212 protein-coding genes, 2 tRNA genes, 1 other RNA gene, 1 pseudogene and 3 riboswitches (2 of these 219 cut by a window edge) are annotated in these 230,686 nt (G+C 28.5%); of the genes and pseudogenes, 25 read left to right on the forward strand and 191 right to left on the reverse strand.

All coding sequences use genetic code 11. The features are described from left to right. The 10 genes from BN2920_RS17275 to BN2920_RS21575 form a co-directional block, all read right to left on the reverse strand. On the reverse strand, positions 1-15 hold the 5' end (the start) of the coding sequence (locus tag BN2920_RS17275) for a coiled-coil domain-containing protein (RefSeq protein ID WP_058296217.1). 1,767 nt of this gene lie to the left of the window's left edge; only the first 15 of its 1,782 coding nucleotides appear in the window; it begins with the start codon at positions 13-15; the stop codon falls past the left edge of the window. A gap of 51 nt (positions 16-66) precedes the next feature. Beyond that, entirely contained in the window at positions 67-213 is a 147-nt protein-coding gene (locus BN2920_RS21555) for a hypothetical protein (protein ID WP_157065792.1), read from the reverse strand. Then, positions 214-558, reverse strand: a complete 345-nt coding sequence (locus BN2920_RS17280) for a hypothetical protein (protein WP_058296218.1) — start codon at positions 556-558, stop codon at positions 214-216. It abuts the gene before it with no gap. Next, entirely contained in the window at positions 545-685 is a 141-nt protein-coding gene (locus BN2920_RS21560) for a hypothetical protein (RefSeq protein ID WP_157065793.1), read from the reverse strand. Before BN2920_RS21560 ends, BN2920_RS17280 begins: the two co-directional genes overlap by 14 nt. Beyond that, entirely contained in the window at positions 675-839 is a 165-nt protein-coding gene (locus BN2920_RS21565; RefSeq protein WP_157065794.1) for a hypothetical protein, read from the reverse strand. Before BN2920_RS21565 ends, BN2920_RS21560 begins: the two co-directional genes overlap by 11 nt. A 15-nt stretch (positions 840-854) precedes the next feature. After that, the gene (locus tag BN2920_RS17285) at positions 855-1,145 is read right to left on the reverse strand and encodes an AbrB/MazE/SpoVT family DNA-binding domain-containing protein (RefSeq protein ID WP_058296219.1); all 291 of its coding nucleotides are present in this window, start codon (positions 1,143-1,145) and stop codon (positions 855-857) included. Positions 1,146-1,303: 158 nt separating this feature from the next. Next, complete coding sequence (locus BN2920_RS21570; RefSeq protein ID WP_157065795.1) at positions 1,304-1,468, reverse strand: hypothetical protein; 165 nt, start codon at positions 1,466-1,468, stop codon at positions 1,304-1,306. 54 nt (positions 1,469-1,522) lie between these two features. Next, positions 1,523-1,876 carry a hypothetical protein gene (locus tag BN2920_RS17290; protein WP_058296220.1) on the reverse strand — a complete coding sequence of 118 codons (354 nt, stop codon included), beginning with the start codon at positions 1,874-1,876 and terminating at the stop codon, positions 1,523-1,525. Positions 1,877-1,896: 20 nt separating this feature from the next. Continuing rightward, entirely contained in the window at positions 1,897-2,592 is a 696-nt protein-coding gene (locus BN2920_RS17295; RefSeq protein ID WP_058296221.1) for a Rha family transcriptional regulator, read from the reverse strand. 34 nt (positions 2,593-2,626) lie between these two features. Beyond that, complete coding sequence (locus tag BN2920_RS21575; RefSeq protein WP_157065796.1) at positions 2,627-2,797, reverse strand: hypothetical protein; 171 nt, start codon at positions 2,795-2,797, stop codon at positions 2,627-2,629. 167 nt (positions 2,798-2,964) lie between these two features. Between BN2920_RS21575 and BN2920_RS17300 the strand changes: the two genes are divergently transcribed. Both BN2920_RS17300 and BN2920_RS17305 read left to right on the forward strand, forming a co-directional pair. After that, positions 2,965-3,342 (forward strand): helix-turn-helix domain-containing protein, encoded by a 378-nt coding sequence (locus tag BN2920_RS17300; RefSeq protein WP_058296222.1) that lies wholly within the window; start codon positions 2,965-2,967, stop codon positions 3,340-3,342. 363 nt (positions 3,343-3,705) lie between these two features. Continuing rightward, the gene (locus BN2920_RS17305) at positions 3,706-5,244 is read left to right on the forward strand and encodes a recombinase family protein (protein WP_058296223.1); all 1,539 of its coding nucleotides are present in this window, start codon (positions 3,706-3,708) and stop codon (positions 5,242-5,244) included. Between the two features lie 18 nt (positions 5,245-5,262). On the opposite strand, the pseudogene BN2920_RS17310 reads toward BN2920_RS17305, so the two are convergent. The 5 genes and pseudogenes from BN2920_RS17310 to BN2920_RS17330 all read right to left on the reverse strand — a co-directional run. Further along, a pseudogene (locus tag BN2920_RS17310) lies at positions 5,263-5,670 on the reverse strand (ABC transporter substrate-binding protein); the annotation flags it as partial. 277 nt (positions 5,671-5,947) lie between these two features. Next, positions 5,948-8,113: a type IA DNA topoisomerase gene (locus tag BN2920_RS17315; RefSeq protein WP_058296224.1), complete on the reverse strand. Its 2,166-nt coding sequence runs from the start codon at positions 8,111-8,113 to the stop codon at positions 5,948-5,950. A gap of 172 nt (positions 8,114-8,285) precedes the next feature. Next, positions 8,286-8,795 carry a TspO/MBR family protein gene (locus BN2920_RS17320; RefSeq protein ID WP_058296225.1) on the reverse strand — a complete coding sequence of 170 codons (510 nt, stop codon included), beginning with the start codon at positions 8,793-8,795 and terminating at the stop codon, positions 8,286-8,288. A 116-nt stretch (positions 8,796-8,911) separates the two neighbouring features. Then, entirely contained in the window at positions 8,912-10,660 is a 1,749-nt protein-coding gene (locus BN2920_RS17325) for an ABC transporter ATP-binding protein (protein WP_058296226.1), read from the reverse strand. After that, positions 10,650-12,368 (reverse strand): ABC transporter ATP-binding protein, encoded by a 1,719-nt coding sequence (locus tag BN2920_RS17330; RefSeq protein ID WP_058296227.1) that lies wholly within the window; start codon positions 12,366-12,368, stop codon positions 10,650-10,652. Before BN2920_RS17330 ends, BN2920_RS17325 begins: the two co-directional genes overlap by 11 nt. A gap of 379 nt (positions 12,369-12,747) precedes the next feature. Here BN2920_RS17330 and BN2920_RS17335 point away from each other — a divergent pair, with 379 nt between their 5' ends. After that, the gene (locus BN2920_RS17335) at positions 12,748-13,593 is read left to right on the forward strand and encodes a Cof-type HAD-IIB family hydrolase (protein ID WP_058296228.1); all 846 of its coding nucleotides are present in this window, start codon (positions 12,748-12,750) and stop codon (positions 13,591-13,593) included. 259 nt (positions 13,594-13,852) lie between these two features. Here the strand turns inward: BN2920_RS17335 and BN2920_RS17340 are convergent. From BN2920_RS17340 to polA, 4 genes are all read right to left on the reverse strand, one after another. Continuing rightward, positions 13,853-13,938: transfer RNA gene (locus tag BN2920_RS17340), tRNA-Leu, on the reverse strand. 146 nt (positions 13,939-14,084) lie between these two features. Continuing rightward, on the reverse strand, positions 14,085-14,714 hold the full coding sequence (locus BN2920_RS17345) for a lytic transglycosylase domain-containing protein (RefSeq protein WP_058296229.1): 630 nt from the start codon (positions 14,712-14,714) through the stop codon (positions 14,085-14,087). A gap of 13 nt (positions 14,715-14,727) precedes the next feature. Further along, entirely contained in the window at positions 14,728-15,327 is a 600-nt protein-coding gene (coaE, locus tag BN2920_RS17350; protein ID WP_058296230.1) for a dephospho-CoA kinase, read from the reverse strand. A gap of 127 nt (positions 15,328-15,454) precedes the next feature. Then, positions 15,455-18,058 (reverse strand): DNA polymerase I, encoded by a 2,604-nt coding sequence (gene polA, locus BN2920_RS17355; protein WP_058296231.1) that lies wholly within the window; start codon positions 18,056-18,058, stop codon positions 15,455-15,457. A 349-nt stretch (positions 18,059-18,407) separates the two neighbouring features. Between polA and BN2920_RS17360 the strand changes: the two genes are divergently transcribed. Further along, positions 18,408-19,637: an aminopeptidase gene (locus tag BN2920_RS17360; protein WP_058296232.1), complete on the forward strand. Its 1,230-nt coding sequence runs from the start codon at positions 18,408-18,410 to the stop codon at positions 19,635-19,637. A gap of 72 nt (positions 19,638-19,709) precedes the next feature. Here the strand turns inward: BN2920_RS17360 and BN2920_RS17365 are convergent, their stop codons facing one another. After that, positions 19,710-20,177 (reverse strand): DUF3284 domain-containing protein, encoded by a 468-nt coding sequence (locus BN2920_RS17365; RefSeq protein WP_058296233.1) that lies wholly within the window; start codon positions 20,175-20,177, stop codon positions 19,710-19,712. Positions 20,178-20,593: 416 nt separating this feature from the next. Further along, positions 20,594-20,668 (reverse strand) — tRNA-Gln (locus BN2920_RS17370). Between the two features lie 276 nt (positions 20,669-20,944). Here BN2920_RS17370 and BN2920_RS17375 point away from each other — a divergent pair. After that, positions 20,945-21,241, forward strand: a complete 297-nt coding sequence (locus BN2920_RS17375; RefSeq protein ID WP_058296234.1) for a hypothetical protein — start codon at positions 20,945-20,947, stop codon at positions 21,239-21,241. A gap of 665 nt (positions 21,242-21,906) precedes the next feature. Here BN2920_RS17375 and BN2920_RS17380 read toward each other — a convergent pair. From BN2920_RS17380 to BN2920_RS17420, 9 genes are all read right to left on the reverse strand, one after another. Further along, the gene (locus BN2920_RS17380) at positions 21,907-23,115 is read right to left on the reverse strand and encodes an NADP-dependent isocitrate dehydrogenase (RefSeq protein ID WP_058296235.1); all 1,209 of its coding nucleotides are present in this window, start codon (positions 23,113-23,115) and stop codon (positions 21,907-21,909) included. 206 nt (positions 23,116-23,321) lie between these two features. Then, a complete protein-coding gene (locus BN2920_RS17385; RefSeq protein ID WP_058296236.1) occupies positions 23,322-23,738 on the reverse strand; it encodes a GNAT family N-acetyltransferase in 417 nt (138 codons plus the stop codon). A 251-nt stretch (positions 23,739-23,989) separates the two neighbouring features. Further along, the gene (locus tag BN2920_RS17390) at positions 23,990-24,283 is read right to left on the reverse strand and encodes a hypothetical protein (RefSeq protein WP_058296237.1); all 294 of its coding nucleotides are present in this window, start codon (positions 24,281-24,283) and stop codon (positions 23,990-23,992) included. 214 nt (positions 24,284-24,497) lie between these two features. After that, positions 24,498-25,970, reverse strand: a complete 1,473-nt coding sequence (locus BN2920_RS17395) for a glutamate synthase subunit beta (protein WP_058296238.1) — start codon at positions 25,968-25,970, stop codon at positions 24,498-24,500. 15 nt (positions 25,971-25,985) lie between these two features. Continuing rightward, complete coding sequence (gene gltB, locus BN2920_RS17400; RefSeq protein WP_058296239.1) at positions 25,986-30,566, reverse strand: glutamate synthase large subunit; 4,581 nt, start codon at positions 30,564-30,566, stop codon at positions 25,986-25,988. Positions 30,567-30,665: 99 nt separating this feature from the next. Beyond that, positions 30,666-31,226, reverse strand: a complete 561-nt coding sequence (locus tag BN2920_RS17405) for an ANTAR domain-containing response regulator (RefSeq protein ID WP_058296240.1) — start codon at positions 31,224-31,226, stop codon at positions 30,666-30,668. Between the two features lie 38 nt (positions 31,227-31,264). Continuing rightward, the gene (gene glnA, locus BN2920_RS17410; RefSeq protein WP_058296241.1) at positions 31,265-32,596 is read right to left on the reverse strand and encodes a type I glutamate--ammonia ligase; all 1,332 of its coding nucleotides are present in this window, start codon (positions 32,594-32,596) and stop codon (positions 31,265-31,267) included. 291 nt (positions 32,597-32,887) lie between these two features. Beyond that, complete coding sequence (locus BN2920_RS17415; protein WP_058296242.1) at positions 32,888-33,247, reverse strand: P-II family nitrogen regulator; 360 nt, start codon at positions 33,245-33,247, stop codon at positions 32,888-32,890. 35 nt (positions 33,248-33,282) lie between these two features. Continuing rightward, positions 33,283-34,551, reverse strand: coding sequence for an ammonium transporter (locus BN2920_RS17420; RefSeq protein ID WP_058296243.1), 1,269 nt, complete (start codon positions 34,549-34,551; stop codon positions 33,283-33,285). A 436-nt stretch (positions 34,552-34,987) separates the two neighbouring features. On the opposite strand from BN2920_RS17420, the gene BN2920_RS17425 reads away from it, so the two are divergent. Further along, entirely contained in the window at positions 34,988-36,304 is a 1,317-nt protein-coding gene (locus BN2920_RS17425; protein WP_058296244.1) for an aspartate kinase, read from the forward strand. Positions 36,305-36,387: 83 nt separating this feature from the next. Beyond that, positions 36,388-37,811, forward strand: a protein-coding gene (locus BN2920_RS21145) for an IS3 family transposase (protein ID WP_230132317.1) whose coding sequence is annotated in 2 segments (ribosomal slippage) — positions 36,388-36,877 and positions 36,877-37,811 — 1,425 coding nt in all. Because the reading frame shifts where the segments join, the coding sequence is not laid out codon by codon here. A 140-nt stretch (positions 37,812-37,951) separates the two neighbouring features. Here the strand turns inward: BN2920_RS21145 and BN2920_RS17440 are convergent. From BN2920_RS17440 to hflX, 9 genes are all read right to left on the reverse strand, one after another. After that, positions 37,952-38,605 (reverse strand): DedA family protein, encoded by a 654-nt coding sequence (locus tag BN2920_RS17440; RefSeq protein WP_058296245.1) that lies wholly within the window; start codon positions 38,603-38,605, stop codon positions 37,952-37,954. Positions 38,606-38,754: 149 nt separating this feature from the next. Then, positions 38,755-39,507, reverse strand: coding sequence for a prepilin peptidase (locus BN2920_RS17445; RefSeq protein WP_058296246.1), 753 nt, complete (start codon positions 39,505-39,507; stop codon positions 38,755-38,757). 53 nt (positions 39,508-39,560) lie between these two features. Continuing rightward, positions 39,561-40,607, reverse strand: coding sequence for a type IV pilus twitching motility protein PilT (locus tag BN2920_RS17450; RefSeq protein ID WP_058296247.1), 1,047 nt, complete (start codon positions 40,605-40,607; stop codon positions 39,561-39,563). Positions 40,608-40,863: 256 nt separating this feature from the next. Continuing rightward, entirely contained in the window at positions 40,864-41,043 is a 180-nt protein-coding gene (locus tag BN2920_RS17455) for a phage replisome organizer N-terminal domain-containing protein (RefSeq protein ID WP_058296248.1), read from the reverse strand. 318 nt (positions 41,044-41,361) lie between these two features. Next, entirely contained in the window at positions 41,362-42,102 is a 741-nt protein-coding gene (locus BN2920_RS17460) for a YebC/PmpR family DNA-binding transcriptional regulator (protein ID WP_058296249.1), read from the reverse strand. Between the two features lie 171 nt (positions 42,103-42,273). Beyond that, positions 42,274-42,924, reverse strand: coding sequence for a YigZ family protein (locus BN2920_RS17465; protein WP_058296250.1), 651 nt, complete (start codon positions 42,922-42,924; stop codon positions 42,274-42,276). A 42-nt stretch (positions 42,925-42,966) separates the two neighbouring features. Further along, positions 42,967-44,391, reverse strand: coding sequence for an aminotransferase-like domain-containing protein (locus tag BN2920_RS17470; RefSeq protein ID WP_058296251.1), 1,425 nt, complete (start codon positions 44,389-44,391; stop codon positions 42,967-42,969). Positions 44,392-44,409: 18 nt separating this feature from the next. Next, positions 44,410-45,309: a nucleotidyltransferase domain-containing protein gene (locus tag BN2920_RS17475; protein ID WP_058296252.1), complete on the reverse strand. Its 900-nt coding sequence runs from the start codon at positions 45,307-45,309 to the stop codon at positions 44,410-44,412. A gap of 170 nt (positions 45,310-45,479) precedes the next feature. After that, positions 45,480-47,264, reverse strand: a complete 1,785-nt coding sequence (gene hflX, locus BN2920_RS17480) for a GTPase HflX (RefSeq protein ID WP_058296253.1) — start codon at positions 47,262-47,264, stop codon at positions 45,480-45,482. 425 nt (positions 47,265-47,689) lie between these two features. Here hflX and hpt point away from each other — a divergent pair, with 425 nt between their 5' ends. Then, positions 47,690-48,214, forward strand: a complete 525-nt coding sequence (gene hpt / locus BN2920_RS17485) for a hypoxanthine phosphoribosyltransferase (RefSeq protein ID WP_058296254.1) — start codon at positions 47,690-47,692, stop codon at positions 48,212-48,214. Between the two features lie 146 nt (positions 48,215-48,360). Here hpt and yunB read toward each other — a convergent pair whose 3' ends face one another. Then, positions 48,361-49,017 (reverse strand): sporulation protein YunB, encoded by a 657-nt coding sequence (gene yunB / locus BN2920_RS17490; RefSeq protein ID WP_058296255.1) that lies wholly within the window; start codon positions 49,015-49,017, stop codon positions 48,361-48,363. 110 nt (positions 49,018-49,127) lie between these two features. On the opposite strand from yunB, the gene BN2920_RS17495 reads away from it, so the two are divergent. Next, positions 49,128-51,605 (forward strand): transglycosylase domain-containing protein, encoded by a 2,478-nt coding sequence (locus tag BN2920_RS17495; RefSeq protein ID WP_058296256.1) that lies wholly within the window; start codon positions 49,128-49,130, stop codon positions 51,603-51,605. A 138-nt stretch (positions 51,606-51,743) separates the two neighbouring features. After that, a complete protein-coding gene (locus BN2920_RS17500; protein WP_058296257.1) occupies positions 51,744-53,144 on the forward strand; it encodes an alanine/glycine:cation symporter family protein in 1,401 nt (466 codons plus the stop codon). 72 nt (positions 53,145-53,216) lie between these two features. On the opposite strand, the gene BN2920_RS17505 is transcribed toward BN2920_RS17500, so the two are convergent. Next, positions 53,217-54,077 (reverse strand): YcdB/YcdC domain-containing protein, encoded by an 861-nt coding sequence (locus BN2920_RS17505; protein ID WP_058296258.1) that lies wholly within the window; start codon positions 54,075-54,077, stop codon positions 53,217-53,219. 241 nt (positions 54,078-54,318) lie between these two features. Between BN2920_RS17505 and BN2920_RS17510 the strand changes: the two genes are divergently transcribed. The 5 genes from BN2920_RS17510 to BN2920_RS17530 are packed head-to-tail and all read left to right on the forward strand — an operon-like array spanning position 54,319 to position 58,619. Next, positions 54,319-54,858, forward strand: a complete 540-nt coding sequence (locus BN2920_RS17510) for a helix-turn-helix domain-containing protein (protein ID WP_058296259.1) — start codon at positions 54,319-54,321, stop codon at positions 54,856-54,858. A 21-nt stretch (positions 54,859-54,879) separates the two neighbouring features. Continuing rightward, positions 54,880-55,929, forward strand: coding sequence for a spermidine/putrescine ABC transporter ATP-binding protein (gene potA, locus BN2920_RS17515; protein WP_058296260.1), 1,050 nt, complete (start codon positions 54,880-54,882; stop codon positions 55,927-55,929). Further along, on the forward strand, positions 55,922-56,764 hold the full coding sequence (locus BN2920_RS17520; protein ID WP_058296261.1) for an ABC transporter permease: 843 nt from the start codon (positions 55,922-55,924) through the stop codon (positions 56,762-56,764). The genes potA and BN2920_RS17520 overlap by 8 nt, the downstream gene beginning before the upstream one ends. Further along, positions 56,758-57,540 carry an ABC transporter permease gene (locus BN2920_RS17525; protein ID WP_058296262.1) on the forward strand — a complete coding sequence of 261 codons (783 nt, stop codon included), beginning with the start codon at positions 56,758-56,760 and terminating at the stop codon, positions 57,538-57,540. The genes BN2920_RS17520 and BN2920_RS17525 overlap by 7 nt, the downstream gene beginning before the upstream one ends. A gap of 23 nt (positions 57,541-57,563) precedes the next feature. After that, on the forward strand, positions 57,564-58,619 hold the full coding sequence (locus BN2920_RS17530; RefSeq protein ID WP_058296263.1) for an ABC transporter substrate-binding protein: 1,056 nt from the start codon (positions 57,564-57,566) through the stop codon (positions 58,617-58,619). A gap of 52 nt (positions 58,620-58,671) precedes the next feature. On the opposite strand, the gene ndk is transcribed toward BN2920_RS17530, so the two are convergent. Further along, positions 58,672-59,082 (reverse strand): nucleoside-diphosphate kinase, encoded by a 411-nt coding sequence (ndk, locus tag BN2920_RS17535; protein WP_058296945.1) that lies wholly within the window; start codon positions 59,080-59,082, stop codon positions 58,672-58,674. Between the two features lie 192 nt (positions 59,083-59,274). Between ndk and BN2920_RS17540 the strand changes: the two genes are divergently transcribed. Further along, positions 59,275-59,547 carry an acylphosphatase gene (locus tag BN2920_RS17540; RefSeq protein ID WP_058296264.1) on the forward strand — a complete coding sequence of 91 codons (273 nt, stop codon included), beginning with the start codon at positions 59,275-59,277 and terminating at the stop codon, positions 59,545-59,547. Between the two features lie 309 nt (positions 59,548-59,856). On the opposite strand, the gene BN2920_RS17545 is transcribed toward BN2920_RS17540, so the two are convergent. The 13 genes from BN2920_RS17545 to BN2920_RS17600 form a co-directional block, all read right to left on the reverse strand. Next, positions 59,857-61,296 (reverse strand): alanine/glycine:cation symporter family protein, encoded by a 1,440-nt coding sequence (locus tag BN2920_RS17545; protein ID WP_058296265.1) that lies wholly within the window; start codon positions 61,294-61,296, stop codon positions 59,857-59,859. A gap of 197 nt (positions 61,297-61,493) precedes the next feature. Then, a riboswitch (glycine riboswitch) is annotated at positions 61,494-61,619 on the reverse strand. A gap of 2 nt (positions 61,620-61,621) precedes the next feature. Then, a riboswitch (glycine riboswitch) is annotated at positions 61,622-61,720 on the reverse strand. A 260-nt stretch (positions 61,721-61,980) separates the two neighbouring features. Further along, positions 61,981-62,712 carry a phosphatase gene (locus BN2920_RS17550; protein ID WP_058296266.1) on the reverse strand — a complete coding sequence of 244 codons (732 nt, stop codon included), beginning with the start codon at positions 62,710-62,712 and terminating at the stop codon, positions 61,981-61,983. A 187-nt stretch (positions 62,713-62,899) separates the two neighbouring features. Continuing rightward, on the reverse strand, positions 62,900-63,859 hold the full coding sequence (locus BN2920_RS17555; protein ID WP_058296267.1) for a D-2-hydroxyacid dehydrogenase: 960 nt from the start codon (positions 63,857-63,859) through the stop codon (positions 62,900-62,902). A 420-nt stretch (positions 63,860-64,279) separates the two neighbouring features. Then, positions 64,280-66,640, reverse strand: coding sequence for a glycogen/starch/alpha-glucan phosphorylase (locus tag BN2920_RS17560; RefSeq protein ID WP_058296268.1), 2,361 nt, complete (start codon positions 66,638-66,640; stop codon positions 64,280-64,282). A gap of 432 nt (positions 66,641-67,072) precedes the next feature. Next, positions 67,073-68,038 carry a PucR family transcriptional regulator gene (locus BN2920_RS17565; RefSeq protein WP_058296269.1) on the reverse strand — a complete coding sequence of 322 codons (966 nt, stop codon included), beginning with the start codon at positions 68,036-68,038 and terminating at the stop codon, positions 67,073-67,075. Positions 68,039-68,116: 78 nt separating this feature from the next. Beyond that, positions 68,117-69,226 carry an ABC transporter ATP-binding protein gene (locus BN2920_RS17570; RefSeq protein WP_058296270.1) on the reverse strand — a complete coding sequence of 370 codons (1,110 nt, stop codon included), beginning with the start codon at positions 69,224-69,226 and terminating at the stop codon, positions 68,117-68,119. A gap of 765 nt (positions 69,227-69,991) precedes the next feature. Continuing rightward, an RNA gene (rnpB, locus tag BN2920_RS20815) (RNase P RNA component class A) lies at positions 69,992-70,333 on the reverse strand. A 67-nt stretch (positions 70,334-70,400) separates the two neighbouring features. Beyond that, positions 70,401-70,682: a hypothetical protein gene (locus BN2920_RS17575; protein ID WP_058296271.1), complete on the reverse strand. Its 282-nt coding sequence runs from the start codon at positions 70,680-70,682 to the stop codon at positions 70,401-70,403. Positions 70,683-70,747: 65 nt separating this feature from the next. Further along, positions 70,748-71,536: a Nif3-like dinuclear metal center hexameric protein gene (locus BN2920_RS17580; protein WP_058296272.1), complete on the reverse strand. Its 789-nt coding sequence runs from the start codon at positions 71,534-71,536 to the stop codon at positions 70,748-70,750. Positions 71,537-71,552: 16 nt separating this feature from the next. Beyond that, on the reverse strand, positions 71,553-72,245 hold the full coding sequence (locus tag BN2920_RS17585) for a tRNA (adenine(22)-N(1))-methyltransferase (RefSeq protein WP_058296273.1): 693 nt from the start codon (positions 72,243-72,245) through the stop codon (positions 71,553-71,555). A 73-nt stretch (positions 72,246-72,318) separates the two neighbouring features. Beyond that, complete coding sequence (gene rpoD, locus BN2920_RS17590) at positions 72,319-73,428, reverse strand: RNA polymerase sigma factor RpoD (protein WP_058296274.1); 1,110 nt, start codon at positions 73,426-73,428, stop codon at positions 72,319-72,321. A gap of 37 nt (positions 73,429-73,465) precedes the next feature. Further along, entirely contained in the window at positions 73,466-75,238 is a 1,773-nt protein-coding gene (gene dnaG / locus BN2920_RS17595) for a DNA primase (RefSeq protein WP_058296275.1), read from the reverse strand. Between the two features lie 210 nt (positions 75,239-75,448). Then, positions 75,449-76,474: a deoxyguanosinetriphosphate triphosphohydrolase gene (locus BN2920_RS17600; protein ID WP_058296276.1), complete on the reverse strand. Its 1,026-nt coding sequence runs from the start codon at positions 76,472-76,474 to the stop codon at positions 75,449-75,451. 211 nt (positions 76,475-76,685) lie between these two features. On the opposite strand from BN2920_RS17600, the gene BN2920_RS17605 reads away from it, so the two are divergent. Further along, positions 76,686-77,753, forward strand: coding sequence for a CotS family spore coat protein (locus BN2920_RS17605; RefSeq protein ID WP_058296277.1), 1,068 nt, complete (start codon positions 76,686-76,688; stop codon positions 77,751-77,753). A 35-nt stretch (positions 77,754-77,788) separates the two neighbouring features. On the opposite strand, the gene ppdK is transcribed toward BN2920_RS17605, so the two are convergent. The 18 genes from ppdK to BN2920_RS17695 all read right to left on the reverse strand — a co-directional run bounded on the left by ppdK (position 77,789) and on the right by BN2920_RS17695 (position 96,984). Beyond that, positions 77,789-80,416: a pyruvate, phosphate dikinase gene (gene ppdK, locus BN2920_RS17610; protein ID WP_058296946.1), complete on the reverse strand. Its 2,628-nt coding sequence runs from the start codon at positions 80,414-80,416 to the stop codon at positions 77,789-77,791. Positions 80,417-80,510: 94 nt separating this feature from the next. Next, positions 80,511-81,149, reverse strand: a complete 639-nt coding sequence (gene ccpN / locus BN2920_RS17615) for a transcriptional regulator CcpN (RefSeq protein ID WP_058296278.1) — start codon at positions 81,147-81,149, stop codon at positions 80,511-80,513. Positions 81,150-81,350: 201 nt separating this feature from the next. After that, positions 81,351-81,974, reverse strand: a complete 624-nt coding sequence (locus BN2920_RS17620; RefSeq protein ID WP_058296279.1) for a DUF4342 domain-containing protein — start codon at positions 81,972-81,974, stop codon at positions 81,351-81,353. 6 nt (positions 81,975-81,980) lie between these two features. Continuing rightward, entirely contained in the window at positions 81,981-82,730 is a 750-nt protein-coding gene (gene recO, locus BN2920_RS17625) for a DNA repair protein RecO (protein ID WP_058296280.1), read from the reverse strand. Positions 82,731-82,732: 2 nt separating this feature from the next. Beyond that, positions 82,733-83,623, reverse strand: coding sequence for a GTPase Era (gene era, locus BN2920_RS17630; RefSeq protein WP_058296281.1), 891 nt, complete (start codon positions 83,621-83,623; stop codon positions 82,733-82,735). A gap of 478 nt (positions 83,624-84,101) precedes the next feature. Beyond that, positions 84,102-84,803 carry a diacylglycerol kinase gene (locus tag BN2920_RS17635; protein ID WP_058296282.1) on the reverse strand — a complete coding sequence of 234 codons (702 nt, stop codon included), beginning with the start codon at positions 84,801-84,803 and terminating at the stop codon, positions 84,102-84,104. 119 nt (positions 84,804-84,922) lie between these two features. Continuing rightward, entirely contained in the window at positions 84,923-85,423 is a 501-nt protein-coding gene (gene ybeY / locus BN2920_RS17640; RefSeq protein ID WP_058296283.1) for an rRNA maturation RNase YbeY, read from the reverse strand. 5 nt (positions 85,424-85,428) lie between these two features. Next, positions 85,429-87,561, reverse strand: coding sequence for an HD family phosphohydrolase (locus BN2920_RS17645; protein WP_058296284.1), 2,133 nt, complete (start codon positions 87,559-87,561; stop codon positions 85,429-85,431). Positions 87,562-87,593: 32 nt separating this feature from the next. Continuing rightward, positions 87,594-88,724, reverse strand: a complete 1,131-nt coding sequence (gene yqfD, locus BN2920_RS17650; RefSeq protein WP_058296285.1) for a sporulation protein YqfD — start codon at positions 88,722-88,724, stop codon at positions 87,594-87,596. A gap of 5 nt (positions 88,725-88,729) precedes the next feature. Continuing rightward, a complete protein-coding gene (gene yqfC / locus BN2920_RS17655; RefSeq protein ID WP_058296286.1) occupies positions 88,730-89,008 on the reverse strand; it encodes a sporulation protein YqfC in 279 nt (92 codons plus the stop codon). A gap of 424 nt (positions 89,009-89,432) precedes the next feature. Next, complete coding sequence (locus BN2920_RS17660; protein ID WP_058296287.1) at positions 89,433-89,885, reverse strand: GatB/YqeY domain-containing protein; 453 nt, start codon at positions 89,883-89,885, stop codon at positions 89,433-89,435. A gap of 29 nt (positions 89,886-89,914) precedes the next feature. Continuing rightward, positions 89,915-90,091 carry a 30S ribosomal protein S21 gene (gene rpsU, locus BN2920_RS17665; protein ID WP_008429643.1) on the reverse strand — a complete coding sequence of 59 codons (177 nt, stop codon included), beginning with the start codon at positions 90,089-90,091 and terminating at the stop codon, positions 89,915-89,917. A gap of 137 nt (positions 90,092-90,228) precedes the next feature. After that, complete coding sequence (locus BN2920_RS17670; RefSeq protein WP_058296288.1) at positions 90,229-90,573, reverse strand: histidine triad nucleotide-binding protein; 345 nt, start codon at positions 90,571-90,573, stop codon at positions 90,229-90,231. A gap of 387 nt (positions 90,574-90,960) precedes the next feature. Then, the gene (gene mtaB / locus BN2920_RS17675; RefSeq protein ID WP_058296289.1) at positions 90,961-92,334 is read right to left on the reverse strand and encodes a tRNA (N(6)-L-threonylcarbamoyladenosine(37)-C(2))-methylthiotransferase MtaB; all 1,374 of its coding nucleotides are present in this window, start codon (positions 92,332-92,334) and stop codon (positions 90,961-90,963) included. Positions 92,335-92,340: 6 nt separating this feature from the next. After that, on the reverse strand, positions 92,341-93,102 hold the full coding sequence (locus BN2920_RS17680) for a 16S rRNA (uracil(1498)-N(3))-methyltransferase (RefSeq protein ID WP_058296290.1): 762 nt from the start codon (positions 93,100-93,102) through the stop codon (positions 92,341-92,343). A 20-nt stretch (positions 93,103-93,122) separates the two neighbouring features. Beyond that, complete coding sequence (prmA, locus tag BN2920_RS17685; protein ID WP_058296291.1) at positions 93,123-94,067, reverse strand: 50S ribosomal protein L11 methyltransferase; 945 nt, start codon at positions 94,065-94,067, stop codon at positions 93,123-93,125. A 531-nt stretch (positions 94,068-94,598) separates the two neighbouring features. Next, positions 94,599-95,252: a tRNA (guanosine(46)-N7)-methyltransferase TrmB gene (gene trmB, locus BN2920_RS17690; RefSeq protein ID WP_058296292.1), complete on the reverse strand. Its 654-nt coding sequence runs from the start codon at positions 95,250-95,252 to the stop codon at positions 94,599-94,601. Positions 95,253-95,436: 184 nt separating this feature from the next. Then, positions 95,437-96,984, reverse strand: coding sequence for a nitrite/sulfite reductase (locus tag BN2920_RS17695; RefSeq protein WP_058296293.1), 1,548 nt, complete (start codon positions 96,982-96,984; stop codon positions 95,437-95,439). A gap of 261 nt (positions 96,985-97,245) precedes the next feature. On the opposite strand from BN2920_RS17695, the gene BN2920_RS17700 reads away from it, so the two are divergent. After that, a complete protein-coding gene (locus tag BN2920_RS17700; protein ID WP_058296294.1) occupies positions 97,246-97,665 on the forward strand; it encodes a FlxA-like family protein in 420 nt (139 codons plus the stop codon). Between the two features lie 81 nt (positions 97,666-97,746). Here the strand turns inward: BN2920_RS17700 and dnaJ are convergent, their stop codons facing one another. From dnaJ to gpr, 10 genes are all read right to left on the reverse strand, one after another. Next, complete coding sequence (dnaJ, locus tag BN2920_RS17705) at positions 97,747-98,961, reverse strand: molecular chaperone DnaJ (protein WP_058296295.1); 1,215 nt, start codon at positions 98,959-98,961, stop codon at positions 97,747-97,749. A 267-nt stretch (positions 98,962-99,228) separates the two neighbouring features. Beyond that, positions 99,229-101,067 (reverse strand): molecular chaperone DnaK, encoded by a 1,839-nt coding sequence (dnaK, locus tag BN2920_RS17710; RefSeq protein ID WP_058296296.1) that lies wholly within the window; start codon positions 101,065-101,067, stop codon positions 99,229-99,231. A gap of 68 nt (positions 101,068-101,135) precedes the next feature. Continuing rightward, positions 101,136-101,738 (reverse strand): nucleotide exchange factor GrpE, encoded by a 603-nt coding sequence (gene grpE / locus BN2920_RS17715; RefSeq protein WP_058296297.1) that lies wholly within the window; start codon positions 101,736-101,738, stop codon positions 101,136-101,138. Between the two features lie 42 nt (positions 101,739-101,780). Next, on the reverse strand, positions 101,781-102,809 hold the full coding sequence (hrcA, locus tag BN2920_RS17720; protein WP_058296298.1) for a heat-inducible transcriptional repressor HrcA: 1,029 nt from the start codon (positions 102,807-102,809) through the stop codon (positions 101,781-101,783). Positions 102,810-103,006: 197 nt separating this feature from the next. Next, the gene (hemW, locus tag BN2920_RS17725) at positions 103,007-104,134 is read right to left on the reverse strand and encodes a radical SAM family heme chaperone HemW (protein ID WP_058296299.1); all 1,128 of its coding nucleotides are present in this window, start codon (positions 104,132-104,134) and stop codon (positions 103,007-103,009) included. A gap of 147 nt (positions 104,135-104,281) precedes the next feature. After that, positions 104,282-104,725: a tellurite resistance TerB family protein gene (locus BN2920_RS17730; RefSeq protein ID WP_058296300.1), complete on the reverse strand. Its 444-nt coding sequence runs from the start codon at positions 104,723-104,725 to the stop codon at positions 104,282-104,284. Positions 104,726-104,882: 157 nt separating this feature from the next. Further along, positions 104,883-106,688, reverse strand: a complete 1,806-nt coding sequence (lepA, locus tag BN2920_RS17735; protein WP_058296301.1) for a translation elongation factor 4 — start codon at positions 106,686-106,688, stop codon at positions 104,883-104,885. 380 nt (positions 106,689-107,068) lie between these two features. After that, the gene (locus BN2920_RS17740) at positions 107,069-107,410 is read right to left on the reverse strand and encodes a hypothetical protein (RefSeq protein ID WP_307993373.1); all 342 of its coding nucleotides are present in this window, start codon (positions 107,408-107,410) and stop codon (positions 107,069-107,071) included. Between the two features lie 143 nt (positions 107,411-107,553). Then, positions 107,554-108,633 carry a stage II sporulation protein P gene (locus BN2920_RS17745; protein WP_374116984.1) on the reverse strand — a complete coding sequence of 360 codons (1,080 nt, stop codon included), beginning with the start codon at positions 108,631-108,633 and terminating at the stop codon, positions 107,554-107,556. Between the two features lie 191 nt (positions 108,634-108,824). Further along, complete coding sequence (gene gpr / locus BN2920_RS17750) at positions 108,825-109,805, reverse strand: GPR endopeptidase (RefSeq protein WP_058296304.1); 981 nt, start codon at positions 109,803-109,805, stop codon at positions 108,825-108,827. A gap of 169 nt (positions 109,806-109,974) precedes the next feature. On the opposite strand from gpr, the gene rpsT reads away from it, so the two are divergent. Continuing rightward, complete coding sequence (rpsT, locus tag BN2920_RS17755) at positions 109,975-110,238, forward strand: 30S ribosomal protein S20 (RefSeq protein ID WP_058296305.1); 264 nt, start codon at positions 109,975-109,977, stop codon at positions 110,236-110,238. 79 nt (positions 110,239-110,317) lie between these two features. On the opposite strand, the gene holA is transcribed toward rpsT, so the two are convergent. From holA to BN2920_RS17815, 12 genes are all read right to left on the reverse strand, one after another. Next, positions 110,318-111,352, reverse strand: a complete 1,035-nt coding sequence (holA, locus tag BN2920_RS17760) for a DNA polymerase III subunit delta (RefSeq protein ID WP_058296306.1) — start codon at positions 111,350-111,352, stop codon at positions 110,318-110,320. A 58-nt stretch (positions 111,353-111,410) separates the two neighbouring features. After that, a complete protein-coding gene (locus BN2920_RS17765; RefSeq protein WP_242868411.1) occupies positions 111,411-112,937 on the reverse strand; it encodes a ComEC/Rec2 family competence protein in 1,527 nt (508 codons plus the stop codon). A 208-nt stretch (positions 112,938-113,145) separates the two neighbouring features. Then, positions 113,146-115,656 carry a P-type ATPase actuator domain-containing protein gene (locus BN2920_RS17770; protein WP_058296307.1) on the reverse strand — a complete coding sequence of 837 codons (2,511 nt, stop codon included), beginning with the start codon at positions 115,654-115,656 and terminating at the stop codon, positions 113,146-113,148. 205 nt (positions 115,657-115,861) lie between these two features. Next, complete coding sequence (gene spoVAE / locus BN2920_RS17775) at positions 115,862-116,218, reverse strand: stage V sporulation protein AE (RefSeq protein ID WP_058296308.1); 357 nt, start codon at positions 116,216-116,218, stop codon at positions 115,862-115,864. 17 nt (positions 116,219-116,235) lie between these two features. Beyond that, the gene (gene spoVAD, locus BN2920_RS17780) at positions 116,236-117,252 is read right to left on the reverse strand and encodes a stage V sporulation protein AD (protein WP_058296309.1); all 1,017 of its coding nucleotides are present in this window, start codon (positions 117,250-117,252) and stop codon (positions 116,236-116,238) included. Positions 117,253-117,686: 434 nt separating this feature from the next. Next, positions 117,687-118,154, reverse strand: coding sequence for a stage V sporulation protein AC (gene spoVAC, locus BN2920_RS17785; RefSeq protein WP_058296310.1), 468 nt, complete (start codon positions 118,152-118,154; stop codon positions 117,687-117,689). A gap of 751 nt (positions 118,155-118,905) precedes the next feature. After that, positions 118,906-119,661: an RNA polymerase sporulation sigma factor SigF gene (gene sigF / locus BN2920_RS17790; protein WP_058296311.1), complete on the reverse strand. Its 756-nt coding sequence runs from the start codon at positions 119,659-119,661 to the stop codon at positions 118,906-118,908. 9 nt (positions 119,662-119,670) lie between these two features. Next, a complete protein-coding gene (gene spoIIAB / locus BN2920_RS17795) occupies positions 119,671-120,102 on the reverse strand; it encodes an anti-sigma F factor (RefSeq protein WP_058296312.1) in 432 nt (143 codons plus the stop codon). A gap of 14 nt (positions 120,103-120,116) precedes the next feature. Further along, positions 120,117-120,452 (reverse strand): anti-sigma F factor antagonist, encoded by a 336-nt coding sequence (gene spoIIAA, locus BN2920_RS17800; RefSeq protein ID WP_058296313.1) that lies wholly within the window; start codon positions 120,450-120,452, stop codon positions 120,117-120,119. A gap of 228 nt (positions 120,453-120,680) precedes the next feature. Beyond that, positions 120,681-122,993 (reverse strand): AAA family ATPase, encoded by a 2,313-nt coding sequence (locus BN2920_RS17805; protein ID WP_058296314.1) that lies wholly within the window; start codon positions 122,991-122,993, stop codon positions 120,681-120,683. A 169-nt stretch (positions 122,994-123,162) separates the two neighbouring features. Next, positions 123,163-124,206 (reverse strand): DNA polymerase IV, encoded by a 1,044-nt coding sequence (locus BN2920_RS17810; RefSeq protein ID WP_058296315.1) that lies wholly within the window; start codon positions 124,204-124,206, stop codon positions 123,163-123,165. Positions 124,207-124,276: 70 nt separating this feature from the next. Next, positions 124,277-125,230 carry a DUF4003 family protein gene (locus tag BN2920_RS17815; RefSeq protein WP_058296316.1) on the reverse strand — a complete coding sequence of 318 codons (954 nt, stop codon included), beginning with the start codon at positions 125,228-125,230 and terminating at the stop codon, positions 124,277-124,279. Positions 125,231-125,528: 298 nt separating this feature from the next. Between BN2920_RS17815 and BN2920_RS17820 the strand changes: the two genes are divergently transcribed. Next, positions 125,529-125,960, forward strand: a complete 432-nt coding sequence (locus tag BN2920_RS17820; RefSeq protein ID WP_058296317.1) for a hypothetical protein — start codon at positions 125,529-125,531, stop codon at positions 125,958-125,960. Positions 125,961-126,210: 250 nt separating this feature from the next. On the opposite strand, the gene BN2920_RS17825 is transcribed toward BN2920_RS17820, so the two are convergent. The 41 genes from BN2920_RS17825 to BN2920_RS18015 form a co-directional block, all read right to left on the reverse strand. Beyond that, entirely contained in the window at positions 126,211-128,805 is a 2,595-nt protein-coding gene (locus BN2920_RS17825) for a calcium-translocating P-type ATPase, PMCA-type (protein WP_083498853.1), read from the reverse strand. Positions 128,806-129,134: 329 nt separating this feature from the next. Beyond that, positions 129,135-130,781: a putative manganese-dependent inorganic diphosphatase gene (locus BN2920_RS17830; RefSeq protein WP_058296319.1), complete on the reverse strand. Its 1,647-nt coding sequence runs from the start codon at positions 130,779-130,781 to the stop codon at positions 129,135-129,137. A 201-nt stretch (positions 130,782-130,982) separates the two neighbouring features. After that, on the reverse strand, positions 130,983-131,750 hold the full coding sequence (locus BN2920_RS17835) for a flagellar hook-basal body complex protein (RefSeq protein WP_058296320.1): 768 nt from the start codon (positions 131,748-131,750) through the stop codon (positions 130,983-130,985). 12 nt (positions 131,751-131,762) lie between these two features. Next, positions 131,763-132,533, reverse strand: a complete 771-nt coding sequence (locus BN2920_RS17840) for a flagellar hook-basal body complex protein (RefSeq protein ID WP_058296321.1) — start codon at positions 132,531-132,533, stop codon at positions 131,763-131,765. Beyond that, positions 132,530-132,691, reverse strand: coding sequence for a hypothetical protein (locus tag BN2920_RS21875; protein WP_172437917.1), 162 nt, complete (start codon positions 132,689-132,691; stop codon positions 132,530-132,532). The genes BN2920_RS17840 and BN2920_RS21875 overlap by 4 nt, the downstream gene beginning before the upstream one ends. Before the next feature lie 35 nt (positions 132,692-132,726). Then, positions 132,727-133,182, reverse strand: a complete 456-nt coding sequence (locus BN2920_RS17845; RefSeq protein WP_058296322.1) for a hypothetical protein — start codon at positions 133,180-133,182, stop codon at positions 132,727-132,729. A 34-nt stretch (positions 133,183-133,216) separates the two neighbouring features. Then, positions 133,217-133,945 (reverse strand): FliA/WhiG family RNA polymerase sigma factor, encoded by a 729-nt coding sequence (locus BN2920_RS17850; RefSeq protein ID WP_058296323.1) that lies wholly within the window; start codon positions 133,943-133,945, stop codon positions 133,217-133,219. Between the two features lie 27 nt (positions 133,946-133,972). Next, the gene (locus tag BN2920_RS17855) at positions 133,973-134,614 is read right to left on the reverse strand and encodes a flagellar brake protein (protein ID WP_058296324.1); all 642 of its coding nucleotides are present in this window, start codon (positions 134,612-134,614) and stop codon (positions 133,973-133,975) included. 11 nt (positions 134,615-134,625) lie between these two features. Then, positions 134,626-135,495 carry a MinD/ParA family protein gene (locus BN2920_RS17860; protein ID WP_058296325.1) on the reverse strand — a complete coding sequence of 290 codons (870 nt, stop codon included), beginning with the start codon at positions 135,493-135,495 and terminating at the stop codon, positions 134,626-134,628. After that, positions 135,489-136,766: a flagellar biosynthesis GTPase FlhF gene (gene flhF / locus BN2920_RS17865; RefSeq protein WP_058296326.1), complete on the reverse strand. Its 1,278-nt coding sequence runs from the start codon at positions 136,764-136,766 to the stop codon at positions 135,489-135,491. The genes BN2920_RS17860 and flhF overlap by 7 nt, the downstream gene beginning before the upstream one ends. Position 136,767: 1 nt before the next feature. After that, a complete protein-coding gene (gene flhA, locus BN2920_RS17870; RefSeq protein ID WP_374116929.1) occupies positions 136,768-138,813 on the reverse strand; it encodes a flagellar biosynthesis protein FlhA in 2,046 nt (681 codons plus the stop codon). Positions 138,814-138,846: 33 nt separating this feature from the next. Further along, positions 138,847-140,691 carry a fused FliR family export protein/FlhB family type III secretion system protein gene (locus BN2920_RS17875; protein WP_058296328.1) on the reverse strand — a complete coding sequence of 615 codons (1,845 nt, stop codon included), beginning with the start codon at positions 140,689-140,691 and terminating at the stop codon, positions 138,847-138,849. Between the two features lie 10 nt (positions 140,692-140,701). Then, positions 140,702-140,971 (reverse strand): flagellar biosynthetic protein FliQ, encoded by a 270-nt coding sequence (locus tag BN2920_RS17880; protein WP_058296329.1) that lies wholly within the window; start codon positions 140,969-140,971, stop codon positions 140,702-140,704. A gap of 11 nt (positions 140,972-140,982) precedes the next feature. After that, on the reverse strand, positions 140,983-141,762 hold the full coding sequence (gene fliP, locus BN2920_RS17885) for a flagellar type III secretion system pore protein FliP (protein WP_058296330.1): 780 nt from the start codon (positions 141,760-141,762) through the stop codon (positions 140,983-140,985). Continuing rightward, positions 141,752-142,117: a flagellar biosynthetic protein FliO gene (locus BN2920_RS17890; protein WP_058296331.1), complete on the reverse strand. Its 366-nt coding sequence runs from the start codon at positions 142,115-142,117 to the stop codon at positions 141,752-141,754. The genes fliP and BN2920_RS17890 overlap by 11 nt, the downstream gene beginning before the upstream one ends. A 13-nt stretch (positions 142,118-142,130) precedes the next feature. Further along, complete coding sequence (locus BN2920_RS17895) at positions 142,131-142,607, reverse strand: flagellar basal body-associated FliL family protein (protein WP_058296332.1); 477 nt, start codon at positions 142,605-142,607, stop codon at positions 142,131-142,133. Positions 142,608-142,612: 5 nt separating this feature from the next. Continuing rightward, the gene (locus BN2920_RS17900) at positions 142,613-143,353 is read right to left on the reverse strand and encodes an OmpA family protein (protein ID WP_058296333.1); all 741 of its coding nucleotides are present in this window, start codon (positions 143,351-143,353) and stop codon (positions 142,613-142,615) included. Between the two features lie 3 nt (positions 143,354-143,356). Then, entirely contained in the window at positions 143,357-144,169 is an 813-nt protein-coding gene (locus tag BN2920_RS17905; protein WP_058296334.1) for a motility protein A, read from the reverse strand. 13 nt (positions 144,170-144,182) lie between these two features. Next, positions 144,183-144,374 (reverse strand): flagellar FlbD family protein, encoded by a 192-nt coding sequence (locus BN2920_RS17910; RefSeq protein ID WP_058296335.1) that lies wholly within the window; start codon positions 144,372-144,374, stop codon positions 144,183-144,185. Between the two features lie 143 nt (positions 144,375-144,517). Then, positions 144,518-145,546 (reverse strand): flagellar hook-basal body complex protein, encoded by a 1,029-nt coding sequence (locus BN2920_RS17915; RefSeq protein WP_058296336.1) that lies wholly within the window; start codon positions 145,544-145,546, stop codon positions 144,518-144,520. Between the two features lie 210 nt (positions 145,547-145,756). Further along, the gene (locus BN2920_RS17920) at positions 145,757-146,155 is read right to left on the reverse strand and encodes a TIGR02530 family flagellar biosynthesis protein (protein WP_058296337.1); all 399 of its coding nucleotides are present in this window, start codon (positions 146,153-146,155) and stop codon (positions 145,757-145,759) included. Between the two features lie 28 nt (positions 146,156-146,183). Next, a complete protein-coding gene (locus BN2920_RS17925) occupies positions 146,184-147,119 on the reverse strand; it encodes a flagellar hook assembly protein FlgD (protein WP_058296338.1) in 936 nt (311 codons plus the stop codon). Between the two features lie 12 nt (positions 147,120-147,131). Then, a complete protein-coding gene (locus BN2920_RS17930; RefSeq protein ID WP_058296339.1) occupies positions 147,132-148,457 on the reverse strand; it encodes a flagellar hook-length control protein FliK in 1,326 nt (441 codons plus the stop codon). A gap of 26 nt (positions 148,458-148,483) precedes the next feature. Further along, the gene (gene fliJ, locus BN2920_RS17935) at positions 148,484-148,924 is read right to left on the reverse strand and encodes a flagellar export protein FliJ (protein WP_058296340.1); all 441 of its coding nucleotides are present in this window, start codon (positions 148,922-148,924) and stop codon (positions 148,484-148,486) included. Between the two features lie 35 nt (positions 148,925-148,959). Then, positions 148,960-150,276 carry a flagellar protein export ATPase FliI gene (gene fliI, locus BN2920_RS17940; protein ID WP_058296341.1) on the reverse strand — a complete coding sequence of 439 codons (1,317 nt, stop codon included), beginning with the start codon at positions 150,274-150,276 and terminating at the stop codon, positions 148,960-148,962. Between the two features lie 25 nt (positions 150,277-150,301). Beyond that, positions 150,302-151,081, reverse strand: a complete 780-nt coding sequence (locus BN2920_RS17945) for a FliH/SctL family protein (protein ID WP_058296342.1) — start codon at positions 151,079-151,081, stop codon at positions 150,302-150,304. After that, positions 151,065-152,078 carry a flagellar motor switch protein FliG gene (gene fliG, locus BN2920_RS17950; protein ID WP_083498944.1) on the reverse strand — a complete coding sequence of 338 codons (1,014 nt, stop codon included), beginning with the start codon at positions 152,076-152,078 and terminating at the stop codon, positions 151,065-151,067. Before fliG ends, BN2920_RS17945 begins: the two co-directional genes overlap by 17 nt. Positions 152,079-152,093: 15 nt before the next feature. Then, the gene (gene fliF / locus BN2920_RS17955; protein ID WP_058296343.1) at positions 152,094-153,653 is read right to left on the reverse strand and encodes a flagellar basal-body MS-ring/collar protein FliF; all 1,560 of its coding nucleotides are present in this window, start codon (positions 153,651-153,653) and stop codon (positions 152,094-152,096) included. A gap of 32 nt (positions 153,654-153,685) precedes the next feature. Further along, positions 153,686-153,991 (reverse strand): flagellar hook-basal body complex protein FliE, encoded by a 306-nt coding sequence (fliE, locus tag BN2920_RS17960; protein WP_058296344.1) that lies wholly within the window; start codon positions 153,989-153,991, stop codon positions 153,686-153,688. Between the two features lie 8 nt (positions 153,992-153,999). Beyond that, positions 154,000-154,410: a flagellar basal body rod protein FlgC gene (gene flgC, locus BN2920_RS17965; RefSeq protein ID WP_058296345.1), complete on the reverse strand. Its 411-nt coding sequence runs from the start codon at positions 154,408-154,410 to the stop codon at positions 154,000-154,002. Between the two features lie 13 nt (positions 154,411-154,423). After that, entirely contained in the window at positions 154,424-154,819 is a 396-nt protein-coding gene (flgB, locus tag BN2920_RS17970) for a flagellar basal body rod protein FlgB (protein WP_058296949.1), read from the reverse strand. 322 nt (positions 154,820-155,141) lie between these two features. After that, positions 155,142-155,225, reverse strand: a riboswitch (cyclic di-GMP riboswitch). 129 nt (positions 155,226-155,354) lie between these two features. Next, positions 155,355-156,197 (reverse strand): flagellin, encoded by an 843-nt coding sequence (locus BN2920_RS17975; protein ID WP_058296346.1) that lies wholly within the window; start codon positions 156,195-156,197, stop codon positions 155,355-155,357. A 136-nt stretch (positions 156,198-156,333) separates the two neighbouring features. Then, positions 156,334-157,257: a phage replisome organizer N-terminal domain-containing protein gene (locus BN2920_RS17980; protein ID WP_058296347.1), complete on the reverse strand. Its 924-nt coding sequence runs from the start codon at positions 157,255-157,257 to the stop codon at positions 156,334-156,336. A 242-nt stretch (positions 157,258-157,499) separates the two neighbouring features. After that, a complete protein-coding gene (locus tag BN2920_RS17985; RefSeq protein WP_058296348.1) occupies positions 157,500-158,165 on the reverse strand; it encodes an HAD family hydrolase in 666 nt (221 codons plus the stop codon). Between the two features lie 25 nt (positions 158,166-158,190). Beyond that, complete coding sequence (gene pseG / locus BN2920_RS17990; protein WP_058296349.1) at positions 158,191-159,213, reverse strand: UDP-2,4-diacetamido-2,4,6-trideoxy-beta-L-altropyranose hydrolase; 1,023 nt, start codon at positions 159,211-159,213, stop codon at positions 158,191-158,193. Positions 159,214-159,232: 19 nt separating this feature from the next. Then, positions 159,233-159,394 carry a hypothetical protein gene (locus BN2920_RS22185; RefSeq protein WP_242868413.1) on the reverse strand — a complete coding sequence of 54 codons (162 nt, stop codon included), beginning with the start codon at positions 159,392-159,394 and terminating at the stop codon, positions 159,233-159,235. 36 nt (positions 159,395-159,430) lie between these two features. Continuing rightward, on the reverse strand, positions 159,431-159,943 hold the full coding sequence (locus BN2920_RS17995) for an SGNH/GDSL hydrolase family protein (protein WP_058296350.1): 513 nt from the start codon (positions 159,941-159,943) through the stop codon (positions 159,431-159,433). 18 nt (positions 159,944-159,961) lie between these two features. Continuing rightward, entirely contained in the window at positions 159,962-161,014 is a 1,053-nt protein-coding gene (gene pseI / locus BN2920_RS18000; RefSeq protein ID WP_058296351.1) for a pseudaminic acid synthase, read from the reverse strand. A gap of 130 nt (positions 161,015-161,144) precedes the next feature. Next, entirely contained in the window at positions 161,145-161,801 is a 657-nt protein-coding gene (locus tag BN2920_RS18005) for a cytidylyltransferase domain-containing protein (RefSeq protein ID WP_058296352.1), read from the reverse strand. 21 nt (positions 161,802-161,822) lie between these two features. Continuing rightward, positions 161,823-162,800 (reverse strand): ATP-grasp domain-containing protein, encoded by a 978-nt coding sequence (locus tag BN2920_RS18010; RefSeq protein ID WP_058296353.1) that lies wholly within the window; start codon positions 162,798-162,800, stop codon positions 161,823-161,825. A 46-nt stretch (positions 162,801-162,846) separates the two neighbouring features. Then, positions 162,847-164,073: a motility associated factor glycosyltransferase family protein gene (locus BN2920_RS18015; RefSeq protein WP_058296354.1), complete on the reverse strand. Its 1,227-nt coding sequence runs from the start codon at positions 164,071-164,073 to the stop codon at positions 162,847-162,849. 186 nt (positions 164,074-164,259) lie between these two features. Between BN2920_RS18015 and BN2920_RS18020 the strand changes: the two genes are divergently transcribed. Further along, on the forward strand, positions 164,260-166,284 hold the full coding sequence (locus BN2920_RS18020) for an alkaline phosphatase family protein (RefSeq protein WP_242868416.1): 2,025 nt from the start codon (positions 164,260-164,262) through the stop codon (positions 166,282-166,284). Between the two features lie 62 nt (positions 166,285-166,346). Here the strand turns inward: BN2920_RS18020 and BN2920_RS18025 are convergent, their stop codons facing one another. From BN2920_RS18025 to BN2920_RS18245, 45 genes are all read right to left on the reverse strand, one after another. Next, the gene (locus tag BN2920_RS18025; protein ID WP_242868420.1) at positions 166,347-167,447 is read right to left on the reverse strand and encodes a chemotaxis protein; all 1,101 of its coding nucleotides are present in this window, start codon (positions 167,445-167,447) and stop codon (positions 166,347-166,349) included. Between the two features lie 3 nt (positions 167,448-167,450). Next, a complete protein-coding gene (locus tag BN2920_RS18030) occupies positions 167,451-168,566 on the reverse strand; it encodes a glycosyltransferase (protein ID WP_058296355.1) in 1,116 nt (371 codons plus the stop codon). Between the two features lie 13 nt (positions 168,567-168,579). Further along, entirely contained in the window at positions 168,580-169,434 is an 855-nt protein-coding gene (locus BN2920_RS18035; protein ID WP_058296356.1) for a nucleoside-diphosphate sugar epimerase/dehydratase, read from the reverse strand. Between the two features lie 30 nt (positions 169,435-169,464). Then, positions 169,465-170,802 (reverse strand): glycosyltransferase, encoded by a 1,338-nt coding sequence (locus BN2920_RS18040; protein ID WP_058296357.1) that lies wholly within the window; start codon positions 170,800-170,802, stop codon positions 169,465-169,467. 42 nt (positions 170,803-170,844) lie between these two features. Continuing rightward, complete coding sequence (locus BN2920_RS18045) at positions 170,845-171,678, reverse strand: TylF/MycF/NovP-related O-methyltransferase (protein WP_083498854.1); 834 nt, start codon at positions 171,676-171,678, stop codon at positions 170,845-170,847. A gap of 93 nt (positions 171,679-171,771) precedes the next feature. Beyond that, positions 171,772-172,350, reverse strand: a complete 579-nt coding sequence (locus BN2920_RS18050; RefSeq protein ID WP_058296358.1) for a D-sedoheptulose-7-phosphate isomerase — start codon at positions 172,348-172,350, stop codon at positions 171,772-171,774. Positions 172,351-172,361: 11 nt separating this feature from the next. Then, positions 172,362-173,333, reverse strand: a complete 972-nt coding sequence (locus BN2920_RS18055; protein ID WP_058296359.1) for a GHMP family kinase ATP-binding protein — start codon at positions 173,331-173,333, stop codon at positions 172,362-172,364. After that, entirely contained in the window at positions 173,320-174,633 is a 1,314-nt protein-coding gene (locus BN2920_RS18060; protein WP_058296360.1) for an HAD-IIIA family hydrolase, read from the reverse strand. The genes BN2920_RS18055 and BN2920_RS18060 overlap by 14 nt, the downstream gene beginning before the upstream one ends. Next, on the reverse strand, positions 174,624-175,568 hold the full coding sequence (locus tag BN2920_RS18065) for an NAD-dependent epimerase/dehydratase family protein (protein WP_058296361.1): 945 nt from the start codon (positions 175,566-175,568) through the stop codon (positions 174,624-174,626). The genes BN2920_RS18060 and BN2920_RS18065 overlap by 10 nt, the downstream gene beginning before the upstream one ends. Before the next feature lie 45 nt (positions 175,569-175,613). Continuing rightward, on the reverse strand, positions 175,614-176,888 hold the full coding sequence (locus BN2920_RS18070; protein WP_058296362.1) for a glycosyltransferase: 1,275 nt from the start codon (positions 176,886-176,888) through the stop codon (positions 175,614-175,616). Positions 176,889-176,922: 34 nt separating this feature from the next. Further along, positions 176,923-177,894, reverse strand: a complete 972-nt coding sequence (locus BN2920_RS18075) for a hypothetical protein (protein ID WP_058296363.1) — start codon at positions 177,892-177,894, stop codon at positions 176,923-176,925. A 13-nt stretch (positions 177,895-177,907) separates the two neighbouring features. Continuing rightward, the gene (locus tag BN2920_RS18080) at positions 177,908-178,897 is read right to left on the reverse strand and encodes a class I SAM-dependent methyltransferase (protein ID WP_058296364.1); all 990 of its coding nucleotides are present in this window, start codon (positions 178,895-178,897) and stop codon (positions 177,908-177,910) included. A gap of 50 nt (positions 178,898-178,947) precedes the next feature. Then, positions 178,948-179,940, reverse strand: a complete 993-nt coding sequence (gene pseB / locus BN2920_RS18085; protein WP_058296365.1) for a UDP-N-acetylglucosamine 4,6-dehydratase (inverting) — start codon at positions 179,938-179,940, stop codon at positions 178,948-178,950. Between the two features lie 42 nt (positions 179,941-179,982). Then, the gene (locus BN2920_RS18090) at positions 179,983-180,330 is read right to left on the reverse strand and encodes a DUF8042 domain-containing protein (RefSeq protein WP_058296366.1); all 348 of its coding nucleotides are present in this window, start codon (positions 180,328-180,330) and stop codon (positions 179,983-179,985) included. Positions 180,331-180,351: 21 nt separating this feature from the next. After that, positions 180,352-182,094 carry a motility associated factor glycosyltransferase family protein gene (locus BN2920_RS18095; protein ID WP_058296367.1) on the reverse strand — a complete coding sequence of 581 codons (1,743 nt, stop codon included), beginning with the start codon at positions 182,092-182,094 and terminating at the stop codon, positions 180,352-180,354. 27 nt (positions 182,095-182,121) lie between these two features. Further along, on the reverse strand, positions 182,122-183,816 hold the full coding sequence (locus BN2920_RS18100) for a motility associated factor glycosyltransferase family protein (RefSeq protein ID WP_058296368.1): 1,695 nt from the start codon (positions 183,814-183,816) through the stop codon (positions 182,122-182,124). Positions 183,817-183,915: 99 nt separating this feature from the next. Further along, positions 183,916-184,728, reverse strand: coding sequence for a flagellin N-terminal helical domain-containing protein (locus tag BN2920_RS18105; RefSeq protein ID WP_058296369.1), 813 nt, complete (start codon positions 184,726-184,728; stop codon positions 183,916-183,918). 171 nt (positions 184,729-184,899) lie between these two features. Beyond that, positions 184,900-185,229 (reverse strand): flagellar protein FliT, encoded by a 330-nt coding sequence (locus BN2920_RS18110; protein ID WP_058296370.1) that lies wholly within the window; start codon positions 185,227-185,229, stop codon positions 184,900-184,902. A gap of 20 nt (positions 185,230-185,249) precedes the next feature. Then, the gene (gene fliD / locus BN2920_RS18115; protein WP_058296371.1) at positions 185,250-186,773 is read right to left on the reverse strand and encodes a flagellar filament capping protein FliD; all 1,524 of its coding nucleotides are present in this window, start codon (positions 186,771-186,773) and stop codon (positions 185,250-185,252) included. A gap of 25 nt (positions 186,774-186,798) precedes the next feature. Then, on the reverse strand, positions 186,799-187,176 hold the full coding sequence (gene fliS / locus BN2920_RS18120) for a flagellar export chaperone FliS (protein ID WP_058296372.1): 378 nt from the start codon (positions 187,174-187,176) through the stop codon (positions 186,799-186,801). 12 nt (positions 187,177-187,188) lie between these two features. Further along, positions 187,189-187,482, reverse strand: coding sequence for a hypothetical protein (locus tag BN2920_RS18125; protein WP_058296373.1), 294 nt, complete (start codon positions 187,480-187,482; stop codon positions 187,189-187,191). 26 nt (positions 187,483-187,508) lie between these two features. Then, positions 187,509-187,916: a flagellar protein FlaG gene (locus tag BN2920_RS18130; protein WP_083498855.1), complete on the reverse strand. Its 408-nt coding sequence runs from the start codon at positions 187,914-187,916 to the stop codon at positions 187,509-187,511. A 33-nt stretch (positions 187,917-187,949) separates the two neighbouring features. Then, positions 187,950-188,168: a carbon storage regulator CsrA gene (csrA, locus tag BN2920_RS18135; RefSeq protein ID WP_058296374.1), complete on the reverse strand. Its 219-nt coding sequence runs from the start codon at positions 188,166-188,168 to the stop codon at positions 187,950-187,952. Between the two features lie 4 nt (positions 188,169-188,172). Beyond that, a complete protein-coding gene (gene fliW / locus BN2920_RS18140; RefSeq protein WP_058296375.1) occupies positions 188,173-188,598 on the reverse strand; it encodes a flagellar assembly protein FliW in 426 nt (141 codons plus the stop codon). A gap of 15 nt (positions 188,599-188,613) precedes the next feature. Continuing rightward, entirely contained in the window at positions 188,614-189,651 is a 1,038-nt protein-coding gene (flgL, locus tag BN2920_RS18145; RefSeq protein ID WP_058296376.1) for a flagellar hook-associated protein FlgL, read from the reverse strand. Between the two features lie 19 nt (positions 189,652-189,670). Beyond that, the gene (flgK, locus tag BN2920_RS18150) at positions 189,671-191,485 is read right to left on the reverse strand and encodes a flagellar hook-associated protein FlgK (protein ID WP_058296377.1); all 1,815 of its coding nucleotides are present in this window, start codon (positions 191,483-191,485) and stop codon (positions 189,671-189,673) included. Positions 191,486-191,728: 243 nt separating this feature from the next. Further along, the gene (locus BN2920_RS18155; RefSeq protein ID WP_058296378.1) at positions 191,729-192,139 is read right to left on the reverse strand and encodes a flagellar protein FlgN; all 411 of its coding nucleotides are present in this window, start codon (positions 192,137-192,139) and stop codon (positions 191,729-191,731) included. Between the two features lie 5 nt (positions 192,140-192,144). Then, positions 192,145-192,414 (reverse strand): flagellar biosynthesis anti-sigma factor FlgM, encoded by a 270-nt coding sequence (locus BN2920_RS18160; RefSeq protein WP_058296379.1) that lies wholly within the window; start codon positions 192,412-192,414, stop codon positions 192,145-192,147. Between the two features lie 121 nt (positions 192,415-192,535). Continuing rightward, complete coding sequence (gene fliY / locus BN2920_RS18165; RefSeq protein WP_058296380.1) at positions 192,536-193,702, reverse strand: flagellar motor switch phosphatase FliY; 1,167 nt, start codon at positions 193,700-193,702, stop codon at positions 192,536-192,538. Continuing rightward, entirely contained in the window at positions 193,692-194,693 is a 1,002-nt protein-coding gene (gene fliM, locus BN2920_RS18170; RefSeq protein ID WP_058296381.1) for a flagellar motor switch protein FliM, read from the reverse strand. The genes fliY and fliM overlap by 11 nt, the downstream gene beginning before the upstream one ends. 21 nt (positions 194,694-194,714) lie before the next feature. Then, positions 194,715-195,116, reverse strand: a complete 402-nt coding sequence (locus tag BN2920_RS18175) for a chemotaxis protein CheW (protein WP_058296382.1) — start codon at positions 195,114-195,116, stop codon at positions 194,715-194,717. A 48-nt stretch (positions 195,117-195,164) separates the two neighbouring features. Further along, positions 195,165-195,524 (reverse strand): response regulator, encoded by a 360-nt coding sequence (locus BN2920_RS18180; protein WP_058296383.1) that lies wholly within the window; start codon positions 195,522-195,524, stop codon positions 195,165-195,167. A gap of 21 nt (positions 195,525-195,545) precedes the next feature. Beyond that, positions 195,546-196,145 carry a chemotaxis protein CheC gene (locus BN2920_RS18185; protein ID WP_058296384.1) on the reverse strand — a complete coding sequence of 200 codons (600 nt, stop codon included), beginning with the start codon at positions 196,143-196,145 and terminating at the stop codon, positions 195,546-195,548. 39 nt (positions 196,146-196,184) lie between these two features. Next, positions 196,185-198,203, reverse strand: a complete 2,019-nt coding sequence (locus BN2920_RS18190; protein WP_058296385.1) for a chemotaxis protein CheA — start codon at positions 198,201-198,203, stop codon at positions 196,185-196,187. A 14-nt stretch (positions 198,204-198,217) separates the two neighbouring features. Beyond that, on the reverse strand, positions 198,218-198,985 hold the full coding sequence (locus BN2920_RS18195) for a CheR family methyltransferase (protein ID WP_058296386.1): 768 nt from the start codon (positions 198,983-198,985) through the stop codon (positions 198,218-198,220). Positions 198,986-198,995: 10 nt separating this feature from the next. Next, positions 198,996-200,063: a protein-glutamate methylesterase/protein-glutamine glutaminase gene (locus BN2920_RS18200; protein WP_058296387.1), complete on the reverse strand. Its 1,068-nt coding sequence runs from the start codon at positions 200,061-200,063 to the stop codon at positions 198,996-198,998. Between the two features lie 14 nt (positions 200,064-200,077). Continuing rightward, positions 200,078-200,566 carry a chemotaxis protein CheD gene (locus tag BN2920_RS18205; protein ID WP_058296388.1) on the reverse strand — a complete coding sequence of 163 codons (489 nt, stop codon included), beginning with the start codon at positions 200,564-200,566 and terminating at the stop codon, positions 200,078-200,080. 9 nt (positions 200,567-200,575) lie between these two features. Continuing rightward, on the reverse strand, positions 200,576-201,025 hold the full coding sequence (locus BN2920_RS18210; protein ID WP_058296389.1) for a chemotaxis protein CheW: 450 nt from the start codon (positions 201,023-201,025) through the stop codon (positions 200,576-200,578). Between the two features lie 10 nt (positions 201,026-201,035). Then, positions 201,036-203,033: a flagellar assembly protein A gene (locus BN2920_RS18215; RefSeq protein WP_058296390.1), complete on the reverse strand. Its 1,998-nt coding sequence runs from the start codon at positions 203,031-203,033 to the stop codon at positions 201,036-201,038. Positions 203,034-203,158: 125 nt separating this feature from the next. Beyond that, positions 203,159-203,890, reverse strand: a complete 732-nt coding sequence (locus tag BN2920_RS18220; RefSeq protein WP_058296954.1) for an aminotransferase class IV — start codon at positions 203,888-203,890, stop codon at positions 203,159-203,161. A 26-nt stretch (positions 203,891-203,916) separates the two neighbouring features. Beyond that, positions 203,917-204,555: an HAD family hydrolase gene (locus tag BN2920_RS18225; RefSeq protein WP_058296391.1), complete on the reverse strand. Its 639-nt coding sequence runs from the start codon at positions 204,553-204,555 to the stop codon at positions 203,917-203,919. A gap of 165 nt (positions 204,556-204,720) precedes the next feature. Then, complete coding sequence (locus BN2920_RS18230; RefSeq protein WP_058296392.1) at positions 204,721-205,914, reverse strand: pyridoxal phosphate-dependent aminotransferase; 1,194 nt, start codon at positions 205,912-205,914, stop codon at positions 204,721-204,723. Positions 205,915-206,337: 423 nt separating this feature from the next. Continuing rightward, the gene (locus BN2920_RS18235) at positions 206,338-206,691 is read right to left on the reverse strand and encodes a DUF1292 domain-containing protein (RefSeq protein WP_058296393.1); all 354 of its coding nucleotides are present in this window, start codon (positions 206,689-206,691) and stop codon (positions 206,338-206,340) included. A gap of 234 nt (positions 206,692-206,925) precedes the next feature. Then, positions 206,926-210,432: a pyruvate:ferredoxin (flavodoxin) oxidoreductase gene (gene nifJ / locus BN2920_RS18240; RefSeq protein ID WP_058296394.1), complete on the reverse strand. Its 3,507-nt coding sequence runs from the start codon at positions 210,430-210,432 to the stop codon at positions 206,926-206,928. A 428-nt stretch (positions 210,433-210,860) separates the two neighbouring features. Further along, the gene (locus tag BN2920_RS18245; protein WP_058296395.1) at positions 210,861-211,934 is read right to left on the reverse strand and encodes an undecaprenyldiphospho-muramoylpentapeptide beta-N-acetylglucosaminyltransferase; all 1,074 of its coding nucleotides are present in this window, start codon (positions 211,932-211,934) and stop codon (positions 210,861-210,863) included. Positions 211,935-212,048: 114 nt separating this feature from the next. Between BN2920_RS18245 and BN2920_RS18250 the strand changes: the two genes are divergently transcribed. Then, a complete protein-coding gene (locus tag BN2920_RS18250) occupies positions 212,049-212,240 on the forward strand; it encodes an alpha/beta-type small acid-soluble spore protein (protein ID WP_058296396.1) in 192 nt (63 codons plus the stop codon). 995 nt (positions 212,241-213,235) lie between these two features. Here the strand turns inward: BN2920_RS18250 and recJ are convergent. The 10 genes from recJ to BN2920_RS18300 form a co-directional block, all read right to left on the reverse strand. Next, positions 213,236-215,002, reverse strand: coding sequence for a single-stranded-DNA-specific exonuclease RecJ (gene recJ / locus BN2920_RS18255; protein WP_058296397.1), 1,767 nt, complete (start codon positions 215,000-215,002; stop codon positions 213,236-213,238). 102 nt (positions 215,003-215,104) lie between these two features. Next, positions 215,105-215,662, reverse strand: a complete 558-nt coding sequence (locus BN2920_RS18260) for a DJ-1 family glyoxalase III (protein WP_058296398.1) — start codon at positions 215,660-215,662, stop codon at positions 215,105-215,107. Between the two features lie 287 nt (positions 215,663-215,949). Further along, positions 215,950-218,841 carry a DNA topoisomerase IV subunit A gene (locus BN2920_RS18265; protein ID WP_058296955.1) on the reverse strand — a complete coding sequence of 964 codons (2,892 nt, stop codon included), beginning with the start codon at positions 218,839-218,841 and terminating at the stop codon, positions 215,950-215,952. 146 nt (positions 218,842-218,987) lie between these two features. Continuing rightward, positions 218,988-220,937, reverse strand: a complete 1,950-nt coding sequence (locus BN2920_RS18270) for a DNA gyrase/topoisomerase IV subunit B (RefSeq protein ID WP_058296399.1) — start codon at positions 220,935-220,937, stop codon at positions 218,988-218,990. 405 nt (positions 220,938-221,342) lie between these two features. After that, complete coding sequence (locus BN2920_RS18275) at positions 221,343-222,737, reverse strand: glycosyltransferase family 2 protein (RefSeq protein WP_058296400.1); 1,395 nt, start codon at positions 222,735-222,737, stop codon at positions 221,343-221,345. Positions 222,738-223,097: 360 nt separating this feature from the next. Further along, positions 223,098-224,444: an NADP-specific glutamate dehydrogenase gene (gdhA, locus tag BN2920_RS18280; protein ID WP_058296401.1), complete on the reverse strand. Its 1,347-nt coding sequence runs from the start codon at positions 224,442-224,444 to the stop codon at positions 223,098-223,100. A 174-nt stretch (positions 224,445-224,618) separates the two neighbouring features. Next, positions 224,619-225,233, reverse strand: a complete 615-nt coding sequence (locus BN2920_RS18285) for a DUF2238 domain-containing protein (protein ID WP_058296402.1) — start codon at positions 225,231-225,233, stop codon at positions 224,619-224,621. Beyond that, on the reverse strand, positions 225,233-226,222 hold the full coding sequence (locus tag BN2920_RS18290; protein ID WP_058296403.1) for a rhomboid family intramembrane serine protease: 990 nt from the start codon (positions 226,220-226,222) through the stop codon (positions 225,233-225,235). The genes BN2920_RS18285 and BN2920_RS18290 overlap by 1 nt, the downstream gene beginning before the upstream one ends. A gap of 401 nt (positions 226,223-226,623) precedes the next feature. Next, entirely contained in the window at positions 226,624-228,414 is a 1,791-nt protein-coding gene (pepF, locus tag BN2920_RS18295) for an oligoendopeptidase F (RefSeq protein ID WP_058296404.1), read from the reverse strand. Positions 228,415-228,584: 170 nt separating this feature from the next. Next, entirely contained in the window at positions 228,585-228,983 is a 399-nt protein-coding gene (locus BN2920_RS18300) for a DUF6762 family protein (protein ID WP_058296405.1), read from the reverse strand. Between the two features lie 302 nt (positions 228,984-229,285). On the opposite strand from BN2920_RS18300, the gene BN2920_RS18305 reads away from it, so the two are divergent. The 3 genes from BN2920_RS18305 to BN2920_RS18315 form a co-directional block, all read left to right on the forward strand. Then, complete coding sequence (locus BN2920_RS18305) at positions 229,286-229,702, forward strand: hypothetical protein (RefSeq protein ID WP_058296406.1); 417 nt, start codon at positions 229,286-229,288, stop codon at positions 229,700-229,702. A gap of 84 nt (positions 229,703-229,786) precedes the next feature. After that, entirely contained in the window at positions 229,787-230,458 is a 672-nt protein-coding gene (locus tag BN2920_RS18310; RefSeq protein WP_058296407.1) for a metal ABC transporter ATP-binding protein, read from the forward strand. Positions 230,459-230,479: 21 nt separating this feature from the next. Then, positions 230,480-230,686 carry the start of a metal ABC transporter permease gene (locus BN2920_RS18315; protein ID WP_058296408.1) on the forward strand. It continues 594 nt past the right edge of the window, so the window shows 207 of its 801 coding nt (coding positions 1-207); it begins with the start codon at positions 230,480-230,482; the stop codon falls past the right edge of the window.

Here is a 230,686-nt window from a genome sequence, read left to right on the forward strand (position 1 = left end):
TAATTCTAATTTCACTTGATTTTCCTCCAATCCATGCTATAATTTAATTGCATTATTTTACTTCTGCTATCTTGGACTACTTTGGCGAGGGTCCTTGATAGCTTTTTCTTTTGTTAAAAGTTTCTGATGCTCTGCCTCTGATTTTTCCCTCCAATTTTTATCTAATTTTCTAGGTCTTCTTGGAAATCTTCCAAATTGCATTTTTCTTTTCATTTAATATCCACCACCATTTAATTTTTCTAATGCAGAAATAATAGTTGCTTCACTTAACTCACTAGGTTTAATACTAAATACAATACCTCGTATTTTAGACTCTTCTACTTCTTCAATTTCTAGTGTTTCTGCATTCATATAATATGGTTTATTACATAAAGCCATTGACCTTATTTTTACCCCTTGTACCTCAAGTTTCGCCTTTAAGTTAGCTGCACTTATAACCTCACCTTTTTCAATTTTGCTAAGTAATAAATCAACTTCTCTATCAGTTAAATCTGTTTCTATTTCAATAAAATTAAGTCTGCTTACAGTTTCCTCAACATGTAATTTATACCTTGCCATTATGACTGCTCTCCTTTTCTCTACGTTCTATTAATCTACATATAGGACACTTATACCCAGCCTTAGGAATTTTAGCTTTAATGCTTATATTCCATATATGATTACAGTACTGGCATTTAGCATCCATTCTCTCGCTCAACCTCCTCTATACTAAAAATATGAAGTTTTCTATCACTGCTATTAAACTCTACACATACAATCACTTCGTTATATAAATCTACTCTTAAGATTTCATAACGCTTTTTCTTAACAGTTATTACTTGTCCTACAATAAGTTCCAATATAACCACCACCAACTAAATATTCATCTTATTTAATTTTTTACTAGCTGCTTCAAATTCTCTTAAGCATTTATTACAAACCTTAATTCCTAATACTTCTGTTAATTTTTCATCTTCTTTGTAGCAACAAGCACATCCTGGATTGTATTTTTTTAATATAATTTCTTCACCAACTAAACTAATTTCTACAATTGAACCTGGTTCAGTGGATGTTTGATCTTTAAGCTTTAACGCTTCTCTCATATTCTTTGGGATAACTATTCTCCCAACTGGATCTAAATTTCTTAAAATTCCTGCTGATATCATTTTTCATTCCTCCAAACTACTTTTAAATTGCTATGCTCTATCAAGATTCTTTTATAAGCTTTTATGAGCTGTCTTTCTGTTGCTTTTGTCATAAATACTTCCTCAACTTTTTAATTATTATGTTTTATTAATTTCCAAGGCTTTTCAGCCTATACATCTTATTGCTTCTCGATATTCTTTTCTTCTGTTAATGGAAATATTGATGGATTATTTTTATATATCCTATATAAATTAAGCCACATTCCAGTTACTATTTTTGATAGTTCTGGATCATCTATATCAACAATCCTTCCATCAATTTCAAGTTCATATTTATAGTGCATATTGATTCCCCCATAGAATTGCTTCATACATGATATGAAAATTAATCTATTGTGTTACAGTTTGATACATTTAATTTTTTCACCACAATTTCCACAAAATTTAGGTACTATGTCTTTATTTCTAGGTAAATCAATCTGATTTACTTTTCCGCAACATTGACATTCACCTATCCATGTACATAGACTTTTATGGCTCAAATCTAAATCATTAAAAGTTGATAGAGCAAATTCATTAACCCCTAATGGTCTATTAGCCAACATGTCTTTCGCTAAATCTAATGTCACATCAGCTTGATTAATTGAAAGATTATATTTTACAATCAAATCACATATCTCTCTTGCTATACCTCTTGCACCAATTTCATTAAAATTAATTTCTTTAAGTCTATTTTCAATAACTTTGTTCATTTATTTTTCCTCCTTAAAATCTACCTATTAATAACTATGCACCACATATTTTTACCATTAATTCTTACTTGCTTGTAAATTATCTTATTAAGTAATTCAAGCTTTATCTTAATGTCATGTTTGCTTATATTCAGCTTATTGGCTTCATTAAACAAAACTTCTTTATCAACAACATTTCCTTCATCTGTGACTCTTAACAGCCCTGTAGCAAGCGAATTAACTAATATTTGATTAATCATTTCATTGGTTATATTTTCAAGTCTTTTTTCTAAAGGCGGCTTTATCTTTAACTGATGCTTTTTACTTGCCAGTCTTTGCCTTTCTCTTTTGTTAAGCATTCCCTTAATCTCTTGTAGTTCTAAATTCATGCTTGCAATCTGATTGGTAAGTTGCTTTATTACTCCATTAGGATTTTCAAGCACCTTTTCCATAGCTTCAAACTTATCCATATACTTATCTGTGAATAAATTTCCTTTAGTTCCTGTTGTCTTATGGGCTAGGAACTCACATCCTTTCTTAGTAATTTGAAATTCTCTATTGGATTTTCCACTCCTATCTACATATGATGATTCAATCCAATATTTACTCACCACAATTTTGTGGGCAGTAAAATCTTTATTGATTGTATCAATCTTTTTTAATAAAACATCATGTCTAGTTTCCATCATTTCAGCAACTTCTCTTGATGAAATTCTGCTCTCTAATTGATTATTCATTGTAAATCCTCCTCTTCCACTAAATAAGTCAATACTAATTTCTAATTGCTGAAACAAACCTTTCTAAAGCTACTGGGCTATCATGAGCTTGTTGCATTGCTTGTACTACTAAACACGAATTAATTGCACTCATTACTAAGTCCAAATCATCATCACTTAGTTTTTGTAGTTTAGGAATTGCATTTAATATCTTTTCACTATTCATACTTTCTCACCCCTTTTTAATTGTTTTTAAAAACTCGCTTTGCGAAGTTCTTGAGATTATAATACACCTCTTTCATCTGCTTTGCAAGTATTTTTTTAAACTTTTTTTATTTTTTATTTGCATTGCGAGTAAAAACGATGTAATATACTAAGTAGGAGGTGATAATTTTGGATTTAAAAGACAGGTTAAAACAAATAAGAAAAGATAATAAGCTATCACAATCTGCTTTAGGTAAATTAATAGGAATATCTAGTAGTCAAATAGCATGCTATGAGACTGGATATAGGGAAATTACAGATAGAGCTATCAATGATATTTGTAGAGAATTAAATATAAATGAAACATGGCTTAGAACTGGTGAAGGAGAAATGTATGTTGTTTCTGAACAAGATGAGAAACTTGCTGAAGCTTTTGCAGAGATATCATTATCAGAAAATGAAAAACTAAAAGAAATAGTTCAAAACTTAACCAAGTTAGATGATAAAACAATTGATAAAATTAATGACCTAATCGACCTTTTACTAGAAAAAGAAAATAAAATTTAAGAAAGCAAGTCCTATTTAGAACTTGCTTTTAATAAACTCTTTATATATGCATAAATTAGACCTAGAATTTTTGGATTATCAATATCCTCTATTAATTTTATTATTTGTTTTTTCATATGTGACCAACCCCTTGATATGCTTATATAAATTTTATCATTTTTAACATTTTTTATAACAAACATTAGTTCGCATGTGTTTTATAAATATATTATACTACAAGTACAATATATTTAAAAATAACTAAAAAATATTTTTTTACTTTTTACTACACCTATATATATTCTTCAGTTTACAAAAATATTCTTATTTTCAGTCTAAAAAAATAATTCTTTTTATAAAAAGAGGTAAAAAGGAGGAATTTACATGAAAGTAGTCGCAATATACTCACGTAAATCTAAAGAAAGCGATACAGGAGAATCTATAAAAAATCAAATAGAAATGTGCAAAGATTACTTTTTAAATCAAGGTAAAGAATTCACTTTTGAAATATTTCAAGATGAAGGATTTAGCGGTGGAAATACAAAAAGACCTGAATTCCAACGAATGATGTTGCTTGCTAAACATGGTAAATTTGATATTGTTGCATGTTATAAAGTTGATAGAATTGCAAGAAATATCATTGATTTTATGAATACTTTTGATATTTTAAAGAAAAATAAAGTATCTCTAGTCAGTGTTACTGAAGGATTTGATCCTAATACTCCAATAGGTATGATGTTAATGACTATGATTGCCGGCTTTGCTGAAATGGAAAGAATGAATATAGCTCAAAGAGTTAAGGACAATATGAATGCTCTTGCTAAAATGGGACGTTGGCTTGGAGGTACTCCACCTACTGGATATAGAGCTATAAAAGAAAATACACATAATGGTAAGTATGCAATGTATTTAGAATTAATACCAGAAATGAAAGAGAAATTAACTTTTATTTTTGAAAGTGCAGCAGCTGGATATACTAGCAGATATATAGGTAAATTAGTTGAGCTACACCCTAAGACAATCATAAATATAGTTTATAATCCAACCTATTGTCCTAGTGATGAACTAAGTAAATCATATTTAGAAAATCTAGGGTATAAAGTTTATGGTGAATTAAATGGGCGTGGTTATTTACCTTGGAATCGCAGACCAATAGACGTTAATGGAAAGAAAATGTATAGAAGCGAAGATAGATTTGTAACTGCTTCAAAACATGAAATTCCAACCGATTCAGCTACATGGATAAAGGCTAATGAAGAAATTAGAAAACGTGGTGATGAAGGCCGACCAAGAATATCACAATATTCTTTTCTTGCACATATGCTTACTTGTAAATGTGGATGTGGAATGAGTGTTGATAGTGGTTATAAGCGTAAAGACGGTAGCCGATCATACTATTTTAAGTGTTCTTCAAAGAAAGGTGGATATAATAGGAATTGTGATGCCAAACTTATTAGAGTGGATTACATCGAAAATGATATATTATCTTTATTGCAGAAAATATGCTTAAATAAAGAATTACTTAATGATGAAATATCAAAAACTGAAACTATAGTTATTGATAAGAATGAGATAAAAAACATATCCCAAAAGATAAAATCTAATGATATCGAAATGGAAAACCTCGTATCTCAATTAGGAAAATTAAAAGGATCTGCTGCTGATGCTGTTACCACTAAAATGAATAAATTATCTGAAGAAAATGACAATCTAAAACAAAAATTATTTTTACTAGAGCATGATAATATTTTAAATTCTATTAATCACTATGACATTGATTATTTGTATAACAAAATAGTCAATTTAATGTCTAGTTGGGAAAACTTAAGTTTAGAAGATAAACAATTTGGTATTCAATCAATAATAGACAAAATCAAGTGGGATGGCGAAAAATTCAAGATTTCTTTTATAAAAAAATCATAGGAATTAACAGAGTACTGCACCACCTGGTCTTCCGCCAATAATATCTTTACCTTTAAGACTCTTCCAATCGAAATTCTTTTCTTCAGTTCTTCCAACCAAAAATGATCCGTCTTTTTGAGTCAATTGTGCAAAAACTACAGGTTTATCTTCTCTTCCTTGAAGATTAATGTAAATTGTTTGTTCTGGTCCACAGAAACCAATGTCTGCACTTTTACTTAGTACCGCTTGCATAACTTTATCAGCACCTTGTCCTGTTTGAAGATCAATATCTAATCCATTTTCTTTAAAATAACCTTCACTCATTGCAATGTACATTGGTGCATAGAAAACTGAACGTGTTACTTCATTTAATCTAACTTTAGTCATAGTATTATCTTCTGATTTACCACATCCTACAAACATCATAGCTGTAAAGACTGATATCATTATTACAGATATAGCTGCTTTTAGCTTTCTTTTCATTTAAACATCTCCTATTAATACTTATGCTGTATAATATGATATTTTATAGGATTTGTTCTGATAATAAATCACTTATAATAAGTGTAATTTTTTTGTACAAAAATTTACTTTATTTAATTATAATTTGCTAATATAAATTTTATCTATAAGTAATTCTGTATTCTCTTAAGATTAAATAATATAAAAATCTATTTTAAAATGAAAAAAGAATCTGTGTACATAAATTATACACAGATTCTTTTTATCTATTATCTATAAATTCCATCTTCCAGTTAAAATATCCTGTTTCTTCATTCTTCTCATATTTAAAATATGCTGAGAAAGTATTACCTTTTTTGCTTTTTAAATTCCTAAATCCTACTTTTCCATTCTTAAGTAAAAGCTGAACCATTTCTTTAGAAACAGTTTTACCAAACGAAGTTATAAATTTATCATCTTTCCATATGGTAAATTTACATCCATTTTTCCAGTTACTACAACCAAAACCTCTATCCCCTTCAATTACAGGGTTCCCGCATATTGGACATGGGCCTATATTTTCTACATCTTTTGGAATTTCAACTTTAAACCTAGATAAAGCTTTATCATCTTTTTTTATTAAATCAACTGATTCCACTGTAAAGTCAGTTATAAGCTTCATAAAATCTTGCTTTGCAAACTTACCTTTTTCAATATCTGATAATGTTTTTTCAAGCTTACCTGTATACTCTAAATCAAGAAGATCTCTAACAGGAAAAGTTTCTACTATATTTCTTCCAAGGTCAGTTGCAATAAGGCTTTTCCCCTTAGTCTTTAAGTATCCTATATCTTTAAGTTTCTTAATTGTTTCTGCTCTTGTCGCTGGAGTACCTATACTGTATCCACTTAATATTGCCTGCATCATTTCTTCTGAATCTTCTTTTCCTTCAACACCTTTTCCACAAGTTTCCATAACCCTAAGTAGTGTTTTTTCAGTATGATACTTAGGTGGTTTCTTAGTAACTGATGCAATCTTTGATTTAGTAATATCTACAACTTCTCCTACTTCTATCTTAGGCAAAATTATATCTTTACTTTCTATCTTCTCTACAACCTTCCAACCCTCAACAAGTTTTATTTTTCCTTTTGCAATAAATGTACCTTTAACTTCTGGATTCTTAACCTTTAAAGTAGCTTTTGTTTCTTCGAACTCAGCTATTGGCATAAACTGCATTATAAATCTATTCTTAATAGCATCATAAACAATCTGTTCATCATGACTAAGCCCAGTTGGCTTAATGTATGTAGGTGTTATTGCACTATGGCTTTCGACCTTTGAATTATCAAAAACTCTTTTTGATGTATGGAACTTAATATCTTTTTCATAAGGCAGACCAACTTTAAGCATATCTAAAACTTTTTTAGCTCTGTCTTTTAAACTTTCTTCTAATACTGAACTTGCCGTTCTTGGATATGTAGTAAATTTCTTTTCATAAAGTGACTGCGCAACTTTAAGTACTTTATCTGATGTCCATCCCTTATACTTACTTGTAATATATCCTTGTAAATTAGATAAATTAAAAAGATATGGTGGATATTCTTTTTTTAGCTCAGTCTGTTTATCAATTATTTCAGCAGTCTCACCATCAAGTAATGGTAATAATTTATTTAAGTCCTCTTTCTTTTCAAATTTTTCTGACTCATTTTCATAATATAATCCTTCAAATTCTTCATTATTAGAAGCTTTGAAATTTGAAGTTAGTTTATAATATGTAGTTGCTGTAAAGTTTTCTATTTCTTTATCTCTATCATAAATAATCTTTAATGTAGGAAGCAAAACTCTTCCTATGTTTATTGTCTTATTTTCTTCAAATTTATATTTTAATGTACTTACAGAAGTTAAATTAATTCCAATTATCCAGTCACTCCATTGGCGTCCTATACCCGCGTCCTGAAGAGATTGCATTTCTTTATTATCTTTTAGATTTTCCATTCCTTTTTTAACTTCATCTGGTGTCCATTCATTCAAAAGCAATCTGTATATAGGCTTTTTTACCTCAAAATAATTAAATATTTCATCTGCTATTACCTGACCTTCTCTATCATAGTCAGTTGCAGAAATTACACCATCAACATCTTCTCTGTCAATAAGTCCTTTAATTATTGACAGCTGCTTTTTAGCGCCCTTATCTTCTATTGTCCTGTCTACATTATCACATTTAACTTTATATTTAAAATCTTCAGGAATAAAAGGAAATTTCTCAAATTTCCATCCCTTCATATTCTCATCATAATCCTTTGCATCGTAAAGTTGCAAAAGGTGCCCAAACGCCCAAGTTATATAATAGCCATTTCCTTCAAAGTAACCATCTCTTCTTGTTTTGATTTTAAATGCATCTGCAATATTTTTTGCAACAGATGGCTTTTCTGCTATCACTACCTTTGCCATATCGGTACCTCACCGCCTTCTTCAATCTTTTCAGCACTTAATATATTAACACTAAAATTCACATAAAACCAGTAAAAATTGTCCACTAACAGCTGAATACATGAACTCTAATAATATAATATTGCCAAAAAATAAATAGCCTTGAATTAATCAAAGCTACTTATATTATACTCTACATTTCATTAAGCATCCATATAAAAAAGTTCAATACGCCTGCATAAACAAGCCATAAAATATATGGTACAAGTAATAAAAATGGTTTTAAACCTGCTTTTTTATAAAATCTTACTGATGTTAAAATTACAAATAAAAATAATATTACAAGTTCTAAGAACGCTAATCCATAAAGTCTAAAACCAAAGAAAATAAATGTCCAAAACAAATTCAATAATAACTGTATAACATATACAAATAAAGCTGACGATACGTCTATATCTACATCATCATATTTCTTTATATAAACCATATATGAAGCTATTCCCATAAGTATGTAAAGAATTGTCCATACTATTGGGAATACATAGGCTGGTGGTGCAAAAAAAGGCTTTTTTAAGCTTTCATATATAGATTGCATATTAGGTATAAGTAGTATTGGTATACTTCCTATAAGTAATGGAAATATTATAGACATTATTAATTTTAATATTTTAGGTTTCTTTTTTCTTTCAATTTCACTTCTCATAATTACTCCTTAACATATTTTAAATTAACAGATTATCATTAATATATTAATATGTTAAAGTAAATTTAATTATGTATTTTTTATCGCTATAAATCTTATTTTATCCTTATTTAAATCTATTGAAATTGCGAATTATAAAGCTCAGCATAAAACTCATTTAAATTCATAAGTTCTCTATGATTGCCTTGCTCAACTATCTTTCCATCTTTAATAACCAATATTAAATCTGCATTTCTGATTGTTGATAACCTATGTGCTATAACAAAACATGTTTTTTCTTTCATTAAATTTTTCATTGCCTCTTGAATTTGAATTTCTGTTCTTGTATCTACATTTGATGTTGCTTCATCCAGTATAAGCATTTTAGAATCTAAAAGCATGGCTCTTGCAATTGTTAATAATTGCTTTTGACCTTTTGATATATTCATTCCATCTTCATTTATCACTGTGTCATATTTATTAGGAAGCTGCATTATATATGAATGTATTTTAGCTGCTTTTGCTGCTTCTATTACCTCATCTATAGTTGCATCTTTTTTTCCATAAGCTATATTTTCAAAAATAGTTCCACTAAATAACCATGTATCCTGAAGAACCATAGAGTAAGATTTCCTTAAGCTGCTTCTTGTTACTTCATTAATTTTATTATTATCAATATAAATATCACCACTATATATATCATAAAACCTCATCAGTAAATTTATAATAGTTGTCTTACCAGCTCCAGTAGGTCCAACTATAGCAACAAGACTTCCCTTCTTTATATCTAAATTTAAGTTATCAATTATTTTTTTGTTTGGATCATATCCAAATGAAACATTATCCAGCTTAACATTTCCGTCTACTTCATCTAGTACCTTAGCACCAATTATATCTTCTTTTTCTATCTCTTCATCAAGAAGGTTAAATACTCTTTCTGCTGCAGCTAAAGCTGACTGTATTTCACTCATAATATTTGCCGCTTCATTTATTGGCCCTGAAAATTTCCTTGAATATAATACAAAGGCAGATATATTTCCAAGACTAATCTCCTTAAACAAGTATAGTATTGCACCAAAAACACTCACTAATGATAATGATATATTATTTATAAAATTAATTGATGGTCCCATCATACTACCATAATAATCTGAATTATAGTATGAACTTACCGCTTCTTCATTTATTTTATTAAATTCATCTATTACTCTTTCTTCTTGATTATATGCTTTTATTGTATTTTGCCCTGTTATCATTTCTTCAACAAACCCATTTAAATTACCTGATGCATCAGATCTTTTTTTATATAACGGCTTAACTTTTTGTGACATAAACTTACTAAATAATAATGATACAGGTATAGTAATAACAAATATAAGCACAAGTGACCTTGATATTGTACACATCATTATAAATGACCCAACTACAGTTATAAAGCTTGTTGCTATTTGAATTAGATCAGTTGACAGTGAAGCATTAATTGTGTCTATATCATAGGAAATCCTGCTTATTATATCTCCAGTTTTATGATTATCAAAATAACTTATTGGCAGTTGTTCTATTTTCTCAAATACATCTTTTCTCATTTTAAAAACTATTTTTTGTGTTAATGAAATCATTAAAATAGATAATATATATGATAAAATTGATGACAATATGTAAAATAATATCATTAGAAAAACATAAAAAAACACTTTTTGAAATTCTACTTTTCCTATTCCAAATTGTATGGAATCTATTGCATATCCTGACAATAATGGACCTACAAGTGAAAATAAATTACTTACTATAGTTAAAAATATTGCAGTAAATAATAGTAACTTATATTCATATAAATATTTTCCCAAACGTATAAGTGTATATTTTTTTATTGTGTTAGTTTTCACCAATATCACCTCCCATTTGAGAATCGCTTATTTCTTTATATACATAACAATCTTTTATCAGTTCATCATGGTTTCCATATCCAATAATTTTCCCCTCTTCCAAGACAATAATTTTATCTGCATTCTTAATGGAACTTATTCTTTGAGCAACTATAATTGTTGTTGTATCTTTAAAATTATCATTTATTGCTTTTCTTAAAAGTGAATCTGTTTTATAATCCAATGCACTTGAAGAATCATCTAATATTAAAATTTCTGGCTTTTTTGCCAGAGCCCTTGAGATCAATACTCTTTGTTTTTGTCCTCCACTTAAGTTACTTCCTTTACTTGTTAAATGTTCATTATATTTTTCTCTTAAATTTTCTATAAACTCTTTAGCCTGTGCATACTCAGAAGCCCTAAAAATATCTTCTTTTCTTAAATCTCTGCCAAATTTTATATTTTCATATATAGTATTTTCAAATATCATATCATTTTGAAAAGCTACTCCAAATTTCTTATGAAGTTCATTTTTGTCTACTCCATTTATGTCATATCCATTTATTCTTATTTTACCTTCATCTACTTCATAAAACTTCATGAGTAACTTAATTATTGTTGTCTTTCCACTACCTGTTGCTCCAATTATGCCTAATGTTTCTCCCCTTTTTAGCTTAAAATTAATATTGCTTATAGCATTAACATCTTTATTATAAGAAAAAGAAACATTATTAAATTCTATGTGATATTTACTTTCAATATAATCCTCATTCTTTATTACTATATCCTCATCTTCTTCAAGCACTTCACTAATACGCATAGCTGATGCACTTCCTTTAGAATAAAGAACAAACATCCTTGTAATAGAAAGCATAGCATTTAAAATAATAGTAAAGTATGTTAAAAATGCTACTATCTTTCCTGGTTCAGTAGTTCCTGAATTTACTCTAAAAGCTCCTACAATAATTACAATTGACAATCCAAGATTAAGTATTAAATTCATCATTGGACTGCTAATGCCCATTACTATACTTGCTTTTTTCTCTTTATCTGAAGTATCTTTATTTATTTTTTCAAATCTTGATTTTTCATATTCTGTTTTAGATAAAGCCTTTATTACTCTTATTCCAATTATATTTTCTCTTACTATTCTCACAAGCTTATCTACATACATTTGAAATTCGCTATAATAAGGGACTCCTTTTTTTGAAACATAATAAACCATAATTCCTACAAAAGGTAATGTAGCAATTAAAACTAAGGATAATACAGGCTCCAATGTAAGGGTAACTATTACTCCTCCAATTAATAATATTGGTGCACGAACACCAAGTCTCTGCATAACTCCAATCAGCCTTTGAATGTTATATGTATCACTCGTCATTCTAGATATCAATGATGGAATTGTATATTTATCTATTTGTGTGTTTGAAAAATAAGATATCTTTACAAATAAATCATGACGTATTTCTCTAGTAACATCTCTAGCTACTCTTGATGCCATCCGATTTGCGATTATATTATTAGTTACTGCAATAATTGAGCATATCACCATAATAACACCATATATGAATATTAAATTCACATTATTTTTGGGAATAATATCATCAATCATATATGCTAATATCCAAGGCAGGCATAAATCCATTATAGTTCCTGTAAATTTGATTATAAGACCTAAAACCATCTGTAAAATGTATGGCTTTATATATTTTAAAATTCCCTTCATTACTTTTATATACCTTTCTTATTCTTTCATAGTTATTATACTATTTGACTGTTTATCTATTCAATAGACCCCACTAGTATTCTTAATTTTAAAATTTAAAATTAACTTACTTTATTTTTAATATATATATGTTGCAATAATAAAACCTCATTTAAAATGTTTATAGGCTAAGTAAATACCAGCATACAAAATGTAGAAAAGTAATTGCAAAAAATATATTTAATCCTTTCAAAAAATAAATAAAACACTTCGTTTCATAAAAATACAAATAACAAAATCAATTTATTGTTACAAATGAAGATACTTGTGTTTAATTTACACAAATATCATGGTATATTTTTATTAACAATTTCTTATATTTAAAGAAGCGAGGTATTTTATGTTGGATAAAAAAATAATCTTTTTAGATGTTGATGGAACTTTGTGTAACGATAAGGGATTAGTTCCTGAATCTGCCGCTATAGCAGTAAAAAAGGCTAGAGAAAATGGACATTTAGTTTATTTATGTACAGGCAGGTCAAAAGCTGAAATATATGATTTTATTATGGATATAGGATTTGATGGAATAATAGGCGCTGGTGGTGGATTTGTTGAAGTTGAAGGCGAAATGCTGTTTCATAAAAAAGTTTCTTCTGAAAATGTAAAACATTTGGTAGATTTTTTTAATAAGAATAATGTTAACTTCTATATTGAATCTAATGGTGGACTATATGCCAGCAAAAATCTTATTCCTCAACTTGAAAGATGTATCTATGGTGATGTAGAAAATGATCCTGAAGCAATATACAGAAAGGAAAATGATCCTGACCATTTTATCAATGCTTTAATTATTGGTGAAAATCTTTATAGAGATGATGTTAATAAAGCATGTTTCTTAGAACCTGAAAATATTTCTTTCGATGAAATAAAAAAAGAATTTGAAAATGAATTTGAAGTTATCCACTGTACTGTACCTATGTTTGGAGAAGATAGTGGAGAATTAGGTGTTCCTGGTGTACATAAAGCAACAGCCATTGAAGAACTACTTAATCATTTAAATATAGATAAAAGCCAAACTATTGCTTTTGGTGATGGTTTAAATGATATAGAAATGTTCAATTATTGTGAATTAGGTATTGCTATGGGAAATGCTAAGCAAGGTTTAAAAGATATTGCAGGCGAAATCACAGACACACATGATGAAGGTGGAATTTATAATAGTTTTAAAAAACATGGTCTAATCTAGATATATATTTCTCACCTCTAGTTTATGTACAATAATCCTATTAATAATTTAAATTATGTATATTTTATATAACTGTAGTTTTAGCACTACTATATTCGTTCTTTTATCCTCAATGGAACAAGTTTCTATAGAAACTTGTGATATAAAAGCTAGATAAGCACTTCCATCAAATTCAAAAGTTCAATTAATGAATTGTAATATATCAAAACAGGATATCTCAATATTGTATGATATTGAGATATCCTGTTTTGATTATTCTTGGTGCAGACGACGGGACTTGAACCCGTATGTCTTGAAGACACAGGCTCCTTAGACCTGCGTGTCTGCCAATTCCACCACGTCTGCTTATCTTTCTTTATAATACCCATTTATATTTATTTTGTCAATAAAATTTATTTCTTATCTCATATAAGAGCTATACAAATATCATTATCTTAAATATATGATTGATTCAAAATGAATAGAGGTATATTAAAAATACACCTCTATAATCACATAAAATATGAAATATGAACATTTATTACCTGTTTAAATAAATTAATGATTCTATTTATATCTAAAATATTTCCTCTTTCATTATAAAAAAAGTCATAAATATTGTAATATACATTTACCTTATCAATATACTTTTTAGTTTCTCCAAAAGGTATATAGTGAAGTGATTCTCCATTCAATGAATATTCTTCATTTTCAAGCCAATTACTAACATTAGTTGGGCCTGCGTTATATGCGGCTACTGCTAAATCTCTATTCCCATTAAACATATCTAAAAGTCTTCTTAGATACCAACATCCCATTTGTATATTTACTTCTTCATTATATAAGTCATCTTTTGAAAATCCTGTTAGCCCCATTTCACCAGCTATCCATTCACCAGTATCCCCTGTTATCTGCATTAAACCAACCGCATCTTTATGAGAATGAGCATCTTCTTTAAAGTTACTTTCAGTTTTCATTACAGATAATACAAAAAGAGGATCTAAATCATATTTTTCACTATAAGTATTAACATATTCAGGATATTTGTATGGGAAAGCTTTCTCTTTTATAACATATCTAGCCCCTAATGCAACTACCAATAAAATTACTACAAGCCAAAAAATTTTCTTTAGGAACTTCATTTTTTTCTCCCATCTAACATACTAATTTCAAAAATTTCATTAAGTCATCTACCTGTTTCTTAGTGTTTTCTAAATCGCCATTGTTATCTATAAGTATATTAGCATACTCTTTTTTTTCTTCCATAGACATTTGTGAATTTATTCTGCTTACTGCTTCTACTTTACTTAATTTATCTCTTTCCATGACCCTTCTTATTTGAACTGAGTTATCTGCACAAACTAAAATAACATAATCCATTTCTTCATGCATTTTATTTTCTATTAAAGTAGGCGCATCTAAGATAACTATTTTTTCTTTTTTCTTTCTATAATCCTCTAATTCCTCTTCAATATATTTTTTAATATATGGCATAATTATCTGTTCGTACTTAACTCTTTGCTTTGGAAATCTAAAAATATGATTTCCAAATTCTTTTCTCCTAAATTCACCTCTCCAATCAAAAAATCCTGCTCCAAATTCCACTCTAACCGTATCTAAAATCTGTGGATTTTTTTCAAGAACTTCTTTTGCAATATTATCTGCATCTATTATTTTAAATTTATTATTCTTTAAAATAGCGGAAACCGTACTCTTCCCACTACCTATTCCACCTGTTAAACCAACTTTAATCACTTTATAACCCACCTTACTTTTTAAGTTGACAGTTAACATTTGACAATTTACAGTTTATGATAAACTTACTACTTAAATTTATCTTTTTCTTTTCAATTGACAACAACTTATTTTATAAACTCCATTATTACTTTGCATCATACCATGTAGAACCACTATTAACATCCACATCTAAATCAACATGAAGCTTAATTGCATTTTCCATTTCATCTATTAAAAGAGCTTTAACTTCTTCAAACTCATCCTTCTTAACATTTAATATAAGTTCATCATGAACTTGAAGTATTAATTTACTTTTTAAATTCTTTTCATTTAATTTTTTATAAACATTCACCATTGCAAGCTTTATTATATCAGCTGCACTTCCTTGAATAGGTGCATTCATGGCTAATCTGTCTCCTAAAGCCTTAACTATCTTATTAGAAGATTTAATTTCTGGTATAAATCTTCTTCTATTCAAAATAGTCAACACATAACCTGTTTTTTTAGCATCTTCAACTACTTTTTCTAAATAGTCTTTGATTTTAGGATATCTGTCAAAATAAATTTCCATGTATTCTTCTGCTTCTTTTTTAGATATTTTTAAATCTTGTGCCAAACTAAATCCACTTATTCCATAAACTATACCGAAGTTTACTGCCTTTGCTCTACTTCTCATAAGAGATGTAACTTCCTCTACTGGTACTTTAAATACTTCTGATGCAGTCTTAGTATGAATATCACTATGATGTTTAAAAGCATCTATCATATTTTCATCACCTGCAATGTGAGCAAGGACTCTAAGTTCTATTTGAGAATAATCTCCTGAAACTAAAATATCATCTTTTTCAAATGGTATAAATACCTTTCTTATTTCTTTTCCCATTTCATGTCTTACAGGAATATTTTGAAGATTTGGCTCAGTACTTGATAGCCTACCTGTTGTTGTTACAGTTTGGTTAAAGTTTGAATGAATACGTCCATCTTCATCAATTACATTCTTTAGGCCTTCAACATAGGTTGAATTTATCTTTGTTATTTGTCTATAATACATTATTTTAGGTATTATTTCATGCTTATCCATAAGTTTTTCTAATACTTCTTGATTTGTTGAATAGCCGGTTTTAGTTTTCTTTATTACAGGCAGATCCAATTTCTCAAACAGTATTTTTCCAAGCTGTTTTGGAGAACTTATATTAAATTCTTCATCTGCCAACTTATATATTTCTGCTTGCGTTTCTTCTATTTCCTTTTTAAATTTAACTTGAAGCTCATCTAACATGTCTGCATTTATGTTAAATCCTATACTCTCCATTGATGAAAGCACAAATATCAAAGGATGCTCAATAGTGTAATAAAGTTCATCCATGTCCTCTTTGTGTAATCTCTCTTTTAACTCATTATATATATTGGGAATATAACTTGAAAGTGCACCTTTAAAATTAATACCTTCACCACTTGGATTATCTCCAATATAAATGTTAACTAATTCTTTTATATCATAATTACTTTTAGATGAATCAATTAAATATGCAGCAATAGCTGTATCAAAATCAAATCCCTTTATATTAATATTATTCTTTCTTAAAAATGTAACTAGATTTTTTCCATCATGTATTGTCTTTTTTATACTTTCATTTTCCATGCATTCTTTTAAAACAGCTAATGCTTCTTCATGATTTTCATCTGCTATTTTCTTAAAATCTATTACAATACCATGATTATCTTCTCCTAAAAATAGATTTTCTAATTCTATTTTAGAATACGTAGTTGCATCCTTTAATATATAATCTATATAAATTCTATCTTTAACTTCTAAAAGAACTTCTTTCATTTCTTTAATATTATCTATATTCTTTACTTCTGCTTTACATTCATCTGTTTCATCATCGCTTTTAAACTTAGATAATATTGATTTCATTTCAAGCTTCATAAGCTTTTTCTTAAGTTCTGGAATGTTTTCCTCATCCATGGAATCTATGTCTTCTATTTTTAACTCTATTGGAACATCTCTAATTATAGTAGCTAATTTCTTAGAAAATATTGCTTGCTCAGTATTATTTTCCAAATTTTCTTTTAACTTTTTGCCAGAAATGCTATCTATATTTCTTAACACTTCTTCAATTGATCCATAATCTTTTATAAGCTTAAATGCAGTTTTTTCTCCAACACCAGGAACCCCTGGAATATTATCAGATTTATCTCCCATAAGTCCTTTAACATCAATAAATTGACTTGGAGTAACTTCAAATTCATCTATAAATGTTTTTTCATCATATATTGCTGTTTCTGTAACTCCTTTTTTGGTTATTACAACTTTTGTACTTGTTGAAGCAAGTTGAAGTGCATCCTTGTCTCCTGTAACTATGAACACTTCTATTCCATTTTCCTCAGCAAATTTTGATACAGTACCTATTAAATCGTCTGCTTCAAAGCCTTCTATTTCAAATATTTTTATTCCCATAAGTTTAAGTATATCTTTAATTATTGGGAACTGTTCATAAAGCTCTGGTGCCATCTTTTTTCTTCCTGCTTTATAATCTGCATATTCTTTATGTCTAAAAGTAGGAGCTTTCAAGTCAAAAGTAGCTATTATACTATCTGGATTTATTTCATCTTTCATTTTAAACAACATATTCATAAAACCATAAATGGCATTAGTATTTATTCCGTCACTATTTGTAAGAGGAGGTAAGGCAAAAAATGCCCTATTCATAAGTGAGTTTGAATCTAATATTAATAATCTTTTCATTAAAATCCTCCGTTTATTTATAATTAAATTTCTATATTCAAATAAATTTAGTAGTGAGATATATCACTCCCCCTACTATAATACATACAAAAATATATTTATAAATAATTATACTATATTGTACAACCTAAAGTACATAAATTAAAACAAATTCAATATATATTTCTTATTATTGCCTATTTAATTTGAAAAAATTCTTTTCTAAAAACTCATGAAATAACTACTAATTTTCTATAATAATTTTAATATTTCTTATATCTTATTAAAATTAATTCTAATCTATTTGATATATATATAAAATAGTGACATAATCATACTATACTTAAATAATTATTAGCGAGGTGAAAAAATGTATAATAACTTATTATTAAAATATGCAAAATTAGCAGTAAAAAAAGGCGTAAATATCCAAAAGGATCAGCTATTAGTTATAAACAGTCCAATTGATTGTTCAGAATTTGCAAGAATGATTGCTGATGAAGCTTATAAATATGGTGCTTCTGATGTAGTTATTAATTATAGTGATGAAAAATTCAATAGAATAAGATTTATGAATTCAACTAAAGAAGTACTTTCCTTTACTCCAGAATTTGAACGTGATAAGTATGATTACTACGTTGATAAAGGTGCAGCATTTTTAAGTATTTCTGCTGCTGACCCTAATATCTTGCAAGGCATTGAACCAGAAAAGATATCTTCAGCACAAAAAAGCAGACGAGAAGCATTAAAAAAATATCACGAGGCTTGTACCGGAAATAAAAATTCATGGTGCATAGTATCTATACCTACTGAAGGCTGGGCAACAAAAGTTTTTAGTTCTATTCCATCTGAAGAAGCAGTAGAAAAATTATGGGATGCTATTTTTAATGTTATGAGAATTACAGAAGATAATCCTGTTAATGCTTGGGATAAACATGTTAAAACTCTTCATGAAAAAGTATCAAAATTAAACGAATTTGACTTTGATTATCTACACTTTACAAATTCTTTAGGTACTGATTTAAAAATCGAACTTGTAAATAATCATGTTTGGTGTGGCGGTGAAGATAAAACTGAATCTGGAGTAAACTTTATTGCTAATATGCCTACTGAAGAAGTGTATACAACACCAAAATTAGATGGAGTTAATGGAATAGTATATAGTTCAAAACCTTTAAGCTATATGGGTAACCTTATAAATAATTTTTCCGTTACATTTAAAGATGGTGCTGCTGTAGATTGCAACGCTGAAACTGGTTTAGAAATATTAAAAGAGCTAATAAATAGTGATGAAAATTCTAAATACTTAGGTGAAGTTGCTTTAGTTCCTTTTGATTCTCCTATTTCAAATTCTAATATCATTTTTTATAACACATTATATGATGAAAATGCCTCATGTCATTTAGCATTTGGTTCATCTTACCCATCATGTATAAAAAATGGTGAAAATATGAGTAAGGAAGACTTACTTAAAGCTAAAGCTAATAGTTCTATAACTCATGTAGATTTTATGATAGGAACTAGTGATACTAATATTACTGGTGTTAAAAAGGATGGAACTGAAATTCAAATATTCAGAGATGGTAATTGGGCTATTTAGTATTTTTCTATTATATAAAGGACATCTTTCACAAAAAGATGTCCTTTTATATATCTAAATATATTGCTTTTTCTAGTTATCTTGTATTTCTTCAGACTCTTTAGTACTTTTCTTAACATTATCAGTATATGTTTTTAATTGATTACTCAGCTCTTCTATAAGTCCGTTAAATCTAATTTTAAATTGTTTCTTTGCCATAATTCTTTGAAGCCATAATGTACCTGATGAGAAGAGCCCTTTAGTACCTTGATCTTCTTCAAAGTTTATTAAAGTAATTCCATCGCCTTTTTGAATAAATGAATATGTAGACTTACATGAAACATCTCCATATGTTGTTGTAATTTCATATTTAGCATTTTCTTCATAATCTGTTATCTCTACAGTACATTCCATAGGTCTAGAGCCGGAATATATTTTTTTTACTATCTTACAGCCTATTGGATCTTCTTTGTTAAAATCTTTAAAATCTCTTTTTGCCGCTTTAATAAATACTTTAAAAACTTCTTCCACTTTATAATTCAAACTTGCAGACGCTTTCATAATTCTCCTCCTAAAACTAAACAATAAAGTTTGATGTAATTTTCTTACCCAAATTATATTAATAATTTCTTATTTTAAGCATAATTAAATTATACTCTCATTATATATTATTGATTTTAAAAAGTCTATTTCTTAATAATTCACCATTTAGCATGCATAAAATTTATAATTATGATAATAATATATAATAATCCAAAGTGTAATCATATATTATAAAAATATACTGATTATATATAGGATATATAAATTACTATTATCTCTTAATAATTTAAGTAATTAACCATTTTCTTAAACTTCCGTATTTTTAATAGTAATTCAAAAATATCTTATTTATTAGGATATTTTACTTTCTATAATTAAATATAGAAAAATTAAAACACGAGGATTTAATGTTTTTTAATCCTCGTGTTTTATTATGGCTACCGTGGTAAGATTCGAACTTACAACATGCAGTTCCAGAGACTGCCGTTCTGCCATTGAACTACACGGTATTATTTGCTAACAATACTATTTTACATAATTTATAGAATAATTTCAACAATATTTATTATTAATTGTTAAAATAATGATAAAATAGTTATATAAAGTTAGTTTCAGTATTATTGACAGGATAGGATATTGTGTAATGAATCGTTTAGAAAAAATACGTGAATATGTTGATAAAATCATAATGAATCAATAAGACTTAAGAAAAAAACTTAGTGGATTTGTTCATTTATATGATGTTTCAACTATGTGTACAATTTTAGCCAAAAGACGTAATCTAAATGTTGAAATATGCTCCATTTGTGGAATGCTTCATGACATCTATAGATCATGGAAAGCTTGGTTCAATTGATGCTCATAAAATACTTACAGAATTAAATTGTTTTACAAAAGAAGAAATAGATGTTATTTGTTCAGCAGTATATCATCATAGTGATAAAGATGTTATAGATGGTATATATGATGAACTTCTAAAAGATTCTGATGTTCTTCAGCATTATTTATATAATACAAGTGATCCAATTCAAGAAAATGAAGAAATACGACTTACTCTTCTTTTAAAAGAACTCAATCTTTAAAATCGAATTATAAATTTACTTTTCCAAATACATATAGGATGTAGAATCATAGTTTAGTGGATAACAGCCGAAATTCAATATATGATAGGCTCGATTGTAAGAAAATTTGAAGTAAAAATTCTTAATGCAATACTACGCCTATCATATATTGAATTTCTTTGTTTTTCTCTAAAATCATAGATACCAAATTTATTTTAGTTATGATTATTATTTTTAATCAATGTATATTAATTATTAAGTTACTTACAAAAATTATCTTAATCTGAATAAAATAAGCAAATTAGTAAGAATTTATACTCTGATATTTATGCATTTAAAAAAACGATAAAATACTAACTTTTTAAATCTTTAACATCTATAAATAACTATTCCTTAATTTAAAAATGTATTTATGTATATCAACAATAATGCTGATACTCTGAATTTAGATGAAACAAAGAAATAAAGATTTTATGTGTGCGGTGTCTTGCATTCAAAAATTAAGCTTTAGAATTCTTCATGTAGACTTGTTCCACAATTGTTTGTCCAATTTTACATTGGAGCAAACATTTGTGGATGCAAGTCTGCATGTTTGAATTCTTAGCTTCATTTTTGTAGCAAGCGAGCATCACATAAAATCTTTATTTCGGTTATTCACTCTAAACTCAGTACGTCCAATATTTATTTTATAGCATAGCTTCTAATGTTTTTCTTATTTCTTTTATAAAATCAAATGTATTTACAGTAGTAATATTATCATGAACAGCAATCAATGCTAAATCCTTAGTCATTATACCATCTTCTATTGTCTTTATTGATGCTTTTTCTAGCTTGTCTGAAAAGTTTACTAACGCATCATTATTATCTAATTCTCCTCTTTTTCTTAAAGCTCCACTCCATGCAAATATTGTTGCTATTGAATTTGTTGAAGTTTCTTCACCTTTTAAGTGCTTATAGTAATGCCTTTGAACTGTTCCATGTGCGGCTTCATATTCATAATTTCCTTCTGGTGAAACAAGTACTGAAGTCATCATTGCAAGTGAGCCAAATGCAGTTGCAACCATGTCACTCATAACATCCCCATCATAGTTTTTACAAGCCCAAATCATTCCACCCTCTGATTTTACAACTCTTGCAACAACATCATCTATTAATGTATAGAAATATTCTATACCTGCTGCATCAAATTTTTCCTTATATTCCGCATCAAATATCTCTTGAAAGATATCTTTAAATGTATGGTCATATTTCTTAGAAATCGTATCTTTAGTTGCAAACCAAACATCTTGTTTTGTATCAAGTCCAAAATTAAAACAGCTTCTTGCAAAACTTTCAATAGATTTATTAAGATTATGCATTCCCATTACAACGCCATTACCATCAAAATTATGTATTAATTCTCTTTGTTCTGTACCATCTTCGCCTGTAAATACTAACTCACATTTGCCTTTTCCCTCAATTTTCATTTCAACATCTTTATAGATATCTCCATAAGCATGTCTAGCTATTGTTATTGGCTTTTTCCAACTTCTAACATAAGGCTTAACTGGTTCAACTATAATTGGTGCTCTAAATACTGTACCATCTAATATAGCTCTTATAGTTCCATTTGGACTCTTATACATTTCTTTTAAATCATACTCTTTAACTCTTGCTACATTTGGAGTTATTGTTGCACATTTAACTCCCACCTTGTACTTCTTTATTGCATTAGCAGCATCTACAGTAACTTGATCATTTGTTTCATCTCTATATTTTAATCCTAAATCATAATATTCTGTATTTAATTCTATAAAAGGATTTAAAAGTTCGTCTTTAATCATGCTCCAAATTACTCTAGTCATTTCGTCTCCATCCATTTCAACTAATGGTGTTGACATCTTAATTTTCTCCATTTAAATTAGCCCCCTTCGATTTTTATACTAACCCTTCATATCCTAGATATATATGAATTATCTTAGTATTTTTTCTATTTTTAATTATACAATATTGTTATATTTTTATCAATTTATATCTTTATTTTATTAGTTATAAATGTAATAATAAATTATTTTTAAATATATAAAAAATTCACCTAAATATCTTGTTTTTTTATATTTTATTATAAATTCATAATCATTCCACACCCTTCATTATCATTAGGTCTTCTTCTAAATCCAAACTTCTCATAAAATTCTTCTGAACCTTTTGATGACATTAAAAGAATCATAACTGATGTATCAGGTATTTTATTTTCCTCTATATACTTTATTAAATTATCTATAATCATTCGTCCTATTCCTTTACCTTGATACTTAGGATCAACATTTATGTTCTGAAGATAATATACATATGCCCCATCACCAACAAGTCTTCCCATTCCAACTGCTTCTTCATTATGCCTTGCACAAACAGTATATAAACTGTTGCTTAAAGCTTTATATATTTGTTCCTCTAATAAACTTGATAAATTTACTGAACTTCTTAATTTGGAAAATTCAGCTATAGTTAAATCATTTGAAGTTAATTCTATGTTCAATTTTAATTCCCCCTAAAATATATTTCTAAATTAATATAAATATTATACTTTCCTAATTCTTTTTGAATAATTATTCATTTTTTTAAATTATTATACATATATATAACATATATTAGGGCATTGATTAAAATATGTCAAATAATAATTATATTTGCAGATTTAATTTTCTTTTATGAGAAAAGAGAAGGTATATTAAAATTATTAATTAATTTTAATATACCTTCTTTTATTATATTCAAATATTCAGTTTATTACTTATCATCTGTTTCTTCATAATCTACATCTATGATTTCTCCTGTATAATCATCATCACTAGGAGTATATGTATTTACATTATTATAATTATTTGATGTATCTGTATTCATTGTGTTTTTTTGTTTTTCTATTTTTTTATATCTAATAAAAGATTTAATTTTAAAAATAATATAAAGTATCACTCCAGCTAATATGAGCCATGGAAGAAGACGTATAAATAACACTCCAACTAAAAATATTATACATGTTGTTACAATAATATATATTAATCTTGTAAAATCCATATTCATAAAACTAACCTCTATACTTTTTATTTCTATTCAATTATACTCTATAGTTCAATATTAGACAATGATAAAAATTATATTCCAAAATTGTCAATTTCATAAAATTATAATAAAAAAAGAGACATATCAAATCGATTTTTTAAATTTGATATATCTCTTGACTTAGATTTAAAATATTTTAAATCTTTTATTCTTAATTTATAAGAATAATTTTATGCTATTTTCTTAAAAATGAATTAACTGCCTTTGCTGCTGCAAGCCCTTCACTTATGGCTGTTACAACTAATGATTGACCTCGTCTAGCATCTCCTGTTGCAAATATTTTATGCATATTTGTTGAGAATTTACCATATTCAGCTTTGATATTACTTCTTGCATCAGATTCAACACTGAATGCATCTTTTAAATATTCTTCTGAGCCCACAAATCCCATTGCTAGTAATAGCATATCTGATTTCCATGTTTTTTCAGATCCTTTGACTGGAATCGGACCAAATCTTCCATTTTCATCTTTCTTCCATTCAACATTAACAGTTTCAACACTTTCAAGATTTCCATCTTTATCACTGTTTACTTTAGTAACTGTAGTTAAATATTCTCTTGGATCTCTTCCATAAATATCTATGAATTCTTCTTGGCCATAATCCACTTTAAGAATCTTAGGCCACTCTGGCCATGGATTATTTTCTGTTCTTTCCTTTGGTGGTTCAGCCATTATTTCAAATTGAACAACTGACTTGCATCCATGTCTAAGTGCTGTAGCTACACAGTCAGTACCTGTATCACCACCACCTATGATTATTACATCTTTATCTTTTGCAGAAATATAATTTCCATCTTCATGGTTTGAATCTAAAAGACTCTTTGTATTTGCTTTTAAGAAATCTACTGCAAAGTGAATTCCTTTAGTATTTTCTCTCCCTTCTACAGCAAGATCTCTTGGCTTAGATGAACCTGTTGCTAAAACTACTGCATCAAAATTATCTAAAATTTCATTTGCATCATAGTTTTCACCGATATTTGCATTTGTAACAAATTTAATTCCGCTTTCAGCCATTATTTGAATTCTTCTAAGTATTACTTGTTTATCAAGCTTCATGTTAGGAATTCCATACATTAATAATCCGCCTGGCCTATCACTTCTTTCAAATACTGTAACTTTATGCCCACATGCATTTAATTCATAAGCAGCCGCAAGTCCTGCTGGACCTGATCCTATAACTGCAACTGTTTTTCCTGTTCTTTTTACAGGTGGATTTGCCTCAACAATTCCATTTTCAAAGGCAATATCTATTATTGCTCTTTCATTTTCTTTTATTGAAACAGCCGGACCATTTAATCCTGCTGTACATCCAGCTTCACATGGAGCTGGACATACTCTTCCAGTAAACTCTGGAAATGGATTTGTCTTTATTAATCTATAATAAGCTAAATCAAACTTATTTCTATATACTAAGTCATTCCATTCAGGTATTAAATTATGAAGAGGACATCCTGACACCATACCTGAAAATGTATCTCCTGATTGGCAGAATGGTACTCCACAATCCATACATCTTGCACCTTGAATACATTGCTTTTCTGAAGGAAGTCTTAAATGAAATTCATTATAATCTTTAATTCTTTCTTTTGGTTCTCTATTTTTACCTACTTCTCTTTCATATTCTAAAAATCCAGTTGGCTTACCCATAACTTTTTTGTCCTCCTATCTTCCTTTTTTCATTTCTTGGAATGCTTTTATTTCTGCTTCATCTTCAGTGCATCCAAGATTTATATACTTCTCAACAGTTTCTAAAACTTTCTTATAATCCTTAGGAATTATCTTAACAAATTTAGATTTTTCTGTTTCAAAATTATATAAAATTTTATTAGCTTTAGGAGAACGTGTTAATTCAACGTGCTCTGTTATTAAGTCTTTTAATTCTTGTTCTTCTTCAATATTTAATTCTTCAATTAATATCATTTCTTCATTTAAGTTGATTTTATAGTCCACATCTTCAACATAAAGATATGCTATTCCACCACTCATACCAGCTGCAAAGTTAATTCCAGTCGGTCCAAGCACTACAACCTTACCACCAGTCATATACTCGCATCCATGAGCTCCTACACCTTCAACTACCGCTGTTACTCCAGAATTTCTTACACAGAATCTTTCTCCTGCTATACCATTTATAAAGACTTTACCAGAAGTTGCACCATATAAAGCAACATTACCTACTGCGATGTTATCTTCTGCAATAAACGTTGATTTCTTTGGAGGATATACAATAAGTTTACCGCCTGATAATCCCTTACCAAAGTAGTCATTTGCATCTCCTTCAACTTCCAAAGTCAATCCCTTAGGTATAAATGCTCCAAAGCTTTGCCCGGCAGCCCCATTACATTTTATTGAAATAGTATCTTCTGGTAGACCTTTTCCACCATTAACTCTTGTTATTTCTGATCCAAGAATTGTTCCAAGTGATCTATCAGTATTAGTTATATCTATTTCAAATCTTGTCTTTTCTCCATTTTCTATAGCATTTTTACATTTATCCAAAAATACTTTTTCATCTAATACTTTTTCAAGCTTAAAGTCATACTTCTTATGAGAATCAAATTTAATAACTTTACCTTTATATTTTTCTGGAGTATAAAGTACAGAACTTAAATCAACATTTTTAGCTTTCCAGCTATGTATGTTTTCTTTTTGTTTTAATCTATCTACTCTACCTACCATTTCATCTATTTTTCTAAATCCAAGCTTAGCCATGATTTCTCTTAATTCTTGTGCTATAAAATACATGAAATTAACTACATATTCTGGCTTACCCTTAAATCTTTTTCTTAATTCTTCATTTTGAGTTGCAACACCAACAGGACATGTATCTAAGTTACATACTCTCATCATTACGCAACCTAAAGTTACAAGTGGTGCAGTTGCAAATCCAAATTCTTCTGCTCCAAGAAGTGCAGCTACAGCAACGTCTCTTCCTGACATAAGCTTACCATCAACTTCAACTCTAACTCTTTCTCTTAAATCATTAAGTAAAAGTGTTTGATGTGCTTCAGCAAGACCTAATTCCCAAGGAAGACCTGCATTTTTAATAGAGTTTTTAGGTGATGCACCTGTACCTCCATCATAACCTGAAATTAATATAACTTCAGCTCCACCTTTAGCAACGCCAGCTGCTACAGTACCAACTCCACATTCAGAAACTAATTTAACAGAAACTCTAGCTCCAGTATTTGAATTCTTTAAATCATAGATTAATTGAGCTAAATCTTCTATTGAATAAATATCATGATGTGGTGGTGGTGATATTAAACCTACTCCAGTAGTTGAATGTCTAGTCTTAGCTATCCATGGATAAACCTTAGTTCCTGGTAATTGACCACCTTCACCTGGTTTTGCACCTTGTGCAAGCTTAATTTGAAGTTCATCTGCATTTACCAAGTATTCAGATGTTACACCAAATCTTCCTGATGCTACTTGCTTTATTGAAGATCTTCTACTATCTCCATTTGCATCTGGTACCCATCTGTCTGGATCTTCTCCGCCTTCACCAGTATTTGACTTACCGCCAATTCTATTCATTGCAATAGCTAAAGCTTCATGAGCTTCTTTAGAAATCGATCCATAAGACATAGCTCCTGTCTTAAATCTCTTAACTATTTCTTCTACTGGCTCAACTTCTTCTATTGGAACTGCCTTAGATGAATAATTGAAATCTAAAAGACCTCTTAAAGTTATTTCAGCTTCTTCATCATCTATTAAGTTAGTATATTCCTTAAATAATTCATAATTACCTGTCCTTGTAGCTTCTTGTAGTTTATGAATTGTAGTTGGATTATATAAATGTTGTTCTTGAATACCATCACCAGATCTTAATTTTTCATATCCAGGTGAATCTAATATGAAGTCAGCTGCATAAGTCTTATCTTTAAATCCATTTTCATGTTTAATTTCAGCTTCTTTTTGTATTTCTTCAAGACCAATTCCGCCAATTCTACTTACTGTATTAGTAAAGTATCTGTCAATTACGTCTTTACCTATACCTATAGCTTCAAAGATTTGAGCTCCCATATAAGATTGAATTGTTGAAATTCCCATCTTAGAAAGTATCTTTGTAATTCCCTTAAGAACAGCTTTATTGTAATTATAAACTGCCGTATCATAATCTAATTCAAGTAATCCTTCTTCTCTTAATCCTCTTATAGCTTCATAAGCCATATATGGGTTAACTGCTGCAGCACCAAAACCAATTAAAGTTGCAAAATGATGTACTTCTCTTGGTTCTCCACTTTCAATAACCAATCCAACAGAAGTTCTTGTTCCTTTTTGTACTAAATATTGATGCATAGCTGAAACAGCTAATAATGAAGGTATTGCTATCTTATCAGCAGATACACTTCTATCTGATAATACTAATATTGTATATCCATTTTCATAGGCTTCTTGAGCTTTTTCAAACATATTATCTAAAGCGTCCTCAAGAGAAGTTCCTTTATCAAATACAATATCAATAACTTTTGTTCTTAAATTTCCTTGATTTAATGATTTTATCTTAGCTAATTCATCATTATTAATGATTGGGTTATCAATCTTTAATAATTCACAGTTTATAGATTTATCTTCTAATATATTTCCTTCTGGCCCTATATAAACATTAGATGCTGTAACTATTTCTTCTCTAATTGCATCTATTGGCGGATTAGTTACTTGTGCAAATAATTGCTTAAAATAATTAAATAATGGCTGAGCTTGTTTTGATAATACTGCAACTGGAGTATCAACTCCCATTGCTGCTAGTGGTTCTGCACCTGTTTCAGCCATTGGAAGCATTGTTGTTTTTACTTCTTCATAAGTATATCCAAATGCTTTTTCAAGTCTGTCTCTTGTTTCACTATCATATTCGATCTTAAATTTATTAGCATCTTTTATCTTATCTAATGTTACTAAATTTTCTTTTAACCATTCTTCATATGGATGTTGAGTTGCATATGTATGCTTTAATTCTTCATCACTTATAACTTCTTTTTTAACTGTATCAACAAGAAGCATTCTACCTGGCATTAATCTATCTTTCTTTTCAACCATTTCTGCTGGTATATCTAATGCCCCAACTTCTGATGAAAGAACTAATCTTCTGTCTTTAGTTATATAATATCTTGATGGTCTTAAACCATTTCTATCTAAAACTGCACCAACTTTTTCTCCATCTGTAAATACTATAGATGCTGGACCATCCCATGGCTCCATTAGTGTCGCATTGTATTCATAAAAAGCTTTCTTTTCTTTGCTCATAGTTCTGCTCTTATACCATGGCTCTGGAATAGCCATCATAACAGCTCTTGTTAGATCCATACCATTCATATATAAAAATTCTAAGTTATTATCAAAGATTGCAGAATCTGAACCTTCTTTATTTATTATAGGCAATACTCTTATTAAATCTTTACCAAGAACTCTTGATTTAAGATTTGTTTCTCTAGAATAAACCTTATTAACATTTCCTCTTAATGTATTTATTTCTCCATTATGGATCATAAATCTATTTGGATGTGCTCTTTCCCAGCTTGGGAATGTATTAGTACTATATCTTGAGTGTACTAATGCTAAAGATGTAGTTACTCTTTCATCCTCTAAATCTTTATAGAATACTCTAAGTTGAGTTGATAAAAGCATTCCTTTATACACAATTGTCTTGCTTGAAAAAGATGCTATATAGAAAGTTTCATTTAAGAACTTACTTATCCATCCAGCTCTCTTTTCAATATTTCTTCTAACAATGTATAACTTTCTTTCAAATGCTATTCCTCGTTTTACTGAGTTTGGTCTCTTAACAAATGCCTGCATGAAATAAGGCATAGCTTCAAGAGATGCTTTACCAAGTATTGATGGATTAGTTGGGACTTCTCTCCATCCTATTAATTCTAATCCTTCTTCCTTTGTAATATCTTCAAAAAGATGTATTGCTTCTTCTCTTGCTTTCTTCTCTTGTGGTAAAAATACCATAGCAACAGCATAATCCCCTTCGTGCTCAAGTGTTATGCCTTTTGATTTTAATTCCTCTTTAAAGAAATTATGAGGTATATTAAATAATACTCCAGAACCATCACCTGTTCTTTCATCAGCTCCAGTACCACCTCTGTGCTCTAATTTCTCAAGTATAGTTAAACAGTCTGATAGTACCTCATGAGACTTTTCACCATCAATATTTACTATCGTACCTATTCCACACGCATCATGCTCAAAACATGGATCATATAGTCCTTGTTTTATAGGATTATTATTTTCCATTAAAATTCCTCCTTGAAATAGTATGTATTGGTAAAGCAAACAATACGAGTAATAATATCCTTATTGATAAAATTACTCGCATATTTGCTAATTTTTAAATTATTCTGCTTCACTTAATAATAAACTAGCAATATCTCGCATTTTTTTCCCAGAATCCATGCTTATTTTTTGCATATATCTGAAAGCTTCATGTTCTGTTAGGCCTGAGTTTTGCATAAGTAGCCCTTTTGCTTTCTCAACAAGTTTTCTTTCTTCTAATGTATTCTCTAATTTTTCTACCTGATCCTTTAGCTTTTTAATTCTTCTTTTACTTTGAAAAATCAAATCAATGGCATTTGTAAGAAGTACATTAGAAATCTTGGTTCCTATACAATATATATCTGTATCTTCTTCTATATATGATCTATATGGCTCATTGACTATTGCTAAAAAGCTGGTAGCATCATAAAGAGTTTCATAAACATCTAGTAAACTCATATCTTTGAACTTATACCCAACCAAAACTAGGTCTGGAGAATATTGCAAGACTAATCTAATTAATTCATTACCCGAAGTGCACAACGATATAATATCATACCCCTCTTGTGTAAGCAAACTCTTTAATTTATTGGCAGTTTCTATATTGCTTAAAGCTATTACTATTCTTCCATTATGCGCCATTGCAACCCCACCTTACTAAGCTTTTAACAAGCATAAGACTAATATCTATCAAGATAATTTTCTAATTCCCAGTCATGGACTTTAGTTCTGTAATCATCCCATTCTGCTTCTTTGCCTTCTATATAGTTTGCATATATATGATCCCCTAAAGCTTTTTTAGCTAATTCACTTTCTTTCATAAAATTAACTGCTTCGTAAAGATTATTTGGTAAATTTTCAATCCCTGCATCTTTTCTCTCATCTTCTGTCATCTTGAATATATTAGCTACAATTTCTTTTGGTACTTCTAAATTATTCTTGATTCCATCTAATCCTGCTTGTAAAAGAACTGCTAAAACTAAGTATGGATTTGAACTTGGATCTGGACACCTAAGCTCAACTCTTGTTCCTGCCCCTCTTGAAGCTGGTACTCTGATTAATGCTGTTCTATTACTGCATGACCACGCTAAATAAACTGGTGCTTCATACCCTGGAACTAATCTCTTATAAGAATTAACAAGTGGGTTTGTTACTGCTGCGAGTCCCTTTATATTCTTTAATAATCCAGCAATAAATTGGTAAGCTATTTTGCTTAACCCATTTTTATCACTTTCATCGTAAAATGCATTTTTTCCATCCTTAAATAATGACATATTTACATGCATTCCTGATCCGTTGATACCAAAGATTGGCTTAGGCATAAATGATGCATATAATCCATGTCTTTGAGCAATAGACTTAACAACTAATTTAAATGTCATAATACTATCAGCTGTTTCTAGTGCTGGTCCATATTTAAAGTCAATTTCATTTTGACCTTCAGCAACTTCGTGATGAGAAGCCTCTATTTCAAATCCCATTTCTTCTAATGCTAAAGTCATATCTCTTCTGGCATTTTCGCCTCTATCTGTAGGTGCTAAATCAAAGTATCCACCTTTATCTTGAGTATTTACCGTTGCATTTCCGTTTTCATCAGTTTCAAATAAGAAAAATTCACATTCTGGTCCCACATTCATTTCATATCCTAATGCTTCTGCATCAGCTATCGCTCTTCTTAATGCATATCTTGGGTCTCCTTCAAATGGAGTTCCATCTGGTCTGTAAATATCACAAATTAGCCTTGCAACTTTTCCTTGTTGAGGTCTCCATGGGAATATTACAAAACTATCAAAATTAGGTTTTAAATACATGTCTGATTCTTCAATTCTAACAAATCCTTCAATAGATGATCCATCAAACATCATTTGACCATCTAAAGCTTTCTCTAATTGCCTTTCAGTTATTGCTACATTTTTTAACGCTCCGAAGATATCTGTAAATTGAAGTCTTATAAATCTAACTCCATTTTCTTTTACTAAATTAAGGATATCTTCCTTAGTATACTTTGCCATTTTAAATCCCCCTTAAAATTATATTTGTTAAAAAAAGGCGCACAACAGATAGGTTTAGCCATCTATTGAACGCCTTTGCTCAATTCATAATTTATTATAGTATTAATTATATAATATGACATTATATAAATCAAGCATCTTTTTAACAAAAAATAGTTTTTTTCTGATTTTTCTTTAAAATTTAAAGAGGTTATTATCATTTTCTTTATTATATAAAGTTCAATGATAATAACCTTCATTATATTTAATATATTTAATGCTTTTACCTACATATGATTTATAAAATATTAGTTATTCATTTAATAAAGCTTCCTTACCTCTCGCTCCAGTTCTTACTTTAATCACATCTGTAATATCTGAAACAAATATTTTACCATCTCCAATATTACCTGTTCTTAAAACTTTTTCTGCAACTTCTATAACTTTTTCAACAGGAACTTCGCATATAACTATCTCAACTTTTATTTTAGGTAACAACTTAAGCTCCATTGGAATTCCTCTATAATATTGTACATCACCTTTTTGAGTACCACATCCAAGAACCTGACTTACTGTCATTCCCATAACTCCTATTTCGTTTAGAGCATTTTTTAATTCTTCGAATTTATTCTTTCTTGTGACTATTTCAACTTTAGTAATCTTATCTGCCATAACCTATTCCCCCTTAAACTTAAAATAACAATTTTCTAGAGGCTAATATCAACGTTTTGGAAATCAGCATAACTGCTTTCAAGTCCATGTTCTTCTATATCAAGACCTCTAATTTCTTCTTCTCTAGAAACTCTTAATCCCACAGTAGCTTTTAATGCTTTAAATAGAATTAATGCACATCCAATTGACCAAACTGCTACTGATAAAACACCTAGACATTGAACTCCAAAGAATCCAAATCCGCCACCATATAATATACCAATTGTCCCTTCGCCATATGCACCAAACACACCAGTTAGTAAAGTACCAGTTACACCACAAATACAGTGAACTCCAACTGCTCCAACAGGATCATCAACTTTAAATTTCTTATCAACAATTTCTATACCAACTGTCATAACAATACCTGCAATCACACCAATTGCTAATGCACCTACTGGAGTAACAATATCACATCCTGCTGTTATTGCAACAAGCCCTCCAAGAACACCATTTAAAGTCATACTTACATCTGGTTTACCATATCTCATCCAAGTAAATATCATTGTTGTTGCTGCTGCTGCACATGCTGCAAGGTTTGTAGTAATGAATACTCTTGAAGTTACTTCTAAAGCACCTTCTCCAGTTATACCTAAACTTGAAGCTGGGTTAAATCCAAACCATCCCATCCAAAGTATAAATACTCCAAGTGCACCTAACGTTAAGCTATGTCCTAAAATTGCATTTGATTTTCCATCCTTAGTATACTTACCAATTCTAGGTCCTAAAATTATTGCACCAATTAATGCACACCATCCACCAATTGAGTGAACTGCTGTTGATCCTGCAAAATCATGGAATCCCAAATTAGCAAGCCATCCGCCACCCCAAATCCAGTGACCAGCAATTGGATAAATCACTGCGCTTATAACTGCACTATATATGCAGTAAGAAATAAATTTTGTTCTTTCTGCCATTGCTCCAGAAACTATTGTTGCTGCTGTTGCACAGAACACTGTTTGGAAAAATAGAAATGCATAATTATTAATACCAGTAGCTGCATTTTCTGCAGTTCCATCTGCAAAAAATGTAGGTAAGCCAATAAAACCACCAAGTTTATTAGCCCCGAACATTATTCCAAAGCCTAAAATCCAATAAATAATTGACCCAAAGACAAAATCTATTAAATTCTTCATTACGATATTAGCAGCATTCTTCGCTCTAGTAAATCCTGTTTCTACCATTGCAAAACCTGCCTGCATCCAAAAGACCAATATTGCTCCAAGTAATACCCACAAGGTATCTATAGCTACATTTATATCCATAATAAAAATCCCCCTTTAGTTAATATTCACTTTATCAATGAATATTTTAAAATAAAATATTATTCCTAAGACTAAATATTATCCAAAAATAATTTCTGCAGAAAATTCCTTGATAATAAAAAAACGAAGTCATTGAAGATAAACTTCTATGACTTCGTTGTCAAAACTTAATTAGTTTCTGTTTTAATTATACAAACTTGCCATTTTATTGTCAACGCTTTTATATGATATTTTTTACATCTTTATATAATTAACTGCACTTCTATAAATGATAAAATTTCATATCTCTAAATGATAAAAATTTATACTTACAAAAAATATGAAATAAATTTATTTAAACTTTTTATAAAATCAATAATTTCCTTGAACATGTCTTAATAAATTGCTACAATTTTATATGTAATTTCATACAAACATATTGGGGGGGCTATTTTTCATGAGTAAAACAATAATAACAAAATTTGGCGGAAGCTCGCTTGCTGATGCTAATCAATTTAAAAAAGTTAAGGATATCATGCTGTCTGATTCTAACAGAAAATATGTTATTCCTTCTGCACCAGGTAAAAGACATTCTAAAGATTCCAAAATAACAGATCTTCTATATTTATGTCATGCACATGTTGAAACAGGTATTTCATTAGATGATGTTTTCAATCATATTAAAGAAAGATATTGTAACATTGTTAAAGATTTAAGCTTAGATTTTGATATTGAAAAACACTTAAATATTGTAAAAAAAGATTTAGAAGATGGTGCTTCAAAAGATTATGCTGCTAGTAGAGGTGAATACCTAAACGGATTAATTTTAGCTGATTATTTAGGATTTAAGTTTGTTGATGCAAAAGATGTAATTGTATTTAATGTCGATGGTTCATTAGATACTTATGCTACTCATGAAGCATTATCAGACAAGCTTTCTAAAGTATCTAATGCTGTCATTCCTGGTTTCTATGGAGCTGATAAAGATGGTAATATAGTTACTTTCTCTAGGGGAGGATCTGACGTTACTGGTGCATTAGTTGCAGAAAGCATAAATGCAGATTTATATGAAAACTGGACAGATGTTTCTGGTTTTCTAATGGCTGATCCTAGAATAATTGACAATCCAAAACCTATAAGTACAATTACATATTCTGAACTTAGAGAACTATCATATATGGGTGCTTCAGTCTTACATGAAGACTCAATATTCCCTGTAAGAAAAGCTGGTATTCCTATAAATATAAAGAATACAAATAGACCACAAGATAAAGGTACTTTTATTGTAAAAGATTGTGACTTATCAAGTAATCCAAATATCGTAACTGGTATTGCAGGTAAGAAAGATTTTACTGTAATCTCAATTTCAAAGGCTTCTATGAATTCAGAACTAGGTTTTTGTAGAAAACTTTTATCAATCCTTGAACAAAACGGTATATCTTTTGAAAATATGCCTTCAGGAATAGATACAGTTTGCTTAGTAATTTCTGATGCTGAATTAAAAAATAAACAAAAAGCTGTTATTGATGGAATAAAAGCTTCTTGTAATCCTGATTCAATAGTAGTACATCCTGGAATGGCTATGATTGCTACAGTTGGACGTGGTATGGCTCAGCAAACAGGTACTGCAGCAAAAATATTTGCTGCTTTATCAGACGCTAACATAAACATAAGAATGATTGACCAAGGTTCTTCTGAAATGAATATTTTAGTAGGTATTGAAAATAGTCATTTTGAAAAAGGTATTCAGGCTATATATAATGCATTCAATTAATTTAATTAGAAAAGGTATATAGATTTGTATGAACCGACCCCAAAAAGTTAGACCAAAAATCTAATGATTTGGAGGTCGGTTTTTTGGCAAAATATAGTTATGAATTCAAAAAAGAAGTTGTTCAAGCGTATTTGGATGGTAAAGGTGGTTATAAATTTCTTGCGAAAGAGTTTGGTATTCCTTCTCCAAGCAAGGTTAAATTATGGGTTGATAATTACCGTACATTAGGCGATGAAGCGTTGATGCGTTCAAGAAAAAATGAATCTTTTACTTTCGAATATAAACTTCATGTAGTAGAATTATATCTAACAAGTGAGGTCTCATATCAGGAGTTAGCCCTTCAAGAAAGGATACATAATCCAACGCAAATAGTTAAGTGGGTAAATGATTTTAGAATTGCTGGTCCTGATGCTTTGCGGCCGAAGAAGAAGGGACGAAAGATATCGTTGGAATCATCAAATAAATTGTCTAGTAAAACAGAATCCGCCGAAATTGTTTCAGTTGACACTACTGCTGAACATGTAAAACAGCTTGAAGATGAATTGCTCAAGCTCAAAATTGAGAACGCATATTTAAAAGAACTGAGGAGGCTGCGTTTAGAGGAGGAAGCTCTTCTGAAAAAACAGCGAGAATCATCCACAGCCTCCGAGGAGAATTCAAATTAAAAGATATTCTCGCAGTTGTAGGCTTTCCAAAAGCGACATACATGTATTGGCAAAAGCGATTTAATAGAGAAAATCCTAATAAAGAACTAGAAGAAAAGATCCTTGAAATACGTAGTATTAATAAAGATTGGGGTTATCGACGTGTATACGGAGCACTACGTAAACAAGGAATACTTATAAATAAAAAGAAAGTTCAGAGAATTATGCAAAAGCTTAATCTTCAGGTGACTTCCTTTACAAGAAAGAGTCGTAAGTATAGTTCATACAAGGGTAAAGTTGGAAAGGTTGCTCCTAACAGAATTCATAGACGTTTTGACACACAGATTCCTCATCAGAAAATCACAACAGATACTACTGAGTTTAAGTATTATGAGGTTGATGATAAGGGACGAATGATAATAAAGAAACTATACTTAGATCCATTCATGGATATGTGTAATAGAGAAATCTTAAGCTATGGAATATCTCAACATCCGTCAGCGGCCAATATCATGGGAGCACTAAACCAGGCAATTGAAATCACAGCTGATTGTCCATACAGAAGAACTTTTCATTCTGATCAAGGTTGGGCTTACCAAATGAAAGCTTATGTACACACTCTTAAAGAAAATCGAATTTTTCAAAGTATGTCCCGAAAGGGCAACTGCCATGACAATTCAGTAATGGAGAACTTCTTTGGAATAATGAAACAGGAAATGTACTACGGCGTTGTTTACTACAGTTATGATGAACTCAAAGAGGCAATAGAACAATACATCAAGTACTACAATGAACAAAGAATTAAAGAGAAACTAGGATGGATGAGTCCCGTAGAATACAGGCTCAACCTCTTGGCTGCATAAAAATAGCGTAGCAGCCATTAAAACTGCTACGCTTAAAAAGTCTAACTTTTTGGGGTCACCTCAGTACATACAAATCTATATACCTTTTCCTTAACCGCGAAAAAAGACTTGTCTATTATTTGACAAGTCTTTTTTATCACTTAATTTAGTACTTCTTCATTACTTCTTTTATTTCTTAAGTATTCAATGACTGCAGGCATTATTGAAATTAAAACTATTGCAATCATTACAAGTGAGAAATTATTTTTTACAACTGGAATATTTCCAAAATAATATCCAAGTACTGAAGCTAATAAAACCCAGCTTACTCCGCCAACTGCATTAAAAGAAATAAATTTTTTATAGTTCATTTTACCTATTCCCGCAACAAATGGGGCCAATGTTCTTACTATTGGTACAAATCTAGCAAGTATTATTGTTTTACCACCATATTTTTCATAGAATTTATTTGTCTTCTCCAAATGCTCTTTCTTTATTAACTTTCCATTTTTAGAATTGATAAGTTTATTGCCTAATATTCTCCCGATTTCATAATTTGCTGTATCACCCAAAACTGCGGCGACTCCTAAAATTCCTAATAAAACATAAATATTAAGCATTCCCATGGCAGCAAACGCACCTGCAGCAAATATTAATGAATCTCCCGGAAGAAATGGTGTAACAACAAGACCTGTTTCAAAAAATATTATTAGAAATAATATTAAATATGTCTCAAAGCCATAATTATTTATTACCATGCCAAGATATCTATCTAAGTGTAAGAAAATATCTATTGCATAATTTATAGTATTCATTCTTATTTTCCCTTCTTTGTTTTATTTTATCTAGTTATTTACTGTAATTATATATTATAACCACTAAATTTTGAATAATAATATAATTAATTTTTTATTAAGTTTTATTTTTCTTTTCTAATGCATCAATAGTATTTTTTTATATGAATTTATAGAAATAACTTCATATACCACTCTAATATCCCATTTGCCCACATCATAGATATAAATGCTCCAATTGCTATAAATGGAGCAAATGCTATTTTATCTTTTAATTTTTTTAATCTTAATATAATAACTGCTATTCCTATTATTCCACCTATAATAATCCCTAAAAATAGCCCAATTAATATTCCCTTAATTCCTAAAAACAATCCACAAACTGCTGCTATTTCAGCATCTCCATCTCCCATGCCTTTTGTTATAACAACAATTATCTTAATAATTAAAAAACCAACAATACCGCCTATAATTGAATCAAACGCACCATTTTTATACACTATAAATTGAACTACCAAAAATAAAAATCCGCATATGGCTCCAAATATTGTAGTCGAACGATAGATATATTGCGTCTTATAATCTATAACTGAAATAACACTTAGAATAGAAGTAAAAATACAATATTTTAATGCAGCTATACTAATTCCATATTTAGAGAAAATTAGTATATAAAGAACACAATTTAATGCTTCAACAATTGGATATTGAAATGATATTTTTTCTTTACAATATCTACATTTTCTTCCTAAGAAAACAAAACTAAAAATTGGAATCATATCTAATGGCATTAGTCTGTGGTTACAATTAGTACAATGTGATGGTGGATACGAAATAGATTCTTCCTTTGGAATCCTGCATATGCAAACATTTAAAAAACTTCCTATAACCATTCCAAACATGACTAAAATAATATATTCCATCTCCATTTCCCCCTAGCTAATAACTATATTTTGAACCACTCCTTAGTAAAAATTTATACTGACTGCATGTTTTGATTAACCCAATTTCCATATTCTTCTTTTGATATAGTTCCCGAATTAACCAATCTTTTCAAATCCATTCCTATTGTCTGCATTCCATATTTACTTCCCATTTGAATAAAACTATTTATTTGTTCGTAATTTCCTTCTCTAATAAGGTTTTGTATACTTTGAGTACAAATCATGATTTCCATAGCGGCCGTTCTTCCTATCCCAATCTCATTTGATAAAAGAACCTGTGAAATAACTCCTCTTAAAAATGACGATAATTGAATTCGCACTTCATTTTGATGGCTTGCTTCAAACGAATTAATTATTCTATATATACTAGCTACAGCCCCCATATTATGTAATGTAGAAAATACTAAATGTCCAGTTTGCGCTGCTCTTAATGCAATTTCAATCGTTTCTTTGTCTCTCATTTCTCCAAGCATTATTATGTCTGGATCCTGCCTAAGGGCTGCCTTTAATCCACTAGCATAACTTAAAGTATCCTCTCCAATTTCTCTTTGATTTATCATGCATTTCTTTGTTTCAAATATATATTCTATTGGTTCCTCTAAAGTTATTATATGTTTTTCTTTTGTATTGTTTATTTCATTAATCATAGCTGCAAGTGTTGTACTTTTTCCAGAACCTGTTGGTCCTGTAACTAATACTAAGCCATCTTTCAATTCTGTAAATTTCTTTAATACACTGGCATTAGCATCTGTAATATCGCTTATCTTAGGTATATCACTTTTAATAACTCTCATTACAATACCATTACTTTTCCTGCACTTATAAGCATTAACTCTGAAGTTACCTATTTCAGGATTATTATATTTAAAATCAATTTCTCCTTTTTCTTTGAAAATTTGATATTTATCAGGTACTAAATCCTTTATATATTCTTCTACAATTTCAAAAGATATTGGATCCTCATTAACTTTAATAAGTTTTCCATCTTCCCTTGACATAGGTGGCAACCCTGATGTTATATGAATATCAGAAATAGATTCCATATCAATAGTTGCTAATAAATTATCAATCTTAGCCATTTTTATCACTCACTTATAAGTATTTTTATGCCTTCTCTTTTATACTTTTGCATATTATAAAATCATTACCCATTAAATATAATATTGTCCCATTTATTGTATATTATACTTATAATGTATTTTTCAATTTATTATTTTTCTGATTTGTTATTTATTCACAATTCTTAAATGATTTATATATTCCTCTTTGCATATTAATCCTTAAATTTATTAAGTATTGCAAGCAAGATTATATACCAATTTACTTCAAGCTATATCAAATCAGAATAGGTAAATATACGAATTCGTTCCCCTTTATTCCTTGATGTTTTACAAAATTCTTAACAGCAATAACATTATTATCCTTAATATCTACCATCTCGATTTCCATGAATACGTCTAAAGCTACCATTACTTCACTTTCTTCTCTATTAAATTCAACAGCTAAAGTTCTCACCGTATATTGGATAAATATAAATTTTCTTCTGTGTTAATCTTACTTGCAAGAGTCATCATTCTAAACTACACGTATTTAAATTTAATAAATTTTTATTGCAATATTTCATTAAATTTTCATTTAAAACATATTTATTAGTATAATCAAATCACTCAAAAAGAAGCCAGTTACGACTTCTTTTACTTATACTATTACTTATTCAATAAATCTTTGAGCAACAAAAAAACACCTCCAATATTGACACACTTGTATATCAATATTGAAAGTGTAAATTTTAATATAAAATGATTTTTTGAAGTTTATAGTACCTCTACATTCCTACTCTTCCCATCCTTCAGGGAATTCAGCATTGTGATAAACTTCTTGAACATCATCATCATCATCAAGTAAGTCTAACATCTTTTGGAACTTCTTAGCATCAGCTTCATCTATTGCTGTATATGTATCTGGAATCATCTTAACTGCGGCTTCTAAGAACTCTATTCCTTGTTCTTCTAAGGCTTCACGAACAGTACCGAAGTCTTCTGGTGTGGTTGTAACTACAAATACTTCTTCTTCATCAGCATTAAAATCTTCTGCACCAGCATCAAGAGCAAGCATCATCATTTCATCTTCATCTCTATCGCCCTTTTCTATAACAAGCTCACCTTTTTCTTGGAACATAAATCCTACACATCCTGTAGTTCCCATGTTTCCACCACCTTTTGTGAAAGCACTTCTTACATTACCTGCTGATCTATTTTTATTATCTGTAAGAGTTTCAACTATTACTGCAACTCCATTTGGACCATAACCTTCGTAAACTATGTTTTCATAATTTACATCTCCAAGTTCTCCTGAAGCTTTTTTAAGAGATCTAGTTATATTATCATTAGGCATATTTGCTGCTTTTGCTTTTGCTATAATATCTCTAAGTTTAGCATTTGTCTCCGGATTTGGCCCACCATTTTTAATTGCAACAGCCATTTCTTTACCTATTTTAGTAAATATTTTACCTCTTTTAGCATCTACTTTACCTTTTTTCTGTTGAATATTATGCCACTTTGAATGTCCTGACATATATTTTCCTCCTTTTATCATAACTAAAATATATAGTACAATAAAATCCTTATAAAATTTCACTGTACTATATACTGTATTTATTAAACAAAATTCACTTAAAAATTATACCACACTATGCTTGAATTGACAATTAACATAGATCTAGCATGTATTTGATATGCCCTGTATTTACTTTAAATTTTTATAAAGTCTATTTCCTTCTTTAAAATAAATACCCTCTTCACTTCTTAGTGATATTACTTTTCCATTTGTAGATTCAATTATTTCACTTTCTATAGTATCACTTATGCTTTCTTCGCATAGTATATGGACAACTACCTTATCAGTATATTCTGTATCTTCTATATGCCATGAATTCTGACCACAAATATACTGCACTTTTCCAAATAAATCGTAATCTAATTCAAAGCTCAGTTTTAATCCATTTACTTTTTCAACTATTCCTGCTGACTTTATTGCTATACTTGCCCCTTTAGTATATGCTCTAGTAAGTCCTCCAGCACCAAGAAGAATACCTCCAAAGTATCTTGTTACTACAATGGCACAATCTGTTACATTACTTTTTTTCATTACTTCCAATATTGGAATACCTGCCGTACCTTGTGGTTCTCCATCATCTGAATATCTTTGAATATTCATTTTTTCTCCTATTACGTATGCTGAACAATTATGTGTTGCTTGTTTATGCATAGATTTTATTTCATTTATAAATTCTTTTGCTTCTTCTTCGCTTTCAACTCTTTTAGCATATCCAATAAATTCAGATTTCTTCTCTTCAAATCTGTCTTCGCCAAAGTCTCTTATTGTTATATATGACATAATCGTCCCCCTTATATTTATTTTTACTATCTTTTTGTGTATTTAATTACTGTTATATTTCAAATTATCTAGTACGCTTTTTAAAATAGACATTCCTTTTTTTATCTTTTCTTTATCAGTCTGATAAAATCCTATTCTAAATGAATATTCTCCATCTTTTGAAGATATAAAAAATATCTCAGCTGGAGTAATATACACATCCTGTTTTCTTAATTCTTCAAATAATTTAATTATTGATATTGATTCATTTTTTAGTTTAACATAAAATGTTAATCCACCTTTAGGATCATTATAATCTAAAGTTTCATTAAAATCATTATCTAGTATGTTTTTCATAAGTGAATATCTTTCATGGTATTCTGTATTAAGATATTTAATATTATTTTTCCACTTTTCACTAGATATATATTCTTCTAAAGCTCTTTGCATTAAACTTGAGGTTGTTATATCCGTATTCAGCTTAGAAATCTCCATTATCTCTCTGAACCTAGGCGGTGCTACCAGATACCCAAGTCTTATTCCGGGTAAAAATATCTTAGAAAAACTTTTTATATATATTACTCTATTACATTTATCTAACCATTTAAAAGGTATATATTCTACTGAATCATTATAAATAAGCTCAGATAAGTAATCATCCTCTATAATATAAAAATCATATATTTTCGCAAGCTCTAATATTCTTTTCTTTTTTTCCAAACTATAGCTTATTCCAGTTGGATTTTGAAAATAGCTCATAGTATAAAAACATCTTATTTCATTCTTTTGAAGTATCTTTTCAAACTTATCTAAATCTATCCCATCATTTTCTATTGGGACTTGAAATATATTAGCTTTTCTCCACTTAAAAGCTGACAATGCTCCCATATATGTAGGCTTTTCAACAACTACATTATCATTTATATTAATTATACTTTTAGCTGCTATATCTATCCCCTGTTGAGCTCCAGATACAATCAGTATATCTCTTTCATTAAGCTTATCATTCCAAAATTCTCTATTTATTGTTGTAATTAAATTTCTATACCCACCTCGATTTTTTGATACTAGTGCTTTAGTACCATCTCTTTCTAAAACATCATTTATTATCTTCTTTAAATCATCTATTGGAAATAGTACTTCATCATTTGTTTCCCCTGTAAAGTCAATTACATTACTCAAGTCCTCTGTCGATAACTTTTTCAATATATTAGAATATCTTTTTCTAAATGTAGAAGTAACCTCTTTTCTTTTTGCAAAACTACCACTTCCCACTTTTTGATAAGCATACCCTTCATTTTTCAACTTATTATATGCACTAACTATAGTTACATTATTAACAGAAAGTTCTTTTGCCAAACTTCTTATTGTAGGTAGCTTATCTCCATCCCTTATAATCTTACTATCTATTAAATTCTTAATATAATCTGCAATTTGAACATATTTAGGACTTTCTTCATTAAAATATAAGCTTTTATAATTTTCCATTAAATCACCTTTTATAAATTACCTTCTTGAAGCATATACATTTTCATTAACAAGCTTTTCTCTTCCTTGTAAATCTAATTTTCTAGATTTTTTTACTATTATATTTCTCTTATATAGTTCTTTTAATATATCTTCTATCTTTATATCAAAATCTTTGAATTTTTCATCATTTTTTATTTCGTGTGAACTTACAAACTCTTCTCTATCATTTAAATATTCTAGAATTAATTTTGCAGCTACATTAATATTCATATCTAAAAAATCCTCTATATACATAATAGTATTATTAATATTTTCTTTCAATTCACCACTACTAAATAATTTTTCAATCAAAATATTGAATTGATTATTTAAGTTCATAGTCATTTTTACAGCATCTTTACTAACTGTGTATCCATTTAAATTTAAGTATAATTTAGAGAAACTATCCAATGCTCTTATTAAAACCTCATAAGAAGTAAATAAATTATTATTTTGTAAATACTTTTTAGATACTCTAAGGTTTTTAATTAAGCTTCCTAAATAAACCAAATTATATAATCCTATATGTTTATCTAAAGTGTACTTTGCCTTATTATAGATATTATCTATTTCTTCATCTTTAGATACTATTATCTTAGAGGATATTAATAAATTTCTTATAATACCTTTTTGTCCATTTGTATTATATAGCTCTAGAAATTTTTCTTTATTTAATATTTTCATATGTACAGGAATATCTAATATTTCTGAGTATACATCTCTAATCTCCTCGAAGTTATCTTTATACACAACAAATATATCAATATCTGATTCTTCCCAGAGATCTCCATTTACTATACTTCCAAATGCAAATACAGTTAAGACTTTTTTATTTGTTTTTAGAATTGTAATTAATTTTTGTGATGCCTTTTGATAATTTAATATAGACTGTAACATATAATACTTACCTCATTTGCTTTTAAAATATATCTTGGATTCAAAATTATACATAGATATTATATATCATTTGAATCTTCATTTACAAATTCTTAAAGAAAAAAGATCCTTAGATTATTTATACTTCTCTAAGAATCTCTTTTATCGAATAGTTATTTTCACAAATTATATTATAGCGAAAATTCTTTTGTTTTATTATAAACCTCATCATCAACTTCAGCCATAATATAAACTCCATTTTCCCTATAATCTTCTTCTAAAATTCTAGCATTACGGTGTAAAAAAGACTGAATATTAGTTTTATCATATGGTATAGTATATTCGACTTTTTTATAATTATATGGAAGTTTTTCTTCTATCAATTCTAAAAATTCATCTAGATTCGTTCCTTCTTTAGCTGATATTTCTATATACTCTTTACCTTGAATTATTTCCTTAATTGAATTTATATTTTCCTCACTAGCTTTATCTATTTTATTTAAAACTATTATTGTTTCCTTATCGATAGCACCAAGTTCTATTAATACTTCGTTAACTGCCATGTATTGTTCTATAGCAGTATCACTTGAAGCATCAATAACATGACATAACAAATCTGAAAAAACAACTTCTTCTAGTGTAGATTTAAATGCCTCTACTAAATCATGTGGAAGTTTTCTTACAAAACCTACTGTATCAGTTAATGTTATTACCCCTTTATTTTTTAGTGTTATGGCTCTTGTTGTAATATCCAAAGTAGCAAACAACATATCAGCCTCAAAAACTTTATCTTTATTTTGAGCTTCTTTTTTAGCTGCTAAATCACAAAGTGCATTTCTAAGAGTTGACTTTCCTGCATTAGTATAACCAACTAAAGATACCTTTGGTATATTTTCTTTATTTCTCTTTTCTCTTTGAACTTCTCTTGTCTTTTTTATTTTCTTAAGTTCACATTTTAAGTCATATATTGTTTCCATTATATGTCTTCTATCAGTTTCGAGTTTCTTTTCTCCTGGTCCTCTAGTACCAATACCTCCACCAGTTCTAGATAACACAGTTCCAAGACCTTGAAGTCTATTTAATCTGTATTTAAGCTGAGCAAGTTCAACTTGAATTTTAGCTTCCTTACTTCTAGCCCTTGTTGCAAATATTTCAAGAATTAATGTTGTCCTATCAATGACTTTTGCACCAATGGCAGCTTCTAAATTTCTAACTTGAGAGCCTGAAAGTTCATCATCAAAAATAATTACATTTGCATGTTCTATTTGTCTCATAGATGCAATTTCTAATACTTTTCCTCTTCCTATATAAAAAGCCGCATCTACTTTATTTCTACTTTGGAAGACAGTTTTAAGTACTTTTATATTGCAAGCTTCTGTTAATTCTTTTAGTTCCTCTAGACTTTCTTTTGTATCAGAACCAACTAATATTGCTTTTTCTTCGCTATCTTCTATAACATCATTAGTTTTTATTAAATTTTCAATATGTTTTATTTTATCTAATATATTTATAGATGTTATTTCTTCTAATGAAAGATTTTGTTTTTCTTCAAATTCCAATTTATTGTTATATAACGTTAGAATTCCTAATGAAAAATCTATTATTTCTCCTTCTCTTATTGCCACTGAAACTATAGCATCTAATTTTAATTTAAGCAATGCTGTTAAATCTAGAGCAGAGAGATTACAGTATGCATTAGGATGTGTATGTATTACTCTTATGCCTGATAATCTTTTTTCTTCTATATTTATTACAGGTACTTCTACAGAAGTCGAATCCCCAATTGCAACTGAAGTTACATTACCCTTTCTATTTATTCCAACACTTATTTCTCTCTCAATAAAGCTAGAAACTTTTGATATAATATTTAAAATATCAACATTACATATTTCATCTTTTAGAGTTTTAATAGAATAAATCTCTTCTAATTGATCTAATGTTGATTTTCTTATTCCTTCTATATTACCATAAATCATAAAATCACCTCATATAAGTTATATTGATAACTTTCACCTAATTTTATACTATTAAATTACTATTGTAAAGTTTATACATACCATAGTTCGCCATCAATATTATATATATTTGAATTAAAATTATATAATCGTATTGATCTTAAATTAAGAGATAATTAAACAATGTTTCATTTAATGTATAAGCCCTATACTTTTACAAATTATAAAACTAGAGGACTCTATTTTTTATAATCTATTTTTTACATTAATGATTCATATGAAACTTATAATATTTTAATAATAAATTATTATACTATAAACAATTTATAAAAATAGAGCTCATAAAATTCTACAAAATGGTTGAAAATATATTATAATAATGCAATAATATATGCTATATCACTTCGGTGAATTTTATTACTAAAATCAAAAGGAGAATATATATAATGGAAGATAAAAAGCGTAATATTCTTTTTTCTGAAGAGCAAATCAATACTAGAATCAAAGAACTTGGCAAAACAATAGCTGATGATTACAAAGGAAAAAAAATCTATCTTTTATCACTACTTAGAGGAAGTTTCATATATGCAGCCGATCTTGCTAGAGCCATAGATTTAGAAACTAAAATAGGATTTATGACTACTTCAAGTTACGGTCATAGCGAAACATCTTCTGGAACAGTTAAAGTTGTTAATGATATTCCAGACAACATTGAAGGCTGGGATGTTTTAATCGTAGATGATATTGTAGATACAGGCATAACAATGGATTTTGTTGTAAATCATGTAAAAAAACTCAATCCTGCCTCAGTAAAAACTTGTGTATTACTTGATAAACCATCAAGAAGAAAAGTTGAAATAACACCTGATTACTGCTGCTTTGAAATTGAAGATGTCTTTGTCGTTGGATATGGATTAAATTATGGTGATTTCTATAGAAATATACCATATGTATTTAACTGGGAAGAGTAAAACATAATTTTTTTCTTTATCAATTAAGTATCATATAGATTTAAATTGTAGTCTATTATGAGATTTTAATAATGTATTATTTTTACTCATTCTATGTTTGAATTATAATATAAAAATGTAGATATCCTTCATGGATATCTACATTTTTATTTAGATTCTTCATTTTCTTTTGGATATATTGCCATATTTGGCACCTCTCCAACAATAATAGTATCACATACCGGAACTTGCGTGTTTACATCAATTTCTGTACTTTTAATAGGTAATTTAATTCTAACTTTTCCATTAACGTTTAAATATATCTTATGTCTTGTTTGATTTATTCCAGCACTTTCAAATTTTGATTCATAAGTTACTACTACATTTCCTATAGGTTCAACTTCCATTGATATCTTTGGTCCTAAATTGTAAAATAAACTTTTTTCTGTAATCCATCCTAATGGAACCTTTATCTTATTATTACTCATATCAGCTAAAGATTTATTACATTCACTTGAAAGCCTTGAAGCGATATAATTCAACTTTCCGGTATCTGATTGAATCAAAACTATCTTTCCATTGTCATCCTTTTCTACATTTATCATTTCATTATATTTAAATTCCTTATTTAATATACGTAAGCTTGTTTCATTAATTATGTTTAAAGTTTGAGTTTTTGCCATAACTTCTGATATTTGAATAACAGATGGCATAACTCTTTTATCAAAAAAAGCCAAAGTTGTATTTAAAATTATAATAATGATAATAATAAATAGAAGTAAAGGTAAATATTTTCTGCTCTTTCTTCTGGTATAATATTCCATATAATAACACCTTTATATTGAGTTATTCATCTACTCATACTATAATTATGCTATAATAATATAGGATATTATTAATATTTTTTAAACCTTATTAATTTTAGGAGGATGAAATGGCAATTAATAATTCACAAAAACCTGATAAATCTCCTCAGTCAAAGAAAAAAGCAAAGAAAAAAAAATCAAAAGCAAAAAAAAGAAAAAGAATCTTTAGAAATATTGGCTTAGGATTATTCTTTTGTTTTTTATCAGTTTTCGTTATCTTTGCAGGATATGCTTTTGCTATTATAAAAACTACACCACCACTAGATGTTAATGCTGTATTAACATTAAATCAACCGTCTAGTCTTTATGATAGTAATGGTGCTTTTATGGATAATCTTCATACTGAAGAAGAGCGTTACGTTATAGAATCTAGTGAAATACCACAAAATTTAAAAAATGCTTTCATCTCTATTGAAGATGAAAGATTCATGAAACATAACGGAATCGATATTCAAAGAATTGCTGGTGCTGCTATACATGATGTAAAGAAAATTTTGACTAAACAAAAGGGATTACACGGTGCTTCTACAATAACTCAACAATTAATCAAAAATACTATTTTAACCAATGATGTTTCAATAGAAAGAAAAGTTAGAGAAATTTATCTAGCGGTTAATTTAGAAAAAAAATTAACAAAAGATCAAATTTTAACTGCGTATTTAAATACAATACCATTGGGTGGCACTGCTTATGGTGTAGAAGCTGCTTCACTAATGTATTTTAGTAAAAGTGCTTCAGATTTATCATTAGTTGAATGTGCTTACTTGGCTGGAATTACTCAAGCTCCAACATATTATAGTGCGTATACTCAATCCGATCCTAATAATCCAACATATATAAATAGAACCAAAACCGTTTTAAGTATGATGCATCAACTTGGCTATATTACACAAGATGAGTATAACGATGCTATAAATCAAGTTAGTAATGGCGGATTGGTGTTCAAACGTAGCAAGGTAGACTATAAAATGAACTATGAGTGGTTTGTTTATCCTGCCGTATCTCAAGTAAAAAAAGATCTAAAAGAAAAATATAAATACACTGATGAAGAAGTTTCAAAACTTATTGTTAATGGCGGATTACAAATATATACAACAATGAATAGAGATCTTCAGGACTATACTCAGTCTACCTTAAATGAGTATAGCAATCTTGGTGTTTCTAATGCTGAAACATATGATGCTGATGGTGTTCCACTACTTCAGGCTTCTGCAACTATAGTAAATTATAGAACTGGTGAAGTTCTTGCCATGGTTGGTGGAAGAGGTGATCAAAAGCCTCAGTCAACTAACAGAGCTTATAACGCATTAAAACCTATAGGATCATCAACTAAACCACTTACTGTTTACGGTCCTGCTATAAATGAAGAAGTTATAACTGCTGCAACGGTTATAGATGATGCTCCTTTTGAAAAAAACACTTTGAATAATGGTCAGCACTATGATCCTAAAAATTCACCTAATGTGTATGCTGGATTAACTACTGCTAGGGAAGGTGTAAAGTACTCTAAAAACGTAGTATCTGTAAAAGTTGCAGACATGCTTGGCCTAAACACTGCCGTATCTTATGGTGAACAATTAGGATTAAAATACAACTCAGAATCTAAATCTTCTATTGCTTCTATAGCTCTTGGAGAATTTAATAACAATCCTAAGGATTTAGATGGTGGTAATACTTTTGTACTTGCAAATGCATTTGGAACATTTGGGAATAATGGATTATACACCGAGCCGGTTTTATACAGTAAGGTTGTTGATGCTAATGGGAAAACTATATTAGAAAATAAATCTCCTACTCATAAAGAAGTATTTTCACCACAAACAGCCTATATCATGTATGATGTTTTAAAAGGTCCTATTTCTTATAATGCATCTGCTGCAAAATGGGGAGATATGCCTGTAGCAGGTAAAACCGGTACTACAACTTCGTCTACAAATTTATGGTTTTCAGGACTTACTCCTTACCTATCTGCTTCTGTTTGGATTGGTTATGATAATCCAACTACTTTATATGGAAGTTCAAGTGGATGTGCTGCTCTTTGGGGTAAATTAATGCAAAAAGCTCATGAAAATTATAATGTTACTGAAATTGAAGCACCAACTGGATTAGTTACTGCAAATGTATGTAAGGATTCTGGATTATTACCTTCAAACTTATGTACCTCTGATCCTAGAGGCAGCAGAGTAATTACAGAATATTTTATTGAAGGTACAGAACCTACTGAAACTTGTAAAACTCATGTATCTGCTAATGTTAATCTCTTAAATGGTAAGCTTGCAACACCTGCAACGCCTAGCATTATTACAAGAAGCAAAGTATTTATAGCTAAAGATAATCCAAACCCTGTGACAGCAGATTATCCATATATATTACCATCGTTATATGATAACACAGTTGGTTATGATGAAAATAGTGGTCCTGTTGAATTTTATCCATCAGACAATGAAAATCAAGATGGAACGAATTCACCTACTCCACCTGTTAATGAACCTCAAGTAAATGAGCCACCAGTAACTGAATCACCTATTGAAAACAAACCAACTTAACTTAAACTTATAATAAATTAAATATATAAAAAGCAAATGTGATTAATAAAAATAATCACATTTGCTTTTTTTTTACGAATAATATACAATACTATAAACGCATATTTCGACATTTTTTTATTTTTAGGAGGTATATAAATGATTTTTTTTAATAATTTTATAGGAAAAGTAAATGATTTTTTATGGACATATGTTTTAATTGCTCCTTTAATAATTCTAGGAATATATTTTACATATAAAACCAAATTCGTACAATTTAGATTTTTTAAAGAAATGTTCATATTACTCGGAGATGGATTCAATTCATCTAGAGATAAAAACTCTATTTCATCTTTCCAGGCATTTTGTATTAGTACTGCTTCAAGAGTAGGTACTGGAAACCTAGCTGGTATTGCAATTGCTATTTCAGTTGGTGGACCAGGTGCAATATTTTGGATGTGGCTTATTGCCTTAATTGGATCTGCTTCAAGTTTTGTTGAATCAACCCTTGCGCAGATATATAAAGAAAAAGATAAAGAAGGTAACTTCATAGGCGGGCCTGCATATTACATGGAAAAAGCATTAGGTCAAAGATGGATGGGTGTAACATTTTCTATTTTAATTACTATATGTTTTGGATTAGTATTCAATTCTGTTCAATCAAATACTATTTCAATAGCTATGAATGAAGCTTTTGGAACAAGTAAATTGCTAATTGGAATTTTATTAACTGCTATTACATTATTTATAGTATTTGGTGGAATAAAAAGAATAGCTAAAGTGTCTGAAATAATTGTTCCAATAATGGCAACAGCATACATACTTATATCGTTATTTGTAGTATTTAAAAATATAACTGCTGTTCCTTCAGTAATAAAGTTAATCTTTACAAGTGCATTTAATCTTGAATCAATATTAGGTGGTACTACTGGTGCTCTTATTATCGGAATAAAAAGAGGTTTATTCTCAAATGAAGCAGGAATGGGAAGTGCTCCTAATGCTGCTGCTACAGCAGATGTTTCTCATCCCGTTAAACAAGGTTTAATTCAAACATTAGGTGTTTTTACTGATACAATCTTAATTTGTAGTTGTACTGCCTTTATTATATTACTTTCAGGAATAGATTACTCAGATAAAGGTCTTACAGGTATTCAATTAACTCAAAATGCTTTAAGCTCACAAATAGGTGAACTTGGTAGTATATTCATAGCCATATGTGTTCTACTTTTTGCTTTTAGTTCAATTGTTGGTAACTACTATTACGGAGAATCTAATATTGAATTCCTATCTGAAAAAAAGATCTATCTTATCATATATAGGCTTTTTGTCGCTGGAATGGTTTTATTTGGTTCTGTAGCAAGCTTACAAATAGTTTGGGATTTAGCCGATGTCTTTATGGCTTTAATGGCAATAATCAATCTTATTGCAATAATTCTTCTTGGTAAGTTTGCATTTAAAGCTTTAGATGATTACACTAAACAAAAAAAATCTGGAATATCTGATCCAGTTTTTAAATCATCATCTATTCCAGAATTAAAAAATGCAGATGAATGGAAATAAGTTTTTTATAGTAAAAATACAGGTATATATTTTTGTGTATACCTGTATTTTTATTATTTTAATAAAATACTATTATTGAGTTTTAACTTTTTTTTCTGTCCCATCTTTTAATGAATTAACTATACTTCCATCTTCTGAGCTTATAAATATCTTCCATCTTATTTCATTAGAATCAATATCTTTTCCTGTAATAATCACCATATAGCATAACTCAGATATTGTTCCTACTTTTTCTTCAATTTTATTATCTGCATAAACTAGGGATGTCCCAGCTTGAACAACTCCGTCATTATTATATTTCAAAAAAAATGCTTTTCCATACTCTTCAGCTTCTTTTTCTGAAATATTTATTTTAGCTTCTTTGCATTCTCTTTGCATTGTAGAGTTGGAATAACCATCTAGCATTCCATTTTGTTTATCTATATTTAATTTAATTTCATCGAAATAAAATGGATATCCGTCTTTTGCCCTTGTATATATAAATGAATAATATGGTAAATTGTTTTCATCATTATTTAATTGAATTGACTTCAGTACTATATCTTCACTATATATATTGGTTAAATATTTTTTTGATAATTTTTTTGCTTCATCTAATTCTATTTTAATTTCGTTTGCTTTTGGTATATCTTTTTTTATAAATCCTATTACATTATTATTTTTGTCTAGATCCAAAGCATACTCTTCACTAACAACACTCTTTTCTACCAAATCATTTTGACTAGTAATTCTATTGTCTCTTTTATATTTTGCATCGTTTACTTTTATCTTTACATCAATGGCATTAATAGATTGCAATTTACTTATAAAATTTTTACATGACTTAATATCCTCAGCTCCTGGTCCAACATACTTATAAGCTATTAATACAGTAATTAGTATAAGAAACAATAAAAAAACACTACTAAGAATGGTAACTTTTTTAAACTTCATAATGTACTCCTCTCAGAATTACTATGGACATAGTTAAATTATATCATATTATTATTTATGTTGAATATCCCACTGGTTTTATTTGCTTATAAATAGTTTAATTACTTTTCATTTTAAAAATCAAGTTTTTTTAAAAAAATATTGATTTTTAAATATAAAGTCTATATAATATGTTTGTTTAGTAATCTTAAACTTAATGTTTAGTAAAAGTTATAATATAGATGATTTAGTAGGTGAAATTATGCAAATTGGAGAGAAAATTCGTATCTTGAGAATGGAAAAACAATTAACTCAAGAAGAACTTGCAAATCGATGTGAATTATCCAAGGGATTTATATCACAAGTAGAAAATGATTTAACCTCACCATCAATTGCTACTTTAATAGATATACTTGAAATCCTTGGAACAAACTTACCGGACTTTTTTAGTGATACAAAAGAAGAAAAAGTTACATACTCTAAAGATGATATGTTTGAAACTGAAGACAGTGAACTTAAGTACTCTTTAAAATGGTTAATCCCAAATGCACAAAAGAATGCAATGGAACCAATCATGATAACTATTGAAGCAGGTGGTCAGTACATTGAGGAAGAACCACATGAAGGTGAAGAATTTGGCTATGTTTTATCTGGTTCAATAACGCTTCACTTAGGTAAAAAGAAATATAAAGTAAAAAAAGGTGAGAGCTTCTACTACAAAGCTAAAGTTACGCACTATATTTCTAACAATAGTAAAGTACCTGCTAAGGTAATTTGGATTAGTACTCCACCATCATTTTAATTTTTAGAAAGAGGTGTTCTTGTGAGCGAAAATATTTTAGAACTAAAAAACCTTAACAAATCTTATGGTGAACAAAAAGTATTAGATAATTTATCTTTAAATATAAAAAAGAATGAATTTTTAACATTACTTGGACCAAGTGGATGTGGTAAAACAACTACCCTTAAAATAATTGCTGGATTTGAAAATGCAGATTCTGGAGAGCTAATATTTAAGAACAATGATATTTCAACATTGCCTCCATACAAAAGAAAAGTGAATACTGTATTTCAAAAATATGCATTATTTCCTCATATGAATATATTTGATAATATTGCTTTCGGACTAAAGCTTAAGAAGCTTCCAAAAGATGAAATAAAAAATAAAGTAGAAGAAATGCTTTCTTTAGTTGCTCTAAAGGGATTTGAAAAAAGAAGTGTTGATTCATTAAGTGGTGGCCAACAGCAAAGAGTTGCTATAGCAAGAGCATTAATTAACAAACCTGAAATACTACTTCTTGATGAACCTCTAGGTGCATTGGATTTGAAGCTTAGAAAAGAAATGCAAATTGAATTAAAAAAAATTCAACAAGAAGTTGGAATAACATTTGTTTTTGTAACACATGATCAAGAAGAAGCTCTTACAATGTCAGATACTATTATAGTTATGAATAAAGGAATTATTCAACAAATGGGAACACCACAGGACATTTATAATGAACCTGCTAATGCTTTTGTTGCAGATTTTATTGGTGAAAGTAATATACTTAACGGAACTATGATAGATAATTTTAAAGTAGAATTTTGTAATAAAACTTTTGAATGTGTTGATGAAGGCTTTGAAAAAATGGAGCCTATTGATGTGGTTATAAGACCTGAAGATATAAAAATGGTAGATGCTGATAATGGAATGCTTAAAGGAACTGTAACTTCTCAAATCTTCAAAGGAGTTCACTATGAAATGATTGTTTCAACTGAAGAATTTGATTTTATACTTCATAATACTAAATGCGCTGAAGTAGGCAGTATCATAGGTCTTGATATTTATCCTGAAGACATTCATATTATGAGAAAGAGTGGGCAAAATGAATAAGAAAAAAACTTCATTAATTGCTTATCCTTATTTTGTTTGGAGCGCATTATTTATAGTAATTCCATTAATCATAGTTTTATTTTTCAGCTTTACAAAAGAAACTTCTTCAGGATATGCATTTTCATTAGAAAACTATACTAGATTGTTATCTCCTCAATATTTTAGTGTATTTAAGAGATCAATATGGCTAGCTTTTATATCTACTATAGCTTGCTTAATAATAGGATATCCTATAGCATACATAATTTCTCAAATGAAATCTAGTACTAGAAATCTTTTAATAATGTTATTTATTCTTCCAATGTGGATGAATTTTTTGCTTAGAACTTATGCTTGGTTACCTATCTTAGGAAAAACAGGTATTATAAATACGCTACTTAGGAAGATTGGAGTTGCACCAATTCAATTTTTATATAATGATGGTGCAGTGCTACTCGGAATGGTTTACAATTTTCTACCTTTCATGGTATTACCATTATATACTATATTAATTAAAATGGATAAAGATTTAATTAATGCTGCTGCTGATCTGGGTGCCAATAAGTTTAAAGTATTTATGAAAATTATACTGCCATTAAGCGTTCCTGGAATCTTCTCAGGTATCACAATGGTATTTATGCCTGCCGTTTCTACATTTGTAATTTCTAGATTACTTGGCGGCGGACAATATATGTTAGTCGGAAATTTAATTGAACAACAATACACAACAATGGGAGACTGGAATTTTGGTTCTGCTATTTCAATATTTATGATGATTATAATTCTAATATTTATGGCTATAACCTCAAAATTTGACAGCAGTGACAGTAAGGAAGGCGGTGGACAATTATGGTAGCTAAATTAGAGCTATTTATAAAAAGATTTTATTTAATTATCATTTTTTTGTTCTTATACACACCTATCTTTACGCTCATGGTATTTTCATTTAATGAATCTAAAACTATGGGTAAATGGACAGGATTCACTTTTAAATGGTATTTAGAATTATTTAATAATAACAGACTTATGTCTGCACTTTATTATACTATACTAATTGCTTTATTAGCTTCAGTAATATCAACTATAGTTGGAACAATAGCAGCAATAGCTATATCTAAAATGGGTGGCAAATTAAAAGCATTAATTTTAAATATTAACTATCTGCCTGTTTTAAATCCAGATATAGTAACTGGTATTGCTCTTATGAGTTTGTTTATATTTTTAAAGTTTGATTTTGGATTCACTACAATGCTGCTTGCACATATAACATTTGATATACCATATGTTATTTTATCTGTATTGCCAAAATTAAAGCAATTACCTGAAAACACGTTAGAGGCTGCAGCTGATCTTGGTGCTACTCCAATATATGCTATAAGAAAAGTAGTTATTCCTCAAATAAAACCTGGAATATTTGCTGGATTTTTAATGGCTTTTACAATGTCAATTGATGACTTTGTAATTAGTTTCTTTACTACTGGACCTGGAGTAACAAACTTATCTATTGAAATATATTCAATGGCTAGAAGGGGCATAAAACCAGAAATTAATGCACTTTCTACATTAATGTTTATTACCGTATTAGCTTTATTAATAATTGTTAATAAAAAACAAAGTTTAACTGAAAAATAATTAATATATAAGAGGTGATAGTTTTGAAAAAATTCAAGCTTTTAGGCGCATTAGCTTTATCTTCACTAATATCTATAGGACTTTTATCTGGATGTGGAAGTTCAAACAATACTGCTGATAATGGAACTGTATATTTCTATAACTGTGGAGATTATATCGATGAAGATTTATTGGCTAAATTCACCAAAGAAACCGGGATAAAAGTAGATTATTCTACTTACGATACTAATGAAATCATGTATCAAAAATTAAAAAGTACTCCTGGAAGTTATGATTTAGTCATTCCATCAGATTATATGATTGAAAAAATGATTAAAGAAGATATGGTTGAAAAATTAGATTTTAATAATATACCCAATTATGAATATATAGATGATACGTATAAAAACTTATCATATGACCCTAATAATGAATATTCTGTACCTTACATGTGGGGAACAATAGGAATAATTTATGATCCTGCTGTAGTAACCGAGCCTGTTACTAGCTGGGATATTTTATGGAATACTAAATATAGTGGAAAGCAAGTAATTATGTTTGATTCTATGCGAGATACCATAGCTATAGGGTTGGATAAATTAGGATATTCTATAAATAGTACTAATCCAGATGAAATAGCTGCCGCTACAGATGAATTGGTTAAACAAAAACAAACTATGGATCCACTTTATTATGTTGATGAAGTTAAAGATAAGATGATTAATGGAGAAGCTGCTTTAGCTACTGTTTGGTCTGGAGATGCTGCATATATTATGTCTGAAAATCCAGAGCTTAAATATGTAATTCCAGAAGAAGGATCAAATAAGTGGTTTGATGCGATGGTAATACCTAAAGGTTCTAAAAACAAGGAAAATGCTGAAAAGCTAATTAATTTTTTAACTGATCCAGAAAATTCAAAACAAAATGTTGATTATATTGGTTATTCAACTCCAAATAAAGCTACCTATGAGATGTTAGATGATGAAGTTAAAAAATCTTATCCATCTAAAGATGTTCTTGATAAATGTGAAATATTCGTTGATTTAGGTGATAATCTAAAATTATATGATGATGCATGGATGAATATAAAAACTAAATAACTAACTTATAAATGATACCCACTATCCGAAAATCTCAAATAGTGGGTATTATTTATTTTAATTCTGAAAACCATAAATTGATTTCTTCTTCTGCACTTTCTACTGTATCAGATGCATGTACGCAATTTTCTGTTTTACTTCTAGCATATCTATGTCTTATTGTTCCTTCAGCGGCATCATCTGGACTAGTTGCACCATTTATTGCTCTTACTCTATTTACTGCCTCTTCTCCTATTAATATAATTGCTACTAATGGACTTCTTGTTATAAACGTTATTAATTCCTCATAAAAATCTTTACCTTTATGTTGAGAATAATGTTTTTCTGCAATTTCTCTTGTTGCTTTCATCATTTTTAATTCTTTTATCTTTAAACCATTAGCTTCATAACAACTTATAATATTTCCTATTATATTTCTTTCTACTCCATCAGGCTTAATTAGCACCATAGTTCTTTCCATAATAAAGTCATCCTTTCTATAAACACTCACGTTGAAATTATTCCCTAGTTTACATATATTATACTCAATTTTCAGAAAATTAGAAACACTTTTATATGTATATTATTATTTTTTTTAGAATATGCTATAATTTAAGTATTAATTCATGCTATAAGTTTCAATATATAAATAAATTACTTATACTTAGGAGGATTTATGATTAGATATTCAATAATTGTTGATGGTAAAGTTCAAGGTGTAGGATTTAGATATTTCACTCAAATGAAAGCTATGCAGTTTAATTTAACAGGTTTTTGTAAAAATCTATATGATGGTAAAGTATCCATAGAAGTTCAAGGCTTAGAGCAAGATATCCTTTCCTTTATTGCTGCTATAAAAAAAGGAAATGGCTTTTGTCGAGTTGATGATTTAGTTTTAGATAAACTTTCTATTATAGATAATGAAAAAAAATATTCTATCAAATATTAAAACATGTTGCATCATAAAATAAATAAAGAGCGTACTGAGTTTAGTGTGAATAACCGAAATAAAACTCTTATGTGGTTCTCTGCTTATGTGTAGTATTGCATTAAATATTTTAGCCTTTAAATTCTTTGAAAGAGGCTGAAGGCCGTTCCAAAATTGTTTGTCCAACACTTGTTGTCGGAGCAAACTTTTTTGGGAGCAACCTCTTTCATTAGAATTTTTGGCTGAAATATTTACGCAATCGAGCATATCATATATTGAATTTCAGTTGTTATCCACTAAACCATGATTATACGTCCTTTATTTATGTTATTATGCAAGGTCATATTCTTTATTACCTAGCTTTTCATTTTCCAAGCTATTAAAGTAGTCTTCTGTTTCTTTTATAACAACCTTTCTAAGCCCTATAAGTCCAACTAGGTTAGGAAATGCCATGCATCCATTAACTATATCTGCAATTATAAATATTAATTCCAATGGCAAGAAAGGTCCTATTGCAACAAGTACTATATATATTATTCTATATGGCATTATAGACTTAGTTCCGCATAAATATTGCATACACTTTTCACCATAATAGTTCCATCCAAGTATGGTAGTAAATGCAAAGAAAACTAATCCTATATTAACAATGTATTTTCCAATAGTCGCTATAGGTAAACCAATTTCAAAAGCTGCTGATGTAAGTCCTGCTCCTTCAATTGTTGCTCCAACTTCAAACACACCAGTGCTTCCACTTGTTAATACTATTACAAGTCCTGTCATTGTACAAATTAGTATTGTATCAAAAAATGTTCCTGTCATAGAAATCAAGCCTTGTCTTGCTGGAAAATTTGTTTTTGCTGCTGCTGCTGCTATTGGTGCACTTCCAAGTCCTGATTCATTTGAAAATACCCCTCTTGCAATTCCATTTCTAAGTGCTACAGAAACAGTTACACCTGCAATTGCACCACCTACAGCTTTAGGATTAAAAGCACTAGTTATTATTAAACCTAAAGCTTGTGGTATTGCTCTAAAATTACATGCAAGTACTATAACAGCTCCAATAATATATGCTACTGCCATAAATGGAACTATTGCTTCAGATACTTTTGATATTCTTTTAATTCCACCTAATGTTACTAAAGCTACTAATGCTGTTATGACTACAGCAGTTGCAATTTTAGGTATATTAAAATTTTGTGCTGCTGCTGCTATTGAATTAACTTGACCAAATGTTCCTATTCCAAAGAAAGCAACTCCAACACCAAACAATGCAAATAATTTAGCTAACCATTTCATACCTAACCCATTTTGTATATAGTACATAGGTCCACCACACATTTGTCCGTTTTCATCTACTTCTCTATATTTTATTGCGAGTACACCTTCTGCATACTTAGTTGCCATTCCAAAGAAAGCCGCAATCCACATCCAAAATAGTGCTCCTGGCCCTCCTGCTTTTACTGCTGTCGCAACACCTACTATATTTCCTGTTCCAATTGTTGCTGATAACGCTGTACATAGTGCTCCAAAACTTGATACATCTCCATGTGCATCATCATTTTGAGCTTCTTCATCTTTTCCAAATACATATTTTAATGCTAACGGTAATTTAAAGACTTGTAATAATTTTAAGCGAAGTGTTAGATATATTCCAGTCCCAACCAAAAGTATTAATAAAGGTGGCCCCCATATAATATCATCGATTTTTTGAAATACATTTTGAATTGTAGATGTATTCCCTGCTAATAAGAAATTTGAAAATAACATAAAAAAATTCCCCCTAATATTTTTTATCATTGGAGGAGAATAAGAGACTATGCAATTCATAATTCAAAGTTTACAATTTACAATTTAGGTAAAAAACTTTCAGTTTTCTTAATTTAAATTTATCAAAAATAGCAAAGCTATTTTTATCCTCAATTATACATTGTGAATTATACATTGTGAATTGTCATGCTTCCTATCCTCTGTCCTTTTACCTGAGAGTTTCAATACTAAAAAAATTTACTACTTTAAATAATAAATGTAATAATATTTTCTTCAATATTTTGCTCCTTCGGTGCTCATTCATAAATGAGTCTCTCCAGAGGCTCGTCCAGCAACGGTCCTAATACCTGAAAGATTTGCTTCTTCGGTGTATTATAATAAATCAAAAAGAAATTATAAATAATAACTCTCCCACTGCCTTCATCCGAACATTTATATTTAATTTACCCTTAAAATTATATAGTTATTATTAACTTATTTCAAGTATTTTTAATCCTTTCTTGATAATTTTATATTTTTTCAAAATTTGCATATAAATTAACAGACTTTTTAGTAGTTTTTTAAGCGATTACACTATTCTTTGAATATATTTAAATTCTTTTTTCTGCAAAATTATTATAAATAAAAACTGCTTTCATATAGAAAACAGTTTTTAATAAAATCGATTTTTAAATTTGAATAATTTTATATATTTAAATCAGTTAATTTTCCTTTTATTTTTAACTTTTTAAGTAACTTTTCAGGGTCAGAATTTATAATAAGTTCTTCCGGAAAATCTATAGAAGCAAGCATATCTATTGCTTCTTTAAATTCTCCTATTTTTGTACAAAAATGAGCATCACTATTCATAACTATTGTAACATTATATTTCTTACATAATTCAGCTATCTTAGTGCAATTACCCAAGCTACCAAGTCGAGAAGTAGTAAAAGAACTATTGTTAATCTCTATTAACACATCATTTTCTAAAGCACATTTCACTATTTCTTCATAATTTACGGGAATCATAGGATTCCCTAGATGCCCTACAATATCAATCTTTCCACTTTTTATTGCATTAACATATGCTCTTGTATTTTCTTCAACCGATCCCATATTGTATATCGGTTCATGTATACTTCCAATTACTATATCAACCTTCTCTAAAGTTTTATCATCCATATCCATCTTACCATCATGGTTCAATATATTAGCCTCAACTCCATAAAGCATAGTTACACCATACATTTCTCTAGGTAACACTTTGTAGTTATTAAAATACCAAATATGTGGTGCATTTGGCATCATACATCCATGTTCAGTAGTTCCAAGAACTTTGATACCTTTTTCTGATGCCGCCTTCGCATTTTCCATTAAAGTTGAATAAGCATGACCGCTAACTATTGTATGAGTATGTACATCTAATGCATATTTCATCAAAACATTCCTCTTTTCATTAAGTTTATAATTCTATATTTATATTATCATAGTAGAAATTTAAATTAAACCTAATATTCTTGTTAAATATTAGTAAAATACTGATATATTAAATTAAAATATCCTTGCCTATCTAAACTTTATAAAACAATAGAACTATGCCAATGACATAGTCTTATTATACATATTAAATATCTACTCTATTCCTTTTTTCTCCTCTATTATAAGCTCTTATATTTTCCAATAAATCTGTAAATAGTCTATCTCTAGCTTCTTCACTTGCCCATGCTATATGAGGCGTCATAATTAATTTTTCAGTGTTTTTTATACTAAGTAAAGGATTATTATTTGGTATTGGCTCTGCTTCAAATACATCCAAAGCTGCTCCACCAATTATTTCTTCATCTATAGCTCGTGCTAAATCTTCATCTACAACAATAGGACCTCTTCCCACATTAATTAATATTGCATCTTTCTTCATCATAGTTAAAGCTTTATAATTGATTAATCCTTTTGTTTTCTCATTTAAAGGTGCATGAATTGATATAACATCACATGTTTTTAACAGTTCTTCCAATTCAACTCTCACAAAATTAGAATCTGAATTTTTACCTGATGTAGAATAATAAACTACTCTTGCACCAAAAGCTTGCGCAATTTTGGCCACTTTTTTCCCTATATTGCCCAAACCTATTATTCCCCAAACTTTTCCTGATAGATCATTATAAGTTCTTTCTAAGTTCGTAAACATTCCACTCTTTGAGTATTCTCCACTTTTTACGAAATCATCAAAATACCTTATGTTATCATATAAAGTAAGTAATAACGCAAAAGTATGTTGAGCAACAGTTCCAGTTGAATATCCTGCAACATTTGTAACCGCTATCCCATTTTCTTTTGCATATTCAATGTCTATATTATTATACCCTGTAGCCATTTCACATATTAATTCTACATTATTTGCAGATTTTAAATTGTTTCTATCTAAAACAACTTTATTTGTTAAAATGATATTTGCATCCTTTATTCTCTCTTCAACATCATCCTTTTCTGTTTTATCATAATAAGCAACTTGTCCAAATTCATTTAGTTTAATATAATCAACATTTCCTAATGTTTTTCCATCTAAAACAACTATGTTTCTCATAATTATTTGCTATTTTATAAGTTATTCACCCTATAAAATAACCTTCGCCTCCAATCACATATTAAATTTATAATACTTTATAATAAATCATATCTCAAATATAATTGAATGTAAATACATAGAAATTTATTAGTACAATTAGTTTTATATCACAAGAAATTACTAAACATATACTAAATAAATAATCATTTATACATATCATAGATTATAAAAAATTAGTATTCTATTCTTATTAAAGGTATCAACTTATAAAGAGAAAAATATAAAAAATATATACTTATATAAAAATAAAGAAATGCAATATATGAATATGCGTAGTATTTATATTAACCTCTGCTAAGTCAAATTTTTCTACACTCTATCATATATTGAATTTCGATTATTTTTCACTAAACTTTGATATTACATCATTTTTATATTTTATTGTACCTTAGCTGGTTCTATATGCCAAATCTCATCGCAATATTGCTTTATAGTTCTATCACTTGAAAATTCACCTGAATTACTTAGGTTAGCTAAGCACTTTTGAGCCCATTTCTTTTTATCTTTATAATCTTCAAATACCTTATCTTGAGCTTTCTTAAACAAATCAAAATCTGCAAGCAAAAAGTATTGATCACCTTCTTCTAATAGTGCATTATATATATCTTCAAAATAACCTGTTCCACCATCATTTAGCATTCCATTAATTAATGTATCAATAACTCTCTTGATACATGGATTATTTCTATAGTATTCTTTTGGATTATAGTTATTCTTTAATTTTTCAATATCCTCAACTCTTAATCCAAAGATATAGTTATTTTCTTCACCACTTGCATTTACTATCTCAATATTAGCTCCATCATATGTTCCAAATGTTGGTGTGGCATTTAACATGAACTTCATATTTCCAGTTCCGGATGCTTCTTTACCAGCTGTAGAGATTTGTTTTGATAAATCTGATCCCGGGAATAATTTTTGAGCATATGATACTCTATAGTTATGAGCAAACACAACTTTAATTCTTCCAATAGCAATTGGATCACTATCTATAAGTTTAGCTATTTCATTTATAAGCTTAACTATACCTTTTGCCCTTCTATAGCCCGGAAATGCTTTAGCTCCAAATATGAACGTAGTTTTCGGTACTTCAATATTCGGATTTTCTTTTATTCTGTAATACAAGTCTAAAATATATAATGCATTTAATAACTGTCTCTTATATTCATGTAATCTCTTTATTTGAATATCAAAGAATGAATCTGGATCTACTTCTACACCTTCCTCTTGTCTTATATAAGCAGATAATTGTGCCTTCTTTTCTCTCTTAATTTTCATAAGATTGTTCAATACTTCATCATTATCTTTAAATTTATCTAATCCTTTTAAAATACTTAAATCTTTTACCCACTCCTCAGTACCTAATAATTCTGTAATAAATTCAGATAATTCTGGATTACAGAGTCTAAGCCATCTTCTTGGAGTTATACCGTTAGTTTTATTTTGAAATTTTTCTGGATATAAATTGTACCAATTATTAAGTTCTTTATTCTTAAGAATTTCTGTATGAAGGGCCGCTACTCCGTTTACTGCACTTCCAACATAAATAGCTAAATTAGCCATTCTTATTTGATCATTTGTAACAATTCTAAAGTTCCAAATGGCACCTTCATCATATCCCTTTTGTCTTAATTCATTAATTAATGCGTCATTAATTTGATATGCAATTTGTAATATTCTTGGGAATAATCGTTCTATTAACCTTATATCCCATTTTTCTAAAGCTTCTGCAAGTATTGTATGATTAGTATAATTAAAGAATTTTTTTGCAATATCTAAAGCTGTATTAAATTCTACCTTTTCTTCATCAACTAGTATTCTCATAAACTCAAGTATAGATATAGTTGGATGCGTATCATTTAGCTGAGCTACATTGTATTTTGCAAAGTCAGAAAAATCATCTCCATAAGTAGCTTTATATTTCTTTATTATATCTTTCATAGATGCACTAGAAAAGAAGTATTGTTGTCTAAGTCTTAATACCTTTCCTGCTTCTGCAGTATCATTAGGATATAAAACCCTTGATATATCTTCTGCTTTATTTCTTGCTGATACTGCCTCAATATATTGTTGATTATTAAATAAATTGAAATCAAATTCTCTTAATGCTTCACACTGCCATAATCTTAATGTATTTATATTTTTAGTGTCATATCCTATTATAGGAACATCATATGGAACAGCTTTTACCTTCATGTCTGAAAAAGTTATTATTTGAACTTCATCATCTTTTCTTATACTCCAGCAGTCTCCATATTTTAACCAATTATCTTCACATTCAGTTTGAAAGCCATTTTCTATATTTTGCTTAAACAACCCATTGCTATATCTGATTCCATAACCAACCAAAGGCATTTCCATTGTTGCTGCTGATTCAATAAAGCATGCTGCAAGTCTTCCAAGTCCACCATTTCCGAGTCCAGCATCTTCTTCAACTTCTTCAATCTTATTTAAATCTAAATTTAGTTCATTAAATACTTCTTTAACTTCATCATATAAACCTAAATTAATTAAGTTATTTCCTAAAGCTCTACCCATTAAATATTCAGCGGAAAGATAATAAGCCATTCTGCCTTGATTATACCTTTTGCTTGTTTCATTCCAATTATCAACAATTTCCTCCATGATAGTTAATGAGATTGCATTAAAAATTTCATAGTCTTTTGCCTCTTCTAGTGTTACTCCATGTTTTACCTTTAAGTAACGCTTTACCCCTTCTTTTATTGATTGCTTATCCATTTTTTTCACACCTTTCATGAATTTCTCAAACTTAATATTCCATAGCTACCACAGCTACCATAACTGTAAATAAGTTATCATAGATTATATATAGTTTTTCTTTGATAGTATTATAATAAATTATTTTATATGATATTATCAATTTTACATTTAGATATCAAGAATACCAATAAACATTATATTAAAATACCTATTTAATATTGCACAATTCTATTCATAAAATTTTCTTATCATTATTGTTTTGATTAAAACAACATATTTAAATCTATTATATTTTATCAATATATAACTTAATTTATCTAATTATGAATTTTTTTATTTAATTTACAAATTATAGTATATATTATATCAAAGTTTATCTAAATAAAAAAGTCATAATCTATTCATATTATATAGATTATGACTACCATTATTATTATTTAGTTAAATCATCTAATTTTGTTTAAGATAATTTTTATTTGTGTTTATTTTTTGTTTCCAAACATAAAATGCTATTTTAAATAGACATGCATCATTGAATTTTCTAATATCGCATCCTGTATACTTCTGAATTTTATCCAAACGGTATATTAATGTATTTCTGTGGACATATAGTTGTTTTGCCGCTTCACTTAAATTAAGATCAAGCTTCATAAATGTTTCTATTGTTTTGATTATATCTTCATCCATTTGTGAAAATGCTTCCTCAAATTTTTCATTAATCTTGACCTTAATATCATCATTTAGCCCCTCAAGCATTTCTTCAAAAAGCAAATCTTCCTGACTATATATATTATTTAATATCTTATATTTTTTTCCTAGCTCTATTTTATTCATACATTTTAAATATATAGACATCAGATTTTCATAATCATCTATTTTGCTATAACTGATATAACATTTTTTATAAACAGAAGTATTTATTGTTTCATTTATACTTGATACATGCTCTTCAATATCTTCAAATACACCAATTAAATTTATACTTTCATTATACTTTAATATTATTACTTCAGTATTATCATAAATATTTTTAAGAGCTTCTATGGCCTCTTCTAATTTTTCTCTTATATTTATAGAAATTAAATATGTAATATTCTCAGAATAAGGTAAATCGTCAATTTTTTCTTTAGTAACAAAATTATTATTTAATAAATCTACTACTACTTTTTCTTTGTTACTATATTTATCTTTATATTTTGTTTTAATACAAAACTCAATAAATTTTAGTGCATCTTTATGATTTTTTTCTATCTCTATAACGATTTTATTTTTTCCCATAAAAAATGTATGCTCGCTGAAGTCTTTGGAAGAATCTACAGGATTAGTTTCAAAAACACTTTCTCCGTCTACATATACATTAAATGGCAGTTTACAATTATCATATATTTCATTAAGATATCCTACTAATCCCTCCATAAAATCACCTCTACCTATTAAATATGCTACCAAATATTATTATTTAGTAGCATATTAAAAATTATTTATATTTTTATTTTAACATATTCTTAATTCTGATTCTTTATCAAATACATGAATATTTTCTTTTTCTACAAATAATTTTATAGAATCTTTTGGTTCAAATTTAGTGCTTCCATCAACTCTTGCAGTCATGCTATTTTCACCACATTTGAAGTAAATATAACTTTCTGATCCCATACGTTCTACAACTTCAACATTTCCGCCAATAGTTACTGTAGGATTATCTTTAACAAGAGCTTCATTGTCATCTAAGTGCTCAGGTCTTATTCCAAATACAACTTCTTTTCCAACATAACCTTTATCTTTCAATATTTTAGCTTTTCCTTCTACTATTTCTATGTTGTTACCTTCAATACTTGCAAATAATTTTCCATCCTTTTCAGCAACTGTTCCATTAAGTAAATTCATTTGTGGACTTCCTATAAATCCAGCAACAAATAAATTATTTGGTGTATTATATATATTTAAAGGTGTATCTACTTGTTGAATTAAACCATCTTTCATAACAACTATTCTGGTACCCATTGTTAATGCTTCTATTTGGTCATGTGTTACATATATAAATGTTGTTGCTAAATCTTGATAAAGTTTAGAAATTACAGTTCTCATTTGAACTCTTAATTTTGCATCAAGGTTTGATAATGGTTCGTCCATTAAGAATACCTTTGGTTCTCTTACAATAGCACGTCCAAGAGCAACTCTTTGTCTTTGACCTCCTGATAATGCTTTTGGTTTTCTATCCAATAGATGTTCTATATCTAATTTTTTAGCTGCATCTCTAACTTTTCTATCTATTTCATCTTTAGGTGCCTTTCTTAATTTTAATGCGAATGCCATATTATCATATACTGTCATATGTGGATATAATGCATAGTTTTGGAAAACCATCGCTATATCTCTTTCTTTAGGTTCTACATCATTAACTAATTTTCCACCTATATATAATTCACCTTTTGATATTTCTTCAAGTCCTGCTATCATTCTTAAAGTTGTTGATTTACCACATCCAGATGGTCCAACAAAAACTATAAACTCTTTATCTGCTATTTCTAAATTAAAATCTTTTACCGCAGTTACATCTCCTGAATATATTTTGTAAATATGTCTTAATGATAAATCTGCCATATTTATTTCCTCCCTTTATTTCAATGACTTTTTATTTTAAATTTTATTTCTTGTTCTTTCTACAAGTTTATTTTACTACATGTAATCCTTTAAATTCTATATTCAAATATTACAAAAGTAATAATGCTTTTTTGTAAGATGATATAAAGGGTTATTTGAAATTACATTATTAATTATTTTATCTTAGTTTATATTACTTTATAAATACTATAATATTATCAGCAAAAAATATTCTAAAACTAAATATTTTTTACTTGACAATTTTAATCATATAAGTTATTATCTTATTGAGAATGATTTTCATATCTAACTTTTACTTGTTAGATGATGTTTAATTCGTTAATTTTTTATGAAATGCATAACAAATTATCCATGTAAAATAACATACGAGCATAGAACTCATCAATAGCTTTATGTTAACAAAAGACTCCTTTTTAGAAAATATATATAATGCTCCAAAGTAATATATATTTATATTAAATATCTTTTAATATTTTGTAATTAACCAAATAACCTATTCTTAAATATTCCACACTATTTAAGAATATCAAATCAAATTTATAATTTAGACATGCACACACCTAGATTATAAATTATATACATTTCATAAAATTGTTAAAACTGTGTAGATTAAATATATAATCTATGCAGTTTCTTTTTATTCTTTTTATTCTTTGTAAATTTTATTACCTCTAATGCTTCTGAATTTAATAAAATAAAAATCCAATAAGAAAAACACTAGGCGTTAACCTAGTGTTTTCCATGTATGCAAGATAAGCCATAAGCCGAGTTCTGTATTAAGCAATCATCTATCTAGGCTCATTGTTGCCAATAAGCTCAAGCGACACACCCAGAGGCGGGACGGGCAGCCCCTATATGCCTCTCTATTCGGTCTTGCTCCAAGTGGGGTTTACATAGCCGTGAAGTCGCCATCACGCTGGTGAGCTCTTACCTCGCCTTTCCACCCTTACCTATATAATAGGCGGTATATCTCTGTTGCACTATCCTTCAAGTCACCTTGACTGGACGTTATCCAGCACCCTGCCCTACGGAGCTCGGACTTTCCTCTCCTAGATCTAGTCTAGCAGCGATTGCACGTCTCACTTGCAAAGTATATATTATCATAAATTTAATAAGTATACAAACATTTTTTCAATGTAATTTTTTCCAATTATTATATTAATAAAAATATTATCATTAACAAAACAATAATTATTAACCCATATAAACTAACACCACAAAATAATAATGTCAATAATATTATACATCCTACAATTATCTTAGGATAAAAAAGTATCATCCATGGTGATCTAAAAGGTACAAATGGTGGAATACCTCCTAATGGTCTTCTTCCACACCCACCATTCTTACCTCTAAATAAGCCTCTTACAGCTTCTTTACCATGTTTGAACATATTCCTAAAGTCTTTTTTTAAATGATCTCCTGAGTCCCCCATGTTCTCCTCCAAACATATAATTGCTATAATAATTATATGCTTTTTGACATTAATTAATTCTAAATTTAAAAAATTTCATATGGATCTTTATTTGTTTCTGATTTTATAAATTCTATATCTTTAAATTTTTCTTTTAAGAAATCTAAGGTTTTTAAAAATGCTAAATATTCAGTTTTAAAATGTCCAGCATCTATTATGCTTATATTCATTTCCTTAAAATCAGAAACAAAATGATATGTTGTATCTCCTGTTATTATACAGTCTGCACCTAACTTTTTTGCTTCATAAAAATAATCTTGTCCGCTACCATTTATTACTGCTATTGTATTTACTTTATCGCTACCTTTAGCTACACGTAGTCCCTTTATATCTAGCTTATTTTTAATTATAGAAACTAAATCATCCAACGACATAGGTTCTTCTAATCTTATTAATCTTCCTATTCCACATTTTCCATTTTCAGATTCTTTTTCATCTATTATTAAGCTTGATTTAAATCCTAATAAGTTTACAAGCACATCATTTATTCCGTTTTTCGTACTGTCTAAATTAGTATGGCAAGAATATAAGCTAATATCTTCTTTAATAAGAGATATTATTTTATTTCCCAAAAGATCATTTGTAGTTATGCTTTTAGGCTTTTTGAATAGTAACGGATGATGACTTATTATCATATCAGCATTATTCTCTATAGCTTCTCTAATAACATCATTTGTACAATCTAAAGCTAATAATACCTTACTAACATGTTTGTCATCTCTTCCAACCATCAATCCTACATTGTCATAATCCTCCATAAGATATTTTGGTGCAAATTTTTCAATTTCCTTTGATATATCTTTTACAGTATTCATCTTTACTACCTTTCATTTAAAAATCTTTTAAAAATTTTTCTAGGATTTCATTCTTTCTTATAAGCTGTTTCTTTCTTTCTTTAGCATGCTCAGTGTCATCATTAATAAAGTTTAATATTTTATTATTCTTTTCAACTTTATCTTCTATGTAACTTTTTAATGTTTCTGTTCTTTTCTTTAACATAACAGGACTTATTTCATAAAATACATCTTCAAGCTTAGTAATATTATTTTTTTTATATTTTACTTTAAATAGCTCATAATATTTTCCTTCATCTAAACAAATATCTTCATCTATTATTTCATATTCATGCGTATATAAATATTCTCTAAGCACTTCGGGATTTTGTGCTGGCTGTAATACTAAGTAATCTACATCCTTAACCTTATCTAAATCAGCCTCTAGTATATCTCTAATTAAATTCCCTCCCATTCCTGCAATAATTATCCCCTGAACTTCTTTGCTCTTTAATGTCTTTAAGCCTCCACCTAGCCTTAAATCTACTTTTTCTATGACTCCATCTAAACTTGCATTTATTCTAGCTTTTTCTAGTGGTTCCTTATTTATATCCGATGCAATAACCCTGCTTGCAATATTATCTTTAATTAATTTTATTGGTATATATCCATGATCTGTTCCAACATCTATTATAGTTTCACATTTATCTACTTTTTCTAATATCCAATTTAATCTTTTACTTAATTCCATATTGTTCACCATTCTTCATATTTTTTTATTTCTAATAATTATAGTTGAAAGAAGCACCTTCTTTCAAAGGTGCTTAATCTAAATAATCTTTTAACTTTTTACTTCTTGATGGATGTCTTAGCTTTCTTAATGCTTTTGCTTCAATTTGTCTTATTCTTTCTCTTGTTACATTAAATTCTTTACCTACTTCTTCAAGAGTTCTTGCTCTTCCATCATCAAGACCAAATCTTAATCTTAATACTTTTTCTTCTCTAGGAGTTAGTGTATCTAACACATTTATTAATTGTTCTTTAAGCATTGTAAATGCTGCTGCTTCAGCTGGTGCTGGTGCTTCATCATCTGGAATAAAGTCTCCTAAATGAGAATCTTCTTCTTCACCTATAGGAGTTTCTAGTGAAACTGGTTCTTGTGCTATTTTTTGAATTTCACGAACCTTATCTACTGGTAAATCCATAACTTTTGATATTTCTTCTGGGAATGGATCTCTACCAAGTTCTTGCAATAATTGTCTTTGTACTCTTATAAGCTTATTTATAGTTTCAACCATATGAACTGGAATTCTAATTGTTCTTGCTTGGTCTGCAATAGCTCTTGTTATCGCCTGTCTAATCCACCATGTAGCATAAGTTGAGAATTTATATCCTTTTCTATAATCAAACTTCTCTACAGCTTTTATAAGACCTAAGTTACCTTCTTGAATTAAATCCAGAAATAGCATTCCTCTTCCAACATATCTTTTGGCTATACTTACAACCAATCTCAAGTTTGCTTCAGCTAGTTTCTTTTTAGCTTTTGGATTACCTTCTTCAATTTGTTTTGCATATTCTATTTCTTGTTCAGAAGATAATAATGGCACCTTTCCGATTTCTTTCAAATACATTCTAACCGGATCATCAATTGCTATCCCTTCTGGAACTGATAAATCTAAATCTTCATTTAATTCTTCTGCCTCATTAACATCATCACCAATTATCTCTACACTCATTGCTTCTAATGCTTCATATATCTTTTCTATTTGTTCTGGAGTTAAATCAATATGATCCATTGCCTCCATTATTTCTTTATATGTTAATGAACCATTCTTTTTACCTCTTTCAAGAAGTTCTCTTACTTCATTCATTTTTGCATTTTTATCTTTTTCTGACTTTCCCTTTATTGCTTCACCTTTAACTTTTTGTTCCATTAAATTTGCCTCCTTCCGCTACAACCTATTAACCTCATCATTTTACTTTAAGTTGTTTGGACAATCTAATTAATTCCATCGCAATCTCTATAGATTCCTCAATGTTCCCTTTTTTTTCTAATTCACTTTGTTTCTTTTTCAAATCATCAATTTGAATTTTCAATTTAAAACTTTTGATTTGCTCTATGTAATCTTTGATTTGTTTATCAGAATTACCTAAATTTAATATATTTTCTTCTTTTATCTTTGTATATTCTTTAGAGCTTTCAATATCATCACATCTACTCTCTATATAAGAAGAGATATTATTAGTATTGTTCTTTTTAGCTTCTATTATTAATGAATATATCTTATTATGTGAATCCAATATAAAATTATTTTCATCTAAGTTATCAACTATTTCATCATAAAATTCATAATCTATCATAAGTTTAAGTAATGCTCTTTCTGCTTTTAAATATGCAGGTTCTACATATAATTTTGTTCCAAAATATCCCTTTTTATTCAAAAAGTCATTTTCTTTTTGATTTTTTGACATTACCTGTGAAAGTAAGTCATATAATGCCTGTTCTTTAATAGATGTCTCTTCTGAAATCTTTTTAATATACACATCTTTTTCTATAGGATTTACACTTGCCAAAATCTCAGCAAATTTTTCTCCAAAAGTTATGAGTTCATTTCCATCTTTAAAATTTACTCCTTGAGATGCTTTCTTTATTCTGTACTCAATCAATGGTAATGCTTCATCAATCAATCTTAAAAATGCTTCTTTACCATTATTTCTTACGAACTCATCTGGATCTTTACCTTGTGGAACTGTAAGAACTTTTATTTCAAATCCAGCGTTTTTTAAGATTTCAAGCCCTCTTAGAGTTGCTGTCTGTCCTGCAACATCAGCATCATATGATATTATAACTTTGCTAACATATCTCTTTAAAAGGCGTGCCTGATTTACTGTAAGAGCTGTACCAAGTGATGCTACTACATTTGTTATACCAGCCTGATGTAATGCTATTAAATCCATATAGCCTTCTACTATTATTATGAAATCTTCTTTAAGATTATTTTTTATAGCAAAATTCAATCCATAGAGATTAATTCCTTTTTGGAAAATAATTGTTTCAGGTGAATTCAAATACTTAGGTTTAGAATCATCCAAAACTCTACCACCAAACCCAATTACATTTCCTTTCACATCAAATACAGGAAACATTACTCTATTTCTAAATCTATCATATAAATTTCCTTTTTTTTCACTCCTTAAGATTAACCCTGCCTCTAAAAGTATTTCTTCTTTATATCCCCTTTTTTTTAAATAATTCATTAGAGCATGCCAGTTATCTAATGAATATCCTAATCCAAAGCGTTTTATTGTTTCTTCTTTTATACCTCTGTTCAAAAAGTAATCTTTTGAGTATTTGTTTTTTTGTAAATTAGCAAAAAAATACCTAGCACTATCCACATTAATTTTATACATTAGTTGCTTTTTTTTTGATACAGCACTATTTTCCTTACTTCCCATATTAAGTGTAATACTAGCTTTATCCGCCAAATACTTTGCTGCCTCTAAAAAATTTAACTTTTTATATTTCATAATAAATGTCAATACATTTCCTGCCTCTCCACATGAAAAACATTTATATATCTGCTTATCTTGAGAAACAGTAAATGATGGACTTTTGTCATTATGAAACGGACATAATCCGATATAGTTTCGCCCACTTTTCTTTAATCTTATATCTTCTGATATTATTTCAACTATATCATTCTGCTCTTTTATTTTTTCAATTAGTTCTTGTGGTATTTGCAAGGAGTATTCCTCCCTCCTCCACTGTTTTTTTCAACAATTATTTAATATTCGACATTTTATCAATTATTCCTTCTTATTTACTTATAAATATTAATTTTAAATGGCGTATGTAAGTAAATAATAAGTTATTTAATATTATCATTAATAATAATAATTCTTTCTTTTAGTTAAAACTCCTCTTTTCATTTTTGATTTTAAAACAACACTCCTCTAATCTATAACTAATTTAGGAACAAAAAGTTTATTAAACAATAGTAAACAATAATCATCACTCATCCCTGCTATATAATCGGCAACACCTCGCTCTAATCCTTCCTCATTCACTATATTCATATATATTTCCGGCATTTCACTTGGATTTTTAGTAAAATACTCTATAAGCTCATTTAATACAAATTTTGCTTTTTTCCTTTCATTCTTTAATGTTTCTCCTAAATATATATTTTTAAACATATATCCTCTTAATTCATTCATTGCTTCATTTATTTCATTACTTAACCCTATAGCCTTAATACCATTTTCAAGATTTTTATTTGAATTATTTATAAAATCGTATATTAATGTTCTGAGTCTTTCATCTGAACTATCCCCTAAAACTTTGACTATTTCTTTTGGTATATCATCTTTACTTAAAAGTCCAGCTCTTATAGAATCATCTATATCATGATTTAGATATGCCATCTTATCACTAAATTTAACTACAATACCTTCTAATGTTATTATATCTTTTGTTGTTCCAAGACCACTATGATGTAATATTCCATTAATAACTTCTTTCGTCAAATTAAGGCCTTTCCCTTCATTTTCTAGTCTAGTCACTACTCTAACACTCTGCTCATTATGTCTGAATCCACCTTTTAAATATTTATTTAAAACTTCTTCACCATTATGTGCAAAAGCTACATGGCCTAAATCATGACCTAATGCTATTGCTTCAATCAAATTTTCATTTAATCCAATTCCCACTCCAATTGTTCTTGCTACTTGTGATACTTCAAGTGTATGTGTAAGTCTAGTTCTATAGTGATCGCCTTGGGTTTTAATATATACTTGTGTTTTATGCTTTAAACGTCTAAAAGATTTACTTTGAATAATTCTATCCCTATCAATCATGTAACATGTTCTAATATCATCTTCTTTCTCTTCTTTTTCTCTTCCCAATGAATTCTTAGAAAATGCTGCCTCTTTTATAAGTGTCAAGCTTTCAAATTCTTGAATTTTTTCTTTCACGCCCATATATAATCACCTCTAATTATATATTCTATATTTATCACCATATTCCTTTATTTATTACCACTACTTATTATTTGCAATAATTTAGAAATAATATTCACATAATAATTTTTTATTCTTTTATTTAATTCTTTATGTATATTACTACCATATTCTTAATATTATTAATAATGAAGATTTTTCTTAAAATGATAATTTGCAAAGGAGATTGCATATGAATAATGAAGTTCCGCCTTCATCAAATTATAATTTATCACCTGAAATTATTAAGCAAAAAGTTCTACCATTTTACAACTTAAAAAATGCAAAAGTTTCAATGGTTAAATTTAAAGATAGCGATAAACAAAGAGCCGTCTACAAAATAACTAACGATGAAAAAAACTACTGTTTAAAAAAAGTCTATTATAATAAAAATGATTTATTATATGTATATTCTGCTATTGAGTGGCTTTATCAAAATAATATAAATGTACCCAAACTATTACCTACTGTTAATAATGGTAGATTTATATCACATGATAATATGTTATTCATTTTAACCCCTTGGATTGAAGGTGAAAAATGTAGCTTTGATAATAACAATCACGTTAGCCTTTCGATAAAAACGTTAGCAAATATTCATTCAGTATCTAAAAATTTTTATCCTATAAACAATAATTCCTCAAAAATTGGTTTTGATGATTATTACATATCTACTCTAAAGCATTTTCAAGATTTACTTAAATCCTCTAATGATGCATTTAAATATAAAGATAGTTTTTCAAAAGACTTTTTAGATAACTTTGATGTTAATATTAAGCTGGCAAAGATATCTTTATATCTGTCTAGAAATATAGATAAAGAGCTTTTATCAACTGCTCTATGTCATGGTGATTATGTAAATAAAAATATTATTTTTACTGATTCCAATAATGTATGGATAATTGATTTTGATAAATGTAAAGAAGATTATTGTGCACGTGATTTATCATATTTTATGAGAAGAATACTTAAAAGAGAAAATACAAATTGGGATTCTGATTTAGCAATATCTATTTTAAAAGATTATACTTCAATAAAATCACTTTCATCTTCAGATTTAAAATATATAGTATCATATATTTGCTTTCCTCAGAAATACTGGAAAATTTCCAGAGATTACTACAGAAATATTAAACGATGTAATAAATTAGCTTTCAAAAGATTATTATCAACTGCAACTTTAAAAAGCAAAAATCAATATAAATTTGCTTTAGAAGTAATAAACAAAGTTGAGAATGAGTTTAATATCTCTTTAATATAAAAAAACCTGTCATATGACAGGTTTTTTTATATTAACTATCTTGGATTTTTTACTTGTGCTTGTGCTGCTGCAAGTCTTGCAAGTGGCACTCTAAATGGTGAACATGATACATAATTAAGTCCTATATTATGGCAGAATTCAATTGATGAAGGATCTCCGCCATGCTCTCCACATATTCCTAAATGGATGTCTGGACGAGTAGACTTTCCTTTTTCTACTGCTATCTTAACTAATGATCCTACACCAGTTTGATCTAGCTTTCCAAATGGATCTTGTTCGTAAATTTTCTTATCATAATATGCATTTAAGAACTTAGCAGCATCATCTCTTGAGAATCCAAATGTCATTTGAGTTAAATCATTTGTTCCAAATGAGAAGAATTCTGCTTCTTTAGCAATCTCGTCAGCTGTTAATGCAGCTCTTGGAATTTCTATCATTGTGCCTACTTTATAATTTAAAGTTACACCTTTTTCTGACATAACTTCTTTAACTGTATTTACAATTACATCTTTTACATATTTCAATTCTTTAATTTCACCAACAAGAGGAATCATTATTTCAGGCACTATATTATAGCCCTTGCTTTGATTAACTTCTATAGCTGCTTCTATAATTGCTCTCGCCTGCATTTCTGCTATTTCTGGATATGAGACTGCAAGACGACATCCTCTATGTCCCATCATAGGATTGAATTCGTGTAAGCTTTGAACTGTAGCCTTTAACTCATCAAAAGTAACACCCATTTCAGATGCTAATGCCTTAATATCTACATCTGTGTTTGGTAAGAATTCATGTAATGGTGGATCTAGTAATCTAATAGTTACTGGTTTTCCTTCAAGTGCTTCATATATTCCTACAAAGTCTTCCCTTTGCATTGGAAGTATTTTATCTAATGCAGCTTTTCTTTGTTCAACATCTTTTGATATAATCATTTGTCTAACAGCCATTATTCTATCTTCTGCAAAGAACATATGCTCTGTTCTACAAAGGCCTATACCTTCTGCTCCAAATTCAACAGCTTGTTTAGCATCTCTTGGACTATCAGCATTAGCTCTAACTTTTAAACTTCTTATTTCGTCTGCCCATGCCATAAATGTTGCAAAATGTCCTGTTATTTCTGGTGCAACAGTTTTAATCTTTTCGCCATATACATTACCTGTTGCTCCATCTATTGAAATATAGTCATCAGCAGTATAAACTTTTCCATCTACTTCGACTATTCTCTTTTCTTCATCAACTTTTAAGCTTCCACAACCAGCTACACAGCAAGTTCCCATTCCTCTAGCAACAACTGCTGCATGAGATGTCATACCTCCTCTTACTGTAAGTATACCTTTTGCTGCAATCATACCTTCTATATCTTCTGGTGAAGTTTCAAGTCTTACAAGAACTACATCTTCTCCAAGTGCTGCTCTTTCCTTAGCTTCATCAGCACTGAATGCAATCTTACCACATGCTGCTCCTGGTGATGCTGGAAGTCCTTTTGCGATTGGATTAGCTTTCTTTAAATCTTCAGTATAGAAAGCTGGATGCAATAATGAATCTAACTGTTTAGGTTCAACCTTCAATATTGCTTGTTCTTTTGTAAGCATACCTTCTTCAACTAAATCAACTGCAATCTTAAGTGCTGCTTGTGCTGTTCTTTTACCATTTCTTGTTTGTAAGAAGTATAATTTTCCTTCTTCTATTGTTATCTCCATATCTTGCATATCTTTATAGTGATTTTCTAATTTATCAACAATTGCTTCAAATTGCTCATATATCTTAGGAGCTTGTTCTTGTAATTTAGATATTGGAAGTGGTGTTCTAATACCAGCAACAACGTCTTCACCTTGTGCATTCATTAAATACTCACCATATATAGCTTTTTCTCCTGTTGCTGGGTTTCTTGAAAATACAACCCCTGTACCTGATGTATCTCCTTTATTACCAAATACCATTTGCTGAACATTTACAGCTGTTCCCCATTCACCTGGTATATCATTTAATCTTCTATATACTATAGCTCTTGGATTGTCCCATGATCTAAATACAGCAGTTACCGATTCTATTAATTGAACCCTTGGATCTGATGGAAATTCTTCGCCTTTTTCTTTCTTATAAATTTCTTTAAAACTAACTACTAAATCTTTTAAATCATCTGCTGTTAAATCCGTATCAAATTCTATGCCTTTTTCTTCTTTTAATTCATCTATTTTATTTTCAAATAATCTTTTTTCAATACCCATAACAACATCTGAAAACATTTGAATAAATCTTCTATATGAATCATAAGCAAATCTTGGATTATTTGTAAGACTAGCTAAAGCTTCAACTGCAATATCATTTAATCCTAAATTTAAAATTGTATCCATCATACCTGGCATTGATACTCTAGCTCCTGATCTAACTGAAACTAGCAATGGATTTTGATTATCTCCAAATTTCTTTCCTGTTTCTTCCTCAAGCTTTCCTAGACATTCATAAATTTGTTCAATTATCTCATTAGAAATAAGTTTTCCATCTTCATAATACTTATTACATGCTTCAGTACTAACTGTAAATCCTCCCGGAACCGGTATTCCAAGATTTGTCATCTCAGCTAAATTTGCGCCTTTACCTCCAAGCAAATTCTTCATTGAAGCATTTCCTTCACTAAATAGATAAACGTACTTTTTTGTCATTTCAATACTCCCTCTCTTCTTCATTAAATTTCTCACCATTTTTATATATACTATCGATAACAATTTGTATCGTAGTTACCCATATAATTTAAAATTATTTATTAACTTCTCCAAGCTTAACAAATAATTTTGTTATATTAGTTTTAGAAACCTTACCTATTATTTGTATTATATTTTTACCCTCATTATTCATATAACTCTTAACTACAGGAATGCTATCAATCTCATGTTCAATAATCTTTTTAGCCAAATCATAAGCATTGTCATTTTCATTGGCACAAATTATATTCGGCATTCTTGTCATTATTACTCCTACTGGTACTTTGTGAATATCTGTTCCACCTATCGAAATTTTAAGAAAGTCTTTTCTTGAAACTGCACCAGTAAGTACTCCATTATTTTCTACAAATAAAGTTCCTACATCATTTAAAAATAAGAATACGATTGCATCATATACCATTGTATCTTCACTTACAGTAATCGGTTTAGACATTATTTCTGAAACCTTAATTTTACTTATGTATTCATAAACCAATCCTGCTGATGATTCTCCTAGGTATACATATCCAACCTTAGGTCTTGCTGCTAACGTACCTATCATAGTTAAAACAGCTAAATCAGCCCTAAGGGCTGCTCTAGTTACACCCAATCTTTCAGCTAAAGCTTCACTAGTTATTGGTTGATTTTCTTTTACTAAACTTATAATTTCCTCTTGTCTAGATGATAAATTCATATCATACCTCTTTCTATAAGCAAAAGAAATATTTAGCTTTTATCCATATATTTCTTGATACAATCTAATTATACCATTTTATTTCATTTTTACTAGACTAAATTTTCAGAAAAATCAAATAAATTCGCCAAACATTTCTTTTATACTTATTTCATTTTAACTTTAATCTCATTTTTATCCAAATTAATACATATTAAGCTCTTACTTGTCAGAATCTTCTTCATCAAATTTTACAGTGTAACTATATATTGTTTCACCGCCTGTATAAATTTTCTCTTTATTTTCATCAGTAAATATAGGATTTTCCTTTTTAACTTCATTAACTTTATTTTTTACTTTTCCTGCTATATCACTAGCCTTCTCTTTAACGTCACTAGCCACTTTAGAAACATATTTATTAACAACCTCAACAGTACCGTCTTCTTTTGTGATCTCTATTGTTATCTTAGTTGCTATGGCAGCAATTAAAGCGGCAGCAAGTATTGGTGGTATTATAATTCCTATAACTGTTGCTGCAACCCCTGCATTCACTGGAATGTCTGCTAATTCTTTTTCATCTTTTTTTATTTTTATTCTTGTAACATTGCCTTTATCAATCAATTCTTTTATATAGGCTTTTAATTCATCTACAGAAACTGAACTCTTATTATTTTCTTCGTTTTCACTATTATCTTCATCCACTATTTTGGGTTGATTTTTTTCTATATATATTAGGGCCTCTAATACATCACCATTACAAAATTCTAATGCTTCTTTAGCTTCTTCATAAGTAACATTTGTTCTATCCTTGACCATATCAACTTTTTCTAGAGTTATATTTTCCATAATTCATCACTCCTTAATATATTTTAGCATTTCTAAACTCTTTGGTTTTTTAGAATAATTATTCGATATCAAAAAAGTTGTTACTCTTTCTATCTCATTCTTTATTTCAGAATTTAAATTTAATCTATATAATTTGCTTATATGCATATTTTTTAGAAACCTCAAAGCATTATATCCACCTTTTGATATATAAGTACCATTTTCTTTAGGACATTCATCACAAACGCCCCCATAATTAGATAAATTTATATAATTTGATGTACTTATTTTTTTACCACATACGCTACAACTATCTAGATTTATATTGTATCCAGTATATCTTAAAAGTTTTATTTCAAATGCTCTAACAAGCAATTCATAATCTAATGCATCTGTATTTAATAGATATAAGGTAGTTACAAAATCCTTAAAGATATACTCATTAGATTCTTCATCTGAACATGCTATATCAACTAATTCACATAAATATGATGAATAAGTAAGCTTATCTAAATTATCTAAAAGTCCTTGAAATGAATTTAAGATTCTTCCTTCTTGAAGAGTATATAAATTCTTTCCTTTATACATTAAATATTCCCCATAGCATAAAGGTAATGTTAATGATAAAAATTTGCTTTTACTCTTTTTAGCGCCTCTAACAACAGCTGTGATTTTACCCATATTTTCAGTGTAAAACCAAACTAATTTATCATTTTCTTTAAAGTCTTGAGTTTTTATTACGACAGCTCTTGTTGTAAATAATGTTTGATTTCCCATTGTTATTTATTCTTTTTATATCCAAGTTCTTTTAATAGATTTTGATTATCTCTCCACTCTTTTCTAACTTTAACCCAAATCTTTAAATTAACTTTTGATCTTAAGAATCTCTCCAATTCATACCTTGCAGTTTCACCAATCTTTTTAAGGCACTGTCCATTCTTTCCTATTATTATTCCCTTATGTGAATTCTTTTCACAAATCAAATCAACTTCAATATGATATGTTCCTTTTTCATTTTGTTTCATTTGAATTATATCTACAGCTATTCCATGTGGAACTTCATCTCTAAGAGTTCTTAACGCTTTTTCTCTTATTATTTCTGATACAACAAATTTTTCTTGAACATCTGTTATCATATCATCTGGATAATATTTAGGCCCTTCAGGTATGGCATTCTTCATTAAATTAATTAATGTATCTACATTCTTTCCCTTTATTGCTGAAATAGGTATTATTTCAGCAAAAGGAAACTCATCGCTAAACATTTGTAATGTTTTTGCAACTCTATCTTGAGTGCTTTCATCCACTTTATTTAAAACAAGAAATACTGGACATTTTTTATCTTTTAAACTTTCTAAAATAAATTTATCTCCTTTTCCTATTTCATCGCATGGATTTGTTAAAAATAATACTAAATCAACATCCTTTGTTGATTCTTTTGCTGCATTTACCATATACTCACCTAATTTGTGTTTAGGCTTATGTATTCCCGGCGTGTCAACAAATATCATTTGAAAATCGTCTTCTGTTAAAATTGTTTGTATATTATTTCTAGTTGTTTGCGGTTTATTTGAAACTATCGATAATTTTTCTCCCATTATATAGTTTAGTAAAGTTGATTTTCCCACATTAGGTCTTCCAACTATTGTAACAAAACCTGATTTAAACATATTTCCTCCTTATGTTCTGCTTAAGTAGTAATTAAGCCTTCCTCTATTGTTAAAATACTTAAAAAGATATTTCGTATTAAATATTATACTCTAAATGTATAAATAGTATATCACTAAGTTCTTTAATTAACAATCCACAGTTGACAGTTGACAGTTGACAGTTGACAGTTGACAGTTGACAGTTGACAGTTGACAGTTGACAGTTGACAGTTGACAGACCATTGTACTTTTGCCTTTATTCATGTCAAGTGCCTTTTTTATTTATTTTAGTTCTAATTAGGCTTTTAATTTCATATTTTAACTGTATCTATCATAAAGTTAAAAACATAGATCTTATTTATAAAATCTAAAAAATTAAAGATAGTAAAAAAACAGCTAAAAATTGTATAACAATTTTTCATGCAATACTACATTTCAAAAAAATCTGTAAGATTTTTTCTCCTTGATTGTCAACTGTTCACTTTCAATTCTAAACTATCTAAAGTCTAAATACAGTAAAAATAATAAGTGTTAATAATGTTCCAAATATTGCCCCAACAACAACCTCAAGTATACTATGAACTTCAGAATCAACTCTGCTTTGAGCTGTAATAAAGGCTAATAAAAAACTAAGAAGTATACATATTGGTTCTTCTGTTATTAATGATATTGCAGTTGCTATAGAAAATCCCAAAGCACTATGACCACTAGGCATACCACCCTTTAAAGGTGTTCCTTCTCCAAAGATTGCCTTAACTATTATAGTTGCTATACATACTATAAATAACACTATAAGCATGGTATACGGCTCTGAATTTTTAACTTTATTTATTAAATTATACGAAAGATTTGATACCTTATCCCAAAATATAACGTATCCTACTACCAATGCATTAATTGCTGTTATAAGAACAGCTCCTGCTGCTGCATTTTTTGCTACCTTTGCTAATGGATGATAATAATTAGTTGTCATATCTATAGTTGCTTCTATAGCCGTGTTAACTAATTCAGCTGCTATTACCATTGATATAGTAACTGTTAGTATTAAAAACTCAACTTTGCTTATATCAAAACAAAAACAGGCTATTAGTACTCCCAAAGTAGCAATTAAATGTATTCTCATATTTCTCTCTGTTCTTACTGTATCAATAATTCCATTTATGGCATTATTGAAACTATCCAATGTTTTTTTTATTTTCATCAATTACAGCCCCTTTTATAAAGAAACACATAGACTTATAAAATATAAATTATTATAATTTTATTATTATTAAATCCTATACTTTATTATTCATATTAAATAGTTCAAGAATTAATAAATTATCTTAATATATTTAACTTTCCTAATATTTCTTCTTCTCTTTTTCTCATAATGATTTTCTCATCATCTTTCATATGATCATATCCAAGCAAATGAAGTACCGAATGTACAACTAAGTATGATGCTTCTCTTTCAAAAGAATGATTATATTCCTTACTTTGCTCTAAGGCCTTTTCTAACGAAAGAACAATATCTCCAAGTACAAGTTCTTCTCCATCTAAGTCACTAGGCAAAAATTCATGATCTTTATATTGTTCTTTAAACACTTTATTTTCTGAGTATTCTAGCATAGGAAATGATAAAACATCTGTTTCCTTATCAATATTTCTAGTTTCATTATTGATTTCTTTTATCTCATCATTATCTACAAATAATAATGAAACTTCACATTTCACACTTACTTCTTCTTCTTTCAATGCGAATTCTATAACATAAGTTAATTGATCAATTAATTCTTTATCCACATTTATCTTTGTCTGCCTGTCATCCACATAAATCATATTTATTACTCCTTATTGTCTTCCTTTTTCTTTTCTTTAGGATACTCTACCCTTTCATGATACATTCCATTTAAACTTGACATAAAGCATTTTCTTATCTTATCTAAGTCTTTTAATGTCAATTCACAATTGTTTAATTGGCCTGTTGCTAATTTATCATTAATTATATTGTTTATCATTTCATCAACTTTTTCTTTATTTGGTTCTTTTATTGATCTTACAGCTGCTTCAGTGCTATCTGCAAGCATTACTATTCCAGCTTCTTTTGAACTTGGTATTGGTCCAGGATACCTGTAATCATCTTCTTTTATATCCTCTAAATTATCAGAATTATTTTTCATTGTATAATAAAAATATTTTACCAAAGTATTCCCATGATGTTGTGCAATAATTTCTTGAATAACTCTCGGTAAATTATGTTTTCTTGCAAGTTCTAATCCATCCTTTACATGAGAAATTATAACTGATGCACTTAAATTAGGTGATATCTTATTATGGGGATTTTCCATCCCCATTAAATTTTCACCAAAGAAATACGGTCTTTCTGTTTTTCCAACATCATGATAATATGCTCCAACCCTTGCTATTACAGCATTAGCTCCCACTTCTTCTGCGGCGAGTTCTGCTAAATTAGCAACCAAAATACTATGATGATATGTTCCCGGTGCTTCCATCAACAGTTTTTTTAGTAATGGTGAGTTTGGATTAGATAGTTCCAATAACTTAAGTACTGTAACTTCATTAAATGTACTTTCTAAGAATGGTAATATTCCCATTGCAAATACACCTGATAATATACCGCCTATAAATGATATACCGGTTTTAATGAATACATCCATGAAATCACTTGATATCAGCATTCCTGTAGTTACTGTAATTATTGCACTTACAATTGCAATATATACAGTCGTATATAACAATTCATTTCTTTGCTGCATTCTTTTAAGTAAAGTAGAAGCTAATATTGAACTTACAATTCCTATCATCATTACTTGAATATCAAATCCATTTAATGCACTTATGAGAATCATATTTAATGAACTAACAACAAGTGATATCTTATAATTTATTAGCAACGATATAAGCATAGGTGCACATGCAAACGGCATTAAGAGAGGCGATACAAAACCTAGTGCGCGTGCAAATACTAATGACATTATATTAATTAAACTTATTAAAGCTAACTTTTTAGTATCTTTATATACAGCTACGTAATTAGATTTTATATATATAAATTGTAAAAACATTATTGTAGCTAAAAATACTCCTACTACAAGATAAACATATGAATATACTTTAGCATTTTCATCATCAAGCATTCCTAAGTCTGATAATAATTGAAGCTGTTCAGCTGTTACAGGTTCCCCCTCTTTTACTATTATTTGATTTTGCTTTATTATAACCTTAGATACATTCTTTTGCGCTTCTTTAATTTTTTCTTCTGTTTTATCTACATCATAAAAGAAATTTGGATTTATCTCATTACTTACAATTGCTGAAAAAGCATTTGATAACTCCTCACTTAATCCCAAAACTTTTACATCCTTCGTTGCATTTTCTCTAGCTTCTTTAAGTGATTCTTCATCATTTTCTTCTAAGTTTTTTTCATATGCCGTATTTATTATGTTAAGAATATTTTTTTGTAAACTATCCAGATTTTCTTTTGAAATATCTAATAAAGCTTTATATTCATTTTGTGTTAAAGTAACATTTATAACTTTTTTAAGCTCTGCGATTTTCTCATATTGAGTTTTTAAATTATCACTTTCTTTATCATTTGAATCTTCTTCATCATTTTTCTCTCCAACTGATGAAACACTTTCATTTAATTTATCAAACAATATTTTTATATTGTTCTCTGCATCACTTTTAACTTCTCCTCTTAATGTGTATTGTTTTCCAACTTTTTCAATAGCCTGATTTTCTTTTTCAAGAGTTGACTTTTCATCAACAATATCCCTGGTTGCCTTGATATCGACTCTTGGTATATCCCCTTCTTTTAAATTATATTGCTTAGGCGTTACAGTACTAATAAGTAATATATATGCTATCATGTATACTACAAAAAATAACACTATTCTCCTAATCTTTATATTATTATGTTGTACACTATTATTTTTATTCTGTCCATCCTTCATGTATATCACCTTCTCATCTCATAATAAAGCAATTACCATACTTTTTCTGCTATATCTTGCTCTACAGTAAACGTAATTTTAACTATTATTTTGCCATTACCTAAGTCGTCTTCTTCTATTTTTTTGTCTATAATTTTAGCATCCTTACTCAAGCTTTTTTCTAACGATTTTTGTAGATTTAAAGCACATTCATTTATAACTGTATCTTTATCTAAATTTATTTGTTCGCCTTTCTTTTCAAAATATACAACTTTATTTAACAGTCCTTTCCTTTCTTCTATTTTATCATAATATTCAAAATCATTTATAGCCTTTTTTAAGTAAATTTTTTTGTTACAAATATTTATATAGATGTCACTATCCTTATTTCCAGTTCGTTTTAATTTTTCACCACTTATTTGGACTTCCATAAACTTATCATAGAAGGTATTAGCTATTACAGTTCCACTAGGTTTAACCTCTTTTTCAAACCCCTCTCTTCCTTCCTTCTGCAAAATCAATACATCGCCTTTTTTTACTATATCTCCAGGTACAACAGCAGAATTTCCTGAAACTGTAAACACTCTTTTAATTTCCCCATCCATCTTAGCTAAAACTTCATTAGGAAGTTCTTTTTCAGTTAAAGGCGGGTTTATTTTTTCTTTTATAACAACTCTAAGAGTTGATCCTTCAATTCTTACTCGAATCCACATTATTTGATCATCTAAATCTTCCATTTTCCTTTCTATATCGTAAACGTTAATATTAGCTTTCTTTATTCCCGGAGTTATTCCTATTGATGTTAATTCTTTTCGAACCTCAAACGGAGTTAAGTTATTTTGTGTTTCAATATCTATTGCCCAGATATTATTAGATAACAAATATAATAATATGAAAAATACCACAAACCCAACAGCTAAAGAAAGCCTCCTTTTTATTTGTAATATAAATACTATTACCCCATTTATTCCAATAACTTTTATTTTTCCCTTTAACTTTTTTACTACATTTACAGCTTGTTTATATTCTGAATACATTATCGAACATCTAATCGTTGTTAAATTCCTCCTAGTAACATTTGAAGTTTGAATATTATTTTTCCATAACGCATTCAATATTTTTTCTATTGATAAAGCACTTATTTCTATTGTTATTTTCCCAGACTTTAATTTTTCTAAACTCATTTTTTCTACCTCTCATATGAAATACCTTTAAATATTCCGCTTATAGTCATTGTGGTATCTCCAATAAACAATATTTCAAAATCTTTTCCATTTATAGCTATACTACCAATTCTAGAATTTATTTTAATCTGATCACTTTCAAAAGATAATATTCCTTTATGATTTTCAATTGTTATCTCTTTATCTCCAGTTACTATTATTTTAGGTAGGTCTAAAGTAATATCACTAGGAAAATCAAGTTTACTCAAAATCTTCTCTCTACCCTTTTGAAATTTCTCCTCCATAATTTTCTCCTCCATAATAAAGTTATTCATTTTTAATTTATGATATATAATCAAAATTAATGCTATAAATACCACCTTTTATGTTATTACTTTGAATAAAAAAATCGCCAAGGCGACTATGATATAATCCCCTATAAAATATAAATCCAATAGAATATAATAATTTAAATTCAATAAAATCCTTTAGCCGTCGATTTTTTTTCAGCGCATTCTGGATTTTCTGAGCTTGCCGAAGAAAAGGCCAGGCGCATATAATTTATTTTTTATTCTTTAGGAGCTGTGCATTTAGTTTAGTGCAATATTTTTTTAAATAACCTATCCACAGATTGTCCGTGAATATAATTTCCTAAAGAATAAAAAAGAGCCGCTTTATAGCGACTCTTTTTAAATAATAAAAGAACTCAAGTATACTTGAGTTCTTTTATTATTTATTATTTAAATATTCTTTAACAATTTGACTAACAAGTTTGCCATCTGCTTTACCTAAAACTTTAGGTCTAACTACTGCCATAACTTTTCCCATGTCTTTAATGTTATTTGCACCCACTTCTTCAGCTGACTCTTTTACTATTTGTTTTATTTCTTCTTCGCTTAACTGCTGAGGAAGGTATTTTAAAAGGATTTCTATTTCAGCCTTATTTTGCTCAACTAGATCTTCTCTGTTCCCTTTTTCGAAATCAGCCAAAGCTTCTCTTCTTTGTTTGATTTCTTTTGCTAATATACTAATAACATCATCGTCTGCAAGTACTTTGTTCTCAGTCTTTTCAACTAATAATACCGCAGCCTTAGCTGTGCTAAGTACATTAGCTGTGAACTTATCTTTAGTCTTTAAAGCAGTTTTCCAATCATTTTGTAATTGTTCTTTAATTGTTGGCATATCCGTACCCTCTTTCAAAAGAAATAATTCTACTTGAACTTTCTCTTTCTAGCAGCTTCTGATTTCTTCTTCTTCTTAACGCTTGGCTTTTCGTAATGTTCTCTCTTTCTAACTTCTGAAAGAACTCCAGCTCTAGCACATTTTCTTTTAAATCTTCTTAACGCACTTTCAAGTGTTTCATTTTCTCCAACTTTAATTTCTGACATTGATATCCCTCCCTCCGCTAGCTAAAATTAATCAGCTATGGGCTTAATAACACATGATATATTATACAATATTTAAATAAACTATGTCAAGAATTAAGTAAAAAAATCAAAAGCTTATATCTAGAAACGGAGACAGTTTAAGTCAATTTCATAGGTAAAGTTTTTCCACCAAGTACGTGGAAATGAATATGATTTACAGTCTGACCACCATCTCTACCACAATTATTAATAATTCTATAACCTGAATCAGCTATTTTTTCTTCTTTAACTAACTTATTTATAACTTTAAATATATGTGCTATTATATCTGAATTTTCTTCATTTAGTGCATTAACACTTTCTATATGTTCTTTGGGCACAACTAAAAAATGAATAGGTGCTTCAGGATTTATATCATGAAAAGCTATTACTTTATCATCTTCATATAGTTTTTTACTTGGTATTTCACCTTTTATTATTTTACAAAAAATACATTCATCCATGCTCTCACCCCCTTAATCAATCCATGTCCTTTAGGATACCCATGGCAATTCATAATTTATTTTTATAAATTCAGCATTCAAAATATACATTTCAAAATTTAAGTAAGATCATTTACTTTTTAATGAATGTATGAATTGTATTACTAAATTTATCTTGCCTACCATCTGATTTATCTTTTATCTAAATTAATATTTACTTGTTTTAACATTATATTTTGTAGATACTTCATATTTTTTATTAAATGTACTACTATTTATTATACCAATATATATGTTAAATTTCTACATTTCAAAACAATATAACTTAGATTTTATGTTGTTTCATTTATAAAATACTTTCTTATTTATATATCTACCTTACAAAAGATTTTGTTATAAACATATTAATTATGACAAAATCTTACCACTTACATAATCACCATTTGCTTCTTCTATCTTACATTTAACTATTTTTCCAATTATATCACTTTTTTCACTTTCAAATACAACTCTAACATAATTCCTAGTATAGCCTTCAAAATATCCAGGCTTTTCATTGAGTTCTTTTTCAACTAAAACATCCATTTCTCTTCTAACTAAAGATTCACTAAATTCACCTTCATTTTTATTATTAAGTTCAATTAATGCCTTACTTCGATTTTCTTTAATTGTCCCATCAACCTGGTTAGGCATGTTTTCAGCCTTAGTACCCTTTCTTGGACTAAATTTAAATATGTGTGTTTTAGTTAGTTTTATTCTTTCTAAAAATTTATATGTTTCATTAAACTCTTCATCCGTTTCTCCTGGAAACCCTACAATAACATCTGTTGTTATTGATGCATCTTTAAGATTTTCTCTTATTTTATAAACAGCTTCTTCATATTCTTTAGCTGTATATCTTCTATTCATTCTTTTTAAAGTTTCATCACATCCACTTTGAAGTGATAAATGGAATTGTGGACATAATTTTTTCATATGCCTCATTTTTTCAATAACTTCACCTGTAAAGAAACTTGGCTCAATAGATCCTATTCTTACTCTTTCAATTCCATCTAATTTTTCAATTTCTTGAAGAAGACTTATAAGAGTTACATCTCCTTCTAAATCTACACCATAAGACGCTGTATGAATTCCAGATAATATAATTTCTTTAAACCCGTGTTCTTCTAGTCTTTTTATTTCTTCTAAAACCTTATCTGGATCTTTTGAGCAAGTTCTTCCTCTTGTATATGGTATTAAGCAATATGTACAAAATCTATTGCAGCCGTCTTGTATCTTTAAGAATGCTCTAGTCTTATCTTGATATTCTTCTATGTTAAGCTCCTCGAAAGTTTTATTCTTAAGAACTTCCCCAACAGCCACCTGCATCTTGCCTTCATCTTTAGCCTTATTTACATAATAAACAACATCACCTTTGTTTCTAGTACCAAGAACAACGTCAACTCCATCTATTTTAGAAACTTCATCTGGAGATACTTGTGAATAACATCCCACTGCTGCAATAACAGCATTTTCATTTTTCCTTCTAGCTCTTCCTATTATTTGTCTAGATTTCTTGTCACTCATATTTGTTACTGAGCATGTATTGATTACATAAACATCTGCGAAATTATCAAATTCAGTTATTTCATATCCTTCCCTAAGGAATTTTTCTGTCATTGCTTCCGTTTCGTAATGATTTACTCTACATCCTAATGTTGCAAAAGCCACACTAGGTTTTCTATTTTTCTTTAGTTCTTCTTCATTTTTTTCTTGAACTATCTTAATTTGGCTTTCTACCATATTAATCTAAATCCCTCCTAAGTCTCCTAATTCATATTGCAATAATGCTGCTAACGTAAATCCTGCTGTTTCAGTTCTAAGTATTCTATTTCCAAGTGTTATAATCTTAGCACCTTTTTCTCTTAGTAGTTCTATTTCCTCTTCTTCGAATCCGCCTTCAGGACCTATTAATATACCAATGTCAACTATATCTTCTAGCTTTATATTATTCTCTTCAAATTCATTTATGAGGCTTCTTATCCCATAATTCTCTGCATTCTCATATGCTACTAGAAATAAATCCATATCTTTTAATTCATCTATTGCTTCATCAAAGTCAACTACTTCTTTTACTTTCGGTATTATGCTTCTTTTAGACTGTTTGCAGGCCTCCAATGCTATTCTATTTAATCTATCAAGTTTTTTAAACTCACCTTTAAGTTTTACATCAACTCTTGAAGTAATAGTAGGAATAAATTCAAAAACTCCAAGTTCAGTTCCTTTTTGAACTATTAAATCCATCTTTTGTCCTTTAGGAAGACCTTGAAACAAATGAATTCTTATACTGCTTTCATTGTTTTTATCTAATTTTTCTATTATTTTTACAATGACTTCAGATTTAGTAATGCTGTCTATTTCACATAAATATTCAATACCTTCACAATTATTTAGGATTATTTTTTCACCTTCATCTAATCTTAAAACTTTGTATATATGTTTAACATCATCACCTAATATTTTTCCTTCACTTGTTGTAATATTACATGGCTCTGTAAAAAATTTATGCATAATCTTCTCCTTTAAAACATTTATTTAATACATTTTGCAACTATGCAATTCCATTCACCATCTTTATTTATTTCAATTACTTCAAATCCACATTCATTTAATTTATTTGTTACCATTTCAACTCTATCATGGATTATTCCTGATGTTATGAATAATCCTCCATCATTAAGTGCTTTCTTAACATCTTCAGTTAATACGCATATAATTTCAGCAATTATATTTGCAACAACAACATCTGCTTTTCCATTTACTACATCTAATAAATTACCTTCTAAAACTTCTATATTATCTAAATTATTAAAGCTTATATTTTCTTTTGAAGAATCAACAGCTACAGGATCTAAATCAACACCTATAACATGTTTTGCACCAAGCTTTGCTGCTGCTATTGCAAGAATTCCTGATCCACATCCAACATCGAATACAGTTGTATCTGGTTTAACATATTTATCTAAAGCTTGAATACACATTCTTGTTGTTTCATGAGTACCTGTTCCAAAAGCCATACCTGGATCTAATTCTATTACTAAATCTTTTTCATTCGCCTCATATTCTTCCCATATTGGCTTAATTACAATTTTATCTGTAATTTTAACTGGCTTATAGTACTTCTTCCAATTGTTGGCCCAATCTTCTTCATGCATTGTTTTTGCTTCAACTATACCTTCACCAATATCTATTCCCATTGATTTTATTTCTTCAAGTTTTTCCTTAGTATACTCAACAATTTCATCTACCTTATCATCTTGTGAAAAATAAGCTTTAACCACTGCTGCGTTACCTTTATGCTCTAATATATTTATATCTGCAAAATCCCATGTTAATGGTCCCTGATCTCTAGATAGCAAATCTTCTGGATCTTCTATTGCAACATTAGGGCATCCTAATCCATAGAAAATACCTGATATTGGTTCTAAAGCCTCACTCTTTGTTATTACACTAACTTCTATCCATATTCCGTCCATTATATAATCTTCCCTTCTTTACTTATTATAAATTTTTTATCTTCTTCATTGCCATATAATGCTTGATGTGGTACAAGCCAAGCATTATAACCCATCTTCATCTACTGATGAAAATGTTTCCTTAAGCAGAGAGCCCAAATCTTGCATTTTGTGCGAATCACTTACACCTATGAATGTATATGATTAGGTGTTTCCTTTTTTTAATTACATCTAATCTCCATAATATAAGCATATTCTTATATTCTTATATTCTTATATTCTTATATTCTTATATTCTTATATTCTGGGCATTTTTTCATTCTTAAAATAATTACACAATAATTTTTTTATTTAACCTGTGTCACTTCTTTACTTTTAGTTGTCGTAACTTCTAGTTATTCACATTTTAAAGGAAACTCACTATTCACATCCGTTCATAGGAGTAAGTTCGATCAGCCAAATATATTCGGAAATTTCTACTCACATTCGTTCGTAGAAGGGCTATACCACTAAACTCGTTCCTCACCAAGTTTTATATGCCAATTTTGGTTCTCACTTAACTGCAATTAAAAACTTTGTCCTTATTCCTTTTTCAGTAAACATCTTTTCATGTTCAGTTTCAACATTACCTATAAAATCACTATTATGTAAATCATAAGTTATATATTTAATTGTAAACTTACTTTCCTTAAAATATTCAAGAGATTCTTCAAATAATTCATCATCATCAGTTTTAAAATAAATTTCTCCATTATCACGCAAAAAAGTTCTATATTGATTTAACTGCCTAGTGTGAGTTAATCTTCTCTTTTTATGCTTTTCTCTTGGCCAAGGATTGCAAAAATTTATATAGATTCTATCTATAACATCATTTTCATCAAATATGTTGCTTATGAGGCTTATTTCTTGTGCCATTAATTTAATATTGGTAAGCGGCATATTTTTTTCTTCATATGCTTTAACAATATTTCTCTTCGCCAGTCCTAATACTTCATCTTTTATATCAATTGCCATATAATTTATATTTGGATTTTCTGAACCATGTACAGCCATAAACGTTCCTTTTCCACATCCTAATTCTAAATATATAGGCTGATCTTTTTCAAAAGTTTCTCTCCATTTCCCTTTATTTTCTTTAGGATTTATAACAAAAAAGCTACAAGCCTCTAATTCAGGTCTCGCCCATGGTTTTTTTCTCATTCTCATAGTTATTCACTCCATTATTTATCATTCATAATAATTATACATATATAAAAATATATTGCAATTTTTTGTTGCTTTTACTCTATAATTCATATAAATATATATATTTTTTAATCTAAATAAGCCACAATAAAGTTTAAACATATTAATATCGTAAACTTTACTGTGGCTAATATATTATTCTTTACTATGAATATATTTTTACTAGGTCCTTTAACTCATTTTCATATTTATCTACAAACTCTTCAAAATTAACATTTTTTTCTTCCACCTTTATTGCAAGTTCGTATAAGAATTCCGGAATTTTTTCACTTAAAATACTTCCATAGACTTTCCCTAATCTTGCATTCCCCTCTTCAAATGATCCATTAATATGAAGTTCAAATACATCTTTAAGTTCACCATCAATTCTTTTACGACTTCCAGCAAATCCTATCATCGAAGCTTCATGAATACCGCACGAATTCATGCAACCTGACAAATGAACCCTTGGAAGAACATCTTTTTTATAACTTTTTTCTCTAAAATATTCTAATATATTAAATAGGGTCTTTTGACTTTCACAGATACCAATTTGACAAGTAGGTACTCCTATACATGATACACTTTGTTCTAGATGTGTTTCTCCCCCACGACCTTCTGTAATATCTAGAACCTTTCCAGCTTCATCACCATTTAAGTTTCTTATATATATTCCTTCTGTCATTGTAAGGCGTAATTCCACTTGCTTCATATCTTCAATACAATCTAATATATCTTCTAAATCTTTTAAGTGTAATTGCCCTCCAAAAGGATGAAAATATACACTATATAATCCATTTTGTTTTTGAGCATATAATCTTTGATTATTTATTTCTGTTTCCTTTCCTTCTTTATCAATTTCAATTGGATGTAAATCTAAAGTTAAATCTTCATCTTTCATCACATCATCAAGCTTTTCTTGATAGCATTTTAGAAATTCTTCTTTTCCCATCCTCTCTACAATATATCTTATTCTTGCTTTATGTTTATTTTCATAGTCTCCTTGTTCAATAAACAGTTTAGTCATTGCTTCAACGTGATATAAAACTACACTTGGATCTATTAACTTTGGGTATTCTATACTTAATTTAGGATTAGCACCTAGTCCGCCTCCCAAGTATACCTTAAAATATTTCTTATGATCTTTAATTGTTGCTAAAAACCCTAAATCTGTAATATTACAATGACCACAATCCATATTGCTGCTTGAAAAAGATACCTTTAACTTTCTTGGTAGTTTATATGAAGTTATCTTTTTTAGAAAATGATTATTTACTATTAATGCATATGGAGTTACATCAAATGCTTCAAATCTGTCAACACCTGCTAGAGGAGAAATAGCAACATTCCTTGGATAATTACCACCTGCGCCTCTTGTGTATATATTTTCTTCTAGTGCTTCTTTCATAAGGTCACAAACCTCATCTATTGTTAAATCATGAAATTGTATTGCTTCTCTTGTTGTTAAATGAACCTTTTCCAATCCATACTTTTTAGCTGTATCTAAAATCCACTTCATTTGTTTCTTGCTTGTTATACCAGATGGAATTCTTAGTCTTATCATAAACCCATTTTTATTTCTTTGAGCATATACTCCCATGCCGCCAGATACTTTCTTAAATTCCATAATTGAAATTTCATTTTCTAAAAATTTATGTCCAACTTTTCTAAACTCTTCGATTTCTTTTAATAATTCTTTTTTTAAATCATCCATTTGTTAATCTTCCCCTCAATTTAGATTTGATAAATATATTCTATAAATAATATTCTGATATCCGCTCAAAAATATTCATAAATACTTATATCTTTTGATACACTCCGAATTATTAATAAATTTTACAAAAACTTTTTATAAATTTTTCATAAAATTTATAACGTAATTATAAATTAAATTAACTTTTTATAAAATTAGTAAATTATTGTAGTTTTCCATCGATATATTTTTTGAATATAACAATAAAGGAGATGGAAAGTCATGCAAATAAACAGTATAACAAATAGTACTAATAATAATTATTCTTCAACACAGACCAATAACAACTCAAGCGAACTATCAGAACTAAAATCTCAATTAAAAGAATTACAAAGTGATTTATCAGAAGTTCAAAGCGATTCTTCATTAGATGAAGATACCAAAACAACAAAAACTTCTCTTTTGCAATCACAGATTTCATCAGTTCAAAATCAAATAACAAAGTTAAAAACTGAGGAAAAGGAATCGCAATCTCAAACAAAAGATTCACCAAACAATTCTGATAGTGAAAAAAGTGGAGTAGTTGTATCTGGAAATTTAAGTAGACTCATAGATGCTAATCGCTCTGGTGATAAATCTGTTATTGAGCAAATTAAATCTGAGCAAGAAAAAGAAAAGAATAATACTTACACTATATACTAATATTTTATTTGTATCAATTAGTGCACATAATTTATAAAATAAGAGCATTTATTCTAAGTTAATAAATGCTCTTATACATTCCTATTTATTTTTTCCAAACAATTTTTTCTTATGAGTTCCTGTAGCTGCATCTGGTTCTTCACCACTAGCTACCATAAATGCTCGAAGTGCTTCTTCTTGAGCTTTTGTTAATGATTTTGGAATATCAACTATAACTTTAACATATTGATCTCCACGTCCTGATGAGTTAACTCTTGGTATACCCTTGCCTTTTAATCTAAACATAGTTCCAGATTGAGTACCAGCAGGAACTGTATATTTTACATTACCATCTACAGTAGTAACAGTTATTTCTGTTCCAAGAGCAGCTTTTGCCATAGATATATGAGTATCTATATAAACATCATTTCCTTTTCTAGTAAACACTTTGGATGGAGTGACATTAATCCTTACATATAAGTCTCCTGCACTTCCCCCTCTTAATCCATGTTCTCCTTGTCCTCTTAGAGGCATTACATTTCCTGTATCAACACCTGCTGGAATATTTACTGTTATCTTTCTAGATTTTCTTACGTTACCTTTACCTCTACATTCTTTACATGGAGTATCAATTATTTCTCCTGTACCATTACATTTATCACATGTAGATTGTGATACAAAATTTCCAAATGGAGTTTGTCTTTGTACTCTCATTTGTCCTGTTCCATTACATGTAGGACATGTTTTTTTATTTGTTCCAGGTTCTGCCCCTGATCCATGACAATGATCACAATTTTCACTTCTAGTTATTGTTATTTCTTTTTCAACACCAAAGATAGCTTCTTCAAAAGTTAAATTTAGAGTATATTCAATATCATTTCCTCTTACTGGACCATTTCTTCTTCTTGAGCTTCCACCACCGCCGCCAAAGAATGAATCAAATATATCACCAAATCCACCCATGTCAAATCCATCAAAACCACTAAATCCACCGCCGCTGAATCCACCTGTTCCATCAAAGGCAGCTGATCCAAATTGATCATATTTAGCTCTTTTNCCACTAAATCCACCGCCGCTGAATCCACCTGTTCCATCAAAGGCAGCTGATCCAAATTGATCATATTTAGCTCTTTTCTCTGAATCTGAAAGAATCTGATAAGCTTCATTTATTTCTTTAAATTTAGCCTCTGCTTCTTTATCACCTTGATTTCTATCTGGATGATATTTAACAGCTAGTTTTCTAAAGGCCCTTTTTATCTCATCGTCACTTGCAGTTTTATCAACTCCAAGAACTTCATAATAGTCTTTACTTGCCATTTATTATATTCACCACCTAGTTTTATTTACATTGTATCCATTATATATATTTTTTATATTGGCTACAACTATACGAACTACTCAAATCAAAAAGCTTTTTTATGCTTTTTACCTAAACAAATTTATTTTACTAAACTTTTATATATTTCTCAATTAAAAATTAATTAATAAAAATATATTTTCATTAATTAATTATTCAATACTTTATAAAAAGGGAAGACTAAAGCATCGCCTTCCCTTATAGATTATTATTTTAATAACTTAATACTATTTATCTTCATCTACTTTAAAATCTGCATCTACAACATTGTCATCATGTGGTGCACTTTGCTGTGCTCCAGCTGCATTTGGATCCATTCCTGCAGCTGTTGGATCTTGTTGATACATTTTAGCAGCTATTGGATAAAATGCTTGATTAGCAGCTTCTATAGCAGCCTTAATTGCTTCTACATCTTCTCCATCTTTAACCTTCTTAAGTTCATCAAGTTTATCTTGAACTGCTTTCTTTTCATCTTCAGTAGCCTTGTCACCAATTTCACTTAATGTTTTTTCTAATTGATAGATTGTTTGATCAGCATTATTTGCAACCTCTATCTTTTCTTTTCTTTTTTTATCTTCTTCTGCAAATTTTTCTGCTTCTTTTACAGCCTTATCTACTTCATCATCACTTAAGTTAGTTGAAGCTGTAATTGTTATATTTGCTTCTTTTCCAGTTCCTTTATCTAAAGCAGACACTTTAACAATACCATTTGCATCTATATCAAATGTAACTTCTATTTGAGGAATTCCTCTTGGAGCTGGTGCTATTCCTGAAAGTGTAAATCTACCTAATGACTTGTTATCTACAGCCATTTGTCTTTCACCTTGAACTACATTGATTTCAACTGAAGTTTGGTTATCAGCATAAGTTGAGAATACTTGACTCTTCTTTGTTGGAATAGTTGTATTTCTTTCTATTAATGGAGTAGCTATTCCACCAGCTGTTTCAATACCAAGTGTTAATGGAGTAACATCAAGTAATACTACATCTTTAACTTCTCCTGTAAGTACTCCAGCTTGTATAGCAGCACCAACTGCAACACATTCATCTGGGTTAACTCCTTTTGAAGGTTCTTTTCCTGTAAAGTTCTTAACTGCTTCAACAACAGCTGGAATTCTTGTAGATCCTCCAACTAATATTATTTTATCTATATCACTTAATGAAAGTTTAGCATCAGCTAAAGCTTTTTTCATTGGTTCGATACTTCTTTGAACTAAATCATGAGTAATTTCATTAAACTTAGCTCTTGTTAATGTCATATCTATATGCTTTGGACCAGTGCTATCCGCAGTGATGAATGGTAAGTTTATATTTGTTTGAGTTGAAGATGATAATTCAATCTTAGCTTTTTCGGCAGCTTCTTTTAATCTTTGAAGAGCCATTTTATCCTGCATTAAATCAATTCCATTTGCTGCTTTGAAATCATCAGCTATATACTTCATAATTTTTTCATCAAAGTCATCTCCACCAAGCTTTGTATCACCATTTGTAGATAATACTTCAAATACTCCATCACCTAAATCTAGGATAGATACGTCGAAAGTACCACCACCTAAGTCGTAAACTAAAATCTTGTGTGCTGAATCAGTTTTATCTAATCCATAAGCAAGAGATGCTGCTGTTGGCTCGTTGATTATTCTTAATACTTCAAGTCCTGCTATTTTACCTGCATCTTTAGTCGCTTGTCTTTCGCTATCATTAAAGTAAGCAGGAACTGTTATAACTGCTTGAGATACAGTTTCACCTAAATAAGCTTCTGCATCAGCTTTAATTTTTTGAAGAACCATAGCTGAAATTTCTTGTGGTGAATAATCTTTTCCATCTATATTAACTTTATAATTAGTTCCCATATGTCTCTTTATTGATATAACTGTTTTGTCTGGATTAGTTATTGATTGTCTTTTCGCAACTTGACCCACAAGTCTTGACCCATCTGCTTGGAATGATACTACTGATGGAGTAGTTCTAGCGCCTTCTGAGTTAGCAATAACTACTGGTTCTCCACCTTCCATAACTGCTACACATGAATTTGTAGTTCCTAAATCAATACCTATAATTTTTCCCATGATATATTCCTCCTAAAACTAAATAGTTTATTTTCTTCATTTTTAATTTCTGTATATGTTTAATTATATTAATTAGCTACTTTTACCATTGTATGTCTTATTATTTTTTCACCTTTTTTATATCCTTTTTGGAAGACTTCAGCTATTACATTTTTATCTAAGCCTTCATCTTCTATATGCATAACTGCATTGTGGAAGTTTGGATCAAATTCGCCACTTGCATCAATCTCTTCAACGCCAAGTTTAACAAATGCATCTTGACAACCCTTCATTGTCATTTCAACACCTTTTTTAAGATCATCTACATTTCCTTCTGCTGCCATAGCTCTTTCTAGATTATCTATTACAGGAAGGATTTCCTTTATTACATCTATATATGCATCTGCATATATGCTTTCTTTTTCTTTTGTTGTTCTCTTTCTATAGTTATCATATTCAGCTGTCAATCTAAGCAATCTGTCTTTAGTTAGATCTAATTCCTCTTGCATTTTCTTATTTTCTTCTTTAAGTTTCTTGGTCATGTTAAGTTCATCCTCTTCTTCAACCTCATTTGTATTTTCAGCAGTATTCTCCATTACTTCCTCATCTTTTAATTCAGTGTCTTCATTTACTTCTTCATTTAAATTTTCTTCTTTAATTTCTTCATTTTTTAAATCTTTATTATTTTCCATTAGTTTAAGCACACCTCGTCTCTGATATATAAAATCTAGATTTTATTTAACATGATCATTTAATATATTATTAAGTTCTTTAACAACTTCACTCATTATAGCTATTACTTTTGAATAATTTATTCGTCTTGGTCCAATAAGTCCAATTTTTCCTATTGGTCTATTTCCAAAAGAATATTCAGCTGATATTATGCTGCATTCTTTAGCCTGAGGTTTATAGTTTTCTTCTCCAATACTTATAGTAATGTCATCTTGCGGATTAAATAATTCCATAACAGCTTGCTTATCACTTAATAATGAAAGTAATTCCTTTGCTTTATCTATATCATGATATTCTGGATAATTAAATATATTTGTTGCGCCATCCATGAATACTTCTGATGAATCAGCATCATTTAATGTCTCATATAGGCTTGGTAATATTGCATTAAATATTTCTTCATATTCAACCAAATCCTTTTTAAGATTATTTATTACTTCAAGGTTTATTTCTGCTATAGAAAGATTAACCAATCTATTATTTAATACCTCATTAATTTTATTTAATGCAGCTAAAGTTGGCATCTTATTTAATTTCATTACATGATTCTTTATAAGACCTGTATCTGTTAAAAATATAGTTACTAGACTGTTCTCATCAACTCTTATAAGCTGTATTGATTTTATAAAACTCTTTTTAACTGATGGAGCCTCAATAATACATGTCAAATTTGTTAATTCTGATAATAAAGCACTTGTTTGCCTTACTACCTTATCAACTTCAAGCATTGCAGAATCTATAATATATTGCTTTATTCTTAGATCTTCTTCTGCTGTAAGCCTTTGGCTATCCATGAGTTTATCAACATATAGCCTATAGCCCTTACTTGATGGAATTCTTCCCGCTGAAGTATGAGGTTGCTCTAGATATCCCATAGCTTCAAGATCTGACATTTCATTTCTTATTGTCGCAGAACCAATTCCTAAATCATAATTTTTAGCAAGAGTTCTTGATCCTACAGGATCTCCAGTACGAATATAATCATTGATAATAGCTTGAAGTATTTTTATTTTTCTATCATCAATCCTCATAATCTCACCTCTTTTGTTAGCACTCGTCATCATCGAGTGCTAATGACTATGGTTTTAATATATTCTTTCTTAACTTTTTTGTCAATCCTGTTTATTTTTAAAAATATTAATTATAGCTTATATTTATTAGATTTTCCCATGTTATCTTTAACTTTCTGCTTTTTTCTCTGATTTTCTATCGTATGTATTTAAGACTGTTATGTTAATATAAAATCACTCATAACATAATTACTTAACTCAATTCCTTTAGAAGTCAAATATATATTCCCCTTTTCATTAGCTAATAATTCTTCATCCATATGTTTTTTTATTACCTCTGCATACACATCATATATATTTCTATTAAATCTTTCCTTAAATTCACAAATATTTATTCCATTAATCATTCTAAGTCCCATAAACACAAATTCTTCCATACTATCTTCTAAAGTATTTGTATGAACTTCTTCTTCAACACTTTTCTCTTCATTTATATTTTTTATATATTCTTCTATATTATCAATATTCTTAAATCTAGCATTATCTATAAAAGAACTTGCTGAAACTCCTACGCCTAAGTAATCTTCACATTTCCAATAAATTTTATTGTGGAAACATTCTCTATCTTCTTTAGCGTAATTTGATATTTCATATTGCTTATAATTATTCTTACTTAATATTTCTTTTGTGATTTTATACATTTTCCTTTCAGTATCTTCATCAGGAAGATTAAGTTTATTAGAATTATATAGTTTATAAAAACATGTACCTTCTTCTATTATTAGACTATATGCGGATATATGGTCTGGATTTAATTTAATTATTTCTAATAATGTATTTTTCCACTCTTCTAGGTTTTGATTCGGCAGACCAAACATCAAATCTACATTAATATTGTCAAAACCTAGTTGTCTTGCTAATAAAAAATTCTTTTTAAATATTTCATATGTATGGATTCTTCCTATATCTTTTAGTAAAGAATTGTTAGTTGATTGTAAACCAATACTAAGTCTATTTACATTATGAGTTTTCATTATCATTAATTTTTCTTTTGTTAGAGTTCCCGGATTACATTCAATGGTAAATTCAATATCTTCTTTAAATTTCAACTCGTTCAATGTTTCAAGTAAACTTTTTAAGGCTTTTTCATCAAGATATGATGGAGTTCCGCCGCCAATAAATATACTTCTTATGGTATATCCTTCTGCTTTTTCTAATATTTCTTTATTTAATGCTTCCACATACACATCTATATATTTTTCTTTTCCTGAATAAGAAGGAAAATCACAATACATACATTTTTGTTTGCAAAAAGGTATATGGACATATAACGCTATTTCTTTCATAATAACTCCTCCAAATATTTGAATATATTAATTATAGTCTCTTATATTTATTATTTTAATCTATATCACATAGATGATATCATATAATAAAAAATACATGTTTATTTCTATATAAAAAATAAACATGTATCATATTTCTAAAATAAGCTACTTGGCTATAAGTTTTTCTGCTTGTTCCTTTAATAATTCAATTTTACTGTCCGAGTCCACTACAGAGAAATTATAAACATCAATAAAATTATAAAAATAGTTTGCAAATGCTATTTTCTTACTACGAGCTATATTCAATTCATTTCCTACTTTTTCCAAGAACTCAACTTCTTTTTCTTCATATTCTCCATCAATAAGTGCTAATCCTACTAGTTCAAAATAGATAATCTCTTTAGACCTGTCATTTGATCCACTTAATAATGTAAATACATCTTCAATCTTTGAATCATTTATATCGGATTCTTTTAAATTCAATTCCTTTAGATAATCAATATATAGGTCCTTTTCTTCCTTAGAAAAAGTTTCATCTATATTTGCAAGCTGCTTTACTAATTTGATAAATGCTATCCCCTCATCCTTTTTTAATTCATTTAAAAACATATATTCATCCTCCTTTTACATATACCTGTTATTATCCATTTTAATTAAATATATACAAATTTTAATTCCTATATTAATTTTAATGCACAATAAACATTTTATAAATAGCTTTTTTGCATTTACAAATATTCATTGTGCATAATTTTATTTAAATATATTAATCTACTTTCAAGACTGACATAAATGCTTCTTGTGGAACTTCAACAGATCCTACCTGTCTCATTCTCTTTTTACCTTCTTTTTGCTTTTCAAGAAGTTTCTTCTTTCGTGAAATATCTCCACCATAACATTTAGCTAATACATCTTTTCTCATAGCTTTTACTGTTTCTCTTGCTATAATTTTAGATCCCACAGCTGCCTGAATAGGAATTTCAAATAATTGTCTTGGAATGATTTCTTTTAGCTTTTCTGCTATCGCTCTTCCCTTATGATATGCTCTTTCATCTGGTACTATCATAGACAGTGCATCAACTACATCTCCATTTAATAAGATATCTAATTTAACCAACTTGGTTGTAGTATATCCCTTCATTTCATAATCTAGAGATGCATATCCTCTAGTTCTAGATTTTAATGTGTCAAAGAAATCATATATTATCTCATTTAAAGGTATATCATAATTTACAACAGCCCTAGTTTCTTCTATATATTGCATGTCAATATATGTTCCTCTACGATCCTGACATAACTCCATTACAGCTCCAACATACTCTTTTGGAGTTATAATAGATGCTTTAACTACAGGTTCTTCCATATAGTCTATTTCAGTCATAGGAGGTAAATTAGTTGGATTGGTTATTTCTAACATTTCTCCATCTGTTTTTATAACTTTATATATAACTGATGGTGCAGTTGTAATTATATCTAGATTGAATTCTCTTTCAACACGTTCTTGAATTATTTCCATATGCAATAACCCTAAAAATCCACATCTAAAACCAAATCCTAAAGCAACTGATGTTTCTGGCTCAAAATTAAGGGCTGCATCATTTATCTGTAATTTTTCCAATGCTTCTTTTAACTCATCATATTTAGCTCCATCAACTGGATATATTCCTGAATAAACCATAGGAATAGCTGGCTTATATCCAGGAAGTGCTTTGTCTGTTGGTCTTGCTGCTTCAGTTATTGTATCTCCAACTCTTGCATCTCTTACATTTTTTATTGATGCAGTTACATATCCAACATCACCTGCGCTAAGTTCCTTTATTGGAAGCACTCCTGGTGTAAATACTCCAACTTCAGTAACATCATATACTTTATTACTGGCCATTAATTTAATTTTATCACCAATTTTTATCTTTCCATCCTTAATTCTTACTATACATACAACGCCCTTGTAACTATCATAGTAAGAATCGAAAATCAATGCTTTAAGAGGTGCCTCTTCATCGCCTTCTGGCGCTGGAATATTTTTAACTACTGATTCTAATACATCTTTTATATTTAAACCAGTTTTTGCTGAAATCATTGGTGCTTCTTCTGCATCTATTCCAATAACATCTTCAATCTCTTGTTTTACTTCATCAGGTCTTGCAGATGGTAAATCTATTTTATTTATTACTGGTGCAATCTCAAGATCATTATCTAATGCTAAATAGCAGTTAGCTAATGTTTGTGCTTGAATACCTTGTGTTGCATCAACTACTAACAATGCGCCCTCACATGCTGCTAAACTTCTTGAAACTTCATAATTAAAGTCCACATGACCTGGAGTATCAATTAAATTAAGAATGTATTCCTGTCCGTCATCTCTTCTATATACAAGTCTTGCTGCTTGTGATTTTATTGTAATTCCTCTTTCTTTTTCTATCTCCATATTATCTAGAACTTGTTCCTGCATTTCCCTTTCAGTTAAGGTTCCAGTAGTTTCAAGTAATCTATCTGCAAGGGTTGACTTACCATGATCAATATGAGCTACTATTGAAAAATTTCGGATATATTTTTGTCTTTCACTTTTCATATAAATAAACCTTAATCAATTCACAATTAATAGTTTATACCTTTTATGGCACACAAACTGGCAATTCACAATTTTATAATGATGAAATTACTTTTTAATTTCTTTAAGATATTTTTTATAATACCTTTTTCATAAGATTTAAAATTAATAAACTATTTATTAATTTTTTTAATCTTCTATATTATTTAAAATATTATCAAAATTTTTAACTGTGATCTGCTAACTGTTAACTGTCAATTGTATTGGTTTTCTCACCCCCGTTTAATTAAATCAGCTAAATTATATCATACCTACCTTTAAAAAGGCTATAAGTTTTATACTTATTATTATTTTAAGGCAATTTATTATTTATTCAACTATTTATTTTAAATATCTTTATATTAATCTTTTATAACGGTATTAATCTTCTCTCTAACATTATTAACTAAGATTTCTACTTGTTTTGTAATATTAGACTGATTAGTTATTCTAAAATTATTTTCACCTATCCTTACTAAAATATCACTATCTTCTTTATATATTTTTAAAAATGAGTTATCTTTTATAAAGTTTGAAAAATCTTCGCCAAATTCTTCACTTACCAATTGGTAGTTTTCATTGGTATTTCCAAGTGGCGATAAAGAACTTGTATTTTTTATATTTATAGATATTATTCCGCTCATCATTAAAAATAAAATTATAATTGAAGGCATAACTTTTCTAGTAATGTACTTCTTTTTCATATATTTCATCTCCTCGTTAAAATTAACATACGTTAAAAGAAAATTTATCTAATATTATTTCCATATTAAAAAACGCTATACAAAAAAATTAAGCTAATATCTTATTAAAAAGAATATAGCTTAATTTTATCAGACATTTCATCCTAATTATTACCATTTAAAATCTCAGCAATAACTCTTGCCATGCATTCAGCTGTTACCTGTGATTCCTGTGGAGTATTATAATGTGACCCTATTTCTAAGAGTACACTATTGTCACTTTTACTTTGATTAAATGCGTTTTTTCCCCTCGGATAAGTAGTTATTTCCCTCGGTAATGTTGGAAATAACTCTTTTGTTTTATTAAAAATCTTTTCTGTAATCTCTTTATTTTTCTCATATCTCTCGCTATTTTGGGCCGTAACAAGAGCCATTCTTGCTGCACTCTTTCCATAAATCTCAGTTGTAGTAATACTTTTATTTGTAATAGAATCTCTATGAAGATCTATTATAAGCCTAAAATCTCCATATTTATTTAGATATTTGTCTACTGTCTCACTTGATCTGGCATAGCTGTCATTATATGATATACAGTGATCTGTCTTATCATGTATCACTGATATACCATATTTTTCTTCCAATTCTTTAGCTAACACATCCCCTACACCAACTACATTTGTTTCCTCATTTATGCTGTCCGGCTCTTCTTGAGAATAGTTTTCATGGGTATGAGTATGATAAATCAATATTTCTGGTTTAGATGCATTAAGAGTTTTCTTTAACGCAGCGTTATAAATTTGGTCTCCTATTGTAGATTCATTCAAATTTATTTTTGATATACTATCTTCATTTATTTTATAAGAATCAAATGTAAGTCTTTGTTTACTTTCAACTGAATCAGTAGAAAATATGTTAAATAAACTTATCTCTTTATTAATTATATTTCTAGAAGTAAAGTTATTAATCCCTGTTGCTTCCATAAGTATATATTTTAATGAAATTCTATTTTCAGCATAATTACCTTCATCATAAATTTGATTTTCTATAATTGGCATCCCAAAATTCAATAACTGCACATATGCAAAAGCGCCTCTTTCATTATTATTTTTTAATACTTCGTAAACCCTAACAAAAGATATCGTTGTAATAGTTAACAAAACTATTATCAGTATGTTTGATACTTCATTCGTTTTAATATTCTTTTGTTTAATTCTTTTTTTTCCTAATTGGTTCATATAAAACACCTCAATTTTCATTGAACTCTTTTATATGTATATTAGGTAATTTACATAATTATTCTATAAAATATTTATTAGTGAGAAGAATTTAATGGCTGCTTCTCACCATTTTTATCAGTGTAAAAGATCCGAATTGTGGCATAGCCGCTCTTTTTATTAGTGATAAGTTCCGAATTGCGGCATAGCCGCTCTTTTTATTAGTGCATAAATTTATTTATATCATCCATATCCATATTGGGCTGGAGGGCTATATTTATACCATCGGCTATTATTTTAGAAAGAGAATCTATCACTAAATCTATATCCTTAGGCGTAACAAACATATCTCCAAGTAATTTAGAATATAATACTTCTTTTATTAATGATTGTTTCTCATTTCTATCTAAATTTTTTAGCATATTATAGAACTCGCTACCAGACTGAGTAGAGTTTATCAATGAATCTAATACTAGATCAATTGTATCATTTGCAATTGTAACAGCATCTACCACAGTTGGAACTCCTATAGCTATAACCTTAACGCCTAAGTTTTCTTCATTTATCTGTTTTCTATTATTTCCAACACCAGCTCCTGGTGATATTCCTGTATCACCAATTTGTATTGTTCTATTAACTCTTTCAACTCTTCTTGCTGCTAATGCATCAATACATATTACAAGCTCTGGCTTAGTTTTTTCTACAAGCCCTTTAATTATTTCAACAGTTTCTATTCCAGTTATCCCAAGTACTCCTGGGGCTATTGAAGATACTGGTCTTACACTGTCATCCATAACTTCTGGCATTACTGATTTTAAGTGACGTGTTACCATAATTTTTTCTGCTACTTTTGGTCCTAACGCATCAGGTGTTACATGCCAGTTTCCAAGACCTATAACTAAAGCATTTTTTGTATAGTCTATATCCACCAATCTCGATAATGATTTTCCAACGACTTGTGCTACTTTATCCATAGTTTCTCCGTCATAAGCTGTGAAATCTGGTATATCAATTGTAATATAACTTCCTACAGGTTTTCCTATTTTTTGAGCTCCTTCTTCATTTTTTACTTTTACTGTTGTTATATTTACTTCATCCTGCTTTTCATTTATTACTTCTATTCCTTCAATTTCATTATTATTATTTTTTTGCTTATATATTTCTCTAGCCTCTAAAGCTAAATCTGTTCTTACATTTATCATAACATCACCTCACAAATATAATCATTCTATTTTTCCTCTCTCTTTTAAATTTAATACTTGAATTACATAACTTTCGGTGCTATAATAAAGTTTGTTGAATATGAACTCGTACGCAGATTTCCCCAAAAACTGCAGAGACCCTATAAAAATTTAAGGGGGTGAATGAAGAATGGCAAATATTAAATCAGCAAAAAAGAGAATTAAAGTTATCGAAACTAAGACTTTAAACAACAGAATGATTAAATCAGCTTTAAAAACTACTATAAAGAAGTTTGAAGCTGCAGTTGAAGCTAAAAACGTTGAAGACGCAAAAGCTTTATTTACATCTGTTACTAAGTCATTAGATATGGCTGCTTCTAAAGGAGTAATCCATAAGAATATGGCTGCTAGAAAGAAATCAAGATTAGCTGCAACATTAAATGCAATGGCATAATCTATAACCCACCTTTAATGGTGGGTATTTTTCTGTTCAAAAGCAAAGTTAAAGGAATCGGTTTATCCAATTCCTTTATCTATTTAGGCACTGTTAAAGTATTTATTAATAAAAATTCCATTTCCATATCTTTATCAAAACCTGTAGATTTTAATTTTTTTTCTGTTCTAACACAAAGTTTAATTAACTCCATCAACTGTTTTTCAGAAAAACTTTTACTTTGAATTATTAGTTTTTCACATACGAATTGAGGAATTCTGAATTTCGAAACAAAATCATCAACTTTTTTTCCACTTATAAGCCCAATCTTAATTTCATATAAACGATAAAAATGTCTTTCTATAGCCGTAATCATTAACATATGCTGATCAGATTTATATAAAATATCTTTCATTATGTCTATTGCTCTATCTATCTTCCTTTGCGCTATAAGTTCAACCAAGTCAAATACATCATCTTCATTACTATTTGTAATTAGCAAATCAATATCATTTTTCTTTATCTCACGTCCATCTGTATATGATATTAATTTATCCACTTCTCTTTTTATTATATCAAAGTTATTTTGAACTTTCTCACAAAAATAACTTAATTCTGTCCTTCCTATTCCTTTATCTCTTTCTTTAAAAACTTCATTAACTTTTTTTATGTACCTGTCTCTCTTTAACTTATCACAAAAAACTACTGATAAATTTTTACCTAATTGAGTTAACTTTTTATTTTTATTAGGCTTATCTCTTTTATCTTTAAATAAATAGTACATTATTAAAATTGTATAGGGTGGCAAATCTTCTATATATTTTTTTATTTCATTATATATTTTTGTTCCTGATGAATCACTTTTTTCTTGAAGAAAATTAGCTCTATAAATGATAACCACTTTTTTCTCACTCATAAACGGCATAGTCTCACATGCATTAAATATGTCATCAAACGTTGTATTCATTCCATCTATTTTTATCAAATTTAATTCTTCTAATTCTTTTTCAACTGTTTTTTTTACAACAAGATTTACTCCATCTTTAATTAACTCTTCATCTAATCCACAAAATACATATCCATTTTTTATATTGCCTTTCTCAATTTCTTGCTCATAAAATTCATAATTAATCACTTTATTTCCTCTCATTCTATCTTCACAGTTTATATATCATTAATAAGTGTATAATCTTTTAAAATATCCTATATATCTGATCCTGAAAGATTATAATTTTTTTCACCTTACCGTCTTTAAAATTTATTATATCACAATCTTCAGACTCATATTTATTCATGGTCATTTTTAAAAAATATTTTTCATCATTAACATATAAAATATAATTTTGACCTTTAGATTTAATATTGCATATGTCTTCTATATATATTTCATCTACATCTCTATATAAATGTGTTGCATGTGATATCTTTGAAAGTCTTTTAATATCTATTGGATTTTTATTGGTGATTAATATATTCCTCCCCATATGACTAAACACTATTGCCCCTTCTCTATAATACTCTATATATGGCAACGGACTATAAATCTGTATTATTATAATTATCATAGATATAACTGGTAGATATATGAATTTCTTATATCCCTTTCGATAAAAATAAAAGCAAAATAGTAAAATACAATAAAAAAACGCTACATAATCATTACTGTAAAACATAGGTAGGGTAATATTCTCAAATATATTCACCATGTAATCAAAAATATTCACTAGTTTCAGCATTAAATAACAAATAAAATCAAATACTGGTACGCATGAATATGTTAATATCAAAAGATTTCCAAGTATTACAATAGCATTGACAAATGGTAATAAAAATATATTTCCTATTATAAAGTTTAGAGAAAAATCATTAAATATAACCATTAAATAGGGTGTAGTTAAAATTTGTGCACTTAACGTTATACTCACTGTCTCTCTCAAATTTTTCTGAAGTTTATATAGTAAATTATTCAGCTTTTTATTATATAATATTATCCCTATAGTTGCCAAGAATGATAACTGGAATGATATTTCAAAAGCAGAATATGGAGATAGCATTAAGATTATAATCCCCGACAAGCTTATAGATGATAATGAATTATTATTTCTTTGAAAAATATCTGCTCCTTCTACAGCTGCCAGCATTATGAATGCCCTTATACAAGAATACTCACTACCTGTTAAAATTACATATAAAATAGTTCCTAAAAGCCCCAACTTATTTCCTGTTACTTTTTTAATAAATGCGTAAACTATTGCTACATGTAATCCAGACACACTAATACTATGTATTATTCCAAAGTTTTTCATATCATTTTCATCTTCTTCATCCAAATATTCTTTATATCCAAAAGAGATAGATGATATTAATGCTGATTTTCTTTGTCCTAGATTCTCTTTCAATAATTCATAAACATTGTATTTCATTTTATATATGTTTGTAATCCAATCATCTTCTATTGGAATACACTTTTCTACTAAAACTTCTCCTACAATTCCTTTTGACTTATCTGTATTGCTTTGAGCTTTACCTTGAATATAATACCTTTTTGAAACATCTAAATCACTATCTTTTAAATCATCTAATATTATTTTTTTTCCATTACAAGTTGAAACAATATCATAAGAAGTCATTTGCTTTATTCTAACAATTCCATTAAATTTCTCATCAATACTATAATATGAAACATTAATTAGAATTCCTATAATAAAAATGATCAACATTAGAGAAGAAAAATTAATTCCGCAGTTGTAAATTAATATAATAAAAAAGGAGGTTACAACAAAAATTGTAAGCCCCCTATAGTCACCATTAAGTCCATAGCATATACAACTCATTAATAAGCTGATAAAAATATATACTATTGGATTTCCTATATCTTTTACTTTTTTTAGAGTCATTAGCTCACCCATATTCTTATATTTCTCATATTTATGAGTTTTGCCACTTTTCTGATAAAATTTCATATGTAAGCAAAATAACTATTGAAATTATAATTTCAATTATTATTATATCTCTTATGATAATACCATTAATAAATGTTATTAAAAATGCAGAAATAAGTATTATAAATAATGTAACTATTCCAAGTGTCAATTCATTTGATATTTTCCTTATTGAGACTTTGTTGTTTAATAGTGTAAATATTAAAGCATCTGTTCCTAGAAATATCAAAGGAATTATTTGTCCTTCTGAAGGTTCAACTTTATAAATAGAAATTAATGTTATTATACTTACTACAATTGACCTTATTATCATACCAATTATTGATACTTCTTTTCCTGATCTCAATACTGTAATAATTGATAATGGAATCATTACTATAGCATTTACTATTAACATTATCCAAAAATTCATTATACCTATTTGTCCCAAAATTAAACATCCAGATAAAATTATTAATTCTGATAATACTGTCATAAAAAACAATTTTAAAGCTCTTTGAATGTTTGTTTTTATTTCTTTAGAGTATTTTCTTATATTAAATAAACCTTCTAAATAGTTATCTTTAATATAAACATCAGATATCTTTTTAACCATCTCAGTTGCTTCACCTTTACTAATTCCAACATTAGCCAAGTTTAAGACAGGTATATCATTTAAGTTTTCTCCAACTGTCGCAACCTTATATCCATCTTTAACAAATAGTGCAACAATTTTTGCTTTTATTTCTGGAGTAACTCTACAGAATACTCTAACTCTCCCAACAAGCTCTTTAAACTCATCTTGATTTAACGAGTCTAATTCTATGCCTGCTACTACTTGATTTTTATTTCTTATAATCTCACATTTTAAGCAATTGGTAATTGCACTTAATTTACTTTCCTCAGTAAATAATATTGGAACAATACCTCTATCTTTTATATTCCTAATGTCATTTTTTATATTATGTATTAATGGATTTTCTAATCCTGCAATACCTACAAAAACCATATTGCTTTCAATATTTTCTGATTTAGAAGGCTGATAATTAAAATTTCTATAAGCAAATCCTTGAGTTATTAAACCTTCTGTAGAAAAACTCATATCTATAAGTTTTATTCTATTTCTTATTTCATCTGTAAGCTCTCTTTCAATACCTTCCAGCATAATATGTGTGCATTTATCTAACACAATATCTAAATTTCCTCGCGTGTTAGCTCTATATCTTCCTTTGACATTTGTAACTACAGTAAAAAGCTTTTTATCAGGATCCATTGGTATCTCAAATAATTTAGTATTATTAATATCAACAGCTGATTTAAATACTTTCTTTCTAGCTGCATATCCTAAAAATGCAACCTCTGCTAAATCTCCTGTGCCAGTACCTTCAGCTACATTATAACTTGAATTATTACAAATCAAAGAAATTTCAAGCAATCTATCAGAAGTTATTTCTTTTTTATATGTATCATCTTTACCTATTATACTTTCATTTACATATATTCTATCAACGACCATCTCTTCTTTACTTATTGCACCTATTTTATCTAAGAATAATATGTCTATATCATTCACTAGATTAAAAACAGAAAAATTAATAATCTCAATATCATCTTTTGCATATTGGTTTATTATTAAATTATATGATAATATAGCAACTACAGATAATGGCATGCAACCTATTGCAAATAATGCTTTTGTAAAAAATGTTTTATCTACATCTTGTCCAGATATTATAAAAAACATTCCTACTGAAATTATTATAATAAAGAATATCAATAAATATTTTTCTACGATATTAGTAGTCATCTTTTTAAAACTATGCTTTCTTGTATTAGCTGATTTAAACATAGCTAATAGTTTTCCTATTTGAGTTGAATTTCCAACTTCAATAACAACACCTATTCCACTTCCATCACATACTGTTGAACCTTTGAACAACAAGTTTTTCATATCTGAAATAGATAAGTTACCACTTAATATTTTATTTTCAAATTTTTCTTTTAATAAATCTTCTCCAGTAATAGTCTTTTCATTAACCCTTAAATGATCAGATTTTATTATTCTTATATCTGCTGGTATTAAAGAATTCCTAGAAAATCGAACAATATCTCCAACTACAAGTTCTTCACTTTTTATTATCTTTTCCATTCCATCTCTTATAACCACAGTCTCAGTTGAATTCAACCTTTGTAAATTTGATACTTCCTTATCTCTTTGAAGAAAATATAACGTATTTATACCCATATCACTTATTAGTATTCCTATGATTATAAGACCTGGTATATATTTTTGAAAAACAAATAATAAAATTGCAATTATTATCTTTATAATAGTATATTTTTCTTTTAAAGAATTTAATATGTATTTATATATTTTTGTTTTATCTGGTAAATCAATTTTATTTGATCCTTTTCTTCTCCTTATTATTTCACAGTCCTTTTCACTTAACCCCATCTCAATATCACTATTTAAAAGCTGAACAATCTGCATCCAAGAACTGTTGCAATATCTTTCCAAAATAACCCCACCATCCTAAATTAATATTTATTATTAAATTAAATCACTATAATTATTTCGATAAAAAAATTTTAATATTAACATACTTCTTTAATATAATTTTTGTATTTTATTACAAAACTAATTTATATTATAAAGCTTTACTATAAAAAAGGCAAAACACTCTTTTTAATTATAGCTTAACTAATAATATTGGATTTTTCTATCACTTTTTAGTTTTTGGATTAAATATAAGAGAAGCTAAATATCCAAAGAATATAGATGCAGTAATTCCTGCTGCACCACCTTTAATTCCACCAGTAAATGCTCCCCAAAAACCAATTTCTTTTACTTCTTTTATAGCTGCTTTAGCAAGAGCATTTCCAAAACTCGGAAGTGGTATTGTAGCTCCTGCACCGCCAATTTCTATTAATTTATCATACCATCCAAATGCACCACAAATAGCTCCTATTGTTACAAATGCTACTAATATTCTTCCTGGAGTTAATTTTGTAGTGTCAATTAATATTTGACCTATTACACAAATAATTCCCCCAACAACAAATGCACTTATATATTCCATTGTTATCTTCCTTTCAATCAATTCATTTCAATAGCAACAGCATGCGCTATTCCTGGTATAGTTTCACCCTGAAGTGATGATGTAGTACTCATTAAAGCTCCTGTTGAAACTAATAAAACTCTTTTTATTTCTTTTTTCATCAGTTTCTTATATAAATATCCTGTAAATACAACTGCCGAGCATCCACATCCGCTTCCGCCAGAATCAGTATTTTGCTTTTCATTATCAAAAATCATTTCTCCACAATCTATATGCACACCTCTTATATTATATCCAAGCTCCTCTATTAATTTATCGGCTAATTCTTTTCCTACAACACCTAAATCACCAGTTGCAATAAAATCATAATCACTAGGCTTTCTTCCTGTATCCTTAAAGTGCTTTGCTATAGTGTCTGCTGCTGCTGGTGCCATAGCTGCTCCCATATTATTAGGATTTTTTTGTTCAAAATCTTTTACTTTTCCAGTAGTTACATATGTTATTTGTGGATAATTCCCTTCGTGTCCTAATACTAATGCTCCTGATCCTGTAACTGTCCATTGAGCTGTCTTAGGTCTTTGTGAACCATACTCTAAAGGAAATCTAAACTGTCTTTCAGCCGAACTAAAATGTGATGATGTTGCTGCAACAACATATTTTGCAAAACCTCCATCCATTATAAGTGATGCTAAACTTAACGATTCTGACATCGTCGAACAAGCTCCATACAATCCAAAGAATGGAATACTAAATTCCCTTGCTGCAAAACTTGATGATATGATTTGATTTAATAAATCCCCAGAAAACAAATAATTTATATCTTTCTCTTTAAGATGAGCTTTATTTATAGCTTCAGAAATAGCTGTAAACATCATTTGACTTTCTGCCTTTTCAAAACTATCTTCTCCATAAGTATCATCACTTAAAACTTGATCAAAATATCCACTTAGAGGTCCTTCTCCTTCTTTAGGTCCAACAATTGAATGTGTTGCTATTATTTTAGGTGGATTCTCTAATTTTACAGTCTGCTCTCCTAATCTTTTATTTATTGTCATTTTTCACACTCCCTTATACAATTCAAAGTTCACAATTCACAATTTTTATATAGCTAACAGTTGACAAGTGACAATTAATTTAGAAGTCTAAAAAAGATTTCTTTATTTTAATATTGCATATGGTGCTGTCGCATAAAATAATTTGCGTATGCTCCTTTTTGTGGATGTTACAAATTAAAATTTATATTTTAAACGTGAAGATATAAAAATGGTGAATATCTCAAAGTTATAAATTTTACATTCTACAAACTTCATCAAAACATAAAATTTAGAAAGCTTAAATCTTTTTTTCTTAACTATAATCTATTCATTCATACTCTTTCTCTCTTAAATCAAAATTTGTAAGCGCGACAGTCACAAGCAGCTTTTAATAATGTATAAACATTATTTTTCTATTTAAATTATGAATTGTGCATTTTGAACTGTGCATTGTCTTAAAATAATCCAATAACATAATATATTATTCCTATTATTACAGATGTACCTATTCCATATACTAATACAGGTCCTGCAATAGTAAACATCTTTGCTGCTACTCCAAAAATATATCCTTCTTTTTTAAATTCTATTGCCGGTGCAACTACTGCATTAGAAAACCCTGTAATTGGAACTACAGTACCAGCACCACCAAAACTAGCCATTTTACCATATATACCAGTTCCTGTTAATACTGCACCTATAAATACCATTATTATAGGAACTATATTCATTACTTGTTCTTTTGGATAACCAAAACTTTCAATTATATTCATAATTAATTGTCCAATATCACATATAATTCCACCAACCAAAAAGGCTTTTAAGCAATTCTTGAATATTTCTGATTTAGGAGTTGCTTCTTTAGCCATCTGCTTATATTTATTTTTTATTTGTTCTTCTCTTCTTTTACTATTGCTGCTCATTTTTCACACTCCTTTTTCTTATATGATTATTATTCACATTTTTTTTAAAATTAATTATGTTATATTATTCCACAACATAAATCAGGGATGTAGAAAGTTTAGAGTGAGATAACCGAAATAAAACTCATAGTATCTATATTATTTCTGTTATAAATGAATATATTTTTTTAATTAATGAATAGTTATCTATATGTTAAAGATTAAATAATTTAATCTTTTATCAATTTTTAAAAGTAATAAGTCTATGAATATAAAATTTTGATTATTTTCTAAACGTAGAAGAAATTTTTAAAGTGAAATATCTTCAGCAGTAGATGAAGATGATCTAAGATAGTCTATCTTGTTAGTTTTGTACATCATCAAGCATTATATACCAAGGAAATACGCACTTTTATTAGTAGCATCATAAGTTATAATAATTGATTGAAAACTGTATTTTAGGTATTGAATATTTACCAAAATATAAATTACATTAAATAATGGGTTTAGAGAAAAACAAAGAAATTCAATATATGATAGGCGTAGTATTGTATTAAGAAATTTAAGCTTTTAACTTCTTAGACAGAGGCTGTTCCAAAATTATTTGTCCAACACTTGCTGTTGGAGCAAATTGTTTTGGGTACAGCCTTTGTCTTTAGAAGTTTTAGCTTAAATTTCCCTACAATCGAGCCTATCATATATTGAATTTCGGTGTTATCCACTAAACTATGATTCTACGTCCCTTATTTATATTATAAACATTCATATTTTCTTATTCTTCTAATCTTTTTTTCATCTGAGCTAGAACCTTTTTCTCTATTCTAGATACTTGTACTTGACTTATTCCTAACATCTTTGCTACCTGAACTTGTGTTTTATCTTTAAAGTATCTAAGCATTATGATTTGCCTAGCCTTTTCATCTAGGCTTCTTAATGCTTCTTTAAGTGCTATTCTTTCAATTAAATTATCATCACATTTCTTTTCTTCACTTAACTTATCAATTAATAAAACTGGCGCTCCATCATCCTGATGTATAGTATCATATAAATATTGAAGACTATTTGCTGATTCAATAGCAAATATTATTTCTTCCTTATCTACACCTGCATATTCTGCTAATTCTTCAATTGTTGGACTTCTTTGTAATGTCTTGCTTAGTTGCTCCTTATAGATGCTAATTTTTCTAGCTAAGCTTTTTACATTTCTACTAACTTTAATCATTCCATCATCTCTTAGGAATCTCTTTATTTCACCTATAATCATCGGAACTGCATATGTAGAAAACTTAACATTATAATCCGTATTAAAATTATTAATAGCTTTAACTAAACCAATAGATCCAATTTGAAATATATCCTCATACTCATATCCTCTATTTAAAAACTTTTTACTAATTGACATAACAAGCGGTAGATTCATTTCTATTAATTTATTCATAGCTTCTGAATCTCCATTTTTCGCTAAATTAAGCAGTTCTGGATTATGGTCATAATTATAAGCCTCTCTTTTTCTATCCTCATTTCCCATATCTTTCACCTAACTTACTATGTTAAATTTTTTCTTAATTACAACCCTTGTTCCAATCCCTTTCTCACTTTCAACATGTAATTCATCCATAAATGTCTCCATCACCGTGAATCCCATTCCAGAGCGTTCTAGATCTGGTCTAGATGTATATAACGGTTCCATAGCTTGTTTGATATCATCTATACCTTTTCCCTTATCAGAAATTGCTATAATCACTTCATTTCCTATTATTTCTGTTTCTATTTTTATCATTTTATCTTTTTCATTCTCATACCCATGTATTATGGCATTAGTCACAGCTTCTGATACTGCTGTCTTTACATCACTCAATTCATCTATTGTTGGATCTAGCTGTGAAATAAACGCTGCTACTGCGACTCTTGCAAATGCTTCATTCTCAGATTTAGCTATAAATTCCAAACTCATTTTATTATCAAACATGATAACCCCTCCATTTAAATACACCCTACTGCTTCTTCTATGGTATTGTATTTTTTTATAACTTTATATAAGCCAGCAAGTTCAAAAATTTTATTTACATTTTTATTTACATTACTTATAAAAAGATTTCCACCTCTATAAGAAATTTTCTTATATCTTCCCATAACTGCTCCGATTCCGGAACTATCCATAAATGAGACTCCCGAAAAATCTAGAATTATATTTTTTGCTTCATTCATATCAATCTTATCATCAATTTTAACTCTAACTTCCTCTGCACTATTATGATCTAGCTCTCCTTTTAAAGTTACAATTAAAATATCTCTTTGCATATTAAAATCTAAAAACATATTTTTATGAGATTACCTTTAATAATTTATGTTAATCTGTAAGGTATTCCCTTACCTCCCCTCTTTATTTTTATATTTTTTATCATCTTTACCATATTTTAACACATAATTTTACTGCTAGTCAATTTTTTTATTACGAAAATTAATCAATATTTTTTAAACATTAAAAAGCTACATCAATAATATTTTGATGTAACTTTTTCTTATCTGGCCTAGTATATATTTTTATTATTTTTTTCTTTTACTTGTTTTATATTTAGAAATTTCATCTTCAATTTCTTTTAGAAAACTCTTCATGGTATCTTCTTCATTAAAAATAAGAACTCTAAGTGCATCTTCCAAAGTATCCATGGAATAAATATGAAATTTATTATTCTTAATATCATCTTCTACATCACACTTTAAAATAAGCTCATTTTTATTGGAACTAGGAATTAAAACTCCCTTACCGTCTACTGTGTCCAAAATACTGCAAACTCTATGAAATCCTTCTATCTTTTCATTCACTCCACCTATTGGCTGAACTTCTCCAAATTGATTTATCGATCCCGTTACTGCTATATTCTGTCTTATAGGTCTTTTGCTTAAGGCAGATAAAATACATACAATTTCTGCAACAGATGCACTATCCCCATCAATCATTCCATAAGTCTGCTCAAAGCTTAATTGAAAATCTACTGGAAGTTTTTCATACGGAGTTATTAGCGCACTTAAAATTCCTCTCAATATACTAATTGACTTTTCATGAATACTTCCACTCATATTACATTCTTTATGAATATCAATTATATTCCCACTGCCTTGAAGTGCAATACATGTTATTCTCATTGGTTTACCAAAACTATAAAATTCAGTTCCAACTACAGCTAAGCCATTAACGATCCCAATTTTTTCTCCGCTTGTAGTTATTAATATTTTTCTATATTTATAGCTGTCCATAACTTCTTTTAAAATTTCTTCATCTTCATATGCTACTTCTAGTATATCTTCTTTATCGATAGATGTCTTTTTTTTCATTTTTGCATTATTATCTGCTAAATACAAAACTCTATTAATATAATAATCATCTATTGAAATTTTATTTCTACTTCCAGATATTCTTGTTAAAAACTTAATTATCTCTTTTATACCTTCATTGTTTATTTCTAATAAACGATCATTCTCTATTTTTCTTCTTATATTAGATATTATATAATTCTGAGCTTCTTCTTCATAATGTAGTCTTCTTTCTACTTCTATTCTAATTGGAAAAATTCTTTTGAAGTCCTCATCTTTATCATATAATACTTCAAAACTTTCATAATCTCCAATTAATATAACCTTAACGTCAATAGGTATAGGAGCTGGTTTTAATCCTGCAATAGCTAACATTTCTAAATAACTTTTTGAGTAATTATAATCAACTCGTCCATGCATTAAAGCCTTCTTTAAATAATAATAGCTTATTCCATTTCCACTGTTTATTAATGAAGTCAGTCTCACTATTAAACATCCCTCATTAGCCTTAACCAAACTTCCTGCCGTTATAAGTGACATATCAGTTATATATTCACCATTATGATTTCTATATTCTATATTCCCAAGCAGATTAGCTAAACTAGGATCATCTTCATAAATAACTCTAGGATGTTCTATATTTAAATTGTCTACTATTACATTAACTTGATATTTATCAAGGATTTCTTTTATTTTCCCCTCGTCTTCTTCAAGATTTATAGTATAACAATCCACTATCTCATCATCAATACAATCAAACATTTCTATCAAATATCTATATACATCATCTTCAGTAAGAAATTCTAATAACAAATCATCCTTGTATTGTTCCATAGTACCTTTTAAATAGTCTCTATATATTATTTTTAATTTTTCTATAGATAGATTTTCTATGTCCTTTAGCTTTTCTAAAATTTCTTCTGCTTGAATTTTTAGTTTTGAAGCCTGCTTCTCTATAACTTCTTGAGTATCCTCTTCTAAATTGTCGTATTCTTCCTGTGTCATTTCATTTCCGCCATCTTTTAATGGAATAAATATAAATCCTCCACTAGTAGACTTCACATCAAAATTCTCTACTTTTGCCATTTGCATAAGCTTTGTTATATAATTATTTCTTTCTTCATTTATATTCTCAATTATAGATTCTTTTTCCTCAATAGATGAACTACTATAAAATTCATTTATGTCATACAAGTACTTCTTTTTCACTTCTTCTAGTAAATCTTTTAGTAAAACCCCTTTTCCATTTTTTAGGAATATAATTTTAGGTGATGTGGAATCCTGATTTGTAACATAACAAATATCTTTTGGTGCTTCTTTTTCTTTATAAATTTCAGAAATTTGTTCTGCTAATACTTCAACTTTTTCTTTTGAAAATGAATCAACATAATATATATTGAACCCATCTTTTTTAATATTTAAAGCCTTTTTTATTTTATCAAAACCTATATACTTTTTAGATGATACGTCATCATTTAATTTCTTCATTGTATTCTCACACGAAGTGCAAAAAATTATTTCTTTTGGAGTTAACTCTTTCTTCATATATCATCCCACTTTGAAGTTATAATTGTAAATTACATCAAACACTACAAAGCAGTTACCTCCTTATTCAAATTTTAGGTATATATAATATTTTTAAATACCTTCTATTAATATTAATATTCTTTAAGAGGTAATTTAGATATACTTTTTTCTTAAATATATATAATAATTAAAATAAGCTTATTTGCTCTACTTCATTTTCTTTAAATGATGACGCACTTAATCCTATTAACCTGACCATTCGTAATTTTTCTGCTTCTAAAAGTTCTTTTGCTACTTCATAAATTTCTTTATTATTAGATATATATTTATTTAATGTTTTGCTTCTAGTATGATTTTCAAAATTTTCAGTTTTATATTTTAAGGTTATCGTCTTTGCCATAACATTTTTTCTTAATAGATAATCTTCTATTTCATATGAGAATTCTCTAAGAAATTCTAATAGCTCTTCCTTATTATTCGTGTTAAATTTTAGCGTTCTCTCTTTACCTATAGATTTACGTTCATGTTCTAATTCTATTTTTCTTAAATCTACACCTCTAATTCTCTCATATATATCAACTCCATTTTTGCCCAAATACTCTACAAAAAACTCTCTTGGCATTTTATATAAATCTTTAACATAATATATTCCCATGTTATTTAGTTTACTTACTGATATTTTTCCAAGACCATGAATTCTATCTATTTTTAACTGAAATAAAACTTCCGGAAGCATATCTCTGCTTATTTCCTTTATTCCATTTGGTTTGTTCCAGTCAGAAGCAAGCTTTGCTAAAAATTTATTATAAGATATTCCTATTGATAGAGTTAAATTTAATTCTTTAAATACTCTATTTTTTATATATCTCGCTGCTTCCATACCATTTTTTATCTTTCCTTGGCTTAAGTCAAGATATGCTTCATCTATAGAAACAGATTCAACCAAAGGTGTTACTTCATTAAATATTTTAAATATTTCCTGGGAAATTTGAACGTATCTGCCGTATCTGCCCGAAATATATACACCTGTCGGACACTTTTCTTTCGCAATAAAAATTGGCATTGCTGAATGTACTCCAAATTTTCTTGCTTCATATGAACATGTTGATACTACACCTCTTTCGCTATTTCCACCAACAATTACAGGTTTACCTTTAAGATTTGGATTATCCCTCTGTTCGACAGATGCAAAGAAGGCATCCATATCTACATGAAGTATATTATTTTTCATTTAAATTCCTACCTTCCCTTATAAATAAAAAGAAGAAATTCATTTAGAATTTCTTCAAAACTTCACATATTTATGCAAGTACTTCATTCAATATTCCTTGATTTTTACTAACTAAAAATGAATAAACTCCAAATGCTAAAATTTCATCTACATACTTAACATCTTTTTTATTATTATACATAAATACAATTACTACTGCAATCATATTTCTAAAATCTTTATCTATATAATAGTAATATTCAGTTTCTTCATTAGATAAATATTTTAAAATTTCTTTGATTTTATATATAGTATTATCAATATTATATTCATTATCAAAGAAACCTACAAGCTGTAAAAATTGATTTCCAATTTTTAAATCATTCTCTTCCAGCTTTATTATCAGCTTTGATATTGGTTCTATTAATTCTTCAGCATTATTTAATAGAATTGAATTTGTTAATCCCTGAAGTTCATTTTTGTTAAATAAATCCAGTTTCTTGAAATAATCAAATATGTTGTCCATTTTTTCATATATATCATTATATTTAACATTTTCTAATGAAAGTAATGCACATAAAACATAATCATCTTGTTTTGTACATGAACCATATTTTTGTTTTATTATGTTAAATATATATTTCATTCGTTTACATATTATTTTTCTTTCTTTTTTATCTCCATATTTAGTTATTGCATAAGCTGCTATTACTAAATGCCCGCATTCAATAAAGTTTTCTTCTACAAGTTCATTAAATGTATCTAATAATTCATCAACAAATTTTTCAGTATCTAAATCATTTTCAACTAATAAAAATGATAATATGTAAAGAATATCTCCCCTAAAAGGTGACATATTCATTGTTCTTCTTTTTATCAAGCTTCTAATTGCTTTTACCCTATTATCTTCAATTTTCATTCTCTTATATCCACTGGTAAGTGCACCAAAATGATTTATATAATCTCCATCGTATCTTAAGTTGTAAATTGCATATCTATAATTTTCTATAATTATATCACAAATTTCCTTTATACTATTATCCATGATAAATTTCTCCCCTTTAGTACATAAATACATATATAATTATACTATATAATAAAATATATAATAACTTATATATTAATATATTTTATAACTTTTTCTCATGTAATCTTCACTTAAATATATTACAGTATTATTATGACAAACATATGACGAGAAATCTTTTTATAAAACAAAAGGCATAAGCACAATACTATTATTATCAATAGTATTCTTTAATTAAATATTGTGGTATAATAAGATGATATTATTAGTATAATAGGATTGTTATCCATATATTTATGCAAAGGAGTAAATGATTATGGGCTTTAAAGATAAGTTAAGCGGAAAGATGGGAAAATACTTTCAAGATGCTTACATGCAAAAGTATGGCGACAGAATAACTAGTGTTTCTGGGACAATTTTATCTGTAAAATTAATTGAAAAAAGTTATTTAATATTTCATAAGTTAACAGCTGAAATAATTGTAAAACCTGAAGTTGGTAAGAAAGTTGTTAAATGCTGGTATAAGAAAAATAGATGGTTTAAAAAACCTGAGTTTATAACTGTAAAACAAGGTCATAAAGTTATGATCATGGGAGTTAATGGAGAAAAGGACAGCAAAAAAGAAAATTCTCAAGAAGTTCAAATTATGAATTTATTAAATCTTACAACTAAGAAAGACTTGGTTCCTGTAGACCATAGCCAAATAAAAAAGGTACGTCAACAACAATCAAATATGATGAGACGTTAGGCATTTCACAATTCATAATGCATGATTCACAATTATTTATAAAAAATCCCCAAAAGGGGATTTTTTATTTGCAATAGTATAATATAGCACTTTAATATAATATTAGCATTTCTCTCATAGGCATATAATGATTAGTGAGGTACGAACTTAGCAGTATAGCCCTCCTATGAACGAAGGTGAATAGGAGTTTCCTTAATTTATTCTATACATTCCATTTATTTATGTCATTTTTATTCATATTTTATTTACATTATTTTGACTTTACTAGTAGATATACACTATTAATAAGTGCTATTATTCCTGAGAAAAATAATACAATTAACCATTGTTTTAAATTTAACGCTACAGTATGGAATATTTCTCTTAAAAATGGCACATATAATACTAAACATATTAAGATTATAGAAACAAGCACTGCTCCAACTAACCACATATTTGTAAATAATTTTATCTCAAATATAGAATGTCTTTCTGATCTGCACTCAAAAACATGGATAAGTTGAGACATAACTAATGTACATAATGCTAAAGTCCTACAAGTTTCTAAATCCATTCTATAATATCTACCAACCATAAATGCTAATAATGTACATAATCCAATTAATGTTCCTCTAACCACTATTTTTTCAACTAATCCTCTCGCAAATATACTTTCATTCTTTGCTCTTGGCATTTGCCTCATTATATCACTATCAGCAGGATCTACACCTAAAGCAATTGCTGGAAGTCCATCGGTTGCCAAATTGACCAAAAGAATTTGTATAGGGCTTAAAGGATTAGGTAAATAAAAAACTGTTGCTAAGAACATTGTAAGCACTTCACCTAAATTACAAGACAATAAATATCTTATGAATTTTCTTATATTATCATAAATTATTCTCCCTTCTTCAACAGCCGCTACTATTGTTGAAAAATCATCGTCCATAAGAATCATTGATGATGCTTCTTTAGTTACATCTGTTCCAGATATACCCATGGCAATTCCTATATCTGCTTCTTTTATTGCTGGTGCATCATTTACCCCGTCTCCAGTCATTGCTACGACATTTTTGTTTTTCTTAAATGCCCTTACAATTCTTAATTTATGACTTGGTGAAACTCTAGCAAATACACGTATTTTATTTACTTTTTCCTCTAATTCCTTATCATCTATATTCTCAATCTGTTCACCAGTCATAACTTGTGAGTCATTATTACATATATTTAAAGATTTTGCAATTGCAAGTGCAGTGTTTTGATGATCTCCTGTTATCATGATTGGCTTTATTCCAGCAAGTTTACATTTAAGAACTGCCTCTCCAGCTTCTTTCCTTGGCGGATCTATGCTTCCTGTTACCCCTATAAATATTAAGTTTTCTTCTAGTTTAGAATTCTTTGACAAATTTTCCTCTTTATAAGCTGCTGCTAAACATCTAAGAGCTCTAGAAGACATAGCAGAAATAAAGTCCATAACTTGCTTTTTCTTTTGATATGTGAATGGCTTAATCTTATTATTTTCCAATATATAATTACATCTATCTAATAATCTTTCCGGAGCTCCTTTAACATAGCAAGTTTCTTTTCCATTTTCATTCATTATAACTGACATCATTTTTCTTGTTGAATCAAAAGGAATATCATATACTCTATGAACTTTTGAAATATACTCCTCAAGTTTTGGCACATCTTTGAAAAACATATTAATAAGTGCTAACTCTGTGGGGTCACCATGCAAGGTTTCACTCATTTTCTTTTTAGTAAAGTCATAGTTACAGTCATTGCAATATACTAAACATTTCATAAGCTTTGTATAATCAGTAAGGTTATCTTTTTCTATGTCTGTTATTTTTCCATTTAAATAAACTTCTTTTACTGTCATTTTATTTTGAGTTAATGTTCCTGTTTTATCTGAACAAATTACTGATGTGCAGCCTAATGTTTCAACTGCTGGCAATTTTCTTACTAGTGCATTTCTTTTAAGCATCCTAGAAACACCTAAAGCTAATGCAACTGTTACTATAGCTGCCAATCCTTCTGGTATTGCTGCAACAGCAAGACTTACTCCTAGTAAGAACATTTCTGTTATGTCATTTCCCCTTATTATCCCCATAACGGTAACCATCGCACATATAACTAAACATATAACAACTAGAACTTTCCCTAATGAATCCAACCTTTGATTAAGTGGTGATTTTTCTTCTTCTATATTTTGAAGTAAATGAGCTATTTTGCCCATTTCAGTTTTCATCCCAATACTATTTACTTTTAAAATCCCCTTACCTTTTACGATTGTTGTTCCCATAAATCCTGTACTATTTTTGCTATGTGATTCTTTATTTACTCCAACAGATTCTCCTGTAAGCAAAGATTCATCTATTACTAATCCAGAACTTTCAACGAAATCTCCATCTGCTGGAATTCTATCACCTGCTTCCAATATTACTATGTCTCCTATTGTTAGATATATGGAGTTTATAATCTTTATACTAGAATCTCTTAACACCTTACAAGTAGGTGCGGCTAATTCTTTTAATGCTTCTAATGATTTTTCTGTTCTGAATTCCTGCACAAATCCTAAAATTGCATTAATAATAACAATTATAAGTATAGTTAGTGCATCTGCCTTATCTCCTATAATTCCCGAAATTATCGTTGCAGCAATTAAAACCCAAACAATAAAATCATTAAACTGAGATAAAAATATTTTCATTACAGATGTTTTTTCTTTATGCTGTAATTCATTAAGACCGAACTGCTCTATTCTTCTTTCTGCTTCTTTTGTGCTAAGGCCACTAATAAGCTCTTTTTCCTGTATCACAACTTTCTCCTCCCATATAAAGCTATATATACTATATATATTTTTCATTTTAAAAGTTATGCACCTTTTTAAAAGCAGCTATGCTGCAATTAGGATCTTTTCACATTTTGAAAAAGCAGCTATGCTGCAATTAAGATCTTCTCACATATAAAAAAAGCAGCTATCCTGCAATTAGGATCTTCTCACATATAAAAAAAGCAGCTATGCTGCAATTAAAATCTTTTCACATATAAAAAAAGTGCCTCAGCACAATTAGGATATTTTAAAATCTTGAAAAAATGCGTTAGCAAAACTCTATTATATTAAAGTAATATAAATAAAATAGAATCGAGATTATTGTTTAATCCTGATTCTATTTTATTTAAAAATCTATTTAATTATTTCATTGAATTAACAGCCGAAGTTAATGGTGGAATTACTTGTTTCTTTCTAGATAAGACACCTGGTAAAAATGCCATTGAATCTTCAAGTTTAACATTAAATGTAGCTTCAACGTAATCAGGTCTATTACCTGCAACTAATATTTGAGAACCTTCTTTTAAAATATCTGTTAAAAGAAGCATTACTGTATCATAGTTATCTTTTTCAGCTTTTGAATTCATGTATCCTAACATCTCATCTTTTAGAGGCATAAATCCATCTATATCCATAGTATTAACTTGTGCCACTCCAACTTTAACATTACCCATTTTAAAAGGTTTGAAGTCTTGATTAAATATTTCTTCTACAGTTTTACCTTTTAAAGAAGTACCTGCTTTAAACATTTCTGTAGCAAATTCTTCTACATCTTTAATTCCAGCCATTTCAGCAAGCTTTAAGCATATTTCTTTATCTTGTTCTGTACATGTTGGACTTCTAAAGAATAATGTATCTGAAATTATAGCTCCACATAATAGTCCAGCAGCTTCTTTAGATGGTTGAATTTCTCTTTCAAAGAAGCATTTAGCTACTATAGTAGATGTACTTCCTATTGGCTCACTTCTAAAGAATAATGGATTATTTGTTTGGAAGTCTGCAACTCTATGGTGATCAATAACTTCAAGAACTTCAGCTTCTTCTATTCCATCAACAGATTGACCTTTTTCATTGTGATCCATTAAAATAACCTTTTTCTTATGATTTGAAATTAAATGATATCTAGAAATTGTACCAATAACTTTTCCATCTTCATCAGTTACTGGATAGCTATGATATCTTGTTTCAGCCATTACACTTTTTATATCATCAACTAATTCATCTGTAGAGAAAGAAATTAAGTTATCTGTTGCCATTACATACCCTACTGGAATACTTTGAAGTAATAATCTTGATGCAGTAAATGAATCATATGGTGTGCTTATTACTGTTACACCATTAGCTTTAGCTTTTTCAAGTAACTCCGAAGTAAGTTCATGAGAACCTGTTATTATCATTAATGATATCTTAATATCAATTAAAGCTTGTTGAACTTCTGGTCTATCTCCAACAAGTACAACATCACCTTCATCAACTATTTCTTTTAAACTTTCAGGCTGCATTGCAGTAACTGCAATTTTTCCTTTAAATGTCTTACACGAATCATTTATATATAGAGATTTAGCTTCAAGGGTATCTAGTATATTTTCTATAGATGTATTGCTTTTAGATAAAATTTTATTATCTAAAATATCCATAAAAGAAGAAGTTAGGTTTGAAATTGAAAGAATTCCCTTTAATCTCTTATTTTTCCCAACTACTGGCAATGATTTAAGATGATTATCTCTCATTATATTCCACGCATTTTTTAATGATAATTCTGGTAGTACTGGTTCAATATTATCTATTTCTAAATCTTCCACTTTTAATTTAACTGTTTCCAATAATTGTGGAGCTTCTACACCAAAGTAATCTAAAATAAATTTTGTTTCTTGACTAACATCTCCTAATCTTACTGGTATAACTGGAAGATTAGTTGTTTTTTTCTTAAACTCTGAATAAGAAAATGCAGAGCAAATAGAATCTGAATCTGGATTCTTATGACCAGTTACATAAACTAAATCCTTCAAAATAGTCCCTCCTTACGATATATTCCATTTTATGTATTTACATAATCAACACATAATTAATTGTACTTGTAAAATTGTATTATGTAAAGCTATTTTTCGCTATTATAATACATTTTATCCAACATTATATTATAGTATCTTTTATAAAAAAAATAAAGGCATAGCCTTTATTTTTTTATTAATCATTAATAAATATTATACTTATCTCATACCATTTATCATGCCCCATAAATCATCAGCAACAGTCATCGCTTTTGAGCTTAATTGGAATGCTCTCTGTGATAAAATCACTTCTGTAAATGTTTCGCCAGAATCAACATTAGATGATTCTAAAAATCCTTGTCTCACATCATAATCTGTACTTAGTGTAACCTCAGCATCATCGCTTGGAGTGTAATAGTTATTTCCTATTTGAATAAAACTTTTATCTCCAATTGCAGTGAAAACAGGTATAGTACCTATCTTTACAGATTGATTATCTATCATCATGCTTATTCCGCCTTCTTGATCTATAGATAAATCTTCTGATTTAAGTTCAGGGTTTCTTTGTGCAAATCCTGGTTCATAATTTATAACCACTCTATTACCACTTGAATCTACTAAATCTCCTTGAGCATCAATCTTAAAACTACCATCCCTTGTGTATGCTATACTTCCATCTGATTGATATGCTGCAAAATATCCTTTTCCATCTATAGCTAGATCTGTATTATTTCCAGTAGTTATCAAATTTCCTTGCTTGTCCTTGACATAATTCATTCCAAGCCTAACTCCTGTACCATTTACTGCTGTTTTATCATTTACTGGTGTGCCTTTTCTATCTAAAGTTTCAGTTAAAAGATCTTTAAAACCTACATCTGTACTTTTATATCCTGTTGTTGTACTATTAACTAAATCATTTGATAAATAATCTAATTTCTCTTGATATGCGTTCATTCCACTTTTAGCTGTAGCGAAAACATTAAACATCTACATTACCTCCTATACACGTCCAATTTGATTAGCAGCCTTTTCTAATGTTTCATCCTGCATTTTTACAAATTTTTGATTAGTTTCAAATTGTCTTTTAATTTCAATAAGTTTTGTCATTTGCTCTGTAGCATCAACATTTGAATTTTCAACAACAAACTGTCTAACCTTTACTTGTGCATCATATATTGGTGGATCAGATGTAATATAATTTTCTCCTAAAACTTCAAGTGAATCATAATTTTGAAAATCAGCTGTTAGTAGCTTATGAGTTGTTCCTATTCCATTAATATCAATGTTATTTTCTCCATCTAAAGAAAATTCATTATCTCCTATGTATATGGGCTCAATTGCATTCGTTGCAAGATTTCTTCCAAGTACACTAGATCCATCACTTGTTATTAAATATCCTTGATTGTTTATTTTAAAATTACCATCCCTTGTATATACTTGTTGATTTCCATTTTGTGCCACAAAAAATCCTCTTCCATCAATTCCAAAATCAGTCATGTTATCTGTTGCTTTAAATGAACCTTGGGTAAAAATAGTCTTTACATCATCTGTCATTACGCCTAAACTTAAATTTCCAATTTCATTTTGTACATTTTTATTTCCAACTACTTTTTGTCTATTTGCAATCAATACATCTTTAAAATTTTGCTTAGTCAATACTGATGACTTAAAACCATTATTATTAACATTTGCTATGTTGTTAGTTACCGTTTCTTGTTCATTTTGTAAAGTTATTAACCCTGATACCGAAGTATACAAACCTCTTATCACTTTTCATCAACTCCTTTTATTATTGCCTTTACCTCATTTTCATAAACCATTCCTAATTCTCTAGCTCTCTGTTCTATCTCATAATCTGAAAGGGAATTTTTATAATGATAATTAAACATTAATATAACACCTAAAATCAAACCTATTCCTATTCCCATTAAGATTTTATTATCTTTAAAAAACTCTAATTTCCTTATTTTTGATTGTATAAACCTTTTACTAATAGTATCTCCCCCTTGGTAACAGATAATTTTTCACTAATTTCTTCATCTGTTAACCCATCTTTTAAAAGCTCTCGTATATTTGAAGCTTTGCTACTTTCCTTATAATAATTTTCGTTTATACTATTATGTACTTTAGTATCATATCTATCTTCATTTATTAAATCTTTTTCATTAAAAAGATTTAAAGCTTTTTTTATTTCCAATATTTCTTGTTGCAATTCATTCAAGCTCTCACCTATGTCTTTTCTTAAGACTCCAAGTTCAAATTTGTAATCTGAAAGATCCCTTTCATTATTCCTTAATATGCTCTTAAATGAATTATCTTCTTTTTTATCATCATTTATGTCTAAATTCTTTTCTTTCTTCATAGATATATAACTATAAACTATAAAAATAAATCCTATAAGAATTAAAATTACTGGCATAATGCATCCCTCATTTTACATTATATAATTAAACTTAATCTATGTAATGTAGTCTTTTCATACAATCTCTTAAATTTTTGATTGCTCTACTATGCAATTGACAAACACGTGATTCTGATACACTTAATACTGTACCGATTTCTTTTAGTGTTAATCCCTCATAATAATAAAGATTTAATATTGTTCTATCTTTTTCTTTAAGTAATTCAATTGCTTTAGTTAATATCTCCAGTTGCTCTTTTTCTTGTAAAAGTGAATCAGGACTTGGACTATTTTTATCCTCTATAATTCCCATGAGATTCATATCTTCATCTTCTGAAAAAATTACATTTTCTAATGATATCATAGAAATATAGTTTATATAATTTTCTATTTCAGCAACTTCATTTGTTGTTATTCCCATATAATCAGCTATTTCTTTGTTATTTGGTTCCCTAAGTAGCCTCAATTGTAATTCATCTATGGATTTATTGTATTTATTAAGCTTGTCCATAGCTCCTTTAGATATTGGCCTATTCTTTCTAAGTTCATCTATCATTGAACCTTTTATTCTAATTGATGCATAAGAAGAAAATTTCATGCCCTTGGTGCTATCATACTTCTTTATTGCATCCATAAGTCCAATCATTCCATAACTTACCAAATCCTCATATTCCATGTACTTATTCTTTTCGAACATAACTCTAGAGGCAATATATTTTACTAATGGAATATACTCTTCTACTATCTGTTTTTTTCCATCAATCTCTTTCACCATATTCATATCATTACCCCCTCACCCATACACAATCTATATATTCGCCCTTTGCTTTCTCATTATTTCAAATAATTCTCTTATTATTTTGTCTGATTCCATCTCAGTTATATCTAAGAATTTAACACCATATAAAAAATTATTATCAATAGATGTTTCTATTCTAACTATTTGTCCCTTTAATTTTACCTCAATACCAGTCATCTTTATTCTCATGACTATTATATCATTACCTTTTAATTTTTCTTTTGTTCTTACTTTCAGACCACCACCACTTAAATCAATCATAATCCCACTTTTATATGGTAGTTCTTCAATTTCTTTCTCTGTTTTATTAGTTATATTTTTGTAGGTAACCTCTTCTAATAGATTTACTCTAAAAAAATTTCTTCTTTGTATTCTTCTAACATCATAAGGTAATGTTAATTTATAATATATTACATTATTATCTTTTCCTTTTGATATTACGTTGCAATAATAATTAAAACATTTTCCGTCATCCAAATATGAATTAATCTCTATTTTATCATCTTTATATAACATCAAATATTCATCATTGCGTACAGGTATATTTATTTTTATATTATCGTCTTCGATGTCAATTATTAAAGCCTTATAAGATTTTTCATCAGCTACAACTTCTATCCTACTATTAACTTTCAGATCTAAATTTACCACTACAACCCCTCCTACGAAAATGCACTTAATATTTTTTTAAATAAACCTTTCACATTTTCAGATGAACTACCACTCTCTCCACTAATTTTTTTAGCTATACTTTCCACGTTTTTAGCTGCATCACAATTAGGATACAATAATATAAATGGCTTCTGAGCTCGTACACTTTGTACTAATTTTCGATCATCTAAAATATACCCTAAATACTCTACTTCTATTTTTAAAAACCTACTAACAGCTCTAAGCATTTTATTGAATGTTTCTTCCCCCTCTTCTTTTGTAAAAGCTTTATTTACTACAATTTTCACTTTTGTTTTTAGTTTAAAATGATCAGTAACCTTTATTAAGCTATATGCATCTGTCAATGAAGTTGGTTCTGGTGTTGTTATTACTATTAGTTCTTCACTGGCGGAAATAAATGCTAGTATATCCTTACTTACTCCTGCCCCCGTATCTAATAATAAATAATCATATTCTCCTATATTCTCCAATTCATTTAAAAACAATTCTCTTTCTTTATCACTTAATTCTTGAACTTTGTTTAAACCAGACCCACCAGGTATCAGATGAATTCCGCATGGTCCTTCTATAATTATATCGTCTATTTTCTTAGTAGTAAATACAATATCAAATATATTATATTTAGGATATAAGCCTAATAATACATCGTCATTTCCCATTCCTAAATCTGCATCAAAAATCAATACTTTTTTACCACTTTTTTGTAGTGCCACTGCCAAATTAACCACAAAATTACTTTTTCCAACTCCACCCTTTCCAGATGTGACAGTAATAATTTTTCTTGGAGACCTTCCTTTATTATCCGATTTATCATCTTTATTATTTACTAAATTTCTCAATGATTCAGCTTGATCTAACATAAAGTTTCCTCTCCTAAAATAAATCTCGTAATGTCTTCTTTTGTTGGTACCTTTATATCATCTGGTACATTCTGACCTACTGTTATGTAATTTATAGGCTTATTAGAAAATTTAGCTATATTATATAAACATCCATATGATGTTGTCTCATCTAGTTTAGTTATAATGACATTATTATAATTTAATTCAGAATAACCTTTTAAAATTGTTTTAATATCCTTATTTTTAGTTGTTGCACTTATTACCATATTCACAATATCCGGATTAGCTTTTTGAACAAATGCTCTAAGTTCTGAAATCTGCATTGTATTTTTACTACTTCTTCCTGTAGTATCTATTAAAACCACATCACAATCTTCCATTTCTGTTATAGCCTGTTCCATTTCTTTTGTAGTAATTACAACTTTAAATGGAATATTCATTATTTCTGCATAAGTTTTAAGTTGTTCTATAGCTCCTATTCTATATGTATCTACCGTTATTAATCCTACTCTCTTTTTTTCAACGAGAGCTAATCTTCCTGCAAGCTTAGCTATAGTAGTTGTTTTTCCAACTCCAGTTGGTCCAACCAAAACCACTTTTCCATTTAAATTCTTAGACGATACTAATATATCTCTTTCAAAAATATCTCTTAAAACTTCATCTACATTCTCATCATCTTTTATGCTTTCATTAATCTCAGAAATTATCTCATTATATAAACTTTCATCAATATCAAGCTCTTCTAATTTTTCTTTAATTTCACTATTTTCATCCACTGTAACTGCTATCTCATCTTTTGATGTATTTTCAATTACTTTATTTATGAGATTTTTTAATTCATTCACTTCTTTTCTAACAGTTTCTACACCTTCATCTTCTTTTTTCAAATAATCATTAGAATTGTTATCATTTGATTCTTCCAGAAACTTTTTATTATGCTCTAAAATCCTTTTTTCCATCAAAGATAATTCTTTCTTATTTTCTTCTAATTTTTTATTTTCTGATAGTAACTGCTCTTTTTCCATGATTTTCTTTATATCTTCAATTGACTTTCTAAAGTCATTCTCTTCTTCTATATCTTTATTTTCTTTTCTAACATCATTTGCTGCTTCTTTCTCAATATTTTCTACAGCAGCAGTTACTTCAATTAATTTCCCAGAAAATAACCCTAAAAATCCATTTTTCCTTATTTTTCTTTGGCTTATTATTATCGCATCTTTTCCCATTTCATATTTAATTCTAGCTAATGCTTCATTAATATCCTTAACAACATACTTTTTGATAATCATATTAGATGCTTACAACCCCTTCACTGTTAATTTGAACATCATTTGGTACTTCATTCAATGATATTACCATTATATGTGGGAATACCATTTCGATAAGCTTTCTAAATACAGATCTTATATTTGGAGATACTAAAATAACTGGCTGATTGTTATAGAAGTAAACTGAATCAACTGTATTTCTAATACTTGTAAGAATTTTTGTTGTTGTTTCAGGATCTACTGTAGGGAATGATCCTTGAACTGACTTTTGTATATTTGAACTAATTATCTCTTCAATATTAGGACTTAATGTTATTACATTAATTGTCTTATTTTCATCCACTATTTGATTACAAATAGTTCTTGCAAGGGCAAATCTAACATATTCAGTTAGTAATTCTAAATCTCTAGTATTTCTAGAATTATCAGCTAATGATTCTAATATAGTTACTATATCCTTTATTGGAACTTTTTCTCTAAGTAAATTTTGTAGTATTTTTTGAATTTCACCGATTGTCATTAAATCTGGTATGAGTTCTTCTACAACTGCACTATATTTTTCTTTTATGTTATCAATAATAAGTTTAACTTCTTGTCTTCCAAGTAATTCATATGAATGTGTTTTTATAGTTTCTGTTAAGTGTGTTACCATAACAGTTGTTGGATCAACTACAGTTAATCCTTTTATTTCAGCTTCTTCTCTTTGATCTTTATTTATCCAAACTGCTGGTAATCCAAATGTTGGCTCTATAGTCTTAATTCCTTGAATATCTGAATTATCACCTGTTGGATCCATGCACAATAACATGCTCGGCATAAGTTCAGAAGAAACAACTACTGTTCCTCTTATCTTTATTACATATTCATTAGTTTTTAACTGTAAATTATCTCTAATTCTTATTGGCTGAACAACAATTCCCATTTCAATTGCACATTGCCTTCTTACAGATGCAATTCTTTGAAGCAAATCCCCGCCAGTACTTTCATCAGCAAGAGGTATAAGTCCATATCCTATTTCAACTTCCATAGGTTCAACATTTATTAAATTCATTACATTTTCTGGTTCTTTACGTTCTGCTTCTATTATCTCTTCTTCTTCTGAAATTGTCTCAGTTACTAATTTCTTATTCTCTTCTTTATATAATGTGTATGCTAAAGTTCCTGCTGCTGCAGATGCAATTAAAAAAGGTGGCTTTGGCATGCCTGGTACTATTGCAAGAAATAACATTATTCCACTAGCTACAGCTGAAACAACTGGAAATGCTGTTAATTGCTTAGTTAATGTATTACCTAAATTTTCCTTACTGCCTGAAGTAGTAACTAATATACCTGCAGCAGTAGAAATTAATAATGCTGGAATCTGGCTTACAAGACCATCTCCAACAGTTAATCTAACATATGTTTGTGCTGCATCTCCTATAGACATGTCTTTTTGAAGTACTCCTATAATTATCCCACCAATAATATTTATAGCTGTGATAATTAATCCTGCTGTAGCATCTCCCTTTACAAATTTAGATGCACCATCCATTGCTCCATAGATATCTGCTTCTGCTTGTAAATCTTCTCTTCTTTTGATAGCTTCTCTCTCGTCAATTAATCCGGAGTTAAGGTCTGCATCAATACTCATCTGTTTACCTGGCATAGCATCTAATGTAAATCTCGCAGAAACTTCTGCAACTCTACCAGAACCTGCTGTAATAACCATAAAATTTATTACTATCAATATTAAGAATATAATAATACCAACTACATAATTTCCACCTATAACAAACTCTCCAAAAGCATCTATTATGGCCCCTGCTTTTGCTTCGCTTAATATTAATCTTGTTGATGATATATTTAGTGCTAATCTAAATAATGTTGTTATAAGTAATAATGATGGAAAAACTGAAAGTTGAAGTACATTAGTAGTAAACATAGTTATTAATATAATCACTACTGAAATTGTAATATTGAATGCCAATAATAAGTCTAATACCATTTCTGGTAATGGAACTATCATCATAACTATTATACATATAACTCCAATTGACACTATTACATCAAAGTTGTCTTTTAGATTCATTTTTTTCCCTAACTCCAAACTTGCTCATCCCCTCTATTTTTTCAGCTTCATAACTACTGCTAAAATCTCTGCTACCCCTTGATACAAATCTTGTGGTATTTCTTGATCTATTTCTACTCTTTCATACATAAGCCTTGCAAGAGGCTTATTTTCTACAATTGGAACTTCATTTTCTTTAGCAATATTTTTTATCTTTAATGCAACATAATCTGCACCTTTTCCAACGACTACTGGTGCTCCGTCTTTTCCTTCTTCATACTTTAAAGCAATTGCTAAATGTGTAGGGTTTGTAATAACTACTGTGGCATTGGCCACAGACTGCATCATTCTCTGCATACCTATTTCTCTTTGTTTCTGCTTTTGTTTAGATTTAATTTTAGGATCACCTTCCATATTTTTATATTCATCTTTTACTTCCTGCTTGGTCATCCTCATTTCTTTCTTATGCAATTTTTTTTGAAAATAAAAGTCTATAGCTGCTATTATTATTAATATTAAACATATTTTCTTAAATATATCTATTACAAGATTTTTAATTTCTAATACTATAGATGGAAAGGTTAAATTATAAATAGTAAGAATTTCTTTATAGTTATCTCTTATAAACAGGTATGCGATATAGCTAATTATAGTAACAACTGCAATATTTTTACCAAGATTCAACAAGCTTCGCTTTGAAAAAATCTGCTTAAACCCATTCTTCGGCTTTAATTTTCCTAATGAAAATTTAATTGGTTCTTTAGTAAAAATAAATCCTGTCTGCATTATACTTGCTACAATACCTGCTATCATTATTGGAACTGTAAAAACTAAAATAATTTTTCCAGTATTCAATATACCTATCATTATCCAATTATTTATTGTAAGCTCATTAAAATGTTCTAATTTGCCAAATGATAAAAAATAAATAGTTACTTCTTTCAGTGTTTTACCTAAAAAATTTGAAAATGCCATTACTACAAATGTGCAAACTACCATTGTAAAAGCTACATTTACGTCTTTACTTCTAGCAATCTGCCCTTTTTTCTTAGCATCCGATAATTTTTTAGGAGTTGCTTCTTCAGTCTTTCCATCTTTATCATCTGCAAATATAAAAAATATTGGAATTACCTGAGCTATACTTATTAAGCTTTCAAAAATACTTGGCAAGTTATCTATTGCACTAGCTATAAGTTTAAATATCATTGGTAATAGTAAAACATATGTAAATATTCCGAGCAAAAATTTAATTGGTAGACCAAATAACATTACTGGAATTGTTGGTACTGTTCTAGTTATAAGTGCTAAACACAAATCGGTAATTAATATTACCAATACTAATGGTATTGCCATTTTAACTCCAAGAACAAAGCATTTTATTATTATTTCTATAACTCGCATCATATTATCTTGATATATTATGCTTGTACCGATTGGTAGTATATTAAAACTTTTTATTAAAGAATTAATAACTAAATGATGCCCATTAACCATAAAAAACAGCAATGTAGCAACCATATAATTAAGATTTCCTAGTAATGTAGCTTGAGTATCAGTTGCTGGGTCAATTATTGAAGTCATCATAAATCCAACATGAAAGTCCATCCATGAACCTGCAAACTTCGCAGCTAGAAAAATCATATTAGTAACTATTCCTAGAACTAGACCTGTCATTACTTCATTTACTCCAAATAAAGCAAGATGATAGTTACTTGTTATACTCTCTGTTAAAAAATTATAATTAACTCCTCCTAGAACAATAAAGCTCATAAATAAGCCTAAAACTCCTTTTAACATTCTAGGTGTTCCTGTTGGAAAAAACACGTCAACAGCCAAAAAAAATGCTGTTAACCTTAATGATATATAAAATAAAGCAAGAAAGTAGGCTGTATCAATCATGCTCTACCTCCTACGTTGTAATCTTAGTTATTATCTCAAAAATCCTTGTAGTATATGATGTTATTGCTTCTAACATCCAACTTCCTAAAAATATCCCAACACAAGCTGCTGCAAATATTTTAGGGAGAAAAGTCAAAGTCTGTTCTTGTATTTGTGTTGTTGCTTGTATAAGACTTATTATTAACCCTACTACAAGCATTGTTATTAGTATTGGGCCTGAAACTTTAGCTGCTGTTATCATCCCATCTTTAATCACTGTATTAAGTAATGCTTGACTCATATTCTCTCACCTCACGTAAAGCTTATTACTAATGATTTAATTAATAGATACCATCCGTCCACCATTACAAATAATAATATTTTAAATGGCAACGAAACCATAGCCGGAGGTAACATCATCATCCCCATAGACATTAAAATACTTCCAATTACCATATCCATTATTATGAATGGTAAGTATATTAAAAATCCTATTTCAAAAGCTGTTGTTAATTCGCTTATTGCGAATGCTGGTATTAATGTTGTAAATGGTATATTATCTCTTGTTACTTCATTTTCATTTAATCCGCTTATTTCAACGAATAATTTTAAATCTTTCTCTCGAGTTTGTTTTAACATAAATTCTTTTAATGGTTTTGATCCTCTCTCGATTGCTTCTTCCTGAGTTATTTGTTCTTGTAAGTATGGTTGAATTGCATTGTTATTAATATCCGTATATACTGGACGCATTATAAATAATGTTAAGAATATTGCTAGTCCAGTAGTTACTTGAGTTGGTAATGCCTGAGTTGCACCCAATGCATTTTTAAGAAAAGAAAAAACTACAACTATTCTTGTAAATGACGTAAGCATTATCATTATGGATGGCATTAATGAAAGTATTGTAAAAAATATAAGAATTTTTATACTTGATACGTAATCTTGGGGTGTATTATTGCCATCTCCTATTGATACATTCACTTGCGGAATGTTTACCGAGTTTGGGGCAGCATATGCATCTATTTTAAAAAATGCTATAACTATAAAAAACGTAAACAATACTAAGATTGTTTTCTTTTTGCTACTTTTCATGCTTATCTCCTTTTAACCCCTTTAGTTTTACAAATGCTTTATTATAAACAGACTGCATTTCATTTAATGATTGTTTCTTCATTTCTTCTATAACTTGTAGTTGCTCTTTTTCTAATTCTTCAATTTTTTCCATACCTTTTGGAGAACTAGACATTATATATCCCTTTTTCCCAATCTGTACAATTACTATGCTATTATCTTTGGTTATTTGCAGTCTATCAATTATCTTCATGTATTTTTTATTATTTATATCATTAACTTTATTTCCAAGTACTTTGAATACTAAAAATATCAATAGCAATACTGTAGTTAATGATAAAATTAATTTTCCACATATTTTTAAAAATTCAAGCATATCTTTCTCTTTCTTATTGAACTATAAAGTTAGAAAATCTTATATCTGTTATTCTTCCTTTAACTAGTTCTTTATTAATATTTTCTATTAATTCCTTTTTCATTATTTCCTCATTTGCTGTATCATTAACAAATTCAGAATCATGATTTCTTAAATAAAATATTATTGCATCTTTAACTACTACTGCATTAGTTTCTAACTCTGTTGGTGTTTTTTTATCTTTTTTATCATATCCCACTGCAACTGCACATTTCACATATCTCTTTGCATCCTCATCATTTAAATTAACAGTAAATTCCCCTAAGTCCGTATATAAATTTTCAACTACAACTTGTTGTGCTGACACAGCATTATTTGTTTTCATAAATAAGTACACACCACCAAAAGTTGCTGCACCTAGTACAAATAACCCTAAAATAAATAAAACGACCATAATTGCTTTATTGCCCTTCCCTGAACTTTCCTTTTTTACATCCTGTTTTTCTGCCATTATTATCACTCCTCATTATTTGCAACAATTAAAATATTTACCCTTCTATTTTTTGCTCTATTTTCATCAGTAGTATTTTCAACTGCAGGCTTATACTCACCATAACCAGCAGCACTTATTTTGGATGGATCTTGTCCACAAACTTCTGTAAAATATCTTACAACTGTTGTAGCTCTCATAGTAGATAATTCCCAGTTACTTGGATATTGTGAATTACTTATAGGTACATTATCAGTATGGCCTTCAACTACAATGTTATTAGGTACCGTTGAAATTAATGCATTTATTTTATTTAATACTTCTGTACTCTCAGGTATTAAAGTTGCCTTTCCAGTATCAAAAAGTATATTGTCTCTAAGTTCTATTATTACACCTCTTTTATCAGATGTAACATCTGCTATGTTAGCAGTCAATTGATTTTTTTCTAAGTATTCTTTTACCTTATCGTACATTTTACTTTGAACTTCATTTTCTGAACTTTCTTCGCCTAAATCTTCGTACTTTGTTTCTCCACCTATCACTGGTTGATTTCCATCATATTGCTGAAATTCTAAAATACTATCAGCTTCTCTTCCCGTCATCATTGAAAATGCTTCAGAAATTGCTTGTACTTTTGCAGCATCTACTGTAGACATAGAATATAATAATATAAAAAAAGTTAAAAGTAAAGTTACACAGTCGGAATATGTTCCTAACCATTCATCACCTGTTAAGCCACCATCTTCTTGTTTCTTTTTTCTTGCCATATATTATGCAACTCCTTCACTTGAATTTGCATTAGCTGCCATATATTCGCTTCTTTCTTGTGGAGATAAATATGATACAAGTTTATCTTCAACAATTCTTGGATTAACTCCTGATTGAATAGCAAGTATTCCTTCTACCATCATTTCTCTTAATGTTACTTCTTTACCACTTTTAATCAGTAAGTTTTGTGATATTGGAGATGCAAAAATATTTGCAATTAATGAACCATAATAAGTAGTTACTAAGGCTTTTGCCATCCCTGAGGCAATTGTTGATGAATCCTGAAGATTCGCAAGCATTTGTATAAGTCCTATAAGTGTACCAAGCATACCAAAACCAGGTGCAAAAGCGCTCCATGTTTTAAATATATCTGAACCACTTCTATGTCTTGCTTCCATTTCTGATATTTCTAGTTCTAATATTTCTCTAATTGATTCTGGCTCAATACCATCTACAACCATTTGAAGACCTTTTTTTAAAAACTCATCATCAAGATTATTAATTGCATCTTCTAATGATAATAATCCTTCTCTTCTTGCTTTCTTTGATAATTCACTAAATTGTAGTATAGTTTCCCCTTTAGATATTTTAGGTTCTTTTAATGCTTGAACAAATAACTTACCAACCTTTTTAAATTCAGACATAGGTGTTACAATCATTACAGAACCTATTGAACCTCCTAATGTAATGGCTACTGATGGTGCATCCCAGAATAGTTTTAAATCATCTACTCCATTGCTTCCCATCATTCCATAAATCATCATCCCTATTCCTACGACTAATCCAATCATAGTCAATGTATCATTTCTTTTCATTACTTAATGCCCCCTATATATTGTAGGTAAAGATTTTATTTTTGTATTTTATCACTTCATTCTTTACTTCATCTATACTCTCTAGCACTATATATTTTTTTCCATTTGTCAGTGTTATTATTGTTTCTGGCATTTCCTCAATTTTTTCAATATGATCAGCATTAAGAATAAATTTTCGCTGATTCATTCCTGTAACCTCTATCATAAGTCACCCCTTCTTTACAATATATAATTATCAATGATCACTTCTCAATGTAGAAAGAAAAAACTGTTTTTTAATTGCAAATAATTTTCTTCCCTAAATCAATTTTTGATCATTGATTATTTATAGTTATTCTTTGTTATTTATTATCTAACTAAACCTGTTATAGTTTGTAATATTTCATCTCCATTAGATATCATCTTAGAAGATGCTTGGAAAGCTCTTGTAGCAACTATCATATCTGTAAATTGTTCTGTTAAATCTACATTTGATGCTTCAAGTGCACCTTGAATAAAGTCTCCAAAACCACCTGAATTATCAGCTGTTGCTGCGGCGCCTTTTCCTGATCTTATCAATGCGCCACCGGTATTAGATCCATCTTGCAATAAGTTTCCACCTATTCCTTTTAATGCTTCTGGATTCTTGAATGATGCCATAGCTACTTGGCCAATTACTGCTCTTCCACCTGATGCTAATGTTACTGTGATAACTCCATCTTTACCTATATCAAATGTTCTTACTTTATCGGCTGCACCATTTACCATTACACTATCTGGTATTGCTAATGGTACTAATTCTGTTGTTGTTGCAGTAGCTGTATCTGCCTGTGTGTCTAAATTAGTAATAGTTATAATTGCATCTCCTATACTTTGATTCTTTGTTGGATCAGCTGCAGTTGCATGAGTAATAGCAGCGCCAGTCATAGCATATCCCATGACTTTATAACCATCTGCTGTCAACAAATTTCCATTTTCATCTAGAGTTAAGTTTCCATCACGTGTATATGCTGTCTGTGATATATTAGTAGCCGTTCCAAGCGCTCCATTTGTCACTGCTATTTTTCCATCATCCGCTGCACCACATACAATCAAATACCCTTCTCCATCTACACATACATCAAGACTTCTACCTGTTGACATTGCATTACCTTGGCTCATCATCTTGTTAATGCTTGAGAGTTGTGCACCAAGTCCCACTTGCTTCGCATTAGTGCCACCTTTATATGTTGATGGATTTGATGCATATCCAGCATTTTGGTATAACATATCTTTAAACTCTGCTCTTGATCCCTTAAATGCTGTTGTACTTACATTGGCTATATTATTACCTATAACATCTAATTTAGTTTGATTAACCTTCATCCCGCTTATTCCAGAATACATTGATCTTAACATAAATTCTTCTCCTCCTAAATTTTATAGTACTGTCGTGTCTGCTTCTGTCGTTCCACAGACTAACCCCCTCTACAATTCACAATTCATAATGCACAATTCACAATGAGTGATGAAAAACTTCGTTTTTCTTAAATTATATATTTTTTTAGAAATTCCTTAAGGAATTTCATACTTCATTGATAATTGTTAATTGATCATTGTTTTGTCCTGTTATAAAAGTACTACACTATCAATATTTGTGAATATATTTTCGTTTGTCCTATTTTTATCTACTGCTGTTATAAGTGTTCTATTTTCAACACTTGCAATTAATGCAACATTCTTATATAACATTACAGTATTTTTCGAATTCTTATCTTCTGCTATTTTAAATCCTCTTTCAATTTCCTTCATGTCCTCATTAGTAAAATTAATTTCATTTAATCTTAATGCTGCATGCTTTGAAACTGTAAAACCTTCTTTTTTATTTACCGTATCTTTTAATACATCACTAAAACTTTTAGAATTATTGCTTTGCGGTTTTAAAACATCTATTTTTTCTTGTAAAGTGCTTCCTTGTCCAACTTTTCCTACAGAATACATTTGTCCATTTATTATTCTATAACTCATATATTTGCCTTAGCATTAATAACTCTTATTAATTTGATGCATTTTCTGTAGAATTATTATTAGATGTTCCTTCTGTGGAATTGTTGTTAGACTCTCCTGTTTCAGTACCACTACTTGAGTCAGTTTTGTCTTCATCAAAATCTGAAGCCTTTACATTCATATCTTCATCACTCAAATCTCCAGCTTTATATATATCTAGATATGAGTATGTTACTGTTTCATCAGTTTCATTAAGTTTATCATCAAACTTGTTAATTTTCAGCTTAACATCTCCACCATCAATATAAGCACCTTCGACTTTTCCTTTTATAACAATAGTTTTTCCATCATCATCTTCATCAACAATAACCACTCTTTGCCCCTTTAAAGCTGATGCCGCAATGAATTGAGTATTTAAAGCTGAAATAGCACTTGTATTATCTGATGCATTTTCTATAACGCCTGCTACTTTGCTCGATTCAATATTATTCTGCAGTTCTCCATTTGTGTCCAATATAGATAAATACTGTTTTCCTGATTTTGTTTGAACTCCAATTACTGTACCTTCTATTGCATTTCCAGTTGCATCATATTGATTTACTATTACATGCTTGCCCAAAAGATTTCTCACTGAAAAATCAGTCATTGTAGTATTCAAATTATTCATCTGTTCTATTGATGCAAATTGAGCCATCTGCGTAACGTAAGCTGTTGAATCCTGATCTTGTGTTGGATCCATATTAGTCATTTGAGCAACTAATAATTTTAAGAATGCATCTTTTCCCATTCCAGTATCGCCATACTCAACAATCTTGGTTCCTCTATTAGTAGTTGAACCTACATTGGTTGCATTTGCATTAGATGCTGCTCCAAGTTCACTTGTTTTTTGACTTTGAGCATATTTTTTCTGCCTTTCAGCTTCTAACTTTGCTGCGATATTGGCATTATTTTCACTTACTGATGCATTATAACTTGTAGATCCCATAACATTCACCTCCTATGCTAAGAAATTTATATTGCTATCATCTGTTGCCATTTTTTCTTCAACTAATTCTTCTTCTGCAACAGAATCTACCCTATTACTTTCTGAAACATTAGTTTGACCATTTTGTCGTCCTTGCATTTCACCTTCAAAGTCTTTTTGTTTAAAAAAAGTAGTATCATCTTGATATAATTCAATATTCACTTCTGAAATTTTTAAGTTTTGATCGGCTAGTTGTTTCTTAATATCAACTAAGTTTTGTGCTAATAATTCAACTGTTTCTTTAGAAGTAGCTTTCAAGTTAGCTTTCATCACTCCATTTTCTTCTATCAAACTTATGGTCATTTGACCTAAGTTTCCTGGATTAATTTTTACTGTTAATTCTTTCAATGCGTTACTAACCATAAGTTTAACATCTTGAATTAAATCATTAGTAAAGCTTATTGAATTAATTGTTGTGTTATTGGCTGCTTGTACATTATTTACTGATTGTCCTTGAAACTGACTTCTTATTGAAAATAAATTAAATTTATCAAGTGAATCCTCTTTATTAAGTAACTTATTTAAGAATTTATCTTCCTTACTTGTAGCTACATTTTCCTTTAAATTACTTTCATTTTTACTTGAATCCTCTTTACTATTATTAGAGTTATTTTTATTCAATATTTCTTCTAAGTCTAATACTTTCTTACTATCAGCATTATCAACTTTTTCAGAAACATCAGAAAGTAAATTATTTACTAAATTTTTGACTTCTTTATTTGAATTAATATTTTCGTCTAATGTACTGCTCAATTTAGTCAACAACTTTTCAATTAACTTTAATGAATTACTGTCAAGCGCTTCCTTAGAAGAATCATCACCTAATAATTCAGATAACTTTGACATCAAATCATTTAAATTAGTTGTTCCAGTTTCTTTTGAAGAATTCATCTTTTCAATAATTGAATTTAATATGTCATTGTTTATTGTTCCTTGTAATTCCAACGTATTATCAGAATTTTTAAGTTCATTTAATAAATTCAATATATTGTTTAGTAATTCTATAACTTTTTCTTCTGGCAATTCATCAATTTTTTCTTCTAACTCTTCAATTTGCTTTTCTATATCTTCAACCTTAGTTGATGATTCTGTATCTTTTCTCTCATCAATGATCGTGTTATTTTTATCTTCTTTATATTTTGTATCTAAAACTTCTTTAAAGTTATCTTTTTTATCCGTTTTAGATGTCTTATTATTTGAAGAAGTCAATTTATTTAATTCTGATGTTACATTATTTGAATTATTAGTAACCTTAACTATATTTTCATATTTTTTAGATAAATCTATAGTAACCCCCATCTTATCTCACCCCCTTTCACAGCTTCTTACAATTCTTTCTCTTTTCTCATATAAGAATACAATGCTATCTCATCGATAGTTATTTGTTCCACCCTATTTTGTTCTTTAACATAACTCTCATATTTCTTTTCTTTTAAAGTTTCAACTATTTTTCTATCAACTTGTTTTTCTTTCAATTCGCTTCTTTTATTTTCAACTTCCATTATTTTTTTATTTAACGCCTTCTCTGTTTCCTTCATCCCGGTTTGAAGCCCTTTAAGATAATACCTTTTAAGCTTTTGGTATACAATATCCTCATTTGGCTTAATTCCTTTGTATTTATCATAATTCTCATTAAGCTCTTGTAATTTATTTTCTATAATTTTTTTCTGCCTTTGACTTTCATTAAACTCCCTTTTGCATTCTTCTTCTTTTTGCATTCTTATCTCAAGAAGTTTGTCTAATCTAAATTTAAATTTTTCAGCCAAATCACATCAACCTCTCACAAAATACAGAATAAAATTTATTTAAACATAGAAATTAACCTATTTTGAACATCTTCAAACCTCGCCTTTTCTTCAATCCCCTGACATAGGAACCCATTCAGCTTATCATTATATTCAATTGCCATATCAATCTTTGGATTAGTTCCTTTTACATATGCTCCAATATTTATAAGATCTTCTGCCTCTTTATAGGTAGCTAGCAAATCTCTTGCTAAAGATGCTGCTTGTTTATGTTCTTTAGGTGCAATTGTACTCATAAGTCTACTTACACTATTTAAAATATCAATGGCCGGATAATGGTTTTTATGTGCTAAATCTCTTGATAAGACTATATGACCATCAAGTATACCTCTAACTGCATCAGCTATGGGCTCATTAAAATCATCCCCATCTACAAGTACTGTATAAAAAGCAGTTATAGATCCATCAATAGATGTTCCTGATCTTTCCATAAGCTTTGGCAGTTTCGCAAAAACTGAAGGTGTATATCCTTTAGTTGCTGGTGGTTCTCCTATTGCTAGCCCAACTTCTCTTTGAGCCATTGCAAATCTTGTTACAGAATCCATCATAAGAATAACCTTTTTACCTTGATCTCTAAAATATTCTGCAATTGCTGTAGCTGTAAGAGCACCTTTTATTCTAATAAGAGCAGGCTTATCTGATGTAGCACAAACAACAACAGACTTTTTCATCCCCTCTGGACCTAAATCTTTTTCTATAAATTCTAAGACTTCTCTTCCTCTTTCACCAATTAATGAAATAACATTAACATCAGCTTTTGCTTCTCTTGCTATCATCCCAAGGGTTGTACTCTTTCCAACTCCGCTACCTGCAAATATTCCTATTCTCTGCCCATCACCACATGTTAAAAAACCATCTATTGCTCTAACACCAGTTGGCATAATATCTTTTATTCTTTTTCGTTTTAATGGATCTGGGGCTTCATTTTCAAGAGGATATTCTTCTCCATCAATAAATAGTGATTCACTGTCTAATGGATTTCCAAGGCCATCTATTATGTGACCTAATAAAGCATCTGAACATCGAACGCTAAGAGGCTTTCTTTGAGGAACAACTCTGCATCCAGGAGAAATTCCTATTAATTCATCTAATGGCATCAGAATAACAAACTCTTCTTTAAAACCTACCACTTCACAGTTTATAGGATTTTCACTTTCATTATATATAATACATAATTCTCCAATAAACGCCTTGATTCCTTGAACTTCAATGGTAAGACCTATTACTTTTCTGACTATTCCTTCACTGTAAATAGCAGAGGTACCATTAACCCTTTTAGTAAGCTTATTAAAATCCAACTCTAAGTCAAGCATATAAGTATCCTCCTAAAGCAGTATTTTATCCTAGTAATGTTTTTCTAATTTGCTCCATCCCAATATCAATTCCAACTTTAACAATTCCACTTGGCTTCTCAAGTATAGCATTTCCCTTTTCCATACTATCATCAGCCATTACAAAAATATCATTCTTAACTGAATATTGCACTTTCCACTTTGAAATGTTATTTTTCAACTCTTCACAATGAAAAGAATTTGCTTTTATTATTATGCTTTCCTCACCCTTTGAGACTTTAAACGCTTCTTCTATCAAAACATTCATTGAATCTTCTTTTGATAATTTTTGTCTAGTTATATTACCAGCTATTTCTAAAGCTAATTTTATTACATCAGTTTTTTTACTTTCTAAATACTCAGAGTAATTTTCTCTAGCACTTTTTAATAATGTTTCTGCATTGTTTATAATTTCTTCAGCTTCCAATTTTGCCTTTTCAATTGTCTCTTCATATGCTTTTTTATAACCATCATCATATCCATTTTGAATTCCTTGATTATAGCCCTTCTCATATGCCTCTTTTTCTGCCTTATCAGCATTTAACTGTGCTTTTAAAACTATTCCCTCTTTTTCTCTTTGTGCATCTTGAATTATCCTCTTGCCTATATCTTCATATTTTTTTAGCACTTCTTCTGGGTCAATCTTAGGCTCTTCTTCTACCACTTCAATTTCTTCAGGTTCAATTTCTTCAGGAATATAATTTTTCACAACATATTCTGTAGAGATAATCTTTTTTTCACTGTCCTTTGTAAAACTACTCTTTATAATATTATACGATGATTGCATCTTCTCCACCTCTTGAAATTATAATTTCTCCAGCATCATCTAGCCTTCTAATAACAGATACAATCTTTTGTTGAGATTTTTCAACATCCATAAGTCTTACAGGTCCTAAGAATTCCATATCTTCCTTTAAAGAAGCTGCAGCTCTCTTTGATTGGTTTCTATATACACACATAGCCACTTCTTCAGAGCATCCTTTAAGTGCAAGTGCAAGATCTGAAGCTTCGACTTCTCTAAGAATTCTTTGAATAGATACATCATCAAGAGAAATAATATCTTCAAATACGAACATAGAACTCTTAACTTTATCTGCAAGTTCTGCATCTTCTCTTTCTAATCCTTCTGTAATATTCTTTTCAGTTGTTCTATCAACTTGATTTAATATACCTACCAATGTTTCTACCCCACCAATTGTAGTCATTTCAGTTCTTACAACAGAAGACAATTTTCCTTCAAGAACAGATTCAATTTCTTTAATAACCATAGGTGATGTATTATTCATAGTAGCAATTCTATATGCAACTTCACTTTGAGTTTCTTCTGGTAATTCAGCCATGACCTGAGCTGCTTTATCTGGTTGAAGATAACATAATATCAATGCTATTGTTTGTGGCTGTTCTGAAACTATTACATTGAATAATTGATGTGCATCTGCCTTTCTAGCAATTGAAAACGGTCTGTATTGTGCAGTTGCTTCTGATACTTTATCAAGAATTTCACTAGCTCTTTGGCTTCCTAATGCCTTGGATAATAATTGCTTAGCATAATCCATGCCACCTTCAATTATATAATCTCTTGCCTTATTTATTTGTAAAAATTCATTTAATATCTCTTCTCTTTGTTCCGGTGTAACAGATGTTATATTAGCTATTTCATATGTTATTTTTTGAATGTCAGCTTCAGGTAGCTTTTTCAAAATACCTGAAGATGCATCTGGTCCAAGAGTAATAAATAATATAGCCGCTTTTTGAACTCCTGATAATTTGCTTTCACTCTTCATCGCCATAGCCATTCATCACCTCTCATCTTCTGTCAGCCATGATCTGATTATATCAACAACTTGTTCTGGCTTTTCTGTAGCATATTTCTTGATTTCTTGTTCTAAATGCGTCTTTTGATTCTTTACTTCAAAGTCAATAGGCGTAAATACTTCTGGTTCTTTTGGTATTAAACTATCATCAATCAATGTATCCAATAATTGTTCATCCTCAGCTTTCTTCTTCTTTCTAAACTTTTTGATTAAGAAGAATAATCCAATAAGAACTATTAATCCTGCAATAGAACCTATAACTATTAATCTATTTCTCTTTTGAGCTTCTATTTGCTTATTCATTTCATCAATTTGTGCCTGCATTTGTTCCTCTTCAGTAGTGTCAAATGCAATTCCAAGCACTGATACTTGATCTCCTCTTGTTGCATCAAAGCCAATGGCATTTTCAACAGCTTTTTGTATCTCTTCTTGAGTTGCTGTATCTAAATTTGCATCAATTAAAACTGATGCTGTTATTCTCTTAACTTCACCTGGCGCAGCTATTACTTTAGTTTCACTTTTTCCCACTTCATAATTAGTTTTTTGGTCCTCTTTTGATGAAGTATTATTGTCATTTCCATTAACAATTTCATTACTCATATTATTATCTACTGGGCTTTCGCTGACCTGTCCAGTAGATGAATTGTTTTGTTCCCTACTACTTTCTTGACTAATTATTACTTTATTAGGATCAACAACTGTTTGAGTCTTTTGAGTAGAATCAAAATCTAAATTAGCATTTATCGTAGCCTTAACCTTATTTTTTCCAGCGACTGGTTCTAATAAATTAACTACTTCTTTTTGAAGCCTCTCTTCGTAATTCTTTTCTAAGGTATGCTGCTTTGTTATTGTTTCATCATCTACAGTATTTTGTCCATCTTCAATATCCTTAGTTAGTAAATTCATGTTACTATCAACTACTGTGATATTTTCTTCTGGAATATTTTTATTGCTTTTTGAAACTAATGCTACTATAGCCTTTACTTGATTTTTATCTAAACTTTCGCCTTGCTTTAATTTCAAAGTAACTGAAGCCTTTCCAGGTTCTTTATCTGTTACGAATACAGAATCTGTTGGTTCTGTAATATGTACCCTTGCTTCTTCTATTTGTTCAAACCCCTTAATAGTTCTTTCTAATTCTCCTTCAATCATTCTCTTCTTATTTAATTGAAATTGTTCATCTGTCATACCAAATGAACTAGAATTATCCATAAGTTCATACCCTATAGTTCCTGAGGTTAAACTTGGAGCTAATTTAAGTTTCAATTCATCAACTTTTTCTTTTGGTACTAGAATGGTGTTAGTATCACTTTGACTTTTATATGAAACACCGTCATCTTCTAAAGTTGACATAACCGTTTGAGCATCTTTTGCATCAAGATTTGAAAATAAAACCTTATATTTATTTGCATTTGAATAAATGATAGCACTTATTATTGCAACAATTATAGCTATCACCGCAACAATTTCTACAATCTTCACTTTTTTGCTCTGCGATTTAAACTTTTCTAAAAGCTCCTTAACTTTCTCTAAAAGTTTTTTCATTTCAAGCTCCCCTTACATATCCTCTTGCATTTTTATTGCATCTTAATTAATTCTTTATACCCTTCAACCAGCTTGTCTCTAGTTGTAGTTAAAAACTGCAAACTTAAATTTGCTTCTGCTGCTTTCACCATAACTTCATCAATTGTAACATCATCACCTTTTACAAATGCATTTGTTGTGGCATTTGATTCTGTTGCGGCTTCATTAACATTGTCTACACATTTTTTTAACATACTAGAAAATTCATTACTATTACTAGTTGCATCCTTACCATCATTTTCTTCAAACTTATTTTGAAACTGCTGTAATCTTAAATTAAAATTATCTTCTATTCTCATCTATATACCTACTTTCCTATTTCTAATGCTTTTGAAAACATTGACTTTAATGCATTAAAGGTATCTAAATTAGCTTCATACGATCTTGTTGACACCATCATATCAGCCATTTCATTTAATACATTTACATTCGGCATAGTTACATATCCGGTTTCAGGATCTGCATCTGGATGAGTTGGATCATATACCTTTCTAAGGGGAGACTCATCCTTTTGAATCTTTACAGCCTTTACTCCTGCCATATTTCCACTAGCATCTAGTGCCTCTTGAAACACTGCCACTTTTCTAACGTATGCTCCACTTCCATCAGCACTTCTTGTAGTCTGAGCATTTGCCATATTAGAAGTTATAGTATCCATTCTTAATCTCTCTGCTGCGAGTCCCGTAGCACTTATCTGCATTGAACTAAATGCATTCATTTCTTCAACCCCTTTACTTTATAACAGACTTAAGTTCATTAATTTTCCCACTTATTCTAGTAATAAGTGCATTATACTTTAGAGTGTTTGCTGCCTGATTGACTTTTTCTATATCAAGATCAACATTATTTCCATCGTTCCTCATACTTGTCCCTTTTTCTTGTTCTATGGATATGTTACCATCAATACTATTATCTCCAGATATATGTTTAGAATTTGTTTTCTTCAACTCAAAGCTCGAATTATCTTTTTCTAAATTTTCTTCAAATACTACTGCAAATTTTTTGTAATCTTTTGTATTGATATTGGCCATATTGTTAGCTATTACCTTCGCTCTCATATTCGATGCTTTTAACCCTTCTTTTAGCAAATTATAGTTTTCGTCTGAACCAATAGACATTATTCCCATTTCTTCACTTCCCTTTTCTATTTTAAATATATTAAAAAATAACATAAAATTCTGTTATAATCAATTAAATATTATTTATATTGTATTTTCAATACAAAAATACAATATTATCTATATTAATTATAAAATAAACATAACAATTAATCTATATATTTTTCACAGAAATATATTTATCATTAAGTATGTATCATAATAATTTCTTTTGTTGCCTTTAAAATTTTTTAATTGCTTTTTTCCATTTAAAAACAAGCAAAATAAAACTGCTATTTTTATACTAACTTTAAAATAGCAGCTTGCATCATATTTCAAAAGTAAATACTTTCTTAGCAACTGGCTGACTTAGTATTAAACCGTAGTCCCTATAGCTTTGCGTCACAAAATTTCTCTTGCTTTGCTATTAATATTTTATTATATATATAATACTATTTTTTTACAATCTTTTCAAGTAAAATTTGTATTTATTTATATTTAATGTTAAAAGTTGTTCTTAAATTAATTATAAAACATTATTTTAAGAACAACTTAAATATATAATCTATCTTACATTTGCTAAAATATTCAATGCATCCTGTGGTAATTTATTGCTTTGAGCCATTAACCCTATTCCTGAGTCAATCAATATCTTATTTTTTGTTATTTCCATAACTTCCTTTGCAATATCAGCATCTGCCAGACTACTTTGTGCACTTGTTAATACATCGCTTATTTCACTCATGCTATCATTAGTATCATCTAGTCTTGATTGAATAGCTCCATATCTGCTTCTTATATCTGTAAGACATACCACTGCATCATCAACTTTTTCAAGTGCTGCCTGTGCTCCAGCTATTGATGTAACATCTATATCATCTATTTTTAAAGCAGCTGTTGATACATTAAAACGAGGAATATCAATAATTTCTCCAGATAATGTTCCAATTGTTGTTTTCATAAATCTAGTAGTGTTGGCATTATCAGTTACTAAATTATCTGATAATTTAACACCATTAAATTCTGTATTATTAGCTAACTCATTTAATGATGACTTTATCTCTTCAATTTCTTTTTGAATTACTGCTCTATCCTCATCATTAATAGTTTCCGTAGCAGCTTGAACTGTTAATTGCTTTAATCTTGATACATTATTATTCATTTCCTGAATAGCTCCATCAAAGGTTTGGAGCATAGAACTTGTATCTTGTATATTAGAACTTGCTGCATTTCTTCCAATAACAGTCATTCTAAGTGTTTCTGCTTGGGCAATCTTATTAGGATTATCTTTTGCACTATTTATTTTATATCCTGTACTTACATTATTCATTGCTTTAGAATAATTATCTACATTTCTTGAATATGTTTTAAATATTCCAAGTGAATACATATTATGATTTAATCTCATATAATAAACCTCCAAAGTAATTTTTCATTTATATTTCGCTTTAATTACTTTATTTATCGGAGATTTAATTATAATCTTTAATGTATTCACAATTTTAATTTATAGATATCAACTTCATGTAGTTATAATATTTACTTCATCCCATTGTAAATGTTACAAAATCATCATCTTTAACATTAAAACCATCATCTTCATATTCATCACACGAAAATTTAATTAAGCTATTATCTTTTTTCAGACTTTTTGTTTTTAAATTACTATTTGAAGATTTTTTTGCTTGTCCTCTTCCTCGCTTATTTTTTAAATCTACTTTATCAGGTTTATCTTTTATTTCTTTACTAATAGTTAACTCTTTTTCATTATTGGGCTTAAAACCATTATTAATTTCGTCTTTCAATTCAAAAATATTCTTTTCATTAATAGCATTACTTTTTGAATGTATAGGATTTTCTTTTAAAATATTATTTTCATCTTGTGGTAAATTTTCTTCTACTAAATTTTTGTTGTTATCACCACACTTATTTTTCTCTTCTTCTGAAATATGTTCTAACATTTCTTTACTTCTTTTGTTCAAACTTTTATTTTCATATATTGATTTACCAATTAATACTTTTGTACTATTTTTAGATACTATTTTTTTGCTACTATTATTTTCTTTTATAACTTCTTTTTCATTAAAGTTTATTTTATCATTATCATGATTACTTTTTTCACAACCATCTTCATTACATTTCTTCTTAATATTCTGATGCTTTGCCCAATTTTTCACTTTAAACACCATTTTATCTGTTAACTCAAGTATTTCTAAGCCAGTTAAAGCATTTACTGCTAATTGTATATCTTGAACATTTCTATTAAATTCTATTGATAATGTCTCTATTGTATATGGAATATTTTTTGTTATATATAAATTTCCACCTTTGTCAACCTTTCCAGCTAAAACTATAAATCTTGCTAAACAATAATGAATAAGGTCTCTTCCCTCCATAGTATCAATTATCTTTAATTTTATATCATCATACATTCCTACATTAAATTTTACACATTTTAATTCTTTCATAATAAAAACCACCTCTCAAAAAATCTCTTCTATATAAGATATATGGTTGAGATTTTAATCAATGAGGTGATTTTTTTGAATTATAATAAATTTGTAATATTTATATGTAGCTTTTCATCTCTAATTTTAATAATATCTGTAATATTAACAAATTTAACTTTACTAAATATAACATCAGCTTTTAAACATTCTTTACTGTATATTATTTACTCTTTGTTTGCTTCAAAATTAACAAAAATATATTATATAATTACTTTTATATCGCTTAATTTTCTAATTGTAAATTCTGCTTCATATTCTATATTAACTTTCTCATATACATGGTCACCATTTTCATGAATTATCCTTATAGTTTTCATACCTAGTTGTTTGGCTCCAATAAAATCTTTCTTAGGATTATCCCCTATATAAACGCACTCCTTTGGTTTCACATTAAAATAATCTATGATTTCTTTGTACGATTTTTCATGTGGCTTACTATATCCATGTTCATAATCATCTGTTACTATAATTTTATCGATTATTTCCTCTAAGTTTAAAGCTTTAATTTTATTCCATTGGACTTTTGAACATCCATCTGTTATAAGACCTAACTTTAGATTATTTTCTTTAGCAAAATTAAAAATTTCTTTGGTTTCTTTATATAATTCTAAGTTTGGCTTAGTATCTCTATATATTTCAACTAACTTTTTAATATCTTCTTTGAATCCATAATCATCACAAAGTATATTAAAAATTTTTCCTCTTCCATATTCATCTAATATTTCAATACATCTTTTATAAATTTTATCATAATCTTTCTTATATTTAGACGATAAATATTTACAAACATCTTTAAAAGCCTCTAAAACATAAGTTTTTTCATAGTAAAGTGTATCATCTAAATCAAAAATTAAACATTTAATCATAGCCTATCCCCATATAAACATTCTTCTAACAAAACATTCTCTCTATATTTTCTGCTAATTTTTCAGCTCCATATAAATTAACAATATCATTGGAATAATTTTTTATTTCCTGCCTAACCATATTATCATTAATTAATAGCTGAAGAAGCCCTAGAATTTTATTACATTCTAATTGTTCTATGTCAATAATATCTAAAATCATTTTTTCTTTTTTCATCAATTCTGCAACACTTCTTTGATTATCTGCAATTATAATTCCTATAGCCGGAACATGCATTGCACACAATTCATATATTGTAGACCCACATGCTGAAATGGCAATATCACATTTTCTCATAAGCTCTGACATATTGGCGTTTTCATATTGATATATGTTCTCATATTCCTTAGAAAAGTTATAAACTTGTCTTTTTACATTATCATCAAAAGCATTTCCTAAAACAACATGAATCTTTTGCTTTAAACCTTTAATGTTGTTTAAAACTTTCATAGTATTATTATTATCATCCATTCCACCTAAAGTTAAAAGAATATCCTCAACAGAATCTTTTTCTTGCTTTTCATTACATGCAATTTTAAATTCTTCTCTAAGCATGCAATACTGAGGTCCTAAAAACATCCTTGTATTTTCTTTAGTTGTTTTTGAATAATCAAGGTATTTTGCATTAATATTTTGATTTATTATAAAATCCACATTCATATAACATTTATTAATATCATCCACATAACCAGTCAACTTAAAATGAGATTTTAAACTGTTAAAATAGTCTTCATTCACTTCATAGCTGTCTGTTATAATAATATCTGCCTTATATTCCCGCTGTAATACTAAAATATCATTTATAACATTCTCATCTTCTATTTTTAGAACTTCAAACTCATTTTCTTCTATTATATTTATCCCTGCTTCATACTTTCTATCTATATCATTTCTACATATAAAAATAACTTGATTTTTTTTTCTTAATTTGTAGGCAAGAACAAGCATCCTCATCACATGTCCCATTCCAATAGATTTTCCGCCATCTGCTCTAATAAAAATTTTCATAAATATTTACTATGTCTCCCTAAATTTTATTTCCTAAATCTATTAAAAATCCACCAATAACGACTTTATTGCCTGTACTTTTAGGATTTTTTTCTTTGTCTATAACCATAGTTAGAGTGTGATCAGTATTATCCAAATTGTTTAAATTTATCGTTGTATCAAAGTAACCATCAGACTCCATAAATAAATCAATGTAAAATCCATATTTTTCATCTAACTAACATACTAATCTGCCACTATCTCGACTTAATAAATTTATCATAGCTAGATGTTTTCCTTTAAATTTAAATATAACAGCATTATCAATCTTTCTCCACACTGTATCTTGAACATCAATAACTGGAATATTATAAAAATATGCAACTTTTTTATGTATTGTTGTGCACGCATCACACATTCCTGTAGGCATATCTATAACTATTATTTTATTTGTATATTTTGCCCCCTCTCTTATTAATCCTTCAAAATATATACTTGAATACATGGATGAATATATTCTATCATTTACTGCAAATTCAATAAATATAATATCTGGTTTAAAGTTACCTAAATCCCTTTTTAATCTAAAAAGAGCAAAATTAGATACTGTTCCTCCAGCACCTAAATTCAAAAAATTCAATTCTTCATATTTATCTTTTAAATATTGTTCCAATTTATATACATATGAATTTTCATAACTGCTTGCTCCCGCACCTTCTGTTATTGAACCACCTATTATTGCTATATTCATCTTTTTTCTCCTAACTTCTTAATCAACCAACTTCCAAGACATAGGTGTTCCTTTCTCAATATTCACCCTTGCTCTCTTACCTAATATATCTTTAATATATTTTGTCTCAAGTCCAAATCCCGGTCTTATACTTTTAATATTTTTTTCTGTAAATACTTCACCTTCTTTTATATCTTGAACTATGAATAAGCTTCTTGAATGTTCTCTTGAATTAGTTTGTTTTTGTGATAAATCATAAGTAACTTTTCCAAGAGCCTTTTCAACAATTCTTATATTATCCACCATTTCTTTAAATTCTTCTGGCTCCATTGAAAATTTACTATCTGCTCCACCGTCACTGCGTCTAAGTGTCAGATGCTTTTCTATTATTTTAGCACCAATTGCAACTCCTCCTACTGATACTGCGTGTCCCATAGTATGATCAGATAGTCCTGCTATTACATCAAAAGTTTTTTTCATATTAGGTATAGTATTTAGATTTGCCTCTTCAACTGGTGCTGGATAAGAAGATGTGCATTTAAGTAATGCTACATCTTCATTGCCCATTCTTTTACATGCATCTAAAGCCTCCTGAATATCTCCCATTCTTGCAATACCAGTAGACATTATTATTGGCTTTCCTTTTGATGCTATATATTCAATAAATGGTATATCATTGATTTCAAATGAAGCTATTTTATAAGCTGGAACATTCATTTCTTCTAAAAAGTCTACTGCTGTAATGTCAAATGGTGAAGAAAAGAAAATTAAGCCTTCATCTTCTGCTAACTTCTTTAATTTATGCTGCCATTCCCATGGAGTATATGCAGTCTGATATAACTTATGTAAAGTTGTACCATCCCAAATTGTTCCTTGCTTTATTTGAAAATACTCATTATCGCAATCAATTGTTATTGTATCTGGAGTATATGTCTGAAGCTTTATGGCATCAGCGCCAGCCCATGCTGCTTTTTTTATGATTTCAACTGCTCTATCATAATCTTGAAGATGATTAGCTGACATTTCTGCTATAATAAATGTTTTTTCATTTTCTCCTAATTTGAAATTTCCTATATTAAATGATTTGTTCATAAGTCACCTCATACTATTTTATTCTATTTCATTATCGTTATTCTAATATCTTTCTTTAAAAATAACCAGTTCTTTAAATCTTTTTTAATGATAAAAGTCAGAGAAATTTCCCTGACTTAATATATAATCACTATTTTTCTATAATATTTTTTACTCTTTCGAAATCTTCTGGCATATCGATACTTAAGTTTATATCTCTATTAAAAAAATATTTTCCTTCACCTTTTACATAACCAACTTTAAATTCATCTTGGTGATTATATATATAATATGTAACATGTTCTCTAAACATTTGGTAATCTTCTTTATTAATATTTTCTTCATTACATACTAAATTATAAACTTTATCTAAAGCCTTTTTTGAAAATACCTCTGTATCAAAGCCTCTTTGAAATGTTGCTGGAACATCTAGTCTTACATAATCATAATCATACATCAAAAACTTAGTGATTACATTATCAACAATTATAGGATTTATGAGAGGACAATCTCCAGTTACTCTTATAATAACATCTCCTTTATATTTATCAGCAACCTGTTTATATCTCTCAAGTACATTATCTTCTGAACCTCTAAATACTTCAAATCCAATCTTTTTAGCATATTCTGCAAGCTCATCATTTATTTCTAGAGTTGATGTAGCTAATATTACTTCATCTACATATCTGCATTTTTTTAATGACTTTAATGTATAAGATATCATTGGCTGTCCATTTATTTCTTTCATAACTTTTCCTGGCAATCTTTCTGACCCCATTCTTGCTTGAACTACACATATAATCTTCATAACTTCATCTCCTACATTTTATCAAAAAAATACTGCTTCATCATATCTAAGCATGGTTTTTTCTTCAAATTCATTTATATAATTAATTTCTTCCTCATTAAGAATTGTATTTAGTGCCATTCCATAATCAGCTCCAGCTTCAAAGCTTAATGGCACTCCTCCTCCAAATCTAGGATTTATCTCAAGAAGATAAATATTCTCATTTTTATCTTTAAAAAATTGTATTGTTAATGGACCAACTGCCCCTAATCCTTTTTTATCTTTTGCTTTATTCAAATGTTTAATTACTTCAATAGTATTATTTACTATATTATCATCATGTACTGTACTGCTTTTAACTACCTCTCCGGAACGTACTTCAATTCTCTTTCTTGGCACTACATAAATTGAATTTCCCTCAAAGTCTACAAGACAATCTACAGTATATTCATCACCTTCTATGCATTCTTGAATAATATTATTTTTTATATACTCCCTAAAAAATTTGAGTTCATTAATATTATTTATCCTAAATGTATTACTACTTCCCATTCCATCCACTGGCTTTATAAATAGAGGAAATTTAGTGACATCTTCTTTTTCTATTATCTCATTAATTTCACTATCATAATATACTTTAGGAAGTTTTATTTTAGATTTCACAAAATGCTCATAAGTTAGTTTCTTATCCTTGCAAATACTAATAACTTCTTCTCCACTTAATATAAGAAATGTTCCTTGTTCTTCAAATTTTTCTCTAGCACTATTTAAAACTTGAAATTCACCTTCATAAAGTGGAATTAATCCTTTAACATTTTCTTTCTTACATATGTTAAGTAAAACCTCTATATAATCCTTATCCTCTGCTCTTGGTATTCTATAAAATGTATCAACGAAATATCTTCCAGCATTTATCTCACCTGCATCAACTCCAATTATTTTAAATGTCTTTTGTAAATGTTCTATTAACTGTACCCTCTTACCTATTGATGTTACAATTATTGCCTTCTTTTCATCCATATTTACTCCCCTTTAAATAACTAATTCAGCATTTAATATAAAATAATTATTTTACTTTATCTATCACCTTATAGAATTCTATATGTTTTGCTCCTTCTATAAATGCACCATGACTGCAATTTATAAATTCTACATTATTATTATTTCTTATTAATGATTCTATTTTATTTTTAAATGTAATATATCCTTGTGTTGTTTTAACCAACCTTCCATCTACACCTTTTACATACTTGTTTTTCAAATTACTCCTATAAGAATCTTTAAAACCATAAGTCTTTTCAAAAGTATTTGTATGAGATTTTTCCCCAATAAAAGCAAGATCCTGACCCAATAATATTATTTTTTCTGCTTTACACTTAATTGCAATATCCATAGCAGCTACAGCTACAGTTCCACTTGTTCTTATAATAATATCATCCTCTAAATCATCATTAAATATATATTTTTGACCATTATGAATCTGTACAGCCCATCTTGACGCTTTTCCATCAAAACATAGTGGAATATTACTGCAATCAATCTCTTCAAACTGTTTTTTTACTATCTCTCTTGGATCAATTATGACAACACAGTCTGGTTTTATTCCATTATCGACTAATGTTCGTAATGCACTTCCTACAGCTAATATATGAAATTTTTTTTGATTAGCTTTTAAAAGATTTAAGTCATAATCTAAAGATGGTCCAGATGCTGTTATTACGTATATTTTATTAACATCATTCTTACTATTTATAAATTCTAATATATTTTTAGTATTTCTATGCTTATTTGCTTTTAAATTATCTTCTGCCTGTAAAATCATTTCTGGCTGACTTTCATGTTGTTGCTTAATTATATGAAAGTCATTTATTAAATTATATAATATTTCATTACTTTTATATATTGTTTCCAAAGATGGCTTATGTACAATTATATCATCCACATCATTTAAAACATCAGAAAATTTTTTGTAAAAAAATTTATTATCATAATCTATTATTTTAACATTATCATATTCGAAAACTTTAGGGTTTACCTTTTTACAATATGTAATTAATTGAGGATTCCCTTCAAAAACATATAGTATTGATCCTTCTAACAATAAATTATGTATAGACTCCACATGATATCCTAGCCCCAAACCATATAATACTACTACCTCTTTATTGATAAGTTCTTTATTTCCCTGTGCGAACTGCTCAGCTTCTTTCATAGGATTATATTTGCTATGAATATACCGATTGTTGTATTTTAAAGTTTCTACTCCACTTCTACTATTCTCTAATTCAAACATTTTCTTCCCCTTTGTGTTTATTTATACTTATTTATCGCTAAATTAATCCTATTCTTTAAAATTTAGTTTTTAATTTAATCCTGTCATTTATCTTATACTTCTATTTTATAACAATAATTAATAATTTAAAGGAATCCTATATAAAATCGATAATCATAATGTAATCAATGTTTTAAGGAGAATGATATGATTAATTACAAAGAACTAAAACAAAAAAAGAATAGCATTGAATTTTTATTATCCAATGAAAATTTTGATAAAGCTGAAAGCGAACTTAACGAATACATAAATCTATATCCATATGATTTAGATGTATATAGTTTAAGATCTTATATTCTTTGCGCTCATGAAGAATATGATGAAGCTTTAAAACTATTGTTAAGCATTTATAAAAAAAATGAATATAATATAGAATTAAATTATAATATTTCTATTGTTCTATATTATAAAAATGAATATTTTTCTTCTATGAAATATCTTTTTAAATCTATATTACTAGATAAGGAAAAATCATTAAATTATGATTGGTTATATGACGAATTAATAAAATATATCTCTAAAGAAGATTTAGATAAAATAAAATATGAATTACGTTTATATTTTTCTAATATAACACGAAAATTTCCTGTTACATTAGATGCACATGGAAATAATAAAAGGATTAAGCAATTTTCATTGAACAATAAAAATTACTATTGTTCAATTTATGATTATTATTTAACTGAAAGAGATGGAATTGATATCGATAGTAATGCTGATTTAATGCCACTTAATAAATTTGAAGTTATGCCTTATTCAAAAACTAATTATTATGAACTTGAAAGTAATTGCACAACAATTCTTCCTCTTTTAGTACTTACAGATAATCAAAATATAGATCTGAAAATAGATAGTAATATATCCAATATTAATCATATGTTAAGTGAAAGATTTTATTATTATAGAGTTGAAGCCAATCAACATATTTCCATAAATTCTAATGACGATTTTATAATAGCAGATAATATCGAGCTTAAATTGAATAAAAAATTACCTTCTTTAATTTTGAATATTTTTGTAGATGGATTATCTCAAAAATATCTAGAAGAAAACGACTTTAAAAATTTAGCGCCAAATATATATAACTTCTTCAGTAAAGGTACTATTTGTAAAAATGCATATACAGCTGGAGAATGGACTTATACAAGTTTAGCTAGTGCCTTTACAGGAATGTATACCTCTAATCATAGAATATATCATCCTGATTACGATACTAGCAATTTATTTGATTACAAATTATTTTCAGAAAAATTTAGGGAATCAGGATATTTTTGTACTAAAATAGATGCCGATTACAGAAGTGATCCTACTCTAGGTTATATAAAAAGTTTTGATAGATATTTATATCAATTACCATCGCGTGGAATGTTTGCTGATGATGTATTAACAGAAACCATTGAACATATCCAAGCTTATAAGGATACTAACAACTTTATGTGGATTTGCTTTCCTGATTTACACGATGTTGCTGATATGGCCGCGACTAGAATGAGTACCCAAACAAATATAACAGCTTCAAATAATGTAATTGATAGAAGTAATATTTCAACAACAGTACGTCAAAAATATGATCCTAATCTTATAGAACGTTATAAGTCACAAGTCAAAAGAATTGATAATTATTTAGGTTTATTGTTTGATTATGTAAAAAAGAACTATAGTGAAAATGATTATATAATTAGTTTAGTTTCTGATCATGGACAAGGCTTTTTAAGTGCAAGTGATGAATTTTTAGATGAAACAAGGACTAATATTTCGATGATGTTTAGAGGAAAAAATATTCCTTGTGGTGAATGCACAGAATTAATTTCTATATTGGATTTTTTTCCTATAATTAGTAATAAAATAGGTTTAAATATAGACAATTATAATGATAGTAATATCCCTAAGTATTTCGGCGGAAAAATTTCTAGAGATTATACATATACAGAATCATTACATCCAAATTTCCCTTACTTTGCAGCTATTAATGATAATGAATACAAATTTTTCTTCAGAACCACAAGTAATAATACAAATGATGCTAGAATTCATATTTCATCAAAAGATGACTTTACAATAAAACTTATTAATAAATTAAATAACAAAGATGAGACAACTCTTAAATTAGATTTAGTAGAAAAATATACAGATGTAGTTCTAGATCATATTAAAGAGTTTATTATAATATAGTATATAAAAATGAAAGAATACGTAGTACTACAACTACGTATTCTTTCATTTTTACAATTAATTCACCACTCTATTTCATCATTTAAAATTTGAGTAAATTTTTTTCCAGCTTCAAAAGTTAAATGAGATACATCATAAAACATACTATCATCAAATAATGCCGATTCAAAATAATCTATATATTGAAATTTATATTCTTTTCTTACTTCGTACATAATTTCAAGAAATTCATCCTTTATTCTATTTGAAAAATATTTACTATAATATTTAGATACAGGACAAACAACTACTATTGGTTTAATATTATTTTTATATAGTAAACTTAAATATTCCTTAAATATTTTCTTATTTTCCAGTACTGTTATTGGATAATTTTTATTACAATCTAATTCAGCCTGTCTCTTTCCTAATAAATCAAAATCCTCATTCTTCTGTGTTAATGGAATTATTCTACTATCAATAAGATAATTACCATCATCAGATTTCTTTAATATCTTATCTGCTATGATATTATTAATAAGTATTCTATCATAATCATAAGTATCCCATTGTATGTTATGACTTTTTTTTAATTTAGGATAATATAACTTTACATTATCTTTCATGGATGATAGCGATAAATCATATTGAAAAGTATAGTAACTAAGACCTATTATTGTATATTTAATATTTGTATTATAATTTTCAAATAAATATTTTGCAATATGATAATCATAATATAAATCCTGACTATCAAAAGCAAAATTAATCCCTCTATGCTTTAAGATATCTCCATTTATTCCACTCACAAAATAAGATATTCCAGTTACTAATGCCTCATAATTATTTATATCATTTTCAAATAAGTTCATTTTATATTCAAAGTAGTTATGTTTATTGTTAATAAAATTTATATATTCTAGTATTTTTTCTTGAGATACTTTGTAATTAATTAATTGTGTAAATATATCATTATTAAATTGGCTAGCTATAACAATATAATCATATTCAATGTTTCTAATTTCACTTGGATTACAAACTAATTTATTATTAAATTTTTTTCCCCACATTGATCTATTATTATCTAAATAACATAAGATATTAATATTTTCATTTAAACTTCTACTTAATTTTTCACTTGCACTGCCACACCCAAAAATTACAATATCATATATTTTAATCACCTTCTAACTATACAAGGTTAGTATTTTCCTTAATTCTCTTTCAGTAATTTTAAAAGATTTTTTTCCACTGCATATAGATTCTAAATTATATTTAGCATCTATATATTCAGGTCTAATCTCTAATGCTTTTTTGAAATACCTTTCAGCTGATTTTTTATTTTTTAAGATAATGCAGCATCCTAAATTATTATATGCCTCTGCTAATTCACTATCCATTCTTATTGCTTCTGTATAATTTTGTATTGATATATCAATATCATTTAACATATAATTGCATAATCCTAAATAGAAGCAAATTAAAGCATTGTCTTTTTTATAAATATTTCGATCTAAAAGCTGCTTTGCTTTTTCATACTCTTTAATTTTTATATATATTTTTGAAAGTAGTAGTTTCTTTTCATACTCACTAAAAGTTGCTTCATTTACTATATTTACTATAGTATCTATTCCTAAATCTCTTATTATTTTAATTTCCTCATTCACTGTGGCATTATGCTTATTAGATAAGTTATTGCCATGACGTCTATATATATATAATGGCTCTTCTAAATATTTAAAGTTATATTTAAGTGCTAATTTAATTACATACTCATAATCTACAGTATATATTAATTCTTCACTCCATTTTATATTTTTTATACATTTTCTTCTCATCATCATACAAATTGGACCTTGAATTACTTGTCTATAAATTATATTTGCTAATAAATCTTCTCTCTTCTCATATACTCCTTCGCTTTTTAATATATTTAAATAATTTAGATTTTCGTCTACCACTTTTAAATCATTATAAACTACATCTATATTATCATTTTCTAATAAGATCTTTAATTGTTTTTCTATTTTATCTGGTGCATATAAATCATCAGCATCTAAAAACGCTAAATATTCTCCTGTTGATGCTTCGATTCCTAAATTCCTTGCTGAACCTTCACCTTTATTCTCTTGATATATATATACTACACCTTCAAACTTTTCAACAATTTTTCTAGTATTATCAGTAGATCCATCATCAGCTACTACTAACTCTATATCTTTATATGTTTGATTAAGAACACTTTCTATAGCTTCTTCAATATATTTTTCTCCATTATAAACTACTATTATTACACTTACCAAAGTAAACTTCCTCCTAAATTCTCTTTAAATTAAGGACCAAATATTGGATGAATTCTCCACTTCTTTCTTCTGTGAAATACCACTTTATATCATATCCTTTTTCAAAAGCAATTTCCTTATATGTTTCTACCATTTTCTCAATAGTTATATTCTTTGGTGAATTTGTCCTATAAAATAGTTTTCTCGCTAACAAATGTTCATTACTACAAAGATAATCGAATTCTTTACCCCTATCCTCCAGACTTGGAATTATATCCAATACCAAAATACATTCATCTTTCATTATCTGAAATGACTCCATAAACATATCAAAATGTTCACAATGTTCTCCAAATACGCTCATAGGATTATCAATTAAAATCATATTAAATTTCTTCATTGTTTGAGTTATTTCTTTAAACGAATCTGTTATTTTTATTGTTGCTCTTGGTAGGTTTTTTCTCAATTGTTCTTCAAAAGACCTTTCAATTTCCCAAACTTCTAATTGTTTAACTTTATCTTTATAGAAACGTTCCATTCCATTTCCACTACCACCAAAGGTTTGTAATGCATTAACCTTTTTTAAATCAATACCTTTTTTTTCAATCTTACTAAATACAATTTCAATACTTGAAGGATATACTTCATAATTAAATATATTCATTTCCTTAAGTTGTTCTTTTATTTCTTTATCATATTGACTAGCAATTATTATCTTATCACTAAATTTATGTAGTGTATTAGGATTAATTACTTGTATTCCTTCAATTTTATTTTCCCATTTAGTATGATCATTATCTGCAAAGGCTATTATATTATATTTTTCTTTTAACTTATTTAATGCATAGATTCCTCTTGTTGAAGCTCCAAATATAATAACTTTCTCCATAACAAAGTATCACCTCTCATTTTTAATATATTATTTCTTGTAATATACTTCATTAAAAATTTCAACTAATTTTTTAGTTAATTCTTTTCTTTCATATTTTTCAATATTTTTAGCACCAACTTCTATTTTATTTCCTTTAAGCCAGCTATTATAATAATTAAGTATTATTTTTTCTATTGTTTCAATATCATTATATTCAGCATTTATACCACACTCTGTTTCATCTAATAACTTGTCAACTAAGCTTCCTTTAGGTGAAATAGATAACACTGGTTTTCTTAAGCGCAGGTATTCAAATACCTTTCCAGTATATACTTGTTTTGAGCTTTCTTCCTCTCCACAAATTAATAATAATATATCTGCATTGTTAGATTTTATTAATGACTCTTCATGAGACAGATATCCATTTATTTTTATAAAATCTGAATATTTCCCCATTATTTCTTTAAATTTATTTATTATATTGCAGTCATTATTTCCATTTAAAATAATTTCTATTTTCTTCTCATCTATAATCTCATTTTCTACTAATTTTTTAATTACTCTAGCAACAGTATATGGATTTCTTTTTAAGTAAAAAGATCCATTATGAATCATTGTAAATTTATTATTTTCTTTTTTAGATTTTATATTTTTAAAATCTTCTTCATCATAGCCATTAGTAATTGTTATCACTTTATTTTTTTCAATTTTATATGTACTAATATAGTTTTCTGTTATAACTGGTGTTACCGTAATTAATCTATCACAATTAAATACTACATTTTTTTCCATGTTTTTTTCAAGTTTATATCTTAATGAATCTTTATCATAATCAATATATGGATTGTCAACCCATTGATCTCTAAAATCAGCAATCCATGGTATACTATATTCTTTCTTTATATACTCCCCGATTATATGTGCAGAATATGGTGATGAAGTAGTATATACAACATCTATTTCAGTAAAATCAATTTTATCATTTATTTCTTTAATAACATTATTTGCCCATATAACATTTCCATCTGGTAATAAAACCATATCCCTTAATTCACTAATTTTTTTTTCTATTTCTTCTTCATATAATTTTTTTAAACTTTCATCAGAAATAGAGTTTATAGATGCTTCTACATAACCTTTTATTTGTCTTTTCATTACATCTGTAACATCTTTTAATACTATATCATCTACTCGTATTATCTTTATACCTTTAGGAAGTTCATCTTCTAATGATTTATCTAATATAGAAAACTTAGTTTCCCCAACAGTAACTACTATAGGATCCCAGTCAAAATCCCTTAAATATTTAACAAATTTTAATGTTCTTTGAACTCCAGACCATCCTAGTGGTGGGAAATAGTATGCTATTATTAATACCTTTTTCATAAATTTATACTTCCTTAAATATATTCTCTTTAATACTAATCTTTATTTAATTATTGCCACACTTAAAGTATCTCCTATTGGCATATATGTAATATTACTAATATTACAAAACTCTTTTACCGCATCCTTCACACCTTTAAATGCCATTGAAAAATAATCATGTATCAATATTACCCCACCTTTCTCCATTCTCGGATAGAAATACCTAAGTCCTTCAATCGTTGGCTTATATAAGTCAGCATCTAAATTTACAAAACAAAAAGTTTCATTAATATTTGCTATTGTATCTGGGAAATATCCTTTACAAATAATACAATTCTCCTTATATTTCATCTTACTTAAGACAACTTGTTCTGATGTATTAGAAAAATGACCACTTTGGACCGTTGCATACCCCTTTTCATTATCATGATTTGAATCCTCTTTAGGCAACCCACAAAATGTATCGAATAAATATAATTTTTTCTCATTAAAAATTTCATTTATTATTTTAGCAAAATCGCCCTGATAAACTCCTACTTCTGCACACGCTCCTTTTACATTATTCTCCTTTAAAATCTCTGCGGTATTTCGTAAATACTCTATCCTAGCTTGTGTTGGTAATTCAACATATTTATCCATAATTTTATATTCAGGGATACCTAATTCTAAAATCTGCTCTTTAATTTGCTTATATGCTGTTAATACACCTACGATTACATAGTCAAATTCATAATTTTTCAAATTATTATAATCTTCAATTATAAATCCTTCATATTTACTCCCATGTAACTTAGAATTACCGTCAACAAAACCTATAATCTCATATTCTTGTTTTACATTATTATAAATTCTCTTTCCTGTATCTGTTGCGCCGAAAATAATAGCTCTTTTCATGTATACTCCTTTAAATATTGGTATATATTTTTTAATCATTACTTTTCATTAATTCTAATAAATTACTTAATTAACTCTTCTTTAATTATAACGCTAATTTTCATCTGTATTATTTAAGATTAAGTGTCTAATTCCTTGACTTATTAAATGACATAATAACATATGTATATCTTCAATTTGTCCATAATTATCACAATTAATATGAATACATATATCTGATAATTCTCTCAATTTTCCACCATTAAAACCAGTAAATCCAATAACTATAGCCTTTTTCTCTTTTACATATTCTACACCTTTTATTATATTAGGAGAATTTCCAGATGCTGATATAGCAATTACCACATCTTTTTCATTCACAAGATTTTCAAGTTGTTCTGAAAAAATATATTCATATCCATAATCATTAGAAATTGCAGTGATTAATGCCATATTATCACTCAAACTCATTACTCTCAATCTTTCTTTTCCTTTAACAATAGTACCTTTACCTAAATCGCATGCAAAATGAGATGAAGTAGATGCGCTTCCTCCATTACCCATAATAAAAATCTGTCTATTCTTTTTATAGCATTCATTAATTATATGTATTACGTTTGATACTTCTGAACTATTCAAACTTTTTAAAAGCTTGTCTATATCCTTAATGTAATTTGATATTATATTTTCCATAAAAACCTCCTCTAATCTACGAAAATTATCTTTGATCCTTGTGATTCAAAATTAAATGGCACATATTTCAAATCTTTTAATGCATATATTAGTTGTTTATGATTGTGTGGCTCACAATAAAACAATAGGAAACCACCACCACCTGCTCCTAATACCTTCCCCCCAATAGCTCCATTATTTATTGCTAAATTATATATTGAATCTATAAAATTGTTAGATATGTTATTAGAAAGTTTTCTCTTAAATAACCAACTATCATTTAGTTTTTCTCCGATTTGCTTCAAATTATTGCCCTCACTCAAAATTTGTTTCAAGTCATCTACTAACAGTTTCATTGAAGTTAAATTTTCAATATTATTACTCGTATTTTTCTTTTGAGAACCCAATATTTCACCTGCACTTCTAGTTATGCCTGTATAAAATAATAGCAAATTATTTTCAAACTCATATTTTATATCTTTATTGCAAATTATCGGGTCAACAAATACTGTTTCATCGCTATTAAACCTAATAGAATTTAAACCACCATAAGCTGCTGCATATTGATCTTGTTTGCCTATCGGTTCTTTTAAAATATCTATCTCTATTTCACAAGCTTTTTTAGCAAGAGTTTCAGCATTAACATAAATACCTTTATATGCATATAATGCATTTAACAATCCAACAGTAAATGTACTAGATGATCCTAACCCTGTTTTAGCAGGAATATCAGCAATTGAAGTTATTTCTATTCCACCATCAATATCTAATAATTTCAATGCTTCTTTAACTATAGGATGTTGAATATCATCTCTTTTTTCAGCTATCTCTGTTTTAGAATAACTAATTCTAATAGAGTTATCAAATCTTTTATTAACCGTAATATATATATATTTATCTATAGTAGTACTTGCTACAATACCAGTATTATTTATATAATATTCTTTTAAATCTGTTCCACCGCCAAAAAAACTTATTCTGAATGGAGTCTTAGATATTATCATCAGCTTTCACATCCTTTAAAATTAAACTTACAGCCTCATATAAATTATCAGCTACATGCGTTGGATTAACATCATATTTATTATCTTTTCCAGCCAGTCCGGTTCTTAATAATATTGTACTACATCCTATATTTTCTCCAGTTTTAATATCCACCGTTGTATCCCCTATCATATATGAATTCTTAATATCAATATTATATTTATCAATTGCATTATTTAATAATAATGTTCCTGGCTTTCTGCATTTACATTTCATTTTATACTTCTTATTTTCACCCTCATATCCTGAATCAGGATGATGTGGGCAAAAATACAAGTCATCTATATATGCTCCATCTCTTCCAAGAAGCGTTTCCATTTTGTTGTTAATCTGCTCTAATTCCTCAAAAGTACATAAATTTCGTGCTATAACAGGCTGATTAGTTACAACTATAACTAAGTATCCATGACTATTAAGCCTTTTTACAGATTCTGAAACTCTATATTCTAATTCAAAATCATCGATTGTACAAAGTAAATCTTTATATACATTTATACTTCCATCTCTATCTAAAAAAACGCATTTTTGCTTATTGTATAAAGCTTTTTGATTAATTACATTACTGATTATATCATAACTGATTTGCCTTAACCGATTAACTGTTCCCATATCTTTTATATATTCTGTAGTTTTATAGCAGTATATTTTTTCATTTTTTTTTAATAAGTTTATTAAAACATCTTTTTCCAAATCCTGTTTTTTATTCTCTTCTATATAATCTAAAACTCTTTTACTAAAAATATGAACTCCGGACTTGACAATATTTTTATAATAACCTCTTTCTTGATTTTTATATAAGATTTTATTTATACTTGCATCTTTATTACACACAATCACATCACTATCATATGGATGGTTATTAGGATGTACTATACAGGAACCTATCCCACCTTTCTCAATATGGAACTTTATAAATCTTCGCCAATTAATATTCAATAAAATATCTCCAAAAAGCAGAATAAAATCCTCATTTATTTTACTTTTTAGCAAACTTAATGCTCCACCAGTTCCAAGTAAATCCTTTTCTTCAATGTATGAAATATTAACACCAAGTTCATAACCATCCTTAAAATAATTTCTTATTTGCTCACCTAAGTACCCAAGACTTATTATGATATCGCTCAATCCATATTTTTTAAGATTTTCTATCTGATATTCTAATATTGTTTTGCCACAGACATTAATTAATGGTTTTGGGATTTCTTTTGTATACTGGCTTAACCTAGTTCCTTTTCCTCCAGCTAAAATTACTACTTGCATAAAGCTGCTGCTCCTTTTACTGATAATCTGACTGCTTCATCAGATGAATACTTAGCATGCCAGCCTAAATTATTTATCTTCTTTGTATCATAACTAAACTTAGGAACATCTCCTAACCACCCACATTCTCCACCAGTAAAATTATATTTTACATTTTTCAGATTCATCTCTTCACAGACTATATCTGCTATTTTTCTTACTGTCGTAGTACCTTCAGCTCCAATATTATAATAATTAATACCTTTATTCCTATTTTTAAAAACACATAATATAGCATCTATTAAATCCTGAATATAAATATAAGATTTCTGCTGGTTTCCATCACCTAAAATTACAAGTTCTTCTTTATTTTCTTTAAGCTTTTTTATAAAATCAAAAATTACTCCATGGGTTAAATTTTCACCAATCACATTAGGAAATCTCACTATGCATGAACTCATATCATTCATATATGTGTATGATGATATTAATGCTTCTGATGCTAATTTAGCGCCTCCATAATAAGATATTGGAAATAATGGTCCACTATCTTCATTTATATTTTCTTCCCTTTTATCGCCATAAATTGCAGATGTAGATGCAAAAATCAAATTCTTTACATTATTCCTCCTCATACCTTCTAAAACTGAATGTGTAGTTAAAAAAGTATTATTAAAATCAACTTCTGGATTTTGTTCACTTTTTTGAATGTCTGAATTTGCTGCTAAATGAATAATAGTATCAATATTATTTTCTTTTATAAGATTCTCTAAAAATATGGTATCAGCTGCATCCCACTTTATAAATTCCACATTTTTAGTACTATATAAAGCTTTAATATTATCTTCTTTTCCTAAAATTAAATTGTCAACAACAATTATTTTATGTTCATGACATAATCTGCTGCAAATATAACTTCCTATAAATCCAGCGCCACCAGTTATTAATATATTCATTTTTATCCTCCGCTTTTGAAAATATATAATAATATTTATTTTCCATTACTTATAACTATTATATGCTTCATCTATTAGTCTGCAAATTTTATCTGTTTGTGTTACCACGTTAAAATTATTTTCTATTAATTTCCTGTATTCCATAGTTTCGTATCTTTCCTCAGTTATTAAATTTACTGCATCTTCTAACTCGTCCCATAAATAATGTTTAGGATATATTTCGGAAGCGCCCTCATAGTTATATATTATAGGTTTTATTCCTTTTAGCATTGCTTCCTGTATTGAAGAAATATGACCTTCACTTGTACTGCTACATATTATATAATCCTTATCATTTAACCATTCATTTATATCTGGTACATAACCTTCAAAAATCACATTTTCATTTATATTTAATTCATGAATTATATGATATATATAATCTCTATATTCATCATTTTCAAATTTTCCTGTTAAATATAATTTGTAATCATTGTTAATATTTTTTAATTTTTTCATTAGTAGCATAAGTAGCTGTATGTTCTTTCTATAAGATAACTCTCCTACATACGATATATTGTATCCTTTACTGTGATATTTAAATGTAAATTTCTCTATTTCAAATCCATTATGAATTAATCTTAATTTATCCTTATTAATACTAATAGTTTTTTCAAACTTAGTTTTAATATGGTCTGCTATAAATATAACATCATCTACTACACTCCAATTTATCCCTTTCAAAGTGTTTGTATAAACTTCATATCTATGTATCCTTGTAATTATAGGCTTATTAATAGCACTTTTTAAATAACTTGCAAAAACTAATGGCGATCCAGCCCACTCAAAAAAGCAAATATCTGAATACTTCAATATTTCACTTATATAATATCTGCTCTCTTGTAAATTCAGTGTAAAAAATATAGTTTCATATTTAATTTTAAGATATTCCTCATACCTTCTTACAAATTTATCAGTTAAGTATGATATTATAGCTAATTTAGGTTTTTCGTTGGGTTGCTTTAAGAGTTCTATTTTAGCTTTTAATACATCATGATTACAATTCTCTGAAGTAATAACTGGAATTATTATTTTATCAAGTGTTACTCCGATACTTAACAATTTTTGCTCAATTTCTATCCATTTTTCTACTGCAATAATTATTTTATCAAATTTATACTTCTCTATCTGCTCAAAATTGATAAGCGGTTTTTCTTCAAATGAATCCATGAAATTTTGCCTATTCTCTGAAACAAATGCACATATATTATAACATTCTGGTACTAACAACATCTTATTTTTTTTATAAAAGTCTCCTGTTCCATAAACTAGAATATTCATTAAATCACTCCTTCTTCATAATAGAAAAGTAATTCTACATTTTTGCAATAACAACTATATTGGGCATATTTATATCTTTTGTTACTTTTTCTACTGTACCACACATTATTAATTTATCTATTCTATACCCTGCATCATTTAAAACTTTAGCTATTGTATATGGTGTAAACTGATATCTATGATCACTATTGATACATTCTATATTATTATTTAATCTTATAAATTGATATTTTGAAAAAGCATTTGGAACTGAAACAATAATTCTTTCTATTGTATTTTTATAATTTTCTTTTATTTTTGATAAAAATTCAACTGGATTACTTATATGTTCAAGAACATCTGGTATAAGAAGGTCATCCCACTGTTCAATACTAATTTCATTTATTTCCTCTAAAATATTACCACATATTATATTATCAGAATATCTGCTGGATAACTTAACTGCTTCATCATTTATATCTATGCCAATACATTTTTCTGCTTTATTACTTATCTTAGCATGCAACCATTTATTAGTTCTGATTTTTTCTTCTATGACACATAAATGATCACAACAGCCTAGATGGATTACTTTTCTATTTTCTATTAAATCTTCTATAACAGTTTCTCTTTCTTTAAATACAGCCGTCCCATCAAAATTAATGGATATTCCTCCACTAAACAACTCTCCCTGTATATATTTATATATTTCTGTGTTATCTTCATTCCAATTAAGATAGTCACCTTTACCTTCTAAAGAATAATCAAAAACTAAAATATTATCCTTTACATTTAAATTTTTGAGCTGAATTTTTATTTCATCGTAATATTGTGATGCTATAATAATCACATCATACTCAATATTTACTATTTTATTAACTGCTTGAATATCTATTCCTTGTATTTTTTTCTCATACAGATTAGGATTGTTATCAAGAAATTTCACAATATCATATTGATCATTATATGCATGATAAGCTATTAATCCTTTTTTAGATGCGCCAATAATAACTGCTTTTTTCTTCATTTATAAAACCTCTCTATATCAAATTCTTTATCACCTTATGCATTTCAAATTCATATGAGTACATTTCATTAGAATTTATATTAAATGAAAAATATTTCAAATATTTTTCAGGAACATATATACCGCATAAATTATTATCACAAATAAAAATATTTTTTTTATATTTTTCATCTAGTGCATCAAATACCGCCTTAACAGTTTCAGTTCTAATCTCTTTTGTAATGGCCTTTCTGAAATCATGCCAAACCACTATAGTTTCATTGTAGTCAATTAAATCAAATATTTTTTGTGTATCATTAAAAACGCCTTCATATGAATGATCTCCATCAATAAAAACAAAATCAGGTTCAAAACTAATTTCTTTAAAATTTATTTTTTTTGAATCACCCTTTATTTGTTTTACATTACATATGTTATTCATAAAATAACTTCCAAAATTACTTTTATGTTTAGAAAAAAAGAACTGATCTAACTCTTGATCTTCCAATGATATACTTACACACTCATCACATACCACGCTTAAACACTTTATACTTTCTCCCATAAAAGATCCTATCTCTAAATACTTTTTCCTCTTGAACTTTTTAGCTATTGCCTGTAAAAATGCATAATCTAGAATTGTTGAACCCCCTTGAAAAAATGTCAATTTATCTAATTTAATATTAAAATCACATTTATAAAAAAAATGTCCTAAATTTATTTCCAGTAAATCTTCAATTGGATAATATATTTCTATACTTTCTTTATAGATACCATAATTTATATTATTTTTTTCTAATTGTTCAGATATTTCTTTTTCATACATACTCGTTATTATTATTTTATAATTTTTATGTATTTCTAACAACTTATTAAATCCAATACACTCAATATCATTTATTTTTATTCCAATTTTATTTATATCATTATCACAGAAAAAGGCTACATTTTCTTTGTTGAAATATATCAATGCTTTCTTTCCAAGTTCACTTGCTCCAAATAAAATAATTTTCTTATCACTCATATTTTTAACCTTCCTATTATGTTACCACTATAATTTGTGTATTAATTTTTTTATTTTAATAACTCTTTAAGTCGCTCAACAGAAAGCCACTCACTATTCTTCCCAGAATCATATTCAAATCCTTCTTCAACAAGCTTTCCACCTGGAGTCATATAATTCTGAGAATTCCACCAATCAAAATGTGGATAAATTATGTAATGTTTTTCATATTCATATGTCATTCTTGAGTCATCCTTAGTTATCATAACTTCATCAAGTTTTTCTCCTTCTCTGATTCCAACTTCTTTCATGTGTCCATCTGGGTTCATTGCTTTAGCTAAATCAGTAATCTTAAATGAAGGAATCTTAGATATGTATGTTTCACCACCACGAGATTCTTTTAATGCTTTAAACACCAAATCTACACCTTCATCTAATGTAATCCAAAATCTAGTCATTCTATAATCTGTTATTGGCAATACTTTTTCTCCACTTTCTAATAATCCTTTAAAAAATGGTATTACAGATCCTCTACTGCCTGCAACATTTCCATATCTAACTACAGAAAATGTTGTACCTTCTCCCCCTGAATAAGCATTTCCTGCAATAAATAATTTATCTGAAACAAGTTTAGTTCCACCATATAAATTTATAGGATTTACAGCTTTATCTGTAGATAATGCCACAACCTTTTTTACCCCGCAGTCAATTGCTGCATCTACAATATTTTGTGCGCCATGTATGTTAGTCTTTATAGCTTCAAAAGGATTATATTCACATGCTGGAACCTGCTTCATAGCTGCTGCATGAATTACATAATCTATATCATTAAATGCCCTATATAATCTATCCTTATCTCTAACATCTCCAATAAAAAATCTTAATTTTCTAAATTTTTCAGGGAACTTTATTTTAAACTCTTTTGACATTATATCTTGTTTAAACTCATCTCTTGAATATATTACAATTCTTTTAGGAGAAAATTCTCGCAATATTCTTTCAGCAAATTTTTTACCAAATGAACCAGTTCCACCAGTTATTAATATAGATTTATCATCAAACATTTTTCAATTCCCCCTAAACAAATATTATATTTGCATATTTTACTAACATATACTACTTTTAATTTCATTATGAATTGATTCAATTATAGGCAAAACTTCATAATTAAATAAATCTCCAACCAAAATATAGTCTTCGTTTTCCAAGGCCTCTACTATTCCTTCAATTTGTTCTTCTAATTGCTCAATATCAATTTCATTCTTTTGTATATCTCTAGTGACATTAACTACATCTATTATCCATCCTATTCCATCAGCTAATTGCGGTATTAGATTTATACCTTCTTGCTCTCTTCCTGCTTGAATTAATTCACATGTATTAATTATTCCTTTTTTAAAAATATTTAAATATTCATCAGCTGACTGTAAAACTTCAATTTTCTCTTTTTTCATATTTATGCTCTCCACTTCTTTTTATTTAGATAATTTATCTATCACATCATCTATGTATTTTAGTGCATATTGTAATTCCTCTATAATTGATAAATAAAATCTCATATTCTCATATAATATATTTTGTTCACATTTATCATCTTTGCTATTAGATATACATTTTTTAATTTGCATTGTTTCATATATTATAGGATATATCAGCTTATCAACTAATTCTATTTTTTTATATTCTTCACTTACTTTTTTATCTATTTTATCAAGTTTATTTATAATTAAATTTATTTTTGCATTATCTCTTTTTTCATTTATTCTATATAATTCATTTAAATATTCAATAGATTTCTTATATTCTTTAATTATCTTTATACAGCTATATTTTGTTTCCTTTAAATGTATTAATGCTTTTGTTTTAATACTAAATGAATTTTCAACTTTTTTAAAATCATTTAATAATTTAATTCTTCCATTTTTATATTTATCTATTGCTTCTTTTAATGTTAATTCAATTGTTCCCTTTATTCTTGCCCCACCTTCAGTAGCATTTATAAACGTAGTTTTTTTACTCTTTTCTATAATCTTTTCCAATCCCATTCTATAATCATTTAAAACCAAACTTGTCCTTACAAGATTTCCATTTATGTCTTCAACAAAAATATCATCATTTCTCTTCAATTCATTGAACCCTGTTTTACCATCTCTATTCTGTGCTATTAATGCATGACTTTTTTCATTAGTATACGCCAAATCTTGTCCAACAAAAATAATTGGATTACAGCCCATTATTATTGCCACTGATGTCATTACATGAGCTACTGATCCCCCAGTCTGTACCTCTAACACTTTTTCTCCTAAGATCTTATTTATGAATTCATTATATGAAAAAAATACTTTTTCTCCTTTATGTTCAGATACCACCTTATGATTGGTTCCTTCGTAAAATAGTAATGGTATATTAAGTTCTTCAATATAATCTTTACATAATTCATAACTAACCTCTAATGGATCTACAACGGCTAATAAATGTGGATTTATCTTTCTATCTATAAGTGATCTCAATGTTCTTCCTCCACTAATTATTAAAATCTCATCATTTATTTTTCGTAACTCATCTATATTCTTTTCAAGAGATGGTCCAGCTGATACTATTATCGCTGGTTTATCTTTATATATATTTCGATACTTATTAATAGGAATTCCATCAATTATGTATTTTAAGTTTTCCATTAAAGTCTTAAACCATATTTTTGACATATTTATTTTTGTACTATTATCAAGCTTTACATTTATAAAAAAATATTTTAGTTCTTCTAAGAATTCTTTTACTTCCTCTACATATACTTTTTGATAATTAGAAAAAAATAAAATCTTAGTAAAATCTAAATTCAATCCGTCTAATCTTACGTTTATATTATTAATAAAATCTGATATTTTTCCACATATAACAGTTATTTTATCATCTTTTTTAATCCATTCTATATTATCTATATATTCATTCATAGAAATATTAGGTTCAAACACTACTATTTCATTATCTTTATATTTCTTCCTTAATGATTTTAAGTGCTCACCTGTCCCAAATCCATAAACTAATAATATACTTTCTTTTTTATCTATACATTCACATTGTTCCAAAAACTTATCTATTTCTAATGTCATATTATATTTACTGCCCATATAAATCCATTTGTTATTCTTATTTATTCTTAAGACTGTTAAATTATCTTTTGTATTTTCAATATTAAACTCTAATTTTGTATTTTCCATTTCAAATACACCTCATTTTTTTATCGGTTATTTTTGCATTTGCTTTAATTTAATAAGCTGTTTTTGTATAATGCTTAGAGCATATTGTATTAATTCATTCGTATTTGAATAAAACTCTCTCTTTTTATACAATATATCTGTATCGTTATCAGTTCTCAAATAATCATATACAGGTTTATATAAAAGCATTTGTAATTCTTCTCTGCTATTATAAATATTAATTATTTTTGAGTCATTTATATCACTTTGTAAAAAAATACTATTATCTACTATAATATTTTTTTTAAAATTTCCTAATCTTAATACCTGATTATTTACTATAATACTAAGTTCTTTTAAAATTCTTTTCAACTTATTTAGCTCTGTCAATGCATTATCCAGCATATTAATTGGATAGGATAGCGGAGTTATTTTCTCTATTTCATCCCGACAGTATATCTCCATAGCCTTCTTAAGCGGCATTTCTAATGTTCCACTTATTTTAGCCCCACCCTCTGTAGCATTAATAAATTTTATATTAGGATATAATTTTATTATTTCTTCCATGGCTAATCTTTGGTTATTTAAAACTACACTTGTTCTAACCTCATTGCCATATATATCTTCCACCCAAATATCATCTTCAGATTTAGCAATTTCATAAGTGTAACTTCCATCTTTATTTTCTGTTATATCTGCATGAGTGCTTTCTCCTGTATATGCAAAGTCTTGTCCAATAAAAATAATTGGATTACACCCCAAATTTCCAGCATACGATGTCATTGCATGTGCTACAGATCCCCCTGTTGAAATATGCTTCATTTTCTTTCCCACAATTTTATTCACTAAATCACTATATGAATAAAATATTTTTATTCCTTTATGTTCTTTAACAATATCTAAATTTGCACCTTCTGAAAATAATATAGGTGTATCTGATAGCTTAAGATAATTACATACTAATTCATAATTTCTTCCTGTTGCATCTGCTACTACGAGCAAATCAGCTTTAATATTTTTTTCTATAAGTGGTCCAAAAGTTCTTCCTCCACTTATGATAAACATCTCATCTTCTTTTTGCTTTAAATCATCTATATTTTTTGCTAATGAAGGTCCGGCTGAAACAACTACAGCAGGATTATTTTTAAACTTACCATTATATAAATCAGCAGGAATAGATTTCACAAAATATTCAGTTCCTTCTATTATATTTTTAAACCACTTTTTTCCAAAGAAAGTTTTAGTGTTTATATCTATCCCTAATCTTATAATATAGCCATTAATCTCACTAAAAAATTCACTACATTCTCTCTTATAGATAGTATCATAATTAGAAAATATCATTATTTCAGAATTTTTAAAATTGAATTCATTTATTTCCTTTTTTATTATTGAAGCAAGTTCTTGTTTTTCGCAACATATTACATTTAAATTCTTATCTTTTTTTATCCACTCTAATGTACTTAGATATCTGTATACCTTTGTATTAGGTTCAAACACTACTATTCTATTTTCATATTTTTTACGCAATTCTTTTATATGATTACCCACTCCAAATCCATATACAATAAAAACATCATTATCTTTCTTATTTCCTTTTATATTATTTAAAAACTTTTCATTTTCTTTATTACTATTGTACTTGCTCCCAATATAAATATTTTTTTTATCCCTTTGAACTTTTAAAATTTCTTGTTTATCTTTACTTTGCTCGATGTTAAATTCCAAATTAATTGTAAGCATAAATTTTCCTCTTTTATTCTATTTTTAAATACATTATACATAAAAAAATCTAAATAAAAAAGATGTTCCTTATTTGGAACATCTTTTTTATTAATTAAATTATTGTAATAAACTTAATACTGAATTTGGAGCGCTATTAGCTTGTGCTAACATTGATTGAGCAGCTTGAGTTAATATGTTACTCTTAGTATACTCCATCATTTCCTTAGCCATATCAGTATCTCTTATTCTAGATTCTGCAGCTTGAATATTTTCTGATGTATTATCAGTAGAAGTTATTGTATGTTCTAATCTGTTTTGAACAGCTCCAAGTGTAGCTCTGTGTTCAGAAACTGTATTGATTGCTGAATCTATTGTTTCTAAAGCAGCCTTAGCTTTAACATCTGTACTTAAACTTAAACTTGAAAGACCTAATGCATTAGCCCCCATAGATTTCATAGAAACACTAATTTCTTGACCTGATTTGTTTCCAACTTGGAAAGAAATCTTTAAACTATCACTTGCTAATACTTGCTTACCATTGAATTCAGTTTGGCTAGCAATTCTAGTTATTTCACTAGTTAATTGCTTAACTTCTTTGTCTATTAAGTTTCTGTCTGCTGTACTATAAGTTCCATTAGATGATTGAACTGCTAATGTCTTAAGTCTTTGTAACATTGCATGAGTTTCAGTTAAAGCACCTTCAGTAGTTTGTACTAATGAAATACCATCTTGAGCATTAGTTGAGCCTTGATTTAAACCTCTGATTTGAGATCTCATTTTTTCAGATATTGCCAATCCAGCAGCATCGTCTCCAGCTCTGTTTATTCTTAAACCTGAACTTAATTTTTCGATTGCCTTTCCAGTATTATTTGTGTTTGTTTTCATTTGTCTATGAGCATTCATAGCATTAAGATTGTGTGAAATTACCATAATAAATTCCTCCTTGATTTTTAAATGATTATTAGACTTCCATGTCTTTTAATATATATTAACTCTTACGAGATAATAGCTTATAAGCCTTATATTTATATATTCGTTGTATTATTTCTATACTTTAGCGCTTTTTAAATATTTTTTAATATTTTTCAATTTATTGATACATTATCTTTTTGTGCTAAATATCAATGCATTCCCATTAAAATCCATATATTTTTTATAAACTTCCCTAGATTGTTTTATTTTTTTTATTTCTTTTTTTACATCCCGCATGTTGTCTTTAATTAATTTCTCTAGTTCATCTTCTATCTCTATAATATTCAAAGCATTTATTCCATCACATATAATTTGCTTATCAATACCCAAGCTATTTATTTCATTAATTATAGAATCTCTTTTCTTTAAGAAGGAAGAAATATCTTCGTTCCCTTTAACTTTTTCAACCATACTCAATGATGTATCTTTATAATCCTTAAGTAGTTCATCAAGTCTCATAGCTTCTATCCTTTTCTATTTTATTGGAAATATGAAGATAAAGAACTTTGTTGTGATTGTAAAGAAGCCAAATTACTTTCAAGCGTAGAATATTTTGTATATAATGCATCTTCTTTTTCTTGAAGGGCTGTCTGCATCTGAGTTATCATTTTTTTTCTTTGCTCAATATCTTTTGTCATTTCATTAGTATTTGCTGTAACCCCATTTGCAATACCAGCTCTATTAGCCAATCTTGAAAATGTTCCTGTTGCATGTTCATAAAGATTATTTTTTAATTTTACAAATACACCATCACTTTCACTTGATGAGGCATTGCTCATACCACGTGTAAATAATTCTTTTACACCATCTATATTGCTTTCAATTGCTTCAAGCAAGGTATCTTCATCTACAGTAAATAATCCATTTTGTGATGTATAATCTTCAATTGGTTTTATTCCTATCTTCTCAAGACTTAATCCTACTGAACTTCCTCCCCATTCTTTTTTCATTACACTTGCCATTGTCATCTTCATATCATCTGCAAAATCACTTAAATAACTGTCATTTCTGAGAAGACCTGTTTGAGCTTTCTTTTCAAGCTTTTCAATTTCACTATCACTTAATCCTTCTTTATCCTCATCCGTTAGTGGTAAATAAGATCTATCGTATTCTTCGTATAATTTTCCATTAATACTACCTAATAGTTCATTATAATCATCAATGAATTCTACTATTTTGTCTTTAAGTTCTGTTCCATCAGCTTTTACAGTGATTTTAGATTCAGAACCTGCTACTGCATTTTCATCTATTTTAAATTTAATTCCATCAACTTCAATTTCATTGGAGATATCTGTATATTCTCTAGATGCTCCTGTGGCTAAATCTTCTATAGTTACTGAAGCATTACTTCCTGTATTCCCTGAAAAGCCGTTAAACCCTACAATATTCGCAATTTCATCAGGTTGTTTGTAGCTTATACTGAAATCACCAGCTGTTCCTGCAACATTAGATTTAATAACCATTCCGCCTTTAGTACCATAAAGGTCTGTAAATGTAGCTGTTATATTAATTCCTGCACTCTTTAATTGGCTATTCAAATCTTCTGCTATCTCTTTTCCATTTGTAGCATCTGATTTTAATGTGAATTCTTTATCCTTTATTATTATAGTTTTTCCCTTAAGGCTCATTAGATCCTCTTCCCCAATAGACTGAGAGGCAGCCTTAGCAGCATTATTAACTGTAACTTTATAACTTCCTGCTGAAGCATTTGTACTTGCTGTTGCTGTAACTGCATCCGAGTTACTTGAAACTGCCTTCATAGCATTATAAGTTTTAGCATTAAAAAGGCTATCTCCACTTGCAACATCAAAATACTTATTATAAAATTTCTTAGCTTTAGTTTGAATTTCTCTATATTGTTCTTGCTTATACTGTTCCACTTTTAATTTTTGAGTTGCTGTATTTATCTTCGTCTTCTGTCTAAGTAAGTTTGCTTCAACTAAAGAATCAATATCAATTAATCCTGTAAGATTAGTTGCTCTTGTTCTTGATACACTTGACATATTTATCACTCCTTAATTTCAATCTTTATTGATGTTTTGCTCTTTTATCAGCTTCATGCCATAAATCTCTCACTTCTTCTATTAAAGGAAGGATTTCATCCATTATTTTAATATCCTTTTTCATATTAACTTCTACTAACTTGTCTTTAATATAAGCATAAATTTGCATAAGATCCTTTGTCCATTCTGCTTGGTCCATATCTAAGCTCACCATCAGTTCAATAAATATTTCCTGTGTTTTTATTAAATTGGTATGAGCCTTTTTTATATCTTTGTCTACTATCGCTTGTCTACTTATTTTAGCAAACTTTACTGCCCCATCCACAAGCATTAATAGTAGCTGATCCTTTGAAGCATAATTTACACTATTATTTTTATATACATTGTAAGCATTTGGATACATTCCTAAATCCCCCTATTTCTTTGCATCTAAAATTCTACCTTTAGAATCTTCTTCGTTTATTGTTACTATTTTTTCCACTTGCACATCTACTGTGATATTATCTTGTTTTATACCATCAATTGTAATATATTTTTTACTTTTATTTTTTCTTGATTCGTTCTTATTATTTTTTTCTTTTTGTTCATCATAATCTTTAAGTTTAGTAATTTCATCTTCCTCATTTGCTCCATGGATCTTATCTGCTTTTGTGCTTTCATATATTTTTTCTCTAATATCAGTATCTATTTTATTCAATTTAAATTCCAAAGAACAACCTCCTTTTAATTAGATTGTTATGCCTTTTTATCAATTAATCCAACTTGCTTACACATACTAGCTATCATATCTAATACTTTCTTAGGTGGTAATTCAATTACTACTTTTTCTGTCTCGTCATCTACGATTCTAACCATTATAGTTCCTAAATCTTTATGCTTTTCATATTCAGCATGTGTCTTCTCATCTTCTAAAAATTTATTTAATTTTTTCACAGCTTTATCTAAATCTTCTTTTGTAAAATTTTCTTTTTCATTTTTATTTTGATTAGCAAATACTTCTTCTTCCGTTGATGATTTTTGCACCATTGAATTTTTAGATATATTTTCTTCATTAGAAATATAACCTGTATATTGTGTTACTTCAGCATTTCTAGCATAGTTTTTTAAGTAATCTTGATTCCTATTAATAGAATTAACATCCATGTTACACATTCCTCCTTGAAAATTACTCACTACTTATTTCTTTTTTATATTTTTTAATAAGTCTAAATTCATACTTGCCGCACTTTTATTTTCATTCTTTATTTCTTCTAAGAGTTCTTTTCTTAATATATTCACTTCTTTAGGTGCTTGTATTCCTATTTTTACGCTTCCATCTTCTATCTTACTTATAGTAATTTCTATGTCATCACCAATCATGAGTGACTCACCTTTTTTTCTTGTTATAATAAGCATCTAATCACTCCTTCATTAGTGGTTCTTTTACTTTATACTTGCAATTATCTATAATAATTTGTTCTCCTAAATTATTTAATGTATTAACTACTATAGGTCCCTGTAAGTTTGTTGTGATCTTTTTAGGGTCTGAATTAAGTGTTATTGTTGTTACTATTATTGCATCTTCTGGTTTTTTTATTCCTAAATGTTCAACCACATCATCTCCTAGTTTGACTTTATATTCCTCAAAAAAATCATATGGAGAAGTTACTATAAGCCCTAGTTCATCATCTTCCAATGAATGAAATAATTTAAAAGGTTCATATTCTTCTAAGTCAATTAGGATAAATTTTCTTAGATCTTCAAATCCCAAGATTCCCTTATTAAAAGTTAAAATATCCTTTTCTTCATATTCTATTGGTCCATGTACCTTTGAATTAAATATCATTTATTCCACTCCTGCCTAAATATAATCCATTATTGTATTAGTTAATACTTTTGAGCTAGTTTGGAGAGCTGCTGTATATACGGTCTGCATTACAGCATATTCCATTGTCTTTTCTGTAAAATCAATATCTTCTGAACTTGATAGAATATCAGTCATATTGTAATTTTGATCTTCGTTAGTTTCCATTGCACTTTCCATTCTATTTTGCATAGTTCCAACTTGAGCTCTATTAGATAATAAATTTTGAATTATTGAATCCATCCTACTCAATCCATCACCATTTACATATGATAATGCTGCTGACTGATCAGCATCTAATGCATTCTTATCTGATAATACTCCTAAATTTTTAATCAAGCTACTTATTTCATCCATAACATTTACATTGTTAGGTGTTAATTTTGAATCAGTAAATTCAAAAATATCCGTTGCAGTTTTGTTATACTCTACAACTACTCCTTGTGAAATTTCTGTTTTTAAATGTGTTTCTAATTGATTTTGAACATTAGTCAAATCAGTTCCAGTCAAACTTGTAGCTGTACCTGTAAAACTAGCATTTCCAAATCCATTTCCCTCCGGATCTGCATACGCTATATTCCCATCTGCATCAACAGTCACAGGTTTAGTGGTCCCCTTAGTTCCACCAAATATATACGCTCCATCAAATGTAGTATTCATGATTTGTGCTAATTCTTTTGACTTTTCTACAACTTCATTTTTTATAGTTGATATTTCATCCTCACTATAAGAACCATTTCCTGCTTTGACCATAAGTTCTTTAATTCTAGCCATAACATTTCCTGCTTGTGCAAGTGCTGTATCTGTTGTATCGCACCAATTTGAAGTATCTTTAATATTAGCATTATATTGCTCGTTTTCAGAAAGCTGATTACTTAATTGTTTATTTCTTGTAGCAATAAAAGGATTTTGAGATGTTCTTAGTATCTCTTTTCCTGAAGCTAACTGATTTTGTAATGTGCTCATATTATTTAAATTTCTCTTCATATTGCTTAAAAATTTGCTTGTCATCATTGAATTAGTTATTCTTTGCATTTATTTTCACCTCTTTTTATTAAGCCTTTAATCCGTTTATAACAACATCTAATAATTGATCTATTGTATTTATCATCTTAGCATTTGCCTGATATGCATGTTGAAATGTTATTAAGTCTGTCATTTCTTCATCTAAAGAAACCCCTGATACAGATAATCTCTGCTCTTCATAAGATTCAAGTTCACTTGCAACTGTTGTAAGATTTTCTTTAGCTGCTTTTACATCTATACCCAAATTACTAGTAATTTTTATATAATAATCTTTTATAGTAGATCCTTCTTTATCAGTTGTTAAATCTTGATTTATTGCAGTATCTTTGAATTTAATTCCTGTACCTGAATATTCCTTACTATCTCCGCTACCTACATTTCCGTTAAAGAACTTATCTCTAGTTATTCCATCTATTTCAAAAGCAGTATAATCAATTTTTAGTTTACTTGATAAATTAGCTATTGCAAGTGCTCTTGTTCCAGCCTTATCCCCTTTAATATCTGCTATATCTTCCCCACATATTAATTTACTTGAATCATTCTTTATGGCAGAATTTAAAGATATATTTTTTGCATTTATACCATCATCTGTTGTTCCATCTTTAACAACAAAAATCAATTCTGCACTGGTTCCATCTGAATACTTTAATCCACCAGTTCCGTCTAAGCTTCCTGTTTGTATAGCATTAACTGTATATGCTAAACTTATAGCCAATTTATCCAAATCATCCATAGCATTTTGTATTGATTCTTGCGCTGACTGATTACCTGCTATTTCACCACTCCTTATGCCATTTCCAGAATTGACCATAACCTTTTTCAAGTCATCTATACTTATTCCAGTAGCATCTACTGCAGTACCATCTGTCTTAGTTATATTCCCCTTACTATCTGTTAAAACTACTCTAGTTTCTAATAAACTATCAATTGTTTCTTGCTCTTTGCCTTTATCACATTTTACTTTTATAGTTACTGGATCTTTATCATTTCCAAGTTTATTATAAGTTAACTCTAATTCTCCATCTCCTGTTTTCTTAACATCACTAATATATGAAAATCTCAAATATTCATCATTAGGACTTGATGCAACTAATTTATTAACTCCATCTATTGATACTCCTGATTCTGAAGCTGTAACATTTATAGTTTCATACTTATCCCTATCAACATTAATTCCAAACTTACTACTCAATTCATCTAATAAATTATCCCTTTTATCCATCAAATCATTTGGTGTCATACCAACTGCAGCAACACTTGATATTTGCTTATTTAAGCTATTGATTGAATCTAATATATCATTTATTTCTTGTACATTTTGACCAAGTAGCTTTTGAGCATCACTCTTCTTTTGTTCAAGCTGAGTATATTTGCTATTAATCATATCCGCTAAAGCAGCAGCTTGTGAAATTGCTACATCTTTATTACTTGTCTTTTCAGGCGCTTTAGAAATTTCTTGGAAAGCATCGAAAAATTCATTCAAAGCATTTTGGATACCAGAATCTGATGAATCATTAAGAATACTTTCTGTTTGATATAAGTATTGGTATTTAATATTCAACGTCCCAGATTCTGTAGTTTTATTACGAACTTGATAATCCAAAAATGTATCCCTAACTCTTTGTATCGCAGTAACTTCTGCACCTGTACCAACTTGTCCTACTGTGCATGTATCAAATCTTGAAGCACCACCAAATGGTCTTGTAGTTTCTATTACAGATCTTTGTCTAGAATACCCTACTGTATTTGCATTTGCAATATTGTGCGATGATGTATTGATGTTAGATTGTTGTACATTTAATCCTCTCTTCGAAATATTAAACGTGTCAAATAAACCTGCCATTTTATCCTACCTTTCATTTTTTAACATCCCTGTATATATTCAACTTCCTATCTTTCAATAATTAATATATTTTTATATATACCTAAGCATATATTGTAAGTGTATATATTTAAAATTATTTAGTAAAAGTAAAATCAGAAATTTAAAATTTCCTTGCATTAACTTTCACAACGTCCTTTCATCCTTAATTGTACTCTTGATATCTACCACTCCATACATTATCAATTGTACATTGACTATGAATTATTTTTTTAAACTTCCATAAGAATTATAAGTTTTAATTTCTCTGCTTGGATTTAATATAGCAAGCATCCTAGAATTAAAACTTAGTCTTTGTTTTAGTAATATATCATTTGTTTCTTTTTTTACTTTAACCTCATCCAATGTCTTTTTTATATTTTCATAAGCTTTTTTCAGTTCTTCGTTATTTTGTTCTGAAACAAACTGTGTCAAACTATTATTTCCCATTAGATTTCTTCTTCGGAGCTCTACTTCTGCTACTCTTTTACTGCAATCATTGATTTGATCTACCAAGTCTTCCAATCCAAATAGATTTTTGTTAACAATAAACTCATATTGCATCTGAAGTAATTCCATCAATTCTTTTAACCTGTTGTCCTGCTCTTTTATTAATCCAATAAGTTCATTTAACATTTAGCTTATTTCTCCTTCATCGCATATAATAAACTCTTAGCTGTAAGCCTTGCATCTATATTATAAGTTCCGCTGTCTACCTTAGTTCTCAGTTCTGCTATTTTTTTAGAATTATCTATTTCACCATTTAATGAATACTCTTGAAGACTTTTACCTAATGATGAAATTTCTATTCTATCAGTAGACTTGGTATTTCTCATTTTATCCATTTGTGTTACTTTACCTGAAGTATACGAATTTATATATGATTGATTACTTATTCTACTAATACTCATAAACATTTCTCCATTCTAATTTTCTTATTTATTTATCGTACACATTAAAATTAAGTTTAGCATTATTAATATTAAGATTTTGGATAAAATAAAAAAACTCCTATAAAAGGAGTCTTTCTTATTATTTTAAATTTCTTATTCTCTCAACATTACTTACAATGCTAGTTATTCTTACACCAAAGTTTTCATCAACTACAACTACTTCCCCAAGTGCTATTTGCTTACCATTTACTAATATTTCAACTGGCTCTTCTGCAAGCTTTTCTAATTCTATCAAAGATCCAGTTCCAAGATTTAATATATCTTGAATACTTTTTCTTGTTCTACCTAGAACAACTGAAATATCTAGTGGCACATCCAATATTAAATCCATATTTTTCATTGGAGGTACACCTTGTTGTGGAACTAATGGTTCAAATGCAGCTTGGTGTACTTCAACCGGCTGCTGATATTGCGGTTGTGCATACTGTGGCTGCTGATACTGAGGTTGTTGATATTGTTGTTGTTGCGGTGCATATTGTGGTTGTGGAGCTTGAACTGGTTGTTCTATTTCTTTATTTTGAATAGGTTCACTTTGTTTCACTGCTTCCACTTCCTCTTGACCTTTATCTTCCCCAGTCATTATTGCAACTATATTTTTAGCAGTCTCAATTGGAAATATTTGCATTATATTACTATCTACTAAATCACCTATTGTTAATCTAAATGAAACCTTAACTATAGGTTGATCTTCTGATATATCGTCAGAAATTGCAATATCATCATTTTCTATAACCTTTGATGTTGGTGGTGAAATATCAACCTTTCTTCCAAACATTGTTGCCATTGATGTTGCTGCAGAACCTATCATTTGATTCATAGCTTCTGATACAGCACTAATTTCTATTTCTGATAATGTTGTAAGATTAGCCTCTATTTTTCCATCTCCACCCATCATCAAGTTTGAAATGACAGCTCCATCTTGTATTTTAATAATTAATATATTTCTTCCCACTATTCCTTCTATATATTTAATATCTAAAATTATATTTGGAGTTTCAAATCCTTGTCTTATTTCTTTTAATGTTGTTACAGATACAACTGGTGTAGTAATATTCACTTGTTGATTTATTAATTGATATAATGCTGTTGATGCAGACCCCATTGAAATATTACCTATTTCCCCAAGAAGATCTTTATCTATTTCTGTTATTAATTCTTCATCTGCTTTATCTGTACTTGTATCACTAGTATCTTCACCTGATAATAATGCATTTATTTCTTCTTGAGATAAAAAATCATTGCTCATACCCATTCACTTCCTTATCTGTTATATCTAATATCATAACTCCCATATTTTTTCCTGTCACACCTGGCTTTGCATAATAGCATTCTTCATCTCCTACATATACTTTTATTGGGGACGAACTCTTATTATCAAGTTTAATTACATCACCTATATTTAATCTTAAGAAATCATCTACAGTTAAACTGCTAGTTTTTCCAAGTTCAGCTATTATTTCAACATCAACTTTATTAATGCCTTCTTCTATCTTAACCCTAGATTCAGCTATTAAGTTTTCATCTATATTGGTAAAGGCATACTGCACTACCAATTTATCAAGTATCTTTTCAATGCTTAAATATGGAATACACATATTTATAAAAGTGCTTCTTTTGTTCATTTCTACTGAAAAAGTTATTAATGCAACTGGATCATTAGGTGCCATAGTTTGATTAATTGCTGGATTGGTTTCTATACCTTCAACTTCCGGCTCAACTTCTACAACTGATTCCCAAGCTAACTTCAAGTTACTAATCATACCACTTGTTATTTGTTTCATTATATTTTTATCTATATCTGAAAATTCCTTAGTTTCAGTTTTCCTAGTTCCATTTCCACCAAGCAATATATCAATTACCTGCAAAGAAAATTGTGGATTTGTCTCAAACAATATTGTTCCAGATAATGGTGGCATTTTGAATATTGTCATAATAGTTGGATTTTGCACAGAATGAATAAATTCCTCGTATGTTATCTGCTCTACAGTTTCTATCTTTACCTTAACATTTTGTCTTGTCTGGCCTGTTAGATAATTAGAAATTATTCTTGCATAATTATCATGAATTAATTCTAACGTCCTTATATGTTCTTTTGAAAACTTCTGTGGGCTTTTAAAATCATATAATTTGACTTTGTGTTTATCATCATCTTTTCCCACTTCTTCAGCTTCCAATTCACCTGTAGATAAAGCTGATAACAGAGCATCTATCTCATTTTGTGATAAAACATCTGCCATATTCCACCCTCATTTCAATAATTAATTTAACAGTTTGTCTATATCTATTATTGTCAAAAGTTTATCTTCATAATTCAATATACCTTTTATATATGGTTGTGCTTTATTTGAATCTTTTTCAAGCTTTTGTATACTATTTTCTTCTATATCTAAAACTTCTTCTACTTCATCTACAGAAATACCTATTTCTTCATCTTCAACTGTTAGTATTATTATATTATTTTGCACTACACTTGAATTAACATCTAATAATAAATTTATGTCAACAAGAGATTTAATACTTCCACGTAAATTAATTAGTCCTTTAATATAACTTGGCGCCTTTGGAACTCTCGTAATACCCATCATATCATTTATTCCCTGAACACGTTCAGTTTCTACTGCGAAATGCTCATCTCCAAGTTTAAATACTACAATCTGCATATTCTCCCCTCCTTTTATTACTCAAAACACTTTAATTCGTAAATAATATTAACCAATTACTTTCTTTATAGCTTCTAAAACTCTATCCGCTTGGAATGGCTTTACTATAAAATCTTTTGCTCCAGCTCTTATAGCGTCCATAACCATTGATTGTTGCCCCATTGCTGAACACATTATTACTTTTGCATCTGGATCAAATGCCTTTATTTGTTTAACAGCTTCAATCCCATCCATATCAGGCATTGTGATATCCATTGTTACAACATCTGGCTTTTCTTTTTTATACATGTCTACTGCCATTACTCCATTGCTTGCTTCCCCAATTATTTCAAAATCATTCTTTTCCAATATATCCTTTATCATCATTCTCATAAATGCTGCGTCATCTACAATTAAAACTTTCGCCATTTTAAACTTCCCTCCATAAACTTAACTTATTCCTATTGATTTTAATATTTTTTCCAAAGACCCCGGCATCGGGATATAATAAAAGTGTCCTCCTATATTTTCCTCTGTATCGTCTAAAAATACTGTTTCTATATCTAATATATATTCATCGTATTGATTAGATTCTATAAATGTTGTTGTAAGAATTGCTCCTAACATATCATATGCAACAGCTGGAACAGATGGCGCCATAGCTAGTCCAGTTAATTGAGCAATGGAATTCATATAAGATGCCGATATAATATTTGCAATCTCACATAATACCGATCTTCCCATTTCGCTATCTGGTTCTTGATCACTTCCAACTAACTTTTTGGTTATATTTTTAGCTGTATCTTTTAAAAATACTAATAGGATGTTTCCTGAAATATCTCCAAGCACTCTTACTACAGTTCCTGCAACTGCACATTCTCCATCTTCTTCTACCACATCTTCTAATCTTACTACATTTACTGCCGGAACAGTCATATCTACTTTTTTTCCAAGTAACATAGAGAGAGCTGTTGCTGCATTACCAGCTCCTATATTAGACACTTCTTTAAGAGCATCTAGCTGTATACTATTTAAGTTAGAATAATCCAAGTTTATTTTCCCCCCTTAAAAAAGTTTCTATTTTTCATTTTATAGTAGCGCTCCTACATCCAATATTAAGGTCACTAGACCATTACCAAGTATAGTTGCACCTATGTATTGATCTAAATTCTTCAATGTCTTGCCTAAAGGCTTGATAACTATTTCTTGTTGTCCTAGTAGTGAATCTACTAATAAACCAATTGTTTTATCGCCTACATTAACTATTATAACAAATTTTTTATCAGTTTCGCTAGACTCTATATCCAAAGTTTCATTTAATCTTATTAAAGGAATCACATTTTCTCTATAAACTATTACTTCTTTTCCATTACTTCTCTTTATATTTTCTTCTTTATAATCAATTACCCTATCAATGAATCCTAAAGAAATTGCCAATGTATCTTCTCCAACTTTAACTAATAGAGCTTGTATAATTTGTAATGTAAGTGGTAATTTGATTACAAATGTTGAACCTTTTCCTTCTTCACTATATAGGTCTACAGTTCCACCAAGTGCTGCAATTTTTGTTTTAACAACATCCATCCCAACACCTCTACCAGATATATCAGTTACAACTTCATTAGTACTAAATCCTTGAGCAAAAATCAAATTCTTGATATCATTTTCTGATAGACCTTCTGTATTAATTCCTCTTTCTTCAGCTTTAGCTTTTACTTTTTCAACATTAATTCCGGCACCATCGTCTATAACTTTAATTAATGCCTTAGTTCCTTCTTGGTAAGCAACAAGCTTTACTGTTCCAACTGGTGTTTTGCCTTTAGCAACTCTTTCTTCTTTTGATTCAATTCCATGGTCAGCTGCATTTCTTAATAAATGAATTAATGGTTCTCCAATTTCATCAATTACAGTTCTATCTAATTCTGTTTCAGCGCCTTCTATTACAAAATTAATTTCTTTGTCAAGCTCAACAGATATATCTCTTATCATTCTTGGGAATCTGTTAAATACAGTATCTAACGGCAACATTCTTATTTTCATTACTAAGTCTTGTAAATCAGATGTTGTCCTTCCTACTTGTTCTAATGTTTCATTTAATTCTGGCGATTTTTGTGAAACAACTATTTGTTCAAGTCGTGTTCTATATATTACAAGTTCTGAAACCATATTCATCAAATTATCTATTCTCTCTAAATCAACCCTTACTGATTGATGTGCTTTTTTCATTTCTTTCTTAGGAGAAGCTTTCTTAGCTGCCGGTTGGTTTTGTTCTGCCTTAGGAGCTGCTTTAGGCTGTTTTGTATTAGATTCAGCTTTCTGTTCTTCTTTTTTCTCTTCAACTGGCTCTAACTCCACTAAATTTCCTTCGACCTTAACAACTTCTGATATACCATTTACCACTTGTAATATCTCATCAACATTATTTTTTGTTATTAGAATAAATTTTAATTCAAAATCAAATTCTTCATTTTCAATTTCTTCTGTTGATGGATCTGATTTTAATATTTCTCCATGTTCTTCTAAGTCTTTTACAATTAAAAATGCTCTAGCTGATTTTAAAAGAGTATTTTCACTTAAGGTTATATTTAATTCTATTGCATTATATCCTTTTTCATTAGCTTGCTTTATTACAGATGTATCATATTGGTTTAATTGCAAGCTTGTATTTGTCCCTGCTGGCGAATTATTTATTTCTACTTCTTTTGGGGCAATATCTCTACCTGAAACGCCTCTTTCTTTAATGTCTTCAAGTGCCTTCATAATTCCATCAATATCAACGCTTTCATCTGAGCCTTCTTGAACATTATCAACCATTCTTTCTAATGTATCCAGACAGTCAAACAAAACTGTTACTACATCTTGAGTAACTTTTAATTCTCCAGCTCTGAATTCTGCTAGCACGTCTTCCATTTTATGAGTTAATTCAGCAAGATCCGTAAATCCCATAGTTGCTGCCATACCTTTAATTGTATGAGCTACTCTGAAAATTTCATTTACTTTATCAGTATCTTCAGGATTTTGCTCTAAATCAAGAAGTGATTCATTTAGTGTCTGTAAATTATCTAATGACTCCTCTAAAAACATTGACATATATTGAGATGTATCCATCTTTATTCCTCCTTTTATACTTTTTTATAAATAAAAGTGGAAGCTTTTTCAAAGCCATAATCTCTATAGTTATATATACTTTCTGTAGCCCCTACAAATAAAAGCCCACCTTTTTTTAATGACCTACTAAATTTTTCATAGATTTCTTGTTTAATATCATTATTAAAATAGATGACGACATTTCTACAGACAATTAAATCAAAATTATTTTCATAACTATCGAGTATTAAATCATGTTTCTTAAAAGTTACCATCTTTTTGATTTTTTCATCGATATAATATTTATCGTCCACTATTTTAAAATATTTATTTAAATCTGCATTATTAACAGATTTCATTTCATTTTTTGTATATTCCCCTATTTTCGCCTTAGAAAGAATCGTATTATCAATATCTGTAGCTATTATATTATGATTTGATATTGGAGACAACTTATCCAATATAATTCCTAATGTATAAGGCTCGCATCCTATAGAGCAAGCTGCACTCCATATTTTCAAACTTGAATTATTAATTAATAAATTATTTTTTATTTGATTTTCTAACTCTTTAAAAAGTTCTGGATTTCTGAAAAATTCAGTTACATTTATAGTAATGAAATCTAAGAATTTTTGTCTTTGTTCACTATTATTTTTTATTAGTAAAGTATACTCATCTAAAGATTTAACGCCAACTCTTGTCATCAAACTATTAATTCTTCTATTAAGCTGTTCCGGCTTATATGCTGATAAATTTATTCCAAGTTCTCTATGAACCCATCTATGGAATTCATTAAAATCCATATGATTCCTCCTACCTTCCTTGTACAATTTCAATTATTTTTTCTGCAATTTTATTTAATGGCACTACTAAATCTACTTTTCGGGTTTCATATGCTGCTTTTGGCATACCATATATTGTACATGTGGATTTATCTTCTGATATTGTAATTCCTCCATTATTTTTTATATTTTTTGTACCATCAGCTCCATCTCTTCCCATTCCAGTAAGGATAACAGATAGAATATTAGGTCCATATAATTCAATTGCTGAATTAAATAATTTATCAACAGCAGGTCTTACTCCCCATATAGCAGGATCTTTATTTAAAATAATAGTTTTTCTATTGTCTACTATCATATGAGATCCGCCTTTTGCTATATATATTGTATTCTTATCTATATGCATTCCATTATCTGCTTCCACTACTTTAAGATTACATACTTTATCTAATCTTTCTGCAAATACCTTTGTAAAGCCTTCCGGCATATGTTGTACTACAAGAACAGGTACGCCCAAATTTTCAGGTAATTTAGTTAATACCTCCTGAAGCGCTTTAGGGCCTCCAGTTGATGCACCTATGAGTACCGCATCAATTTTTTTATTTTTAGGAATACTTATATTGCTCTTTTCAATATCTTTGTTAATAATTGTTTTTATATTATCTCTTGTCTTTAAATTAGCTTTTTTTTCTCTTTTACTAGCAGTAATGCTTTTAATTTCATCAATTAACCTTCGTTGTATTTTGGCTATATCTAATGATATGCTTCCTGATGGTTTATTTATAAAAGTAATTGCTCCATTATCTAAACATTCTAGTGTAATTTCAGATCCTTCTGTTGTAGCACTACTAAGCATTATTATAGGATAACTTTTTCCCATTCTTTTTAATTCCTTAAGTGTAGCCAATCCATCAAGATCCCTCATATGTACATCTAATGTGATAAGGTCTGGATTAATATCTTCTACTTTTTCTATTAACTCTCTACCATCTCTTAATTTTGCAACTACCTCAAAACTATCTTCTGACTCAATCATATCTGATATAGCTTTTCTCATAAATGCAGAATCATCAACTACTACTATTCTAATTTTATCCATCCATATCACCTCTTTTATAATTCAGTAACTCCTTGTCCTACAACTTTAAGAACAACCTGTCCATCGCTTGCTCTTAAAATCATAGTTCTTCCTTTATCTCCACCAATTTCTTCAGCAATTATTGGTATTCCTAATTTCTTAAGTGTTTTTTTCACAGCTTCACCGTTTCTTTTACCTATATCGCTTATCATACTCTTGTCACTAAAATTGAACATTGAAGCTCCCCCAGCTATTTTAGCCGTTATATTTCTCTTAGCGCACCCTTGTTTCTCCATTTTTTCAACTAGTAAAGGAATAGCTAAATCTGCGAATTTCATTGGGTTAGTAACATTTTTAAATTGTGTGCTATCTGGAAGCATTATATGAGATAAGCCAGCAACTTTATTCACTTTATCATACAAAGCTATTCCTATACATGATCCAAGTCCAATTGTCATTATTGCACCTGGATCTAGCACTAAATTTAAATCTGCTATTCCTACTTTTACCTCTGCATTAGTCATTTTTACCCCCTAAAAGATATTTTCTTCATCCTGAGTTGTTAATATCTTCTCTAAGTCTAATAAAATAACAATATTATTTTCTAATCTTATTAATCCACTAATATACTTTCTCTCTTTTGAGCCTGTTATAGCTGGAGCTTCTTCTATTAAACTTTCATCAATATCTCTTACCTCATATACATTTTCTACTATTATGCCAAATTTCTTCTCTTGCCTTTTTACAACAATTATCTGCCTTGTTTCACTTTCTTTATCTAATCCAAGATTAAACTTTTCTGATAAGCTTATTATTGGCAAAATGCTATCTTCATAATTAATAACACCTTTAACAAAATTTGGAGCATCAGGTAATAAAGTAGGTTCTTCATATCCTAAAATTCTTTCTACTGCTTTTATATCAGTTGAATATTTTTCTCCATCCAATCCAAATATCAACATTTTCACTTCATCTGTCGTCATTTTTTTCCTCCTACAAAACAAATTTTTCAATTATTATATCATTCTTTTTATCGAGATATGCTACTAAATCTTTTGATGAAATCTCCAATAATAATTGTCTATCTCCAAAGCAGAAAAGCGTATTACTATATGCTACCTCTGCTGTTATCTTGCCATTCTTAGGTACCTTAAGAATGGTACTAACTCCAGCTGTACTTCCAACAGTTTTTAATTTTATTTCATTACCAGCTATTAACTCTCCACCTCTACACACAGAATTATTACCAGTAAATTCTATATTCCCAAGTGCTAATATATTTGATGTATATTGACCCTTTCCTGTTATATATACATTTCCTGAAGATTCAATTTTAGCACCTTGGGCATAATCTATATATATGTCAGCTGCTGTAACACTAATAGCTTCCATATCATCAATTTCATCTTGTAATACATAACAAAATTCTGTAAGCTCTCCTGAGTCATTTATTTTTAATGGTCCTAAACCTAACATCTTATTTATAATAAATGATGTTATTTCACTCTCTTTAATGCCATTAGAAACATTATAATTTAAAATCTTTTTAGATAGTTCTGGTATCACTTTAAATTTATTTTCTATAAGCAATTTTATTATTTCACCATATCTACTTTTTCCTAATAAATTACCATCCTTCAACTGAACTGCTGAATCAATTAATTTTTCAATATAGTTTTTATATTGAATTATATTATTTGTATATGTCTTTACTTCAACATTGTCAGCACCTGATTTTACCGTAGAACTTAATACATTACCATTTACAACAACTTGTCCACAAGATTGTATTTCTGCGCTCTCTACATTCTTTCCAATACGAAGTTCTCCACCAGCAATAACCTTCATACCTTCTTCAACATTCTTTGCAATTTCAACGTTTCCAACAAAATCTATATTTCCACTTTTTAAGTCAACTTGCTCAATCTTATACACTCTGTTAACAGATATGGTGTTACCCTTTATAGATGGGCGTCCCTCCACATCAGATATAACTTTATTATTTCGAAGAGTACAATTTTCTCCTGCTTTCAATACTAACTTTTTAGATGTCTTTCTTTTTATTGCAAGTCCCAAAACATCAATACCATCTTTTCCTTCAGATCCTGGTATAAATTCGGCTAATACGTCGCCTACTACCGCATTATATATTAAATATCTATTTCTATAATCTACCTTTGAATCTTTTGTATCATAGTCTATTAATTCATTATTAGAATTGAAATATAATTTAATTTGATCAGCAATATCATCTTCTGCTGGTGTTCCTTTTGCTACTAATCGTTCTTTTACACTATATTCATTGCAAATATCTTCTAATTCTTTTTCTAATATTCCGTTTCTTATGCCTTTATCCTTTAATAATTCTTTTAATTCTTTTACAGTATATTTAGATGGATACTTTTCTCCAATTTTTTTCACATTTAATTTCAAATTTTTTTCATATTGAGTATCTACTAATTTAAATTCATTTTGCGGTTTAATATTAATTGTTAAATAAGCCTCTAATTTATTTGTAGTTATACCTATGTTTGCATTTCTTTCAACTTCTTGTTCAACAAACCTATATTCAACTTCATCATTTGAAGTAACTTGTGTTTTAGCAGTACACTCATTTCCATTAATAATCAATATTACTTCTTTGCATGGTTCTATGGTTATTAATGTACTTTCATCTTCAAAGTCTTTAACAATTATTTTACCATTTTCTACTTTTGCCCCATTATTTAAAATTTTTTCAGAAATGTATATATTATTTGTCGATTCTCTACCTACTTTTTTATTTTTAACATCATTATCGGCTGCACCAGCATCATTATCTTTAGTTAATTCTTTATTTTCTTCCAAGATTTCAATTTCAACTTTTCTTTTAAAGAAACGTTTCTCATCTTTTGTAATATTGTATTTTAGTTTTTCACTTGCTACATTAAAAGCTTTACTTGCTTTTGCAATGCACTCTTCTACAGATGAACCTGAAAATAACGAACCCATAATCAAACCTCCAAGCAATAATATATAATTAAGTATACCACAGCGCAAAATAAATTTATATCTAATATTTGTATAATATTATACCATTTAGATTAAAATGGAGTTTTTTCTTTATATTAGTCAATCTAATCATTTAAATATTTGTTTATACTATCATCATACGCTTTCATTAGTTTTAAAATAATTGAATTCTTTTCATCCAGTTTAACATCATTTACTAAATATATTGGCAATATCTTAGGCGATGTACCAGATATAAACATTCCATCTAATTCATTAATTTTTTTATAATTGTATTCTTGCTCTTCTACTTTAAGATTTAATTGATTTGCCAATTCAAGAACTTTTTTTCGTGTTACTCCTGGTAATACTGCTTTTGTTGGTGATGTCAAAATAACATTATTTTTTATCATAAATATATTTGAACGACTTCCCTCAGTTATAAATCCATTTCTATCTATTAGTATTGCTTCATAAGCATTATTATTTTCAATTTCTTTATTAACCCCGCTTCTAAAATTATCATTTACAATCTTTGCATTTGGATTTTCTCTTTCTCCAAAATACAAAATTACTTTAACTCCATTATCGTACATTTCATCAGTAGGATATGAATGTTTTATAAAAAATATATCTAATTTTTTTTCAGTAATTGAATAAGTTATTTTTATATTTCCACATAATTTATTTTCTTTATTTATAAGATTTTTTATTTTCTCTTTTATTTCATCATTCTTTAATAAAAATTCTTCATTTATTAGATCAAAAGAGTTTTTCATTCTTTCTAAATGATCCTCTAAAAATAATGGTTTCCCATCTATTACACGTAATACTTCATATACAACTTTATCTTTCATTTTCAATACACCTTCTTGATAATTAATTATTTCCATTTTAATATCTTTATTTCATTATCTTTCTTATAATTTATAAGATATGGATTTCCTACTAAGTCCAATAACGGTTTGTCTGATAAAGAATCTGAAAACATATATGAATTTTTAAAATCTACCTGTATATTTTCTTTTTTTAATACTTCTTGTAATCTTCTAACCTTCTCTTCTCCTTTACAGTTTTCACCATCCATTTTTCTTATAAAAGCTTTATTTTCAAATTTAAATTTTGTTCCAATTACTCTATCAACTTCTTTAATTTTATAAAATTCTTTTACATAAAATTCAGGAGATGCTGAGATTAAATATATATCATATCCTTGTGTTTTTAATTCTCTCATCATTTTTATTGCATCATCATATAATATATTCTTTAATGTTGATTCAAAAAATTCACTTGTAAGTTCTAATAATTCCTCTTCATGCATTCCTTCAATAAATTTCAAGAATCCTTCTTTTACTCTTTTTTCATCGTATACCTTTATTAAATACATAAGCCCGCAATATAAAGCTCTTGGTAAATATCTAATATTTCTTTTATCTTTTTTAATCATATATTTAAAAAATTCCATTAGAGTTTCTCTTTTTGTAATTGTATAATCTATGTCAAATATGGCCAGTTTTTTCAAAATAAATTCCATCCTTTTTACTAAATATTCATGTTTAAATATTCATTCATACAGGAATTATCCTGATTTATTAATGATAAATACTTAAAAATAACTATTTGAATAGTACCTGAAAGTATATAGAAATTTTATTGATTTCCATATACTTTCATAAATAATTATATATTATTTTAACTTGTTTAAAAAGCTTGATATTCTCTCAATACCTTTTCCAATTATTTCTTTAGATGTAGCATAAGATAGCCTTACATAGTTGTCTAATCCAAACCCTGATCCTGGAATTACTGCAACCTTTTCTTCTTCCAATAATACTTTTGCAAAGTCTAAAGAATTACTGATCTTTATACCGTTTAAACTAGTATTCAAATATTCTGATATATTCACCATTATATAAAATGCACCATTTGGTTTAATTATTGAAATGCCATCAATGCTATTTAGTTTTTCTATCATAAAATTTCTTCTGCTTTCAAATTCCTTAACCATGTTCTTTAAATCTTCAATCGGTCCATTTAGGGCTTCTATAGATGCATATTGTGCAATAGTATTTACATTTGATGTCATATGACTTTGAATGCTAGTCATATGCTTAACAATTTGTTCACTTGCAGCTGCATACCCAAGTCTCCAACCAGTCATGGCATATGTCTTAGATACACCATTTATAACTATCGTTCTCTCATATGCATCTTGTGACAAAGATGCAATACTTATATGTTCATTCCCATCATATATTAACTTTTCATATATTTCATCTGAAATAATGATTAAGTCATTTTCTTTAGCAAACTCAGCTATTTCTACAAGTTCTTCTTTATTATAAATTGTTCCTGTAGGATTATTAGGACTGTTTAATAATATTGCTTTAGTTTTACTTGTTAAAGCTGAATTAAGAGATTCTATTGTATATTTATAGTTATCTTTTTCATCAGTGTTAACAAATACAGGAACACCATCAGCTAGCTTAACTAATTCTGGATAGCTAACCCAGTAAGGTACTGGAATAAGTACTTCATCTCCTGGATTTAAAATAGCCATAAAAGTATTAGCTAAACTTTGTTTTGCCCCTGTGGAAACTATTATTTGGCTTGGTTTGTATTCTAAGTTATTATCATTTTTGAATTTATTACATATAGTTTCTTTTAATTGTAATATTCCTCCTGCTGGAGTATACTTAGTTTTACCATCTTTCATTGCTTTTATTGCAGCTTCTATTATGTTTTCTGGTGTATTAAAATCTGGTTCTCCAGCCCCAAAACTTACTACATCAATTCCTTGACTTTTTAATTCGTTAGCTTTAGCTGTTATTTCAAGTGTAATTGATGGTGATATATTTCCTGCCTTTTTAGATAATTGCATTGCTTTATTCCCTCCACTATACTTATATATCTGATAAATTATTCCTATTAAAATATATCATTATTATAATTAAATATCAATTGACATTACCTATGTAAAAAAAATTAAATTTTTTTAATAAATATACGTAAATAATTACTAAGGCTACTATGATATGATCCTCTATAAAATGTAACTCTAATAGAATACAATAACTTTAATTAAAGAAATCATTTAGCCGTTGATTTTTTCAGCGCATTCTGGATTTTCTGAGCTTGCCGAAGAAAAGACCAGGCGCATATATTTTATTTTTTTATTCTTTAGGTTCAATGGAATTAGTTTATTACAATATTTTCCAAGTCAGTTTATCTACAAATTGTCCATGAATATAATTTCCTAAAGAATAAAAAAACCTTAGCACATTATAATGCTAAGGTTCTAATTTTATTCTTCACTTTCAGCCGCTTCTTGATAGAATGCTGATACTCTTTCAAACTCATCTTCATCAGGAACTACAAGTTCTTCATTATCAACTCTGAAAAGGTATACTGAATCTTCTTCTGGATTTTGTGCTAAAAGATATTCGTTTTCTTCAAATTTAAATGCATCTATTACTGGACATGAAGTTAGATTTCCATTTTCATCTTCTAAATCAATTACGAAACTTTCTTCTTCATCACCGCAACCACATCCACATTCATTATCATGATCGTGTTCACCACATCCGCATCCACATTCATTATCGTGGTCCTCATGTTCATTGCATCCACATCCACATTTTTCTAAATCTTTATCCATTATTCAACCTCCTTTTGGTTTATAATTAATTTTACCCTTTATTCATAAAAATTAAAACCCCAAAATATAAAAATATATTTTTTATTATTAATATTTATCTCAATTCACTTCTTTAAATAATTTAATTCTAATAAATAATACTAATTATAATAAAAAAAGCCTTTATCATAGAATAATTCCATGATAAAGGCTTACATATAAATTTTTTGCGCAAATTTATATTTTTATTTAATATTACTTACCAGCTAATTTCTTATATCCTTCAAGTCTAGCCATAGCATCAGCATGAGTCTTTTCAAATAATGCTTCTGCAGCTTCTGGGAATGCTTTAGCAAGTGAAGCATATCTAACTTCTCCCATTAAGAATGACTTGAAGTCTTCTGTTGGTTCTTTAGAATCTAATACAAATGGATTCTTATCAGTTCCAACTAATGTTGGGTTATATCTATACATTTGCCAGTATCCACAAGCAGTTGCTCTTCTAGCTTCTTCATGGCTGTTAGACATACCAATCTTAATTCCGTGGTTTATACATGGAGCATAACCAATGATTAATGATGGACCATTATAAGCTTCAGCTTCAGCTATAGCTTTAAGTACTTGATTTCTATCAGCACCCATGTTAACTTGTGCTACATATACATAACCATAAGTCATAGCCATCATACCAAGATCTTTCTTCTTAGTCTTCTTACCAGATGCAGCGAATTTAGCTATTGCAGCAGTTGGTGTAGATTTAGAAGATTGACCACCTGTATTTGAGTAAACTTCTGTATCAAATACAAATATATTTACGTCTTCGCCTGAAGCAAGCACGTGGTCAACACCGCCATATCCGATATCGTAAGCCCAACCGTCTCCTCCGAAGATCCATTGAGATCTCTTAACGAAGTATTCTTTTTGTTCTAATATAGACTTAGCAGCTTCAGTTCCTGATTTTTCAAGTGCAGCTACAAGTGCATTAGCTCTATCTCTAGTTCCAGCACCTTCATCTATATTATCTAACCAATCTTGAAGTTCTGCCTTAGCTGGATCTCCTGCTTCTATAGCAGCTTTTGCTTTTTCAGCAATTTCTTCTCTTATAGCTTTAACTCCAAGGAACATACCTAATCCATATTCAGCATTATCTTCGAATAATGAGTTAGCCCAAGCTGGTCCGTGACCGTCTTTGTTCTTAGTATATGGAGTTGAAGGAGCAGATCCTCCCCAAATTGATGAACATCCTGTTGCATTGGCAATCATCATTCTGTCACCAAATAATTGAGTTATAAGTTTAGCGTATGGAGTTTCTCCACAACCAGCACATGCACCTGAGAATTCAAGTAATGGTTGTTCGAATTGGCTACCCTTAACTGTATTCTTATTCATTGGGTTCTTCTTAGGCTTAACATCATGCATTAAGTAATCCCATGGTTCCATTTGATTATGTTGTGATGCTTGTGGTTTCATAACTAATGCTTTTCCAGGCGCTGGACAAATTTGAGCACAGTTTCCACAACCAGTACAATCAAGTGGTGTTATACCCATAGCATAATATAATTTTTCTTCACTCTTTAATGCTTTTGCATCAACTATCTTAGTGTCAGCTGGTGCAGCAGCTTTTTCTTCTTCATTAAGTAAGAATGGTCTAATAGCAGCATGCGGACATACTATTGCACATTGGTTACATTGAATACATTTAGCTGAATCCCATTCTGGAACATTAACTGCAATTCCTCTCTTTTCGAAAGCTGCAGTACCTGCTTCAAATGTACCATCTTCCATTCCAACAAATGTAGAAACAGGAAGATTGTCCCCTTCTAATCTGTTCATTGGAATAACTACTTCTTTAACAAATTTAGTTGCATGTTTAATTGGAGCCACTTCTTCGTCTTTAGCATTCTTCCATGAATCTGGAACCTTAACTTCAACTACTGATTCAACACCCTTATCAATTGCTGCGTTGTTCATGTTAACTACTTTTTCACCCTTCTTACCATAAGAAGTCACAACAGCATCTTTTAAATACTTAATAGCGTCTTCTATTGGAATAATGTTAGCTAACTTGAAGAATGCAGATTGCATAATCATGTTAATTCTTCCACCAAGACCAATCTCTTGAGCAATAGCTACAGCATTTAAAGTATAGAACTTAATATTGTTGTTAGCTATAAATCTCTTGTATGAAGCAGGTAATTCTCTTTCTAAATCTTCTTGATTCCAGATAGTGTTTAATAAGAAAGTAGAACCCGGTTTTAATCCATCAAGTACATTATATTTGTGTACATATGATTGATTAGAACAAGAAACGAAATCTGCTTTATTTATTAAATATGGTGACTTAATTTCTTTCTTACCAAATCTTAAGTGAGATACTGTGATACCACCTGATTTCTTAGAATCATAGAAGAAGTATCCTTGAGCATACATGTCTGTATGGTCTCCAATGATTTTGATTGCACTCTTGTTAGCACCAACAGTACCGTCTGATCCAAGACCCCAGAACTTACATGCTGTAGTTCCTTCTGGTGTAGCATCTATGTCTTCAGTTACATCAAGTGAAGTATTTGTAACATCGTCAACTATTCCTAATGTAAATCCGTTCTTTGGTTCTTCTTTTTCAAGGTTAGCATATACTGCTGCAATGTGACCTGGATTTGGATCCTTTGAACCTAGACCAAATCTACCACCAACAACTACAGGAGCATCAGCTTTACCGTAGAATGCATTTCTTACATCTAAGAATAATGGTTCACCAGCAGAACCTGGTTCTTTAGTTCTATCTAAAACTGCAATCTTCTTAACAGTCTTTGGAATAGCAGCTAATAATCTTTCATTTGAGAACGGTCTGAATAATCTTACTTTAACAACACCGACTTTTTGTCCGTTTGCATTTAAGTAATCTACAGTTTCTTCACAAACGTCAGTAACTGAACCCATAGCAACAATAACTTTGTCTGCATCTGGTGCACCATAGTAATCGAAGCAATGATATTCTCTTCCTGTTAATTTAGTGATTTCAGCCATGTATCCTTCAACAACTTCTGGAAGTTCATTGTAGAATTTATTAACTGATTCTCTTTCTTGGAAATATATATCTGCATTTTGTGCAGTTCCTCTTGTTACAGGGTTATTTGGGTTTAATGCTTTAGCTTTGAAAGCTTTAACAGCATCCCAATCTAATAATTTTGCTAATTCATCATATTCAAGCACTTCAATCTTTTGAATTTCATGAGAAGTTCTAAATCCATCGAAGAAGTTGCAAAATGGAATACTTGCTTTAATAGCTGATAAATGAGCTACAGCTGATAAATCCATTACTTCTTGAACTGAACCTTCGGCAAGCATAGCAAAACCAGTTTGTCTTGCTGCCATAACATCTTGGTGGTCCCCAAAGATATTTAATGAAGATGTAGCTAATGCTCTAGCTGATACATGGAATACTCCTGGTAACATTTCACCAGCAATTTTATACATGTTTGGTATCATCAATAATAAACCTTGTGAAGCAGTATAAGTTGTTGTTAATGCTCCAGCTTGTAAAGATCCATGAACTGCACCAGCTGCTCCAGCTTCTGATTGCATTTCCATTACCTTAACAGGTTGTCCAAATATGTTCTTTCTTCCTTGAGCTACCCATTCATCAACATGTTCTGCCATTGGTGATGATGGAGTGATTGGGTATATTGCAGTAACTTCTGTAAATGCATAAGAAACGTGAGCTGCTGCAGTATTACCATCCATTGTTTTCATTTTTCTCATCGCGTTGACCCCTCTTTCATTTGGTAAAATTCAAATTAGAATAATTTAAATTTTTATAAGCAAGTCACAAAATGACCAACTAATAAACACACTTTAAATTTACTTTTTTTATAATCTAAAATTATATTACTTAGGAATGTAATTTTAGTTTACATTCCTAAAAACATACTAAAACACAAATCCATGCTTTTATATACTTCTTGAACACAACTACTAAAAGCATTGAAAGTCCAACATTTTTAATTATATATATAAAAATATAATTTTAAATTATAAATATTGTCTGCTATTTTATTTTGTTAAATAATTAACTTGCACACACAAAATACAATAACCTACTCTCTTATTATATCTCACATAAAAATTTTTTCAAGATTAGATTGTATAAAATGGTCTGATTTATATAATAATTATATTTCTTGTAGTAATTATCTTTTTATACTTTGAAGTAAAATTTTAACTATATTCTCAACTCCACTTTTCATTTGACTATTTTCCATGTTTCTTATAAGATTATTTTTCTCATGTTTAAGTTCCTTTATTTTATTAATAAATCTCTCAGTATTTAATTCTTCTTCTTCTATCATTAGTGAATAACCTTCTTTTGTAAATGACTTAGCATTTAAAATCTGATCTCCTCTACTGGCTTTTTTAGATAGAGGAATCAATAAAGTTGGCTTTTTTAATGTTAAAAATTCGAAAATAGAATTAGCACCCGCTCTCGATATTATATAATCTGCACATGCCATTAAATGTGGTAATTCTTCATTTACATATTCAAATTGTTTATATCCTATTTTATTTGCAAGATTCGAATCTAAATTTCCTTTTCCGCAAATATGAATTATATTATAGTCTTTTAATAATGAATCTATGTTATTTCTTATTAAATCATTAATAACTTTTGACCCTGTACTTCCACCCATAATAAATAAAATTTCGCGTTCATCTTTAAACCCACATATTTTTTTCCCTTTTATTTTATCGCCCTTTAATATTTCTTCCCTTATTGGACTTCCTGTCAAAATCCCCTTATTGTCTTTTATATATTTGAGACTTTCTCTGAAGGTTACACAAAGCTTATCACAAAATGGAGCTGACAATTTATTTGCAAGACCTGGAGTCATATCTGACTCATGTGCAACTATAGGTATTTTCTTCAGATGAGCTGCTATTACAACTGGTACAGCTACAAATCCGCCTTTAGAAAATACAATATCTGGCTTTTCTTTTGCCAATATTCTTGTAGCATCAAATACACCTTTTAGAACCTTAAACGGATCAGTAAAATTCTTAAAATCAAAGTATCGTCTTAACTTCCCACTACTGATTCCATAATACGGGATATTATTTTCTTCTATTATATTTTTTTCTATTCCATCTAAACTTCCAATGTATTTTATTTCAAAATTCTTTTCTTTTAACTTGGGTACTAGTGCTAAATTTGGAGTTACATGTCCTGCCGTTCCTCCGCCTGTCATTATTATCTTATATTTATTCAAAAGTCTCATCCTTTCTAAAAATGTTAAAGTTGTCCTATATGTCCTTTAATTTTATAATATATTTTTTCTTTTTTTACACAATATATGATTGTAAACCAAAGGAGGTTGATGATAATGAGTTACAATAGTAATCAAACTTTAGTTCCTGAAGCTAAACAAGGTTTAGCAAATTTTAAAAATACAGTAGCTGGTGAAATGGGTGTTCAATTCACAGACTACAATGGAAATTTAACTTCTAAACAATGCGGTAGCGTTGGTGGAGAAATGGTTAAAAGAATGGTAGAACAGTACGAAAAAGGACTATAATATCCTATTTCTAAAACTAATCATTAGTTAACTACCAAGATGAAAGATTAAGAATTTTATAAATTCTTAATCTTTTTATTTTCTCCATTTGTTTTAATATTTAATCACTCAACTCTAAACTAGTAATAAATTAAAAAGTTTAGGTAACATATACGCTCTTTTTATTCAAGCTTCGTATTACAGTATAGCCAATCTTTATCTACTAATGAAGATGTTTCTTTAAAATGTATATGCATAGGTGCTTCCTCTAAAAGAATTTCTTCTAACTCCCATAAAATAAGCAAATTCGTAAGAATTTATATTCTTATATTCTTATATTCTTATATTCTTATATTCTTATATTCTTATATTCTTATATTCTTATATTCTTATATTCTTATATTCTTATATTCTTATATTCTTATATTCTTATATTCTTATATTCTGGGCATTTTATCTTTATTAAAATATTTATACAAATAAATTTTTTAAAGGAAACTCACTATTCACGTTCGCTCATAGGAGTAAGTTCGATCAGCCAAATATAAAATTTGGGTTCTCACTTATATTCTGGGCATTTTATCTTTATTAAAATATTTATACAAATAAATTTTTTAAAGGAAACTCACTATTCACGTTCGCTCATAGGAGTAAGTTCGATCAGCCAAATATAAAATTTGGGTTCTCACTTATATTCTGGGCATTTTATCTTTATTAAAATATTTATACAAATAAATTTTTTAAAGGAAACTCGCTATTCACGTTCGTTCATAGGAGTAAGTTCGATCAGCCAAATATAAAATTTGGATTCTCACTTATATTCTGGGCATTTTATCTTTATTAAAGGATTTATGCAAATAATTTTTTAAATGAAACTCACTATTCACATTCATTCATAGGAGTAAGTTTAAGCAGCTAAATGCAAGATCTGGGATCTCACTTAAATTCTAGGAATTTTACAATGTCTAAAATATTTATGCAACTTTTTTATTTCAAACTTTGATATATTACTATGTTTATCTATAATTTTGTATAACAATTTGAATACTAACATTACCATTATATTCATTTATATTGGGATAAAATACAAAATCTAGTTTTACATCATTAAAAATTCCATCATATAATTTTGATAATTCTTCTGAATTGTATTTATCACAAACCGTTTGTTCAAATTCTTCTATATCTCCAAAATATATTCCATCAAATATTTTATCACTATTACTTTTAAGCTTCAATTTTAATACATTTCTATTTTTGCCCAATATCTGTGCTTTAATAACATTAACATCTTTAATTCCAAACAAAGCTTTCTCATTTCCTTTTCCAAAAGGTTCAAGCTTCTCTAAATCTTCTATTAATCTTAAATTTATTTGATCTAACGGCAATACGCAATCTATCTTAATTTTTTTTATTAAATCCTCATCTTTTAACATTGAATTTTCATTTAGTTTTTCTCTAAGTTTGTCAATATTTTCTTCCTTGATAGAAAGACCTGCTGCCATTGGATGACCACCAAACTTTTCTAATAACTCTTTACATTCCAAAAGTTTTTCAAACATATTATATTCTTCAATTGATCTTCCAGAACCTTTTGCAAATTCTTCACCATTTGTAAGAATCAGTGTTGGTGCATTATATCTTTCTCTTATTCTTCCTGCAATTATTCCTGCTAGACTTTCATGAATGTGAGGCAAATAAACTACCAATACTTTATCATTTATTATTTCAGTTCCTTCTATGATTTCTATGGCATCTTCTACGCCTTTCATTGTCATATCTTTTCTTTCTGCATTTAATTTAACTAATTCTTTAGCTAAGTGTACTGCCTCATCTTCTTCATCTGCTAATAATAGTCTTAATCCTTTTTTAGCATTATCTAATCTGCCTGATGCATTTATACATGGTCCTATTATAAAGCCTAGATGATATACAGATATTGTCTTATCTTGTATTTCATTTTCTCTAATTAACTCACCTAATCCTAAGTTAGTCGTATTATTTATTTTTTCTAAGCCTTTTTTAACAAAAATTCTATTTTCATCAATTAAATCAACAACATCGCAAACTGTTGCTATTGCTAAAAACTCTATTAGCTTATAGCATTCTTCTTTATCTATATTAAATTCTTCATATAGCACTTCTATAAGTTTAAATGCAACACCTGCACCACAAAGACTCTTGAATTTATAATTGCAGTCTTTTTGTTTAGGATTTAATATTGCATCAGCATCTGATCGAAGAAATATTTTCTTATTATTTTCATCTTCAACAAAAGGTATGTCATGATGGTCAGTAACAATTACAGTTAAACCTAATTCCTTAGCATATTTTATTTGATCTATTGCTGAAATTCCATTATCACATGTTAAAATTGTATCTATACCATCATCTTTTGCTTCCTTAATTATTTTCTCATTTATTCCATATCCATCTTTTATTCTATCTGGAATCTCATAATCAACATTTGCATTACATTTTTTTAGTGCTGTATACAGCATATAGACACTAATAACGCCATCAACATCATAGTCTCCGATAATTCTTATTTTTTTATTAGTAATTATCTTTTCTTTTAATATATTTACCGCTAGTTCTAAGTCTTTCATTTCTCTTGGATTATGTAATTTATTAAATTCTGGTGTAACATAACTTTTTATAATTTCATCCTCAAATATGTCTCTATTTATTATTAATTTGCTCATCAACTCAGAAATTCCATATTTTAAAGACATGGTCTTATAATCAGCTTTTCTATTCTTTATGAACCATCTTTCCTTCATAATAAACTGTCACCTTTCTATAAACACGCATCAGTTCACATTTTAAATTAAAACACATAACTAAATCCCCTTTCGGGGATTTAGTTATGCATTTTTTCTATATTACTTAATATCTATAAACATTTTATATAACATTCCTGAAGCGATGCTATTAACTTTATCTTCATATCCTAAGGCTTCTAATAATTTATAAGAAAAAGTCATTGCTGTAGCTGGACCTCTGCTTGTTATTATATTTCCATCCACTACAACCGCCTCTTCAGAATACTCACAATTTGGTAATTCGTCTTCATATCCTGGATAAGATGTAATTTCTCTATCTTCTGTGAGTCCTGCCTTTCCAAAAACTATTGGAGCAGCACAAATTGCCCCTATTAATTTTCCTTCTTTATTTTGTTTCTTAACAAATTTAATCACTCTATCATCATCTCTTAAGTTTGATGCTCCTGGCATTCCTCCTGGAAGAACAACTAAATCATATTCCATATTTTCATGGAATATTTTATCAGCTTTTACAGTTACATTATGTGATGAAGTAACATATTCTTTATCTATAGATACCAAATCACAAGTTACATTTGCTCTTCTCATTATATCTGATACAGTTAATGCTTCGACTTCTTCAAAACCTTCTGCTAATAATATACATACTGTTTTCATATATATTCCCTCCTAAAATTCAAATAATGAGGATATTCTATTTTATCTTAGAACACCCTCATTCACTACCATTTTATTATATTATACATTGTATAATTACAGTTATCAATTTTAATTTATAATATTAGGCATATTTAAGAAAATAACAAGTTCAAAATGTCATGATTATTTTTCATCAGGCAAGGAAGTAAATTGATCTCATAGCCATGCCTATTAGAGCAATTTGCTGACGCAGCATGGTGGAAAATAGGCTTGACAGATGGACTTGCTATTTTTTTGATTATGCCTTAATTATCAATATTAATATTTTTTATTTCATCTCCCAGTACAAGTACTATCATGTTATTTCCTCGACCTGCCCTGTTTTGTAGCTTTATATCTTTTATATTAATATTTTCTTTTTGCTTAGAATTTGTTGTTAATACAATAGTGTTTCCACCTGCTTCTACATAATCACTAGTGAATTTTCCAAATATAACTTCATCATCTTCTCTTAGACTTATACCTGTAACTCCTGAAGCTATCTTACCCATTGGATTAACATTTTCTACTGGAAATCTTATTGCCATTCCTTTTTTGGTTATCATAACTAAGTAACCTAACTTAATCTTATTTATATCTGCAGCCACAACCTCATCATCTTCAAACTTAAACTTATAACATGCCTGCTTTAATACATCGCCTTCAAACTCTTTTAGTAATGTTTTCTTTACCATGCCCTTTTTACTAAATAGATATACAACAGTATCTTCTTCATAAGAATTAACCGACATTAACGTAACAACTTTTTCTTTTTTATCTAATGCTCCTACAAACGTTTCTACTGAAACTTCTTCTTCCATAAGTTTCTTCATTAAAAATACAGGTATTTTATATACGTTACCTATATTAGTAAATATCATTAGTTCACTTAAAGAATTAGTTTTTACTTTTAAAAGATCTTCTTTAACTGTTTTATATGCTTTTAATTTGCCTTTTTCATTAATTCCTATATTTAATTCAAAGTAATCAATCCCCTCTACCTCTTCGACATTTATGACTTCATCATGATCTGATAAATTAAATAACTGAACAGGCAAAATATTTCTTCCGGCTTCTTCAATCTCAGGAACTTCAAGTGTAAATTCTAATCCTAGTTTTGTTTTGATTTTTAAATTCTTTTCTTCATCTTTAAGTTCTTTAAGATTAACGCTTATTAACTCATCATATTCTTTAAGTTTTAAAGCTTGAAGCTTAGTATAAGATGTTTTAAATTTTTCTAATGAAGTTATTTTAATTCCACCTCTACTTGTCATAAATTTAAATGCCTTATCAGGATTTAAATTATCTAAAGAAATTATGCTGACTATTTTTTCCTCTTCAAGATTTAGGGTTTTTATAATTCTATCTAATCGTTCGCCTTTTTCTTTCCACTTCATTTCTGGAATGTTTATTCCTTTTGTTTGATACATAAATCCTTTATTAGTAAATATCATTAATGTATCTTTTGTATTGGCGCTTATTAAATATTTTAATGAGTCTCCTTCCCTATATTCTATATCCTCAGGATTAGAATTTGATCTATTGTAGTTCTTAAGAGGTAATCTTTTTATAAATCCATCATTAGATACAGTCACCATTACATCTTCTATTACTATCAATTCTTCTAAATCTATTTTACTTACTGTGTCATCATGAATTATTTGAGTTCTTCTTTCATCACCATATTTATCAGTAACTTCCTTAAGCTCTTTTTTTATAACCTTTAATAATTCTTTTTCACTCGCAAGAATCTTTTCTAATTTCTTAATAAGTTGTTCTAGCTGAGCATATTCTTTTTCAAACGCAGTGATTTCAAGTCCAGTTAATCTGTATAGCATAAGTTCTAGTATGGCTTGTGCTTGTATTTCTGTAAAACCATACTTACTTATTAAATTATCTGAAGCATCCTTTTTAGATTTTGATGATCTAATTGTTGCTATTACCTCATCTAATATATTTATAGCCTTTATGAAGCCTTCAACTATATGATATCTTTTTTTAGCCGCCTCTAATTCCTTTATTGTCCTTTTCGTTACTATTTCTTTTTGGTGTTCAACATAATATTTTATGATTGCTTTTAGTCCCATAGTTTCTGGCTTACCATTTGCAAGTGCAACCATATTAAAGCTTATGTTACATTGAAGATCAGTCTTCTTAAATAAATATTTAAGAACTTTATCAGCAGTAGTTTCATCAGTACTCTTTTTAAATTCTATTACTGCTCTTATTCCATTTCTATCAGATTCATCTCTAATATCTGTAATTGACTCTAAGACTTTAGAATGTTTTTTGTCTCCAGTCATTTCAGAAATAGTTTGAAGTAATTTTGCTTTATTCCTTCTATACGGAAATTCAGTTATTACAATACCAAGTCTACCATTCTCAAGCTTTTCTATAGATGTTTTCGCTCTATAAGCAACCTTTCCTTCACCTGTCTCATACGCTGATAGCAATGATTTTTCACCTATTAATATTCCGCCTGTAGGTAAATCAGGTCCTTTTATATATTCCATAAGTTCTTTTGTTGATATTTCATTATTATCAATATAAGCAAGGACTCCATTGGTTACTTCTGTCAAATTATGTGGTGGAATATTAGTTGCCAAACCAACCGCTATACCAAAAGCACCATTGACCAAAAGATTAGGATATCTGCTTGGCAATACCTTAGGTTCCATTTCACTATCAGAATAGTTAGGAATCATTTCTACTGTTTCTTTATCTATATCTCTAAGCATTTCCAGAGCGATAGGTGAAAGTCTTGCTTCTGTATACCTCATAGCTGCTGCACCATCACCATCTATTGATCCCCAGTTACCATGGCCTTCTATCAGAGGTTTTCTAGTCGAAAAATCCTGTGCTAGAATTACCATGGCTTCATATACAGACGTATCACCATGTGGATGGTATTTACCTAATATATCACCAACTATTCTCGCCGATTTATAATATGGTCTATCAGGAAATGCTTTAAGCATATACGCCCCATATAGTATTCTTCTATGTACAGGCTTTAATCCATCTCTTACATCTGGAAGCGCTCTATCTTTAGCTACTTCAATTGCATATGGTAAATAGTTTTCAGGCATTGCATCTTCTAAAGGCACGCCTACTATATTTTTATCTTTTGGAATAAGTGTATCTGTTTTTTTTGCCATAAAATCAACCTTTCTACAATTCACAGTTCACAGTTCACAATTTAATGTTGAAATCCCCTAAAGGGGATTTCTTAAGAATATATTTTAGAAAAACTAAAAGTTTTTCATCATTAATTGTGAATTGAGCATTTTGAATTATGAATTGCCTAAAATTCTCCATATTTATACATATAATTTTTTCTAGGCTCAACAATGTCACCCATAAGAAGTGAAACCATTTTTTCAGCTTTCGCCGCATCTTCTATATTAACTTGAAGAAGAGTTCTAGTTTCTGGATTAAGTGTAGTTTCCCATAACTGATCAGGATTCATTTCTCCAAGTCCTTTGTATCTTTGGATTAATGCACCTTTTCCAACTTCTTTTTTTACCTCTTCAAGCTGATCATCACTATAAGCATATTTAACGATTGATTTTCCTTTGCCTTCTTTATATACCTTATATAATGGTGGTTGTGCCAAATATAAATGTCCATTTGTAATTAATGGCCTCATATATCTGTATATGTATGTCATCCATAAAGTTCTTATATGGTACCCATCAACGTCAGCATCACTCATAATTATTATTTTATCATATTTCAAATCTTCTTCTTTATAGTTATCTAATGTTCCTGTTCCAATAGCAGTATTAAAGATTTTTAATTCTTCAGATGCTAATACATTTTCAAGCTTTTGCTTTTCAGTATTCATTATTTTACCTTTTGAAGGCATTATTGTTTGAAATCTTCTATCTCTAGCTTGCTTAGCTGATCCACCTGCAGAATCACCCTCAACAACTATAAATTCATTTACATTTCTATCTTTTAATGTGCACACAGCTACTTTTCCAGCAAGAGGTGCTGTTCCTTTTCCTATTTTCTTCTTTTCAGCTTCATTTATTTTCTTAATTTTGTCTCTTCTCTTTGCAGCTTCCAATGCATTATTTATTATTGTTGTAGCTAATGGCTTGTTATCTTCTATCCATTCACCAAATTTAGTATAAACTAAATCATTCATCATTGTATAAGCTTCATTATTTCCAAGCTTTGTCTTTGTTTGTCCTTCAAAAACCGGATTAGTTATTTTTATTCTAACTATAGCAGTCATTCCCTCTCTTAAGTCATCACCTTCAAATTCTTTATCTTTTTCCTTAACTAAACCTAATTTTTTTGCCCACTCTTTAAATGCTCTTGTCATTCCAGTTTTAAACCCAGTTTCATGAGTTCCTGCTTCCGTAGTTGGAATATTATTCACATAGCTTGCTATGTATTCTGTCGTAGAGTCTGTAAATTGCATACACACCTCGCCATACATCTGAATATTATTTACTAATCTTTCACCATCAAAAATAATAGGTTTTTCGTGTATTGGCGTTTTACTTTCATTTAGATAATTAATAAAATCTAAAAGACCGTTTTCCGAATAATATTCCTTACTATTTTCATGTCCTTTTCTTTTATCTATAAGTTCTAATCTTATTCCTTTATTTTGAAATGCAAGCTCTTGTAACCTTTCATCTATTATGTCAAATTTAAAATCAGTAGTAGAAAAAATCTCATTATCAGGTTTGAATGTTACCTTTGTTCCAGTCTTTATACTCTTTCCAACAATCTCAAGATCAGTTACAGGTGTTCCTGGCATATCTCTCTTTAATTCTTTATCATATGCATACTCAAATCTTTGTCTATATACTTTTCCATTTTGATAAACTTCAACTTCAAGGAATTTAGATAATGCGTTTACAACTGCAGCCCCTACACCATGAAGCCCACCAGAAGTTTTATAATTTTTATTATCAAACTTTCCACCAGTATGTAATTCTGTAAAAACCATTTCTACACCTGATTTTTTCTTAGTAGGATGAATTCCTGTTGGTATTCCTCTACCATTATCTAAAATCGTTATACTTTTGTCTTCATTTATAGTTATTGTAACTTTATCTCCAAATCCATTTGATATTTCATCTATGGAGTTATCAATTATTTCCCAAATACAATGATGCAGCCCTTTATTTCCAGTTGAACCTATATACATTCCTGGTCTTACTCTAACTGGCTCTAATTTTTCAAGAGATCTTAAATCTGTTACATCATATGAATCCATCTTTTTTAATTCCATAATACTCCTCCACTATATACTCAACAATTCAATCAACTTTCTTCATATTACTTGTAATATTTACCTAATATATTCTAACCTACAATTCACATATCTAAAAGAGTTAAATGATAAAAATATCTTTATAATTAAATATTACACAAATTTATTTAGAAGTTCGTATTCTAAAAAGTATAGCCTTTCACTTTTACAAAGATAGCACTATTACTTATCGATTGTCAATTTATATTAGTATATTTATTATCAATACTATATTTTATCGATAGTATATATATCAAACTTCAATTTATAAAATAAGTTCTATATAAGCTTAATTTTCTCTTCATTTCTATAAATAATTCATATAATTATTTATAGACAAAAAAGAAAGCAGGCAGCTCATTCAAACTGCCCGCATCTTCTGAACTAAACATCGCATATTTCTATCTTTCTAACATGCTTTGTATGGCTCCATTCTTTATTATTTTTATTTAGTATACCTTGAATAGTTATTGGTATCCAAGTCAATGTATATAATCCATATAATAAAAATCTAAAGAATAATATTAAATTTTTCTTTCCTAAGAATACCCATGTAAGTATTAAAAATGCTAAATTATATAAAAGTGCGATTCCACCAATAAATAAAATATGAATATCACCAAGTGTCTTTGAAAGGTATGGCACTATAAACACATTTGTTGAGTATAAAAACATCATTGCTAAAAATCCTTTTGAAACCTTTTTATCAAAGGCTAAAACTAATGGTGTTAATAAGAATTGTACTGCTGCAAATGCTTTCCATCCAATATCACTAAATAAATAACTCATTATAAAGATATTTAATCCTTTAGTATTTGCCTGTAATATTGTAAGAAGTGCAGAAACACCAAGTAATAATGTTATAAAAGGTTGTAATACATATAATGCACAATCAAACATGTAGAATTTTCTTTCAACAATAGATTTCTTAAGTAGTTTAAAGAAATATCTTGAAGCTACATCCGTAAAACCTTGCATCCATCTTTTTCTTTGACTCCATGACTGAGCTAGTTTTAATGGTTTTTCATCGTATATTATTGCATCATGGGCCCAACCTACTTTTTCACCATTTAACACAAGCTTACATGTAAACTCTAAATCTTCAGTTAAACATGTAGCGCCCCATCCTAGCTCTCTTAATGTATCTGTTTCAATTGCAAATCCAGTACCACCTATTTGATTTGAAAAACCAACATTAGCTCTTGCTAATTGGAACATTCTATTTTGTGTCCAGAATGCTATTGAATATGCAGCAGCAATCCATGAATCATTTGGATTTTTGCTATCAATATATCCTTGTACAACTTTATATCCTTGTAACATTTTTGAATTTATTTCTTTAAGGAAATTTTTATGTACTAGATTATCTGCATCAAAAATAGCAATAGCATCATATTGCTCTTCCATTTTAAATAATTTATCAAACATCCATTCTAGTGCATAACCCTTACCTCTTTTGTCACTTACATTTCGCTCACATACATTTACATTATATCCTCTAGCTATCTTAGCCGTATTATCAGTACAATTATCTGCAATAACAAAGATATCATACATTTCTTTCGGATAATCGAGTTTTAACATACTTTCAATTAAATTACCAATAACAACTTCTTCATTATGTGCTGCAATTATTAATGCAAACTTATTTTTAGGATCATAATTTTTCTTTTCTTTGTTTCTAAAAAATCCAAACAAACCTAAAATTAAATAATAGCAAGTTAAACCAAATACAAAAAGTTGAAAAAATGTTGTTATTGTGAAAATATATTTTCCCATGTATTTCACTCCTAAATTTTAAGCAAAAATTGCCTATTATTTTATAAATCTATACTCCCTTATTAATAATATTTCAATAGCTTGAAAAAATCAACATGTAATTCTTAAGATAAAATTAATATTTTCCAAATTTTTTTAATCTAATACTATTTACTATTATCTTCTTTCATATATAAATATGAATGCCTTATAGTTAATATATTTTGCAATTTGTAAAAATATTATAACCTGTTAATAATAAAAATATAGTTTATATAAATAGAGATGGTATATAATTATCATCAATTCATAAAAAATCGATCTTTAATAATATACCATCTCAATATATCTTATTAATTTAAAATTATATAATCTAAATTACTAAACTATTCCTTGTGCCATCATAGCAGTCGCAACTTTCATGAATCCTGAAATATTGGCACCTGCTAATATATTACCTTCAATGCCATATTCTTTAGCTGCATTCTTAGAATTATGATATATATTTTTCATAATTCCATGTAATTTTTCATCAACTTCTTCAAAAGTCCAAGATAATCTCATGCTATTTTGAGACATTTCAAGTGCTGAACAAGCAACACCACCTGCATTAGCAGCTTTAGCTGGTCCAAAGAATACATTATTATTTTGGAATACTTCAATTGCTTCTAATGTTGAAGGCATGTTAGCTCCTTCTGAAACAACCTTAACTCCATTGTTAACTAAAATTTCTGCTGATTCCTTATCAATTTCACCTTGTGTTGCACATGGAAGAGCTATGTCACATTTAATAGTCCAAATTCCTTTGCACCCTTCATGATACTCAGCTGATGGAACTGCATCAACATATTCTTTTATTCTTCCTCTTCTAACTTCCTTTATTTCTTTTACAATATGTAATTTGATCCCATCTTTGTCATAAATATAACCATTTGAATCACATAATGCTACTACATTTGCGCCTAATTCTTGTGCTTTTTGTGTAGCATATATTGCAACATTCCCTGATCCTGATATTACTACAGTTTTATCCTTAAATGATGACCCATTATCATTTAACATTTCTTCTGTAAAATAAACTAATCCATATCCTGTTGCTTCAGTTCTTGTTAAGCTTCCTCCAAAAGTTAGACCTTTACCAGTTAATACAGCTTGGTCACTTAAAGATCTTAATTTTTTGTAGTAGCCATAAAGGTATCCGATTTCTCTTCCTCCGACACCTATATCTCCTGCTGGAACGTCCATATTTCCACCAATGTATTTATACAATTCTGACATAAAGCTTTGGCAGAATCTCATTATTTCATTATCTGATTTTCCCTTAGGATCAAAATCTGATCCGCCTTTTCCTCCACCGATTGGAAGTCCTGTTAATGAGTTCTTAAATATTTGTTCAAATCCTAAGAACTTAACTATACTTAAGTTTACTGATGGATGAAATCTTAATCCACCTTTATAAGGTCCTATAGCACTATTAAATTGTACTCTAAATCCTCTATTTACTTGAACCTTACCATTATCATCAACCCAAGGTACTCTAAACATTAATTGTCTCTCTGGTTCGACTATTCTTTCTAATAGCCCACCTTCTATGAATTCTGGATGCTTATCAAAAACTGGTATTAATGAATTTAAAACTTCTGTAACAGCATCTAAGAATTCTTTTTCTCCACTATTAGTTTTCTTAACTTTTTCCAGAACATTAGAAACATATTCTTTGCCGTTCATTTTTATCTCTCCTTATTGCTTATATTTAACTCTTACTCTTAAATAATACAATATTAACAAGTAATTTGAAAGATTTTTTTCATTTTTTTATATATATAGTTTATATTTTTCTATTTCATCAATATGCTTTTTTACTTTTACCATATATGTTTTTAATAATATTAAGTCTTATTGCTAATATATATCTCTTAAAATTAATTCTATAAATTTACTCTTTTTATTTCTAAAATAAAATATAACTGGTACTAGTGATATTATTCCACCTATTGTTCCACAAATAATGTCTAGCATAGTATCTATTAAGCTTGCATTTTGGGAATTAAATCCAAATAACTGATCAGTAGTAAATTCCCATATTTCCCATACACCAGCTAATGCAATTGAAAAACTCATTACAAACATTAAAAGAAAAACTTTATTAATATTCTTCATGTTCTCTTTATTAAAGTTCATAAATATAATGAATCCAATAAAACCTATTAATATTCCTGATATAAAATGCAAAACTTTATCATAAAATGGTATAACTCTATATATATTTAATATATTCCCAACATACATTGAGCAAAAAACAAATGTAAGTATACAATAATAAGTAAATTTTGATTTTTTAATAAAAGTCTTACTAAAAAGAAACCAAATGATTAACACAGTACTTATTGTTAAAATTATTCTATATGTTTTTTCTCTATTATATAGTAAATAGTCACAGCCTAAAGTTACTATTAAAATTAATAAGAATGCACCTGTTATTAAATCAGATTTCTTACTTATAATATTCTTTTGCATTATTTTCTTCCTTTCTTACTTCTTAGCCTCATTGCATAAAAAATATATCCAACTATTAGCCCCCCTAAAAGTCCTCCAATATGCCCATAATTATCTATATTCCTAATACTCATTCCTATAATTAAATTTAAAACAAGTACCTGTAGCAATCCAGACATAAACCTCTTATCTATTCGCTTTCTTTCTATAAATGCAAAAGCAATTAATGCTCCCATAAGTCCAAAAATAGCTCCTGATGCACCTACTGATATTGTATTTGGTGCGCATATAAGACTCATAAGACTAGATGTAAAGCAGCATATAATATACAAAGATATATATTTATATGTTCCATACACTGCATTTATTTGTGGTCCTAAAATATATAGTGAATACATATTGCATAATAAATGAATTAATCCTCCATGTAAAAATGCACAAGTAAATAACCTATAATATTCTCCCTCTGATATAAATGGTCCAAATTTTGCACCAAATACTAATAAAACATATGTATTTATATCTACAATACTTCTAGAAAAAAATGCTGTTATTAAAAATATCACAGTATTAATTAAAATCAAAATAATGGTTGGTAATTGCTCTTTTAATACAAATCTATCTTCTTTCTTATTTTTAACAATACTATTAAATATATTCTGAAGTGGCAAGCATGATTCATCACAAAATATAACTTTATTATCATTTCTATTTATAATAAGTTTATTAAAATGATACAAACTATTAGATATATAATTTTCTGTTGATAATATCAAAACATTCAGAGAGAATTTTTTTCCTATAGTATTAAGAAACTCAATTGCCTCGCTGACATCAATATTTTCATCTACATCATCTGTTATTAATACACAGTATGTTCCACCTTCCACTTCTTTCATTGCTACAAATTTATCTACATTATGAAAATTACTTTTATATTGTTTCATATAAAATCCATGCTTATCTATCAATGTTCTAAAAAACATATCATTAAAACTAATGCTTTTCATCTTTTCCTCCATATAAGTTTAAGAATAAAAAATCGCCAAGGCGACTATGATGTCACTCTCTATAAAATTAAAATCCAATAGAATAAAATAACCTTAATTAAATTAATCATTTAACCGTTTATTTTTTCAGCGCATTCTGGTTTTTCTGATCTTGCCGAATAAAAGGCCAGACGCATACAATTTATTTTTTAGTTATTCCCATACTTCTATAAAAATTATACCATCAAGTGGTACATCGTCCACATATGGCACAGAAATATAATTTCATAAAGAATAAAAAATACAATATACAATGTGTAAGTACTTATTGTATATTGTATCATTTATATTATGAACATAGTGTTAATATTTCACTTCTCACCAGACTTCATATATTGTTGTAATATCAAAGATCTAATTTACTATTTTACTTTCTCTATCATATCTAATAGTTCATTAAATCTCTTTATTGTTGCTTCTAAGGGTTCCTTTGTTGTCATATCTACCCCAGCCTTCTTTAAAATTTCTATTGGATAGTCACTGCCTCCTGATTTTAAGAATCCTTTATACTTTTCAACTGCATTTACTTTTCCTTCTAAGATAGCATTTGCAAATGCAGATGCAGCGGCATATCCTGTTGCATATTGATAAACATAGAAATCTGAATAAAAATGAGGTATTCTTGCCCATTCTATATCTATATTCTCATCAACAATCATTTCTGGTCCAAAATATTTAACATTTAATTCATGCCATGCTTTACTATAATCTTCACTTGTTAGTGGAATTCCTTTTTCTAAGCTTTCATGTGTATAAAGTTCAAATTCTGCAAACATTAATTGCCTAAATACAGTTGTTCTTATTTGTTCTAATTCAGTATTAATTAATGAAAGTTTTTTCTTTTCATCATTTTCTTTTTCTATTAAATGATGAATAAGCAGTTTTTCATTAGTAGTTGAAGCAACTTCTGCACAGAATAGTGTATATCCTGCATAATGATATGGCTGTTCTTTTCTTGAATAATATGAATGAATTGAATGCCCCATTTCATGTGCCAAAGTAGATACATCTTCTAATTCATTATTGTAATTTAATAATACATATGGCATAGTATCATATCCACCCCATGAATATGCTCCGCCTCTTTTTCCTTTATTTTCATATATATCTATCCAGCCATCATTGATACCGCCTTTAAATATATCTAAATATTCTTCTCCTAATGGCTTTAATGCTTCAAGTACAATTTTTACTCCATCATTAAATTCAACTTTTTCTTTTTGAGTTTCTATTATTGGTACATATAAATCATACATATGAATTTCATCTAAATTCAATAATTCTTTTTTTATTTTTACATATCTATGAAGTGAAGATACATTATCATTCATTACTTTCACAGCATTTTTATATACATCTAATGGTATATTATTAGGCTGTAATGATGCTTCTAATGCGCTTTCATATTTTCTAACTTTACTATTAAAATTAAAGGTTTTTATTGAAGCTGTTAAAGATGTAGCCAATGTATTTTTAAATTTTTCATATTCACTAAACAGCTTTTCAAATGCAGCTTTTCTTACATTTCTATCTTTGCTTCTTATAAATGAAGAATAGTTTCCTTCTGTAAGTTCTACTTCATTTCCTTCTTCATCTTTTATCTTTCCAAAAGTCATATCTGCATTTGTAAGCATATTATGAATTGCTGAAGGAGCATCCAAGCAGTCTGAAGCTGAAGCTAAAAGTTCCTCCATTTCTTTTGATAATATATGTGGCTTTTCCTTTAATATATCTTCAAACAAGAATTTATATTGATGCATCTCTTCAATTCTATCTATTTCATCCATAATAAACTTATCATCTAAAGCTAAAATTTCTGGAACGAAAAATGCAGTATAGCTTGAGAATTCTGCCATATATATGTCTATCTTACTCATTAAAGCTTGATATGTTGCATTAGATGTATCCTCATCACTTTTTAAATGGGCATATATAAATAAATTTTCAACTTTTCTTGATACTTTTTCATTTAACTTTAAGTATTCTAGTATGGCTTCACCATTAGTTAATTTTCCTGAATAGTCTTGAAGCTTTACAGCTTCTTTTTTTACTTCTTCAAAATCTTTTTCAAAATCCTCTATGCTCTTATATACTTTATCAATTTTCCATTTATATTTATCATCAATTTCTTCTCTTTTTTTTAATTCACTCATAATTAAACCCCTTTCTTCAATTCACAATTTAATTAACAATCCCAAGTTTACAATTCACAATTTAATTGACAATTAAAAATTAGCGGTAAATTTTACTTTAGTAAAATCCATGCAATATAAAATATAGAAATCCAGTAGGGATTTCATCCTTAATTGTGAATTGTACATTGCTATAAGTATTCTTCTTCTTTACCTTTTATAGATTCAAATACATTATTCATTTCACTTTCTATTAACGAAACACATTCCTGTATTTTTTCTTTGATTAAAGAATAATCATCTACATATTTAAATTTTATTATATATGTTGGATTATATTCATCTAAATCTTCCTCTATTTCATATCCTTTTTCTTCAAATATATCATCATTAAATAAATCATATATTGCAGAGTATTCCCATTCTTCAACATCCTTATTAGTATCAAAATACATATATACAATATCATCTAGCATATATAATTTTTTAACATATATAGCTCCTTCGCTTACTTCAAAGCTTCCTAATTCTTTTTTTATAAAACCTGTTTCATTATCCTTTTCCATTAAAACTAAACTAGAAAAATCCATACTTACACCATCCTATTATTTTATTGTATATACCTTTACTTATTCTTAAACAAATATATTAGTAATATACCTTTATATATAAACAAATAAATCAAAATTTTATTAATTTAATGAGATTTGTTAATAAAAATTATATCAAAAAACATACAATTCAACAATTAACATTTCCAAGGTTACGTAATATGTCTTATTTTTAGCAATAATAATATATAAAGTCACTCGATTCTTTCCAAGATGCTATTTATTCAACTGTAATAATATGGTAATATTTTTCTGTGATTATTTTTATTGGAGGTGCACAAATGGTTACTAATTCAGTAAGAAAACTTGAAACTATTGAATTTGATGAGAATTATAAACAAAAATCATATAATAAAAGAAAGCATGTATCAAAAAAATCATTGAATATGAAAAACAAATCCCGTCACAAAATATATATTATTTGTATTTTACTAACATCACTTTTAACGTCATATTACACCTATGTAAATATACATTGTAAGGATTTATCGTATTCTATTGAATATAATCTTACAAAAGGATTTCCTTCCAATAAAAGATTATTTAGAGTTAACTCTATTTCAGTAATTGAATCAAAAGGTTCTACTGAAATAGTTAAGGTTTCCGGACTATCTAAGAAAGCCCCACATAAAACCATATCTATTATAGCTAATTTTCAGAAAGAAAATGATATTTGGGTTTTAAAACACATATATTAGTTCCTTAAATAATCTTTTATTTATTGCAAATCATTTGCATATAAGTGTATAATATATTCATATGCTTAAGGAGTTGAAGAACTATTGATTAATATAAATAATTTATCATTTTCATATGTTAAAGGAAATGAATTGCTAAAAGATATTAACTTAAATATCCCAAGTGGAGTATACCTATCTATTCTTGGTGAAAATGGAAGCTGTAAAAGTACATTAATAAAACTTATATTAAACTTATTAAAACCAGATTCCGGTAATATAGAAATCTCATCAAAAAGGATTTCGTATGTTCCTCAAAAATTGGATAATTTTAATTCTGAATTTCCATTAACAGTTAAGGAATTGTTAACTTCCCATAGTAGAGCTTTAGGAATAAAAGATCATAAAATAATTGATTCTGCATTAAATCAAGTTAATATGAATAAATTTAAAAATTCTCTTATTGGAAATCTATCAGGAGGTCAACAGCAAAGAGTCTTTATAGCAAGAGCTCTTATCGGTGATCCTGATTTAATAATATTAGATGAGCCTTCAACTGGAGTAGATGAAAAAAGTCAGAAGGAAATCTATCCATTATTAAAGCAACTAAATAACGATTTAGGTAAAACTATTATTTCAGTTGAACATAATACTAAAATAGCTATTAAGTATTCAACTCACATTCTTAAAATAGAGAATGGGAAAATGAATTTATATACTACAAATAATTTTATAAACCATTTAAAAGATGATGGTCCTTTATCTGGTATTGTTTAGAAAATAAGAAAGGTAAGATTTATGTTTGGATTAACTTTTATGCAAAATGCATTCATTGCAGGATTTATTGTTTCAATTTTATGTCCGTTCATCGGACTATTCATAGTACTAAGACGCTATTCAATGATAGGCGATACATTATCTCATTCTTCATTTGCTGGTGTTGCTATAGGATTAGTTATTGGAGTAAACCCTCTTTTAACAGCATTTCTATTTACAAGTATTTGT

Source organism: Clostridium neonatale, from assembly GCF_001458595.1.
In the GTDB taxonomy this organism is placed as follows: Bacteria; Bacillota; Clostridia; order Clostridiales; family Clostridiaceae; genus Clostridium; species Clostridium neonatale.

Excerpts from the sequence above, each read along its gene's own strand:
- BN2920_RS21555 (WP_157065792.1), bottom strand. The coding sequence starts at position 213 with ATGAAAAGAAAAATGCAATTTGGAAGATTTCCAAGAAGACCTAGAAAA.
- BN2920_RS17280 (WP_058296218.1), bottom strand. The coding sequence starts at position 558 with ATGGCAAGGTATAAATTACATGTTGAGGAAACTGTAAGCAGACTTAAT.
- BN2920_RS21560 (WP_157065793.1), bottom strand. The coding sequence starts at position 685 with ATGGATGCTAAATGCCAGTACTGTAATCATATATGGAATATAAGCATT.
- BN2920_RS17285 (WP_058296219.1), bottom strand. The coding sequence starts at position 1,145 with ATGATATCAGCAGGAATTTTAAGAAATTTAGATCCAGTTGGGAGAATA.
- BN2920_RS21570 (WP_157065795.1), bottom strand. The coding sequence starts at position 1,468 with ATGCACTATAAATATGAACTTGAAATTGATGGAAGGATTGTTGATATA.
- BN2920_RS17290 (WP_058296220.1), bottom strand. The coding sequence starts at position 1,876 with ATGAACAAAGTTATTGAAAATAGACTTAAAGAAATTAATTTTAATGAA.
- BN2920_RS17295 (WP_058296221.1), bottom strand. The coding sequence starts at position 2,592 with ATGAATAATCAATTAGAGAGCAGAATTTCATCAAGAGAAGTTGCTGAA.
- BN2920_RS21575 (WP_157065796.1), bottom strand. The coding sequence starts at position 2,797 with ATGAATAGTGAAAAGATATTAAATGCAATTCCTAAACTACAAAAACTA.
- BN2920_RS17305 (WP_058296223.1), top strand. The coding sequence starts at position 3,706 with ATGAAAGTAGTCGCAATATACTCACGTAAATCTAAAGAAAGCGATACA.
- BN2920_RS17315 (WP_058296224.1), bottom strand. The coding sequence starts at position 8,113 with ATGGCAAAGGTAGTGATAGCAGAAAAGCCATCTGTTGCAAAAAATATT.
- BN2920_RS17320 (WP_058296225.1), bottom strand. The coding sequence starts at position 8,795 with ATGAGAAGTGAAATTGAAAGAAAAAAGAAACCTAAAATATTAAAATTA.
- BN2920_RS17330 (WP_058296227.1), bottom strand. The coding sequence starts at position 12,368 with ATGAAGGGAATTTTAAAATATATAAAGCCATACATTTTACAGATGGTT.
- BN2920_RS17335 (WP_058296228.1), top strand. The coding sequence starts at position 12,748 with ATGTTGGATAAAAAAATAATCTTTTTAGATGTTGATGGAACTTTGTGT.
- BN2920_RS17345 (WP_058296229.1), bottom strand. The coding sequence starts at position 14,714 with ATGAAGTTCCTAAAGAAAATTTTTTGGCTTGTAGTAATTTTATTGGTA.
- polA (WP_058296231.1), bottom strand. The coding sequence starts at position 18,058 with ATGAAAAGATTATTAATATTAGATTCAAACTCACTTATGAATAGGGCA.
- BN2920_RS17360 (WP_058296232.1), top strand. The coding sequence starts at position 18,408 with ATGTATAATAACTTATTATTAAAATATGCAAAATTAGCAGTAAAAAAA.
- BN2920_RS17365 (WP_058296233.1), bottom strand. The coding sequence starts at position 20,177 with ATGAAAGCGTCTGCAAGTTTGAATTATAAAGTGGAAGAAGTTTTTAAA.
- BN2920_RS17375 (WP_058296234.1), top strand. The coding sequence starts at position 20,945 with ATGTTGAAATATGCTCCATTTGTGGAATGCTTCATGACATCTATAGAT.
- BN2920_RS17380 (WP_058296235.1), bottom strand. The coding sequence starts at position 23,115 with ATGGAGAAAATTAAGATGTCAACACCATTAGTTGAAATGGATGGAGAC.
- BN2920_RS17390 (WP_058296237.1), bottom strand. The coding sequence starts at position 24,283 with ATGAATATGGATTTTACAAGATTAATATATATTATTGTAACAACATGT.
- BN2920_RS17395 (WP_058296238.1), bottom strand. The coding sequence starts at position 25,970 with ATGGGTAAGCCAACTGGATTTTTAGAATATGAAAGAGAAGTAGGTAAA.
- gltB (WP_058296239.1), bottom strand. The coding sequence starts at position 30,566 with ATGGAAAATAATAATCCTATAAAACAAGGACTATATGATCCATGTTTT.
- BN2920_RS17405 (WP_058296240.1), bottom strand. The coding sequence starts at position 31,226 with ATGGCGCATAATGGAAGAATAGTAATAGCTTTAAGCAATATAGAAACT.
- glnA (WP_058296241.1), bottom strand. The coding sequence starts at position 32,596 with ATGGCAAAGTATACTAAGGAAGATATCCTTAATTTAGTAAAAGAAAAT.
- BN2920_RS17415 (WP_058296242.1), bottom strand. The coding sequence starts at position 33,247 with ATGGCAGATAAGATTACTAAAGTTGAAATAGTCACAAGAAAGAATAAA.
- BN2920_RS17420 (WP_058296243.1), bottom strand. The coding sequence starts at position 34,551 with ATGGATATAAATGTAGCTATAGATACCTTGTGGGTATTACTTGGAGCA.
- BN2920_RS17425 (WP_058296244.1), top strand. The coding sequence starts at position 34,988 with ATGAGTAAAACAATAATAACAAAATTTGGCGGAAGCTCGCTTGCTGAT.
- BN2920_RS17440 (WP_058296245.1), bottom strand. The coding sequence starts at position 38,605 with ATGAATACTATAAATTATGCAATAGATATTTTCTTACACTTAGATAGA.
- BN2920_RS17445 (WP_058296246.1), bottom strand. The coding sequence starts at position 39,507 with ATGGAATATATTATTTTAGTCATGTTTGGAATGGTTATAGGAAGTTTT.
- BN2920_RS17450 (WP_058296247.1), bottom strand. The coding sequence starts at position 40,607 with ATGGCTAAGATTGATAATTTATTAGCAACTATTGATATGGAATCTATT.
- BN2920_RS17460 (WP_058296249.1), bottom strand. The coding sequence starts at position 42,102 with ATGTCAGGACATTCAAAGTGGCATAATATTCAACAGAAAAAAGGTAAA.
- BN2920_RS17465 (WP_058296250.1), bottom strand. The coding sequence starts at position 42,924 with ATGTCATATATAACAATAAGAGACTTTGGCGAAGACAGATTTGAAGAG.
- BN2920_RS17470 (WP_058296251.1), bottom strand. The coding sequence starts at position 44,391 with ATGGAAAATTATAAAAGCTTATATTTTAATGAAGAAAGTCCTAAATAT.
- BN2920_RS17475 (WP_058296252.1), bottom strand. The coding sequence starts at position 45,309 with ATGTTACAGTCTATATTAAATTATCAAAAGGCATCACAAAAATTAATT.
- hflX (WP_058296253.1), bottom strand. The coding sequence starts at position 47,264 with ATGATTTATGGTAATATAGAAGGAATAAGAAAATCAACATTAGATCAA.
- hpt (WP_058296254.1), top strand. The coding sequence starts at position 47,690 with ATGGAAGATAAAAAGCGTAATATTCTTTTTTCTGAAGAGCAAATCAAT.
- yunB (WP_058296255.1), bottom strand. The coding sequence starts at position 49,017 with ATGGAATATTATACCAGAAGAAAGAGCAGAAAATATTTACCTTTACTT.
- BN2920_RS17495 (WP_058296256.1), top strand. The coding sequence starts at position 49,128 with ATGGCAATTAATAATTCACAAAAACCTGATAAATCTCCTCAGTCAAAG.
- BN2920_RS17500 (WP_058296257.1), top strand. The coding sequence starts at position 51,744 with ATGATTTTTTTTAATAATTTTATAGGAAAAGTAAATGATTTTTTATGG.
- BN2920_RS17505 (WP_058296258.1), bottom strand. The coding sequence starts at position 54,077 with ATGAAGTTTAAAAAAGTTACCATTCTTAGTAGTGTTTTTTTATTGTTT.
- BN2920_RS17510 (WP_058296259.1), top strand. The coding sequence starts at position 54,319 with ATGCAAATTGGAGAGAAAATTCGTATCTTGAGAATGGAAAAACAATTA.
- BN2920_RS17520 (WP_058296261.1), top strand. The coding sequence starts at position 55,922 with ATGAATAAGAAAAAAACTTCATTAATTGCTTATCCTTATTTTGTTTGG.
- BN2920_RS17525 (WP_058296262.1), top strand. The coding sequence starts at position 56,758 with ATGGTAGCTAAATTAGAGCTATTTATAAAAAGATTTTATTTAATTATC.
- BN2920_RS17540 (WP_058296264.1), top strand. The coding sequence starts at position 59,275 with ATGATTAGATATTCAATAATTGTTGATGGTAAAGTTCAAGGTGTAGGA.
- BN2920_RS17545 (WP_058296265.1), bottom strand. The coding sequence starts at position 61,296 with ATGTTATTTTCAAATTTCTTATTAGCAGGGAATACATCTACAATTCAA.
- BN2920_RS17550 (WP_058296266.1), bottom strand. The coding sequence starts at position 62,712 with ATGAAATATGCATTAGATGTACATACTCATACAATAGTTAGCGGTCAT.
- BN2920_RS17555 (WP_058296267.1), bottom strand. The coding sequence starts at position 63,859 with ATGAGAAACATAGTTGTTTTAGATGGAAAAACATTAGGAAATGTTGAT.
- BN2920_RS17560 (WP_058296268.1), bottom strand. The coding sequence starts at position 66,640 with ATGGATAAGCAATCAATAAAAGAAGGGGTAAAGCGTTACTTAAAGGTA.
- BN2920_RS17565 (WP_058296269.1), bottom strand. The coding sequence starts at position 68,038 with ATGGAGGGATTAGTAGGATATCTTAATGAAATATATGATAATTGTAAA.
- BN2920_RS17570 (WP_058296270.1), bottom strand. The coding sequence starts at position 69,226 with ATGGCAGATTTATCATTAAGACATATTTACAAAATATATTCAGGAGAT.
- BN2920_RS17575 (WP_058296271.1), bottom strand. The coding sequence starts at position 70,682 with ATGGGGGACTCAGGAGATCATTTAAAAAAAGACTTTAGGAATATGTTC.
- BN2920_RS17580 (WP_058296272.1), bottom strand. The coding sequence starts at position 71,536 with ATGAATACTGTAAAAGATATATCAAAGGAAATTGAAAAATTTGCACCA.
- BN2920_RS17585 (WP_058296273.1), bottom strand. The coding sequence starts at position 72,245 with ATGGAATTAAGTAAAAGATTAAATTGGATATTAGAAAAAGTAGATAAA.
- rpoD (WP_058296274.1), bottom strand. The coding sequence starts at position 73,428 with ATGGAACAAAAAGTTAAAGGTGAAGCAATAAAGGGAAAGTCAGAAAAA.
- BN2920_RS17600 (WP_058296276.1), bottom strand. The coding sequence starts at position 76,474 with ATGGGCGTGAAAGAAAAAATTCAAGAATTTGAAAGCTTGACACTTATA.
- BN2920_RS17605 (WP_058296277.1), top strand. The coding sequence starts at position 76,686 with ATGAATAATGAAGTTCCGCCTTCATCAAATTATAATTTATCACCTGAA.
- ppdK (WP_058296946.1), bottom strand. The coding sequence starts at position 80,416 with ATGACAAAAAAGTACGTTTATCTATTTAGTGAAGGAAATGCTTCAATG.
- ccpN (WP_058296278.1), bottom strand. The coding sequence starts at position 81,149 with ATGAATTTATCATCTAGACAAGAGGAAATTATAAGTTTAGTAAAAGAA.
- BN2920_RS17620 (WP_058296279.1), bottom strand. The coding sequence starts at position 81,974 with ATGGAAAATATAACTCTAGAAAAAGTTGATATGGTCAAGGATAGAACA.
- recO (WP_058296280.1), bottom strand. The coding sequence starts at position 82,730 with ATGGGAAATCAAACATTATTTACAACAAGAGCTGTCGTAATAAAAACT.
- era (WP_058296281.1), bottom strand. The coding sequence starts at position 83,623 with ATGTTTAAATCAGGTTTTGTTACAATAGTTGGAAGACCTAATGTGGGA.
- BN2920_RS17635 (WP_058296282.1), bottom strand. The coding sequence starts at position 84,803 with ATGAAAATAAAAAAAACATTGGATAGTTTCAATAATGCCATAAATGGA.
- ybeY (WP_058296283.1), bottom strand. The coding sequence starts at position 85,423 with ATGATTTATGTGGATGACAGGCAGACAAAGATAAATGTGGATAAAGAA.
- BN2920_RS17645 (WP_058296284.1), bottom strand. The coding sequence starts at position 87,561 with ATGAAGGATGGACAGAATAAAAATAATAGTGTACAACATAATAATATA.
- yqfD (WP_058296285.1), bottom strand. The coding sequence starts at position 88,724 with ATGAGTTTAGAAAAATTAAAGTCTGGGAAAATAACAATAGAAATAAGT.
- yqfC (WP_058296286.1), bottom strand. The coding sequence starts at position 89,008 with ATGGAGGAGAAATTTCAAAAGGGTAGAGAGAAGATTTTGAGTAAACTT.
- BN2920_RS17660 (WP_058296287.1), bottom strand. The coding sequence starts at position 89,885 with ATGCCAACAATTAAAGAACAATTACAAAATGATTGGAAAACTGCTTTA.
- rpsU (WP_008429643.1), bottom strand. The coding sequence starts at position 90,091 with ATGTCAGAAATTAAAGTTGGAGAAAATGAAACACTTGAAAGTGCGTTA.
- BN2920_RS17670 (WP_058296288.1), bottom strand. The coding sequence starts at position 90,573 with ATGGATGAATGTATTTTTTGTAAAATAATAAAAGGTGAAATACCAAGT.
- mtaB (WP_058296289.1), bottom strand. The coding sequence starts at position 92,334 with ATGGTAGAAAGCCAAATTAAGATAGTTCAAGAAAAAAATGAAGAAGAA.
- BN2920_RS17680 (WP_058296290.1), bottom strand. The coding sequence starts at position 93,102 with ATGCATAAATTTTTTACAGAGCCATGTAATATTACAACAAGTGAAGGA.
- prmA (WP_058296291.1), bottom strand. The coding sequence starts at position 94,067 with ATGGACGGAATATGGATAGAAGTTAGTGTAATAACAAAGAGTGAGGCT.
- trmB (WP_058296292.1), bottom strand. The coding sequence starts at position 95,252 with ATGAGAATGAGAAAAAAACCATGGGCGAGACCTGAATTAGAGGCTTGT.
- BN2920_RS17695 (WP_058296293.1), bottom strand. The coding sequence starts at position 96,984 with ATGGATGATTTAAAAAAAGAATTATTAAAAGAAATCGAAGAGTTTAGA.
- BN2920_RS17700 (WP_058296294.1), top strand. The coding sequence starts at position 97,246 with ATGCAAATAAACAGTATAACAAATAGTACTAATAATAATTATTCTTCA.
- dnaK (WP_058296296.1), bottom strand. The coding sequence starts at position 101,067 with ATGGGAAAAATTATAGGTATTGATTTAGGAACTACAAATTCATGTGTA.
- grpE (WP_058296297.1), bottom strand. The coding sequence starts at position 101,738 with ATGGAAAATAATAAAGATTTAAAAAATGAAGAAATTAAAGAAGAAAAT.
- hrcA (WP_058296298.1), bottom strand. The coding sequence starts at position 102,809 with ATGAGGATTGATGATAGAAAAATAAAAATACTTCAAGCTATTATCAAT.
- hemW (WP_058296299.1), bottom strand. The coding sequence starts at position 104,134 with ATGAAAGAAATAGCGTTATATGTCCATATACCTTTTTGCAAACAAAAA.
- BN2920_RS17730 (WP_058296300.1), bottom strand. The coding sequence starts at position 104,725 with ATGTTTTTAAATGAATTAAAAAAGGATGAGGGGATAGCATTTATCAAA.
- lepA (WP_058296301.1), bottom strand. The coding sequence starts at position 106,688 with ATGAAAAGTGAAAGACAAAAATATATCCGAAATTTTTCAATAGTAGCT.
- BN2920_RS17740 (WP_307993373.1), bottom strand. The coding sequence starts at position 107,410 with ATGAAAAAGAAGTACATTACTAGAAAAGTTATGCCTTCAATTATAATT.
- gpr (WP_058296304.1), bottom strand. The coding sequence starts at position 109,805 with ATGATAAATGTAAGAACAGATTTAGCTTTAGAGGCTAGAGAAATATAT.
- rpsT (WP_058296305.1), top strand. The coding sequence starts at position 109,975 with ATGGCAAATATTAAATCAGCAAAAAAGAGAATTAAAGTTATCGAAACT.
- BN2920_RS17765 (WP_242868411.1), bottom strand. The coding sequence starts at position 112,937 with ATGTTGATCATTTTTATTATAGGAATTCTAATTAATGTTTCATATTAT.
- spoVAE (WP_058296308.1), bottom strand. The coding sequence starts at position 116,218 with ATGGAATATATAAGTGCATTTGTTGTTGGGGGAATTATTTGTGTAATA.
- spoVAD (WP_058296309.1), bottom strand. The coding sequence starts at position 117,252 with ATGACAATAAATAAAAGATTAGGAGAGCAGACTGTAAAATTAGAGAAT.
- spoVAC (WP_058296310.1), bottom strand. The coding sequence starts at position 118,154 with ATGAGCAGCAATAGTAAAAGAAGAGAAGAACAAATAAAAAATAAATAT.
- sigF (WP_058296311.1), bottom strand. The coding sequence starts at position 119,661 with ATGGGAAATGAGGATAGAAAAAGAGAGGCTTATAATTATGACCATAAT.
- spoIIAB (WP_058296312.1), bottom strand. The coding sequence starts at position 120,102 with ATGTTTGATAATAAAATGAGTTTGGAATTTATAGCTAAATCTGAGAAT.
- spoIIAA (WP_058296313.1), bottom strand. The coding sequence starts at position 120,452 with ATGTTTTTAGATTTTAATATGCAAAGAGATATTTTAATTGTAACTTTA.
- BN2920_RS17805 (WP_058296314.1), bottom strand. The coding sequence starts at position 122,993 with ATGAAGAAAGAGTTAACTCCAAAAGAAATAATTTTTTGCACTTCGTGT.
- BN2920_RS17810 (WP_058296315.1), bottom strand. The coding sequence starts at position 124,206 with ATGAAAAATAATATACTTCATGTAGATATGGATGCCTTCTTTGCATCT.
- BN2920_RS17815 (WP_058296316.1), bottom strand. The coding sequence starts at position 125,230 with ATGGATAATAGTATAAAGGAAATTTGTGATATAATTATAGAAAATTAT.
- BN2920_RS17820 (WP_058296317.1), top strand. The coding sequence starts at position 125,529 with ATGGGCTTTAAAGATAAGTTAAGCGGAAAGATGGGAAAATACTTTCAA.
- BN2920_RS17825 (WP_083498853.1), bottom strand. The coding sequence starts at position 128,805 with ATGAAAAATATATATAGTATATATAGCTTTATATGGGAGGAGAAAGTT.
- BN2920_RS17835 (WP_058296320.1), bottom strand. The coding sequence starts at position 131,750 with ATGTTTAATGTTTTCGCTACAGCTAAAAGTGGAATGAACGCATATCAA.
- BN2920_RS21875 (WP_172437917.1), bottom strand. The coding sequence starts at position 132,691 with ATGGGAATAGGAATAGGTTTGATTTTAGGTGTTATATTAATGTTTAAT.
- BN2920_RS17845 (WP_058296322.1), bottom strand. The coding sequence starts at position 133,182 with ATGCCAGTAATTTTAATTCTTATAGGATTTATTTTTATAGTTTATAGT.
- BN2920_RS17850 (WP_058296323.1), bottom strand. The coding sequence starts at position 133,945 with ATGAATATGGTGAAAGAGATTGATGGAAAAAAACAGATAGTAGAAGAG.
- BN2920_RS17860 (WP_058296325.1), bottom strand. The coding sequence starts at position 135,495 with ATGTTAGATCAAGCTGAATCATTGAGAAATTTAGTAAATAATAAAGAT.
- flhF (WP_058296326.1), bottom strand. The coding sequence starts at position 136,766 with ATGATTATCAAAAAGTATGTTGTTAAGGATATTAATGAAGCATTAGCT.
- flhA (WP_374116929.1), bottom strand. The coding sequence starts at position 138,813 with ATGAATCTAAAAGACAACTTTGATGTAATAGTGTCAATTGGAGTTATA.
- BN2920_RS17875 (WP_058296328.1), bottom strand. The coding sequence starts at position 140,691 with ATGATTGATACAGCCTACTTTCTTGCTTTATTTTATATATCATTAAGG.
- BN2920_RS17880 (WP_058296329.1), bottom strand. The coding sequence starts at position 140,971 with ATGAGTCAAGCATTACTTAATACAGTGATTAAAGATGGGATGATAACA.
- fliP (WP_058296330.1), bottom strand. The coding sequence starts at position 141,762 with ATGAAAAGTAGCAAAAAGAAAACAATCTTAGTATTGTTTACGTTTTTT.
- BN2920_RS17890 (WP_058296331.1), bottom strand. The coding sequence starts at position 142,117 with ATGCTTGAATTTTTAAAAATATGTGGAAAATTAATTTTATCATTAACT.
- BN2920_RS17895 (WP_058296332.1), bottom strand. The coding sequence starts at position 142,607 with ATGGCAGAAAAACAGGATGTAAAAAAGGAAAGTTCAGGGAAGGGCAAT.
- BN2920_RS17900 (WP_058296333.1), bottom strand. The coding sequence starts at position 143,353 with ATGGCAAGAAAAAAGAAACAAGAAGATGGTGGCTTAACAGGTGATGAA.
- BN2920_RS17905 (WP_058296334.1), bottom strand. The coding sequence starts at position 144,169 with ATGAAAAGAAATGATACATTGACTATGATTGGATTAGTCGTAGGAATA.
- BN2920_RS17910 (WP_058296335.1), bottom strand. The coding sequence starts at position 144,374 with ATGATAGAGGTTACAGGAATGAATCAGCGAAAATTTATTCTTAATGCT.
- BN2920_RS17915 (WP_058296336.1), bottom strand. The coding sequence starts at position 145,546 with ATGTTAAGATCAATGTATTCTGGAATAAGCGGGATGAAGGTTAATCAA.
- BN2920_RS17920 (WP_058296337.1), bottom strand. The coding sequence starts at position 146,155 with ATGAGTTATAGAATAATAAATGGACAAATGTATTCTGTAGGAAAAGTT.
- BN2920_RS17925 (WP_058296338.1), bottom strand. The coding sequence starts at position 147,119 with ATGGGATCTACAAGTTATAATGCATCAGTAAGTGAAAATAATGCCAAT.
- BN2920_RS17930 (WP_058296339.1), bottom strand. The coding sequence starts at position 148,457 with ATGGGGGTTACTATAGATTTATCTAAAAAATATGAAAATATAGTTAAG.
- fliI (WP_058296341.1), bottom strand. The coding sequence starts at position 150,276 with ATGCTTGACTTAGAGTTGGATTTTAATAAGCTTACTAAAAGGGTTAAT.
- BN2920_RS17945 (WP_058296342.1), bottom strand. The coding sequence starts at position 151,081 with ATGCAATCATCGTATAATATTATAAAGAGTAGTTTTACAAAGGACAGT.
- fliG (WP_083498944.1), bottom strand. The coding sequence starts at position 152,078 with ATGAAGAGTGAAAGCAAATTATCAGGAGTTCAAAAAGCGGCTATATTA.
- fliF (WP_058296343.1), bottom strand. The coding sequence starts at position 153,653 with ATGAAAAAACTTTTAGAGAAAGTTAAGGAGCTTTTAGAAAAGTTTAAA.
- fliE (WP_058296344.1), bottom strand. The coding sequence starts at position 153,991 with ATGAGAATAGAAGATAATTTTAATTTAAGATTACAGCAGTTTCAAAAT.
- flgC (WP_058296345.1), bottom strand. The coding sequence starts at position 154,410 with ATGAATGCATTTAGTTCAATGCAGATAAGTGCTACGGGACTCGCAGCA.
- flgB (WP_058296949.1), bottom strand. The coding sequence starts at position 154,819 with ATGGGAATAATGTCTATTGGTTCAGACGAAAACTATAATTTGCTAAAA.
- BN2920_RS17975 (WP_058296346.1), bottom strand. The coding sequence starts at position 156,197 with ATGAGATTAAATCATAATATGTATTCACTTGGAATATTTAAAACATAT.
- BN2920_RS17980 (WP_058296347.1), bottom strand. The coding sequence starts at position 157,257 with ATGAAAGAATTAAAATGTGTAAAATTTAATGTAGGAATGTATGATGAT.
- BN2920_RS17985 (WP_058296348.1), bottom strand. The coding sequence starts at position 158,165 with ATGATTAAATGTTTAATTTTTGATTTAGATGATACACTTTACTATGAA.
- pseG (WP_058296349.1), bottom strand. The coding sequence starts at position 159,213 with ATGAAAATTTTTATTAGAGCAGATGGCGGAAAATCTATTGGAATGGGA.
- BN2920_RS22185 (WP_242868413.1), bottom strand. The coding sequence starts at position 159,394 with ATGGAGTCTGATGGTTACTTTGATACAACGATAAATTTAAACAATTTG.
- BN2920_RS17995 (WP_058296350.1), bottom strand. The coding sequence starts at position 159,943 with ATGAATATAGCAATAATAGGTGGTTCAATAACAGAAGGTGCGGGAGCA.
- pseI (WP_058296351.1), bottom strand. The coding sequence starts at position 161,014 with ATGAACAAATCATTTAATATAGGAAATTTCAAATTAGGAGAAAATGAA.
- BN2920_RS18005 (WP_058296352.1), bottom strand. The coding sequence starts at position 161,801 with ATGAAGATTATATGTGTAGTTCAAGCAAGAATGGGGTCAGAAAGATTG.
- BN2920_RS18010 (WP_058296353.1), bottom strand. The coding sequence starts at position 162,800 with ATGGATGAAAAGAAGGCAATAATTGTAACATCAATAGGTAAGAGGGTA.
- BN2920_RS18015 (WP_058296354.1), bottom strand. The coding sequence starts at position 164,073 with ATGTTTGAATTAGAGAATAGTAGAAGTGGAGTAGAAACTTTAAAATAC.
- BN2920_RS18020 (WP_242868416.1), top strand. The coding sequence starts at position 164,260 with ATGATTAATTACAAAGAACTAAAACAAAAAAAGAATAGCATTGAATTT.
- BN2920_RS18035 (WP_058296356.1), bottom strand. The coding sequence starts at position 169,434 with ATGGAGAAAGTTATTATATTTGGAGCTTCAACAAGAGGAATCTATGCA.
- BN2920_RS18040 (WP_058296357.1), bottom strand. The coding sequence starts at position 170,802 with ATGAAAAAGGTATTAATAATAGCATACTATTTCCCACCACTAGGATGG.
- BN2920_RS18045 (WP_083498854.1), bottom strand. The coding sequence starts at position 171,678 with ATGAAAAGAGCTATTATTTTCGGCGCAACAGATACAGGAAAGAGAATT.
- BN2920_RS18050 (WP_058296358.1), bottom strand. The coding sequence starts at position 172,350 with ATGGAAAATATAATATCAAATTACATTAAGGATATAGACAAGCTTTTA.
- BN2920_RS18055 (WP_058296359.1), bottom strand. The coding sequence starts at position 173,333 with ATGATAATATCTAAGACTCCATTCAGAATAAGTTTTTTTGGCGGTGGA.
- BN2920_RS18060 (WP_058296360.1), bottom strand. The coding sequence starts at position 174,633 with ATGCAAGTAGTAATTTTAGCTGGAGGAAAAGGAACTAGGTTAAGCCAG.
- BN2920_RS18065 (WP_058296361.1), bottom strand. The coding sequence starts at position 175,568 with ATGAATATATTAATAACTGGTGGCGCTGGATTTATAGGAAGTTATATT.
- BN2920_RS18070 (WP_058296362.1), bottom strand. The coding sequence starts at position 176,888 with ATGAATATTCTAGTTTATGGAACAGGAGACTTTTATAAAAAAAATAAG.
- BN2920_RS18075 (WP_058296363.1), bottom strand. The coding sequence starts at position 177,894 with ATGAAGAAAAAAGCAGTTATTATTGGCGCATCTAAAAAAGGATTAATA.
- BN2920_RS18080 (WP_058296364.1), bottom strand. The coding sequence starts at position 178,897 with ATGAGTGATAAGAAAATTATTTTATTTGGAGCAAGTGAACTTGGAAAG.
- pseB (WP_058296365.1), bottom strand. The coding sequence starts at position 179,940 with ATGTTTGATGATAAATCTATATTAATAACTGGTGGAACTGGTTCATTT.
- BN2920_RS18090 (WP_058296366.1), bottom strand. The coding sequence starts at position 180,330 with ATGAAAAAAGAGAAAATTGAAGTTTTACAGTCAGCTGATGAATATTTA.
- BN2920_RS18095 (WP_058296367.1), bottom strand. The coding sequence starts at position 182,094 with ATGGAAAATACAAAATTAGAGTTTAATATTGAAAATACAAAAGATAAT.
- BN2920_RS18100 (WP_058296368.1), bottom strand. The coding sequence starts at position 183,816 with ATGCTTACAATTAATTTGGAATTTAACATCGAGCAAAGTAAAGATAAA.
- BN2920_RS18105 (WP_058296369.1), bottom strand. The coding sequence starts at position 184,728 with ATGGTAATTTCACACAATCTTAATGCTATGAATGCTCATAGACAAATG.
- BN2920_RS18110 (WP_058296370.1), bottom strand. The coding sequence starts at position 185,229 with ATGAGACTTGATGAACTACTTAAGGATTATAAAGATACATCATTGAGT.
- fliD (WP_058296371.1), bottom strand. The coding sequence starts at position 186,773 with ATGTCAAGTGTATCAAGAACAAGAGCAACTAATCTTACAGGATTAATT.
- fliS (WP_058296372.1), bottom strand. The coding sequence starts at position 187,176 with ATGTATCCAAATGCTTACAATGTATATAAAAATAATAGTGTAAATTAT.
- BN2920_RS18130 (WP_083498855.1), bottom strand. The coding sequence starts at position 187,916 with ATGGATGTTAATTCTATTAATAGGAATCAAGATTACTTAAAAAACTAT.
- csrA (WP_058296374.1), bottom strand. The coding sequence starts at position 188,168 with ATGCTTATTATAACAAGAAAAAAAGGTGAGTCACTCATGATTGGTGAT.
- fliW (WP_058296375.1), bottom strand. The coding sequence starts at position 188,598 with ATGATATTTAATTCAAAGGTACATGGACCAATAGAATATGAAGAAAAG.
- flgL (WP_058296376.1), bottom strand. The coding sequence starts at position 189,651 with ATGCAAAGAATAACTAATTCAATGATGACAAGCAAATTTTTAAGCAAT.
- flgK (WP_058296377.1), bottom strand. The coding sequence starts at position 191,485 with ATGGCAGGTTTATTTGACACGTTTAATATTTCGAAGAGAGGATTAAAT.
- BN2920_RS18155 (WP_058296378.1), bottom strand. The coding sequence starts at position 192,139 with ATGTTAAATGAACTTATTGGATTAATAAAAGAGCAGGACAACAGGTTA.
- BN2920_RS18160 (WP_058296379.1), bottom strand. The coding sequence starts at position 192,414 with ATGAGTATTAGTAGAATAAGTAATCAATCATATATAAATTCGTATACT.
- fliY (WP_058296380.1), bottom strand. The coding sequence starts at position 193,702 with ATGAGCAATGATTTTTTATCTCAAGAAGAAATAAATGCATTATTATCA.
- fliM (WP_058296381.1), bottom strand. The coding sequence starts at position 194,693 with ATGGCAGATGTTTTATCACAAAATGAGATAGATGCTCTGTTATCAGCT.
- BN2920_RS18175 (WP_058296382.1), bottom strand. The coding sequence starts at position 195,116 with ATGCAGATTGTAGTATTTAAACTTGGAGATGAGCATTTCGCAGTAGAA.
- BN2920_RS18180 (WP_058296383.1), bottom strand. The coding sequence starts at position 195,524 with ATGGCGAAAGTTTTAATTGTAGATGACGCAGCATTTATGAGAATGATG.
- BN2920_RS18190 (WP_058296385.1), bottom strand. The coding sequence starts at position 198,203 with ATGGATACATCTCAATATATGTCAATGTTTTTAGAGGAGTCATTAGAT.
- BN2920_RS18195 (WP_058296386.1), bottom strand. The coding sequence starts at position 198,985 with ATGGATTTTAATGAATTCCATAGATGGGTTCATAGAGAACTTGGAATA.
- BN2920_RS18200 (WP_058296387.1), bottom strand. The coding sequence starts at position 200,063 with ATGGATAAAATTAGAATAGTAGTAGTTGATGATTCTGCATTTATGAGA.
- BN2920_RS18205 (WP_058296388.1), bottom strand. The coding sequence starts at position 200,566 with ATGACTAATGCAGAGGTAAAAGTAGGAATAGCAGATTTAAATTTAGTG.
- BN2920_RS18210 (WP_058296389.1), bottom strand. The coding sequence starts at position 201,025 with ATGACGACAGATGAAGTGAAAATGTTGATATTTGGATTGGATGGAGAA.
- BN2920_RS18215 (WP_058296390.1), bottom strand. The coding sequence starts at position 203,033 with ATGGGTTCGTTATTTTCAGGTTCATCTGTAGAAGAGTGCATTGCAAAA.
- BN2920_RS18220 (WP_058296954.1), bottom strand. The coding sequence starts at position 203,890 with ATGAAAGATAAAGTTGTATATGAAGTATTACGTGTAATAGATGGGAAA.
- BN2920_RS18230 (WP_058296392.1), bottom strand. The coding sequence starts at position 205,914 with ATGCAATTATCTAAAAAGGCAGGAAATATATCACCATCAATTACACTT.
- BN2920_RS18235 (WP_058296393.1), bottom strand. The coding sequence starts at position 206,691 with ATGGATAAAGATTTAGAAAAATGTGGATGTGGATGCAATGAACATGAG.
- nifJ (WP_058296394.1), bottom strand. The coding sequence starts at position 210,432 with ATGAGAAAAATGAAAACAATGGATGGTAATACTGCAGCAGCTCACGTT.
- BN2920_RS18250 (WP_058296396.1), top strand. The coding sequence starts at position 212,049 with ATGAGTTACAATAGTAATCAAACTTTAGTTCCTGAAGCTAAACAAGGT.
- recJ (WP_058296397.1), bottom strand. The coding sequence starts at position 215,002 with ATGAAGGAAAGATGGTTCATAAAGAATAGAAAAGCTGATTATAAGACC.
- BN2920_RS18260 (WP_058296398.1), bottom strand. The coding sequence starts at position 215,662 with ATGAAAACAGTATGTATATTATTAGCAGAAGGTTTTGAAGAAGTCGAA.
- BN2920_RS18265 (WP_058296955.1), bottom strand. The coding sequence starts at position 218,841 with ATGGCAAAAAAAACAGATACACTTATTCCAAAAGATAAAAATATAGTA.
- BN2920_RS18270 (WP_058296399.1), bottom strand. The coding sequence starts at position 220,937 with ATGGAATTAAAAAAGATGGATTCATATGATGTAACAGATTTAAGATCT.
- BN2920_RS18275 (WP_058296400.1), bottom strand. The coding sequence starts at position 222,737 with ATGGGAAAATATATTTTCACAATAACAACATTTTTTCAACTTTTTGTA.
- gdhA (WP_058296401.1), bottom strand. The coding sequence starts at position 224,444 with ATGAACGGCAAAGAATATGTTTCTAATGTTCTGGAAAAAGTTAAGAAA.
- BN2920_RS18285 (WP_058296402.1), bottom strand. The coding sequence starts at position 225,233 with ATGCAAAAGAATATTATAAGTAAGAAATCTGATTTAATAACAGGTGCA.
- BN2920_RS18290 (WP_058296403.1), bottom strand. The coding sequence starts at position 226,222 with ATGAAAAGCATTAGTTTTAATGATATGTTTTTTAGAACATTGATAGAT.
- pepF (WP_058296404.1), bottom strand. The coding sequence starts at position 228,414 with ATGAGTGAATTAAAAAAAAGAGAAGAAATTGATGATAAATATAAATGG.
- BN2920_RS18300 (WP_058296405.1), bottom strand. The coding sequence starts at position 228,983 with ATGGATTTTTCTAGTTTAGTTTTAATGGAAAAGGATAATGAAACAGGT.
- BN2920_RS18305 (WP_058296406.1), top strand. The coding sequence starts at position 229,286 with ATGGTTACTAATTCAGTAAGAAAACTTGAAACTATTGAATTTGATGAG.